Below are 230,686 nucleotides of genomic sequence, written 5' to 3'. Positions count from 1 at the left end.
GTTTTATCAATATTTCAAAACAAAGTTGATTGGAACGGAAGGTACGAGACTCCTGCGGGAAAAGCGCGTCAAAGGGAGACCCCACAGGCGCAAAGCGTCGAGGAGGCTCCCGGACCGCCCGCGGAAAGCGAGTGCCCTACGTTCCAATCCGTTCGAGGTTTTATAAACCTAAATAAAAATCGAGACAAACTTGTTCTTTAGCGAGTTTGTCTACAGCCAGAGCCCTTCAGTTTGAAGGGTTTTTTTCATGAAAAGAAATTGCCAAGATATTTAGTAATTTACAAGAAAATCTATTTAAAGGGGATTAAATGGAGGCTCCACTAAAAGGGTTACGACCCTTATAAAGTTATTTCAGGAAAGAAAATGAAGGTCATTAACCGAAATGTTTCCAAAATTATTAAAGGGGAATTACTTTTGTATTTCACTTTCAATAAAACATCTTTTAACTTTCAGATTTATTTTATTATGACTATATAGAATTTTACTATCATTAAAGGAGAGGCATATGAAAAAGTTTTTCTTCATCTTCATCTTGGCTTTAATCCCCTTCGCCTCTACGACTGTAAGTGCAGAATCTGACTTACCTCTCAATAGTGAAGCAGGGATCATTATTGATGCGAAAAGTGGGAATGTATTATACGAAAAAAATATGGATAAAAGTATGTATCCAGCCAGTCTAACGAAAGTTGCCACTGCTATATATGCTATAGAACACGGGGATCAGGACGAACTGGTGACGATAAGCAAAAAAGCAGCGGAGGCAGACGGTTCTTCGGTATTTATTGAACCTGGGGAGGAAATAGAGCTTTCCAAATTAATTGCAGGAATGCTAATCAACTCCGGAAATGATGCAGCCATCGCAATTGCCGAGCACATGTCTGGTAGTGAAAAACTATTCATGGAAGATTTGAATGAGTTTTTAAGAAAAGAAGTAAACGTCACCGATACTCATTTTACGAACCCCCATGGATTATTTGACAAAGACCATGTAACGACAGCCAGTGACCTTGCGAAAATTACCCAATATGCAATGAAAAATGAAACTTTCCGTGAGTATTTTGGAAAGAAGGAGTTACCATGGGAAGTGGAAACATGGGACACAACTCTAGTTACCCATCATAAAATGTTAAAAGGCGAACTCCCCTATAAGGGAATAACCGGCGGGAAAACGGGTTTCGTCAGTAAATCCGGTTACACCCTGATTTCCACTGCCACTAGGGGAGAACAGGACTTGATTGCCGTCACTCTGAAAGCCCCTTCGGACAAGGTTGCCTACTCTGATACTGAGCTTTTATTCAACTATGGTTTTGAAAACTTTAAATCAGGTAAAATTGATAAAAAAAGCAAACTTTATTCAGCGGACTACTCTCATTCCTACATGCTGAACGAAGACTTATACTATACTCATTTAATTAGTGATGAACCTAGTCTAAAAACGAGTAATGATGGAATTCTCTCAATCATGAACCAACAAGGGGAAGCAATAGAATCCTTTGACCTTAAAACGGTCGCTGATGTCAGGAACACAGTATTGCCTGCCTCGATTAAACAAGAAACAATCGATGATGAGCTACTAAATTTTATGTCTCATCTCAAGGATAGAGAGGCTTCGTCATTTTTACTAAAAAAATCTCCGCATGGAATCAGAGGCGTTGTTGCTTATACATACCCCGGAAACTAAAGGGGAGCTTATAAATAATTAAAACAATAATAGAGTGCACTTATCATTCATGACAAATAGGTGTACTCTTATTTTTATGATTTAGGCCACTATAATCCCAGGACAGGAATATTCTTATAGAGGTACCGCAACCGAATTGGAAATGGAGTATATGACCATAATAGTGTTAAATAAAACTATTAGGGATGATTTCATGATGTATATCTATAATGATTATGGGGGAACACATACCACGTCTTTGGCTGCCGCATATCATTTAAAACAATTACCTCAATCGGAAAGAAAATTAACTTCGGAAGAAATATTAAATGTAAAATATTTTAATAAATTTACGAAAGAAGATGCTGGAAAGCTAATTTTTCGCGGGACCGATGAAGAGGGCAACTCAGTTTATACAATTGGACATAAAAGAGACAAACTTGTGGTTCCAGCATTAAAAGAATTGACTTTACTACTAGAAGAAAAATTTCATTTTAACGAAAAAATAGTATTCTCCAATACATCCCCAACTGTACCTATTGCTATGTCTATAGGGGGATATTTATCAAGAGCATTAAAAATTGATTTTATAGGTGTACCATTATTGCTTATAGGTGCCAAACAATGCTGTGATAATATTTTTCGGTTGGTTGAAAATACGAAACAAATAGGGAAAGCAGCGAATGGGGAAAAAGTGATTATATTGGAAAATGAAATATATAAGTAATTAGTAATACTATTAAAAGATTGCTTAGCCTATCGAAATTCGTTTTTGAAAGGGCAGGTTGTGGAATTCAAGTCAACAAATGATGTTGGCTTTTTTTGTTATGTTTCTGGATGGACAAGGGTTGTTGCAAAAGCCTCTTTTTATGGAACTAACGGGGCAGGATATTCAACAAGGGGATAGATTGTTAAAGAAAATGGTAATTGAACTTAATCGAACAATAAACCACCACCCGAAAGTGGAGGTTTATTATTGAATCGAGGGAATTACTGTTCCTGTAAGCTGGTTACAGAAACACTTTGTTTTTTATTTGGATCATCAAGGGGATGGATTGTAGCTATTCCATTTTGTTCATCCACATGCTCAATGTAGATACTTTCCTCATTATAGGTTACATTAACCATATTTGGTGAAGAAGCAATTTCTTCTGCTCGTTGTGCGTTCATTTTAGCCACCTCCTTTGAATTTGCAACATGTATAATATTTGTTCCGAATTACTTAGATATACTTGTTGTAATTAAAATTCTTCCAAGAATCCCTTACACACTTACTTAATTAACTGGGCGTCAGCTGAAGGTCAAGTTATATTTAAGACAGCTTATAATCATTTAGACTAACGTGGCAAGCTAGTTCAAAAGATTAAAATCAGTGGTTTGATATAATTACAGAAAATTAAAAAAGTTTTAGGGGGATGTAAAAATGAATATTAAAGGTTTTGCGATTTCTACTAATAAAAAGTATTTGGATGTAGATTTAATACATAATTTTTTGAATCAAGAAGCTTACTGGTCAAAGGGAATACCAAAGGAAACAGTAATAAAGTCAATTGAAAATACGACCTTATGTTTTGGGGTTTATAAAGGTGAATTAGGTAATGAAGGTAGTGAACAAGTTGGATTTGCAAGGGTAATAACAGATTTAGCAACACATGCATACCTTTGCGATGTGTTTATATTACCTGACTATCGTAAATTAGGATTATCAAAATGGTTAATGGATGTCATCACCAACCATTCTGAACTGGAAGGGGTCCGCAGGTTTATGCTAGCAACTAATGATGCACATTCATTATATAAAAAATACGGTTTTAATCAGATCGATAATCCAGAGCTATTTATGCAAAAAGTCAGTAAATCTCCATTTTAACAAAAAGGTTATTCTCATTAGCGGGTGCGAAAGGGATTAGACCCTGCATAATCGTGCACAGAATGTCGGATGATTCGTTTAAATTCCTGCTATTCTTTTGATATAAGGAGGTCATTGAATGGATTTGCTAAAAAATATGAATGGTGCCATTAAATTCATTGAAGAAAATCTTACGAACGAAATTGACTTTAAAGAAGTTGCAAGGCTAGCTTATTGCTCGGAATATCATTTTAAAAGGATGTTTTCCTTCCTTGCAGGTATTTCACTATCCGAGTATATCCGCCGAAGACGACTTACACTTGCAGCGTTTGAGCTAAAGGGTAACAGCATAAAGGTCATTGATATAGCGATAAAGTACGGATACAGCTCACCTGACTCTTTTGCAAGAGCGTTTCAACATTTGCATGGTATCACACCATCAGAAGCGAGAAGTAACGGCCATTCACTTAAAGCCTATCCACCAATGTCCTTCCAATTATCCATTAAAGGAGGCAGTGAAATGAACTATCGAATTGAAGAAAAAGAGGCATTTCACATTATTGGAATTAAAAAAAGAGTACCAATCATTTTTAACGGGGTTAATCCAGAGATTGCATCTATGTGGAAAAGTTTAGACGAGAAAACGATAAATGAACTTAAAAACCTATCGAATGTCGAGCCATTGGGGCTGCTTAGTGCATCTGCGAATTTTTCCGAAGGCCGGTTGGAGGAAAAAGGGGAGCTTGACCATTATATCGGCGCAGCGACAACGAGGGAATGTCCAGATAACTTAACACAGCTTGAAGTTGATGCATCTACATGGGCAGTATTCGAAGCGGTAGGTCCCTTTCCTGAAACACTGCAAAATGTATGGGGACGTATTTATTCCGAATGGTTTCCATCCTCTAACTATGAACAAAGGGAAGGACCGGAAATCCTTTGGAACGAAAATAAAGATATAACCTCACCAACATTTAGAAGTGAAATATGGATCCCCGTTTTGACAAAGTGAGGATGGACGAAAGATTTATTCGAAAAGCTGTCTTAAGGCAGCTTTTTCTTATGTAACAAACAGGGCAGGATAATGGAATAAGGGCTAGGTAATATTTGCTATAACGAGCTATATTGATGGTTAGAAAGTGCTTATATAAGGAGATTGGGAAATGCCTGTTATTGAGTATCAACAATTTATTAAAGCACCAGTTGACTTATGTTTTGACATTAAGAGGAGCGTGGATATCCATACAAAAACGACTAAATGGACTAAGTAAACCTTATGGCGGGCAAACAGATGGATGGGGAGTAATGATTGATTAATAGCTGTAATTGTTATCAATTACCAGTTCTTAATGAACGAACGGGTGCTTTAGCTGAAGTTCGGAGCTGTCTTTATCACCGGCACCCTGAACGTTAGCAAATGGCTCGGCTCAGCGGTACAACCGTGTAAGGCCCGCGGATACAACCGACCTTTAATTATAATTACGGTCAAATCTTTTGCAGCGATTTGATTTTTTTATTTGTTTTTATAAGAATAACATAAATAGAACAGATGTTCCAGTATAAAAGTGTAAAATTATTACTTTTTATTAAAATCAATCTGGTAAAGGGTATTGTTGATTCTCTTGAAGACTAAAGGGGGAGGATAGTTGAAGAAGCACGTCGAGTCAATAATCATATTTTCTTAAGATGTACGGGAACAACTTCCTTGAGAAATTTAAAAGGTTATTAAAAAATGTTGAGCAGAATCAGATTGACGATGGGTATGTATTTGTTTCAGAAAGGGTTAATAAGAAGAATAGTTGAATTAGAGAGGCTGGGAGAAGAATGGAGTATATTTCTTCAAAAAAAATGTTTAGTTGATAAAAAGGATTATTTAAAAATAAAGCAGTTGGCCATTGGTTTGTTAAAAAAAGGATAAAAAAGGTATTTATCTTGTTTGCAAAAATAACAACAACATTTATTGGCATTAACCTATTTTTTTTATTCCACTAACAGGTGCTTTACTTCAATAAGGCAAGTTTTGAGGCAGCCTTTTTTTATGTCACTAAAATACCAGGGGAGCAAGACAGCCGAAGTGTTTTCGAACTACGTAATATAGTAGCTAACCCTATTCCTTCTTCAGCCGAAGCTGGGAACGTCAAGTTGGTTCATGGATCGGCGATATTTTTGAACAAGATAATTGGATTCCCAAATGGTCTAGTGGGGTTGATAAAAAAATACCGGTGATTTTTGTGTCATTATCCTAATTAGAACATAACATGAATTAACCCATTTAATTTTTTCCTCCTAAAACGAATAAGGAGATGTTTCTATTGTCAAGTTGTGGTCATGAATCAAGTTGTTGTAATGATATTGGTGGATTTGGTGGCGGCTTCGCTTTTATAGTCGTTTTGTTTATACTCTTAATCATCGTTGGAGCTTCTTGTTTCGGCGGCGGTTACGGCGGCGGTTACGGTGGCGGTTACGGCCCCGTACAAGGATATGGCGGTTACTGCTAAATAGTATATAAAAAAAGCCGACCTTTATTGGTCGGCTTCTTTTATGACTAATTTATCGCGAAGTTAGCTTAATGATTGAATCGATAATTTCATCCCAATCTTCACTATGAATCTCATGTCCCGATCCATCAAGAGTCACTAATTCTGCATGAGGGATGGCTTTTGCAAGGGCAAGTCCGTGCTCGTATGGCAAGGCTGGATCTTCTGTGCCATGAATAATGAGGACAGGTACGGATATCTCACCCATTCTATCAAAATATTCGTCTCCGCCAGCAAGCAAAGCATGATTAAATCTGCTCGGTAGTTGTTTGGCGCGGTCCGCCTCTCTTTTTGCCAGTTTATACATTCTTTCCTGCTCATAAGGTTTGGAACCGGCTAAAGTTTTCCATCCATCCGCAAGAAAAGCGATGACCGCCTCCCGATTTGACCAATCCATGGAAGCACTCTTCGCATGATGATCCAATATGCTTTGGTCCATTGGAGGCAGTTTTTCCATTACAGTCCCGAACACACTTGATGCAATTAGCGTAAGCGTAGTTACGCGTTCCGGATATCTTAATGCAAGAATCTGGCCGATCATACCGCCTAGGGACATTCCGACGATCGACGCCCGCTCTATGGAATAAGCGTCCAGGACACCCGCGGCATCGTCAGCCATGTCCGTTATTGTATAGTTGGAGGTACCGGGTTCATAACTGACCGATCGTCCGAGATCCCGATGATCGTACCGAATGACAAACCTCCCCGAATCAGCGAGGCGAAGACAGAAGTCATCATCCCACCAGTCTAATGAAGACATCGCTCCCATGATCAAAAGCACAGCAGGGTCCTTACGGTTTCCAAAACTTTCTGTACATATATCCACTTTATTTATTTTCAGTATCTGTTCACTCATGTTTTTTACCTCCGTATTAAATATTATCTTATAGCCGTTTACCATGGCGCAGATCAATAAATTCTTTCCGGAGCATGATGATTGGCCTGCGCTTTTAATTATCGCAGTCTAACCCACTTAATAATCATGACGAGGCCTCCTTTTATATTTGTGAAATGGGAATTATCCCTATATTACTGTAACATGTGCGAAATCTTTGCACCACCAAATTTTTCCGCAGTTCCAAGAAGACAGAAAACCCCGAATACAGAGCACCTTTTTGGTGTCATTTATTCGGGGTTTATTGCAGATGCATTTTCCACTTATTGAGCTGTATATCCGCCATCTAACACGACTGCCTGGCCAGTGATGCCCCGTGCTTTATCGCTTGCGAGGAAAATGGCGTAGTCGGCAATTTCACTTACATCGAGTAAGCGGTTTTGTGGGACAAGTGGATAGATGACCTCTTCCAAAACGCTTTCTAGCGGGACTTGTCTTGTTTTCGCTAGATCCTCCAATTGACCGCGGACGAGAGGTGTGTCTACGTATCCTGGGCAAAGGGCATTGACGGTAATGCCAAAAGAGGCGCTTTCCAAGGCGGCGACTTTCGTTAATCCGATTACACCGTGTTTGGCACTATTGTACGCTGCTTTGTTGGCAAATCCAATCAGGCCGTTAATGGAAGAGATGTTGATGATTCTGCCGAAGCCTTGTTCTTTCATGATCGGCAAAACGTTCTTAATTGAAATGAATGGCGCGGTCAGCATGATTTTGATCATCAGTTCGAATTTTTCAGTTGGAAACTCCTCGATAGGAGCAACATGCTGAAGGCCGGCGTTATTGATGAAAATATCTATTCGTCCGTATTTGTCTTTAGCTTGTTTGATTAGTTGGATAATATCCTCTTCACTTGTTACGTCTGCTTTTAAGCCGATAACTTCCAAGCCTTTGTTCCTTAGGTCTAAAGCAGCTTTTTCAACTGTGTTTTGGTCAAGGTCGGACAAAACGACCTTTGCGCCATTTTCAGCGAATATCTTTCCAATCTCAAAACCGATTCCTCTAGCAGATCCGGTAATTATCGCCACTTTATCTTTAACCATATTACATTCCTCCAATAAAAAATGTAATGGTCCAGGTCTGTCATTTTATGTCGTAAATAGGGAATATTTCACAAGGTAAACTCCGTTGGAAATATAAAGGGAAGGTTATAAAAAATATGGTTTAGGTTAATGAGTAAGAGTCTATCATGATTTTCAAGATAAAAAAAGAATTTTATTTCCCCCTATCGTTGGCATAAATATTGCATAGATAAAAAGGTGAGTAAATATAGGTAATTGAAACGGAAAGGGGAAGCTGGATGATTAAAAAAATAGCCATTATCGGTTCAGGTGTAATGGGGAGCGGGATCGCTCAGTCTTTTGCAGTTAGCGGATATTTCGTCACCATTAACGATATAAAGGTAGAGTTGCTATACCATGCCCAAAATCGAATTTCTGAGAATCTATCATTGCTCATTGAGGAAGGGACCTTGACTGATCAGGAAAAGCAAGGTGCTTTAGCGAATATTACGTATAGCGTAGATTTGGAAGGGGCTGTAAGGGATGCTGACTTTATCATTGAGGCGATTCCGGAAGTCCTCGAGCTGAAGTTAAATCTATATCAGCAAATGGAGGAAATAATCAAACCGGATGCCATTGTTGCTTCAAATACATCGACCTTTCCGATTTCTCAATTGATGGAGAAGGCCTCGTTTGCGGACAGAATGGTAATCACGCATTTCTTTAATCCTGGCCATTTGGTTCCGTTGGTTGAAATTGTTCAGCATGACGAAACAAAGCCCGAAATCGTCAAGACAACAATGGATTTAATGCGTAAAATCGGCAAGTCTCCGATTCTCTTGAAAAAAGAAATAGCAGGATTCATCGCCAATCGTCTTCAGACTGCCTTGATGCGCGAAGCCTTTTATCTATTGAAAGAGGGCGTTGCCGATGCTGAGGATATCGATACGGCGATAACGGCTGGACCAGGTTTTCGATGGGCATTTACTGGGCCGATCGAGATTGCTGATTTTGGCGGACTGGATACATGGCAGCGCGTTTTTGATAATGTTTCACCGGTATTGGATCAAAGTAAGGAAGCCCCTGATTTGATTCGTGATTTGGTGGCTAAGGGAAAGCTTGGGACGAAGTCGGGAGAAGGGATTTTTACGTATGAAGGATCTACCGTTTCCCAGAAAATCAATGAGAGGGACCGTAATTTTATTAAACTGGGAAAATTAAAAATGGAGAAGGAGGAAGTATTATGAGAGAAGTAGTGATTGTAGGGGCAGCAAGAACACCAGTTGGTGCGTTTGGAGGCAGTCTTGCCAATGTGTCTGCGGTTGACTTGGGAGTTGTGGCCGCCAAGGAAGCGATTAAGCGGGCAAATATCTCGGCAGACATGATCGATGAGGTATTGGTAGGGAATATTCTATCTGCTGGATTAGGGCAAAATGTGGCACGTCAGGTTGCGATTCATGCAGGGATTCCGGAAAGAACGCCGGCCATGGCCATTAATAAACTTTGCGGATCTGGCCTCCGTACGGTAATAATGGGAGCGCAATTCATTGCCCTTGGTGATGCTGATGTGATTCTTGCCGGGGGGATTGAAAGCATGAGCAATGCTCCATATTTACTTCCAAATTATCGTTTTGGACAGAAAATGGGTAATGCCGAAGCAGTCGATTCCATGACATATGACGCCTTAACGGATGTTTTTAATCAATATCATATGGGCGTGACTGCGGAGAATATCGCCGAGCAGTGGGAAATCAGCCGTGAAAAGCAGGATGAATTTGCTTTAGATAGCCAACTGAAGGCTGAAAAGGCACAGCTTGAAGGAAGATTTGCAGATGAAATCGTACCTGTTGAATATAAACGCAGAGGAAAGACGGTCTTGGTGGACCAAGATGAACACCCGCGTCATGGGCTGACGATCGACCAGCTAGCGAAGCTGCGTCCTGCTTTTAAGGAAAATGGAACGGTTACGGCAGGAAATGCATCCGGAATCAATGATGGGGGTGCGATGTTAGTCCTGATGTCTAAAGAGAAAGCGGACGAGCTGGGACTGGAAGCATTAGCAACCATTAAGTCATATGCAAATGCCGCGCTTGATCCGAAAATCATGGGATACGGTCCTGTGCCTGCGACAAGAAAAGCTTTGGCAAAAGCGGGATTGACAATAGATGATCTTGATTTGATGGAAGTGAATGAAGCCTTTGCGGCACAGTCACTAGCCGTGCTTAAAGACCTTGAACTGAAGCCGGAGAAAGTGAATGTAAATGGCGGTGCGATTGCCCTGGGTCATCCGGTAGGTGCTTCCGGTGCCCGCATCTTAGTGACTTTATTGTATGAAATGAAGCGCAGGGATGCAAAAACCGGACTTGCCACATTATGTATCGGTGGCGGACAGGGAACTGCGCTGATTGTGGAACGGTAATGACTTGGCCTCATTTTCCTATGATATAATGGAGGAAACTTCAGACGGGTTAAGGAGAATAGGAATGGCCAGCGATAATAAAACTATTCAATTGGAATTAGTGAAAGCGATATTGGAAGAATTGCCTTTCGGTGTTTTGGTATCGAAAAACGAAACAGAAATCGTTCTCTGCAATCGCGTATTATCCGAGGCTTTTGCTGAGAATGAATTTGATCTGCAAATAAATTTGATTATTGAAAAAAATCTTGTGCCAGCTGTAAATACTCCGATCCGTTTGAATGATAATAATGGAATTGTCAGAAAAGCCATCATTCAAATGGATGATGAGGAGTATCAGATTTATCTCCTGTTATTTACAAATAATAAAAGTGATTTTCTTAATATCGATAATCATGAAGAACTTCTGTTTAAGGATATTATCGAATTTGCCTATGACGGCTTGGTGATGGTCGATACGGAAGGGTATGTCCAAATGCTGAGTCACGCTTATGCGGATTTTCTTGGCGTCGATCAGGAAAGCTCCATAGGGAAACATGTAACGGAGGTCATTGAAAACACCCGTATGCATGTGGTCGCCAAAACTGGCAAGCAAGAGGTCGCTGAATTACAAAAAATTAAAGATAATTATATAATTGCGACCCGCTCCCCGATAAGGAAACAAGGTAAATTAATAGGGGCGGTCGGAAAGATTCTTTTTAAGAATGTCGGGCAATTTACCGCTCTTTCCAAACGGATAAATTCACTTGAAGTAGAGCTGAAAAAGTACAAAGGTGATTTTCGCGAGAGAAATAAGGCCTCATATACGTTTGATCATTTGATGGGGAGAAGCACTGCTTTCATGGAAGTAAAAGGTCAAGCCAAAATTGCCGCTAAAAGCGACTCGAATGTGTTGATTTTGGGCGAAAGCGGAACAGGTAAGGAGCTGTTTGCCCATTCCATTCATAATGACAGCAGAAGGGCCATGGGTGTGTTTGTCAAAGTGAACTGTGCCGCCATCCCGGCAGAGCTGCTGGAGTCAGAGCTATTTGGCTATGAAGAGGGTTCTTTCACTGGTGCAAAAAAAGGCGGAAAAGCAGGTAAGTTCGAAGCGGCTGAAGGCGGAACGATTTTTCTCGATGAAATCGGTGAGCTGCCACTGCATATGCAGGTGAAGCTGCTCCGTGTTTTACAAGAAAAAGAGATCGAGAGGGTCGGTTCGACGGGAAGCATTCCGATTGATGTACGGGTAATCGCTGCAACGAACCGTAATCTGGAGGAAATGGTCTCGAAAGGGGAATTCCGACTTGATATGTATTACCGGTTGAAGGTCTTGCAAATCCAGGTTCCTTCCTTGAGGGAGCGACCGGAGGACATTGAAATACTGGTAAATCATTTTGTTGAAAAGTACCAGAACCTCATGAAAAAACGCGTAACGGGTATGAGTGAACAAGCTTTACGGCTGTTGCGTCTTTATAAATGGCCGGGTAATATCCGTGAGTTGGAGAATATCATTGAACGTGCAATGAATATTGTTGAAGAAGGGGAAATGATACGTTCCAAGCATCTCCCTAAAGAAATAACGGGTCATAAAGAATCAGTATCGATCCGCACTTTAGCTGAAGTAATGGATGAGACCGAACGGGCTGCAATAGTTTCATGTTTGGAAATGACTTCTGGTAATAAATCGGAAACGGCAAAGAGACTCGGAGTGAGTCGAACAACACTGTATGAAAAAATGAATAAATATGGTTTATGAATATAGAAAGTACCCTTTTGCCAAAGGGTTCAGACTGTAGACAAATTCGAAGAATATCGAGTTTGCCTGCAGTTTTTTTATTTTAAAAACGTTTCAGGTGTTTTCAGAAATCCGCTCCCTTTCCGCCAACTGTCTGCCAAGCCTCATCAAAGCAAGCGTCTCCGGGTCCCGGTAAGCCAGTTTTTCGGCAGGAGTGTCGCAAATTTCTTCAATCCAATGAGGGGTTTATAAAAAAACAATGAAGTAAACCTAGTCTTAATCATGGTTCAGGATGAGACCAGCCTACAGTTTTTTCTATAAAAAACAGTCCAGTAGATTGGAGCGGGTGTTCGAGACTCCTGCGGGAAATGCGCGTCTAGGAAGACCCCGCAGGCGCAAGCCGAGGAGGCTCCCGGGACCGCCCGCGGAAAGCGAGTACTTGAAGTGAACGTTTAAACAGCCCCTCCAAAAAAAACAGTAGGTACATTAGTGCATATTTTTCACTAGCAAATATTCGGGAGTGTTAGGAGATCCGTACATAAAATGAAAGGAAATATAAATGGTGTAAGAAAATGTTTACACTTTTTTGAAGTTTATACGTATGTGTACTGAAACCTTGACAGTTTTAAGGGATTTTATTTATAAAAAGGGAAATAAAATGTTTGAAAAGGCATTAAAAGATGTGATTTTTCATTGTACTTAAGTTGGCACAATAATTGCATAATTAACTTTAGTGAATGGCCTATCTGTCATTTTATATTGTGTTTCCACGTAAAATGAAAGGGGATTTCGTAATTCAGCAGATTGTTGAAAGCGTTCTCAATAATTGGAAACCACTGAGGAAGATCATTCAGCTTGACTTGGGGAAGGCAGGCTTGGATGGCAAAAGCGGAATAATTGAAAATATGGAATTTAGGAGATTAATAGTTTTACTTAAGGGCTTCCGAAATTATTTTGGGGCAAGGGGAGAAAAGGGGGAATTGAGTTGGTGATTCAAATTTTAGCCATTGTTGTGGCGCTGGGACTTTTAATCTTTTTAGCCTACCGGGGCTATCCGGTCATTATCATAGCGCCGATTGTTACTTTATTGGCGGTCATTCTATCCGGTGGACATTTGCTGCCGAGTTATACAGAGACATATATGACGTTTGCGGCTAACTATATAAAAGCGTTTTTTCCGATATTTTTATTAGGGGCCGTATTTGGAAAAGTCATGGAGATGAGCGGTGCAGCTGCATCCATTGCCAAGACCATCGTAAAATCACTAGGCTCAAAGCAGGCCATTCTTGCTGTGGTGCTGGCGTGTTCGGCGCTGACATACGGCGGGGTTTCATTGTTTGTAGTGGCATTCGCCGTTTATCCATTTGCAGCGGCAATTTTTAAAGAAGCAGACATTCCAAAAAGATTATTGCCAGGAACGATAGCATTAGGCGCTTTCACTTATACGATGGATGCCCTTCCTGGAACACCTCAGATTCAAAATATCATTCCAACGAATTATTTCGGAACTGATACCTATGCAGCTCCAATAATGGGGATTATTGGCGCGATCATGGTATTCACTGGAGGAATGCTCTGGTTAGAGCGTCGCCGTAAACAAGCGTTGGCAAATGGTGAAGGCTACGGGGAAGGACATATTAATGAACCAGAAAGTGCAGAACAGCAAAACCTGCCTAACTTTTGGCTGTCCATCGTACCGCTCATCCTTGTCGTAGCGTTTAATTTTGCTTTCAGCCGGAGTGCCATTTCGGTTAAGCACTGGTATGATGCATCTATGTTGAAGGAAACTTTCAACATTGCCGATGTAAGCACAGTCACTTCATCATGGTCTTTGATTGTTGCATTGACAATCGGTATTATTGCAGCGATGCTTCTGAATGTTGGACGTATCAAGGTCAAATTGGCAAGTGGATTAACAGCTGCGGCAATGGGATCATTGCTTGCCATATTCAATACTGCATCTGAAGTTGGTTTCGGGAATGTGGTGAAAACTCTTCCTGGATTCTCGGTCATTCAAAACTGGGTGTTCGATGCAAGCGGCAATCCACTCGTATCCGAAGCTATCGCCGTCAATGTGCTGGCAGGGATTACCGGATCCGCGTCAGGTGGACTTTCGATTGCGTTAGAAGTAATGGGAAGTCACTATTTGCAGGTGGCTCAAAGTGTCGGAATCACCCCGGAAATGCTTCATCGAATTGCATCCATGGCATCTGGCGGAATGGATACGCTGCCTCATAATGGTGCCGTCATTACCTTGCTTGCCATTACTGGACTGACACATCGTCAATCTTACAAGGATATATTTGCGATTACGGTTTTGAAAACAGTGACCGTGTTCATCATAGCTTTTGCAACTTCACTGTTTATTTAATAGAATAGTATTAAGAATGGAGATGATGGAAAATGAGTAAAATATTAACATCTTTTGATAGCGCTATTCAACAAATCGAGGATGGAGCAACCATTATCGTTGGCGGATTCGGATTAAGCGGAATACCAGAAAAACTAATCTTTGCTTTGCGTAACAAAGGTGTAAAGGATTTGACGATTGTCAGCAACAATTGTGGAGTCGACGATTGGGGTCTAGGTCTTTTGCTTGAAAATAAACAAATCAAAAAAATGATCGCTTCTTATGTAGGGGAAAATAAGTTATTTGAACAGCAATTTTTAAGTGGCGAGCTGGAGGTCGAGCTAGTTCCTCAAGGAACGCTGGCCGAGCGTTTAAGAGCGGGCGGAGCGGGAATTCCTGCCTTTTATACAGCTACAGGAGTAGGAACGGAAGTCGCAAAAGGTAAAGAACATAAAGATTTTGATGGCCGCACATACATTATGGAAAAAGGAATAGTCGGAGATTTTGCCTTTGTAAAAGCCTGGAAAGCAGATCATTTCGGTAATCTTGTATATCGGAAAACGGCAAGGAATTTTAACCCTGTCGTTGCCACAGCAGGGAAAGTCACGCTTGTCGAAGTGGAGGAGCTCGTGGGCACAGGAGAGCTCGATCCAGATGAAATTCATACTTCAGGGGTTTATGTACAGAAAGTGCTTGTAGGAAATGACTATGAAAAACGAATTGAAAAACTTACAACTGCTAACGCATAAAAAGGAGGAGTATTCGAATGACTAGACAACTAATTTTAGAACGGGCTGTTAAAGAAATCCAAGATGGTATGTGTGTGAATTTAGGGATTGGAATGCCGACCTTGATTGCCAACATGATTCCAAATGACTTTAATGTCATGCTTCAATCGGAAAATGGCTTACTGGGAATCGGGCCTTATCCACAAAAAGATGAAGTCGATCCGGATTTGATTAATGCAGGAAAAGAAACAGTAACGGCAAAATCGGGGGCATCATTTTTTGATAGCGCTGAGTCGTTCGCGATGATTCGCGGCGGCCACATCGATCTGGCCATTTTAGGCGGGATGGAAGTTTCCGAGAATGGGGACTTGGCAAACTGGATGATTCCAGGGAAGATGGTAAAAGGAATGGGAGGGGCGATGGATCTCGTCCAAGGCGCAAAACGAATTGTTGTCATAATGGACCATGTGAACAAGCATGGGGAATCCAAAGTGAAAAAGAGCTGTACATTGCCTTTGACGGGGGAAAAAGTCGTCCATTGCCTGATTACCGAACTGGCTGTTTTTCAATTTACAGAAGCAGGCATGGAATTGATTGAATTGCAAAATGGCGTAACACTTGATGAAGTGAAAAGTAAAACAGAGGCTGACTTTAAAATAAGCCCCTCTATTGAAATTAGAGCGTAAGTTAATGAGATTAATAAAATAATTCATTAATAGACTACTTTCATTCGCAAAATGGGCGAACGGAAGTAGTCTATTTTTTTGGGGGGGAAATTCCCTTTCTATTGTGAAGGAACAACAAGCTTTTTCACCTCAGTTATCAATATTGGAAAAAGATGATAAATCCAAAAAAAAATCTAGAAAAAATGGCTAGCCGAGACGCCGGAGATGCTTGCTTTGGTGAGGCTTGGCAGGCAGTGTGCGGAAAGGGAGTGGATTTCCGAAAGAGAGTATGTGTAATGATTTCCACTCCAGGCACTCGCTTTCCGCGGGCGGTCCGGGAGCCTCCTCGGCGCACTTGCGCCTGCGGGGTCTCCCTTGGACGCGTATTCCCGCAGGAGTCTCGTACCCTCCATTCCAATCAACTTTGTTTAAAAAATCCAGATATCCTTTTGTCGTCAAAATGAAGTTCGAAATGGTCTCACCCCGAACCAAGTTTAAGACTAGATTATCCTTCATGATTTTTTACTGTAACCCTTATTGGATTGAAGAAATTTGCGACACTCCTGCCGAAAAAACGGCTAGCCGAGACCCCGTAAATGAGAACAAAATTTTCAACTCTGCTACTTTTCCATTAAAAAGGCTTATATAAAGCTTGATGGGAACTTAAAAGGAGGGATTACATTGACGGTAGCATTACGAACGTTATTGGATCGATCAGTGAAAAAGATGGGCAAAGGGATGAATCCTGTTGTGAAGGCATCAGCATTGGAAATGGTGGAACGTGCTTATACTGAAGGGATCACTGTACAGATAAGTGCAGGTTATCGCTCTTTGGAAGAACAAGCCGCCCTTTATGGTCAAGGACGAGTTTACAGCTACAATGGAAAAAACTATAGCAATCTTGCTAAACCTATTGTGACGAACGCTAAACCAGGACAATCTTTTCATAATTATGGACTGGCCATTGATTTCTTCATTGTGAGTGATGATGGCAAGAGGGTGATATGGACAGTTAATTCAAAGTGGCAGCGCGTGGCTGCCATAGGTAAGGATTTAGGCTTTAAATGGGGCGGGGATTGGAGTTCATTCAAGGATTATCCCCACTTGGAGATGACAGGCGGGTTATCTTTTACACAGTTACAAGCAGGAAAAGAACCGCACCTTACCTTCAAACTAGAAAAAATGGAAATGCCGAAAACCAGCAAAGGAGATAGTCATATAATTTCGATACAAAAAACGTTAAATAGCCGATATAAAACGAATATTGAGGGTGATGGGTTTTATGGTCCCAAAACTCGATCGGCCCTTATAAAAGGTTTACAAACGGAGCTGAATAAGCAATACAATAAAAAGCTAGTTGTCGATGGAAAATGGGGACCTAAAACCAAGACTGCAGCCGTCACCATAAAAAAAGGCGCTAGCTGCAATATCACATGGATCCTGCAAGCAGCGCTCTATATGAAAGGATATAACCCTGGGCCTCTTGATGGAGAATTCGGAAAAAATACCGAGACGGCATTATTCAAATACCAAAAGGCATGTAAGGTTTCTGCTGATAAGCTTGCAGGTCAAGAAACATGGAATGAATTGCTTGCTTGATAGGAAAAACCATACCGTTAGCAGAAAGAATAGCTGTGGCAAGAGCGCACCAACTACCTTTTCCTCATTACTTATACTTCCTCTCAAATAGTAATGATGGATTGCAAAGTTCTTAATATTCCTTTAGAGTACGTACCTGTCGCTATTTTAGTATGAGCTTCCTTCGCTTCTTGAGTTGCATTCCCTACCAGGTAACCATGTTTAACACTTTTTAACATGAGCAGATCATTACCGCTATCCCCGAATGCAAAGGCATGCTCACGACTCAGCCCGAATTTGTCTAGCATAAAACGTACAATCTCATTTTTTCCAGTACCTAATGGAATGAAGTCTATATCATAACTATCTTCGGGATCGCCGGCAAGGGGATTGCAACGATTGATATTTACCCCTATCCCGTACTCTTTGGCCACCCTCTGGATGGTGGCTAAGTTCTTCTTGTCGACGGATTCATGTTGTATTTGATAATAATAATTTCTTTTATAGCGTGAACTTCCCATTTGAGTCTGAGGAATCAATGGTATATTGCCGTTATGTAGAACATTATAAATTTCATCGACTTTCCTTTTATTAAATTCTTCGATAATAATCTGTGAATGCCAATCTGGATCATTTTCCAAAAAATTATTTTCTGAGAAATAGGTGATTTCGGTACCTAAGTCACTGGCAATAAAATGTGGGAAAAATCTGAACCTACCTTGTTCCATTTTATGTAATATTGATTCGATACTACTCCCAGTGACCCAGCCAAAGACAAGTTCTTCATTATTACTTTTTGCCTCTAAGTAATTTTCAAGTTCATATAAATCTTTCTGTTTCTCGTGACTCATGGAGTGAGGATAATAGGTTTCATCAAAATCACAGAATACAATGTATTTTGGGTCTTCAACATTTGGCAATAACTGAAACCCGCCCTTTTTATTCAATAACATAACAATCCCTCCATTAGCTAAAAATATCCGCTTCAATAACTTTTTAAAAATACGGCTCGGAAAAATTTTGTTAATATGTGATATATGAGAACGGTTTAATAATAACTTCTGAAATCGATAACATGTCAACCACTTATTACAAGGATGGGATTAAATGACGAAAATTAGTGAGATAGCCAAGATATGTAATGTCTCTAAAACAACGGTATCTAGAGTCTTGAATAATCATCCATATGTATCAAAAGAAAAAAGGGAAAAAATCTTAAAGCTGATTGAAGAGCTTGATTATGCACCAAGTTCACTTGCCCGGAATTTTAGGACAAATAAAACCAAAACCATTGCAATATCAGTCCCAAGTTTCGATCATCCATTCTTTGCCCAATTGGTTAAAGGAGTATCTCTAGCAGCATTGGACAATGATTATAAAGTTCTTATATTTCAAACCTTTTATGAGTCGAAAAATGAATTGGATGTTATGGAAAAATTAAAGAATAGAGAAGTAGATGGGGTTATTTTAGGAGCGTTAGAAAATGAATGGAATGTAATAAAGCCTTATTTGAAATACGGCCCAATTTTACTGTGTAATGAATACCATGATTCCGCCTCTATACCAATTATTGGTTATGATGAATTCGAAGCGACATACAAAGCTGTTAATCATTTAATAAAAAAAGGCCATAGTAAGATAGGTTTTTGCTACGATACTTCTTATAGTCAGGCTCAGATTCAAAGAAAAGAAGGGTTTATAAAAGCATTAGCGGATAATCATTTACTACACAATGAAGATTGGATATTTGGACATGGATTTAATATTGAAGATGGGTTCCGTATTTGTGATGAAATATTAAAATTAAAAGAAAAACCTACTGCCTTATTTACTGGAAATGACCAGGTCGCAGCAGGAATTATTAAAAAGGCAACTACATTAGGCTATAAAATACCGGAATGCCTAGCTATAGTTGGTTATGATAATCAATCTATTTGCCAAGTCACAACCCCTACCATAACCACAATCGATATACCGATTATGGAACTAGGACAACGCACTGTAATAGAATTGATAAAATATTTAAATGATAATTTGGAATTAAAGCGCGACATTATTAAATTGCCTACCAAACTTAAAATAAGAGAATCGACCTAACCTTCATTAAGATATAAAACTTGTATACAGAATAAAAGCGCTAAAGTAATTTAAAAGGTACGGAGTTCAGGAGTTCCAGTTATATGAATGATGGCGGATAGGATGCCATCCGTCCTGCCATGGGAATAATTCGACTTTCCCGGGAAATAATTCACCTAAACCCAACATGATTCGACATAACCCGGAATAATCCTTCCTTCACAAATCCGCTATTCATCTAAAGAATTCATTCAAGTTCCAAGCACCAATCATTGCATCGCATAAAGCTTCCTGGCGGGTATTCGAATTCACATTCGGAGATGAAGTTGAATTTAAGCTTGCGGCAAATTGCGTTTGATGCAGAATTATTGATCGAAGGGAATGCGTGAATGTATTTGTATTTTCGTTCGGCTTTGATTTTCTCTATCATTGCCTTCACGGCATGAGATGCGATTCCTTTTCCTTGAAAGGAAGGGAGGACGCTCCAACCGATTTCGTACACATTTTCATCGTTCCAGACTTTTTGCCAGTAGCCAACGGAACCGGCTGCCTCTGTCTCTGGAAACGTGTTTATGCTAAACATGCACCCCTTTTCTCCAATCTGTAGGTACCGTTGATGGCGTTTCAGGATTTGTTCATTATTTTCTGGTCCGCCAAGATGTTCCATCATTTCTGGGGCATTTAGTTGAAAAAGCAATTCAAGGTCTTTATCTTCCCACGGTTTAATTTCTATTTTAGTTTCTTTGCTTCGTTCTGAAATCCGACTCACCCCTAAATTTTATATTTTCTAATATAATCTTCTTGGCATAATGCGAGATTCCTTTTTTTGAACTTATTATTCTATTACCTTTGTATTGAAGTTTGATTTTAATAAGAATAAAGAGATGAATGTTTCCCATTAAATGCTATAATTTACAGGTGATTCTATCAGATGACAGAGAACGGAGATGAAGAAATGAAATCTTCAGTAAATCAGTTTTCCACTCAATTTGAATGGATATTGAATGTAATCAATGTGGGTGTCCATATTGTGAATAAAGATGGGGACACGGTATTTTACAATGAAATGATGGCACATATCGACGGGCTTGATCGTGAACATGTGCTGGGGGAAAATATTTTTCAGCTTTATCCTTCATTGACTGATGAATCCAGTACGCTGAATGTAGCATTGGAAAAAGGCAATGAAACGATTGAGTCCATTCAAACATATGTCAATTTAAAGGAGAAAAAAATAACGTCGATCAATAGTACGTATCCTTTGTATGAGGATGGTGAAATTATAGGGGCAGTGGAAATCGCAAAGGATATTACGAAGGTCATGAATATGTACGACCAAATTGTCGATTTGCGTTCCCAGCTGGCCGAGACCCATAAGAAAAGTAAGTTCTCTGAAGGGACGGCGACCTATCATTTTAGTGATTTGATTGGTAAAAGCCCTGCTTTTCAGCAAGCGATTTCATTGGCGAAAAAAGCGGCCCGTACCCATTCCCCAGTCATGATTTATGGACCTACCGGGACAGGGAAAGAACTGGTTGCGCAAAGTATACATAATGTAAGTGCTCAGCGAAATCAGCCTTTCATCGCGCAGAACTGTGCAGCTGTTCCAAAGGAATTGATGGAGGGGCTGCTGTTCGGCACGACGAAAGGGGCTTTTACCGGAGCTATGGATCGCATGGGCATTTTTGAACAGGCAAATGGCGGAACTCTTTTCCTTGATGAGCTGAATAGCCTCGACCTCGGTCTGCAGGCAAAATTACTGCGAGTGCTTCAGGAAGGTGAGGTGCGCCGTGTTGGAGGTTCGAAGGAGCAGAAGGTTAATGTGAAGATCATTGCTGCGATGAACATATCTCCAGAAGAGGCGTTGGAGCGGGGAATCATTCGCTCGGATTTATTTTTCCGCCTGAATGTCGTGACGATCCAAATGCCTTCTCTTTTGGAGCGTAAAACGGATATTCCGGAAATCGTCAATCACTTTATTCAAAAGTTCAACAAATCATTTTTTACCGAAGTGCGCGGGATCAGTCAAAAGGCGATGCAGCGGCTTCTTCAATATCAATGGCCAGGAAACATTCGTGAACTGGGACATGCCATCGAGTTGACCTTTAACGTCATGGACGCAGGGGAAGATATGATTGATGAACATCATCTTCCTGCTTATCTTTTCCCTTCAGGAAATTATGCTGCAGCAAATGCGCAGAGCCATCCTTCCCCATTGAAAAACAAGATTGATTTACCTGTCGTTCTTGAAGAAATGGAAAGGGAAATGATCATCAATATGTTCGAGAAATATAACGGAAATATCAGCAAAACGGCAGAAGCCCTCAATATTAAAAGACAGGGACTGCAATATAAGTTAAACAAGTACGGCATTGAAAAAGTTTATACGGCAGGATCGAAGGAATCAAAGTGAATGCAGGTTTTTTCACTTTCTTGATCATGTTGTAACGAAGAGGGCTCTTGTGTAAAGAGACCCTCTTTTTTGATTTTTTACTTGGCGCAAAGAATCTGGCTGCAAAAAATTATGCGTAATGAAAAATTTCTTGCGACTTTAAGCTCGGTTTGCCCCCTTTTGCCTACGTTTTCCTTGTTATTCATGTTGGCATCATTCTTGCGAGAGTATATATATAAGTTCTTACAATAAAGGGGGCATTTTAAATGAATTTGATGGGAATGGATGTAAAACATAAAGAATACCTAGGTGGACGCAGGCATTATAATGATATCGAATTGTGGAAGGATGTAACGGAAGAGCAGTGGAATGACTGGCTCTGGCAATTGACCAATACGATTAAAACACTGGATGATTTGAAAAAGGTCGTCAACCTGACACCTGAAGAAGAAGAAGGAGTCCGGATTTCGACTCAAACGATTCCGTTGAACATTACGCCTTATTATGCTTCTTTGATGAATCCCGATGATCCTCGCTGTCCGATTCGTTTACAGTCGGTACCGCTTTCGGCAGAAATGAACAAGACTAGATATGATTTGGAGGATCCGCTGCATGAGGATGAGGATTCCCCTGTTCCAGGATTGACGCATCGATATCCGGATCGCGTTCTATTCCTTGTAACGAACCAATGCTCCATGTACTGCAGATATTGTACTCGACGCCGTTTCTCAGGTCAGGTTGGCATGGGTGTTCCCAAGAAGCAGCTTGACGGGGCGATTGAATATATCCGGAACACTCCGGAAGTGAGGGACGTGCTGATCTCTGGCGGAGACGGCCTGCTGATCAATGATAAGATCCTTGAATACGTATTGAGTAACTTACGTGCCATCCCGCATGTGGAAATCATTCGGATCGGAACACGTGCACCGGTCGTTTTCCCGCAGAGGATTACGGAAAATTTATGTAATATTCTGAAAAAGTATCATCCGGTTTGGTTGAATACACATTTCAATCATTCACTTGAACTGACGGATGAAGCGAAAAAAGCATGTGATATGCTGTCGATGGCAGGCGTACCGCTTGGTAATCAGGCAGTCATCCTAGCTGGAATCAACGATAGTGTACATATCATGAAAAAGCTTATGCATGACTGTGTAAAAGCAAGGGTAAGACCTTATTACATTTATCAATGTGATCTATCTGAAGGGATTGGCCATTTCCGGGCGCCGGTTTCAAAAGGACTTGAAATCATTGAAGCGCTGCGCGGCCATACATCAGGATATGCAGTGCCTACCTTTGTGGTGGATGCTCCTGGCGGAGGCGGAAAGATTGCCTTGACTCCGAATTACCTTCTTTCGCAAAGTCCGGATAAAGTCGTTTTACGGAACTTTGAAGGAGTTATCACAAGCTATCCGGAGCCGAAGAATTATGTTGCCGGCAGTGCAGATGCTTACTTTGATGAAGTGTATGGTACTGCGGATAGGAAAGAAGCCGTCGGGATTTCAGCTCTGATGACGGACGAGAAATTCAACTTGGTGCCAGAAGGCCTTCGTCGTCTTGACAAGAGAAAAGCATATGAAATCACTGAGGAACATGCTTCCTTGAAGGATCGCCGTGATAAACGGGATGAAATGAAGGAAAAATTAAGGTTAGCCCAAGAAAAAAAGAACGCCATGGCCGCTAGTGGCTCTGTTAAATCTGAAGGCAAGGAGGAATGAAGATGGATTGCTTGTGGTGCAACACCCCGAACGTGGAAGAAAGTGAAAAGAAGGATTGTTACTGGATCATGCCTGACGGGAAACGCTCTATAAAAGTCCTTCAAGTTCCAGCCGTGAACTGTCCTGAGTGTGGAATCTATGTGTCTGATTCGATGAATCAAAAGGTGGATGAAGCCTTATCTATATATGATGTGAGTGAATATCCTGATGAGTTCACGTATGATCAGCTTCTTCAGGCACCTATCAAAAAATTATTCAATTGGAAATAGAATGCCGGGAGAAGCGGATGATATGCATCTCTTCTCCCGAATTCTTTAAATAAGGGGGGTACATAATGCCAGTTCAAAAGCTGCCTTTTTTCACCCAAGTGGAGACTGGGGATTGTTATACGATGGAACTCTATCATGATCATGCCAATCAGCGCTTACGCATGGATGATTATCGGGGAAATATCAAAAAAGCGATCGATCGGGCCCTTGCCATCGCAAAGGAGCAGGGCTTCACTAAAGTGATACTTAAAGCCAGAAATGAAGATCTATCAGCGGCATTGGGTCAAGGATTCATGCTGGAAGGCATATTGAGCAAGTATTTCAAAGGGAATGATGCTTATTGCATGGCCTTCTATTTAACGGATGAAAGGCGAACAAGCGACTTTTGGGTCAAGGAAGATAAAGTCATCCAAGATGTTAGCCGGATTCCTAGGGTGATGGAATCTCAGCAAATACCTGAGGATTATATCCTCCGGTTTGCTACGGTTGAAGATGCAGAGGAGCTGGCGAAGTTATATGGTGCCATTTTTGAAACCTATCCTACACCGATGAATGATGAGCGATATATCAAGAAAGTGATGGAGGAAGGCACGATCTTTAGTGTTATCGAATATGAAGGAACCATCGTGAGTGCTGCATCCGCTGAAGTGAATGAGATGTATCACAATGCTGAATTAACGGACTGTGCAACGATTCCCCAACATCGAAAGCATGGTTTCATGAAGGTGCTCATCTCCGCATTGGAACAAGAATTGTTCAGGAAAAACATTTATTGCTCTTATTCATTAGCGCGATCATTGTCAATGGGCATGAACGCAGTCTTTCATCAGCTGGGGTATGAATATGGAGGCAGATTAACGAAGAATTGCAATATTTGGGATAAGTATGAGGACATGAATATTTGGGGTAAAGATTTATCCGTCAAGTAGGAGGATTGTTTCTATGGCTAAATACACATGGGTTGACAAAGAAACCTGTATTGCGTGCGGGGCATGCGGTGCAACAGGTCCAGAGATTTATGACTATGACGATCAAGGGATCGCTTTCGTCATCTTGGACGATAATCAGGGGATTGCCGAAGTTCCTGAGATCCTGCATGATGACATGCAAGATGCTATGGAAGGCTGCCCTACCGAATCCATCCTGATTCAGGATGAACCTTTTAGTTGGTAGAATCGTTTTTTTAAAAGAACTTAATTGATTAATAGATAATGAGCAGTGCGTACAAACGTTAAAAAGGAGAGATGAAATGGAACGGAATCATTTGATTAAGCCTACTTTAGATCATCACTATCCCACTATCTCTCATGGGAATGGAATTTATCTTTATGATATAGATGGAAAACAGTATATAGACGGTTCATCAGGAGCGGTCACAGCAAGTATAGGCCATGGTGTATTGGATGTTGTCGAGGCAATGACGGAGCAGGCCCGCAAAGTTTCTTTTGCATATAGGTCTCATTTTACGAGTGGAGCCGCAGAGGCATTGGCAAAAAAGCTAAGTGAGTTGGCTCCAGGGGATTTGAATTGGTCGTTTTTTGTGAATAGTGGATCGGAAGCGACCGAAACGGCAATGAAGATCGCGATACAACATTGGCAAGAAAAAGGGTTCGAGCGAAAAAATCGCATCATATCAAGGTGGACGAGTTATCACGGGATCACGATGGGCGCTTTATCGATGTCAGGTCATGTACCAAGAAGAAAACGTTTTGTGCCGCTATTGGAGGATTTTCCTAGCATATCTGCTCCCTACTGCTATCGCTGTCCTTATAATAATGAAACCTCCGGATGCAAGCTTAAGTGTGCAGATGAACTGGAGACTGCTATTCAAAGGGTCGGCTCCGAGAATATCGCAGCCTTCATCGCAGAACCGATAATCGGGGCATCGGCTGGTGCTGTAACACCGCCGGATGGCTACTATCAAAGGATTAAGGAAATCTGCGAAAACTATAACATTCTCTTTATCGCCGATGAGGTAATGACGGGCATCGGCCGGACAGGAAAAATGTTCGCAATGGAACACTGGGGAGTCACCCCGGATATCATCGCATTGGGTAAAGGAATGAGTGCCGGCTATACTCCAATCGCAGCCACGATGATTAGTGACCGTGTCATGGAGCCCATTTTAAAAGGTTCTAAATCAATCATGGCTGGACACACATATAGTGCAAACCCTCTATCTGCAGCCGTTTCATTGGAAGTGCTTTCCTACATTGAGCGAAATGACCTGGTTCAGGCAGCGGAAGAGAAAGGTCAATATCTGTTTAAGAAGCTGGAGGGATTGGCTGAGAAATTCGACATCATTGGAGATGTAAGAGGGAAAGGGCTTCTCCTTGGGCTTGAGTTTGTCTCCAATCGAATTTCAAAAACGCCATTCGACTTGCAGATCGGCCTGACTACAAGGCTTGTCAATAAGGCTTTTGCTAAGGGGCTGTTGATCTATCCTGCTGCAGGTGCGATTGAAGGAATTGCTGGCGATGCGGTTATCATATCTCCGCCATTAATCATTACGAATGAAGAAATCGATACCCTCGTCAAGATACTGGAAGCTTCCCTCGAAGAGTTGCAGCAAGAATTGCACACGGAAGGTTTGATTGAGGACATGCAGGCTATTTAGGAGGAACGATATGAAGCAGGTCATTATGAAGAAAAACAAAATTGTGACCATGGAAGAAGCATTGGAGCATATTTCCGATGGATGCACACTCATGTATGGCGGGTTTGGCGGAGTGGGGACTCCTCCGACACTCGTACAGGGTATCCTTGACAAGGGCGTCAAGGAATTGACCTTGATTGGCAATGATACTGGATTCCCTGACATCGGCATTGGCCGGCTTGTGACTGCTGAAAGGGCAAAGAAAGTGATCGCCTCGCATATCGGTTCCAATCCTAATGCCGGCAGGCTCATGACTGAAGGAAAGCTGCAAGTAGAATTTTCACCGCAAGGGACATTAGCCGAACGGATTCGTGCTGGCGGTGTAGGCTTAGGCGGGATTTTTGTCGATGTCGGGATTGGTACGATAGCCGAAGAAGGCAAGGACAAGATGATGATAGAAGGAAAAGAATACTTGGTGGAAACCGCTTTGACGGCTGAAGTCAGCATCGTCCATGCCAAAAAGGCAGATTCGCTGGGGAATTTAGTGTACGACAAGACTGCATGTAACTTCAATCCGCTGGTAGCGATGGCTGGAACCTTCACGATTGCGGAAGTGGAGGAAATCGTTCCTGTAGGCGAATTAGATCCTGAATGTATTGCCACACCAGGCATTTATGTAGATATGGTGATTCCGACAAAAGGGGTGAATTGGAAATGGGCATGGCAGTAGATGTACGAAATCGCATCGCGAAACGCGCCGCCAAGGAAATCCATGACGGATTGATCGTCAATTTAGGCATCGGCATCCCTACCTTGGTGGCCGACCATATTCCTCAAGATATCCATGTGCTGTTCCATGCGGAAAACGGAGTTCTCGGTACAGGGCCAAGCCCTGATCCCGGGCAAGAAGATCCTGCCCTCTGTAATGCGGGAGGGTTCCCGATCACCACTGTAATGGGAGCTTCATATTTTGATAGTGCAACAGCATTTGGAATGATCAGGAAAGGATACATCGACATCACCATCCTTGGAGCCCTGGAAGTCAGTGAAAAAGGGGATTTGGCGAATTGGATCGTCCCAGGAAAGCGGGTGCCGGGTATGGGCGGGGCAATGGAGCTTGCCCAGAAAGCCAAAAAGGTGATCGTCCTGATGAATCATGTGAATAAGCAGGGCGAATCGAAGATATTGAAGGCATGTACGCTTCCATTGACGGCAAGGCAGAGTGTGGATTTAATCATTACGGATATGGCTGTCATGGAAGTTACAGAAGAGGGATTGGTGCTGAAGGAAGTCATGGCGCCATATACCGTGGATGATGTGATAAGTAATACAGAGGCGACATTGAAAATCCATGCTGCTGTCAACACCATTGAATAGGTAAGAGGAGGAAAAAAGCATGAATGAGGTTGTCATCGTTGCTGGAGCGCGAACTGCAGTTGGATCCTTTGGCAAATCACTACGGAATGTTAAAGCTACCGAATTGGGCCGTCAAGTATTGGAAGGTTTAATGGATAATTCTGGATTAGGTAAAGAGAAGGTAAATGAAGTGATTTTCGGACATGGCTATGTCCACGGAGGCGGACTTAACTCGGCCCGTATTTCGTCGCAGATGGCTTGTTTCCCACACAGTGTCCCAGGCCACGTTGTAATCAAAGCATGTGGATCAGGTTTAAAGGCCATTACCAACGCCGCTTTAACTATCGCTGCTGGTCAAGAAGACGTAATCATTGCCGGCGGAGTGGAGAGCATGAGCAATGTGCCTTATATCGTGAAAAATAGATGGGGCGGTAAATTTGGAAACGTAACGATGGAGGATGCTCTGCTGGCAGATGGATTAATATGTTCCTTGGGAAATGAGCATATGGGAATAACTGCCGAGCGCTTGGCTGAAAAATACGGTATCCGTCGTGAAGAACAGGATCTATTTGCTTATCAAAGCCACAAGAAGGCTTGGAAAGCTATAGTAGAGGGGCGCTTTGATAGAGAAATTATTTCGCTTAAAATCAAGGATCGAAAAGGACTTCAAATCTTCAATCATGACGAAGGGGTACGCGAGGACATTCATCTAGATCAACTAGCCAGTCTTCCAGCAGTATTCAAAAATGAAGGAACCATTACGGCAGGAAATGCCTGTCCTATGAATGATGGAGCTGCAGCTGTACTATTAATGTCCAAGCAGCAAGCAGAAGAAAAGGGATTAAAACCGCTCTTGAAAATAAAGGCTTTCGCCAGTGCAGGAGTTGAACCTGGAGTTATGGGGATTGGACCCGTACCAGCAACTCGAAAGGCATTGGCAAAAGCAGGTCTATCGTTAGAGGATATCGGACTGATTGAACTTAATGAAGCCTTTGCTGCCCAAGCACTTGCAGTGATCAAGGAGTTAGATTTGAATCAGGATATTGTCAATGTCAATGGAGGGGCAATTGCACTTGGTCACCCTGTAGGAGCAACAGGTGCAAAATTGACAGTCACACTGATGCATGAAATGTTGCGTTCACAAGTTAAGTATGGAATGGTAACGTTGTGTATGGCAGGTGGGATGGGACTTTCAGTAATCTATGAGAATATGTGTAATTAAGGAGGATAAATGTGCCGGATATAAAAAAACGGATAAACCAATGGATCAAGGATCATCGGGAAGAAGGAACAACCCTATTGCAAAAAATGGTTCAAGCCCCAAGTACGCAAGGAAATGAAGCAGGGGCACAGGCCATCGTCGCCCAAAAGCTGCAGGAAATGGGTTTGCAGATCGATAGTTGGGAACCTGACGGCGGCGAGCTGAAAAAGCATTCTTATTTCTATTCTCCACGCAGTGAATTTTCCAACAGCCCCAATGTGGTAGGTATCATGAAAGGGACTGGAGGCGGACGTTCCATCATTTTGAACGGACACATCGATGTGGTTCCGGATGGGGACCGGGAGCAGTGGGACGACGACCCTTATAGTGGAGCGATTAAAAATGGAAGAATGTTTGGTCGCGGTGTAACCGATATGAAAGGTGGAAATGTATCGCTGATCCTTGCGATGCAGGCATTGAAGGAAAATGGCATCCAATTAAAAGGAGATGTCATTTTTCAAAGTGTGATTGAAGAAGAAAGCGGTGGGGCCGGAACATTGGCGGCCGTCCTGAGGGGATATAAAGCAGATGCCGCCCTGATCCCTGAACCGACGAATATGAGGATCTTCCCGAAACAGCAGGGTTCGATGTGGTTCCGAATCCATGTTAAAGGACGGTCAGCCCATGGCGGAACAAGGTATGAAGGCGTTAGTGCGATTGAAAAAAGCATGACTGTCATCAATCATATTCGTGCCTTGGAAGAAAAGCGAAATGCACGTATCAGTGATCCGCTTTATCAGAACACGCCTATTCCGATTCCAATCAATCTAGGTGTCATTGAAGGCGGTAATTGGCCGTCATCCGTCCCTGACCTTGTGAAAATCGAAGGAAGGATGGGCGTTGCGCCGGAGGAAACGATGGAGCAGGCGAAGGATGAAATGGCGGCCTGGTTATTACAGCTGGGGGAAGTGGACCAATGGTTCAAGGAAAACCCGCCCGTATTGGAATGGTTCGGGGCACGCTGGGTTCCAGGAGCAATTGATGTAGAGCATGAACTGATGAATGCGCTTGTTCATCAATATCGGCAAGTTGCCGGACAGGACCCTGTCATTGAGGCCTCCCCTTGGGGAACGGATGGGGGATTGCTGACACATGTCGGTGAAACGCCTGCAATCGTTTTCGGGCCAGGAGTAACCGAGGTTGCACACTATCCAAATGAATACATCCTGCTCGACAACGTGTTCTCAACAGCCGAAATCATTGCTCTTACATTAATTCAATGGTGTGGAATGGAGCCTGAGCAAGATGGGGTCACCCAGGCCGGGAATAGGGAGACGATACCAGGCAATGGCAATTAAACTGGATAGTATCCCAGCAAGTGAAGCGAACTATTAAGACTTTCACAAAGCGGTTGTTAAAAAACTCTTTTATTTCTTGAACTTTTAACTTTAAAAGAAAATGAGGTAGGAACCATATGGACATGAATCTCATTGATAATCAAGAACCGACAGTTAAAAGGAAACTGAAAGCAAGGCATATGACCATGATTGCCATTGGCGGTTCAATAGGAACCGGATTATTCCTGGCAAGCGGGGCAACCATCCAGAGCGCAGGGCCCGGCGGTGCCCTTGCTGCCTATGCCTGCATTGGAATCATGGTTTATTTCCTTATGACGAGCTTAGGGGAAATGGCGACATATATGCCTGTGTCGGGATCATTTTCCACCTACGCCACACGCTTTGTTGATCCCGCATTCGGCTTTGCACTTGGCTGGAATTATTGGTTTAACTGGGCAGTCACCCTTGCCGTGGAAATAGCTGCTGCAGCCATCATCATGAAATTCTGGCTCCCTGATGTACCCAGCCTTATATGGAGTGCATTATTTCTTGGAATCGTCTTCACCCTCAACGCCCTATCCATTAAAAGCTATGGTGAATCTGAATATTGGTTTGCCTTAATAAAAGTCATTGCCATCATTTGCTTCATCATTATTGGTTTATTGACCATATTTGGGGTTTTTGGCGGAAAGGTGATCGGATTTGAAAACTTCACCATGGACGAGGCACCATTCAAGGGAGGATTTTTATCGATCATCTCAATCTTTCTTATAGCGGGATTTTCTTTTCAAGGCACGGAACTGGTTGGTATTGCTGCCGGGGAAAGTGAGAATCCCGAAAAAAATGTTCCGAATGCGATCCGCCAAGTATTTTGGCGCATCCTGTTATTTTACATCGGGGCCATCCTGATACTCGGCCTCTTGATTCCGTATACAAGTCCAAGTTTGCTGAACGGGGATGTCGAAAACATTTCTGTAAGCCCTTTCACACTCGTCTTTGAACGGGCAGGACTGGCATTCGCGGCATCCGTCATGAATGCGGTCGTATTGACTTCCTTACTATCCGCAGGGAACTCGGGACTATATGCATCAACGCGGATGTTATGGTCGATGGCGAAAGATAAACAAGCTCCCCAATTCCTCGCCAAAGTCAATCGCAGGGGAATCCCGATGAATGCTTTGATTCTAACGGCATTAATTGGCGGGCTCGCCTTCTTGACATCCATTTTTGGGGACCATGTATTTACATGGCTATTGAATGCATCCGGGCTAACCGGCTTCATCGCCTGGATTGGTATTGCAATTAGCCATTATCGCTTTAGACGTGCATATGTTGCACAGGGCGGTGATTTGAACGAATTGAAATATAAAGCAAAATGGTTTCCGCTCGGTCCGATCCTATCATTCGTCCTTTGCATGGGTGTCATTGCAGGGCAGAACTATCAAGCATTCCTAAGTGGCAGCATCGACTGGTATGGCGTCGCCGTCTCCTATATCGGATTACCGATATTTCTGGCGATCTGGTTAGGATACAAGATTTATCACAAGACCAAATTAATATCATTAAAAGATTGTCAATTTGATAAATCAGATGTGGCTTGATATGAATAGATAAAAACCTGAGATCCCTTTGGGGACTCAGGTTTTTTATGGACTTTAATTAGACGATATCGGACGAAAATCCAGTTATATCTCCGAAAATAGAGATATATCGACGAAAATAGGAATATATCTCCGAAAATCCAGTTATATCGACGAAAATAGAAATATATCGACGAAAACGGCAATTATATCGACGAAAGCGGCAATTTTCTATTAAAATTCGCATCATGGTAATTTTTTCAATAAACCATTTTTTATAACTGAATAATTGGGGAAGGTGTGCAATACTATTAATCTATGTACTTTTATTATGTGGATGAAAGGAAAATGAGGATGAAAGAGGCTTATCGCGGTTCTGGAATTGGAGTCATTTTCATGGCGGTCTTCGGTACACTGTGGGCAGGTACTGGTATAATGGGATTGCAGGGGTGGGGGTTTCCCTACGTGGAACTCGCAGCCATATTCGTAGGAATCATAATGGTTATCGAAGGCATTTCATTAATTCATGCATCACAAAAAATGTCCAATCAAGTTTCAGAAAATGGGGCTAGGCGTCTGAAGCGTATCGGATTTTTGTTTAATATGGTCTTCATTGCCGAAGCGGTGCTGATTGGGATTGCCATTGCCGTCTGTAACTTGATCAATCAGACCGATCTTATACCGGGAGTCATCGCCATTATTGTAGGGATTCATTTTTTACCTTTGGCGTCACTTTTCCAAATCAAGGTTTACTATGCAACAGGAGTGCTTCTCTGTTTATTGGCGCTTATCACATTGCTTATTGTGCCAGATACTGTCATGTTTGGGGAGCATCAAATCCTTGCACCGTTATCATTGCTCGGCTTTGGATGCGCGCTAATTCTTTGGTCCACTGGACTTACGCTATGGCTTAGATTAAAGAAATCAAATCGAACGATAGCCGATGAAGATTGAACCAATCAAAAAACCCGTCATGGCAAACGGGTTTTTCATTTTGATTAATTTTTCATCCAGGTCAAGAGCCTGACAATTTGAAATGGTTCATTCCAAACGAGAATGAAACTTAAAAGAAAGAATGCAGCCACAGCCAAAAATTTCGACTTTCCTTTTTCATTTTTATACATGGCCCCGAAACTGCATAACATACCAATAACTAACGCACCGAATCCCGATATCATAAGCTGCTCGGAGGCTTTTGGTAAAGCAAGGGAACAGCAAAATGATAGTGTACCAATCACTGCAAATACAATAGACCAATTGCTTAAACGTTTCATAGTGACTCCTTTTTTACTAATTATACCAATTCAGTGTTTGCAATGAAATTAAAAAATTTGAGGTTGTCACTTATGGGAATATATTGTAATATATATAACAATATAAAAATCCATTTTCATTTTAGAAGCATTGATAAGGACATGAATCATTTTTACGGTCTTCAGAGAGGGAAGAGAAGCTGCGAACTTCCTGGCTTAGGAAAATGTTTTACCGCCTTTGAGCCATATCGGTGAACAAAAGTAACTGATATCGTCTAAGCTGCGTTACAAGCTCCAGAGCCATGAGTGATTCTTGCTTATGGGAAATTGGGTGGAATCACGGGTATAAACGCACTCGTCCCTTACTTAGGGATGGGTGCGTTTTTTATTATTATAATTATTGCCATGATAAGGACATGAATCATTTTTACGGTCTTCAGAGAGGGAAGAGAAGCTGAGAACTTCCTGGCTTAGGAAAATGTTTTACCGCCTTTGAGCCATATCGGTGAACAAGAGTAACTGATATCGTCTAAGCTGCGTTACAAGCTCCAGAGCCATGAGTGTTTCTTGCTTATGGGAAATTGGGTGGAATCACGGGTATAAACGCACTCGTCCCTTACTTAGGGATGGGTGCGTTTTTTTATATATAAAAATATTGCCATGATAAGGACATGAATCATTTTTACGGTCTTCAGAGAGGGAAGAGAAGCTGCGAACTTCCTGGCTTAGGAAAATGTTTTACCGCCTTTGAGCTATATCGGTGAACAAAAGTAACTGATATCGTCTAAGCTGCGTTACAAGCTCCAGAGCCATGAGTGTTTCTTGCTCTATGGGAAATTGGGTGGAACCACGGGTAAACGCACTCGTCCCTTACTTAGGGATGGGTGCGTTTTTTATTACTTAAAAAGGGGTGTTTATGTGATGGGTGAAAAAATGATTAAAGTTCAATTCCCGGATGGGCAGCAAAAGGAATATCAGCAAGGGATGACAGTGGAAAGTGTGGCAGGGTCCATCAGTTCAAGTTTAAGGAAAAAGGCAGTAGCAGGAAAACTGGATAAGCAACTGGTTGATCTAAGTCACAAGCTGAATGATGATGCAGAACTATCGATTTTGACTCTGGATTCGGATGAAGGATTGCAAGTATTACGACATACATCGGCGCATGTTTTGGCACAGGCTGTGAAAAGATTATACCGAAATGTGGAATTAGGAATGGGGCCAGTCGTGGAAGATGGATTTTACTATGATTTTAAGTTAGACCATCCTTTGAGCCCAGAAGATCTACAAGCTATTGAAAAAGAGATGGAACATATCATAAGTGAAAATCTGGAAATCAAAAGGATCGAAGTGACTTATGAAGAAGCTGTGAAGTTATTCGAGGGCAGAGGGGAGTCATTCAAGTTGGATATAGCAAAGAACATCCCTAATGGTCAAAAATTAACGCTCTATCAACAGGGGGAATTCGTCGATCTTTGCAGAGGGCCGCACCTTCCATCCACATCATTTGTAAAATCGTTCAAATTGACTCGTGTATCTGGTGCCTATTGGCGGGGAGACAATCAAAATGAAGTTCTTCAAAGGGTGTATGGCGTGGCATTCCGAAAGAAAAAGGATCTACATGAATACTTTGAATTCCTGGAAGAAGCGGCCAAACGTGATCACCGTAAATTAGGGAAGCAGTTGGAGTTATTCATGTTTTCGGAGGAAGCCCCTGGAATGCCGTTTTATTTACCGAAAGGGCAAATCGTTAGAAATGAATTGGAGAAATTCTCGCGGGAGCTTCAGACTGAAGCTGATTACGACGAAGTTCGGACTCCTTTCATGATGAACCAGCGGTTATGGGAACAATCGGGTCACTGGGATCATTACCATGAGAATATGTACTTCACTGAGGTGGATCAAACAAAATTCGCGATGAAGCCAATGAACTGTCCGGGTCATATGCTTATTTTCAAAAACAGTCTTTATTCTTACAGGGATTTGCCAATCCGGATGGCCGAATTCGGGCAAGTCCACCGTCATGAATATAGCGGTGCATTGAACGGGATGCTGCGGGTCCGTACATTTTGTCAGGATGATGCCCACATCTATGTTCGGCAGGATCAAATCGAAAGCGAAATTAAACAAGTGTTTCATCTGATTGATAAGGTGTATCGCACTTTTGGATTCGAGTATTCCGTGGAGCTCTCGACGCGTCCAGAGGATTCCATGGGCGATGATTCCCTTTGGGAAGCTTCTGAAACAGCCTTGAAAAATGTTCTGGAAAGCATCGGGATACATTATCAAGTAAATGAAGGGGACGGAGCATTTTATGGACCGAAAATTGATTTTCATATTAAAGATGCATTAAAACGAAGCCACCAATGTGCAACAATCCAACTTGATTTTCAAATGCCCGACAAATTTGATCTGAATTACATCAATGAAAATAATGAAAAAGTTCGTCCGGTCGTCATTCATCGTGCCATTTTTGGATCGATCGATCGTTTTTTTGGAATTCTGATAGAACACTTTGCCGGTGCTTTTCCGGCATGGCTTGCCCCGGTGCAAGTACAGATCATCCCTGTCTCACAAGTTCATTTGAATTATTGTTTAAAGGTTCAAAAAGAACTGAAGAATCAAGGCATAAGAGTGAAAATTGATGATCGGAATGAAAAGCTGGGGTATAAAGTCAGGGAAGCACAGTTGGGAAAAATCCCATATATGCTGGTTCTTGGAGATAAAGAAGAGAAAGAAAATGAAGTGAATGTCCGGAAATACGGGGAACAAGAAGTTGAAAATGTCGCAATAGAAACGTTCATCATGAAAATGGCCCAGCAAATAAAAGAACGCAGCATCTAACAAGAAAGCAGCCTAATCCGGAATTCACGAGTAAATGCACGAAACTCACGAGTAAATGCGCGAAACTCACGAGTAAATGCGCAAAACTCACGAGTAAATGCTCCTGAGATTAGGTTTGGATAAAAAAAGACAGCCGAATAAATCGGCTGTCTTTTTTCTATCTACAAATCCATACCCAGCCAACGCCCGGAATGAACTGCTGGAAACAGTTACGACCCGGGCCGCCGTGCCCGCCGCCAGGGCAGGTTAATCCTAGGTATTGTAATCCAACTATATCTGTATGATGAACCTCATTTGGAATGCCACCTTCAAGTATCTGTACCATACCAGTAGCATTATTTCCCCATTAAAATAAAGGTGTGCAGGGTGTTACCCCAAAAAACCTCTGAAACGTTGACCTTGTCGGCCTGCGTTTAAATGGCTCTGAATAGTGGTTACTGGAACCAGTGTTTGTACTGGCAGTCTGTCATCATAATAAGGCAAATTAACATAAGAATTATCGTAATAATATGGAACAGTAAAGTATGGAACATATAAAAGTAATAACCGTGATTATACTTTGTGTTTACCCTTTCAGGCTATGAACAATGGGGGATAAGTGTCTGGCATGGACAAAGAAGGATAATAAAATAGGCGGCCTGTTTTATCTATTTAATACGAACTCACGAGTAAATGCTTATGTAAATAAAACCTTGGCTGCTTGGATGGCAAAGTAAATGCCAATCCCTATAAGGGATATACCCGAAATGATCGAGATGCCCATTAGAATGGGTTTGGATAAAAAGCGTCTGAAGGTGCTGGCGATGATGGCCATTGCGAAATCCCAGGTTAAGAGGCCGACAAGGATACCTGAACTGTAAAAAAGTAAATGATCCATATCATATTTTGAAGCGGAGTTTGCGAGAATGGATCCATAAATCCCCAGCCAAAACAAAATGGATAAAGGATTCGAAAGGGACATGATGAATCCTGTCAGGAATGAAGAAAAAAGGGAATCTTTCGCTTTTCGTGCATTCACTTCAATCTTACCTGCACTTAGCAGACTTTCGATTCCGGTATAGGTCAGGACGAAAAATCCAAAAAGCCATAAAAATGTCTTCATGAAGGGGGTGTCCAAAAAGTGGACGACACCGAAAAAGACGAGGGCTATAAAAACAAAATCCGCTAAAATGGCACCCCAGCCAAAAATCCAGGCATGCCAAAAACCCTTCTTGATTCCTTTGTCCAATTGAGCAGCGTTTATGGGTCCGATAGGAGCCGCCAGTGATAAACCTAATAATACATAGCTGAAAAAAACACCCAATTCATCACCTCATCGTTTGATACATCTTCGCATATTTGAATGTATTCAAACAATTGGACTTGTACCACCTTTTTAGTCCTTTTTTGACGGTGAATCATAGTCTCGTTTGCTGTTTACCTAGTCGTAACAAATGTAAAAAAAGAGAAGAATATTTTAAAGGTCAAAAGGGGTAATTTTGGGAAAAGCGCTACTGAATAAATCCATCAAAGCTATAACATAATAATTTAAGACATCTAAAAAATGATGCAAAACATATTGATTTCACAAATGGTTACCTTTTATGCAATAAGTTGCTTTTATAATGGATGAGGAGTGTAAGTATGGAAGGTCATGAGAAGCAAAATAAAGACGTAAGCGTGTGGTGCCTGATCAGTATGGCATCAATTCCATTGGTGATGACACTTGGAAATTCAATGCTTATCCCGGTTTTGCCCATTTTCGAGGATAAGGTGGGGATATCTTCATTTCAATCAAGCATGGTAATAACAAGCTATTCCGTTGCATCCATTTTTTTAATTCCCATAGCAGGTTATTTATCAGATCGATTCGGACGGAAGATGGTGATCCTGCCAAGTCTGATCCTAGCCCTTATTGGTGGATTGGTCGCAGGTTATGCTTCATGGAAAATGGAAAATCCCTATACATGGATCATCATCGGGAGGGTATTGCAGGGGATTGGGGCATCTGGTGCCTCACCTATCATTTTGCCTCTGGTGGGGGATTTATACAAGGATGATGATGAAAAAACGAGTTCTTGTCTGGGTATCATAGAAACCTCGAATACATTTGGGAAAGTGCTTAGTCCAATATTGGGTTCCCTGTTTGCTGCATTTATCTGGTTTTTACCATTCTTCTCGATTTCATTCTTCAGTTTAATATCTATTGTCTTGGTCTTTTTCTTTATAAAGGTACCAAAGGAAAAGGATGATCCGAAGAAATTCAAAGAATTTTGGCATGATACGAAAAAAATATTCAAGCAGGAAGGAAAATGGTTATATACAGTTTTCCTGATTGGTGTATTTGTCATGTTGGTTTTGTTCGGCGTTCTTTTCTTTTTGTCTGATAATCTGGAAAAAATCCATGATTTGCATGGAGTCAAAAAAGGTTTAGTGATAGCGATCCCGCTATTTTTCCTTTGTGTGTCTTCTTACGTTGCAGGGAAAAAAATCAAGGGTGAATTACCAATCATGAAAAAGATCATCATGATTAGTATAATTGTCCTTTCAATCAGCCTTGTATTTGTCGGTTTTACTAAAAACAAAGTTTTCCTTTTATTACTCGTAACGAGCTTGGTTGGCATAGCAATTGGTGCGTTATTGCCGACACTCGACGCAATCATCACTCAAAATATAAAAAAGGAACAGCGGGGGACGATAACCTCCTTCTACATGTCATCCAGGTTCATCGGAGTTGCGGCAGGCCCTCCGGTCATGTCCCTTGTCATGAAAAATCATATCAATTTGAGCTATATCATTACAGGGATCATAGGCATAGGCATCGTCTTGATTGTTTTGAAATTCATTAGTTCAGACAAAAAAGAAGCTGCTGCATAATAGGATTCAATAGAAATTCTCCGAAAAAGCCGGGTTTTCCCACGGCTTTTTTTTGTTTGTAACACGCAAAAAAAATCAATACAGGAATAGAGATTCTTTAATTTCCTGTTTTTTGAACGGATTCATCATGTCAGTGACCAGTCCATTATCCATTTTATTCTGGTTGGGTATATATGGATCTGTTTTAGCTAAAACGGCTTCAAGCTATGGGACCTCCCAACTTTTCATTTATAGCGGAATGATTTGCTTGGTCTTACCTGCTGGGATTTTTTTGTGGCTGCATTAACGAATGGATTTCGCAGGTTTTTAAATGAAAAAAGCTTAATGGCCATTTCGATCATCTCTGGATTATCTTTGATCGGCTTTGGTGTTTATTTTGCATATCAAGGCATTTCTGCCATCGTATCATAATGCTTAAGCACTTCAATTCTTATTCGGGTATTTGATTTATCATTTGGTAAACTTCTTCCTTGCATAATTCATTGTGGCATTATCAACACTATGAATGATGGAAGGGGGGATTGTTATGACAACAAAAGCCAATTGCAGTTCAGCGAAAGGGATGGCTGCTCAAAATTCCAAAGCATCTGGTGAACAACAAGGCGATATGAAATGGTGGCAGCTATCATTGGTCGGTGTCGGCTGTACGATCGGGACTGGTTATTTCCTCGGTTCGACCATAGGGATTAAAACGACGGGGCCATCCATTGTATTTTCATTTGTATTGGCTGCACTAGGTACATACATCGTTTATAATCTGCTTGCTAAGATGACGGCTGCCGATCCCCAAGAGGGTTCTTTTTGTTATTATGCCAATAAAGCATTTGGACGATGGGCTGGCTTTAGCTGTGGCTGGAATTATTGGTCCTCCAATATATTGATCATGGGAAGCCAGCTTACTGCGCTTTCGCTATTATCTCAATTTTGGTTCCCGAAAGTACCTCTGTGGCTATTTGCATCCGGTTTTGCAATTGTTTCGATCGTGGTGGTATTGCTGGGGACAAAAGGGTTCGACAGAGTGGAAAACATACTTGCGATAATTAAGACGGCAGCGATCGTTATGTTTATCATTATTGCAATATGTGCGGTTTTCGGCTGGTTTGGTCTTGATGGAGGGAAACCGCCCTCATTCCCGAATAAGTTCAATGAATTATTTCCAAAAGGGCTAAAAGGGTTTTGGATATCCCTTATCTATGCCTTTTATGCGTTTGGCGGCATCGAGGTCATTGGACTGATGGCGATGCAGCTTAAAAAGAAGGAAGATGCGCCAAAGGCAGGGACGATCATGCTCTTTGTTCTTACCATCATATATGTAGTTTCATTGGGGTTAGCAGTAACTATGATTTCATTAGGAGCATTCAGTGAAAAAGAAAGCCCCTTCGTTTCGGCATTGGACAGTTATCACCTGGCATTTTTCCCGCACGTTTTTAATGGTGCGATCATCATTGCCGGTTTCTCGACGATGACCGCTTCACTATTTGGTGTTACCAATCTATTGGTAACGCTCTCCGATGATGGGAATGCACCCGCATTATTCATGCAAAAGATCAAGAAATTCAAGGACCTTCCACTGCCCTCACTCGGTCTTGGAGCCTTGGGACTTTTAGGATCAATCATCACTGCCTTGCTCCTGCCAGGCAAGATTTATGAATACATTACAACATCAGCTGGAATATTACTTTTGTATAACTGGGCATTCATCATTCTCTCCTCTTTTAAAATATTGGAAAATAAGGTTTGGAGTAAGATTACGGCCGTTTTCGGACTTCTTTTAATTTTAGCCGCCGTAAGTGGCACCCTGCTAGAAAAAGAGATACGTCCAGGGTTTTTCATCAGCCTTTTATTCATCGTGATCATCGGTCTTGCCGCCGTTTTCATGAAGTTCAAGGTTTGGAATAAGAACAAGGCGATGGCCGCAAAAGCGAGTAAATCAGGGCTTGATTGAAAAAAGGAACTCGACTATACGAAGTCGAGTTCCTTTCGATTTGGCGCTAAACTTCAATGATGATCGGAAGGATCATTGGTTTTTTCTTAGTTTGAGTAAAGAGATATTGCCCAAGTTCCTTCTTTATGGTTTGCTTAATGACGTTCCACCGATATATTTTTTCATTTTGTAAGTCGTTGACCGTTTTCATGACAAGACGGTTCACATGCCTAAGGAGGTCCTCGGAATTTTGAACATAAACAAATCCCCGGGAAATGGTATCGGGTCCTGATACTATTTTTCTTTCCGTCTTGCTTAGTGTTATGACGATCACGAGCATTCCATCTTCGGAAAGCTGCTTACGGTCCCGCAGAACGATTTCCCCAACGTCACCAACGCCAACACCATCAACAAAGGTATTGCCTGCAGTCACCTTTCTCGTTTGACGGGCAACGGAGTTTTCAATATCCACCACATCGCCGTTATTGATGATGAAAGTATGGTCCTTCTCCACCCCGACAGACTCAGCTAGCAATCGATGCTGGTGCAACATCCGATACTCACCGTGAATCGGTATGAAATACTTAGGTTTCATCAGGGTAAGCATGAGCTTCAACTCTTCCTGATAGGCATGTCCGGAAACATGCATGCCCGTTACAGTCCCAGAACCGTAAATGACTTTGGCACCAAGTTGAAACAGGTTGTCGATGATACGTGAAACATCCCGTTCATTTCCGGGTATTGGAGTGGAGGCAAGAATCACTGTATCATCAGGCAGTATACTCATATCCCGATAATTCGAACTGGAAAGGCGGGAAAGGGCAGCAAATGGCTCTCCTTGACTTCCAGTACATAATACTGCGACCTTTTCAGGAGCATAATTATCCACTTCTTGTGGTTGGATAAGCATCCCATCAGGAACCTGGAGGTAGCCGCGTTCAATGGCAACGGATACGACGTTCACCATGCTTCGTCCAATCAGGGCGAGTTTCCGGTTTGTCTTCTGTGCAGCGTTCACAACTTGTTGAACGCGATTGACATTTGAAGCGAAGGTCGAAAGAATGACTTTCTGTTTTGCCTGCATGAAGGCTTCTTCAATATGGCTGCCAACCAGATGCTCCGAGGGGCTTGAGCCGGGGCGTTCAGCGTTCGTGCTTTCAGATAATAAAACCAGTACACCTTCACTCCCGATTTTGGCCATTTTATGAATATCGGGATACTGATCATTCATGGGAGTCAAGTCAAACTTAAAGTCCCCTGTATGAACGACCGTGCCTACGGGCGTATGCATGGTGACTCCAAGGCAATCGGGTATACTATGATTCGTTTTGAAAAAGTCCAGAACCATCTCCCCAAATTCCAACCTTGAATCCGAATCGATCTGGATTAATTCCGTATCAGCCAAAAGGTTATGTTCTTTTAACTTCAATTCAATCAAACCAAGTGTTAAACGTGTGGCATAAATGGGTACATTCAATTTTTTCAAGAAATAAGGGATCCCGCCAATATGATCTTCATGCCCATGAGTCACAATTAAAGCGCGGATCTTCTCCTTATTCTCCTGAAGAAAGGAAATATCGGGAATGATCAAATCGACTCCTAATAAACTTTCATCAGGAAACTTTGCACCACAATCAATAATGACGATATCGTTAGAATATTGAACCACGTACATGTTTTTACCGATTTCGTTCACTCCGCCCAGAGCCAGTATGGACAAAGCACTCTCTTTCACACTCAAGTAGATAGACCTCCCTTTATGATGATAAGGATAGTGTTTCCTTAGGTCCCTTTTATAAAACCAACTCTTTTTTTAAAACAGGGCAATTCAAAAAGCCATAAAAAAACACCTACCGTTTTTGGTAGGTGCGTGTATCTTCACTATTCATCGGCTCAAGCAAGAATTGATGCTTTCTTCAAAAGTCTCAATGTAAGCTTGGACCTGTGATGCATATCCAGTCTTCAAAGTGAGCAGCAAACTTTCTATCAAGAATTTTCGCGGCTTGTCGGACTGCATCAGCTCATCTTGGATAAAGTCGATTAATTCAATGGCTCTTGTTCGATTTTCATCGCAAGGCAAAGCTTTGTTTATCGCTTTTTTCAATTCAGTGGTTGATTGAAGCAAATCATTATGGCAAGGATCAAGGTGGTTTGTAAAGTTTGGGAACCACGTATCCATTAGTTCCGGATCAATGATCTGTTCCCCGCTTTCAGCCACTTCATTGACTAAGCGGACAATACGGTTCATGCAATAGCGGATAATTTGTATGTCCGGTGTACCGGCGGGATTGGCACGATAGCTAAAATGATTCATGTGAGTCATCATCGAATGAAAGATAATGACGCTATCTAAAAGATAGGGTTTTTTGCTTTCACCGAATATATCGATAAAACGATTATACATCCAGCGTAAGCTCAACAATAGCGTGCTATTGATGAATTGTTTTAATTCTTCATCGTTGGAAACACGGACTTCTTCGATCAGGATAAGCAATTTGCTTTGCTTGTTCACCATCAGCTGCAGTTCGAGCTGCTGGATGAAAATATCAATATCGGCGGAATCTTGACCAATCAACAGTTTTTCCCGGTCATGGCGAATCTTTGTATAGAAGGAACGGAAAATGGCTATAAATAATTCACCCTTCGAAGGGAAATAATTATAAAATGTACCTTTTGATATACCGCTGCCATCTAAAATGTCCTGTATGGACGTGGCTTGGTAGCCCTTGTCAATAAACAGCTTATGAGCCGTATCGATGACATTCTGCCTTCGATTATTCATCATATCACCTTATTTTCATTATACTGCTTGTATAAATGTAATCGTACTCTATTTTTCATCACAGCACAAACCCTTATTTAAACCAGTAAATTTTTATTGCAAAAAATGAACTAGGGGTATATTATTGATTTTGTGAGTTTGGAATATACCGCTCGTATAATTAAATGAACCAATAGTTTGAATGGAGGAATAGATAAAAAGTGAGTACTGCACAAACAAATGAGAAAAAGGGTTCGTATGGCATTTTGGCCATACTGATGGTCGGGGCTTTTATAGCGATACTGAATTCAACCCTTTTAAATATTGCACTGCCATCAATCAAAACAGACCTGGGAATCGAGACTTCCACAGTTCAATGGCTGACAACGGGCTATATGCTTGTGAACGGAATCATGATTCCGACAACAGCCTTCTTAATAAGAAAATATTCGGTACGTAATCTGTTCCTGACAGCCATGCTCCTATTCTCGATCGGGACGATCGTTGCAGGTGTAGCGCATACATTCCCGCTATTATTGAGCGCACGTATGGTTCAGGCTGCAGGTTCTGCAATTATGATGCCGTTATTAATGAACGTGCTTTTAACTGCTTTCCCTGTTGAAAAACGGGGCTCTGCAATGGGATTATTCGGTTTGGTCATGATGTTTGCCCCTGCAATCGGGCCGACGCTTTCAGGCTGGATCATCGAACATTATGATTGGAGAATGCTATTCCACTTCATCACTCCGCTTGCTTTACTAGTGCTTCTTCTCGGCTTCTTTAAACTTAAAGACAAAAAGGAAAAAGTCGATATTAAAATCGATAAATTATCGGTCATCCTATCTAGCTTGGGCTTTGGCGGCCTGCTTTACGGATTCAGCTCTGCAGGCAGCAAAGGCTGGGATAGCCCTTGGGTATATGGAACATTGATTGTCGGTGCCATTTCCCTGATCCTTTTCATTACACGCCAACTTAAAATGGAAACGCCAATGCTTGAATTCAAGATCTTCAAACATCCGATGTTCGCTTTATCTGCAACGATTTCAATCGTGCTTAATATGGCCATGTTCTCGGCGATGATCTTAATGCCGATGTATACACAAACGGTCCGTGGCATTTCACCATTCGATTCAGGGTTGCTGATGCTGCCCGGTGCACTATTGATGGCCTTCATGTCACCGATTACCGGTAAGCTCTTCGATAAATTCGGTGCCCGCATACTTGCTTCAACCGGTTTGTTTATTACTGTGGTGACGACGTATTTCTTCAGTAAATTAACAATGGATACTTCTTATACACATATTGTGATTCTTTATTCCGTCCGTTTATTCGGTTTGTCCATGGCAATGATGCCGATCATGACAAATGGATTGAACTCACTGCCAGCACGTATGAACCCGCATGGTACAGCCATGAATAACACGCTGAACCAGATTTCCGGTGCAATCGGTACGGCATTGCTTGTTACGGTCATGTCAAACCATGCCGCTTCTTCCGGTGAGGATTTAATGACCAAAGCAATGAGCAAATTAACAAGCCAGCCCACTGCTGAGATGATGGAACAAATGCAGGCCCAAATCGGGATGCAGGCGATGCTCGATGGAATTAACTTCTCCTTCTTTGTATCCACCTTCATTGCTGCTGTGGCACTGATTCTGACATTATTCATTAAGCGCGCATGGCCGGCTGAAGAAAAACCAGCTATGAAAAAAGATCAAACCGCTTAGATGAAACAATAAAAAAGCCCTATGCCACCTGAATAGTTCAGGCAGCAAGGGCTTTTTCTTTTAAGTTTAGCCGACTTTAATTGTTTTACCCGGTGATTTTCACTTGTATATAAAAAAAGCGCAGTGCCATTTGCACTGCGCTTTTTCAGATCAAGATGTCACTTCCTCTGAAGTTACTTTTGCATGCTGGATATGACTGGCTATCCAACCAATGATCGCTGCAAAAACGAGATAGGCAAGTAAGATCCAAATCTGCGTTTGCAAGTTTTCCCAGCCGCCTAATGAGATGACCTCTTGAAGTTCCTTTAATGAGTGGGCCATAGGTAGAAATTGACCGATTTTCGTCAATAATGACATGCCCAGTTCGCCTGGGAATGTTCCGCCGCAGGTCGCCAATTGGAACACGAGAAGGGTCACGGCTGCGAATTTGCCCACCACTCCGAATACGGTCACCAACATAAGAATGAATGTCATGAAGGTAAATGAAACGATGATGCTTGATAGAATGAATACAGGGACACTGGCCACGTGTAAATGGAATCCAAGAAGGACGACTGCATCCACTAGAAGTGCCTGTATCAAGCCGATTACATATACCAGCATTAATTTATTCGTGAAATGAACGGTTCCGGTAACCTTAAGATTATGCCTGCGGCCAAGCGGTAAGATATTGGAAGCCATGATACCGCCTACATAAAAGGCCAATGACAGAAAATAAGGAGCAATCCCGGTTCCGTAGTTAGGTACTTCAGATAAATTGGATTGGACCAATTGTACGGGTTCAGAGAACATCGAAGTTGTCGAATCGTCGTACTGAAGACTGGCCGTTTTATCGGCAGCTTCATTAAGCTTGGTGGATAATTTGCTTGAACCCGTTTCCAGTGAAGCCAGTCCGTCTTGAAGTTCCGTCGATCCACTGGCTAGCTGGCTGCTTCCGCCGGCTAGCGAATCAATTCCGGCATGTAAAGTGGAGAAACCATTTTTCCATTTAAATAATCCATTCGCCAATTCTTCAGAACCCTCGTTTAATTGCTGGGCACCTGAGGTAGCCTGTGCCATTTTATCACCAAAAGCATTCATCCCGGTTTGAACGGTTTCTTGTCCATCAGCCACTTTGGCAGCACCTTCGCCCAATTGCTTTTGACCGGCATGTAAAGTGGTGGCTGCTTCGGATAAACCTTCTGATAGGGCAACGATTTGCTTGAAGTCTTGATCCTTTATTGCATCAGGATGACTTTTCATATAGGCATCCAATTGTTTTTTTAGAGTATCCGCTGTATTGGCAGCCTGTTCTTGCCCTTGCATCAATTTTGCATTTCCGGCTGACCAGTTCTCAACACCTTTACTTACTTCATTCATTCCATTTTCCAATGAGTCATGTGCATCAGATAGCTGTTTCATGCCTGAATGCAAGTTCTGGGAACCTGTTGATAATCCTTTCGCACCATCCGCTAAGGCTTCTTGTCCATCCAAGAGCTTGGTGCTTCCTGTTTGCAGCTTCTGGACACCATCATTCAAATCCTGGATACCATCATTCAATTTCTCGCTGCCGCTTTTCGCATCCGCCGTTCCTTGATGAAGCGTTTCCGCACCATCCCCGGCATCCGCCAAGCCGTTAGAAACGTCCTGGAATTTCGAAAGGATGCCTTCAGAATAGACCTTCGTAATGCTTGCGTTGATTTTTGCCGTCATTTTTTCAACAGCAGTAGAGCTGATCTGTGAAGCAACGAAGTTCTTACCTGGATTGACAGAATACAAAAGTTTAGCCGTTTCCGGTTTTTTATCCATTAAAGTCGTGACATTTTCCGAAAAATCTTCCGGAATCGTGACAACCATATAATAGGTACCTTCCTTAAGACCCGTATTTGCCTCCTTTGCCGTGACAAAGTGAAAATCCAATTCTTTCTGCTTTTTTAATTGTTCAACGAAATCATCTCCAGCCTCGACTGGCTTATCGTCCATTTCCGAACCTTTATCGAGATTGACCACTGCCACAGGGAGCTGATCCAACTTCCCATAAGGGTTCCAATATCCTGCCAAGAAGAAACCTGAGTAAATCAATGGAACGACCAGAAGGAAAATCAAGGCGATTCTCCCGTGTTTATGTTTCCACATTGCTTTTATATCTTGAAATACAAGTTGTAAACCTTTCATTATTTGAGCCTGCCCTTTCTAACTAAGAGATTATTTCATCATAATGGCTTTTTTAGATACTGTATAATACATAATTGATTATGTAATAATAGATTTAAATCTATGTGAAAAGAGTGGAAAAATGGAAATATTACAGCTGCAGTACTTTCAAACCGTAGCACGGCTGGAACATATGACGAAGGCTGCGGAACAACTTCAGATTGCTCAGCCATCCCTCAGTAAAACCATATCCCGGCTTGAAGAGGATTTGGGAGTCGCACTGTTCGATAGGGAACACCGGAAAATCAAGCTCAATGCAGCCGGACGAATTTTCTTGAATCGTGTTGAACGCGCTTTTGCGGAACTGAATGAAGGGAGGCGCGAAATAGTGGAATTAACAGATCAAGACCAAAAGAACATCACCTTGGCCGTTACCATTCCCAGGGTCCTGCCTGATTTATTGGGTACATTTTTATCTCAATACCCGGACGTCCGTTTTCAACAATTCCTAAAATCCATATCATCCATGAAGCAGCTTCTAATAGAAGGAGAAATCGATTATTGCATATCATCCGTTCCGATTGAAGGCCCAGACTTAAAGTGGGAACCGCTGATCACCGAAGAAATATACTTGATCGTGCCCCCCGATCACCGGCTGGCAGGCATGGAAAGCATTACACTCCAAGAAGTGAAAGATGAACCATTCATCAGTATGAACACAGGCTTCGGGTTCCGCAGCCTCACCGACCAATTTTGCCTTGAAGCGGGATTCGTCCAGCATATCGCATTTGAAGGAGATGAACCTGCTGTCATCTCGGACCTTGTCAGGAAAGGGTTGGGAGTCGCCTTCGTATCAGAATTGACATGGCTCCATCAAACCGGGTCAATATCCCATAAAATCCGGATAACCGAACCTGCTTGTCAAAGAACAATAGGGCTGGCTGGTCAGAAAAACGCTACTTCACCCCAGTAGCCAAGCAATTTAGGTTATTTGTCATGGATTACTTCGCTGCCGCCAACTCCGCCAGACCAAAGAATGAATAAATGTGGTGAAGGTCGAAATAATCGGATGAAGACAGGAATGAATCGCCGTTAGGACGAATTAATGGGTGAAGGCATAAAAAGTATAATTTAATTATAGAGAACATAGTATTTTAGGAGGTTTTTCTTAAATAGATCGGGTTAAAAATGACCAATTCCGATCCTAGGAGATGAATGGAGATGGAAATACGGGTTAATCAAATTGAGTTGAATGGACACACGTTTCAATACCGGGAGAGCGGTGATGTTTCTGCACCGCCGCTAGTTGTTCTTCACGCGCTGGGTAAAAGTGCAGAGTCATGGGATCAAGTGGCTGCCGCATTAGGAGAAAATTATCGTGTATTAGCTTTAGATCAACGGGGACACGGTGGGAGTGCGAGAACTAATACATACACTTTCGAATTGATGTGCGATGATTTGCTTCAATTTGCGGATGCACTGAATTTGGGAAGATTTTCGCTAATAGGGCATTCCATGGGGGGAACAGTTTCCTATCTTTTCTCGCAAACCTTTCCTTCGAGGATAGATAGGTTGATTGTCGAAGATACGCCTCCACCTTTCTCGGATGAACCAGTTGAGGTTCCTTCCCAACCTTCTGGCCCTCTGCCGTTTGATTGGCAGGTTGTGCCTTCGATTCTACAGCAGCTTAATGAACCCGATCCCGAATGGTGGGCACGTCTTACCGATATTATGATGCCGACGCTTGTTATAGGGGGCGGGTCGAGCCATATACCCCAAAATAAATTGCAGGAAGTTTCCGAGCTTATTCCGAATTGCGAATTGGTGACGATAGAGGATGCAGGACACTTTGTGCATGAAGATAATTTATCAGCTTTCTTGGCTGCCGTAACAAGGTTTCTTTCCAAAGGGCCAGCGCATTAATGAGATAGGAGGGTTGCCGATGCAGCCCTCTTATTCCTGCTTAAATGTATGGTTTATTTTATAGACGGCATTTACCGATTTATTATTAATGATTTCCAGTAACTGTTCAGCCATATAGCCAGCGCTGTATTTAAAGCCGGTGTTGACCCATTCGATGATCATGCCTAATATCGCATATGCTTGGTAACTGGAGGCAAGTTCTGTATTGATTTTAGGGTTCGGCCGGTAATCTTCTAGGTCCTCCAATGGAAGTTTCTTTAATTCATTACAAATCCTTTCCAGTAATGTAGGCCATGCATTCGACTTTAGGATGAGGGTATAAATGTTTGCATAATTAGCTACATGTTCAAATATTTTGATCACTGAAGCCGTTAGTTCATTGATGGTGAAAGTTTCAACATTTTTATATGGTTCCCGGTAAGATATGATCAAATCGGCAATTACATCCTCCATGACCTCTTCAAGCAGTTCCTCTTTGTACTGATAGTGTTTGTAAAATGTACCCCGATTAAGGTCGGCGCGTTCTACAATGTCAGTAATCGATATTTCCCTGAAATCCTTGTGTTGCATTAATGATATGAGAGATTCCTTCAAGGCCAGTTTGGATTTCCTGATCCTCCTATCAATCCCAGTGTTATTATTGGACATTTTCTTCACCCTTTGTTCGTTATTGCCCTTTTAATGAACATAATGAACACTTTCTGTTCATTGTTCAACATCGAGGTCATCATTTGCTGATTGTATAAGCTTATTGAAACTAATTATACTATAAAGGAAGTTAGTTAATGAACATCTGTACAATAAGTATCACTTCACTAGAATGAATGGGGGAGTTCAAATGAAATTACAAGACAAAGTTGCAGTAGTGACAGGCGCAGCATCTGGCATGGGGAAACAAATTGCTATAGATTATGCTAGAGAAGGGGCTAAAGTCGTCGTATCGGATTTAAATCTTGATGGTGCGAACGAGACGGTAGAAGAAATAAAAGCGAATGGCGGAATGGCCTTTGCCATTAAAACGAACGTAGCGGATGAGGAAGATATTCAACATTTGATCGATACCTCGGTCAGTACGTATGGTACGGTGGATATTTTGGTGAATAACGCGGGCATCATGGATGGCATGGAACCTGCTGGAGACATTGAAGATTCTAGATGGGATCGGATTTTTGCCATTAACACGACAAGCGTCATGCGTTCGACTAGAAAGGTATTGCCAATCTTTTTAGAGAAACAAAAAGGGGTCATCATCAATATTGCTTCTGCTGGCGGTTTGTACGGTGCTCGAGCAGGCGCAGCATACACTGCCTCTAAGCACGCAGTGGTTGGGTTTACAAAAAACACGGGCTTCATGTATGCCAATAAAGGGATTCGCTGCAATGCAATAGCACCAGGCGGAGTTGAAACCAATATCGGTTCCAGCATGACGAATATCAATGAGTTCGGCATCTCTCGCCAACAATTGGGTATGGCCATCAATCCACGCAATGGAAAACCTGAGGAAATCGCTAAAGTGGCTTTGTTCCTTGCTTCAGACGATTCCAGTTTTGTAAATGGTACTGTCATCACGGCAGATGCTGGTTGGAGTGCATATTAAGCAGTAAATTAAAAAGAGGATGGTCAGAACTTGGGACTGATACATGCATTCCTGCTAGTAAGCAGGGATGCATTTTTTTTGAGTGGAGCCTTGGAGGGGGATTGTGGTTAGCCAACAATTTGCAAGAGGAAGGTTTCGACTTCATCGGGGAACATTTTCATTTCAATCGAAAGTGGATAAGCTGGGGCTGGATAGTTCAACTACTATCCAGTTTTTTAAAAAAAATTATGCTATCAATTGGATTTAAAAGATAAGTAGAACTCTGAAATCTTGGAAGCAAAATAGGTTCCCTGAAAAATCCACTTTCCCTATGAAATTGGATCATTGAGTGATCCATTAGTTTGCTGCGATTACTTCCATCTTCCACACAAACGATATATTAATTTGCGTGAGAATATTGAAGGACTTTCTGACGGACGTAATCAAGGTGCTTGTACATTTGACTGAATGCTTCATGTGGATCATGCGCTGCAAGTGCCGCATAGATGGCTTTATGATACTTTACAGTCAGTTCCCGTTCCCTGAATTGTATCAGGCTATTTATTTTATTATGGGTAATCAATAAGGAATCGATCATGCCTTCAATAATGGGATTGTTCGCACTTAAAGCAATGATCTTGTGGAATTCTTTATCGGCCTCTCCATAATCGTTGTCTTCACTATTGGCAATCGTATCAATCGTAACTTGCAGTTTCTCCAACTGTTCGTCTGTGATTTTCTCGGCAGCCATTGTTACCAGTCCCAACTCCAATGCCATTCGCGCTTCGATGATCGCTGGTAAATTATCCGTAGCCAGCGCCAGCATGACAGAGAAGGGATGTGTACCGATTTTATCGTTAAAAAAGGTTCCTTCACGCGTTTTCCGTGTAATGACTCCTAGTGTATCAAGTGCACTGAGTGCCTCCCGTAAAACAGGTCGGCTTACTTCAAGTTCTTTCATAAGTTCCATTTCAGGAGGCAGTTTGTCGCCCGCTTTCATTTGTCCGCTGACGAGCAGATGCACGATTTGATCCACGACTTGTTGTGAAAGAGTGTTGCGATGTACCGATTGTACGCCTAATTTCTTTGACGATTCTTCCATTGTGTAACCCCTTTTCTGTTAAATCCTATATGTATTTATACTGTAAGACTAATTATATAATATAATACACTTATTTGCATGTGAGGAAGAGAAGATCTATACCCCAAAAAAAGTAAAATGCGCCGCTCTAAAGAGAGAGACGCACGCATTGTTGGAAAAAATCATCTGACAAGGCAAGGTGATTTTGGATTGAACTCCCATCCGGAAATCAGGTATTGCATCGCCATTGAATCATCACGGGCACCAAGTCCTTTTTGTTTATAAAGCTGATGTGCCTTCTCGATTTGTTCCATATCCACTTCAATTCCAAGTCCGGGCTTGGATGGGACATCGACCATTCCACCGACAATTTTAAAAGGTTCTTTCGTCAAACGCTGCCCATCCTGCCAAATCCAGTGGGTATCGATCGCAGTGATTTTTCCTGGTGCGGCTGCAGCAACGTGTGTAAACATGGCAAGCGAAATGTCAAAGTGATTATTCGAGTGTGATCCCCATGTCAATCCCCAGTCGTTGCACATTTGAGCGACACGGACGGAGCCTTGCATCGTCCAAAAATGCGGATCGGCAAGAGGGATGTCCACGGATTGAAGTTGAATGGAGTGCCCCATTTGCCTCCAGTCCGTTGCAATCATATTAGTAGCGGTGGGAAGGCCCGTTGCGCGCCTGAATTCCGTCATGATTTCCCGGGCGGAAAAACCATTTTCCGCTCCGCATGGATCTTCCGCATAGGCTAAAACATGATGTTGATCCCGGCAAAGTTCAATCGCATCCTTAAGCAGCCAGCCGCCATTTGGGTCAAGGGTGATCCTGGCTTCAGGGAAGCGTTCCGCAAGTGCCGTCACCGCTTCGATTTCTTCTTCCCCGCGCAAAACTCCGCCTTTCAGTTTAAAATCATTGAATCCATAGCGAGAGTGGGCGGCTTCTGCCAAGCGGACAATCGATTCAGGTGTGAGCGCTTCCTCATGACGGAGGCGAATCCAGTCATCTGCCGCTTCAGGCTCGCTTAAATAACCAAGATCCGTTTTATTGCGGTCACCTACATAAAATAAGTAGCCCAGCATTTCCACCTTATCACGCTGCTGTCCTTCGCCGAGAAGGGCTGCAACTGGAACACCTAAATATTGGCCGACTAAATCTAGAAGTGCCGCTTCCAATGCTGTCACGGCATGAATGGCTATACGGAGATCGAACGTCTGAAGGCCTCGGCCTCCAGCATCCCGGTCCGCAAACTGCTTACGGATGGTATTCAGAATGTTGTTGTATGTCCCAATGGACTGGCCGACAACCAATTGTTTGGCATCCTCGAGTGTTTGGCGAATTTTTTCGCCTCCAGGAACTTCACCTACACCAGTATTACCCGCATTGTCTTTCAGAATGACAATGTTCCGTGTGAAATAAGGAGCATGGGCACCGCTCAAGTTCAGCAGCATGCCGTCATGGCCTGCAACTGGAATAACGCTCATTTCTGAAATTACCGGTGTGCCGATTTTTACATTATCCTTAAGCATTTGATTGTTCATAATTCTTCCCCCTACCAGAATATTTAGTTAACTATGATTTTAACTCTACACGTTTAATTTCACCAACAAGGAATAAATAGCTGCAAATCGCGACAAGAGCATTGGCACATACGAAGACTAGCGCCCCATTGAATGATCCTGTCGTGGCAATGATGTATCCGATGATAATCGGTGTTGTAATGCCTGCAATGTTACCGAATGTATTGAAAAGCCCGCCACTGACACCGGACATTTCCTTTGGTGAGGTATCGGCCACTACCGCCCAGCCGAGTGCCCCAAATCCTTTACCGAAAAATGCTAGGGCCATAACGAATATAACCACCCATTCCGTATCTACATAGTTTGCAGCTACCAAGCTCATCGATAGAAGCATCCCAACAACAATTGGCAATTTTCGAGCGACAGTCAATGAGAATCCCTTCCGTAACAAGAAATCCGAGAATGTCCCTCCGAGAATGCCGCCAAAAAACCCACAAATGGCTGGAAGGGAAGCGACGAGTCCAACTTCAAGAATGGTCATGCCTCTTTCTTGTACAAGGTACACAGGAAACCATGTAAGGAAAAAGTACGTTAACGTCGTAATGCAATATTGTCCGAGATAAACACCTAACAGCATACGGTTTGATAAAAGCTGCTTAATATTATTCCAGTTGACGCCCTTCTTTTCCTCGTTATTTGTAGTGGTTTGATCCATATTGATCAAAGCGCCGCCTGCTTCGATATATTCAAGTTCAGCTTTGCTGATGCGCGGATGTTCCTTTGGGCCATATATCGTTTTCATCCAGAAGAAAGCGACGATGATTCCTAAAGCGCCCATAAAGAAGAAGACGTATTCCCAACCAAATTTATACGTAATGTAACCCATAATTGGTGCAAAGAGAACGGTTGCAAAATACTGTGCTGAATTGAAAGTGGCAGCCGCGGTTCCGCGTTCATGGCTTGGGAACCAGGTAGCAACGATGCGGCTGTTGGCCGGGAAGGAAGGAGCCTCTGCCAATCCAACTAAAAAACGCAGTCCGAACAATACCATGACAGCCGTTCCGGCAGAACCGAGAAATCCGATAAATCCTTGTAAAAGCGTAAAGGTAGACCATAGCGTGATACTCCAAAAGTAAACTCTTTTTGAGCCAAAACGGTCCAAAAGCCATCCACCCGGAATTTGTCCAGCTACGTAAGACCATGCAAAAGCGGAGAAAACATAGCCCATCATGACTGAATCGAGACCAAGCTGACCAGACATGTCCGTACCTGCGATTGATAGCGTAGCACGATCTGCATAATTCAGAGCGGTAACCAAAAAGAGCATGAAGACAATGAACCATCGTGTCCGTGTTTTTTTCTGGGCATTTGGCAGTTTAGGAGATGCTTGAAAAACTTTTTCTTCAGCGTTCATATACTCACTTCCTTAAACGTATTTAATTATATTTTTTAGTTGATACCGCTTACAATGTTGGCCGATTCTCCCTTCGTGAAAATTCTAAATATTTAGTTTTGTCCAATGGTAAGACAAATAAAATTGTTTGTCAATGGCTTTTTTTATAAATCGTTTTTCATTTTTAGCACCTTAATTATCGTGTTTTTTTGTATATATTAGAAGCGAAATTATTGTGGGATGAGGTGATGGTTTGATTTTTCAGAAAATAAAAAAAATACGATTGACCAGACGGTATATTTGTCTTACAATAAAACAATAATACACAAGGAGGAATAGAAAATGAATAAAATTCGCAAGGCACCTAAAGGGATTCTCGGATTTCCCGTAGCACCATTTACAACGAGTAATAAGCTTGATGAACAAGCACTTGCTAGTAATATCCAATTTTTACTAGATGGGGGACTCGAGGCTATTTTCGTAGCATGTGCAGCAGCGGAATATCCATCGTTAAGTAAAGAGGAATATGAAGCGATGGTAGAGGTAGCCGTATCCGTTACGGCTGGAAAAGTCCCTGTATACACAGGGGTAGGCGGGAATATTCAAACTTCCCTGGAACTTGCCAGAATATCAGCGGATAGAGGGGCAGACGGATATTTAATATTACCTCCATATCTTGTTACTGGAGAACAGGCAGGTCTGGCGGCTTATTTCAAAGCTATCGCAGAGAGTACAGACTTAAATTCCATAGTATATCAGCGTGATAATGTTTCACTTTCAATTTCAACTTTGGAAGCGCTTGCTGAGGTCCCGCAGGTGGTCGGCGTCAAAGACGGTCTAGGCAATATGGAGTTGAATGGACTCCTTACACAAACGTTCGGAAAGCGTTTCGGCTGGCTGAACGGAATGCCGCTTGCGGAAGTTACCATGTCGGCCTACGTCCCACTTGGCTTTGACTCTTACTCATCCGCGATATCCAATTACATCCCGCACATCTCACGGAAATTCTATAATGGCATTTTGAGCGGAGATCAAGAAACGGTCAAAGAAATTTACCAACAGGTCATCATGCCAATCAACAATATTCGCCGTCAGCGAAAAGGGTATGCCGTTTCTCTCATTAAAGCAGGTATGGAGATTATGGGAATGCCGGTTGGGCAAACAGTCAGATTACCAATTCTTCCGGTGGAAAAAGAACATTATGCAGAAATGCAAACGATATTAGAGAATGCTTTAGATCGTTTTCCAAAAGAAACACCAATTCAATCAATCTAATAAGGGCGGGATTATATATGATAACTACAGTTCAAACAAAAACGTATCTTAACTATATTAATGGTGAATGGGTTACTTCCATTTCAAATGAAGTTGAAAAAAGTTTAAACCCGGCAGATAATCAGGCAATTGTCGGATTTGTACAGAAATCTGCCAAGGAAGATTTGAACCTGGCTGTGGAAGCGGCGAAAAAGGCGAAAGACAAATGGCGCAAACTAGCTGGTTCAGAGCGCGGGGAGTATCTATATAAAGTAGCGCATATTCTTGAAAAGCGGATTGATGAAATCGCAGAATGTGCAACACGGGAAATGGGTAAGACCTTTGCAGAAACAAAAGGGGAAACGGCACGCGGTATTGCGATCCTGAAATACTATGCAGGAGAAGGAATGCGTAAAGTGGGGGATGTCATTCCATCCACAGACAGTTCAGCGCTTATGTTCACGACGCGCGTCCCGCTTGGTGTAGTGGGCGTCATTACACCTTGGAATTTTCCAATCGCCATCCCGATTTGGAAGATGGCTCCTGCTCTCGTTTATGGGAATACGATTGTGGTGAAGCCAGCCACCGAGACGGCCATCACCTGTGCGAAGATCATGGAGTGTTTTGAAGAAGCAGGTTTACCGGCGGGTGTTATCAATATGGTCACAGGGCCGGGCAGTGTCATCGGGCAGGGCATCGCCGATCACGAAGATATAAACGGCATTACCTTTACCGGCTCGAACGGCGTTGGAAAAAGGATTGGACAAGCCGCGTTAGCACGCGGAGCGAAATACCAGCTTGAAATGGGCGGGAAAAACCCGGTAATCGTTGCAGCGGATGCGGATCTTAATCTGGCTGTAGAAGCAGTCATTACAGGCGCGTTTCGTTCGACGGGGCAAAAATGTACCGCGACAAGCCGTGTCATCGTTGCAGCTGGAGTTTATGAAGAGTTCAAGCAGTTGCTGGTGAAAGAAACGAAAGGCATTTCCATCGGGGATGGATTGGACAGCGGGACATGGATGGGACCATGCGCTAGCGAAAATCAATTAAAAACGGTTCTTTCCTATATCGAAAAAGGAGTCGAGGAAGGGGCTACACTTCTAACTGGCGGAAAGCGTGCTGAAGAAGGCACTCAGGCTAATGGCTTTTATGTAGAGCCTACGATTTTTGATAACTGCACGTCAGATATGACAATTGTAAAGGAAGAAATTTTTGGTCCGGTGATTGCTTTATTGAAAGCTGATTCAGTTGAAGAAGCCCTGCAACTTGCGAACAGCGTCGAATACGGCCTTAGCGCTTCGATTTTTACAGCCAATATCCAACATTTGCTTTCATTTGTTAACGATATGGAAGCGGGATTGATCAGGGTCAACGCTGAGAGCGCAGGCGTTGAACTGCAGGCACCATTTGGCGGCATGAAAAACTCCAGCTCCCACTCCAGGGAACAAGGAGAAGCAGCAAAAGAGTTTTTTACATCCATTAAAACGGTGTTTGTAAAATAATATAACGTGAATGCGATCAATAGATAACGTTTCGAATTAATGATTAGAGTACTTATGAGGTTAATAAATCTGGAAGGAAGTTAAATAATGAAATCGCACGGATCGCCAATTATTACAGATATGAAGGTTATTCCAGTAGCAGGCTATGATAGTGCGCTTCTCACACTAAGTGGCTGTCATGCTCCTTATTTTACTCGTAATATTGTTATTTTAGAAGATGAAACGGGGAATACAGGTATCGGTGAGATTCATGGCGGCGATGATATTACTAGAATGATAGAAAGTTATCGTCCATTTGTAGTAGGACAAGAGATTGCCGATTATAGAGGTTGTATTACTGCCATACGTAAAGGTGGTTTGAGTATAAAAGGTGACTCTGGTGAAGGGTTGCAAGGATTAAATTTAGCCAATTTGAAATTTGTTGTGCAAGCGGAAGCTGCTGTTGAATGCGCCATGATGGACTTACTTGGTAAATTTGTTAATAAACCAATTGCAGCATTACTTGGCGATGGAGGCATTCAACGGACAGAAGTTCCTTTCTTAGGCTATTTATTCTATATCGCGGATATGGAAAAACTCGATCTTAATTATTTACGTGAAACACAATTTAAGGATGATTGGGATCGCGTTAGACGAATTGAAACATTAACAGCTGAAGGAATTGTCGCTCAAGCAAAAGTAGCTAAAGATCGTTATGGATTTAAGAGTTTCAAATTAAAAGGTGGAGTGCTTCGTGGAGAAGAAGAAATGGAAGCGATTCAAGCTTTACATGAAGCATTCCCTGATTCAAGAATTAATCTTGATCCAAATGGTGCATGGTCATTGGAAGAAGCCATTAAGCTTTGCAAAGGTAAAGGAGATATACTTGCCTATATTGAAGATCCGTGTGGTCCTGAAGCGGGATTCTCTAGCCGTGAAATAATGGCTGAATTTAAGATTGCCACCGGTCTGCCTGTTGCCACAAATATGATTGCGACAAATTGGCGTCAATTCCATCATGCAGCAGCACTTAGAGCAGTCGATATTGTGTTAGCTGACCCTCATTTCTGGACATTGAATGGCAGTATCCGTATGGCGCATGTATTAAACGATTGGGGCTTAACATGGGGGTCGCATTCCAATAACCACTTTGATATTACCTTGGCGGCATTTACACAAGTAGCAGCTGCTGCGCCAGGAAATATTTCACCAATCGATACACACTATATTTGGCAAGATGGCCAAGAATTATGTGATGATCCATTACAAATTATAGATGGAATGATTAAACTGCCTGATAAACCAGGTTTAGGTGTAGAAATAAATATGGATAAAGTGATGAAAGCAAATGAATTATATCGCAGTCTGCCATATCATGATCGAGATGATTCAACTTCTATGCAGTATCTAATTAAAGAGTGGAAATATAACTCTAAGAAACCATGTATGGTGAGATAAACTTTTCGATTTAAATGAATGGTAATTACCATGAGTAAAAGAATGAATATCTCAATCTATTAAAGATGAAAATATTAACATTCTACTCATGGTAGTTGCTAAAAATACATGGATTGTAAGCCCTTACTTGATTACAATTCATTGAGAAAAAATAAAAGGTATTAAACTGAAACCATTTTTCTGAAATCAAGAAAAAAAGGAGGAAGCTTATGAACAGTAGCGGTGCTCAACGCATCAGCAATGAGACTGAACATCCTAAAAAAACCAATGTGCGTTTTACGATACTTGCAATGTTATTTATCGTGACCGTCATTAATTATATTGACCGTTCTGCTTTGGGTATAGCTGCTCCAGTAATGAAAGAAGACCTTGCTTTCGATGCAGTGAAATTAGGTGTTGCTTTTTCAGCCTTTAACTGGGCATATACTGCATTTAACATTCCAGGAGGTTGGTTACTAGATAGATATGGAGCACGTAAAGTTTATGGTGTTGCTTTATTATTATGGTCCACATTTACCTTTTTTCAAGGATTTATCAGCACCTTACTTGGATTATTCATTTTAAGATTCTTGGTTGGTATTACTGAAGCCCCATCTTTTCCAGGGAATAGCAGATTGACGACGATGTGGTTTCCACAACATGAACGCGGACGGGCGGTATCGATTTATAACTCTGCACAATATTTTGGATTAGCACTTTTCACGCCAGTCATGGCATGGATATTACAAGAGTTTGGCTGGCACGATGTTTTCTTTGTTGCAGGAGGATTAGGTATCTTTGTGGCCATTTTATGGTTTGCATTTGTACGTGAACCATACAACCATCCACGTGTAAATCAAGCAGAAATCGATTATATTAATTCAGGTGGCGGGTTAGCAAATAAAGAAGAAAAAAGAAAAGTGAACTGGTCTGATATCCGTCTTTTGTTGTCAAACAGACAAATGGTCGGAATTTATATTGGTCAGTATGCGCTGAATACAATTGTTTGGTTTTTCTTAACGTGGTTCCCTACATATCTCGTAACGGAGAAGGGTTTATCTCTAATTCAAACAGGTTTTGCAGCATCGGTACCTTATATAGGAGCATTTTTTGGAGGTATCGTTGGCGGGGTCATTTCCGACAGATTATTGAAAAAAGGAAAATCGCTCGCTGTTGCACGTAAAACACCGATCATCACTGGGTTTCTTTTATCCAGCACAATCGTATTAGCTAACTTCACTTCAAATATTTTTCTTCTTATCCTAATCATGTCCATTGCCTTTTTCGCGAAAGGTTTGGCAGGTCTTACATGGTCTCTTGTCGGTGATATGGCACCAAAAGAACTTATTGGTTTAACTGGCGGTATTTTTAATACCATTGGGAATATCGCAGGTATTGTAACACCACTTGTCATTGGCTTTATTTTAGCCAAAACAAATTCCTTTAGCGGTGCCCTGATCTTTGTTGCCAGTGTATTGTTCATAGGAGCTCTATCCTACATTTTCATAGTAAATAAACCTGAAAGAATCGTATTAATAGATAAAAATTAACAGAAGAAAAGAAAACGAACTTTTGAACGTACGTTTGAATGAAGTTCCCTAAAAGCATGAGGAATATAATTTAAGCCATTTTAAAATATATCTATATCAGACAATATGCTAGCTTTATTATATTGAAAGGGTTGGTAAAGTGGATACGAAAACGCAGCTGACAGAGGTACCGCTTTATATTAAGGTAAATGGGATGGACAATGTCGCCATCGTTGTTAATACGGGGGGCTTGGATCAAGGAACGGTTTTCCCATGTGGGCTTGAATTGAAAGAAAGAGTACCACAAGGCCACAAAGTGGCTTTAATGGATATAGTCGAGAATGAAGCCATCATGCGCTATGGGGAAGTTATCGGTTATGCGGCTGAATCAATCAGTAAGGGCTGTTGGATTGACGAGTCACTGGTGATGCTTCCGGCTTCTCCGGATTTAAAGGAATTGCCGGTAGCAAATGATATACCCAAAACTTTACCCCCGCTTGAAGGATATACATTTCAAGGATTCCGCAATGAAGATGGCAGTGTTGGAACCAAGAATATATTAGGGATTACAACAAGCGTTCAATGTGTAGTAGGCGTGCTGGATTTCGTCGTGAACCGGATAAAAAAAGAGCTTCTTCCGAAGTATCCCAATGTTGATGATGTTGTCGCCATAAATCACAACTATGGGTGCGGAGTCGCAATCAATGCACCTGAAGCGGTTATTCCCATTCGCACGATACAGAACCTTGCGAAACACCCGAATTTCGGCGGGGAAGCCTTGGTAGTTGGACTGGGGTGTGAAAAACTGTCTCCAATGAGGATAAATCCAAGCGGGGACGATTCAGATATCATTTCACTTCAGGATCAGCAGGGATTTGCGGGAATGGTCCAATCTATTATGGAAATGGCCGAGGAACGTTTAATCAAGTTGAACCGCAGGCAGCGGGAGACGTTTCCGGTTTCCGAATTGGTCATCGGCACGCAGTGTGGAGGAAGTGATGCATTTTCCGGTGTGACAGCTAACCCTGCAGTAGGATATGCTACAGATCTGTTAGTTAGGGCAGGGGCAACCGTTTTATTTTCTGAAGTCACAGAAGTGCGGGATGCGATTCATCTATTGACGCCCCGTGCAGTGAATGAAGAAGTAGGGAGAGCGTTAATAAAGGAAATGGATTGGTATGATAACTATCTTGCTTTAGGTGATGCCGATCGAAGTGCCAATCCGTCGCCAGGAAACAAAAAAGGCGGATTGGCCAATGTAGTGGAAAAATCATTAGGCTCCATTGCCAAATCCGGAGGCAGCCCCATTTCAGGCGTACTGGCTCCAGGTGAAAAAGCAACGGAAAAAGGGCTGATTTTTGCAGCTACACCAGCTAGTGACTTTGTTTGCGGAACGCTGCAGCTCGCTTCCGGCATGCACCTTCAAGTTTTTACAACTGGAAGGGGCACACCTTATAATCTGGCAATGGCTTCCGTCATCAAAGTATCTACACGAAATACATTGACCGAGCAATGGAAAGATCTGATTGATATAAATGCAGGAACTATCGCTACAGGTGAGGCAACCATAGAGGATGTCGGGTGGGAAATATTCCACCTCATTTTGGAAGTGGCCAGCGGTAAAAAGAAAACCTGGGCAGAGCATTGGGGCCTGTATAATGATTTGGCACTGTTCAACCCTGCGCCAATTACCTAATAATGATTTACTAAGAAGGACTTCCTTTTAAAAGGGGGCCTTTTTTTGTTGGACCGATTTTTAAAGCTGTCATTATTTTTCCTCCAGAAAAGAGGACCGCCTAACTTTTAGTTGAAGTTATTATGAAAGATTGGTTTCCATCATGACGAAAAAAGGGCGATACTGAACTGGAGGGATATTATGGTCACATTCAGGAATGCGACAGTAAAAGACTTAAGTGAAATAGTACGGATGCTAGCGGATGATGTATTGGGGAGGGAAAGGGAACGCTATGAAAATCCCCTTCCTGAAAGCTATCTAAAAGCATTTGCATCCATTGATGCAGATGAGAATAATGAATTGATCGTAGCATGTCTTGGTAAGGAAATCGTTGGGGTGCAGCAAATCACGTTCACTCCATATATTACCCATCAAGGCGGTTGGAGAGCAACGATCGAAGGGGTTCGGACGGCATCTTCAGAACGAGGGAAAGGCATTGGAAGCAAGTTGATTCAATATGCGATTGACCGTGCCAGGAAGCGGGGCTGCCATATCATTCAGCTTACGACCGATAAAAAACGGGAAGAAACGCTGCGATTTTATGAGCGTTTAGGATTTAAAACCACTCATGAAGGCATGAAAATGAAGCTTTAATTCACCGTCTTTTGACCCCTTTTTCTGTGCACAACAATTTGTCTGGTATTATATGTTAAAATTATTTGTGAGATATTAATAGATGTGCAGGATCTGATGAAAGGGTGTGCTCGATGGAAAACGAAGCATGTATTCAGAAGAGGTACGGTGTAATTAGTTTTACTTCATTCATCATTGGAATCATTTGCTTTTTTACTGTTTTTATTACACCTATTAGAATGGAAAATATCGGGAGCATGACGGGTCATTATATAACTTTTTTCCTTACGATTGCCGGCATCGTCCTCTCTGTTATAGGAATTTTGAAGAAAACGGAGAAAAAAGTGATCCCGATCATTTCTTTGGTTTTTTCCTCGTCTTTCTTTATATTTTGGGTTATCGTCATCACTTTGTTGTTAACTGGGGAAATAGAATTGCTCCGTAGATCAATAAGATAAAGGGATTTAACCAGAATGGTTATGAAGCTTCTGGGGAGAGAGATCTGACAAAAGGTGGTTTTTCAATGATAAGAGGTTTATATGAAGCACATTTACCGGTTCGTGATTTGAAACGTTCCATTGAATTCTATGAGGGGCTTGGTTTGCAGTTAGATCATAAGGTTGAAGACAACCTGGCTTTTCTATGGATTGAAAAGGACAAAAGTTGGTTGGGGCTTTGGGAAACGGAAAAAGTGGAGGTTGAGTATCATCCCTCCCTACGGCATATCGCTTTTCAAGTATCATTGGAAGATCTAAAGAGCTCAGTCGCATGGCTTGAAGATAGAGGCTATGCGCCAAGAGAGGCTTTTGGATTTAAACCAATTGAACCTTTCGTGATGCCGCACGGGGAATATGCCCACGCTAAAATTCACTTTAATGATCCAGACGGAAACAGTTTGGAGTTTATTAGTAAACTGGAGAATCCAAAAAAAATCACGAATCGTATGTATTTAAGTGAATGGGAACATGAATATAGAAGTGAAAAATACGAATGACAGATGGGCGAAAATTTTAAGAATAAGAATGGGAGAATCATAGAATGAAGGTCAAAGCGGATTTATATTGGAATGAATTTTGGCAGGGGAAAGATGAAGAAAAACCCCAGGCAGTCAGTGCATGGCAATTCGGGGCTGATCCCGATCATTTGGCTCAATTAGTGATGGACGGAATAAAAACGGCTACGTGCTCTGGGTATGTTTTTTATGAAGAGGAAAATGAACCATTACCATCCGTGGGTGATTACAGCATTATTTTAAGTAGTGAGGATGAGCCCTTAGCCATCATCCAAACAGTGAAAGTCGAAGTATTGCCCATGAATGAAGTGAGTGAAGAGTTTGCGATTTCAGAAGGGGAAGGAGATCGAACCTATACATACTGGTGGGATGCTCATGAAAAATGGCTGAAAGAAGAATTGCACAAAATCGGCCACACCTTTAAAGAAGATATGCTGCTGGTTTGTGAGCGTATTGAATTGATACATGTAAAGTGAATGCAGATGGTTTTTACGGAAGTGAGCAATAAGTGTTTTCGTTCAGTGATTTGCTCTAATAGGTCATTGGATTAAAAAACTTATAGAAAGATAGGTATTTGCATGAAAAAGAAACTGATATTCATTGGTTTGGGAATACTGGTTGTTTTCCTGCTATTGTTTGGTACATATAAATTAATGAATTCGAGAACATATCAGGTATTCGGAGGATTAACGGATAATGTCGAGACGAATGAAAAAGTGGTCGCTTTGACATTTGATGATGGCCCATCGAAGAATGTAAATAAGATCCTTCCGATATTGGATAAATACGATGTAAAAGCTACATTCTTCCTGATTGGTAACGAAATTGAAAAGTATCCAGAGGAAGCGGAGAAAATAGCGGAAGCAGGACATCAGATTGGGAATCATACGTATTCCCACAAGCGAATGGTTTTTAAATCGCCTTCTTTTATCAAGGCGGATATCGAGAAAACGGATAAATTAATTCAGAACTCCGGATATAAGGGTGAAATTGACGTCCGGCCACCAAACGGGAAAAAAATCATAGGTTTGCCTTATTATTTATATGAAAATGATAGAGAGACCATTACCTGGAATCTGGAACCAGACAGCTATTACACTTCTGCTTCAGACAAAGTGAAGTATGTGAAGGAAAATATAAAACCAGGTTCGATCATCCTGATGCATCCGATGTATGATGATACAGGTAAAGAACTTCAAGCGATTGAAGGGATTTTACAAGAGTTAACGAACGAAGGCTATACGTTTGTAACGGTCAATGAACTTCAAGAAATGTAGTTTCATTCTTACCATCCGAACCATATTCAAAGAATCGGGTTGCTGCGGCAGCCCTTTTTTATCATTTCCCGCCAGAAGACTCCCTCTTCAAGCGTGCGAAGGGCGAAAGCCCAACGGTAAGGGGGAGATGAATGGCGGTTGGCATAAGCCAAAGTAACCTTTTGACAAACATACGTTCCCTGGTTAATAATAACTATAAGGGGGTGAAACCAATGGTTATAAACAAAGCTTATAAATTTCGAGTCTATCCAACGAAAGAACAACTAGTTCTAATCAATAAAACGATCGGCTGCTCCCGTTTTGTCTATAACTTCTTTTTAGGTAAACAAAAGGAGAAAGATGCCTACTGGTATATCTGTGAAGAAATGAAGCAGAACGGCCAATTACCCTCTAATGAATGGAAAGGTTCTTTTCTGAATAAATACGCAACAATCAAAGAGCTTCCAGCTTTAAAGAACGAGTATTCTTTCCTGAAAGAAGTAGACAGTATTGCCTTACAGAAATCGGTGGAAAATTTAGCAGATTCCTTTAGTCGATATTATAAAAAGCAAAACAAATCACCACGCTTCAAATCGAAAAAGAATCCGGTCCAGTCCTACACGACTAAACATACGAATGGAAATATCGGAATAATAGGAAACAAAATCAAATTGCCCAAACTCGGTCTCGTTCGTTTTGCTAAAAGCCGCGAAGTCGAAGGGCGAATCATAAATGCCACAATCAGGCTGAACCCTTCAGGTAAATATTTCATTTCCGTTTTAGCCGAAACCGATGTACCAGTACTTCCTAAAACGAATCGTTCGTGCGGTGTAGATGTTGGTTTGAAGAACTTTGCGATTCTTTCAGATGGTACGGTCTATCAAAACCCAAAATTCTTCCGGACGGTCGAAAAAAAATTGGCCAAAGCACAACGGATTCTTTCAAGGCGGCAAGAAATAGCCTTGAATCAAAACAAACCATTGGCTGAAGCCAAAAACTATCAAAAACAAAAACGAAAAGTGGCCATCCTACACGAAAAAATTTCAAATGCCCGAATGGATTACTTACATAAAGTCTCTACCGAAATCATCAAAAACCACGATGTTATTGGAATGGAAGACTTGCAAGTGTCCAATATGATCAAAGATCACAAACTAGCTAAAGCGATTAGTGAAGTATCTTGGTACCAATTCAAAAAAATGTTGGAATACAAAGCAAAATGGTATGGTAAACAAATCGTGACCGTATCTAAAACGTTTGCTTCTAGCCAATTGTGTTCTAGCTGCGGGTACCAAAATAAAGACGTTAAACATCTGAATCTTCGTGAATGGGATTGTCCTTCTTGTTCTACTCACCACGATCGAGATATTAACGCAGGACACAATCTAATGAACGAAGCCATAAGGCTTCTAACCGTAGGAACTACGGGGATAGCCTAATTAAAAATTTGGCCGATAGGCTAATGTTCTTAGGAATCCCCCGCTTCAATCAGACCGTAAGGTCGATAAGTAGTGGGTAGTTCAATTGAGATACAGAATAGTACAAAACATGGGTTGCATATTGTTTCTTAACGGAATGTTGTTGTTAGGGCATGCATTCGCATGAATTTTTTCTTAGTGTAAATAAAGCTATTAAAATGGGGCTGGTTACTTGTACCGGAATAAAAATACCACTCTGATCATGATTTTGTGTTTCCTGTTATTCCTGTTTCTTGTCGTGCTCATTTTTCGCCACATCACGGTATATTTCGTGTATAGCTCGGGCATCGGCCCGTTATTGTTTATCGGGGTAATGGTCTTGGCTATCGTTATGCTTTTTTTCAAAGGATATAAATAGGTTTGTACAATTTGAACGTTGCTTTTCTCCTCTGGACACGTTTTCCCCGCAGGAGTCTCGTAGTTTTAAAATTTAGATAGAACTCCTTTTGCCTAAAAAATGGAGGCTGCTGCGGCAGCCTTTTTTATGTGGAAAAAAGTTCTCCGTATCGAGAAACATAAAAAAAAATAAAAATCAATAAAAAATTAACAATCCAATATTAGTAATATATGGTAAGATTTGAAATGGGATTATTTTCTTATAAATTATAATTTGGGGTGATATGTACGTGGAGTTTTTTACTAAGTGGGCATTTAAGAACAAGGCTGCCGTTTCATTGGTAACCATATTTATTTTGTTGATAGGAGTTGTCAGTTATTTTAAACTGCCGATGGAATTTTTACCATCTGCTGATAATCCACAAGTTACGATTATCACAATGGGGCAGGGCACCGATTCGAAAACGATGGAAGCACAAGTTACAGATCCGATTGAAAGAGCAGTTACGGGAGTTAAGGGAAAGAGTTCAATATACTCCACCACTGGAGATGGATTTTCAAAAGTAGATCTATTCTTTGAAGCCGGATCGGATATGAAGCAAGCGAAACTTGATGTTCAAGAGGCTTTAGGCAATGTAGCATTGCCACAAAGCATGGCAAAGCCTACTGTTACACAGTTAAATACATCAATGATTCCCATTTCATTTGTAGCTGTTACTTTTAAGGATGGATTAACAGCTGAAAATATAGACTTTACCAAGAAAGAATTAGAGCCTCTGTATAAAGATATTAAAGGGGTTTCGGATGTACAGACATTTGGAGTTTCCCAATCCGTTCTTTCAGTCAAAGTGGATAATGAAGAATTGGCTAAAAAGAAAGTATCCATTCAAGATGTCATGAGCGTCCTTAACGGTCAGAATGCAGCTCTGGCCGTAGGCGAAAAAGTGATTGATGGGAAGGCAAGTAACATCAAGGTTATCGGGGATTTAACAAGTATTGAAAAATTAAAAGCGTTAAAGGTCACTCCAAATGTCACACTTGGAGAAATAGCAAAAGTTGAAGAAGCGAAGGATGGTAACCTCATCAGTCGTTTTAACGGAAAGGAAAGTATTGATTTAAGCATTATCAAGGACAGTCAATCAAATGCTGTAACAATCAGTAAAGAGGTTGAAAAAGTAGCAAAAGAAATTAATGAAAAGTATAGTGACCAGAAATCGACCATTTATTTATCTACAGCTGATATGGTGGAGACTTCCGTTCAGACGATGGTAAAAGAAGTTCTGCTGGGTGCGCTATTCGCTACGATTGTAATCATGGTCTTTTTACGGAATGTACGATCTACATTCATTACAATCGTATCCATACCGTTATCTCTTGGCTTTACGTTATTTTTGCTGTCATTGTCGGGAGTGACGCTGAATATTTTGACGCTGGGCGGTGTCGCTGTAGCGATCGGGCGCTTGGTGGACGATAGTATTGTTGTTATTGAGAATATTTTCCGGAAAATGCAGCAGGAGAAGATTTCAATTGAATTGGTCATGGATGCAACTAAAGAAGTGGGAGTGGCGATAACAGCTTCAACCCTTACGACTGTAGCTGTTTTCTTGCCGGTTGCTTTATTGAATGGAGGGCTTCAAGAGTTTCTTCTTCCTTTCGCTTTGACTGTCACGTATTCTTTGCTGGCTTCTTTAATCGTGGCATTAACGGTCGTTCCGTTAATGAGTGCAGGATTGCTGAAAAGGACGGAGCTGCCAAAACATCGCCCGGCCAAGCGTTTTACCAAGCTCGTTACTTGGTCACTAAACCATAAATGGGTTGTCTTGATTGTTGCTATGCTGTTGTTTGTCGGTTCCATTGGTACATATTTTGCCATGCCAAAAGGGGCGATTGATAATTCTTCAGCAGACTATGTCTCCGTGACATTAACTTATCCAAATGATCAGCCCTATGAAAAAGTGAAGGAAAAAGCGATTGAACTCGAAGAAACGATGCAGGGTATGAGTGAAGTGGATAATATTTTCATGCAATTAGGCAACTCTGCCGAATCAGCACAATATGGCGAAGTCACATCACCTACAGAAGCAATTTTCGGCATCCTGGTAAAGGATAAAGCAAATGTAGATACGATCCTGAAAACAATGGAAAAGGAACAAGAAAACTATCCTGATGCGAAGCTTACGGCTACAGCCTCTTCATTTATGATGGGGGCATCAAAGACGAACATTACGATAGACGTGATCGGCAGTAATGTTGAAGATTTGGAACTGACGGCCAATAAGGTCAAAGAAAGTATAAAGGATATTAAAGGAATTGAAGAAGTAACAACGAACCAAGACGAAAAGAAAACCATATATTCATTCAAGGTAGATCCGGCTAAAGGCAATACAGAACAAATTGGTCAGCAATTAGGTATCATGCTTAATAAAACGCCTATCGGAAATATAACTTTACAGGATAAGCAGACACCTGTCGTCCTTGAACCAATCTTAGATCCTAAAAAACCAGAGGATTTAAAAAGTATTCCGATCATGACAGATGGCGGTCTAGCCCCAGTCTCAAAGGTCGCTTCTTTAAAGAGCGAAGAGAGTGCAACAACGCAGTTCCATAAAGATGGGGAAACGTATCTTCAATTGACGGCAACGGTAGATCCGACTAAGCTTTCCGATATTGCTAGCAAAATAAATCTTGAGATATTTGGAGATAAAGAGAACAAAGGTCTTGATATTCCGAATGATGTAGATATTCTAGTCGGTGGAGCCAGTGCTCAGCAAACTGATGATTTTTCCGATTTGTTCCTTACGATGTTAATATCAATCGGCATTGTCTTTTTAATCATGGTAATAACATTCAAATCGATCAAAGCACCGATCGCCATTCTATTTTCCTTGCCATTCGCTGCCATTGGAGCGGTATTAGGATTGGTTATCAGTCGAATTCCAGTCGATATTACAGCACTTCTGGGTGCTCTCATGTTAATTGGAATTGTTGTGACAAACGCGATTGTGCTTCTGGATCGAGTCAAACAAAACGAAGAAAAAATGATTATCCGTGATGCGATCGTCGAAGCGACAGCTACAAGGTTCCGTCCGATCATTATGACGGCTGTAGCAACGATTTGTGCCATGCTGCCACTTTTATATAAAAAAGCGGAAACAGGAAGCTTGGTTTCACAAAGTTTAGCGATCGTTGTCATTGGCGGGCTAGCTGTGTCTACACTGCTCACACTTATCGTCATTCCATGTATATACGAATTGCTGCACTATAAAAAATCGAAAAAACAGAGAAAGAAAAAGAGAGAACCCGTTAACGAACAAATCGAGATGTAATAATAAAAAGTTTGTAGAGAAAGTAACGCTTTCTCTACAAACTTTTTTTCTAAAATAGTACATGGTTTTTCGTTTTTTAAAAATAATGGTTGACTTTCTTTTGACCTGTAACTAAAATGGTTACAGCAGGGAATAATAATCGGCTGTGCAGTTACTAATTGCAATGTTCTTATATTAATATTTTTTTTGGTCTGTGTTGTAACTGATTCGATTACAAGTTTAGCCAATGATGAAAAGTGAGGGAATATATGATGACAGTGAAAATTAAAGCGTATTCTGATTTTATATGTCCATTTTGTTTTTTAGGTAAAGGTCCTTTGGACGAAATCGTGGAGGAAAAGGATGTAGAAGTGGAATGGATGCCATTTGAATTGCGACCAAGTCCATATTCCAAAATTGATCCATGGAATGAACCCGATAAGTTGAATTCATGGGATTCTTACATTCTCCCAGTTGCGAAAAAACTAGGAGTGGATATGCGTTTACCCCGTGTCTCCCCGCATCCATATACACATTTGGCGTTCGAAGGGTGCCATTTTGCAAAGGAGCACGGAAAAGGGAACGAGTTCCACAACAGAGTATTTACAGCGTTTTTTCAAGAGGAACAAAATATTGAAGATATTGAAGTATTGACAAAATTAGCGGGTGAAGTCGAACTTCCTGTAGATGCTTTTAGAGAAGCTTTAGTGTCACGAAAGTATCGGGAAGTGCACCAAGAAGCACTAAAACATGCTTATGAAGAAGCAGATATCAGGGCTGTCCCGACGTTTATTATTGGTGATGAAGTTATTCAAGGACTAGCCAGCAAAGAAAGGTTAGCGCAAGTCATTGAGAAGGAAGAAGCAAAAAATAAACAGAATGAATTTGATGGCTTGCAATGTGATGGTAAGGGGAATTGCTAAAAACCTTTTGAGGATTAAATGAAATTAAATAAATCATAATTTGGAGGAATCAAAATGTCAGCAACTACAACAAATTTAAAAGAAGCAATTATCAATCGTCGTTCCATCCGTAAGGTGAAAAAGAACGAAAATATTACGAAAGAAAGAATTAATGAAGTATTAAAAACGGCTTTACATGCACCAACTTCATTTAATATGCAAAGTGGTCGAGTGGTGGTAGTAATGGATGACGAGCATGAAAAGTTCTGGGATATTGTAAAAGAAACACTTCGTTCCCGTGTTCCGGAAGAGAGCTTTGCGGCAACAGTAGAACGATTACAAGGATTTCGTGATGGAGTCGGTACCATTCTATTCTTTGAAAATCAAGAAACAATAGAACAAATGCAAGTAAAAGCACCCTCCTATAAAGAACAGTTTCCATATTGGTCCCATCAAGGAAATGCTATGCTACAGTATGCAATATGGATGACTTTATCAGCGGAAGGTATAGGGGCATCTTTACAACATTATAATCCAATTATTGATGAAGATGTGATGAAGACTTGGGATCTTCCAGGGAAATGGTCGTTGATAGCTCAAATGCCATTTGGTGAGCCGAATGAACAACCAGGAGAAAAAACGTTCCTGCCTTTCGAAGATATTGTGAAATTTTATTAATTCAAAGATTTAGGGTTGGGATACTAGATTAACCAAGAGCGCGTTTACTCTTAATGAGTAAAACGTGCTCTTTTTATTTGAAGAAACGTTCCAGAAACATTACAGATACAAGGAAGGTGAAGCGAAAATATGCGTTCCTTATATTCATCCTGCATATAATAGCGGAGGTAAATAATTGACAATGAGAATCATTTTCATTTATAGTGAGATGTGTAATGAAAGTAATTCTCAATTAGGGTGGTGATATAGATGAAGGTATTCATTGGTTATGTAAGTTTATCCGGTAATACCGAGAAAATGGCTATAAACATAAAGAATAGAATGAAGGCTGTCGGCTGTGAAGTATATATGGAAAGATTGGATACTGTTGAAGTTGATGCCTTAAAGGATTTTGATTTGGCCTTTATTGGTTTATATACATGGAATCTTGAAGATTTACCGTATGAAGCACACGAGTTTTATGAAGAAATTGACCAAGTGGACTTTGCTGGAGTGAAAGTCGCATTCTTTGGTGCCGGCGACTTGACCCATTCGAAACCGTTCGCCGCGATAGATATCCTTTCTGATAAAATGAAGCAATTTGGATTTGATGTATATGATCGAGTATTGAAAATACACCATGAAAGCAGTACATACGAACAATTAAGGAAAAGTGAAGACTTTGCAGAGCATGCCCTTATATTGGGAAGCAATAGGAAGAAGTGGAGATTCTTCATGTGGGATCGGAAGCTAGGCAGCCCAAAATACCAAAAGTCAGCATTTTTGTTAAGGAGGGTCCTTGATGATTACCCAATTAAGTTCAAAGGCAGAAGCAAAAAAAGAGGAACTTATACAAGAACTTCTGAAATTAGGGATTTTTAAAAAATATAATAAGCAGCTATACGAGCTTCCGATAGTTGTTTTACAAAAGGAATTCAATCACTTGAGAGGTGAATTAAAAAATGTCTAGAAGAAGGAAATCTTATACTGAACTGCTAAAAGAAAACCGCGAACTTCTGCTGCATGACAAAATGGAAGTGGAACGCATCTATACAAAAATCGACCAAAAAGCCATCAATGAAAAAAAGGGAAGTAAGCAAGTACAATCATAACTGGTTAAAAATGAAAACCGAAATCCTTTTTTGATTTCGGTTCAGTCGATAAAATGAGCTTCTGATGTTTTATTGAGGGTTTGTAAAATGATTTCCACTCCAGGCACTAGCTTTCCGCGGGCGGTCCGCCCTCGGCGCTCTTTGCGCCTCTCCCTTGGACACGCTTTTCCCGCAGGAGTCACGAACACCCACTCCAATCAACTGGATTGTTTTTTTAAAAAACTGTAGGCAAACTAGTTCTATATGTTTTTTTATTATTTTATAATCCTTATTGGATGAAGAAATTTGCGACACTCCTGCCGAATAACTGTCTAGCCGAGACCCCGGAGACGCTTACGGTGAGGAGGCTTGGCAGACAGTCGGCGGAAAGGGAGCGGATTTCTGAAATCAAGCTGGAACGTCTTTTAAATAGAAAACTGCAGGCAAACTAGTTCTATATGTTTTTTTATTATTTTATAATCCTTATTGGATGAAGAAATTTGCGACACTCCTGCCGAATAACTGTCTAGCCGAGACCCCGGAGACGCTTGCGGTGAGGAGGCTTGGCAGACAGTCGGCGGAAAGGGAGCGGATTTCTGAAATCAACTGGCACGTCTTTTAAAAAAACTGCAGTAAAACTGGCTTTTCTTAGAATTTGCCTACAATCGGAGGTTCGGAATGGTCTATCAAGACCAATGGGTATTAGTCCAGAATTATCAAGAGCGACCAATGGATGAGATAGTTAACCTTTTTTGTGCTTTAAATAAGCAAATCATCCATATAATAACGAACACACCAAATGATAGATTATCTAATCTTTGTGATATAGGAAATAATCAACAAAAATCATTGGAGTGGCTAATAAAAGATTATCTAGAACATATGGAACATCATATTAACAATCAAATTCTAATTAAAAAATAGTGATCTATATAAATCACTATTTTTTATCGTTTTTCTTCTCAATTTTTCACTTTTCGTAACAGCTTGTCATGAAGTTTGGACAAGGTAAACAATACAAGGATAGAGCCGATTAATGTTAACGACATATCCCATTGTGCGTCCCAGATATCACCTTGTGTTCCTAAAAATTCTTTTGAAGCTTTTCCGCCTTTTGAAATGATGGCAGTTATCCATTCGATGATTTCATATAAGGCTCCAATGGCAAGCGCAAAACTTAAGGTAACAGCAAATAACCACGGTCCTTTTGTTAGTGGGGTTTTACGTATTAATATTTCTCTAATCACAATCGCAAATAAACCTTTTAGGAAATGCCCGAACCGATCATAATGGTTCCGGGTTAGATCGTAATGATCTTTTAGCCAATTAAATAAAGGGACTTTTGAGTACGTATAATGGCCCCCGATGAACATGGTGATTGAAAGAACGGCAATAACGAAATAGGATAATGTAGTGAGGCGGAATTTATTATATGTAGCAAGTACAAAAATCAGAAACACAACGGCAGGAAGTACTTCCATTGTCCATATCAAGTATCCTTCAGGCTTAATGACTGACCAAATAAAAACGGCAGTGACTAGCAATAGTAATATTAAATGAATCAGTATACTTTTATTTCTTCCCAATTTTTTCACTCCAATAAATTAATCAGTTGATAGAATCAAACGGTTCGTGTATGGATAAAACGCTTTATACTTTCATTTAAATCATTAGCCGCTTTTGTAGGGATCTGATGCTTTGCATGATCAATGAATTTTAATTCTGTACATGGCAATTTGTCATGCAATAAATTAGCGTAATGATGCAATGGTTTATCTTTTTTACCATAGACAAGTAAAATGGGCAGGTTGATTTTCTCTAGCTGGTGGGTACAGTTATAATGCAAACTATAATGGTAATACTGCTCGATATTTCTGGCATCTCCCTTTAAGGCTTCATTAAACATTTCGTTGAACAACTTTTCGGTATTTGAATTACTCCATGAAATGGAAAGCGCAAGAATTGAAACCGCGTCTTTATTTGCAAGTGATATTCCTAAAGAAATCTTTTGCTTTAAATATTTATCCCTCACTTCTGACATTCCACCTATTACAATTCCTCCTAGAGACCTATCGGCACAACTCAGCAAATATTCCAATACGATGGAGCCACCGGTCGAGTATCCGCATATGATAGCTTTTTTTATTTTTAAATGATTCAATAGATGTTTAATATCTTCTATAATCAGGGGATAAGTTACTGGCAGTCTTGAATACTGACTTCTTCCGTGACCCCTAATATCAAAAGTGATAACTTTGAACTCTTCGGATAATTCCTCCATTTGGTATTGGAAATTCACACTTGTCAGTACTGGAGGATGAATAAAAACAATAGGAACACCGTTTCCCTTAACAGAATAATACAAGCTAATACCTTTTACATCCAACATTGGCATGAATATTCACCTCAATAATCTTAAATCATTTTCCACTAGCGCTGAAAATGAAATTCCCATTCGAGAGTGCTAATATCCCTCCTGAAAGAATTTTCCCTTTAAAACGTATTTTTATAACTAATTGTTTCGGTTACAATCATCTTGAATTTTTTGGTTTTTTTTGAACAAGATATAAGAGTTCAGGAAGTGAACAAAAATATATAAAATAAGGTGATTAAGATGAAGGCTAACATGAATAAAATTTTGCCAGTTGTCGCTTCGGTCGGAGTAGGTATTGCTACTTATCAGATGTTGAGTGGGAATGGCGGGAAAATGAAAAATATGGTGCCGCTTGCCACTAACTTGATGGGCATGGGAACTGGGATGCAAGGGCAGAATCAACAACAGCTATAAAATCACTAAAACAAAATAATCCCCTTTTGGGGATTATTTTGTTTTAGACAAGAAAAGGGACCTCCATCATATAAGCTTAATGAACACCGTGGATACTATTTACCATTTTTTATAATTTAAGTAATAAAACACCAATAAAACAACTCCATACGTTATAATGAATGGGCTCCAAGGATAGTGTCAGAAACCTGCCGGAGTGATCAAATGAATGGAGGTTATATGTGTTGAAGAAAAAAATATTGGTCATTATTCCAACAGTTGCCCTGATGTTGGCCCCACTAGGAGCGGGAACTTCAATTACCCACGCAGCATCAAAGGAGAAAATCGAAACGAAGGCGGAAACGCGACCGACCCTCAGGAAAGGCTCACGTTCGAGTTATGTAAGAGACTTACAGCAAAGCCTTAAAGATGTTAAATATAATGTAGGCGTTGATGGGATTTTCGGTACCCAAACACAAAATGTGGTAAGGGAGTTTCAAGTGGATCATAACTTGAGTTCAGATGGTATCGTCGGTCCGCTGACATGGGCTGCTTTAGATGAAAATAAGGTGGAAAGAAAACAGTTTACGGAGAAAGACGCGATTGCGTTAGGGAAGAAGAAGCTGGGTAACAAGATCATATTCAGCGGTGATGGCAGATTGCTGAAAGATGGCAAAGGAAAATCATATTACAAATATAAAGCAGCTAATAAAGATTGGATCGATCAAGGCGGCACAGGAACGATTGGGTGGTTCCACATTTATAAAGATGGCCGTGTAGTGGAACAATAAAGGGATATACATGCAAAGAATGTTCTCACTTTATGTGGGATTTTTTTTATGTAAAGCATGGATATAATAAGAAGACTAAATACATCTATTTTTGGCTATAAATAACAAGTAAATATAGATATAATAGTAAATGGACAGCAATTTGGTATAGTGGGCAGCGGTCACTCCTTTTTAAGAAAGGGGGTGTCGCTGGTGATTTCTATTATGGACGGACTGATGCTAATGATTTCATTCGCCTCTTTAATCGTCGCAATAATCGCGGTTACATTAAAAAAGTAACCCCCTCCATACCATCCGGCCAGATGTATGTAGAAAAAGGGTTACTTTCATGATTGAGTAGCTACTGACTTACCACAGAAAGCCGCTGCTCTTTATGCAGTTTGCTGTTCATTAAGACGCTGGTTTAACCAGTGTCTTTTTTTTATATATGTTAGTTATCATTATTATATCCTCATTTTACCTATACATTCAACTAAAAAACATTCATAGAGCATCGGTTGGTTTCTTTACGTACTTTCAAGAGTTTCCTGGGGAGCTCTTGGATTAACGAAGCTTTTGGTAAATAATTAGATTTTCGTTAATTTCCCGCCGGCTTCCAGTTTGAATAATTTCATTCCTTTATAAGATACAATCGAAGGAATCATACAAAGCAAGGCCATCGGTAAACAATAAAGAAGATAGAAGTGCCCTCCGTTTTCCAGCATGGGAATAAAGGCTAAAGCAACTAAAAGTAAAGTGGAAAAAATGATCGCGAAAATCCCGAAAGATTGATGATAGAATGCATAAATTTCCCTTCTTCGTTCCTCTTGGTTGGGTAAGGTCTTTACTGTTTTGTGCGTTCGAAGGAATAGGTACAAGGAGAACATGAGAAATAAAGCGGAAAATGGTAAAGCGAGCGCAAATAATGAAACGTCAAGAATGGAAAGATAAAAGCTGGATAAAAAGAAAACTTCTGACACCCCTAATGCAAAACAATAATTGAAGATACTTATTCTATCAGGTTGTTTAAGCATGAAATCCCTCCTTCTATATCATATTATGCAACTGCTTTCGTGTTCACCACTTTGTCACATTTAAAAAGAAAAAAAGTGCACCAAGAATCAAGCTAAGTGGGTTTGTGGCATCGCTCGCTAACTAGTCAGAATTATCAAGCATGCAGATGATGAATAGAGTCTTTGCATATTACGAATAGTAATAAAATATCGCTTGAAGGGGGGAGTGCTCAATGACTGTAAAAACGGTAATAATAGGATTTCTGCTCGTTCTTCTATTATATTTCCTTTATGTAGTGGTGACGGCAGTGTTTCTTTTCCCAAAAGCAGAAAAAGAAGAAAATAGACCGATTAAACATGTGGGTGCATATATGGGTGAGAAGGAATCCACCGTGGATCGTGTCCTGCTTCTCGAAGACGGTTATGAGTCGGGACTCGCTCGAATGCGAATGATCCAGGAAGCCCAGCATTCAATCGATATTGCCTACTATGCTTTTGGAAAAGGCAAATCAACCGAACTTATTATTGGAGCCTTGATCGAAGCGGCCGACAGAGGTGTCAAAGTCCGAATTCTTTTGGATGGAATATCTCATGGACTCAGAGGTCAATTAAGCAGTGCCCGTTATGCATTGGCTTCGCATGAAAACATTGAATTAAGATATTACGAAACCGTTAAGCCATTTAAGCCGTGGACCTGGCATAATCGCCTTCATGACAAAATCATCACTGTAGATGGAAAGTTGGGCATCATCGGAGGGAGAAATATCGCCGATAAGTATTTAGCCAGCAAGCCGCCGAGGGATTTTGTCTATGACAGGGATGTACTCATTTTCAATGCTAAAGAGGAAAAAGATAGTGTAATCGTTGAAATGAAGGAATATTTGAATGAATTATGGAACCATCCGTATACGAGCGATGTCTTTTCAGACCTTTCGAAAAGGCAAACGGAAAAAGGGAAACGTGAAAGAGATGCATTGGTGAAACAATACAGCTTAGCTTTACAAACTGAAGCCGATTTCGTTAATCCAGCCGTCGATTGGAGCAAGGCTACAACACCTACTAAAAAAGTGTCCTTCATTCATAATCCAATCGAACGTTTCAATAAATACCCTTTTGTGTGGAGATCTCTATTGGATATTGCGGCGAATGCCAATCAATCGGTATTTATCCAAAGTCCCTATATTGTTCCTGCGGATGCCTTAAAGGAATATGTACCGAAGAAGATGGATTCAAAGGCTGATTGGACGATACTTACCAACTCGACGGCATCAACCCCGAATGTGATCGCTTTTTCCGGATACTTAGAGCTTAGGGATAGTATCGTTGAGACGGGGGCAAGGCTTTATGAATATTCAAAGCCTTATTCTTTGCATGGTAAATCGGTTGTCTATGATCAACGATTAAGTGCAGTGGGTTCCTACAATTTGGATTCTCGATCTGCCTTTTTAAATACAGAATCGATGGTGGTCATCGATAGTGAAGCATTTGCAGCGCAGTTGACAGGAGCCATCGAGTCGAAAATCTCGAATAGTACACTCGTTGCTGACAATAAAAAATATATAGAACTACCTGAAGATCAGAAAAAGGAAGAGTCTTTTGTTAAAGCCACCTTTATAAATGCCCTCTCGAAAATTACGGTATATTTGAATAGGTTCATTTAAATGATGACGAAAAGACAGCAATCTGAGTAATTGTTGTCTTTTTAGCCTTTCGCGGAGTTTATCTTATGAATGCATGTGTAATTTGCTATACTTGAGCAAGCTAATCACAACTATCGTAAGGAGAACAGAAACATGCAAACACTACAGCACCTATCGAAACATATTGCCTACCTGCCGCCAGTTCAGGAAACGGATCGCCCGGTACTTGCCGCCGTTACGGGAAACAAGAAAACTCTCATCATCGATGCCGGTAACTCTGTCCGGCATGCACAGCTCTTTAAGGACGAATTGCTTCGGAATGATATAAGCGGGAATTTCCTCGTTCTTACCCATTCACACTGGGACCATGTATTCGGGCTGGAGAATATCAAGATTCCAGTGATTTGTCAGGAAAAAACATACACAAACATTAAAGATATGCAGCAGCTTTCATGGGAAGATCAAGCCCTTGATCAACGGGTCGAAGAAGGGACGGAGATTCCCTTTTGCGCCGATGCAATCAAATTGGAACATGGGACGAATAGAGAGATTACCTTCCCCCTGCCTGATATCATCTTTAAAAAAACGATGACGATCGATCTCGGCAATATAACCTGTATCATTGAACATGTTGGCGGCGACCATGCCAAAGATTCCTGCATCATTTATGTACAAGAGGAAAAAACACTATTTATGGGAGACTGCCTTTATGCCAATCTTTATGCTGAAAAATGGAATTATACGGCTGATCAGGCGTCGCTGCTCATTAAGAAAATTGAAGCCTATGATGCCGAAACATATATCCTCTCCCATCATGCTCGGCCTTGCACGAGACAGGAGATGGAGGCGGAGCTTAAGCTAATGAAAGAATGTGCCAGAACCGTGGTCGAACATCACGGAAACCGAGATTTAATGGAGCAGGAACTGGCTGAAGAATTAAAGCGGGATTTAACGGAGGACGAGCTCGAGACGATTGGCTTTTTCGTGAATGGGTATGTTGAGTGATTTAAGCACTGAAGAACACAAAAAGTTAAACACTTTATTATAAAGGTTTGGGTGGGTATGAGTTCGATATTATGGAGCTCATACCCTTTAATTTGCCCTTTTTCCGCAACAGTCCTACAATAAATCGATAATAATCGTTAACAGTACTGAAACAATAAGAATGGATAGGAAACCTGAGATAATTTTCCCTGCTTTTGCTCCTCTATCATCGGGATGAATATGACCAATGATAAAGGAGGGGATGAAAAATATAGCCGAATAGAACATTGTATAATGAATACCTGAATCTCCATTTGACCAGGCGCTAAGTCCGATAGTATTTAAAATATTATCTCCAATGCAAGGGTTACCGCCGAATTGAATGGTAAACAATATTCCGATTAAACATAGCGCAAAAGAAAGTGAACCTAAACCGATATTCTTTGTCTTCCTAACTTCAATAGTTGGCATGTCATTTTCTCCTTGTATAAAAAACCAAATTATGGTTTTTTATTGTATCATAACTCAGCTAGTACTTAAATCGCTACACCTTTATCAGAACCAAAATATAAAAAAACTGCACCTCCAATTGTTAGAAGTTGTCTAACGATAGGGTGCAGTTCAAATTAATTATGAGCTTTTTCCAGAGCTAGCTTAATCCCGAAACCAATCAAGACCGTACCGGTTATACCCTCGAAAATCGCTTGGGTTCTAGGCTTTTTCATAAAAGCACTGATCTGGTTCAACAGATAGATATAAAATACAAACCACAACGCAGTTAACACGGTATACGTTATGCCCATGATCAGGAACGGTAAAAACGTATCATTTCCCGGATTCACGAACTGAGGCAGGAACGTTAAAAAGAAGACGGCTACTTTAGGGTTCAGCAGGTTGGTAAGGAACCCTTGTTTAAAGCAAGACTGGTTTTCGTACTTACTTTTGACGGACGTTTCCGCCGCTGCGGCCACTTGCTTATTCCTTAATCCCCATAGGGTCTTGAAGCCTATATATACCAAGTAAACGGCACCGACATATTTGAAGATGGAAAATAGTAAAGCGGATTTCACAATGATTGCTGAAAGTCCGAACACGGCAGCTGATGTATGAATAAGCAGGGCACAACATGTGCCGAACATCGTTTTAAAACCTCCCGACGTTCCCACGGTAACGGTGTTCCTTGTGGCTATTGCTGTATCTGGACCAGGTAAGATGATGAGAAGGATACACATGATGATGAAGAAATAAAAGTTTTCCATATTCGGACCTCCACTCTTGGTGATGAATTCTGAAAATTATAACATAGATGTACTTGGTTTAGGGAAAAAATTTGATAGTTAATGATTACCTCAATAGAAAGGAGGCAATAAAAAAAACAAGCCAAATCATTTTTTGATCTGGCTCGTTTTTTACTGTTATATGTTAGGGTAACTTTTTCAACACAGCACGTACCGGACTTCCATCTGCTTCAACTAATGGAAGAGGGAGGGCGGCCAACTCATAATTACCCGGTCCTATACCGTCTAGTACAAGACCTTCCAAAATGTGAATTCCATGACCGGCAAGTTCATGATGTGCAGACAGTTCTTTACTATCCAGTGGATCTACTGATGGTAAGTCAAGACCAATAAGACGAACGCCGTGTTCTGAAAGATATGCCGCTAATTCTGGTTGGATATGAGGAATGGTTTGTGGAAACACACTCCGATTCATCCATGCATCCGTCCGAATTAACAGACGTGTAACGCCTTGCAGGTCTATACTGGATAATTCATTGACACCGATGCTTGTCTTGTTAGGTAAATGGATGACTCGGGCACTTCCCATATATAAATCGAGATCCAAATCAATCACTCTTTTTCCATCGTCATCAAAATGAAAAGGAGCATCAATATGGGTACCGGTGTGGATACTCATATTGATTTGACCTACATTGACAGATCCACTTTCTTCTTTACTCCAATTGACTTTGTATGAGAAAGGTGTATCTCCAGGCCAAACTGCAACGTTTTCATCCAGACGTTGTGAAATATCAATCCATGTCCCCATGCACCTTACCTCCATCTCTTCTGGCTGTTTCTTGAATATCTTATAGCTTCGTTCTTAGACTCCATAGTTCTGGGAAAAAGTGTTGATCCAGTGCTCTTTTTAAATACGTTACACCTGATGATCCGCCAGTACCTTGTTTATTACCAATAATTCTTTCCACCGTGGTCATATGATTAAAACGCCATAATTGCTGTTGATGGCCGATGTCCACTAACTTCTCGCCCAGTTCATATAAGTCCCAATATTGCTCAACATCGCGGTAAACTGTCAGCCACGCCTCTTCTACACTGGCATTTGGTTCATATCTTTGTGACCAATCCCTGCTGAGGGCTTCTTGATCAATAGGTAATCCGCGCGCCACAAGTGCATTGATCGCCGCGTCATAAATACTTGGCTCATGAAGGGCCTGCTGCATTTGCTCGTATAAATCCGTTTGGTGCTGATAGACAGATAGCGTATGGACATTTTTGTTTCCTAATGCAAATTCAATCAAACGATTCTGATAAGATTGGAATCCGGAAGATTGTCCCAGTTTATCCCTGAACTCCATGTATTCAGCCGGCGTCAAAGTTGAAAGGACATTCCATGACTGGATCAATTGCTGCTGGATCCTCGAAACGCGCGACAGCATTTTAAACGAAGGTTCCAACTTGTTTTGGCGGATGGACTCAGTTGCTGCTGTCAACTCATGTAAAATGAGCTTCATCCATAGCTCACTCGCTTGATGGATAATGATGAATAGCATTTCATCATGATGATCGGAACACCTATGTTGACTAGTTAAAATCTTATCAAGGTGGAGATAATCTCCGTAAGACATCGATTTTTGAAAATCGGTTTGAATTTCTTTCTCTAGACCAGTTATTGTTTGTTCATTGTTATCCATATTCTTCATTCCGCAATCTCCTCACTTTTCCATATGAAAAACTATTTATTCCGTCATTCTATTCTATCTTCTTTTCCAGGGATTCTTCCATTACATTATGGTTAATATTTCTTCTTTTTGAAACAAAATAAGCAACAGTTAAAAATAGTAACCAAGGTATCCCGAATTGAAGCATGATCTTGAAATCTGTAAACCATGTTGTAATCATTAAGCTGAATAGAAGAACGGCTCCCAGTATCGTTAAATATGGAAAACCGATCATCCTTACCGGTAATTTGCGTCCGCCGGTTTTCTCCCATTTAACCCTGAAAAACAAATGGGAAATGAAGATCATGAGCCATGTGAACATGGCACCGAACATGGAGATCCCCATCATGAATGCATAGGATGAACCAGGAAGTAACGCATGAACGCCTGCCGCAATGAAAATCCCGGTAGTAGAGACAGCAAGTGCTTTTCCCGGAACGCCCCTTTTGTTTAGCTTTCCTAAAAAGCTAGGTGCATGTTTACCGCGAGCCAATGAAAACATCATACGTGTTGAAGCATAGAGCTGGGCATTCATGGCAGATAATGCAGCCGTTAAAATAATAAAGTTCATGATCCCGGATGCACCAGGAATGTTCAAGATTTCCATTACTTTGACGAATGGACTTTCCTCGATCCCAGCCGTTTTCCACGGAACGATCATCAACATGATGCCGATTGTCAACACATAGAAGGTGGATAAACGGAACACGGTCGCTTTTAATGCTTTTGGAACAGCTGCATCCGGATCTTTTGCTTCTCCTGATGTAACCGCTATCATTTCGGTTCCAAGAAAGCTGAATAAAGAAATAAATACGGCTACCCACATTCCCCACCCGCCAAATGGGAAAAAACCGCCTTCATTTACAAAGTTCTCAGGTCCTATATGCGGCTGATCGGATGAACCGAATAGTACATAGGATCCAAGAAGGATAAAACCAACAATGGCACTTATTTTAATGAAGGAGAACCAATACTCAAATGTAGCGAATGTATTCACGCTAGTAGCATTTACATAAATCAGGGCACCTGCAAACACCAAAATCCATACGATTCCCGGCACGGTCGGAAACCAATACTTCATATACACGCTGACTGCACTTACCTCAACCCCAACAGCCAAAACATTGGCAATCCAATAAGAATAGCGGACAAGATAGCCAGCCATCGGAGTCATGTACTTTTCAGCAATGGCCCCAAAAGATCCTGAAGTGGGATGGGCAACCGTCATTTCGGCTAAACAGCCCATCAACAGTAAAACAATGAACGCCCCGAGTGCATAGCTGAGCAATACACTTGGCCCTGCCGCTTGAATGGCAAGCCCGCTGCCAAGGAATAGCCCTGTCCCGATGGCACAGCCCATTGCGATCATTGAAAGCTGATTTGTTTCCAGCTCACGTTTTAATCCTTTTTCTGGCTCATCTTTAAAGTTCAATTGAGTATTTTTGTTCTCCATAGTTCATCCCCTTTTTTTCAAAAAAGATTTTATCCTGCCCAAATTAACTAACCATTTGAGGGATGAGCCCCATCTGGCCGAATCCCATGTTATGCGACCACTTCACGCTCGTTCTTGAATTTTTCATATTGTTTTTCTGACATGATTTTCTTGAGTATTTGTACAACTTCCCAAACTTCTGCGTAGGAAGTATATAGTGCAACCGGAGCGAGACGAATGATGTTAGGTGCTCGGAAATCGGGAATGACACCGTTCTCTTTCAATGCCTTGCATATCCGTGCAGCTTCTTTATGCTCAAGGCTTACATGGCCTCCACGGCGTATGTCTTCTCTAGGAGTTCCAATGAAAAACCCCATGCCTGCCAATTCGGATTCGACTAAATCCATTAAATATTGATTGATTTTCAGGGATTTTTCGCGAATATTCTCGATTCCCGCTTCAATAAAAATGTCCAAAGACCCAATCAAAGGTGCGCAACTTAACACATGCGGCGTTCCAATTTGATACGCGCCTGCTGATTCAGCTGGTGTTAACGTATGTTCCATATCGAATTGTTTATCTTTTTTGGAGCCGAACCATCCAGCCAATCCAGGCATCGTTCCAAAATGTTTTCGATTTACATATAAACCGCCAACACCGCCAGGACCGCCATTTAAATGTTTATAATTGCACCAATAAGCAAAATCCACATCCCATTCGCTGAATGAATGCGGAATGGCACCGATAGAATGACATCCGTCAAATCCGATTACTATTCCTCTTTTATGAGCTTCAGCAGTTAATCGTTTCATATCCAATATTTGACCGCTGCGATACAGGACTGTTGGCAAGATGATCAATGCGATGTCATCTGTCATTGCTTCGATGATGTCATCCTCTTCAAGAAATCTGCCATCCGAGCTTTTGACGCGGATGAGATCGGTTTCCGGGTCGTATCCATGTGTACGCAGTTGACTTTGAAGAGCATAAATATCAGTCGGAAAGGTTAATTCATCTGCTAAAATTTTTGTGCGCGTACCTTCAGGCTTATAAAAAGTGGCAACAAGCTGATGCAGATTTACAGTTGTGGAGCCGGTTACGATAACTTCCTCGGGAGAAGCTCCGACCAATGGGGCCATCTTCGCACCCAATTTCTCAGCCATGAAAAACCATGGGTGATTCCCTTGCGTCCATCCATCAATCCCATGTTCCTTCCAATCTTCCAAAGATTCCAAAAGAGTACGTTCAGCCCTCTTCGAAAGAAGCCCCAATGAATTTCCATCCATATAGATGGAATCCGGCTTTAAATAAAACTCTTCTCGAAAACCTTTAAGTGTATCTTTCTCATCCATTTGTTTAGCGTGATCCAATGTGTATTCAGAAACCATAATCATCCTCCTATATTAGTATTCTAAATAATTCTAGGAGAATCGTACCAAAGAATATGACATCATGTCAATAAGTTAATTCAGAAAATTATAAACATTGAATCGAACTTTCCAACAAATGTTTTTTATTTTATGGAAATCCTTTATGCTAGAAGATAAGGGGAGGAATAAGCATGGAGAATGGCAAAGTAGGGGATAAACGGCATTTACGCTCGATCATGACACGGCAAAAGTTATTAGAAGCTGCAAAGGAAACATTTCTTGAAGAAGGTTATCAAGCTGCGCTTATTTCCCAAATGATCAAAAGGGCAAACATCGGATACGGAACGGCCTATGTTCATTTTAAAGGAAAAGAGGATCTGTTAATTGTATTAATGGAAAATGTAATGGAGCAATTTTATGAAATTGCCGAGACCTCTTTCTTTCCAAAATCAAAAGACGAAGCAAAACATATCATAAACAGACAAGCTAATGATTTTTTGAAAATGGCAGAAGCTGAACGCAATATGATGCAAGTTTTCGAACAGGCCATTGGGATCTCAACCATTATTTCAGATAAATGGAAAGCGATCCGCATGAAGTTCATTCAGCGAATTTCAAAGGACGTCGACTATGCACAGCAAAATGGGCTGGCAAGAGCTGAACTAAACCATGAGCTAGTGGCAAGAGGGTGGTTTTTCACAAATGAAATGTATCTATGGGAAATTGTCCGAAACGAACATCAAAGTTCTGTCGAAGAAATTGCTCAAACCATCACCTCAGTTTACGTCGAAGGCTTGTATTTGTAATGATAATAGCAGTTCACCAATCTTCCGGTTATATCGGAAGATTTTTTTATATTCAAGGCTTTACAGCATTAAGCATTCATAACAAAAACACTAAACTCACGAGTAAACCGGCGGAATTCACGAGTAAACCGGCGGAATTCACGAGTAAACCGGCAGAATTCACGAGTAAACCGCCCAAACTCACGAGTAAAACCGCAAAATTCACGAGTAAAGGCGCAGAATTCACGAGTAAACCACCCAAACTCACGAGTAAAGGCGCAGAATTCACGAGTAAACCACCCAAACTCACGAGTAAACCGGCAGAATTCACGAGTAAACGCCAAATTCACGAGTAAAGGCGCAGAATTCACGAGTAAACGCCAAATTCACGAGTAAACCGGCGGAATTCACGAGTAAACCGACCAAACTCACGAGTAAACCACCCAAACTCACGAGTAAGCCGGCAGAATTCACGAGTAAACCACCCAAACTCACAAGTAAACCAGCAGAACCCACGAGTAAACGCCAAACTCACGAGTAAACCGGCGGAATTCACGAGTAAACCGACCAAACTCACGAGTAAAACCGCAAAATTCACGAGTAAACCAGCAGAACCCACGAGTAAACGCCAAACTCACGAGTAAAGGCGCAGAATTCACGAGTAAACCACCTAAACTCACGAGTAAAACCGCAGAATTCACGAGTAAACCACCCAAACTCACAAGTAAACCACCCAAACTCACGAGTAAAGGCGCAGAATTCACGAGTAAACCACCCAAACTCAGAGTAAAGGTGCAGAATTCACGAGTAAATGCCCAAACTCACGAGTAAACCGACCAAACTCACGAGTAAGCCGGCAGAATTCACGAGTAAACGCCAAAACTCACGAGTAAAGCACTCAAACACACGATCAAAACGCCCTCATTAGCGTGGGACTTACAGCGTCTACGCCTTAAGTCTTACTAGAAAATATAGCTAAGGCTCATTATACGAAGTTGTAAAAGTAGATAAGATATAAACAAGGAAAGGAGGACGAAAACAATGAAGAAATTTGGTTTATTTATTGTAGGACTGATCGCCTTATTTTTTTTACTGGCGAATGTTGGTCCATTGATCAGCCTGGCGATTTGCTTGGCGATCCTATACTTTGGATTCAAGCAGTTCATGAAGTCCGAATCGACAGGGGCCAAGATTGCATGGGGGTCCGTCTCCATTATCGTGCTGATCATTTCTATTTCTCATATCCCGGCAATATTGGGATTGGTGGCAGCTTATGTTCTTTACCTAGTCTATAAAAAATGGAATGAAAATGATGAAAGTGCATCATCGAAAGAAAATGACCCATTCTCAAATTTTGAAAGAGAGTGGAAAGAGTTGAATAAGAACTAATAGAAGGGATGTAATTGGAATGGGTAATTTATTTTCAAGAATGAAACAAACGATTTCAGCGGATTTTCACGACTTGTTGGATAAAAAGGAGCAAAAAAATCCAATTGGAATGTTAAATCAATATTTGCGTCAATGTGAGCAGGAGGCGGAAAAGGTCGGTAAGCTGCTTGAACGTCAATATCTTTTGAAAGAAGAGTTTACGCGTGAATATAATCAAGCGCAAAATCTGGCTGAAAAACGTAAGCATCAGGCTGAGATTGCCAAGCAGTCGGGAGAAACGGATTTAATGGAGTTTGCTGTAAAGGAAAGCCTGCACTATGAAGAGCGAGCGCTAAGTTTGAAGGAGGCGCATAAAAGTGCAGAGGTTCAGTTGGCTGAACTGGAGCGGAAATATGAAGAAATGAAGCATAAGCTGAAGGATATGCATCTAAAGCGTCTGGAGCTGATGGGCAGGGAAAATATTGCCCGGGCAAACAACCGGATCAATCGGGTTTTGGATGGGGGCAGATCCGAAGCCAAACCGGTAGCGATGTTTGAAGAAATGGAGCATTATATTGATCGCATCGAGCACCAGGTCCATACTGATTATAATCGGCATACGATCGATGCCAGGATTGTCCAGCTTGAAAAAGAATTGGAACAGAAAGAAGCGTAAAGTTTTTTTAAGGCATCGCTGTTATCCCCTGACCTTTTGGAATGGAGGGCGGGGGAAAACGGGCTGTCAGAAAATGATAATTTCATGGTATTCTTAAAAGGCACGGGTTCCTGTGCCTTTTAAGAATATCGTGATCATATAAAGGGGAGGCGAACCGATGTTGAACAAGATGAAGACGGACTATATGGGATGGATACTTCTCATCGGAGTCGTCCTGATTTTTTTAGAGATTGCATTTAAGGGTGGAGGTCTCCTTTTTTCCTTCGCTTTTTCAATAGGATGCATCTATTTAGGCAGGAAATTCACAAAACGGACAATCGGGAAAATCCTATTTTTTATAGGGTTGATTTCGCTTATCATCAATGTCTTGAATATGTTCGTCTTTAAATTTTTCCTAATGGCGATCCTCATTTATCTTTTGTTTTTATATTATCAGTCCAAAAAGAATCCTGATTGGGTCAGTCCCATTTTAATCAATGATGATTCGGACGAAGAAAAGATCAATAAGGAACAATTGCTGAAAACCGACTACCTTTTTAAAAATAAGTTTTTCGGTCATCAACAGACGGCCGAGCAAGTATATGAATGGAATTCCGTGAATGTTCAGGGCGGGGTCGGTGATACGGTTATCGATTTAAGCAAAACGATTTTACCGAAAGGCGACGCTGTCATTTCCATCAGGAATATCATTGGCAATATCACTGTTCTCGTACCATATGGCATCGAAATCAGGGTCCATCATTCTGTCATTGCAGGCAGAGCGAGGATTTTTGAAAATAAGCCTGAATCCAGGGTCTTTAATCAAATTTATTCCTACCAAACGGAAGGGTTCAATGAAACGGATCAAAAGGTTCATATCATCACTTCAATCTTAGTTGGGGATTTAGAGGTGAAGCGGATATGAGTATACTGACACGGCAGATATTGACTGCCCTTGGAGTTGCTTTCGTTCTTTCCCTTGCCTTGCCGGCGGCGGTTTTCTTCATCTTTCCTTTATCCGACTGGAGCTTATTGTGGGAGAAAGTGGTCATGGGCTTACCCTTCGTCATATTCCTGCCAAGTCTGGTCATGACGGTAGGGCTGATTTATGGAGTCGTTTCGGGAATGTTTTGGAAGAGGCAGCTGGAAAGGGTGGATGAAGGGCTGTACTTACTTGAACAGGGCCGCTTACCTTCGCAACAGGAGACGTATCCGGTCCAAGAGATGGCTAAAATGGTGGAAAGGATGCATCTAATCCATAAGCAAATCAATGAGCAGACAAAATTATCACAAAAAATGGCGAATGAAAAGGCCATTGATCAGGAGAAACAGATTCAGGAAATCGTTTCCCAGGAACGAAACCGTTTGGCGCGGGAACTGCATGATTCAGTGAGCCAGCAATTGTTTGCCGCTTCGATGTTCATGTCGGCCATCACCGAGTCACAATCCGATATGGAAAAAACGGAAATGAAACAATTCAAGGTAGTGGAAGAAATGATCCATCAATCCCAGCTTGAGATGAGGGCGTTATTGCTTCACTTGAGGCCTGTTGCATTAAAGGGAAAATCTTTACATGAAGGAATGAAGGAGCTTCTTTTGGAATTGGCCCAAAAAGTGACGATGGATATAAATTGGAAGATGGAGCCCGTCACTCTGGATAAGGGGATTGAGGACCATCTGTTTCGGATTTTACAAGAATCGATTTCCAATACACTGAGACATGCAAAAGCGAGCTCGCTTGAAGTGCTATTGATCGTTCGTGATGGGCTGATCATTTTAAGGATAACGGATGACGGCATCGGCTTTAACGTCGAGGAGTCAAAAACGGGATCATATGGTCTGCAAAACATGCATGAACGGGCTGTTGAATTAGGCGGGACGATGCAACTTGTAAGCGTTCCGAATAAAGGAACGAAACTTGAAGTGAAAATCCCATTATTAAATGCTGGAGGTGATCATGATGATTAAAGTATTATTTGTCGATGACCATGAAATGGTAAGGATAGGGGTATCGGCTTATTTATCTGCACAGCCGGATATCGAAGTGATCGGGGAAGCGGACAATGGCTTGAAAGCTGTCGAACTGGCATTGGAATTGCGTCCGGATATCATTTTGATGGATTTAGTGATGCCGGAAATGGACGGCATAGAAGCGACGAAACGAATTATCGAAAAATGGCCTGAAGCAAAGATCATCATTGTGACAAGCTTCCTGGATGATGAAAAAGTGTACCCGGCATTGGAAGCCGGAGCGACGAGCTATATGTTGAAAACATCAAAGGCCAGCGAGATTGCGAGAGCCGTCCGTTCCACTTTCCAGGGACAAAGCGTACTTGAACCTGAAGTGACGGGAAAAATGATGGAGAAGTTACGTCGCCCAAAGATTACCCAGCTTCATGATCAATTGACAAACCGAGAAATGGAAATTTTGCTGCTGATGACACAAGGGAAAACGAATCAGGAAATTGCGGATGAACTATACATAGCCCTGAAAACAGCCAAAGTGCATGTCAGCAATATATTAAGTAAGCTTGCCGTACAGGACCGCACGCAAGCAGTGATTTACGCATTTAAACATTCGCTCGTTCAAGAAGAGCAGTAAAGAGCGTCTATTTACCAATAGAGGAAAGTTTGCTATATTTAGATAAATATCCCATCCTGTAAAGTTCATTCAAGGTTGCTGATTGCAGCCTTTTTTTTATGGTCACGGGAAAAAGGCAGGTGAAATGATGTTAAGAGTTATCTTAGAATTATTTCGTATAATCACCATTATTTTCGTTATTGGAATGATAATGGGGTTCATCATTAATTCAATCTATGCGATTTTTGGTATAACCGTAGAGAATACCGCAGGCGGATGGATTGTTGGTATGGCAATTTTCCCATTACTTTATGTACTCTATAAAAACCGGCTTCAATTTTCAGGGTTCTATAAAAATGACGGACAAGTAAAACTCTCAAGCAGGACAACTACTATACTGCTTTGCTTCTCTGTGCTAATGTTAACGGTTGCCCCTTTATTTCGCTAACGGAATGCAAAAAGAGCATGTTTTGATCAAAACATGCTCTTTTTTATACGATTTTTTTGATTATACGGCTTCCTCTGCGGTATCGAGCCTCTTGCCGTAAATCCGATAAAGAACCAGGGCAAATACCATTCCTATAAAGGAGATGGAGGAGATGAACAGGTAAAGGGTCTTGCCGCCGTAAGCCCCATATATGGCTCCGCCTATATAAGAAGCAATGATTCCCGAAACCCCGAAGAATAGCAGCGCCAGTACGGTCTGGCCTGTGGCACGCCATTCCACCGGAACGATCCGATACAGATATTGGATGGCCGCCGAGTAGAAAATCGGGAAAGTCAATATCTGCATGACTTGCAAATAAGCTAATAGTTGTGGATCGGTAATCCACGCAGAGATGAAATAACGGATAAAGAAAAACGCCGCTGCAAAAGAAATGATGATGATTTCCTTACCCTTGCGAAGCCACCAAAAGCTTAGTGCGAACACAACGATTTCACTTCCCGCCGCTAAGAACCAGGTCAAGCCTACAAGCTTGGCACTTCCTCCAAGTTCCCGGATATACACTCCGAGGAAAGTATCGTTCATCCTTGCTGGAACAGCACAGATAAAGACTAATAACAGAAAGAGAAGCGTCTCTTTATTGCTGAAAAAATGCTTCAGGCTGCTTAAGGTGACTGGTTTTCCCGAAACGGGTGCATCAGGCATCATCCAGCTGATAATGAAACTGATCAATCCTATGCCCGCAAAAAGAAAGGCCAGGCTGTTCGCTCCGAAATATGACATAACATAGCCGGTGATCAGCGATATGACCGCATAACCCAATGCACCATATGTCCGAATGGAACCATAACTGATCCCGGATTTCTCTGCCATCGTAAAGTTAAGGCTTTCCGTCAGGGGATCGATCGGCATCAGAAAGAAATATAGCAGCATGGCAAACAGGATGAGCTGAAGATAACTGCTTGAATCATAGAGGAAATAACCGATTACGCTCGAGAAAAAGATGAGTAACAACAGAACTTTTCGTATCGTCCTTGTTTTGTCGCTGATCATTCCCCATAAAGGCTGGGTGATGAGGGTGACAAAACCTCCTGTACCGATGATGAACCCGATTTGGGCTGGACGCAAACCTTGATCAGCCAGATAGACTGGGAGAAACGGAATGAAAATGGCAAGCAGTCCAAAATATAAAAAGTTAAAACCCTTTAATAATCGTATTGCTTTCATAAAAAATATGATACCTCACGTGTTCTATAGATTGATTTCAACCTTGTTATTGTAACATTGATGACAGAATTTGAAAAAATAGTTTTAATTTTTATGGATGAAAATAGAATGATAGAGTTGGTTTCGAGGTTATATTTCACTTTTAAAAAATGGATGTTATTGATAGAATTAACACTTATTGTTAATTAGAGAGGGTGATATTTAATGGATCAAGACACAAAAGTGATTCAAGAGTTGCAGGAACTGAAGCAAAAAGTCGGTCATCTTGAAGACTTAATAACGCAGCAGAATAAAAGGGGAAAAGCAGGACTATTTCGAACCTTCATGGACGCAGTAGTCTCATTGCTATTTGGATTAATTGTTGTAGGACCGGTTATTGTGATTGTCGTTGGTGTCCTGATGGTGGCTGCATCATGGTTAGGGATTTAGTTTTAAAAGTTAAGGAGAGCCTGGGCTTGTGTTAATTGTTGGTTATTCCAGCGGGGGTTAATGATGAAAAAGCAACGGTTTTGCTTTGATGGGGAAGGCGACGTATGATTCATTTCTTATTGAACTTAATTACAGATATGGGTAAAGTACTTGCATCAATTTTATTCTAAATAGTATTTCACGAATTACATATGGCTGGCTCAACACATTTTCCGATGATTTGTTTCTTTTAAAATATTATCCTAAGAAAGTTATTGACAAATTTACTTCGAGTCCGTATAGTATTGGATATTATTAAAAATATTCAGATATAATTTAATTTTTGAAACGCAATGATCAGGAGTAGTAAAAGCACATTATTCGGTAAAGAGAGCTGCGGGTTGGTGCAACGCAGTCCAATGATACTTTGAACTTGCCTGGGAGTGGTAAAGCGAAAGATAGGAATTATCCATTCTTTTGTTTTAACGATTGACCTTCGTTACAAGGTTTTTAAAGCAGGGTTCTAGAAAAGAGCCAATAAGAGTGGTACCGCGGTAAGCTTAAGGCATATCGTCTCTTTCTTCATTTGATTATGAAGGAAGAGACGATATGCTTTTTTTGATTTTTGGGAGGTAAGGATATGGAGACGGACAAACGGAATTTACAGAGGACAATGACTTCAAGGCATATTACGATGATGGCATTAGGCGGTGCCATCGGGGCAGGTTTATTTAAAGGAAGCAGTTCAGCCATTGATATGGCAGGCCCTTCCGTAATCATTGCGTACTTGATAGGGGGCATCATCCTATTATTCATCATGCAAGGTTTAGCTGAAATGGCGGTCCGCAATAGCGGTGCACGAACATTCAGGGATTTGGTCCAATCGATTTTAGGAAAGTATCCTGCCTATTTCCTGGATTGGATCTATTGGAAAATGTGGGTATTGAATATCGCGGCCGAATCAGTGGTTGCGGCGATTTTCCTTCAATATTGGCTGCCGGGATATCCAATCTGGATACTGGCATTAGCTGTTTCGGTTTTAGTTACTGCGGTTAACTTACTGTCGGTTAAGGTTTTTGCTGAAACGGAGTACTGGCTTGCTTTAATTAAAATAACCGTCATCATTGTGTTCATCATGGCTGGATTATTGTTGCTGCTCGTTACTTTTGGTGATCATACAGCCGTCGGTTTTTCTAACTTGACTGAGCATGGCGGTTTCTTTCCGAATGGATCGACAGGTTTGATCACGGCGATGCTGGTGGTAATCTATTCATATGGCGGTACGGAAATCATCGGGGTCACATTAGCTGAAACGAAAAATCCTGAAAAAGTGGTTCCAAAAGCCGTTCGCAGTACATTGATCAGGATCATTTCTTTCTATATCATTCCTTTTTTCATCATCGTTAGCTTAATTCCTTGGAACGAAGTAAACGGGGTGCAGGAAAGTCCGTTTGTAATGGTCTTTCAAATGATTGGGATTCCTGGTGCCGACCATATTATGAACGCCGTTGTTCTATTAGCGATCATTTCATCGATGAACTCCGGGTTGTATGGTTCATCCCGCGTTCTGTATACACAAGCCGTGGATGGTCGCATTCCGAAAATCTTTTCCCGTTTATCCAAGAAGAAAGTACCTGTTCCCGCAATATTAATGTGTACTTCAGCTTTATATGGCGGTGTACTGATTTCCTTATTTGCTGGAAGCAAGACCTTCGATTTCCTAATGGGTTCGCTGGGATATACCGTATTATTCATCTGGTTGATCATAGCTTTCGCCCATTTGAAATCACGTAAACAACAGTCCCAAAAAACAAGTGCCTATTCGGTAAAATGGTTCCCGTATACGACTTGGGCTGCGATCATCGCTTTAATAACGATCCTGATCGGAATCATTTTCACGACATCCATAATCGTTACGATCATTACACTTTGCATCTACATCTTCATATCATTGACGTATGTATGGAAAAAACGCCATAACAAAATCTAGAGAAAGCGTGGATATCGCTTTTGCCTTCTCGCATAGAAGTTTCAGTTTCAAGCCATGGTAGCATGCCATGGCTTTCGTTATGTATTCTTGGTCTGGTGAAAAGTAAGAGATATCCATTTTACTAGTTCATGGGAATCATTAACTTTAGCAATTAAAGAGTTAATCTAGTGAAAAATGTTGTATAATAATCTTTGGAAAAAAACCAATATATTGAAAGCCGGAGCGAGCTATGAAAAACAATTCCATACTATCCTTTCACCCGTTATATTATTTATTACTTTTGGTGATTACTAGTTCCATCTATTCAATCATCAATCAATCTTCAGGTCATGCTGTCGATGTTACGACTATAATAGATAGGGAGATTCCCTTTATTAAAGAATTTGTCGTTCCTTATTTACTTTGGTATCCGTATATTTATGGCTTGCTGATTTACTACTGTTTTGTTGACCGAAAGCACTATTTCGTAGGATTAGGCAGTTTGGTATCGGGGAAACTACTCTGTTTTCTTGTATATTGCCTTTGGCAATCGACAGTCCCGCGTCCAGAAGTGGTGGGCAACGATATCTTTGCCCATTTAATGAGAATCGTCTATAGTCATGATCAACCTGTCAACTGTCTTCCCAGCATTCATGTACTGACTACATTCATCATGATGATCGTCGCCCATAAGCGGAAAGAACAGCACAAATGGGAGTATGCAAGTGTCACTGCATTCGGAACTCTGATTATCCTTTCCACACTATTTACGAAACAGCATGCTGTATTGGATGTACTAGCAGGGATACTTCTTGCATGTGGGGTATATGCATCTGTCCAGTATATGTTCCAAGCCCTATCGGCTTATCAGGCCAATCATTACGCAGCAAGGCAAATTAAAAAATGAATCACAGTTAAGCCACTGTAAGAATATTAGCTCCCATGAGCTGATAAGTTACAGTGGTTTTTTGTATATTAAAAATTTGGATATTTATGTTAAATTATATATGATATTATTTTTTTAGTCGAATTGAAACAATGGCGGGAGGAAAAGAATGCCACATCATCTTAATCGAATTGCTGAAGACTTGGTTAAAGCGAAGTTGGAAAATTATTGGTCGGGTTTTGAACTTGTTGCTTATGCATTATATGATAAGAGAAATGTTTATCTATTCAATCATCCCAAATTCAGTAACAATCCACATTGTGCATATCATACTTTAAAGTGGGATGTACAGTTTACTGGCGACACAATTATTTTGTATGAAGAATATCCCACTGCAATTGTTAATATGGATTCGTATGAGGATTATGAAGATTTGTATTCAATAGTGGTTCACGAATTATTTCACGGCTATCAGTATATTAAAGATGAAAAACGGTTTCCTGATGAAATGATGGGAATCACATATCCGTTGTCAAAAGAAAATGTGGAATTGCGAAATCAGGAAAGAACAAATCTTTATCATGCGTTGTTGGAAAATAACATAATTAAGAAGAAACAATGCCTTAATGCTTTCATTGCACTAAGGGAAAAAAGAGCAGCTAAAGTTGAAGAGTACCTAACATATGAAAAATTGATTGAAACCATTGAGGGACCTGCGTGGTATGTCGAATTAAGGGCTTACTCCGAAAAAGGCCCGCTTGATTACCATTCAGTTTTAAAAAAGTATGCACAACAACTAAAAAACAAATATGAATCTACTTCTAGTATTAGAAGTAGTTGTTATAGTTCCGGTTTGTTTATGTGTTTGTTACTTGAGGAGCTTTCACCAGGCTGGATGGAAAGTTTTTTTGATAGAGAAGAAACATTATATGACCTATTAAAACAGCATACCGGTGACTATATGGAAGATTCAATAGCTGATGTGAAGATAAGTTCTGAAACAGAGGAAGTCGTTAATTTTGCCATAGAAAAGAGAATAAAAGCATTTGAAGAGTTTAATGAACAAGCAGGAATTCATCTATATATTGAAGGGGAAATAACTGCTGAATCCTTTGACCCGATGAATATCATCCCATTAGAAGATAAACTTTTACATAAGAGCTTTATAAATGTAAGAATGAACAACCAAGATTTTCTTATTCAACAACCTGTTATTGCCCATGTTGGCAATGGAATTAAAAACATAAATAAATTACACCTGATATTAGGGAAAGCACCCATTGAAAACATTGATTCGCTTACAATTGATGATGTTGGAGAAATAAAGGGAAGATATAAGAAACAAGAAAATATCTGGCATGTACTTATTTAAAATGAATTACATCGGTGCTTAAAATGAAGCATGGAGATCAATACCCCGTTTTGGGGGTGTCTGCTAACATAAATTTGATACCGACATCCCATAAAAAAAAGCATTGAACCTCCCATACAGGAAGTCCGATGCTTTTTTCTTTTACATTTCAGCTTCAATTTTCAAAGACGATTCTTCGCTGAACTGTTCCTTATCTAGGTCGCCTGTTATTTTACTAGTAAGAATACCGGAAGTCATGCTTCCGCTGACATTCACAGCCGTTCTTCCCATATCGATCAATGGCTCGACGGAAATCAACAATCCGGCCAAGGCGATTGGCAAGTTCATTGCGGATAATACCAGGATGGCAGCGAATGTTGCTCCTCCGCCTACACCTGCAACCCCGAAAGAGCTAATGGCCACGATGGCAATCAACATGGCGATAAATGAAGGCTCCAGTGGGTTGATTCCAACCGTTGGAGCAATCATGACCGCTAACATGGCCGGATAGATTCCGGCACAGCCGTTTTGACCGATCGACAAGCCGAAGGATCCGGCAAAGTTGGCAATACCTTCCGACACCCCTAGTTGTTTCTGTGTTTGGATGTTCAATGGAAGAGCTCCTGCACTTGTTCTTGAAGTGAAGGCAAACGATAATACCGGGAACGCTTTTCTTAAATATACGATTGGGTTCAATCCTGCAAGCATCAGCAATAGCAAATGGATGAGGAACATGACGATCAGGGCGACATAAGAGGCTCCCACGAATTTCCCCAATTTCAGGATGGCATCCAAATCACTCGTAGCTACCGTCTTCGTCATGATTGCCAAGATCCCGTAAGGTGTTAAACGAAGGATCAATGTTACGACACGCATGATGATGCTGTGCAATGTATCTACTATTTTAGCAAAAAATTCAGCATGTTCAGGCTGCTTCCGTTTGACTCCTAAATAGGCAATCCCAAGAAATGCAGCAAAAATTACAACGGAAATCGTTGATGTCGGACGTGCTCCCGTTAAATCAAGGAACGGGTTGGATGGAATCAATTCAAGGATTTGCTGCGGCATCGTTTTATCCTGAATCGTACCGTATGTTTCCGATATTTGATCCCCGCGGCTTAACTCCGCTTCCCCTTGCTCAATTTGAACGGCTTCCAAATTGAATACAGTTGCCGAGGTGATCCCGACAGCTGCTGCAATCGCAGTCGTTCCAAGCAGGATTCCGATGATCAGGACACTGATCTTTCCAATATTGCTAGTCAGTTTCAATCTTGTGAATGCTGATAAGATCGAAATGAAGACAAGCGGCATGACGATCATTTGCAGGAACTTGACATAGCCGGAACCTACAATGTTAAACCAATCGACCGATTTAACGATCGCTTCTGACTGAGGTTCATAGAAATACTGCAAAAGAAGTCCGAATACGATCCCTAAACCAAGTCCAGTAAAGACCCTTTTTGTAAAGGAAACATGCTTCTTATTCATGTAAAATAAAACGCCTAAAAGAACGAGCATTATGGCAAGATTTAAAAACACATAACCAATCATATATATTCCTCCTAATTCCGATTAACCAAATAAGAATAATGAATATCTGAAGACTATGATACATCATCCGTTGATTTTTTACCAGAAGAAAATAATTTTTTTTTGACTTTTCAAGTAATTCATGTATATATCTCTATTCACGAACTGGGTTAGAGGGAACAATAAAGAGGAGGCTGGAACAAGCTAGGTACAAATCTTCCATTATATACATTTAACAGGGAGGATAATCCCTTGGTTTTCTTGAATGATATATCAGGTCGCATATGCTTAGCATTTTTTGAGAGGATGAAGGAATGATGGATATATACATTCACATGCTAAATGAACAGGATGCACAAGCGTTATTTGCATTTGAATGCAATAATAGAAGGTTTTTCGAGCAAACGGTGCCAGGCCGGGGAGATGATTATTATAGCTTTGGAACGTTTGAGATCAGGCATAAGGAATTATTAAAAGAACAAGAAGATGCCATCTCCTCTTTTAATTTAATTAAGGATGGTTCAGGCATAATCGTCGGCAGGATTAACCTTGTGGATATCGATCCCATTAATGGTACGGCTCATGTCGGTTACAGAATCGGTGAAAAGTTTACGCAAAAGGGGATAGCGAATGAAGCTTTAAGGCTTTTGGTTAATCTGGCGCCGGAATTGAATGTGACTCAAATACAAGCCAAAACGACAAGCGACAATATTGCCTCCCAAAAGGTTTTAGTGAAAAACGGTTTTGAACGGATTTCGATTAATGAGGAAATTAGTGTGGATTCGGGTCAAAAGCTAATGTTCTACCATTATAGTAGGAACCTTTAAATCCATTTTCTTCTATTAATAGACCGCATAAAGTGAAAAGGATTTAAGAGATGAAGAAATAATCTCGAGATATTTTCGCGGCAAAAGATTTCATTACTTAAAAGGAGAAAGGATAATATAATATGATAGAAGGTTTATATGAAGCCCATCTACCCGTCAAGAACCTGGCCATCTCTATGGGTTTTTATAAGAAAATAGGCTTGAAACTAGCTTGGAGGGATGAAGATACTGCCTTCTTTTGGATAGAAGAAAACAAAAGCTGGGTCGGATTATGGGAAGGGAAAGAATATCAAACTCCATACCACCCTTCAATAAGGCATATCGCATTTCGGGTATCTTATGAAAATATGAAAAATGCATTAACTTGGCTCCAATCCCTAAAAATTGAAGTGGTCCCTTTTGGAAAAAGGACATCGATTGAACCTTTTGTGCGGCCGAACCAAGGAAACGCTTCCGTCTATTTCAATGACCCGGATGGAAATAGTCTCGAACTCATGTGTTCGGTAGAAGTCCCTGATGCATATAAGCATATAACTGAAAAACTTTCAATTGAAGAATGGGAAGAACTAAATTCTATAGAAGAAAACAAAAAAATCTACTAGTATGAAACGATTGGTTTTATTTAATAGAAGGAAGTGTAAGTATTGTTTAATCAATTAACGAATAACGATAGTATTCTTAATCATTTACGTGCAGACTGTGAGAATTGTTTTGGTTTGTGCTGTGTAGCTTTGCCTTATGCAAAATCTGCTGATTTTGCATTTGATAAAAATGGAGGTACACCATGTTCAAACCTGCAATCGGATTATCGTTGCGGCATCCATGAAAATCTCAGAGCAAAGGGATTTAGGGGCTGCACGGTATATGAATGCTTCGGTGCCGGTCAAAAGGTATCTCAACTCACATATGATGGAAACGATTGGAGAGACAACCCAGCGTCAGCAAAGGAAATGTTCGATGTGTTTCCTATTATGCAACAACTTCATGAAATGCTTTGTTACTTAAATGAAGCACTGAATTTAGAAGATGCGAAACCTCTTTATCAAGATTTGCAGGCTGCTTTTGACGAAACGGAATATCTCACTAAGCAAAGTCCAAAGTCCATCATGGACCTGAATGTACCAGCTCATAGAGCGATCGTTAATGATTTACTTCTGCGCACAAGTGAACTCGTACGTGAAAAGGTATCATTTAATAAAAATAAAAATCAGAAAAAACAGAACAAAATAGGGAGGGGAAGTGACCTTATCGGTGCAAAGTTGAGAGGTGCTGACCTTAGGGGAGCGAACTTAAGAGGAGCTTTACTTATCGCATCCGACCTCAGAGAAGCTGACATGAGAGTGACGGATCTTATCGGTGCAGACTTTAGGGACGCTGATTTAAGCGGTGCCGATCTCACCGGGAGTTTCTTCATCACACAAGCACAGATTAACTCGGCTAAAGGTGATACGAAGACAAAATTACCGCTCACATTAAACATTCCCGATCATTGGAGGTAGAAGTAAAGCCAAGATCGGAAGCTAACTTTCATGCAGCGTAAACGCATCATGAATGAAAATGGTTTAATTCACGAGTAAAAGCGTCAGACTCACGAGTAAAAGGCGGAAACTCACGAGTAAAAAGCACAAATTCACGAGTTAAGGCGTCAAATTCACGAGTAATGGGGAAATTTAATACATAGATTTAGCTTTAATCCTAAGCTTTTACAAAAAGTGAACTCTATACTAACATGCGATTCTTCATTAGGAAGGATCGTCTTTTATAATTGGGCGGAAAACTTTCATTTTTCCATTTGACTCTGACGTTGCGTAATACCTTAAAGTAAATGATATCGAAAGGAGGTAAGAAGCAGTGGCAATGAAAGTGAAAGAGCTAGCCGATTTAGTTGGCATTAGTGTGCGGACACTGCATTATTATGATGAAATCGGGTTATTATCTCCAGAGGAAATAACAGATTCAGGTTATCGCCTTTATTCGAATGATAATCTTGAGATGTTGCAGCAAATCCTGTTTTTCAGGGAACTTGGCATGCCGTTAAAGGAAATAAAGCAAATGATAAGCAGCTCTTCGTTTGATAAACAAGATGCGTTAAAGCAACATCAAAAAATGTTACTGGAGAAACGCAGTCAGCTCGATAAATTAATTGAGACAGTCGAAAAGTCGATTAAGCATATGAAAGGGGAAATTCAAATGACAAATAAAGAAAAATTTGAAGGATTTGACTTCAGTCAGAATCCATATGAAGAAGAAGCCCGCAAGCTTTGGGGGGATAAAGCTGTCGATGAATCGAAGGCTAAAGTGGCGGGCATGTCCAAGGATGCACAGAAAATTGTATCGGATATCTATATAAAACTTGCTTCAATCCGAAAAGACTCTCCCAAGTCGGAGGAGGCACAAGAGCTAATTAAAGAATGGTATGATTGTTTGAACAATAACTTCGGCACATACTCACTGGATGCTTTCAAAGGATTAGGTCAAATGTACGTGGATGATCAACGCTTCACCAAAAATATCGACAAATACGGTGATGGTTTAGCAAAATTCATGTGTGATGCGATGGGGCATTTTGCTGACGCTAACAAAAATTGAATCCCCAGATTAGATGGAAGGTTGCTCCGGCAACCTTCTTATTGTATAGCTAAAGGGACAGTCAGTTTAAGAAGCTGTATACTATAGTTATGGTAATATTTATAATATTCCGATTTATAGAGAATAGGGGGAAACTTATGGAGTTTAGGAATGCCGCCTTTAACCTCGGGAAAATCAATGATGTTGATGGAAGTAAAGTGGCTGTTTTTAATGGAGATGCCATTTATACAAGCATCGTCACTAAACTTCGGGCCGCAGGTTGTGTTTTCGCCGAGGAAGAGGCCCGGTTGCTCATCATCGCAGCAGGGACAACGGCCGAATTGGCCGGGATGGTGGATAGACGGATAGCGGGTTTACCCCTTGAGCACGTCATCGGCTGGGCGGAATTCTGCGGTATCCGGATAGAAGTTGACCTCGGAGTCTTCGTACCCCGCAGACGGACCGAGTTTTTAGTCCGCCAAGCGGCAGCACTCGCTATGCCAGGAGCAGTTGTGGTGGACTTGTGCTGCGGCACGGGCGCGGTTGGCTCCGCTGTGGGCGATGTTCTCGAAGAAATCGAGTTGTACGCCGTCGACATTGACCCAGCAGCGGTGCGGTGCGCGCGTCGTAACGTCACTTCAGTCAATGGTCAGGTATACGAAGGGGACCTCTATGAACCGCTTCCGGCCAATTTACGGGGACGTGTTGACGTACTGGTCGCAAACGCACCATACGTCCCTACTGAGGGAATCGGTCTTTTACCCCATGAAGCGCGCATGCATGAGGCGAGGGTGGCATTAGATGGCGGGTCGGACGGGCTTGATGTCCAGAGAAGGGTGGCGGCTTCGGCAACACTTTGGCTGGCACCGGGCTCCCATTTGTTAGTCGAGACCAGTGAGCGGCAAGCGATGCAGACCGTAGAAATCTTTGCTAGATACGGGGTGATGCCACGGGTGGTAAAGTGTGAAGAACTGGACGCCACTGTCGTAATTGGAACCAGACCCGCACTCTAAAGAAATGTTTTTAGAGGCGCTTTTTCTTATATCGATTGGAACAAAGAAGTTATGTGCGGCATTATTTTTTTGGTTTTAGGACTCGGTCTATTTACAAAAAAAGAGATCTGCATCATAAAAGGGACCAAAGAAGCGGTCCCTTTCCGACATTATTTCTTTAGCATGTTTACGATTTCCTTAGCTTTTTCTAATGTAACTCCTTCAATGATACTGTTGTTTTTTCGAACAGCCGTACCGAAATGATAGTGACCGGTATGCAGTTCGGAATGGATAGCAAGGATATTATCCTTATTTAGACCGCTTCCAACCAGTATCGCTATGTCGCCGCAGACTCTTTTCATTTGTTGAATCGTTTTCATGCGGCTGGGGAATTCCCCATGCCCACCTGACGTCAATATCGTTGTGATTTCTGGATATTGTGCCAGCGTTTCAGCTGAAATGACTGGGTCGTTTGTTTCATCGATGGCTCGGTGGAATGTAATCTCCAAACCTTCACATACCGTCAATAATTCTTCGAGGTAAGGTCGATTGATTTCATTTTTTTCATTTAATACACCCAATACGACCCCGTTCGCACCGAGTGAACGAATGATTTGGATATCCTTTTTCATAATTTCCAAATCTTTTTGAGTATAACAAAACGACTGGCTATGAGGCCTCACCATCACGTTGACTGGTATCTTTACTGAATGGACGACAGCTTCTATCAAGGCGTGGCTGGGAGTTAATCCCCCCTCGGCCAAAGAACTGACAAGCTCGATTCGGTCTGCGCCGGATTCTCCGATTAAAATGGCATCTTCTATCGTTGTGGCAATGAATTCAATGTACATTGGATTTTCCTTCCTGCATGCAAGTGTTATAAGAATAGCTTGTATAAGATTATTAAATCCATTAAGAATAGTAAAGTCAATTCATTAATAGATATCATGACCTCTCATCAAATACCTGCACTAGTTTTCCTTAGCTTTTCTCAAATGGAATTTCTTTATTTCTCATATTTATGAAACGAAATGAACATTCGAACGTATAAAAAAAGAATATATTCAATCGTATATTTGAAAGTGGAATGTCTGGCTGGGTAATTAAATGAAAATCATCATGACGGAGGTTATTTAATTGGATAAAGAAAGTAAGGAAGTAAAGAAATCGAGGTTTTACAAAGTAGGGATGGGATTCCTGATCATTTCCCTTCTCACTTGGATCATTCCTGTCGTAGCTCCTTTTACGCCATTTTCAACTGCGGCTAAAGCGGGGGTCATAACAGGTGCGATCGTCTTTGCGGAAGTCATGTTTTGGGCAGGCGCGCTTTTGGTCGGGAAAGAAGTGGCTGCTAAATATAAAGGTTATTTAAACCCGAAGAATTGGAGAAAAGAAAAAGGGTGAAGCAGTTTTTTTATAAAAAAGGGCTGGTAGTGAAGCTCCATGGAAACTAAGTTGTTGAAAGTTTTCGATTCCGATCGCATACAAGCAGGTGTGGCTTCGCGTGAGGAAGTACATAGATTGGGGCATTGGCCTGTTGGTTTTCAGTAGGGAAGCGGTATACGACGGATTCAGGGAGATTAAAGAAGAAATAGGCATTGACGTTTCCTTTGACGAGTTGGTTCCAAGAAGATTTCATCAACAAAGAACAGGCAAACGTCTTTCTATATGAAAGTGCACATAGCTTCGATGATTTCACCCTGCAGCCAGAAGAGGTTTCCGGAATGGTGAAGGTTGCGCTGAATGACTTCGAAGGGCTATGGACCGGAGCGGAGGACAAAGTGAATATTAAGGGGTTTGAAATGAATCACGAAGACCGTAGGATGATGATCAATCGGTTTGTTGGACGGGATGAGTTCGTTCAGCATGATCTTTCCTATTATGAAAGCATCATTAGATTGATCAGGGAAAACCTCGCTAAATGAAAATGAAGCCCCGACAAAACGATTCGAGTTTTGTCGGGGCTTTTTTAACATTAAGTACTTCGACCTGTATCTTTTCCGGGGAACCGCAGCCTATTGGCTCGTTTTGTCACAGTTTGATACGCATATGTCCTTAGTTGTTACCTTATTTGTCCTGACTTGCTCATAGGGATATTGACTTTGTCTCTGTGGTGATTCAGTTGATAAAGCGAGACATACCAGACTGTAATAGTGATGGCAGGCTGCGAGTTAAAGGAGGTTTATGTAGTTTTTCATGAACTAGGGAATTTATCACTTGTAAGAATATGACAAAATTGTAAGATGAACAGTGTACAAATTTTGTTAAGGGGATGAGTGAAATAATGAAAAAAATGGTTTTATGTATTTCATTTTTTGTAGCTTCTTTAGTCCTTTTTGGCTCCCTTGATTCTTTTGCCAGCAAAGCATCAGCAGAAACACACACCTATGATGGAAAAAGTCCTTACTATAATAGTTGTGCGAATAGCGCAGTCACGAAGAAGTCCGTGAAAATTTATGCCAACGGTGCTTCTGCCAATTTGGAGTTGAAATTCAGCACAACTTGCAAAACGGCCTGGGCAAAGATGACTCTAAGCAGACCGGCTAAAACGGATGGGGAGGCAACGGCATTGGTTGTCCGAAATACTGATAATAAACAATATAGCTGTGCATCTCCTGGAGGAAATGGAGAAATAAATAAAGGTCAAACGACTTGCTATACACCAATGGTATATGATTTAGATCCGCGAAAAGCAAAAGCGGTCGCTTTTTGGCCATATACAGCAGGTGAAACCGGCTGGTATTAATGAAAAAAGAAAAACTTTCATCTATTTTTATGCAAAGAAAGGATGAATGAATTGAATAAAAAGCTTAAAATGATAGGTTTATCCATGGTGATGACACTGTCGATGTTTCTTGTCGATTTTGGATTAGGGAAAAATCAAGCACTGGCAGAAACACATGCTTATGATGGAAAAAGTCCATACTATAATAGTTGTGCAAGTTCGGCCGTAACAAAGGATAAGAAATGGATCGATTCCAATTCGTACGTAGAATTGAAATTCAGCACTGTCTGTAAAACCGCCTGGGCAAAAGTGACCGTAACACGCCCCGCCGTTTACAACCATGAAGCGGATGCCAGGATCATCCGAAGTACTGATGGGAAAGCCTATACATGCGCCAGTTCCGGGGGCAACGGTGTTGTGAACAAAGGGCAGACCGCGTGCTATACACCAATGGTATATGATTATGACCCGCGTAAGGCACAGGCCCAAGGGATACATGCAATCCCTAATAGTGATGCATATAATAAAGCTGTGACCATTTGGTACTAAAAAACAAAGGCAAAAAAGCATCCGTATGGTCGGATGCTTTTTTTTTGCGGTCAGTTTGTACTCACACTTTCATTTCCGCTTCCAAATGAAGTAGATATTGTTTCATCTCCATACCTCCACGGTAACCGGTAATGTTCCCGTTTTTTCCGATAACCCGATGACATGGTACCGTGATCAGAACAGGATTGGCACCAATGGCCGTACCGACAGCCCGAACAGCTGCAGGTCTTTGGATGATTTGGGCAATATCGGAATAGGAACAGGTTTTTCCGTAAGGTATTTGATTCAGCGCTGCCCAAATTTCTTGTTGAAAGGGCGTGCCCTTTACATCTGTCGGAAGAGAGAAAGTCTGCCTGGTCCCTTCGAAATATTCTTGGAGTTCTTTTAGATAGGGTGTTAATGCTTTTTCATTTTCAAAAAGTCTCGCATTTGGAAAGCGTTTTTGTAGCCAAGACTCCAGTTCCCCGTACGTTTGACCGGGAGAGCCTACATAGCAAAGCCCTTTTTCCGTTTTGGCCACATATAACTGCCACCTATCATAATGCAATATGGCCCAATCAATGGTTTGTTCTTTATCATTCTTCACTTTCTTCACGCTCCAAAGCTTGAGTTTTGAGATAAGCTTTCCGATATTCTGAAGGAGTATTCCCCATTTTCCTTTTGAATAGTGTCATGAAATAGGGTGTACTGGAGAACCCGACAGCCAAGCCTATTTCATTTATCGGCTGTTCGGACTTTTCCAGCAGCCACGTTGCTTTTTCAAGGCGTAGCCGTTGGATGTATTCAGTGGGCGATATCCCCTTCACACGCTTGAATGATCGTTGTAAATGATAGGGGCTGCCGTGGGAAATATCCGCCAATATGTTCAGTGTGAGAGGTTCGCTGTAATGGGTGTCGATCCATTCGGCAATTTGTTCAACCCATTCTTCTGTCGGCAAATTCAATCCTTCCGGCTTACATCGTTTACAAGGCCGGAAATCTTCTTCCAAAGCCATCATGGCATTTTTGAAAATCTTCACGTTTTCCTTATTAGGCACCCTGGATTTACAGGAGGGCCTGCAAAAGATGCCCGTCGTAATTACTCCGTATAAAAAATGATCATCATATGCTGCATCACAATCTATAATAGCTCTCCAATATTCATTCGGGAAATCTGCTTTTTTTGGATTCAACACATCACCTCTGTTTTTAGTATACAAGAAAGGGGTGATATACAAACATATTGATAATATAAAAGCAAGATAACGTAATGTTAAAATAAGGGAGTTAAATGAAAGCGCAAGATAACGTATCCATTTTTCATTAGAATAAAGAGAATTAGGATAAAGGAGGACATTATCAATGGATGAAGGCATGATTGAATTGAGGATTCATGCACCAAAGGAGTTTAGTTTTTCGGAAAATCTTAAATACCTATCAAGATCCTCCAATGAATGTCTGTTCGATATTGTTGATCAAAAAATTTATCGAGCACTTGTTGTCGAAAACGAGACACTCCTAGTGGAAATCAGTGCGATGGATGAAACGAAACTGACCGTTCGGTTTCCAGGACGAACTGCACCGATGGATAATCAGGTAAAGGATGCTGTTTCCCAATACGTTCGTCATTGGTTCGATCTTGAGACAAACCTGCTTCCTTTTTATGAGCTGGCCCAAAATGACCCTTTATTGCACAAGCCGGTAAGCCAATTCTTCGGTTTGAGAAATATGGGCATCCCGGATTTATTTGAAGCGATTGCCTGGGGAATACTTGGACAGCAGATTAACTTGACATATGCCTATACCTTGAAACGGAGGCTTGTGGAGGGATTTGGTGATTTTGTTGAATTCGAAGGAAAGCAATATTGGCTGTTTCCAAAGCCTGAAGTGATCGCGAAATTGACGGTCGAAGATTTTGCCGATTTGAGGATGACGGTGAAGAAGTGTGAATATTTAATAGGAGTTGCTCAACTGATTGCAGAAGGGGAACTTACTATAGAAAAGCTGTTAAATGCAAAGGATGTAAAAGAGGCCGAAAAAATGCTGACCAAAATACGGGGAATCGGTCCGTGGACAGCGAACTATGTCTTGATGCGCTGTTTGCGTTTTCCCGCAGCCTTTCCCATCGATGACGTCGGGCTGCATAATTCCATGAAACTGGTCATGGAAACGGAAGCAAAACCAACGAAAGCGGAAATCCTGAAACTATCGGAAGCGTGGGCCGATTGGGAATCCTATGCGACCTTCTATTTATGGAGATTGCTATATTGACTTCGTATATATATCTATAATCGGAGATAAATCAGTAGATTACGTCGATATATCCCTAAATTCGGAGATAAAACTATAGATTACGTCGATATATCTCTAAATTCGGAGATAAAACAGTAAATTACTTCGATATATCTCTAAATTCGGAGATAAAACTATAAATTTCGTCGATATATCTCTAAATTCGGAGATAAAACAGTAGGTTTCGTCGATATATCTCTAAATTCGGAGATAAAACTATAAATTTCGTCGATATATCCCTAAATTCGGAGATAAAACTATAGATTACGTCGATATATCTCTAAATTCGGAGATAAAACAGTAAATTACTTCGATATATCTCTAAATTCGGAGATAAAACTATAAATTTCGTCGATATATCTCTAAATTCGGAGATAAAACAGTAGGTTTCGTCGATATATCTCTAAATTCGGAGATAAAACTATAAATTTCGTCGATATATCCCTAAATTCGGAGATAAAACTATAGATTACGTCGATATATCTCTATTCGGAGATAAACTGCATCTCCTGCCCAAACACCTTGAGTCCATATATCATAACTTATTACATTCAATCTTATAGAGGTGAATGACCATGTATATGTACCCAACGTATCATTATGAAGATCAAGTTTTTCTTGAACGGCAGTTTCCCGGTCTATCCGGCATTCCAGGCATACCAGGATCACCGGGCTTTCCAGGCCAACCCGGTTTTCCCGGTGCGCCTCAATTTCCAGGTCAACCAGGACCACCGCCGAGTTCGCAAGCACCAACAGCTCCCCCGCCAGCGTTTATCCCTCAACAGCAATCGGCTTCAACATTTGCCGTAGATCCAGGTGCCATTTCGTTTTGTCTGTTCAGGAATACTTTTATATGGCTAAACAATGGTGCGAGTTTCTGGTATTACCCCATTTTCATCGGTCCGCGTTCTGTTGCCGGCTTCAGGTGGAATGGCAGGTTCTGGACGATTTTTGGTATCGATACAAGACAAATCAATTCATTTAGCTGTTTTTGAAAAAATGCTCAAAGGAGATGTTTCCTTTGAGCATTTTATGTTTCAGATTGTTTTGCTTTCTTCCAATACGAAAAGGTATGGCAGCAAGACAGAAGCAGCACTATCCAAAGAAAAATATCATTAAGGGAAATGCCTATCGTTGATCGACCCCCTAAAGCGGTCAACACTCCGACTAGGGAAAGGAGATACATGGTGTAAAACAACTGCGCCTTGATCCTCACATCATGATCGGTGTGACCATCTTTCTTAAATAGGACACTGAGAAATAAACCGATCATAACTCCAAGAAGTACCTCGGGTGAAACGATATGAGATAGAAAACTTACTGGAAAAAAATCATTAATAAGCAAAAGGGTGATGATGATCATATAAATCATTTGAAAAGGAATCAAGAAATTCACACTCCTTTTTTTATTAAATTATACCTTATTTTGTTATTTAAATCCTTTCGTTTTTGAATGTGGAGAAATAAAAGGCCAACAATGTTCAATATTTAATAGAAATGGTAAAATCATTATGCTCCTATAAAATTTAGTGAATGAAAATGAAAATAGAGGATGCTGTTGAATATGAGGAAAGTATCGATTGAAACCAAGATTCTCGGGTTAGTCTTATCGTTGAGCCTGTTTTTGATTATTTTATTGACGACTACTTTTTCCTATATGGAAGGAAGGCAAATAGCGAAGGATAAAGGTCAATTGGCGTTGGAACTTTCAAAGACGATTAGCTTCATGCCCACAGTTACAGAGGCCTTTGAAACGGATGATCCCGCTAGGACAATTCAGCCGATTGCCGAAAAGATCCGCAGGGAAACAGGGGCTGAGTTCATCGTTGTCGGGAATAAAGAGGGAATTCGCTATTCCCATCCGCTTGCTTCCGAAATTGGGAAGAGGATGGAAGGCGGGGATAATGCCAGGGCCATTCAGGAAGGCGAATATTATGTTTCCGAAGCGGCAGGATCACTCGGTCTTTCCATTCGGGGGAAGTCACCGGTATTCGGTGCGGATGGAAAAATAATTGGAATCGTCTCCGTCGGTTTTTTAGTCGACGATGTCCGCGCTCAAATTTTCAAGGACTTGTCCAAAGAGATGATTGTATCTTTAGTGGCCATCATGATATCGATCATTGGCAGTTATATGCTGGCAAGGAGCATACGTAAAGATACTTTGGGGCTGGAACCATTTGAAATCGCCAATTTATATAAAGAAAAAAATGCAGTGCTTCAATCGGTGAAAGAAGGGATTCTGGCCATTGACCAAAATGGGTTGATTACCTCGATGAATCAGCCGGCAAAAAAATTGCTGGATATTCAAGAGTCCGTTCGCCATTTGAATGTGGATGGCCTATTTCCTTCGAAATATTTATTCGAAGTGCTGAAGTCCGGTGAACCGCAAGTGGATAAGGAGATTTCATGGAAAGACAAATCCGTTATCGTCAATTGTACGCCGATCTTCGATAGTGAAGGGGTAAGCGGTGTTGTCGCTTCGTTCCGTGATCGAACGGAAATTGAGGAAATGGTCAACACATTATCGGAAGTGAAGATGCATTCAGAGGATTTAAGGGCACAAACCCATGAGTTCACCAATAAACTATACGTCCTTTCAGGTTTGATACAATTAGGCGAATATGATGAAGCAATAGATATGATTCAAAGCGAAACATCCGAATTGCATTCCCTGAACCGTGTCGTGTTCGAACAGATAAAAGATACAAAGGTACAAGCTCTTTTACTTGGAAAGATAGGGAAAGCATCGGAGAAGAAGATCATCTTTGAAATAGACGCACAAAGTTATCTAGAGAAACTGCCGGATCATATAAAATTGTCACAACTAACATTGATTCTAGGCAATATTATCGATAATGCACTTGAAGCGGTTTCAAGCATGGAAGAGCCGCTCGTGAAATTTTTCGCCACAGATATCGGAAATGATATGGTATTTGAAGTGAGTGATAACGGAAAAGGAATACCTGAGGATGCCATCGCCCATATTTTCGATCGGGGTTTCACTTCGAAAAACAGCGGAAGTCCGAGTGGTTATGGACTTTCGAATGCTGATCATGTCGTCAAAGAGCTGGGCGGCATCATCGAAGTATACAGCGAGGATGGAAACACCATATTCACCGTGTATCTTCCTAAAGAACAGTGAGGAGGGAAAGAATGCTGAAGATAAGAGCAGTCATCGCAGAAGATGATTTTCGTGTAGCGGATATCCATGAAAAATTCTTAAAAAACTTTGATGAAATAGAAGTGGTCGGAAAAGCTGTCAATGCCAAAAAAACGCTTCGGATCTTGGAGCAAAAAAGCCCGGATCTGCTTTTGCTTGATGTTTATATGCCGGATCAACTTGGTACAGACCTTCTTCCGGACATACGGAAAAAGTTCCCGAATGTGGATATCATCATGATTACCGCGGCAACGGATAGAGACCAACTTGAAAAGGCGCTTCACTATGGTGTAGAGAATTATTTAATTAAACCAGTGGAAATGAAGCGTTTCAACCAAGTTATCGAAGAGTATCTGAAGAAAGTCCATCTGATGAAATCCAAACAAGAGATAGATCAGGATTTTGTTGATCTCATTTTGAATAAGGGAACTGCGATTGCAGAAACGAACGATGGGCCGGCCTTACCGAAAGGGGTCGACGAAATCACTTTGGCGAAAGTGATCGAGGTACTTAAAGCAAGCGATATCGGTTTGTCTGCTGAGCAAGTGAGCGGACAGATCGGCGCTTCCAGGACAACCGCGAGACGCTATCTGGAATATTTGATATCCGTAAAGAAATGTAAAGCGGAAGTCGTATACGGGGTAGTGGGAAGACCTGAGCGAAGATATTATAAAATTCAATAGAATTAAGTGTGAAGCACCTTCAAGATTGGAGGTGTTTTTATTATGCATGTAAGAATTGAAAGATTTCAAAAAAAGCAATATATGTCAAAAAAACGATGTTTTAATCTGTTATCTTATTCTTAAGGAGGTTCGGAAATGAGATACAGTCCCATCATCCAAGAAACGATTGAATATATAGAGAATAGCTTACAAAAGGAATTGTCCTTGGAGAACATCGCACGATTCGCAGGTTTTTCGAAATTTCATTATCATCGTATTTTTCGCAAGGAGGTTGGCGTGACCGTATCAGAATATATTCGATATCGAAGGATCGCCAATGCAGCTAACATGCTGCTTTATACAGATGAAAAAATAATCGACATTGCTTTTTATTACCGCTTTGAAACACAAGAATCCTTTACTCGTTCATTTAAGAAATATTATGAACTGCCGCCAGGGCAATATAGGAAACTCGTAAGTAAATTAACCTTGCAAAAGGAGGAAATGACGATGAAAAACGAACAATTATTAAAAGGGTGGAATTTAAGCGGGAGTCATCCATTCAATTATAAAATGGGAATTGACCGGGAGACATTCCATAAAGGCCAGGCATCAGGTTACCTGAAATCCGTCACTGAGGAATCCAAGGAGGAATTTGCAACGATGATGCAACAATTCAAGGCGGAAAATTACCTTGGTAAAAGAATGAAACTGTCGGGTTTTATAAAATCAAAAGATGTTGATGGATTTTGTGGTTTATGGATGAGGGTGGATAATGCCCTTCATGATGTTTTACAATTCGACAATATGGGGAACCGGCCCATCGTTAACGATACGGAATGGAACCATTATTATATTGTCTTGGATGTACCTGAAAACAGTGCAATCATTTCATTCGGGGTCCTTCTTTCAGGGCGTGGCAAAGTATGGATCGATGAACTGGAATTCGAGGAAGTCAGTAAAGATACACCAACGACCAATATAGATTACGGAAGTGACCTCTTGGATGGACCGGCAAATCTATCTTTTGAAGAATAAATGCGCAGTAGCATGCCTTTGCCGGCGATAAAGATATAGTCAAAGTTTTCTTAATAATTGCAATCATTTCTTTAAAGAACCCGCCATTCAACCCGGGGAGTGGCGCCGGTTCAGCCTCGAAAAATCGCTTCCGTGAACACAATGAACAAAAATAACAAAATAGTTTTAAAACACAATAAATTGAGAACGCTTACAAATGAAGCGATTTCATATACAATTTACCTTATTAGAAGATAAGGAGTGATTGATATGCTCGCTTTATTAGGATACTTAATGATAGTAGCGTTTATGATTTTAATTATGACAGGGCGACTTTCAGCCATGATAGCTTTGATTGCAGTACCAAGTGCCTTTGCACTTATTGGCGGGTTTGGCGGTAAAATGGGTGAGATGGCGCTGGAAGGGATCAAAGACGTTGCGCCAACGGGAATCATGATTTTATTTGCGATCCTTTTCTTTGGCATTTTGATCGATGCTGGCGTTTTTGATCCGATCATCAATACGATACTTAAAGTTGTAAAAGGAGATCCCGTGAAAATTGCGATCGGCACGGCAGTTCTGGCTTTGCTGATTTCCTTGGATGGAGATGGTACAACCACATATATGATAACGATTTCAGCCATGCTTCCGCTATATAAACGGATTGGTATGAGACCGCTTGTATTGGCCGGTATTGCCGTTTCGTCATCTGGAGTTATGAACCTTCTTCCTTGGGGAGGCCCTACAGCACGGGTGATGACCGCTTTAAAACTTGAAATGTCCGATGTTTTCACTCCTGTCATCCCAGCGATGATCGGCGGAGTCCTGTTCGTCCTTTTCATGGCATATTGCCTGGGTAAAAAAGAAAGAAAAAGAATCGGGATCATAGAAGTCGATTATCATGTTATGGCACAGCAAGCGGCTGCAACGGAAGATGCTTATCTTAAGCGTCCTAAAATGATTATATTCAATTACGCATTGACTCTTACATTGCTGGTGGCGCTGATTATGGAACTTATGCCTTCAGCGGTTCTGTTCATGATTGGTTTTGCCATTGCCATTACGGTTAATTATCCGAAACTCAGTGATCAAAAAGAGCGTGTGGCAAACTATGCGGACAATGCTTTATCTGTAATTTCGATGATTTTTGCAGCAGGTGTCTTCACTGGAATCCTTGCCGGTACGGAAATGGTCGATGCCATGGCAAACTCTTTGATTCAGCATATTCCAGAACAAATGGGTGCACATTTTGCTGTCATCACAGCCATCATCTCAGCACCTTTTACGTTCTTCATGTCTAATGATGCATTTTATTATGGTGTGCTCCCATTGCTTGCTAAAGCGGGAGCTGCTTATGGAATTGACCCTGCCCTGATCGGCAGAGCTTCACTATTAGGGTTGCCCGTCCATCTATTAAGCCCGCTTGTTCCATCTACCTATCTATTGGTTGGAATGGTAGGGGAAGATTTCGGTGCATTGCAGCGTACCTTCCTGAAATGGGCATGCGGATCGACGCTTGTCATGATAGTGGTATGTGTCCTATTGGGAATCATCCCGCTATAAAGCCCTAAAGAGTCCCGTTCGCCAAGATGCGAACGGGACTCTTTTTTGTCTTTATCAAGCACTGAATAAATCTGGAAAAGTGAGATACATTATGTTTGTCTTCTCTTTCGCGACAAAGTTAGCTTTTACTTTTATTGAATGCGGAAGGTACGTACCTTAAGATTAAAGGAAACTATATTAATATGAAGGGAAGAGTGCAAAATGGCTCACTTTAATATAAAAGTTGCAGTTCAAAAGTTCGGTAACTTTCTAAGTTCAATGGTCATGCCGAATATATCAGCTTTCATAGCATGGGGGCTAATCACTGCCCTATTCATCCCATCTGGTTTCCTGCCAAATGAAAGCCTTGCCAAAATGGTTACACCGATGGTTACGTTTTTACTGCCGCTTTTAATTGGGTATACGGGTGGTAAGCTAATCCATGACCACCGTGGCGGCGTAGTCGGTGCCATTGCGACAATGGGCGTCATCGTCGGATCTGATATCCCGATGTTCCTTGGCGCCATGATAATGGGACCGTTCGGCGGATATGTCATCAAGAAATTCGATCAATTGATTGAAGGGAAAATAAAAGCCGGTTTTGAAATGCTTGTTAATAATTTCTCAGCGGGGATAATTGGCGGCTTATTGTCCATTCTATCCTTCTTGGCCATCGGGCCTGCTGTAGACGTATTTACAGGCTGGCTTGTAGCAGGAGTCGATTGGCTTGTCGGTACAGGTTTACTGCCGTTGACAAGTATCCTGATCGAGCCTGCCAAGGTATTGTTCTTGAACAATGCCATCAATCATGGTGTACTATCACCAATCGGTGTAGAGCAAGTTAAACAAACAGGGGCTTCAATCCTGTTCCTGCTGGAATCGAATCCTGGACCGGGTATCGGCGTATTGCTTGCCTATTGCTTTTTTGGAAAGGGAACGGCGAAGAAATCGGCTCCAGGAGCTGCCATCATTCATTTCTTCGGGGGGATCCATGAAATTTATTTCCCTTATATCCTAATGAAGCCGATGTTATTCTTAGCCGTCATTCTTGGAGGCATGAGTGGAGTTTTCACATTGGTCCTACTAGGCGGAGGATTGTTCGCTCCTGCTTCTCCAGGCAGCATACTTGCCATTACAGCAGTAACTCCGCATAATGCGGGCGCATATATTGCTAACTTTGCAGGCGTGATCGTAGCCGCCCTTGTTTCATTCATCGTCGGTGCATTCATCCTGAAAACAGGAAAGCAATCTGAAGAGAATATTGAAGATGCCGCGAAAAAAATGCAAGAAATGAAAGGCAAGAAAAGCTCTGTTGCCGATGTATTCGCTTCAGATCCGGGAACGATGCCAACAAACGTCAGCAAAATAATATTTGCCTGCGATGCTGGGATGGGGTCAAGTGCGATGGGAGCTTCGCTGCTTCGCAAGAAGGTGAAGGAAGCCGGATTGAATATCACCGTGACCAATACGGCGATCTCGAACATTCCTGCTGATGCACAAATCGTCATAACACAGGAAGAGTTAACTCCAAGGGCACAGAATAAAGTGCCGAATGCTTATCATGTATCCGTCGATAATTTTCTATCGAGCCCTGAATACGATTCATTGCTTGCACGGCTTCAGGACGATGGCACCGATGAGCTGCATGAAATCGTCGAAGATGCTGAAGAGAAGGTTCCCGGTGTTCGTGAACATTCAATCGAGCCTGGCATCAACGTTGATGAGCAGGATGATAATGAATTGCTTCGCGAAGAAAACGTCTTCCTTAATCAACAATTCGCCAATAAGGAAGAAGCGATCCGCTTTGCGGGAAGAGCTTTGGTCAATGCAGGTTACGTTAAGGAAAGCTATATTGAAGCAATGATTGCCCGTGATGAATTGACTTCAACCTATATGGGGAATGATGTAGCCATTCCGCACGGAACCGAGGAAGCTAAGAAAGATGTCCTTAAATCTGGATTTACCGTTCTACAAATTCCTGATGGAGTCGACTTTGACGGCCAAAAGGCACGATTGATATTCGGCATTGCCGGCAAGGACGGTACACATCTTGAAATTCTATCTGGCATTGCAGTTACCTGCTCTGAGATGGAGAATATCGAAAAGATGGTTAAAGCCACATCAGCCAGGGAATTGATGGACATTATAAATGTCTGAAATAATTAAATAAACTTAACCAAGAATAGAAAAGCGTTTTACGCTTTTCTATTCAGTATTTTCTCGTGTTACTCCACCAGAAATGAGTTGGTAGCATGTATATTACTTCAAGGGAAAAATCAATCATAGAATTGATCATAAAAACTTCTGGAAAACATACAGCCTTATCCATTGCGACACAATTGAATGTTAGTGTCCGGACTGTTCAACGTGATCTGAAGTCCATAGAAAAAATCCTGCAATCATTTGAGTTGCATTTAACACGAAATACACATGAGGGACTGACCATCGACGGGAAGAATGAACAAGTCTTTCGGCTTGTACAGCACCTGATGGGCAATCATCCAATCGATCAAACGCCACAAGAAAGAAAGTTGCATCTCCTGTTAGCTTTACTGCAGGAAGAATCATATAAAACTCAAGTTCTTGCGGGGGATCTCGGTATAAGCATTACGACTCTTACAACCTATTTGGACGAACTGACTGAATGGTTAAAGAATTTTAATATCGTGATTACGAGAAAAAGGGGAGTCGGAATAGAGCTTGCCGGCACTGAAGAAAATAAACGGAAAGCACAGGCCGCCTATTTTTTGCACTTTTTTAATGAAGAGCTGATTGAAAGTTTATTTTTGTTGCAAGAAGGAAAATTCCCAGAAGCGAAAATCCTCGACTATTTCGATCCCGAATATCTTCAGGCTATCGATGGGGTGCTGTTTTCCACTTTTAACAGTGTCCATTCTCGATTGGCGGATAGCGGGTATATAGGGTTAATTGTACATATTTATGTAACCCTGCAAAGGAATGAAAGCCAATTTTTTTTGGAGAAGGACTTCAAGAAAATAAGCGAACTTTCCGATGAGAATAATCTCATGAATAAAATAGGCAAGGAACTCAGCACCATGCTGGAAGTCTCTTTTACCATCGATGATATAAGCTACCTGGCAGCCATCCTTAAAGGTTCCAAGCTTCATGCGGCGGATGCTGTTCCATATGACAGTGTGTTGCTTGGCCAGCTGATAAGAAACCTGATAAAAGATGTTTCGGCACAACTGCAAATCGATTTGACCAAGGATTTCCCATTGTATCAAGGGCTCCTTGCCCATATGGAACCATCGCTTTTCCGGATCAAACAGGAAATGGGATTGTACAACCCCTTAACCGAAGATATTAAACGAAAGTATCCGGTTCTCTTTTTGGCAGTAAAGACCAGTCTGGAAAAGGGATTCAAAGAAATAAGAGAATTTCCCGAAGATGAAATAGCCTTCATCGTCCTGCATTTCGGATCTGCATTAGTGCTGCGGGAGGAAGAAATATCAATAAGGGCACTTATCGTTTGCCCGACAGGTATCGGCACGTCGAAGATGCTTGCAAGCCGGATCAAAAAAGAAATCATCGAAATCGAGACTGTAGAAATCAAGACGATCAAAGACATCCAGCAGCAGGGCAGCCTGAAAAACTATGATGTGATCATTTCTACCGTCCGGCTTCCGTATATCGATAGTGATTATATTCTTGTATCCCCTCTTTTGAGTGAAGAGAATATATTGAACATCAGGAATTATTTAAGGAAGAATATCGAAAACTTCACGAAGAATAAGCGTTATGGCAGTCATTCAGCCCATAAGGATACCGTGACCAAAAAAGAGGATGGCGAATTGAAAGAAGTGCTGCAGGAATTGAAAGATGCCCAGCAGAGCATCGAGTCAATCATGGATAATTTCCGGTTTTATCGGCTGCCGCATCTTAAAGGACATCCAGAGATCATCGAAGAAATGGTCAGAATGGCTGAAAATGAATCACTGCTAATGGGTGCGGATGATGTAATCGAATCCTTGAACGAAAGGGAAAAAAAAGGTGGTTTAGGCATTCCTGGCACTGGAATGGGCCTTTTCCATACGAGACACAAGAATGTGAAAGAACTGATATTTCAGGTGGCCCACCTGGAGGAATATCGACTGGTCAAAGGTATGGATGGAAATGAAGTCCATATGAAAAATTTACTTCTGATGCTGGCACCTGAAGAATTGAGTGTGAAGCAGCAGGAAATCGTCAGCTTAATAAGCTCAAGCTTAATTGAAAGCAATGAATCCATCATGATTTTTTCATCTTCGGACGAGGAAATGATTAACAGAAGGCTGGAAGCCATATTTTTGGATTATTTATATACTAACTTGATAAAGGGATGATTGTAATGAAACAAGCAGTACATTTCGGTGCAGGAAACATTGGAAGAGGATTTATCGGAGCACTCTTTTCACAATCTGGATATCATGTGACTTTTGTGGACATAGCCGATCAAATCATCGATCAGTTAAATGATAAAAAGCAATACCAAGTCAAACTGGCTACTGATCAACAAGAATCCGAAACAGTAGAAAATGTTTCGGGTTTAAACAGCTTAAAGCAGGAAGAGGAAATCATTAAAGCAATTTCCGAAGCAACCTACCTCACTACAGCTATCGGTCCCAATATTTTGCCTCATATCGCGCCTTTAATTGCTAAAGGATTAGCCTCAAGGGTAAAGGAAACCGATGAAAAATTATATGTGATCGCTTGTGAAAACCAAATATCGGCAACAGACCTTTTAGAAGGCTACATTCTAGAAAACTTGGATCAAGATACAAAAGAAAAACTAGCCGATAAAGTATACTTCTTTAACTCAGCAGTCGATCGCATCGTTCCTATCCAAAATAACGAAGGATCACTCGATGTTTTGGTGGAACCTTATTATGAATGGGTCGTTGAAACGAATGAAAGCATTCCTGCCGTGGAAGGGATGACCATTGTAAAAGAACTCGCTCCGTTCATTGAGAGAAAACTGTTCACCGTTAATACAGGACATGCCGTCATTGCTTACCTCGGTTATCTCAAAAATAAAAAATCGACGATTGACCAATCATTGGAGGACGCAGGCATTGTAGAGCAAGTCAAGAAAACCCTAGGGGAAACGGGCGCTTATTTAATAAAGCAATACGGTTTGGATGCAGATGAGCATCAGCAGTATATCGAAAAAATCATTAATCGATTTAAAAACTCCTACCTGAATGACTCGGTGAATAGAGTCGGCCGTTCACCGCTGCGCAAGCTCGGGCCAAACGACCGCCTCGTGCGCCCTGCCGTAGAAGCTAAAAAAGCCGGACTTTCCTATACTAATCTGGCGAAAGCGATAGCCGCCGCATTACTCTTTGATTTTAACGAAGATGAAGAAGCCCTTAAACTGCAAACGATGATCAAAGAAAACGGTATAGCTACAGCACTTAAAGAAGTTAGCGGATTGGACGAAAATAACGAAATAACCAAAGAAGTTATCAACCACTACAACAATTTGAAATAAAAGCCGAAAACTCCTGAAATCTTTTTTCAGGAGTTTTTTCTTAATCAAAAAGCCAATTATATATCAGATAAACTTTAAAACTTAAAAAAACCTTGTAAACAGTAATCATTACGTTTTATAATGAAAGACAGTCAAGACAAGAGGGTTTATTTAAGGTATAAATCGTAATCATTATGATTTGTTTGAAAGGAGCTTTTTTATGAGATTAGGTTTTACAAAATGCGAATTAGTGCAGTAAATCAAAAGTTAGTTGTTATTTCTTAAGATTTTGGGTGCTATTGCACAGATTTAAGCTGTTACTCACGGGTTTAGAGCCGTTACTCGTGAGTTTGGAGCGTTTACTCGTGAGTTTGGAGCGTTTACTCGTGAGTTTGACGCAAATACTCGTGAGTTTGGCGCATTTACTCGTGAATTGATGTTCAAACACGAGTTGGTTGATTTTACTCAAGATTTTGCGGGGATTGCACGAGATTTAAGTTGTTAATCACGGGTTTAGAGCGTTTACTCGTGCGTTTGACGCAAATACTCGTGAATTATTGTTCAAACACGAGTTGGTTGATTTTACTCAAGATTTTGCGGGTATTGCACGAGATTTAAGCTGTTACTCACGGGTTTAGAGCCGTTACTCGTGAGTTTGGAGCGTTTACTCGTGAGTTTGGCGCATTTACTCGTGAGTTTGACGCAAATACTCGTGAGTTTGGCACAAATACTCGTGAATTGGTGTTCAAACACGAGTTGGTTGATTTTACTCAAGATTTTGCGGGTATTGCACGAGATTTAAGCTGTCACTCACGGGTTTAGAGCCGTTACTCGTGAGTTTGGCGCATTTACTTGTGAGTTTGATGCATTTACTCGTGAGTTTGATACGTTTACTCGTGAGTTTGATGCGTTTACTCGTGAGTTTGGAGCAAATACTCGTGAATTAATGTTTACTCTCAAGGAGCATTACATAGTTTGATTTCGGATAGCTACTGGCAGTGCGTTGCCTGGTTTGTCATGATAGTAAAGCAAAGCTGCGATCTAAATCGTAATCAATACGATTTTGCAACAGCCATTAAAAATAGTTGAGGTAATGGAGGAAATCTATCGTGTTCAGAAAATGTAAATCGATTTTTATTGTATGTTTTTCATTCTTTCTTTTGGCTGCTTGTTCCACCGAGTCTGCGAATGATGAAGCGGGAGGGGAGAAGGAAGTGAACTTGCTTTTTAATTTTGCGGCTAGCTCGCTTGATCCGAATGTTGATACTAGTTATGTGTCACTAAGGGCTGGGATCACTGAGACATTGGTGCATCTCAATGATGAGGATTTGACCATCGAACCTTGGCTGGCGAAAAGCTGGGATAGCAAGGAGGGTCAGTTATGGAATTTTGAGTTAAGGGAGGGTGTGACTTTTCAGAATGGAAAGCCGATGGATGGCAAAGCGGTAAAGGCTTCCTTGGAGAGGGCGATGAAGGATAGTCCGGCGATAAAGAATGCTTTGCGCATTGAATCGATTGAAGCGGATGGGAATGCGCTGACCATTAAGACGGAGGTTCCCTTTCCTGAGTTTCCTTCTGAATTGGTCCATCCAAATACATCGATTATTGATGTGAAGGAACGTGACTATATAAACAAGCCGATAGGAACAGGGCCATTTGCCGTTTCGAAATTCATACCTGGTACGGCTGTTGATTTAATACGGTATGAGTCTTACTGGGATGGAGCCGCAAAGCTAGAGAGAGCCAGGTTTTCGTTTAATGAAGATGCCAATGCACGGTCCCTTGCCCTTGAATCGGGAGACGCCGATATTGTTTTCCGTCCGGAAGTGGAAAGCCTGGGAAATTTAGAGGCGATAGATGGTGTGAAGGTTGAATCGACATCCACTTTCCGAGTACATCAAATGACGATGAATTTGGAACGTAAAGCACTGCAGGACATACACGTCCGAAAGGCGATAGATGCCTTGATCGACCGTTCATCCATTGCTGATACGATTTTACATGGTCATGCAGAAGTGGCAACAGGGCCATTTCCGTCCACTTTCTCTTTTGCTCCGGACTATCCGAAAAAAGTGAATGGAATGGAAGCGGCTAAGGGGTTTCTTGATCAGGCGGGATATAAAAAAGTTGATGGTGTCATGCAAAAAGACGGCAAACCGTTAACGTTTACACTTCTTACATACAGTTCACGTGCCGACCTGCCGTTAATTGCCCAAGTTTTTCAATCTGATGCCGGCCAGTTGGGGATTGATGTGAAAATCAAGCAAATAGAAATCCCTGAAGAGTATATGGCTGCCAATCGCGATTGGGATTTAACGACCTACAGCAATTTAACGGCTCCGCGCGGGGATGCCGGCTATTATTTAAATGCTACCTATCATCCAAAGGGAGCCTTGAACTTCAGTGGGGCCGATGATGATCACCTGACGTCCCTGATTGATAAGCTGAACGTAACGGTCGAGCAGGAGAAGCGCTCGGATTTAGCTGAGGATATTGCGATGTATGTTGATGAACAAGTGTATAATTCTTTCATTTTACATCCGAATACACTTGTTGCTTATGATGCTGATAAAGTTAAAAACTGGATTACTTCGAGAAGCGAATACTACATGCTGACGAATGAACTGGATGTGAAGTGAATGTTCAGCATCTTAGTGCGGCGATTCATGGAGGTCGTGATTTTTGTCCTTGTGATTACATTCATCTCTTTCCTTTTTGTTCGGCTTGCTCCAGGGGACCCGGTTCTCTCGATACTTCAAGTGGATGATGTGTCGATCACAAACGAACAAGTCAATGAGCTTCGTGAAGAATTGGGGTTCAATGATCCGCTGTTAGTGCAGTATGGCGATTGGTTTAGGGACTTTATCCAATTGGATTTCGGTAATTCCTATCTGACGAATCAGCCTGTGATGGAGATGATCATGAGCGGGCTGCCTGCAACACTTGAGCTGGCGGTTGGCGCTTTGTTTGTGATGCTTGGTATAGCCATTCCATTAGGTTCGCTTGCTGCCTTGTACAGGGGAAGCTGGATTGATCAGATAAGCCGTGCTGTTTCTTTGTTGGGCGCATCCATTCCTAGCTTTTGGCTGGGAATGCTCTTGATGGATTTATTTGCGGTACGGTGGGGGGCCCTTCCAACAATGGGCAGGGACGGATTTCTTTCTTTGATACTGCCATCAGTCACGTTGGGGCTGGCCATCACAAGTGTGTACGTCCGTTTGCTGCGTTCGAGTTTGATTGATTCCCTCAGTCATGATTTCATCAGGGCTGCCCGATCAAGGGGGATTTCGGAAATGCGGATATTCTTTGCCCATGCATTTCGTTATAGCCTGCCCCCGGTCATTACCGTATTCGGTGTCAGCCTCGGCAGCCTGATCGGCGGTGTAGTGGTGATCGAAGTGATTTTTGCCTATCCAGGCATAGGTAAGATGGTCGTGGACTCGATTCGTTCACGGGATTATCCAGTCATCCAAGGATACCTGTTGGTCATGGCCATCATTGTATTCATGGTTAATAGCGCCGTGGATTTATCTTATCGCTATTTAAATCCGGAGCTAAGACTGAAGGAAAGGAAGCATGGAAAATGGAGTTAGTTATCAAAAAAAAATCCAAAAGGCGCTGGAGAATGACTATCCTTTTTACGGTGATGGCTGCAGTCCTTGCCGTTTCGGCTTACACCTTTCTTATCCTGAAACATGATCCCGCACTGGTCAATCTCGGAGAAAGGCTATGGCCGGCGAGCATGGAACATCCGTTAGGGACGGATCATCTAGGGCGTGATGTATTGACACGTCTTCTGCTTGGAGCCCAGCTGACGGTTGGCTACGGTCTCTTATCTCTGTTTGCCGCTGTTATCATCGGCGTCCCGTTCGGGGTGATTGCCGGTTTTAAAGGAGGTCTTATCGATCGGACCTTCATGCGCATTGCAGACGCATTTCTCGCATTCCCTGATACGATCGTTGCCATTGTGCTTAGTGGCTTATTAGGGCCAGGAATCGAAAATCTCCTGTTGGCAATCGTTCTAGTGAAATGGGTGAATTATGCCCGGCTTGTGCGAAGTACGGTGATCACCGAACGTCGGAAGGATTATGTCACTGCTGCTAAAATCAATGGATTAAGTTCATTTGGGATTATGCGGAAGCATCTATTTCCGCACCTTATCGGGAACGTGCTTGTATTGGCTAGCCTTGATTTAGGAAAAATCATTTTGCTCATATCTTCCTTATCCTATATCGGGCTCGGGGCGCAGCCGCCGGCACCAGAGTGGGGAGCCATGCTGAATGATGCCCGTCCATACTTTCAATCGAATATGTTGCTGATGATTTACCCGGGGCTCGCCATCGTATTTGCCGTCCTGCTATCCAACATACTCGGTGATTATTTGCGCGATGCATTCGATGTGAAAAAGGAGGTGGGATCATGAGCATTTTATCCGTGAGGCAGCTAAATATCATGGGAAAGCAAAATCATATCGTCAAGGATCTTTCGTTAGATGTGCAGGAAGGTGAGTGGTTCGCACTTGTCGGACAAAGTGGGAGCGGCAAAAGCATGACGGCCATGGCAATATGTCAGCTGCTGGCACCCAATCTCCAAGCGAAGGGGGAAATTTGGTACGGGGAAAAGAATCTTTTAACGCTATCTTCCTCTGAAATCAGGAAGATTCGCGGAAAGCGCCTGGCATATATTTTTCAAGATTACCAGGGTTCATTCACACCGTTCCTTACTATCGGTCAACATTTCGACGAATATCAGCGAACACATTTGAACCTTTCCAAAAAGGCAAGGAGGCAGCAGGCGGTCAAAGCGCTCATATCGGTTGGCCTGAATGAAGATATCTACGGCAGATATCCTTTTCAATTAAGCGGTGGGCAGCTTCAGCGCGTATCCATTTCGATAGCCCTGCTGCTTGAACCGGATATTTTGATAGCGGATGAACCGACCACAGCCTTGGACAGTGTATCTTCCTTTAAGGTCTTACAGCTGTTATCAAGGCTCCAAAAAGAAACCGGATGTGCGGTCTTATTCATTACCCACGATTTACGTCATGTCAAGAAGTATGCGGATCGCATTGCGGTCATGAGAGACGGTGCCATCATTGAGACCGGTGATAAAAATCAGGTATTAAATCATCCGCAGCATGCTTATACGAATAAACTGATTCAATCATCGCCATCATTGAGCAGAATTCCATTTAAGCTTGAAGGAGTGTCAGGATGACTTTATTAGACGTGCGAAATGTCCACAAAAGCTATGATAACGGAGTGGAAATACTAAGGAACGTGAATTTCAGCATCGAAAGGAAGGAATGCCTCGGGTTAGTGGGAGAGAGCGGCTGCGGAAAAAGCACACTGGCAAGACTCATCCTTCAGATTGAATCTTTTGACCAGGGCAGCATCCTATTTGAAGGAACCGCGCTGCAAAACAAAAGCGAACGCGGTTTAAAACCGTATCGTAAGAACATCCAGGCCGTTTTGCAAAATCCTGCATCGGCCTTGAATCCAAAACTAAGGATAAAAGATTCACTAATGGATCCATATCTTCAATTTGGCAGCCAGGTCAATATGAAACATTTTACGTATACAGGTGAAGCGAACTTTATCAGACAGCTGCTGGAAACCGTGGAGCTTCCAAAGAGTTTTGCTGAACGTTACCCGCATGAGCTAAGCGGCGGACAAAAGCAGCGGGTGACCATTGCCCGCGCGATCAGCATTGAACCGGCCCTCATTATATTGGATGAACCGGCTTCAAGCCTGGACGTTCTGTCACAAGCGGCGGTGCTGAAATTGTTAGACGGGCTTCGGGAGACTTTGAACATTTCTTACCTTTTTATTTCTCATGATCTATCGGCTGTACAGGAGATGAGCCAACGTATCATGGTGATGAAAGGAGGGGGGATTGTGGATTCTTTCGAAAACGAACAGCTTTTTTGCAGCGATCGCCATTCATACACAAAAGAACTTATTTCGTTGTTTGAATAATGAGGTTGTTATTATTTGATTTTTAAATCGTGATGAACGAGTTGCTTCGGCAATTCGTTTTTTTAAGGTGAAAAAAGATATTCCTATAAACTTACTTGACATTACAAGCTTATTAAAATATAATCACTTACATAAAGTAACTGAGAAAAGGAGAATTCATACATGAATAAAAATGATGCAGGTCAAGTTTTTTTAAGGGTGATTTTAGGTCTTACTTTTTTCATTCACGGAGTTTCAAAGTTTCAAGGGGGCATAGGGAATACGGCTGGATTTTTCGATAGTCTTGGCATTCCTGGCTTCATGGCATACATCGTTGCAGGAATCGAATTGATCGGTGGAATTGCGGTTATACTGGGTTTGGGAACACGAATCGTTTCCGTCCTATTTGCGGTCATTATGGCGGGGGCGATCTTCACGGCAAAATTACCTGCCGGTTTTCTTGGAAACGGGCAAGCGGCGGGCTATGAACTGGACTTGGCGCTGCTGGCCATGTCTGTCTATCTAGCGTGTGCAAACCGCACGGTTGTTTCTTTGGATCATTTGACTTTCAATAAAAAAGGGAAGTGACAATATGGATAAAAATTTTCATCAAAAACCAATTACTTTTGTTGGCGAAGTCAGTATAAATGTTTTGGATTTGAATAAGGCCATTCTGTTTTATCAAGAAATCATCGGTCTTCAAGTATTGAAGAAAGCCGACCGGCAAGCTGTTTTAACGACAGACGGAAAGACCCCGTTGCTGACACTTGAGCAGCCTGCGGATGTGATTCCGAAAGAAGGGCGGACGACGGGCTTATATCACTTTGCCCTTTTGCTGCCAAGCCGTGCCGACTTATCGATTTTTTTACGACATTTACTTCAAACGAAATATCCATTTGGAGCGGCGGATCATGAAGTGAGTGAAGCGCTGTACATTACCGATCCGGATGGCAATGGCATTGAAGTATACTCTGACCGGCCATCCACTGATTGGAGATGGGCCAGTGGGGAAGTCGCTATGGGCACGGATCCTTTGGATGGGAATGACCTTCTGGAAGAAAGCGATGGTGAGTGGAGCAAACTCCCTGCAGGTACTTTAATGGGGCATATACATCTGCATGTAGCGGATTTACGTAAAACGGAGGAGTTTTACATGCAGGGTCTTGGGTTTACCGTTGTGAATCGATATGGAGGAGCGCTCTTTACTTCAACCGGCGGATATCATCATCACATCGGGTTGAACACATGGAATGGCGTTGGCGCCCCAGCTCCAAAGGAAAATAGTGTGGGGCTGAACTGGTATACTCTCGTTTTTGCAGATGAAGATGCGAGAAACAAAGTAACGGAGCAACTGAAAGGAATCGGAGCTGCCGTCACGGAAAAAGAAGGGTTTTTCGCAGTAACAGATCCATCTGGCAATGAGATTCATTTAGTCGTTTGAATTTAAAGCAGAAAGCAAGGGTGAGGATAATGGGATTCTTAAGTAGATTATTTGGAAATAAAGAAACCGCGGCAGGGGAGAATGAAAAAATGACAAAAGTATTATTCGTTAAAGTGAATGATCGTCCAGCAGATCAGGCAATCAGCTCGAAAATGTATGACACATTCTTAAAAGCATATAAAGAGACACACCGTACAGATGAAGTGACCGAGCTGGATTTATTTAAAGAAGAACTTCCTTACTATGGAAATACGGCGATAACCGGGTTGTATAAACGCAACCAAGGTCTTGAACTGACAGCCGAAGAGGAAAAGGCGGCCGAACTGGTTGACCAATATTTAAATCAATTCCTGGCCATGGATAAAGTGGTATTCGCTTTCCCTCTATGGAACTCAACGGTTCCAGCACCGCTAATCACATACCTTTCCTATTTGGCACAAGCCGGTAAAATGTTCAATTATACGGCGGAAGGTCCTGTCGGGTATGCTGGTGATAAAAAAGTCATGCTATTGAATGCCCGCGGTTCTGATTATGCATTAGAAGGAATGGCTTCTGCTGAAATGGCCGTGAATTTAGTGAAAAATATCATTGGCCTATGGGGAATCAACAATCCTGAGGTCGTGGTCATTGAAGGCCATAATCAGTATCCGGATCGGACACAAAAAATCATCGCGGATGGTTTGGAAAACGTTGCAAAAGCGGCTGAAACATTCTAATTGCGAGTGGAATGAATAGCAGGCAAAGAAGGCCCTCCATATTAATGGGGGCCTTTTTTGTGCGGGAATGATGTTATTTGACCTGATACTTTTTCAAGCGATATTGAAGACTTTGGCGGCTAATATTCAATGCCTTGGCAGCTTGGGAGATATTCATGCCATGTTCTTTTAAGATTTTCTCCAAATATTGCTTTTCAGTATTGGCGATATAATCATCAAGAGATAAGGTCGACTCCTGTATATCTCCATTTGCATGATTCTCTTTTCTTTCGGGATGAATGTCTTCCAAATGGGCTTTCTTCCTAAATAAAGTCGGAAGGTGGGTGATGGCAATTTTTGTATCGCCAGGTTCCATTAAATTCATGGCCCCCTCAATGATATGTTCAAGTTCCCTTACGTTCCCGGGCCAGTCGTAATCATAAAAAAGCGAGTAGACCTCTTCGCTGATCCCTTCAATATTCAATTCGAACAGCGCATTGAATTTCTCGATGAAGGATTGCGCCAGCAAGGGAATATCCTCTTTCCGTTCACGAAGAGGCGGGATGAATAACGAAACGACACTTAATCGATAATATAAATCCTTTCGTAAATGATCATTTGCAATGGCATCTATTGGATCTTCATTTATCGTTGCTATGACCCGTACGTCAATATTTTTATCTTTTGTATCCCCAACACGGCGAATCGTCCTTTCTTGAAGGGCCCTTAATAATTTCGCCTGCATATTCGGATTTAAGGAATTGATTTCATCAAGAAGGATGGTCCCGCCTTGTGCCTGTTCGAATAAACCTGGCCTTTCAATCGATCCGGTGAAGGCCCCTTTCTTCGTACCAAAAAGAATTCCTTCAATAAGACTATCTGGCAGGGCAGCACAGTTTTGGCTGATGAAAGGATGTGTCGAACGGCTGCTGCCATTATGGATGCTTTGGGCAAAGAGTTCTTTTCCCGTTCCCGTCTCCCCGACAATGAGGATGGAGGATGCCGTCCTGGTCGAACGCTTGCTTTTTTCAATGACTTCCAAGAAATTCTCACTGGTTCCGATGATGCTGTCAAACGTATATTTCGTATCGCCTTTATTCAAGATATTATCTTTAATGATTCTTTCAAGATTCGTTATATCCTTTGCCACTTCAATGGCTCCGATGATATTTTGATTCTGATCCAAAATAGGAAACGTATTATTGATTGTTGTAATTTCCTGTCCGAGATTATTGAAGTAGGTCTGCTTCGAGTTTTCGGTTTTCCTTCCAGAATGAAGCGCCCGTATTAATGTGCTCTCTGTTTCTTCCTTGAATATAAAGATCTCGTGAATCTTTTTCCCTAATACCTCTTCTGAATCCATGCCTTCTATTTCAGCCATTTTCTTGTTATATATAATGGTCCGCCCTTTTATATCGATTATATGTAACCCGATATCGATTACGTCCACTAGTGAATGGAGGATAGTTTGGAAACCTTCTATTTTAATGATTTGATCTAAATGCATGAATGCCTCCCGTTTTTCTTCTTTTCTTAGAGCTATTGTAGAGGAATTGAAGCAAAGGCGCAAATAAAATTTGCACAGCAAGAATATTTTGCATTGAAGTGCAAAGATATTTTGCGGAAAAAGTGCAAAAACGCTGTTTTTTATGGTTTTTCTAGTTGGCATGAATTTTGCATTAATAAAGAGTGTAAGGTTTAAGCGACAAAAATAGGGATTAGAGCAAAAAATAATGGCATTCTTTGTCTATTTTGCCCCTGAAGTGCTGAATTTCATTGCATATTTCAAAAAAGAACAATATTTTTTCGAAAAAATGAAAAGTTGGCACGGAACTTGCTTATTAAATAAGTGTGAAATAAAAACATAAACTTTAGGGAGATGAGCCATAATGGTCCAACCATATAAACACGAACCATTTACTAATTTTAAAATCGAAGAAAACAATAAAGCTTTTCAAACGGCATTGAATGATGTAGCTAATGATTTAGGGAAGAAATACCCGCTAGTCATTAATGGTGAAAAAGTGTTCACTGATGAAGTCATTACCTCTGTAAACCCAGCAAATAAAGAAGAAGTTATTGGAACCGTGTCCAAAGCAAATAAAGATCTTGCTGAGCAAGCTATGCAAGCGGCAGATAAGACATTCCAAACTTGGAGAAAAACGAAAGCGGAAGTCCGGGCAAATATTTTATTCAGGACTGCAGCCATTGTTCGCAGAAGAAAACACTATTTCTCGGCACTATTGGTTAAAGAAGCAGGGAAGCCTTGGAATGAGGCAGATGCAGATACAGCGGAAGCTATCGACTTCATGGAATACTATGCACGTCAAATGCTGAAGCTTAAAGACGGCATGCCAGTGGAAAGCCGCCCGATTGAACACAATGCTTTCACATATGTTCCACTTGGTGTCGGTGTCATTATCTCACCTTGGAATTTCCCGTTTGCGATCATGGCAGGCATGACGACGGCAGCACTTGTTTCAGGTAATACAGTCTTATTGAAACCAGCCAGTACAACACCGGTCATTGCAGCTAAATTCATTGAAGTGTTGGAAGAAGCGGGCTTACCTGCAGGCGTTGTGAACTTCATTCCAGGAAGCGGTGCCGAAGTGGGCGATTATTTGGTGGATCATCCCCGTACACGTTTCATCAGCTTTACAGGATCGCGTGATGTTGGAATCCGTATTTATGAGCGTGCGGCAAAAGTTCATGAAGGCCAAATCTGGTTGAAGCGTGTCATCGCTGAAATGGGCGGTAAAGATACAATCGTTGTTGATAAAGAGGCTGATCTGGAATTGGCGGCACAATCAATCGTTGCTTCTGCTTTCGGATTCTCCGGTCAAAAATGTTCTGCTTGTTCACGTACCGTAGTCGTGGAAGATGTATATGACCAAGTCTTGAATCGTGTCATTGAATTAACGAAAGAAAAAACAGTCGGGGAACCAACAGATCTAAACAACTTCATGGGTCCGGTCATCGACCAAGCAGCTTACGACAAAGTCATGAGCTACGTTGAAATCGGTAAACAAGAAGGGAAACTTGTTGCAGGGGGAGAAGGAGACAATTCAAAAGGTTTCTTCATTCAGCCAACTATCATTGCCGATGTAGATGAAAACGCACGTGTCATGAAAGAAGAGATTTTCGGACCAGTGGTTGCATTCTGTAAGGCAAAAGATTTCAATCATGCAATCGAGATTGCCAATAACACGGATTATGGATTAACGGGTGCGGTCATCTCGAACAATATTGAACATATTGAACAAGCGCGTGAGGATTTCCACGTAGGTAACTTGTATTTCAATCGCGGCTGTACTGGTGCCATTGTAGGATACCAGCCATTTGGCGGATTCAATATGTCAGGTACAGATTCAAAAGCGGGCGGTCCTGATTATTTAGTTCTTCATCTTCAAGGGAAAACAACATCTGAAACGCTATAAATTTTAGGGGGAATCAACATGACAACATTAACGGATAAATTAATCGAGCAAACAGAACAATATGGTGCAAACAATTATAATCCACTTCCAATCGTCATTTCGAAGGCTGAAGGAGTTTGGGTGGAAGATCCTGAAGGCAACAAATATATGGATATGCTTAGTGCCTATTCAGCAGTGAACCAAGGCCACAGGCATCCGAAAATCATCGACGAATTAAAAAAACAAGCTGATCGCGTAACATTAACATCCCGTGCATTCCATAGTGATAAATTAGGCCCATGGTATGAAATGGTTTCTCGCATTACGCAAAAAGACATGGCATTGCCTATGAATACGGGTGCTGAAGCTGTTGAAACAGCAATCAAGGCTGTTAGACGCTGGGGTTATGATGTTAAGGGAATCGCAGAAAACCAAGCTGAAATCATTGCTTGTGTCGGGAACTTCCATGGCCGTACGATGGCAGCGGTGTCCTTATCATCCGATGAGGAATATAGAAGAGGCTTTGGACCGATGCTGCCAGGGATCAAGCTTATCCCTTACGGCGATCTTGATGCATTGAAAGAAGCGATTACACCGCAAACGGCTGGATTTTTAATCGAACCGATTCAAGGTGAAGCGGGAATCATCATACCGCCACAAGGATTCTTAAAAGAAGCTTACGACTTATGTAAAGAAAATAATGTCCTATTCGTTTCTGATGAAATTCAGTCAGGACTTGGACGTTCAGGAAAAATGTTCGCCTCTGACTGGGATGGAGTAGTTCCGGATATGTACATTTTAGGTAAGGCGCTGGGCGGCGGGGTTTTCCCAATCTCTTGCGTAGCTGCAAACCGTGAAATCCTTGGCGTATTCAATCCTGGTTCCCATGGTTCTACATTCGGCGGCAATCCATTGGCATGTGCGGTTTCCATCGCTTCATTGGAAGTTCTTGAAGAAGAGAAGCTTGCGGAACGTTCATTGGAGCTTGGACAATACTTTATGGATAGTTTAAAAGAAATCAAGAATCCAATGATTAAAGATATTCGCGGCAGAGGCTTATTCATCGGAGTCGAATTAACAGAAGCAGCAAGACCTTATTGTGAGCAGCTTAAAGAAGAAAAACTGCTATGTAAAGAAACACATGATACAGTTATCCGTTTTGCTCCGCCATTAGTGATTACAAAAGAAGACTTGGATTGGGCAATCGAACGTATTAAAAGAGTTTTATCCTAATATACCTATGAGGTGAATTCCATTGAGTACAACTGTCAAAGAAGAAAAAGAAACTGCCAGCTTGCTTGATTCAACACAGGTCGTAATCAAGGAGGCGCTTGATAAGCTTGGCTATTCTGAAGAAGTGTTCGAGCTTTTGAAGGAACCTCTTCGGATGCTGACCGTCCGGATTCCAATTAAGATGGATGACAATACGACGAAGATTTTCACTGGATACCGTGCCCAGCACAACGATGCTGTCGGTCCGACGAAAGGCGGAATCCGTTTTCATCCCGAAGTCGATGAGGAAGAAGTCAAGGCACTTTCAATGTGGATGAGTTTGAAATGCGGAATTGTGAATCTGCCATATGGCGGAGGAAAAGGCGGCATCATCTGTGATCCGCGCCAAATGTCCATCGGTGAATTGGAAAGGCTTAGCCGTGGATACGTTCGGGCAATCAGCCAAATAGTGGGGCCGACAAAAGATATTCCGGCCCCGGATGTTTATACGAATTCACAAATCATGGCATGGATGATGGACGAGTACAGTAGAATAAGAGAACACGATTCTCCTGGTTTCATTACAGGTAAGCCTCTGGTACTGGGCGGTTCACACGGTAGGGAAAAGGCGACTGCACAAGGTGTCACCATCTGTATCGAGGAAGCGGCAAAGCGTAAGGGCATAGAATTGAAAGGTGCACGCATCATCGTTCAAGGGTTTGGGAACGCAGGAAGCTTTTTGGCCAAATTCATGCATGATGCAGGTGCGAAAGTGATTGGTATATCGGACGCATATGGTGCCATTTATAACCAGGATGGTCTGGATATCGATTACTTACTTGATAAAAGGGATAGCTTTGGAACGGTAACGACACTATTCGATAATACAATCACCAATCAGGAACTTCTGGAACAAGATTGTGATATTTTAGTGCCTGCTGCCATTTCCAATCAAATCACCAAAGAAAATGCACATCTTATCAAAGCCCAAATTGTCGTGGAGGCAGCGAATGGACCTACCACATTGGAAGCAACCAAGATCTTGACGGAACGCAATGTGCTTCTCGTACCTGATGTATTGGCAAGTTCAGGCGGTGTGACAGTTTCTTACTTTGAATGGGTTCAAAATAATCAAGGTTATTATTGGGAAGATGCTGAAGTCCAAACCAAATTAAAAGAGTTATTGGTCAATTCATTTAATCAAGTATATGAAATGTCCGAGACAAGAAAAGTGGATATGAGGCTGGCAGCGTATATGGTGGGTGTCAGAAAAATGGCAGAAGCCTCAATATTCCGTGGCTGGGTATAAGCTTTAGTCAAATAATGGAGAGTGGAGGAGTGATTCCGTGTTAAAACCGATTCATACCATCGAGTGTGCTCAGGATGGGACCGTCGAACAAGTTTACGTTCAAAAGAATTCCTATGTTTATGAATGGGAGAGGCTCTTTTTAGTGAAAACGGATGATGGGAAATTGATTGATGTTTCAATAGGTGCCAGCGGTCACATTACTGAGATTAATGTTTCGGCAGGGGATCCTATTAATAGAAAGCTTCCTTTAGCTTTGCTCCAAGACGATTTTGTTATAACTGGCTCTGATTGATTATAGGAAAGAGGGTGTTCCAAAGGCGGAAGCGATTTCTGCTTTGGGATGCTCTTTTTTTGTTGTGATCATTTAAATGGTGATGATAAAGTCAGGAAAAAGTTTGAAAAGAAAAAACGCCCTGTTTCATGGTAAAATATCAGAATGATTGGACAATGCACCAAGCAGTTTCAAACCAAAAAGCTACAAAGTGAATGAACCGATCTGCGGGAATTGTCTTGGGTTGAATATGTAAAGTTGAGAGGAGGCTCGAAGGGTGAATATGGATGTGGATATATTCAGGCGATTAACCGATTTTGATAATGTTTTGGTCGTAGATGATAAAGGGATGATCATTTTTTATGATATGGCAGATTTAAATGTCCTTAAAGAGCTTGGGATAAGGCCGGAAGAATTCATGGGGAAGAGTGTCACTTCCTTTTATAAAAACATCACGAACGAAAATAGTACGCTCATGAATGTGTTAAGGACGGGAAAACCGTTATGTAATATAAAACAAGAGATGATTACCAAAACGGGAGAGGTCATCGAAACGATCAATTCCACATTTCCGATAGCCGAAAACGGTAAAATCATTGGGGCCGTGGAATTCTCTAAGCGATTCTTTTCCAAAGATGCCATCCAACATTTGGACAAATATTCGAGCCATAAAATCTTCAGGAGAAATAATACCGTTTATACGGTCGATGATATAATCACGGTTAACCCTAAAATGGAAAGCATTAAAGATAAACTTGGAAGGATTGCGCTAACGACCTCAAATGTGTTGATCGTTGGGGAAACGGGCACAGGGAAAGAACTTATCGCCCAGGCGATCCATAATTTAAGCGATCGATTTGGAAAGCCCTTCATTTCACTTAACTGCAGTGCGGTTCCTGCAAGTTTATGGGAAAGCACTTTGTTTGGTACGAATAAAGGGAGCTTCACTGGGTCGGAAGATATGCCGGGTCTATTCGAACAGGCCGAAGGCGGAACTTTATTTCTGGATGAAATCAATTCCTTGGATATTGATCTTCAGGTGAAGCTTCTGAAGGCGATAGAAGAGAAAACGATCAGGAGACTGGGCGGAAAGAAAAATATCCGCTTGGACATTAGGGTGATTTCAGCAACGAATGAGGTACCGGATATTTTACTGGCTGAGAAACGGCTGCGGGAAGATTTATTCTATAGAATTGGTGTCGTGCAGATTGACTTGCCAAGTTTGATGGAAAGAAAAGAGGATATAGAAGTCCTTGTTGATCATTATCTGAATTTTTACAACAATACGATGAATATATATATAGACGGTGTTCAGGATGAAGTACTCCAATGCTTCAAAAGATATCCATGGCCAGGGAATATCAGGGAATTGAAAAATGCGGTCGAGACGGCATATAATCATGTCCAGTCCAGTAGAATCACCCTTGATGATATTCCTGGAAGAATCAGAGATTATACGGAATCTCCAATGACTGAAGACAACAATCTTAATGTGGAATCCTTAAAAGATGCGGTTCAGCAATATGAAAAAGAGATCATTGTGCGTCAATTGAAAAATACGAACGGTAAAATTGCGGAATCTGCCAGACAGCTTGGCATCTCCAAACAATTATTGAAATATAAAATGGAAAAACATAAATTACGGTAAAATTTTTTTTACGCTAGGGGGAAAAATTTCACCACTTCTAAATGGATTTGGATAATCAAAGGGTCAAGATTCTATACGCTAAATAGAATCGTGGCCCTTTTTGCCTTGTATGTAGCGTCATAGGTTAGTATGGATAAAAAATATTAAAATATTATTAAGATTGGCACGGAATTTGCTTAATACTTAATAGTAGGATAGGCGTATTAAAAGATGTTTCATTGAGTGATAAAAAAATAGAGGTGAATGGATGAATACAAACAAGAAAAAAGTACGTGACAGCCTTATTTTTGGTTTTGCTTTATTTGCCGTATTTTTTGGGGCTGGCAACCTGATTTTCCCTCCGTCGATCGGACTTGTATCAGGGTCGGATTGGCCTGTGGCGCTAGTTGGCTTCATTCTTACGGGAATCGTACTCCCTATACTGGGAGTTGTGGCGGTACTGAATTCAAAAGGGAAATTTGAAGAACTGACAAGGCCGATAAGCCCCTGGTTTTATAAGGTATTCAATCTGGTCGTCATGATAGGGATTGCGATGCTCGTCACTGTACCCCGGACGGCCGCTACGACCCATGAGATGGGGGTTCATACATTGTTCCCGAATGTACCATCTTTCGTGACGATGCTCGTTTTCTTTGGATTGAATTTTTATTTTGCCAGCGATCGATCCAATCTCATTGATAAAGTCGGACAAGTGCTAACGCCTGCTCTGTTCGCGATTCTTCTTTTTATCGTCATCAAAGGCACTTTCGACCCATTGGGGGCGCCTGTAAATACGAAAATTCAAAATCCGTTTGGCCACTCCTTTTTTAGCGCTTATCAGACGGGTGACGTGTTCACGGGCCTTCTTTGTGCCTCGGTTTTCATTGGCTCGATTGCAGCAAAAGGATATGAGGAACATTCCAAAATGAAGAAAGTGGTCCTGAATGGAACCATAGTGGCTGGTTTTGGGTTGCTCATCATATACGGAGGGCTTCTGTATATCGGTGCTACAGGAAGCGGGTTATTCCCGGAGGATATGGAAAGTGCGCAGCTGGTGACGGGCCTGGTTTATAATCTGCTTGGTGATTACGGCACGATTGCATTGGCTATAGCAGTTTCATTAGCGTGCCTTACCACCTCGATTGGAATAACTGCTTCGATAGCAGACTTCCTTAGCGGGTTGACGAAGCAAAAAGTGAGTTACCGCAATTGGGTGATCGTCGTTTGTGCCACTGGAGTGTTGATGGGGCTAATGGGTGTCGAAAAGATCATTGACTACTCCGTACCGTTATTCATGGGAATTTACCCTGTTTCGATTGTGCTTGTCTTACTTGGCGTTTTCCGCAGATACATACCAAACGCGGGAGCCTATAAGGGGGCGGTCCTGGCCACTTTCATCATCAGTTTATGCGAAACATTGGAAAGCATAGGCATCCATATGGGATTCATAAATGATTTCATTTCCATCATTCCATTCAGTTCGTATGGGTTTGCCTGGCTCATTCCGGCAGTACTGGGATTCGTGGCGGGAACGTTCATCCACGGAAAACAGGCTCAGGAAATTCCTTCAAGCCCCATGAATGGCGAAAACCATTCATCTTAAAAGTTGTGAAACGGCATAAGTTTAAGTGTGGAAATAAATGGAGGGTTAAGCTTTCATCATTTGATTTTACTTATTAAGGAGAGGGAAAGTATGAATGCGAATAAACGAAATATGAATTTTATTTATATAAATGGAAAAATATTTACAGTGAATCCGAAACAACCTTATGCGAGTGCCATGGTTGTTCGTAATGGGCGCATCGAGTGGGTTGGAGAACAGTCAGAGACAGATGGAATGAATGGGGAACGGATCGATCTTCTAGGGCGGCGGGTACTTCCCGGACTAATTGATGCACATCTGCATCCGCTATTTTTAGCTAAGGCAGCCAAGCAAATTCCATGTATGCCCCCTGTCGTTGAATCGATTGAGGATTTGATCAAGGCTGTTCATGAACAGTGTAAATCCCATAATTCAGGCGATTGGATTGAAAGCTGGGGATATGATGAAGGGAAATTGACCGAAGGACGGTCCCCTTCACGCTACGATTTGGATAGGGCGACAACGGACGTCCCTGTTGTCATAACCCGGACCTGCGGCCATATTATCGTCGTCAACAGCAAGGCATTGGAATTGGCCGGGATCACGAAGGATACGCCAAATCCAGCAGGGGGGGAGATTGACAGGGATTCAGAAGGGGAGCCGACAGGGATATTACGGGAAAATGCAAAAGAATTGGTCAATAAAGTGATGCCGGTTCAAACATTTGAAGAAGAAACAGATGCTCTTGCCGAACTGAGTCCCAAATTATTATCGCATGGGATCACTGCAATCACTGAACTCCTGGCAAGGACCCAGCCGATCGATTACTTGGATATGTATAGGGCAGCAAGCGAAAAGGGCCTAAAGCAACGTACAGTTTTATACTATATTTGGGAAGATATGAAGAATGATATGTTCCTAGATAAGGGTAAAACAAACAGAGAAAGCCAGAATCATATAGGTGGGGTTAAGTTATTCTCGGATGGCAGTGTGTCGGGACAAACGGCGTGGGTCTATCCGCCATTTTTAGGGGAAGAAAAGAACCATGGCATACAGATGACATCTGAGGCAGAGTTGTTAAGTGCAGCTGAAGCAGCCAGGAAAAACAATATTCAATTGGTCATACATGCAATGGGGGAGCAAGCGATCGATTTGATCGTGAATACCTTTTACGGAAAAACGGGATGGGTCGCGGATGGTCCATCGATAAGGATCGAACATGCAGCCATGCCTACAAAGCAAGCACTTCAGCGGGCAGCTGAAACGGGTATCGCATTTGTTCCCCAACCAATCTTCTTATATGCCGAAATCGAAAGCTACCTTAATAATCTGGGTGCAGATCGCACAAGGCGAACCTACCCCATCCAATCCATGTTAGAAGCAGGCATTAAACTGGCATTCTCTTCAGATGCACCTGCAACGGCATGGGTCGATCCGGTCAATCCGTTCGTTGGAATCAAGGCAGCCGTAACTCGTGTTGCCTATGACGGTACGGACACAGGTCAGGATCAGCGTGTAGATGTGCCTACTGCGATTACACTATACACGCGGGCAGCTCAGGAGATAACGAGAATCCCGGATGTCGGCCAGCTCACTCCGGGCTATCATGCAGATTTCATTGTGCTCGACCAAGATATTTTGGCGATCAGACCGGAGGAAATCGATAGGATTACAGTGGAAGAAACCTATATGGGCGGTTCTTTGGTTTATCAAAAAGAAAAGACGATAACTAAATAGAAGAAATAGGGACGAAAAGGGGGCAGGTTTCCTTTTCGTCCCTTTCACTTTCTTGGTACGGATGTTCAATAGTAGTAAAAAAAATTTTACGCTAGAGGGTAAAATTTTTTACACTTCCATGCGAGGAAGCCTGGAATCGATGTTGCGGTTTGAGTGTATGAGGCGCAAAGGGTTTGCTGAAATCCTATTTTTCAAGGAGCGGGAAGGTTAATTGCAGGAAATTAATAATTGGCACACAACTTGCTGATTTACTGGATGGATAGATCTTATAGTTCATATTTGAGGAGGAAATGGTCATGCAAAGTTTGAAGTTATATCCGGAAATAAAAAGTGTAAGAGAAGATGTGATTGCTTGGCGACGTCATTTTCACCAGCATCCGGAATTATCTTATCAAGAAGAGAAGACATCGCAATTCGTATACGAAACCCTGTTGTCATTTGGAAACCTTGAAGTTACACGTCCGACAAAATACAGTGTGATGGCCCGCTTGATTGGTACACAGCCTGGAAAAACATTAGGCATCCGTGCAGATATGGATGCGCTGCCGATTGATGAAGAGAACTCTTTCGATTTTAAATCCAAAACACCAGGTGTCATGCATGCTTGCGGTCATGATGGTCATACGGCGATGCTTCTTGGTACGGCGAAAATCCTTTCCGGAATGAAAGATAGCCTGAAAGGTGAAGTCCGCTTCTTTTTTCAGCATGCCGAAGAGTATTTTCCTGGGGGAGCGCAGGAAATGGTAGATGCAGGTGTTATGGAAGGTGTGGATATCGTGATTGGTGCCCACCTCATGTCCACCTTTGAAGTCGGGAAAGTTGGCATCGTGTATGGCCCGATGATGGCTGCGCCGGATGGTTTCTTTCTGACCATCAAAGGAAAGGGAGGCCATGGTTCTGCACCTCATGAAACGATTGACAGCATCGCGATCGGTGCCCAGGTCGTTACGAATCTTCAATATATCGTGTCCCGCAATACAGATCCGTTGGACAACTTGGTTCTCTCCATCGGAAAGTTCGTTGGAGGGGAAGCGGCCAATGTCATTGCAAACTCCGTAGAGATTAGCGGGACGGTTCGAAGTTTTGATTTGAAATTCCGGGAATCCATGCCAATTCTTATGGAAAGGGTAATCAAAGGCATTACGGAAGCACATGGTGCCTCTTATGAATTTAACTATCTAACTGGATATCGGCCAGTCATAAATGACAATGAAGTCACCAGGCTCATTGAAGAAACTGTCCGTGAAGTTTATGGAGAACATTCTGTCGACCATCAAAAACCGACGATGGGGGCTGAGGACTTTTCGGCTTTCCAACAGAAAGCACCTAGCAATTATTTCTTGATAGGAGCCGGGAATAAGGAAAAGGGAATCACCTATCCCCACCATCATCCGCGTTTTACTTTTGACGAAGATGCCATGGAGTACGGTGTTAACATTTTTATCCATGCTGTTCGGAAAATTTTAGGTTAGTATTAAATGAGTGGCCAGGTCTATCTGGGAGAAGGAAAATAGAACTAGATTAACGAAAGTACTTTTAACGATAAATACAAGCGCCTTCGCTGACCGTACACCCTCCTAACAGGGTATGGTTTCGCGAAGGTATTTTAATTTGGAAGGGCATATTGCCATATTCCCCTTCATAAACTGTTATGGAACAAACAAGCCAGTAGACCAAGGGCAAGAAAGGAGTTGATCATGGTTGCTCGAAACCGGTTCAACCGCTTGACTCTATCCGTGTGAGCTTTCTAGGAATTTAAGCCCGCGACTAGAAATATTATGAGATTTAGACATCAAATAAATAGTGGTTTTTCTGAATCTATCCAAATTTACAATAAAGGAACATTCAGAATTCTGCCGTTTAAAAAAGGGGAGTTAAATCAGAGTATGAGAATCTCAGAATTAAAGAGGAAAGCCCTTCAGTCGTTGGGAGGTAAATGGGGAGTAACTGTTTCGCTTATGTTGCTCTTGTTCTTGATCAACCTCATTTTACCTTTAATTGTCGAAGTGATCGGAAGCGGTGGGTTTTCACAATGGCTCATGCAGGAAGAAACACCATTATGGACTGATATCTTCAGCATGGTCTTTTCCATTGCCCTAATCCCGCTTACCATTTCAACCACTTGGTTCTACCTGAATTTGGTTAGGGAAGAAAACCCTGATATTCCAGAAGTATTCGCTATCTATAAAGATGGAAAAACCTCTTTCAAGCTTATTGGGGCATCCATCTTACAAGCAATTTTCATTTTTTTATGGTCATTATTATTAATCATTCCGGGTATCATCAAGGCTATCGCTTATTCGCAGCAGTTTTTCTTATTGAAGGATCATCCTGAATACACGGTGCTTGAAGCCATTACAGAGAGCAGAAAAAGAATGAAGGGCTTGAAATGGAAGTATTTCCTTATGCACCTAAGCTTCATCGGGTGGGGCATCCTTTGCATGTTCACGCTGGGAATTGGTTTACTATGGTTGATTCCTTATGCAGGAACAACAACTGCTGCATTCTATAACGAATTAATTGTGCCTCAAGAAGATATTGACGACGATCAACAAATAGAGGGATAAAAGATCAACCGATAGCAAATGGCTATCGGTTTTTTATTCCCGATTCTCCTTAAAAAGGTTAAATTGTTCATTTTTCCTGGTGTATAATAGAATATTGAGAATGCCATTTAGGGGGATTACATAGTGAGTAGTGGTTTTAATATTGCGGATATGATATACCAATTGTTTTGCCTTGTATTTCTAATCCTGATCATCGTTGGGACCGTATCCCTTTTCCGTTCCATGAAGCAACGTAAAACCAGACTGGATATCATGGAAAAGAAAATGGATGATTTACATGAACTGATTAAAAGGGGCAAAAATTGACGGCAGCATCGTTCAGACTGCAGGCAAACTCGAAGAAAAGCGAGTTTGCCTGCAGTTTTTTTATTTGAAAAACAATCCAGTTAGGGTTTAACAAACTGGACGGCTGTATGTGCAGCCGTTCTCTATGCAGTGGAGGCATTCCGGTTCAAACTCAGGAAATTATAAAAATAATCTATATTGAAATAACTTAGTAAAAGCACTGTCTCCGAATTTGAAAAAGAGGATTGGATTTTGAGCATCAATTGAGAGACATAAAAAAATAGAAAAAGAAAGTAAATTGTAAAAAATAAGCAGTTTTACATAGGGGTGTTGGGATAGTGGTGCAAATTTCATGTACGGCTGCTGGTATGGAAGATGCATGGTTTGTTGCGGATTTTTACCCTATAATGGAATAGATGTGTATTTAAGGATTCGGTGAAAAACTCTATCAGGAATGCTCGACCCTATAACAAATCGACGGAGATGGAGAATGCTGAACATTCGATCCTTTTGTTAGGTAACTTTTGAGAAGTGGGAGGAGTCGGTATCATGAAAGAAGTTATTGCAGTAAAAGAAATTACTAGGTTTAAAACACGGACGGAGGAATTTAGTCCGTACGCTTGGTGCAAACGGATGCTAGAAAATGACCCCGTGAGTTATCACGAAGGAACGGATACGTGGAATGTTTTTAAATATGAAGATGTGAAGCGGGTTCTCAGTGATTATAAATATTTTTCAAGTGTTCGGAAACGGACTACCATATCGGTTGGAACGGATAGTGATGAAGGTTCTGTGCCTGAAAAGATCCAAATCACTGAAGCTGATCCACCTGAGCATAGAAAACGCCGTTCACTGCTTGCCGCAGCATTCACACCTAGAAGTCTTCAAAACTGGGAACCTCGCATTCAGGAAATTGCAGATGAATTGATCGGAGAAATGGATGAGGACACGGAAATCGATATTGTGCAATCATTGGCGAGTCCGCTTCCGATCATTGTCATGTCGGATTTGATGGGCGTTCCCTCAAAAGATCGTTTATTGTTTAGGAAATGGGTGGATATCTTATTCCTTCCGTTTGATAAAGAAAAACAAGAAGAAGTAAATGAATTGAAGCAAGTGGCAGCAAAAGAATACTATCAGTATTTGTATCCGATTGTAGTGCAAAAACGATTAAACCCGGCAGATGATATCATCTCAGATCTATTGAAGTCAGAAGTGGATGGGGAAATGTTTACGGATGATGAGGTTGTCCGGACGACCATGCTGATTTTAGGAGCGGGGGTCGAGACAACAAGTCATTTACTGGCCAATAGCTTTTATTCCTTGCTATATGATGACAAAGAGGTTTATCAAGAGTTACATGAAAACCTGGATCTGGTTCCGCAGGCGGTCGAAGAAATGCTCCGTTTCCGATTCAATCTTATTAAATTGGATCGCACCGTAAAGGAAGATAACGATCTATTGGGAGTGGAATTGAAAGAAGGCGATAACGTGGTTGTTTGGATGAGCGCAGCTAACTTGGACGAAGAGATGTTTGAAGATCCTTTCACCCTTAATATCCACCGCCCTAATAATAAGAAACACCTTACCTTCGGAAATGGCCCTCATTTCTGCCTGGGAGCGCCGCTAGCCAGACTGGAAGCAAAGATTGCGCTAACTACATTCCTGAAGAAATTCAAGCATATTGAAGCGGTGCCATCATTCCAGTTAGAAGAGAATCTTACCGATTCAGCAACCGGGCAAACTTTGACATCACTACCGCTTAGGGCGTTCCCTACAGTTTAAAAAACGAAAAAACCTTGTGCACTAACCTGCATAAGGTTTTTTTCTTTTTAGTAGGGAGGCATTGCATACATGTCCCTGCCACTTCCTGAAACGTTCGACAGGAAATCTTATAGTTACCTGAAGTTGAGGTGACAATGACGAATAGAGTAATATGATAAAGTAGCAAATTTTGTGCCCAGGCATGTTCCCCGAATTAGGTTGGCTGGCGATCAAGCATTTACATGCACCATGCAATGAAGAAGATAGATAAAATAGAAAGTTCCATATGAAACGGTTTTAAAAAGTGAGAGGATGTTATTATGAAATTAAAGCAGCAATTAACCATTGCCTTTATAATAAGTGTATTTTCTTTAATCGGGTTCAGTTTCATGGCATTTACCATAAGTGCAAATGAATACCTGAAATTTGATGAAGATGTGATTTCCTTGGTGCAAGGATTTGAATCTCCCCTTCTGACGGACATCATGAAGTTCTTTACCTATATAGGTTCAACCGGTTCCATATTCATCCTTTCCTTGGTCATTTTGTTTTTCTTATATAGAGTTTTGAAGCATCGTCTGGAACTAGTCCTATTCACTGCAGTCATGGTTGGTTCACCTCTTCTCAATTTGATGGTTAAGCTATTCTTTCAACGCGCCCGTCCCGATTTACATCGGCTCATTGAAATAGGGGGGTACAGTTTCCCTAGTGGACATGCCATGAATGCATTCTCATTATACGGAATTCTCACGTTTCTGCTATGGCGTCACATTACGGCTAGGTGGGCAAGGATTCTATTGATTCTGTTCAGCATGATGATGATCCTCTCGATCGGTATAAGCCGAATATATTTAGGGGTCCATTATCCTAGTGATATCATTGCCGGATATTTGGCGGGTGGTTGTTGGATTGCGATTTCCATTTGGTTTTTCCAAAGGTATCAAGACCGGCGGAAGAACAAAGATCGTTAATAAAGAGAACAAGATTATTGCAAGATAAGCAGCCGGCAGGTAACAAGCCAGCTGTTGATTCAAGAAAGTTAGGAGCGTATTAAATGGAAAACTGGATTACGGAATTCATGAATGATTTTGGGTATATGGGAATCTTTCTATTAATAGCATTGGAAAATATTTTCCCGCCGATCCCGTCTGAGGTCATTCTTACTTTTGGCGGTTTCATGACGACAACAGCGAATATGACGATTATGGGCGTCGTGATCGCATCGACTATAGGGTCAGTGGCAGGGGCAGTCGTCCTTTATGGAATTGGTTTACTTCTTGATGTGAAGGTCATTGAAAAGTTCGTGGAAAGGTGGGGCCATATTCTTAGGTTAACGGTATCGGACGTCCACAAGGCGAATTCATGGTTTGACAAGTACGGGTCATGGACCGTGTTTTTCTGCAGACTGGTTCCGCTGATCAGAAGCCTGATCTCGATTCCGGCAGGCATGTCCCATATGAGCTTTTGGCTCTTTCTGCTTTACACAACATCCGGAACATTAATTTGGAACATCATCTTAGTGAATATCGGGGCAGCTGTTGGATCTTCGTGGGAAGATATTGTAGGGTATATGGACATTTATTCCAACATCGTTTATGCGATATTGGCCTTGCTATTCATTATTTTCGTTGTTTTGATTTTTAGAAGGAATAAAGGCAAAGTATAATTTCAGTTTAGTTGATTGGGCCGTTTGAGACGGCACTTTCATTACATAACCGAAAATGAACACCAAAGGCTGTCATTGCGACAGCCTTTTTCTTATGGAAGGGAGACGGCTGAACTCGGAATAAAGGGGGAGTGCTTTGGACAAAATGAGTGAAACGAAAAAGGAATGAGGTTCGGTGCTATGGCTTCTTTTTTCAAACAAAAGAGACAAGTTAAGCAACAACGTGAAAAGAAAAAGGAAGATGAAAATCAATCCAAAAGCAAAACGCCTGATTATATTGAAAGTTCCATTTCTGCCAATCTGGAAATCGTGAAGAAAAAGACGGGAAACAGTCCGGACATCATTATCCGAACGCTGAAAATCGGTCAAAATCCGGAGATGAAAACAACTATCTTGTATGTGCAAGGCCTGATTGATAATCCAAGCGTTACGGACTTTTTAATTGAGTCAATCATGAAAAATCCTCATCTATCAGAAAAAATGCTTCCACAAGAAGCATTGGATATAATCTCTGAAGACGTGATTTCGCTCGGTGGTGTAGAAACCGTCAAGGATTGGGAAAAATTGTTTTTGTCATTATTATCAGGGGACAGCATCATTTTTGTTGATGGTATAAACACCGCCCTGGTTGCCAGTACAAGAGGAGGAGAAAAGCGCTCGATTCAGGAGCCAAGCACGCATTTGACTGTCCGGGGATCAAGAGAAGGGTTTACGGAATCGAATGGAACGAACATCGCCATGTTACGCCGGATCATCAATACCCCGGATTTATGGATAGAGTCGATGAAAATTGGCACGGTGACAAAAACGGACGTTTCCATCATGTATATAAATGGAATTGTCAAAGAAGGGATCGTCGAGGAGGTCAAGAAGCGCTTAAATCGAATTAACATCGATAGCATTCTTGAATCAGGATATATTGAACAATTGATAGAAGACCAGGTCATGACCCCATTCCCGACCCTTAACCATACAGAAAGACCGGATATGGTCGCAGGAAATCTTCTGGAAGGAAGAGTGGCGATATTCGTTAATGGAACGCCTTTCGTCTTGGTGGCCCCGGCAATATTCGTACAGTTTTTCCAATCTGTCGAAGACTACTATAATCGCTTCGACATTGCTTCAGCCACACGTTTTTTACGGATCATCGTTTTCATTATTTCTATAGTCGGACCGGCTGTCTATGTTGCAGCCACGACTTTTCATCAGGAAATGATCCCAACGAAGTTGCTGGTCATCGTAGCGGCCCAAAGGGAAACGGTTCCTTTGCCTGCCGTCATTGAAGCGCTTCTCATGGAAATGACCTTTGAAATATTACGGGAAGCAAGCCTTCGGATGCCAAAGGCTGTTGGTTCGACCATGTCCATTGTCGGAGCATTGGTCATCGGGCAGGCGGCTGTCCAGGCTGGTATCGTATCGCCGGCAATGGTCATCATCGTCTCGATCACGGCGATTGCCAGTTTTGCAACCCCTTCTTATTCCATAGCGATTTCTGCCCGCATTGTGCGGTTCGGATTCATCATTTGTGCCGGCACTTTAGGCTTTTATGGGATGATTTTAGCCTTTTTCATCCTTATTGTCCATTTATGCAGCCTGCGTTCACTTGGAGTTCCTTATATGACACCGCTCGCCCCTCTGAATCCGGAAGGGTTAGGCGACACATTTTTCAGAAGACCTATGTGGGCGTTCAAGGAAAGGCCAAAATTATTATCCAACGAAAATAACCTGATAAGGGAAGGCGATAATCAAAGACCTCTGCCTCCTGAATCGCGTGGAATGAAAACTTCTGACGAGAAAAAAGGTGAAGGCAATGAGTCGTAAAAAGCTAATTCTGTTCTTGATGTTGATCTCTACTACATTCACCTCCGGCTGTTGGGATAAAACAGAGTTAAACGAAATGGCCATCGTCTCGGCAATTGGACTCGATAGAAATAAAGAAGGAAAGCTAGTGGGAACTTTCCAAATCATTAATCCAAGCAATGTAGCGGGAGCTCTTCAGGGCGGCGGCGGAACAAATCCACCGATATCCATTTATAGGGCCACCGGCGATAATGTGCTTGAACTGGATAGTATCGCTTCAACTAAAATCTCGCGGGATATGTATTTTGCCCATGCCAACCTGATTGTCATAGGTGAGGAACTAGCAAAAGAAGAGGGCCTCAACGATATTTTCGACGCATTTGAGCGCTCACCGGAATTCAGGGCAACTACGAGGATCGTGATTGCCCGGGGTGTGAAAGCAAGGGATATTGTCGAAGCGTTAACTGCAATCGATAAGGTATCTGCTGAGAAAGTCATTAAGACGATTGAAACCACTGAAAAAATTCAGGGGGGAAATATTAGCATTAATCTCCAAGAAACGATCAAGAATCTGCTTAGTACCGGGAAAGAACCGATAATAAGTGGTTTTACCGTGAAAGGAAACACAGGTAAAGAAGATAAAATGGAGAATACCATGTCCTCGGATATTAAGGCAAACCCTAATGCAGCAGGGATAGGTGTTTTTAAAGATGGAAAATTGATTGACTGGCTGGATGGCAATAAGGCAATAGGGTCAATGTGGGTATTGGATAGGATCGTAAGTACCCATTTAAACCTTGATTGGGAGGGTAAAAAAGACGCAGTCACCTATCAGGTGATTCGTCAAAAAACCAACGTTTCGATAAAAATGGAAAATGGAAAACCTAAGGTATTTATAAAGGTCCGTGCAGAAGGAGATATCCGGGAGGTGAATGTTCCTTTGAATCTAACCGATACGCATGTTTTGATAGATATTGAAAAGAAGTTAACCAAGAAATTAAAGAAGGAGATGGAAGATGCGGTCGTTCGGGCACAAAAAAATAAAGCCGATATTTTTGGCTTTGGTGAAATCATGCACGAAAACCATCCTAAAGAATGGAAGAAAATCGAAAAAAACTGGGACGATGTTTCTTTTCCTGAACTGGAAGTAGATGTGCAGGCAGAGACTTTCATTCGCCGTACTGGATTACGTAATAAGCCGTATCTTTCGAATATAAAAAAGAATGATCAATAATGGAAAGGAAGTGGCATCCTCATGGAAAAGGCAAAAATCAGCGGTTACCAGCTGTTCGTCCTTATTTTCCTGTTTGAAATGGGCAGTGCACTTTTGGTTCCGCTTGCAGGTGAAGCCAAGCAGGCTGCTTGGCTAGTCATCCTTATTGCGATGATAGGCGGATTTTTATTATTTTTCATTTATTATGGCCTTTTTCAATACTACCCTGATCAGCTGTTAACAGAGTTTGTAAAACAGATATTGGGGAATTTTCTAGGCAATATCGTAGCTTTTCTATATATCCTTTATTTCATCTATCTTTCTGCAAGGGTGCTGAGGGATTTCGGAGATACACTGCTTACTTTTGCCTATCCTCATATTCCGTTATTTTTTGCGAACGCTGTATTCATTTTAGTCGTGGTGTTTACGGTCCGTAAGGGGATAGAAGTATTGGCGAGGACGGGTGAACTATTCTTTGTCTTGGAGAATTTACTTTTAATGACCTTCATGCTTCTAATTATTACTTCAGGCATGATCCATTTAAACAACTTAAAACCCATTTTTGAAATCAGCGGGACAGAGATGTTGAAAATGGGTTTCACTAAAACCGTATTCTTTCCTTTTGGCGAGGTCATAGTGTTTTTAATGATTTTTCCTTATTTGAAAGAACCTCAGCGATTGAAAAAAATTGGAATGGGGGGCTTGGCGACAAGCGGTATTTTTCTCGCGGTAATAATGGCCGTGAATATTGCTGTACTAGGTGTGGACCTTACAACACGATCGCAATACCCTCTTCTTACCCTCATTCAGTCCATAGAGGTCGCTGGCTTTCTTGAACGTCTCGATGTGTACTTCTTGTTTTTATTGATGATTGGCGGGTTCATTAAGATAAGTGTATTTACTTATGTAGCGGTATCGGGTACGGCGAATGTTTTCAATGTTAAACAGCCCTCCAGACTTGCTTACCCTGTTGGCATGATCATTTTATTGATTTCGATCATTATATCAAGCAGCTATACGGAACATATCTATGAAGGGCTAGGTGCCGTACCACATTACATCCATCTGCCATTTCAGGTGATCATCCCATTGCTTCTCTTGATCATTGCCTTTTTTAAGAATCGAAAAAAAGGAAAACAAGCACCAAAATAAGTTCCTAAAAGGTGGATTTGATGAGAAATGAAAATCTTTGGTATTACAGTTTTGATCCTAGCCCCTTTAGTGGTCATAACTTTAGGTATGGATATATTATTGGGATTTGATTTGGATAATTCAATGAAGCACGCCTTTAACCCATTTTTGGTGAAGGACCCCGTTGAATTTATCCTTTTTCTCATTCTTCTTGTATTCCTTTTGTTCAGCTTCTTTTATCGGAAAAAAAAGAAAGGCAACACCAAAGGACAACAATGATGCCGCAAATTCCCGGTGCTGAAATAGAGATGAACTCCGAATATGGGAGTTTGTCTTTTTGCTTTTTTACAACCCCGTAAACCCATTTCATAGTATGATGATAAAATGAGCTTATTTTTCAGCGGAATGTAAAATCACTCAACAAAAAAACCTCGGAAGGAGGACGGCGATTTGGATATCAAATTAAATCAAAAAATCATAAAAGACATGTGCGGGGCCGTCTCCTTCAAAAGAGGGGAAGCTTTTCATCGTGCCAATAAAGTGACATTTGAAAGTTACCGTCCTGATGGTTGTGAAGCAACGGTTAAAGGAAAGGAAGACTTCCATGTCACGATTGAAGTGGATGCTGTCGGCGGATTTCAGACGAAATGCAGCTGTCCTACGCTTGCTTCCTTCCAAAGGGATTGCCAGCATATTGCAGCTGTCTTGCTGTCGGTTTACGACCATCAGCGAGATGGAACGATCCCTGAGGGCCTATATGCAGACAGTACTGATGCTTCAGCCAATAAGAAGTTGTCAGAAGGCTTGCTGACCCTTTTCAATAATCAGCCTGTACGCAAAAGCGGTCATCAGCGCCACTTTGAAATAAGAAAGATGCTTGAAGCGGAATTTACGTGTAAACCAGTATGGATGGGAACGGATCGATATATGTTAGGACTGGAAATGAAAATCGGTTCTTTCAATGTGGCGAATGTCCGTGATTTCCTTAAGCGAGTTAAAGAAGGAAATCCTGCCCAAGTGTCCCGTTCATTTATATATGACCCGGTGCTGCATTGTTTTCAGAATGAAAATGATTCCGTGCTTCAGGAGCTCATTACAGTGATATCTGATGAAAAAGTCTATGTTGACGCCCTGACGGATAAATCTGAATATGCATTGGACAATCACTTATTACTGTTGCCTCCATCTTCTTTTCGAAGGCTTGTCCCCATCCTTGAAGTAGCTCCATCGGTGAAGCTTGCCTATGGTGGCCTTACATTCAATGGCTTTCGTTTATCAAACGGACCGCTTCCTTTACAGTTTGACTTTACCGAAAGCGAGGTCAAAGGTTATCAACTGAATATTAAAAGGCTGCACGAGATGATAGTCATGAATGCATACACATTGGTTCTATTTGAAGGGGAATTGGTTCAGCTCGAAAATGAGGATTTCCAACGCCTTTCAGAGTTAAAGCAAATGATGGAGGATTCGGGGATGAATCAAATTCCAATCCATCATGACCAGCTGGAATTATTCATGGACAAAGTGGTACCAGGTTTGAAAAGACTGGGTGAAGTCCATATAGCAAGATCCATCACTGAATTGTTTTTGAAGACACCGCTGGTTGCGAAGCTATACTTGGATCGTGTGAAAAACAGGCTGCTTGCGGGGCTGGAGTTCCATTATGAAAATATCGTGATCAACCCTTTGGAAAAACAGGAATCCAAGGTTATAAGGGATGTAGAGAAGGAGGCGGAGATACTAAAGCTGATGGAGGATAGCCAGTTTGCCAAGACGGACGGCGGCTATTTCTTGCATAACGAAGAGTTGGAGTATGAGTTTTTGTACCACATCGTTCCGAAACTCCAGAAGCTGGTACAAATCTATGCCACGACCGCTGTAAGAAACCGAATTTCCCGTGGGAATGCTGCACCGCGCATTAGGGTGAAAATTAAAAAGGAACGTACTAATTGGCTCGAATTCAAATTTGAAATGGATGATATCCCAGATAAACAAATACGTGAAATCTTAGCAGCGCTTGAAGAAAAAAGGAAATACTATCGTTTAAGGAATGGATCGCTGCTTTCCCTTGAAACAAGGGAATACGAGGAAATCAATCGATTTCTAAATGCACTGCCCGTACAGGATGAAGACTGGGAAAGCAGGCTGAACATGCCAGTCGTAAAAGGGCTGCAGCTCCTTGATTCCGTTAATGACAGCCAGACATTCACAATGGAAGAATCCTTCCGGCAGTTTTTGGATAACATCAGGAATCCGGGCGCCTTGGAGTTCGTGGTGCCAAATAGTCTGGCCCCGATCTTGCGCGAATATCAAAAAAACGGCTACAAATGGATGAAAATACTTGCCCAATACGGTTTTGGCGGGATTCTTGCTGATGATATGGGTCTGGGGAAAACATTGCAAAGCATCACCTTCATTTTATCCGAGCTACCTGACATCCGTAAGAAGAGGGTTCCGGCGCTTATTGTCTGCCCATCATCATTGACCTACAATTGGCTGAGTGAATTCACTAAATTCGCTCCGGATATCCAAGCCGTCATCGTGGATGGCGACAAGACGGAAAGGACGAAGCTGCTTAAGGAAGTGGGTGACGTGGATGTAGTGATCATCTCTTATCCATTGCTCCGGAAAGACATCACGTCGTTTGAAAAAGAGGACTTCCATACGGTGTTCTTCGATGAAGCTCAGGCCTTTAAGAACCCAGTGACACAAACGGCACGAGCGGCCAAGAAGATAAAAGCGGCACATCGCTTCGCATTGACTGGTACGCCCATCGAGAATTCACTAGAAGAGCTCTGGTCCCTTTTCCACATCGTATTCCCTGAACTATTCATGGGGTTAAAGGAGTACAGCAACCTCTCAAGGAAGCAGATTTCCCGCAGGATCCGTCCATTTTTGCTGCGGAGAATGAAAGAGGACGTACTGGCGGAACTACCGGAAAAAATCGAGTCGCTGGAATCGATGGAACTGCTTCCTGATCAGAAGAAACTGTACGGCGCCTATCTGGCGAAGCTACGGCATGATACGCTGAAGCACCTGGACAAGGACACCCTCCGGAAAAATCGGATCAGAATCCTCGCAGGCTTGACCCGGCTTCGGCAAATATGCTGTCACCCCGCCTTGTTTGTGGACGGATACAAAGGCAGTTCAGCAAAATATGAGCAACTGATGCAAATTGTCGAGGAATCGAAGCATTCTGGAAGACGGGTGCTGATTTTCTCACAATTTACAAAAATGCTTCAAATTATCGGCAGGGATTTGGCCATGAAAGGACAACCCTTTTTCTACCTGGATGGACAAACTCCATCAAAGGAACGTGTTGAAATCTGCAATCGGTTTAATACAGGAGAACGGGATATATTCCTCATTTCATTGAAAGCGGGCGGTACGGGTCTCAATCTGACGGGTGCCGATACAGTCATTCTATATGACCTTTGGTGGAATCCGGCAGTTGAAGAACAAGCAGCGGACCGTGCCCATCGAATGGGGCAGAAGAATGAGGTTCAAGTCATCAAACTTATTGCCCGCGGCACAATCGAAGAAAAAATGAATGAACTTCAAGAGAAAAAGAAACACCTTATTGAAGAAATCATCGACCCTGGGGGCAAGTCGCCGACTGCCCTTACAGAAGAGGATATCAGGGAAATCCTGATGATATAAGGAGGGAAATACGGTTACGCTAATCAGTAGACAGGAACAATTTATGAATTGAATAGTTTAGTCATAGAGCATTTCTTTGTAATGAGGAATGCTTTTTTTCTTTTTTTAAAGGTTCTGTTAAAGGATGTTGTTGATTTTCTTGATGAACTAACGGGGCAGGTTAGTTCAACAAGAAACACAATAAAATTTATGGTGTTCACATAATGTATCTTAACGGAAGTACGAAAAACAAAATCCCTTTGCCGCACAAGCGGTTTTTGCATAGGGAAATAAAATCGATTGGCACCAGAATTATTTTGTTTGATTATATATTCTTGATTTATGGCCTCTTGTCTATCCATTGTTTTCATACCAACATATTTTATAGTAAGAGTGTTAAAAGGAGGGGATTTGAATGTTTTTTTGTGATAGAAGACGCCGTTGTGATCGATTTGATCGATTTGATCGTTGTGACAGATTCGATCGATTTGATCGTTGTGACAGATTCGATCGATTTGATCGTAGAAGAAGATGTTTTTGGTGATTTAACCCTATAACTCAAATTACAAGCTCTGGTTGAGCTTAATGACTGATCTATAATCTTTCAAAAAAACTACCAGATATAATTATCTCGGTAGCTCTGGATGAACACCTATTTCACAGCTTAATCCTGTTCTTGGATAGTTATCTAATACCTCTTGCACATGACGTTTCACGTCATCTATATTTATTTCAGTTAGCAGGCACCTCTGTGTCTGCTACATTATTTTTAGAATAGGTTCTTCAACTAAACTGGCCAGTTCGTTGAAGAACCTATCAATTAGTTTACATAAGAGATCTTAGAAGAAGTAACAATCAAAAAAAGTTTGTAAAGGTACACCTTTACGAACGGGTGCGTTAGTTCCATATGATGCACTAAAGAAGACCACTTATTTGGTGGTCTCTTTTATTTGTTCAACACTCAACATTAATCTTTAACAAAGCTTTTTTAAAAGAAAAGGATATTTAGGTAACAATAATAATATAATAAAAAACAACAATGTTTTATTGTAAAACGATAAATCATATGTTAAATTAAATTGACTAAAAATAAGTGAGGTGCTTTTTATGAAACTAGGAACAACACTCTTTTTAAAGATAGCTGTTATTTTTATTGGAATTCCGGTTCTTGCCTTGTGCATCTTTTTTGTGCCTGAGATAGCGAACTTTGCAGCAGAATTATATCCGGATATGACTTATTTGAAATATCTTGTTTTTATCGATTTGTATGCATCGGCGATACCTTTTTACTTTGCTCTATATCAAGCCTTTAAACTTTTAAGCTTTATTGACAAGAACAAAGCTTTCTCGGAATTATCTGTAAGAGCGTTAAAGACTATAAAAAATTGTGCAATCACAATCAGTGGCTTGTATGTGTTAGGCATGCCGCTCTTTTATCTCATAGCGGATATGGATGACGCCCCTGGTATCATATTGATCGGAATGGTCGTTATTTTTGCTTCAATGGTGATTGCAGTCTTTGCTGCTGTTCTTCAAAGGCTTTTACAAGAAGCCATCGATATAAAATCAGAAAATGACTTAATAGTCTGAGGTGAATAACTTGGCGATTATAATCAATATTGATGTGATGCTGGCTAAAAGGAAAATGAGTGTTACAGAACTTTCGGAGAGGGTTGGAATAACGATGGCCAATCTTTCCATATTGAAAAATGGTAAGGCAAAAGCGATTCGATTAACAACTTTAGAGGCGATTTGTAAAGCTTTAGAATGTCAACCCGGAGATATTTTGGAATACCGAAATGATGAAGACACCCAAGATTAAAAAAGTGGAAGAAAAGAAAGATTTCATCAAAGGGGAGTTACTCATGAATTTAACCATTAAAAAAATGGAGGCACCAATCATGAGAGCACTGAAACAACTCGTTCGTTTTGGTTGGGAGCAGGCTTTATCATGCTTGTTTCCTGCCGTTATTTTTGCCTCTTTGGCTATTACAAAATTCATACCGCTTCCCTTCCTGCCGCGGTATGACTGGCTGCTCATCATCTGCCTTCTGATGCAGTGGTGGATGGTGCGTTCCGGGCTTGAAACAAAGGATGAACTAAAGGTTATCACATTGTTCCACCTTATTGGACTTGCTCTTGAACTTTTCAAGGTACATATGGGCTCCTGGACTTATCCAGAGGAAGGATATTTCAAAATTTTTGGAGTGCCTCTGTATAGCGGATTCATGTACGCAAGTGTAGCGAGTTATCTTTGCCAGGCGTGGAGGAGATTAAAGGTTGAACTGGTCAAGTGGCCACCGTTTTTGGCCGTGGTAGCTCTTGCCGCTGCGATTTATTTGAATTTTTTCACCCACCATTATTGGATCGATGTTCGTTGGTGGTTATCTGGACTTGTCATCATCGTCTTTTGGCGATCATGGGTCACATACGAGGTTGGCGGAACCCGTTATCGTATGCCAATCGCACTTTCATTCGTTCTCATCGGATTTTTTATATGGATAGCCGAAAATATTGCAACATTCTTTGGAGCTTGGGAATATCCAAACCAAACCGATGCATGGAGTCTCGTTCATCTAGGAAAGGTAAGTTCATGGCTCTTATTAGTGATTGTTAGCTTTCTTATAGTAGCGACGCTAAAACAGGTTAAGGGGAAAGATTCCACTAAGATGGATGCGAGTCAATTTTTATAAAAAGAAATTCGGCCTTCTCGTGAAAAACAAATTAGGTGAAAAGACGGCACATAATGAACATATATGCGCCGTCTTTGATTTTCTAAATCTTTTATAAAGAATTGTGGTGTCCTATTCCTTTTTTTTTCTGAATTTCCACAAAAAATGACCATCACTCATTCCTATGAAACAAGTTTTAATCCCACTGCTGCGCCAAGGACCATGGCTATAAAAATGACCCTTCGCCAATCTTTGGATTCCCCGTATAGGAGCATCCCGATTATCGCTCCGCCTGATGCGCCGATCCCTGTCCAGATAGCATAAGCCGTCCCCATCGGCAAGGTTTGCATGGCATAAGCAAGAAATAGGAAACTTGCTCCGAATCCTATGAATAACAGCAGCAAGGATTGCCAATTACGGTCTTTGTGCAATTTATTTATCATCGCAACCCCAAACATTTCAAATAGCCCCGCTAAGATTAAAGAGACCCAAGCCATTAAGATTCATCCCCTTTCTCAGCTTTATCATCAGTCACTAGTTTCAAGCCGATCACTCCTGATAATAAGAGGAGAATCAATAGCGTCTTGCTCAGCTTGAAGGATTCCCCAAAGAAAATGATTTCGGAAAAAACGGTCCCGGCCGTCCCCATACCGACAAAAACGGCATATACCGTTCCGACAGGAAGCTTCCTGCCAGCCATTATCATCAAATAAAAACTGATGATGATCGAAATGACCGTTCCAGACCAAGTCCAAAAGTCATCTGCATGTTTTAAGCCAATCACCCAAAATACTTCAAAAAAAGCTGCAATGAATACTTTAATCCAGTTTGTGCTCATGAATACCGCACCTCCAATTTTATTCTTTACCAAAAAAACAAAAAAAGCCCAAGAGATAACCGTTAAACAGTTTCTCCCAGGCTTTTATCCTTCCGTGGCACAGCATGCTGTGAGTTTTCTCTCGGACCAGACCAGCAATAGACGCACTGCGGAACCCTAGAAAACCTTTGACATATGCAATTACCTTTCATTATACATACTTTTTGAACTTACTCAAGGTAAAAGTTTAATGAAAAAAATGGGTGGTGAGCTTTTTGCCGCACTAAAAAATCATCAATTTTTCATGACCGGTCAATGGAAAAAAAGAACATAGTCAGGCCCTGTTTTCAGGTCGAAAAAGCCCCGATAAGATTTCGGGGCTTTTTTTGACTTGCTATTTAGGCACTCACTATCCGTTTCCGGGATGAACCTTCTTTTTTATGTGATACATAGCTATGCAGGATCATTCCTATGATGACGATAAAGATGCCGAACCACGATAACGGAGAAGGAATCGGTAAAGATAGGAACAGTAATTCGCCAGCCAGTGCAAAAAGGACCTCCATCGATTGTGTAGCTTCAACGGAAGCTAATTTCTGCATATTTCCGCTTACCAAATCGGTCGCCTTGAAAAAAAGGACCGTGGCGATGACTCCAGAAAATAGTGCTACCAAAAGGGATTGGAAACTTTGCATCTTCGTCGGCGCCCCCACTGTAAAGAAACCGTACAATGAAAGCAGAAACCAGAATGGCAGACTCGCCAAAGTCATTCCCAATACCCGCTGATATGCATCCAAACGTCCTTCGGATACTTCCATCATTTTGCGATTTCCCAAAGGGTATGCAAACGAGGCGATGACGATTGGAATCACTCCCAGCCAAAGATTGGCCATTGAAATGTGCTTGGTGTGTTCCAGCTGCATCAGGATGATTCCAAGCAGGATGATCATGGACATAAGGAGGCCTTTCACGGAAACCTTTCCTCTTTGCCTTTCGAGCCCATCTTTCGTTTGGACATTCTCAAAAAACAGCGGCGCAAGTAATGCACCCGAAATGATCGTGATTTGCCAAGTGCCGGCAATTAGCCAGCCAGGTGAGTAGGCGGATGCAAAGCATAAAGGAGCATAAAATAACCCAAAACCGACAAAACTCCAAAGCAGCCAAGGACCCGGCTTTTCTCTCATCACTCGTAAAAGGGGGCGCAGATTTTTTCTGCTCAATACGATACACAACAGAAAAGGCACCATAAAGATATAACGCAGCGAAGCACTCCATATCCAACTTCCGCCAGACAACTCCATGGCCTGATTTAAAACAAACGTAAATGCAAAAAAGAAAGCGGAACAAATACCTAATATAATCGGACGCAATTGACTCACCTCAATCTGTTTTATGAGTCAATAAGACTCTGGAAGCATGGCGATCGTTTCGGCTTTCTGAAAAATTTTTCAGAAATATCCACTGTGTCAAAAGCGGAATGAATTTTCGGAATATTATAAGCGATCAATTTAAATTGTCCTTCAAAAGCAATAGAAAATCAACAGGATTCTTTTAAGCTAGTGAAATTCATTCTCCGTGATTCGACATGGAATGAAAAGAATGGCTTTTGGAGTTAAATGAAGACGTTTCCATTTTACCATTTCATTTAACAAAATGTACCAACAAAAAAAGCGAGAAACGCTGTTATGACACGGATTATGAAGGGATTACTTATATTTTTTATAAAAATCATATAGAGGCAGATAATATACGAAGATACGAGAATTGACGAATATGGTAGGGAGTGGTATCTTTATAAAAGTGCAAATAATGTCGAATGGTGACGAAATATTAAATGCAACATTCGCAAGAAAGTTAGTGGGGTAAATTAAATGAAATCTACAGGTATTGTACGTAAAGTTGACGAATTAGGGCGGGTAGTCATTCCAATTGAACTGCGCCGAACATTAGGAATTAATGAGAAAGACGCTCTGGAGATTTATGTAGAACAAGAGCGCATCATCCTTCAAAAATATAAAGCAAACATGACTTGCCAGGTTACAGGTGAAGTTTCCGATGACAATATGAAACTTGCTGACGGTAAATTAATACTTAGCCCTGAAGGTGCCGAACTTCTAATTAAAGAAATTCAAGCCAGCATGGAAACTGCTAAATAATTAATATACTAGATACATAGCATCCAAGTGTAGGGAAGGTTTTCCCTACACTCTTTTTTATATTAAATGGAGAAAAAATAAAAATGGTTTGATTCACGGACGAAACCAATTTTTTCATAAAGTTTCTGTGCATTTACATTATCCTTGCCTGTCTCCAGTGAAACCCCTTTGGCACCTGTTTCGCGTGCAAACGTGATGGCCGCGTTCAATAACTCCTCGCCAAATCCCTTTTTACGGGCGGACTCCTTCACGAATAAATCATTCAATACCCATGACCGCATCATACTCACAGATGAAAAAGAAGGATATAATTGTACAAAACCAATAGGATTTCCTTCGCCATAGGCCATAAAAACCACAGACTCCCCATTTGTCAGCCTTTCCCTTAAAAACTCCCTTGCTCGACCAGGATCGGATGCTTGCTCATAAAACACTCTGTATAAATCAAAAAGTTCCGTCAGTGATTCCAGCTCATGTAATGTAGCCTTCTGTATACTCATAAATGGCTCCCCCTAATAGTTATAATACCCCTAATTTACCATTTATTTATGCTATCCGACAAATTTAGGACCACATTTTCCAGCGCCAAAAATCAGGATGGAGCTCAAAAAGGCGCCATCCTACATGAACAGGGCAATTAAACCCAAGTTGGGCAGCAAACTCATGGATTATAAGCGTTTACTAGTGAAATTGGAACAAATACTCGTGAGTTTTGGCGATTTACTCGTGAGTTTAGAGCAAATACTCGTGAGTTTGTGCAATTTACTCGTGAGTTTAGAGCAAATACTCGTGAGTTTGCCGATTTACTCGTGAAAGGAGCATCATTAAATTGGGCCCTAAAATTACAAACCAAATACTTCATTACTCGAGTGGTTTAGCTTCTAAACCGCCTGTGTTAAGGATGTGGACCTTTACGTTTATATCATGTAGTGAATCCTTATCTAAGTAATCCTTCGGCTCATTTAAATGATTCTTTTGCCAGTATTTTGTCTCTTTGATATAAAGGATTTTTCCTAAGCTTAAAGGGTCTGCATTCTTTTGAATCCCACAGTTGAAGGTTGTTTGGATTTCATTTTTAATTTCATTTTCGAATTTTCGTTTTATTTTATCGATATCCATTTGTGTATCAAGCCCCAGTATCTTACCTGATACATCAACGTCAATATTGAATTTGTACTTTCCATCCATGAGAACAGGCTTTACTTGATAATGCGGATGGGAGAAAGATGCATAGATGTCTTGTTTATTCATGTTAATGTTTACGGGAGTTTTGTTGGTCCTTTTATTGAGCCAGCGTAAACCGCTCAAATCTTGTTCAGAGAACCAGGGCTGGGACACTTTATAATAAATGACAAATGCACCATCCATAAAGAGACTTTTTCTTTTTTTATCTTTTTCCTTCCATACTTTATCGTTCCAGGAAATGGAGGGCAGGATGGTTGTGGAAGCTTTTTCCCGCTGGTTAGAATAATACCTTTGGACCGTAATGGGTTGGATGAATGATCGATTCCGGTAGACATCCTCTGGTAAATATAATGTCGTGTATAAAGGCGATAAATTAAAATAACCATTAATGGAGAAAAGCTCATCCATGGAACTTTTTGTCGCAAAAATATTGGCTGAGTACCTAAGTAATTGGTTTCTGTATATATAATCCACTATTTCTGTACTTTGCTGCTTCAGCACATTTTCACTGATGACAAATGTGGAAACATGCCCTATATAGAGAGACTGTTGAGTATTGCGCATTAGTTTATTAATGGCGATCGAGATGGAACGCGCTTTTTGTTTCCCTACATATACGGGCGGGGCTTGAGTGGGTTTTGCCTCCGTTTTAGCTACCGCAGAGAAGTCCACAAGTTGCGTATATACAATGTACTCCCCATCTTTGAAATCTATCCCGATGGCCGTTATATAATGAAAGTCCTGGATCGTTTTTTCATCCCAGCAGCCTGAAAGTAAAAGGAATAAAGGGATGGTTAATAAAATATTGCAGATGCGGAACATGGTCTTACTGCCCCTTTCTGGTCTTATCATTAGCAGCCAAGGATCGTTTGCTCATGGAATTCCATGGTCTCATTACGAATGAATCCAGTAGTTTAGTGAATCTTGGCGGGTTCATTCCGCCAATATATGAAATCCCGAATGAATCAAGCCTGGATAGTAAAGTGACAATAGAAAGGAAACCGATTATCGTGCCATAGATTCCATAAATACAGCTTAGTAACAGCACAAACATGCGCAGAATCGTTACGGCCCCTGTTAAAGACTGGTTTACAAGAGTATAAGATGCGACAGAGGTTACGGCAGTAACCACAAGCATGGTTTGTGAGGTCAGTCCGGCCCTTATCGCGGCATCACCGACAATGAGGCCGCCTACAACAGCAACTGTCTGTCCAACCGCTTTAGGTAACCTGACTCCGGATTCTCGAAATAATTCAAATAAAATGAGCATGAGAATGAATTCCATCGTGGCGGATAAGGGAAGTCCAAGCCTTGAAAGGGTGATGGTGGCCAATAACGGGAACGGCACCTGTTCAATGTTGAAAGCGGAAATGGATATCCAAAACCCCGGCAATAAAACGGTAATGACAAGCCCCATAAAGCGAAGAAGTCGCTCAAGACTTACAAATAGATAAGGAAGATTCGAGTCTTCTGCTGTTTTTATTTGCAATAATAATGTAGAAGGAGCCACGATTATGGTTGGCATTCCGTCCACGATTAGAATGAATCTTCCTTGATTGAGTGCTTCCACAACAAAATCGGGGCGACTCGTATAATGAGTGAGTGGAAATATACTATATTTACTATTTGAGATCAATTCCTCCAATTGCTGGCTGCTCACCAATATATCAATATCAATGGAGTTAATTTTGGACCTCACATTTTTGACCAGTTCTTTATCAATGATGTCATCCATGTACATCAGTGCGACTTTCGTTTGACTGCGCCTGCCGACAATAAAGTCTTCATAGGCAAGCGATTTTGTTTTTAGCCGCTTTCTGATTAAAGCGGTATTCATGGATAAATCCTCGACAAATCCATCTCTTGGTCCTCTTACAGAGACCTCGAAGGAAGACTCCTCAGGCTGTCTGTTCGGAACATTGGACAAATTTATTGAAAATAACTTTTGGGTTGATGGAATGAATAATAAGGCATTCCCGGAGAAAATCAGCTGCTGGACGCTATTGAAGTCGCTATCAATCGTCACTTTAGTCAAATCTACCAATGGTTTTAGCTTGTTGATTGCCTCCTCTTCATCGATTCTCTCATCCAATTCCATCATTTTGTTTAACTTTTCCAAAATCCCCTCGTTTAGTAAACTGATATCGGCCATACCCGAGCAATAAAAGATAATGACAGGAATGGGTCTTTCGGTTTCTCCGATATAAATCGTGTCAAACATGATATCCGAGCTTGAACTGAATAACTCCCGAAATGTCTCCTCCCTTAATTCAGGCAGGGTTGGTTCATTTTTGGATCGTTTCATTCTCATGTCGTTTACCCTCCTTCGAACTAATGAACGTGCCGATAAACAAAAAGGCGGACAAAAGTAATAGGAAATAAAAAGCACCAGGATAATAAAAAGTTTGGGTCACATGCAAAAACTTGAAATTACTGAATGGTACGATGGAGATGACGACCATGAGAAAGCCGACAGCGAAAAGAATTCCTACCTTCATTTTTTCCGTTTTCCTATTAAAGATTTCCGTTATTAAGAATAATGCCAGTGAAACACGGATATAGGCACCAGCAAGCCATTGGTAAATGGAAAAGAAATCTGTATGTTCGATATATTTTCCAATAGTCAGCAGACGCCACTGTTCATAGGCAGGGTACCTCATGGCTTCGGCTAAGGTCGGTCCGAATTCAGCAAGTGCTGCTGTTAATGGACCTAGAAGTAAAAACACTAAACCGAGGCATATGAAAACCAATACTTTTCGACTGATTTTATCAGTAAGCTTTTCCTGGAAAAAAGCGATTAAAATCAGTTCGGCAAGACCATAACCAGAATACTTCAGGGCTTTAACGCCATGAAAATAGCCATTCTCGAAAAGGGGAAGGAGGTGGCTATAGTCTTTTGTCGGCATATTTCCGATCGCAACAAAAATGCCAAGAATGACGACAATGGGTAATAATACAGAAGAGCAAATGGCGATGGAACGCATACCTGAATGGGCAAGGAAGATGCATAGTAGTGTAAACGGAATAATAATCGCTAAACTTGGGGTTTCAAAAAGGAAGCTTGTAGTGATCCAATCAATCGTTTCCTTGGTGGTGGCCAAAACAAGGCTGATCAGATAAATCACGATAAAGAATAAAACGATATTTTTAATAGTTTTTCCAAAGCTATATTCAAGCCAATCCGTCAGGGATTGATTATTCATATTCTTGATTATCCTCGATAATATGTAGACCCAAATCGGTATCAATCCAATAATAAGGATAGAAAAAAACCAAGAATCCCTTCCGCCGGTGGATAGAAGGAAAGGGATCAAAATAACGTGATTAAGAAGGCCGATTGATAAAAAGAAGATGCTAAGGGTTTGTATCGAACTGATTTTCTTCAAGATGATCCTATCCCCATTTCCATTGTTAAAAGATTGGATTGATGTAAATTCCATTCTTTTGTTATGGTTGCTAAATGTGGAAATAGTATACGTGATAATGATTGGATTAATATTCCTGAGGATTAATGAAAGCATGTGCAGGCTTGCAAAACAAAGAATTGCCGGTAAAAAGGATTTGTCTCAATTAATAAAGAATATAGAATATATACTGGATGCTATTTTTATTGAACATCAGGGGGAATGAAGATGGATTTAAGATACCCGGTTGGAAAGTTTCAGTTTGAAGGGGAAATTACAAGTGGTATAGCCGAGGGGTGGCTCAACGAGATTGAAGCTTTGCCTCGGATGCTGCGGGAAGCGGTAGGTAACATGAATGATGAACAGCTTGATACGGCTTATCGGCCTGGAGGATGGACGGTGCGTCAAGTGGTGCATCATGTTGCTGATAGTCATATGAATGCGTTTATTCGTTTTAAATTGGCCCTTACGGAAGAAAGTCCAGTCATTAAACCGTACGAAGAGGCGAAATGGGCAGAGCTGCCTGATTATGATTTGGCGATTGAAGTTTCTCTATCACTAATTGAAAGTGTACATATCCGGATGTGCAAACTTTTATCGGGTCTTCATGCAGACGACATGGGCCGAACATTCATCCATCCTGATTCAGGAGAGGTGACGGTCGGTGAAAATATAGGCATTTATGCATGGCACGGACGCCATCATCTGGCTCATATTACTTCTTTATCAAAGCGCCAGGGATGGTGAATATGATTGTATCACCTGAAAGGTTGTGATTAAGTGAATGCTGAGTTGAAAATCGAACAATTAACATCAGTCCGCGACCACATTAATGAACTTTCGGATCTTTTGATGCAGGTGGTGAAAGATGGCGCGTCCATTGGTTTTTTACCTCCCATGAAACGGTCTAAGGCCATTGATTACTGGAGTGGTGCCCTAAATCCTGATGTGATTCTGTTTGTCGCTAAATTAAAGGGTGAGATTGTCGGGAGCGTACAGTTACATTCATGTTCAAAGCAAAACGGCGGCCATCGTGCGGAAATAGCAAAATTAATGACGCATACTGGTTATAGGCGAAATGGAATAGGACGTTCACTCATGCTAGAGGCTGAGAAGAGGGCCAAGCAAGAGGGACGGACATTATTGGTCCTGGATACAAGGGAAGGAGATCCTTCTAACTCCCTGTATACTTCATTGGGATATATTCAGGCAGGCAGGATTCCTGATTATGCGAAATCTGCAAATGGTGAATTCCATCCAACCATTTTTTATTATAAAAAAACGAATTGAATGGGGGAATGTATATGCAAGCTGTAATCGAAAAACAGGGTAACGGGATTATTGCAAGATTCGATCGCCTGTTCAATCATTCGGTGGAAAAGGTATGGAGTGCTTTAACGGAGAATGATAAGGTGGAAAAGTGGATGTCCAACCTGGAAATGAAGGACCTTCGAAAAGACGGGACCATCAAATTCAATTTCAATGATGGGTCAGGGGAATCTTTTGATATGAAAATAAGGGATTTCCGGGAATCCGCCGTATTGGATTTTGATTGGGGTGACGGCTGGGTTCGTTTCGAGGTATCCCCTGAAAAGGATGGATGCTCATTAGTATTGAAAGAATCCATCACGCCGATTAATGATCATACTTCAAAGGATTTGGCAGGCTGGCATGTTTGCCTCGAAATGTTGAGTGATTTACTTGCTGGTCATCATCAGGACTTCCCGATGGATGAATGGGAAAAATGGCATAAGGAATATACGGCCGCCGTCGAACGACTTGATGGATGAATGGAATGCGTTGGATACAGAAGACGGCCTAAAACCGAAGTGATGCTTCTGCTATGAAGGAAGTTTTTTTGTTGATATACCAGTTGGTTCCAGAGGCTACAAAAAACATTCAAGCCATCATCCAAAGCATTCTGTCGGATACAGAGGAATTGCTGAAAACGACCAATGAAACGAATCAAATCAGCAAGGATCAGAAAAATGCCCTGATCACGGTAAGTGAAGCCATGAAAGAGCTGGAGGATTCCGCAGGAGGATATCCAATTCAATTCAGGAAGAAACAAGATCCATTGAAAGCATCAATCAACAAAAAGAAACGGTAATTAAAGTGATAGAAGAAATCACCGCCGTATCACTGCAAACGACAGCTTCATCAGAAGAAATTGCATCATCGATGGAGGAACAAGCCGCTTCATCCAATGAACTTGCTGAATATACACAGCAGCTTACACAGTTAATAAATGATTTGGAGGATACGCTGGGGGAATTCCAGATAAAGAATTAGAGGAACTGAAAACATAAGCGTTGCAAAGGGGAGGCCACAAAGTGGTTTTCCCTTTTTTTGTTAGATTGTGTAGGGACTTAACCATGATTCCTTGAACGGGGCATCTCTCTTTAGTGGATAAAATCACTAGAAGTACAAAAGTACAATTTAGAGGGACTAGGCAAGAATCCATGCTTATTTTACTAAGGGGAATAATATATAGGAATCGGACAAGTAGGGTCCAATGGCTCAAGGCCCAAAAAGGGGAGAACAACATGCATTTCGAAATTGGAATGACTATTTTTGTGTTCGTCACGACAATGATAGTTATATTATGGAGGCCAGGAGGTATCAATGAAGCATGGCCAGCTTCAATCGGTGCAATGATAATTTTACTGACTGGCACAGTATCCCATGGTGATATTTTGGATATCATCAATAAAATCGGGGGCGCATCGATCACCATCATGGCAACGATTGTCATGGCTGTAATCTTGGAAAGTTTCGGCTTTTTTCATTGGGCGGCTGCAAGGCTTGCCATCCTGGCTAGAGGATCGGGGTACCGCCTGTATTGGTACATTCAATTATTGTGCTTTTTAATGACCTTGTTATTCAATAACGACGGCAGCATCATGATTACGACCCCCATCTTAATCTTGCTTCTGAAAAATCTCAGATTAAAACCGCATGAAGCCATCCCGTATCTTTTGAGTGGAGCATTGATTGCGACAGCTTCGAGTGCGCCTATTGGCGTGAGTAATATTGTTAATTTAATCGCTTTGAAAATTGTGCACATGACGCTTTATATGCATACTGCCATGATGTTTGTACCTGCTACTCTGGGGTTGATCTTTATGTCATGGTTAATGTTCGTAGTGGTCAAGAAAAAATTGCCCAAGAAATTACCGAATAATTATTATGACATTGAGGAACGTTTCTTTACTAAGAATTTCCACCCCTTAAAGGGAAAAATGACGGTTGAAACAAAAAGGCAACGCACAAAATTCATGTTGAAAGTTTTGCTCTATGTGTTCGTGGTGCGCTGTTTACTCTTTGTAGCTTCTTATTTATCCATTCCAATCGAGTGGGTAGCTGTACTTGGTTCTTTATCTTTACTGATCTGGAGATGGTATCATTTACGGACAAATCCTGTCGATATCTTAAAAAAGACCCCATGGCACATCCTGATATTCGCATTCTCCATGTATGTCATCATTTATGGACTCCATAATGTAGGGCTTACAGCCATGCTCGTACAGATATGCGAACCGATTGTAAACCAAGGGCTACTGAGTGCGAGCTTTGTCATGGGAGGATTGGTTTCGATTCTATCAAACATTTTCAACAATCATCCAGCATTAATGATAGGTACCATTACCTTAACGGAAATGGGACTTGATCCGATCACATTAAAAACTATCTATCTAGCTAATATAATCGGTAGTGACATGGGATCCTTGTTATTGCCCATCGGTACTCTTGCCTCACTTATCTGGATGCATATCTTGAAACAAAACAAATTGGAAATAAAATGGAAAGATTATTTAAGCGTATCCCTGATAGTCATACCAATAGCGACAGTGGTGACACTGCTCTTATTATATTATTGGGTGCAAATGATTTTTAGCTGAATAACCCCCTAGGAGGAGATAGTAATGAGTGATGCGTTTGCATTACTGGGTAAACAGATTGATGTTCAACTCTCAGGTAAAAAAACTTTCAAAGGAATTCTAACTGATCTGAGCACAGATATTCTAGTGTTGTTTAATGGACAGCAGTATTTGTATTTTCCAATGCTGCACGTCCATCGATTCAATCTGAGTACAGAGATAGATAACGAGATTAAATATCCTATAGAGTCCTCCATGATGGAAGACATGGCTTCCATTTCCTATCGTAAAACGCTAATGAACGCAAAAGGGGTTTTTTCAGAAATCTATGTTGAGGGGCACATTCCTTTACACGGTTATATCACCAATGTTTTCAATGATTACTTTGCGTTCTACTCGCCTGTATATAAAATGATGTATGTATCACTGTATCACCTTAAATGGCTTACTCCGTATAATCAAAATGCCACACCCTATACCCTCGGTAAAGAGAATTTTCCCGGCAATCCTTCAGGTGTGCCAATGCTTCGTTCTTTGGAAGACCAATTAAAGAAAAATGCAGGAAAGCTTGTAGTATTTGATGGGGGAGAGGACCCTATGAAAATCGGGGTGATAAAAAAGGCTGACAACAACTTGGTTGAGTTAACGACAGCCAGCGGGGATAATGTGTTTTTGAAGCTTGCACATATTAAAACGGTGTACATGCCATAGTTTCATAGAAACGCGGGGAGAGCATTTAAGCTTTCCCCTTATTTTCTTTGCTAGATGATGGGTGATACCAACGGATTCGGGTTCCTGATCAAAAATCCATCGCCTTCGTAATCAATTTCCGTTTGATCTGTAAAATGGGAGTCCGATGGGTCGAGCAACATTTTTATATCATGTAAAACGAGTATTTCCTCGTGCTCTTTTTTAGAGATTGCCAAGCTTAATGTATAGTTCATCTGGTTACAGCAAGGTCTGTATAGGCCAAACCTCAAATACGTTTCCCCTCCCAAACTATGCTGCATATCTTTAATTGCCTGCCGGGCTTTGTCTGTCATTTTTATCAAAATGTTCACTCCTATATCGTTATCCACTTCATAAATAGGTCAAGCCGTATATGCACGTCATGATCGGGATTCCTCTAATCTAACTTTACCCATTCTGCATAAAGAAATAAAATCCTCTAGGAATTCTTCGATTTCCAACTTTTCTCGGGTGGGAGTGTTTTATTGTCAGACTGATGAGTTTATGTAAAAAATAGGCTAAAGGTTTCATTGGGTTCGCCGATAATATTGTTGTCATGAACATTAAGGCACATTCATTTGGGTGGATGATAGGATAGAAGATTCACATGATGGGATTTACTTGAACATCGTAAATTTAAAAATATTTCAGCGTATAAAGGAAGGGTTAAAATGTTGAATCGAAAAATAAACTGTATGATACTTACGTTGGTATTCATGGTTTGTTTCACTTTTTTACCTGGCTTAAAGGCCGAGGCTGCAGATCCTGTGCATACTGTAATCTCTGGCGAAACGGTAGAATCGATTGCCAGGACATATGATATATCGGCTGAGCAATTAATGGAAACGAATGGTTTACCGGATGATAAGTTATTTGCGGGCCAAAAGTTGACAATCATTCAAACGGCGTATACTCCTTCCATCTATCAATGGTCGGAGAGAGGAAAAAAAATTGCGAGGTATGCGAAATCCTTTATAGGGTTTATAAAGACAGCTGGAGAGGAGACGCCTGAAAAAGGGTTTGATTCGAGCGGGTTGATTCATTGGGTGCTTTCCCAGCAAAATGTGCCGGTTGACCGTTTGACAGTAGATGGTTTTTATAAGCAAGGGATGGATACAGCCACTCCGAAAACCGGGGATATTATATTCTTTCTGGAAAAAGACAGCTTAAAAGTAGTGACCGCAGGTATTTATGTCGGCAAAAACCAATTTGTCAATTCAGGATATGGCGCAGAAACGGTTCAGGTGAGATCCACTACAGAAGATTACTTTGCAAAATACCAAGTGGCGTACAAAACATACACGCCAAAAGGGGAGCATCTCGTCCAAACGGGAGAAACGCTTAAAAGCATATCGGAGAATTACAGCATTTCCATGAGTACGATCAAAAATCGTAACGCGTTAAGTACTGATGAGTTGATGCAAGGGCAATATCTTCAACTATACAGCAACCCGTTATATCCGTTTTATGTAAACGAGGAGGCTGCATATGATAAAGCATACGATGTCATCAAGTATGCATACACTTTACGCGGATTCCCCTATGTTTTCGGGGGAGAAGATCCGATGAACGGAATGGATTGCAGCGGCTTCATTTATTGGGTCATGAAGGAGCAGGGTCTTTCAGTTAAACGGGGTTCCGCAGAGGATTACTTCTCATTGCTGCCCAAAATCGAAAATCCAAAGGCAGGGGATTTAGTATTTTTTAGCGACACAGGAACAAGGCTAGGTGTGACCCATGTAGGCATATATCTAGGTGATGGCCGTTTTCTCCATACAACGGAAAACGCAGGCGTTCATATCTCCAACCTTTCGTCAGGTTATTTTGCCGATAAATTCGAAAGCTTCGGTGAAGTTGAAAGCCTTATTGACTAAGAAGCTCATTCAACCTGTTTATATTCAAGAGTCGCTTTTTCAATGGCAGTAACAAACCGTTTAAAAAGATCACATGGATTGCCCCTGTTCTTACTGGTAAAGTCATCACCTTTGAAAAAGCTTTTTCTAAGCTTTGTGGAAAGTTCCAATTGCACGCCTGCACCCGTCTTGGATGTGTTGGTGATGTTGTTTCCTTTCATGCCTGAAAGGTGCTGCGGTGCATGATCAGTTTGAAATCCAGCTTTGTTGAGGCATTGCTGAATAAGGTTCTTATAGGGTTCATTCCTTCCGCCAATGTAAACCAGCGCATTATGTACGTCGTAGTGTCCATGGATAGAAAGGGTGGTCTGAGCGTTCGCTGCCATTGAAACGCCGCCCGGTTCATTGAACAAGCAGGATGTTATATGGAGGACCTGGTTCCCCCTTGGTTTAAGACCTTCGAATAGATAGGTGCTTGCACGAAGTCTCTGTCCAAGTGCGGCTGCAATCTTGCTAGTTCCCGGTTCGATGTTCCCGCCGTGTATGGCTAGAATTGCGATATCAGGATTCCTGTGATGAACGATGATGCGGTAATCGATGTCTTCTTGTTCATTTTGCTGCAGTTCAATAAAATCAGTATAGCTATTTTCTTTCATGGTTATCCTCCATATCTGAAGCGTAATTAATCTTCCATATCCGATGACGGCAAAAATAAAAAAAGCGGGGATACCCCCGCTTTTTTTATTCTTCGACAGTCGTATACTGTTCTATTTTCTTTTGCTCTTCGGGTGTTAAAGTTTCTGTCCGTTTAAAGATATTCATGGTCACAAGCAGGGCTGCTATTAGAAAAACGGGTATAACCCAGCTTGTTATTTTTTTTACGATATTCATATTCTAAGTCCCCTTATCCATCGCTAAAATTCATATGATATTTAGAAAAGGAGGGGCTGGATTGCACTCTTATTGCTGGGCTTTCCAGCTTCCATTTCTTCTTTTATCCCCAGCTCCGGATACTTGTCCATTTTTCTCGTTTTTAACGAGTACTTGAACCCCGCCGTAATACATGGGGGAAATCTTCTGGATGACTTCATATCCTGAATCTTCCAAGTCTGATATTATTTCATCCGAAAGTCTGGATTCCGTATAAATCTTCTTTCCATCAAAGACGAACCGATTACGGTCGATGATATCCTGAAATGAGCCTTCATTCTCTGTATAAGAATAAAGGACCTGCATCAATACTTGAGGAATCCTATCGCCGCCTGGTGAGCCGATTCCGATCGATTCCTGCCCTGGTTTCTTGAGAATGGTAGGAGCGGTGAACGTTCTTGACCGTTTATATGCCTCTTGGTCGTTCAAGCCGGACCGGAAATTTTTCAATTGATCGTTAAGGAAAAATCCATTCGTATAATCACCAGATCCGAAAAAGTTACTGAGCGTATTTGTTGCGGAAACGACAGTGCCATACTTGTCCATGATCACAAAATGTGTCGTACTTTCATGTTCTTCGGATCCATTCGATTCTTTATCTTCCCATTTTTCACTTTTGATCTTATTTTTAAGATTGTCCAAGTGAATGGGGGAGAGCAATTTTTCCGCCTTAGAGTGACTTATTCCATCTCCAATATTGGCGGACCGATCTTGATAAGCGGTATCTGTGATGCCCCCCAAGACCTTCATATAAGTTGATTTGCTTGAAGAATCACCGAGGTTCATTTCCTCGGCGAGCTTTAACATTTCAAGAACGGTAATCCCTGAAAAGGGCGGAGGGGCGGTAAAAGCATCATAACCGGCAAATGTTCCTTGGACCGGCTTACGTTCTTTCACCTCATAGCGCTTTAAATCCATCAAGTCGATATCTGTTTCCCTTTTAATATCCCGTGCAATTTCCCCTTTATAAAAACCATCAGGACCTTCCTTTTGAATCTGCTTCAATGTTTCAGCAAGTCTTTCTTGGACAAGGGTTTTGCCTGGTTCAATGGCATCGCCCTCAGGATAAAATAATGATGTCCCATCGGAAGATATCCTTGGCTGAGCTGCTTCTAAGCGCGATGATAAAATCTCATCCACTTTAAACCCGCCTTCAGCCAAGTCGATCGCCGGCTGAAGAAGATCAGCCATTGGTACGCTCCCATACTTATCACTTATAACCTGCATGCCGGCCACTAAGCCAGGAATCCCTGTATCGTGTCTTGAACTTGGGTCTTCCGGAGAGGATTCACGATAATCGATAAAATTGGGTTCGCCGGATTCCGGTGCAATCAGCATACCGCCGCCGCCGCCCACGCCAGATCCAAAAGGTTCAACTACACCTAATACATAAGATACCGCAATGGCGGCATCCGCCGCCGTTCCACCATTATTTAATATATCCATCCCGACATCTATTGCGATTGGGTTTGAAGAACTGACCCCATATGATTGTTCCGTTTTACTCTCTATCGGATCATTCGTGTCAGAAATAGGGGGTGTCTTCGAACATCCAGCAATATATATGAGTATGCTTATGGGAATGAGCACTTTTCTCGTCATACGGTTAATCATCGATTACTCCCCCTTCTCGTTGAGCTTCCAAGTTGTTTCTCTTTTCACATAGTAGTATCCAATCGATCCTTACTGAATGGGCTGTATGTCCTGTTGTATAGCTTGTGTTGCCTTTTTCTCTTGTGCAGCTTTCTTTTCCTTTGCTTCTTTCGCTGCCTTTGCTGCTTTTGCTGCTTTTTCTTCTTGCTCACGTTGTGCCTTATGGTCGATTACCTTCTTGTGATCCATGGTAATCTCGATGCGATCCTCTTTTTTCGACCATTGGGCGTTTTCACTCGTTTCCTTCGTCAACTGACGGTATACACGTGATTTATCGATTGAAGAGGTGGCTGGCCTTGGTGTTGCTTCTTCAATTTGCAGTGGAACGACATCGATTGTAGCTTTTCCGTCTTCCGCTAAATGGTATTGAACCATGGCTGAATCCTTTGTGCGTGTCCAGCCTTGATCGAAAATGAAATTTCCTAAACTATAGAAAATGATTCCATCTTTATACACATCAAACGATTGAAGCACGTGTGGGTGATGGCCGATGATGATGTCAGCCCCAGCATCGATGATAGCTTTAGCCAAGTCCGTTTGACGGGCGGTTGTAGATGTTGAATACTCTTGTCCCCAGTGCATATTCACCACAACCAAGTCTGCATTGCCTTGCTTGGCATCCCTTGCTTTGCCGATCATTTCAAATAATAAATCAGGGTTGGAGTTCAATAGTCCGGCTTTAGCACTTTTTGACACGGCATCCTTACCGTAAACATCTGTGAAGCCAAGTGTTGCGACGCGTACGCCATTAACATCCGCATAGTCGATGCTATTTTTAGCTTCCGTAGTGTTCGATCCAACACCGACATAGTGCATATCCGTACTTTTGAATTCATCAATCGTATCAAGAAGTCCTTGTTCTTCATAGTCCATCATATGGTTATTGGCCAAATTCATTACTGAGAAGCCAGCATCTTTAACAGCTTCCACACCGCTAGCATTGGAGTTTAACCGTATGGGCGTATCCGCTCCCTTGTAGTTGGATACTTCTTCTTTTAAAGCGGTATGTTCATAATTCCCACTGACATAGTCTGAATGGGCAAAATAGGGCTTCATATAACGGAAGAGGTATTCATACCCGTGCTTTTCCGTCACTTCTTCAACATTACGTCCCATCATCACATCACCGACCATTGTCATAGTCAATGGATGATCAGATTTTGAAGCGGTTGTTTTCACTTCCTCAGCCCGTCCCATCCAAGTGGTAATGACTAAAGCGATTAGTAATATAGGTAGTATGATTCCAGTGTATTTAAGATTCTTTTTCTTCGTGCGTTTAATAAAGATAAGTGTTTTTTCTTTTGCATTTAAAGTCCGTTTCATTTTTTGCACCTCAGAATAGGTAGTACACGTTCATTAAACCGAAAGTCAAGCCGGATAATAAAAGCGTGCTGCCAAGTGTCAATGGCATTCCTTGTCTTTGTATGGTATTCGCTATCAATCCGGGTACAATTATACCGATTCCCCGAAACTCGAATATTTCAAATGGCATGACGGGGTAGACGAAGTCCAATAGGAGTTTCAAGCAAATCCCGGTCACCATCATGGCTGCGAATTTTCTTCTTCCATATAAAATCACCCATCTTGAAAGGCCGTGAGTTACGATCAAATAAGTTACGACACTAATGATCAGGATGGTCAGCATGATTTCCCATTGGTCAAATACTAATGCCAAATAACCTGGCACGATAAGTCCTGCGGGTACGACACCCGTCTTTTCTGAAAATATAAGGCTAAGCGTTACTCCCAGTACTAGGGCTACATATAAATCCGATCCAAACATTAAGGTTCCTCCTACTTAACTTGCTTTTTGCTTTGTTTTAGATTTCATGAATGCTTCAATTAAAGGTTCCGCTGCACCGTGAATATTCCCGACACCGTAGACGATGCGATTTTTCATCAATGGGCGGAGGCGGGCCACGATTTCTTCAGTTGACCAGTTTTCTAAATCCCAATATTCTTTTGTATCCAATTGACCTTGCTCGAATGCCCGAGTGATCGGTGATGTGGTTTCACCAATGGAAATGACGATTTCAGATTTTATGTAAGGCAATACATCTCTAGCAAACTGCTCGGTACGGTCCACGCGGTCGGGACGGCAATTCATGATGACGATAGGAGGTTCTGTGCTGTATCCGAACGTATTGACACGTTCCCAGATGTTCAGCGTCGATGACGCGTCATTTGCAGCAAAGCCATTGACAAAGAAAGTTGGCTGGATGGGATCCCCGAATTTGGTGATCCGCATGGCACCTGGATCGGGATGCGCATTCAACATTCCGCGAAAAGCCGTTTTTTCATCGATGCCCAAAGCTTCCGCAACGGCCAAGGCCAGTGATGCATTATCAGGAAATACCATATAGTCGAATTCGCGTAGAAAATCTTCCGAAATTCTCGAATTGTCTGCAACGATTACTTTTGTGTTGCGTTCTTTGGCAATTTGCTTGAAAAAGTCCAAATATTCACTTTCGATAGTTATTAGGTGACCATTATAGGGAATAGTAGCAGTGAAAGCTTCAGCAACCTCATCCAAAGTCGGTCCCATGACATCCATATGGTCTTCCAATACATTCACGATTACGCCAATGTTTGCTTGGATCATTTTGTTTTGGAAGATTAGTTGATAGTCAGGCTGTACGGCCATGCACTCACAAACCAGTGCTTCCGTGCCTAAGTCGGCAACTTCTTTAACTACACGCCGCTGTTCTCCTATGTTGGGTCCTTCCGGGCGGCGTACAATCGGTTTTTCCTTATCGGTAAACCAATAGATCATTCTTGCTGATGTTCCGGTTGTTTTACCTACTGTTTTGTACTTAGCTTCCTGGATCACACCTGTAATTAGACGCGTTACAGTCGATTTCCCCCGAATCCCATTCACATTCACACGTACCGGGATGGAGTCGAGACGCTTCTGATGGCGTTTTTGTTCGAAAATACCATAGCCAAGCAAAAAGATCGCACAAATAAATATCGGTGCCATTTTTTAACCTCTCTTTTTTTCAAATATTTGAATTACTGAATACACACTACATGATTTTAAACTTAATAGGCAAGGGCTAATTATTTTATCGTAATATAGTTATTATCAGCTTTTTCAAATAAATGTATATTGGAGTGTAATAGTATCTAATGGGATAAATTGTTTTATGAGTACAAAGTTATGGCTGGAAATCGAGGGAATACTCGGTTGTTTTACACTAAATTATGGAAAGTTTAATAAAAAAACCATTTTGGTCAGAATCAAAGTAGTTTTATGAGCATTTGAACCTGATTCCTAATGGCTATATTTGAATAATATTTGGTTTTTAAAAGTGACGTTTATTACAGTTCGGTAATTGTTTATACCCATTGTTCGACATAAACGTAACAATATTTATGCATTTGTCATTCAATGTAAGATATTGCATCTAACGACTCAATTAGTTGAACTCTTTTGAATTTGGACAAAGATGAGTAAAAGAACACATCTCTTTTTTTTTATATTTTCCGGTTTTTTCCTCATGGAATACCCACGGGACTATAATTGATCTTTTACCTGAAACATGAAATAAACTAAAGTTAACCCATTTTATTAAAAAAATACCTAGTTTCTTCTATAGATATAGTGTTTATATAAGAATGCAAAATAAAAAAAGCTCAGAAGCATATCTGAGCTTTCGGCTTATATATTGTTAATGAATGGAATGGTCACGAATCTCCGTTTATCATGGAGATTTAACGTTCGTGGGTCTTGAGCTGCATCATTGGTAGCTGATTATGGAAGGAATCTGGTTAACTGGATTTCTTTCTGTCAGAAATCTCAAGGTTGGAGCCCTTTTTACCGCCATCAATCACATAAAATCTAGGAGCTAATCTCCTTCTTTTTCTTTGATTGTCAGGATTCATCTTCATATAATTTTCGTATTCTTTGCGAAAGAATTCTTCGGTTTCCCGTTCCAGTGCTTTTCTTTCGTTAAAATCTGTTATGAATTTGAAAAAACGTTTCATATGAATTCCTCCTTATGGGGTTAAAAGGTCTTAGTTTAATAGTAACATATCATTAGTGAAATTTAACCTTTTTTTACAGATTTGGAGTAGAAATCGTGTCTTTGTGTGAATAAAGTTGTGAACGGTTAGATTCGAGAGAAAGCATGCAATGGATCATTACTGAGTAGAAGTGCCCGTGCATGGTGTTGAAAGGAAATGTCGGGATTTGCAGTAGCGGTTATTGGAAGTGATGGATATTTAAGTTAAAATATTCCTTTAATTAATTATACACTAAATATTCTGAAAATAAAGGAAAACATTCACTTCCAGCCGCTTTTGATAGATTTGCTTTTTAATGATTTATTATTGTGTATAGTTATTTATTCCCCGAATATACGAAAATGAAACAACCTATATAATGGGAAGGAAAAGCAATTTCCCGCATTCATGTGACGGGAAATTGCTAGTGTCATAATTGGAATTTCTTAACCTGTTCAGTCAGCAGTTCTGCCGAAGATGCAAGTTCACTGGCATGATGCGTGATTTCATCCATTGAAGAGCTGGATTGCTGAGCAGAGGCGGAGACTTGTTCGATTCCAGCCGCGGACTCTTCAGAAACCGCTGCGATATCTTCGATAGCCTGATTGATATTTTTGCTATTTGTGGAGATATAGTTCAATTCGTCTGTTATATGCTGTATTTTCATTTCCATATTCCCGACAGAGTGATTGATTGTTTCAAAGGTTTGGCCTGTGAGCGTGATCTGTTTCGTGCCTTCATCCACTTGTGTATAACCATCTTCCAGGGAGTGGACGACTGTTTTTGAATCCGTTTGAATGGCGGAGACAATATTGGTGATATCCCCAACGGAGTGTGTGACCTCTTCAGCGAGTTTCCGCACTTCATCGGCGACGACGGCAAAGCCCTTGCCATGTTCACCAGCACGAGCGGCTTCTATGGCAGCATTCAGCGCCAATAGATTGGTTTGATTGGATATATCCTTGATGACCTGCACAAGCTGTGAAATTTGCTGCGATTGAGAATCCAGCCCTTTCACTTGATCTACGGCATTTTTTACAATCCCATCAATACATTGCATCTGTTGGACTGAGCTGCGCATTAAAGTGGTGCCCTCCTTGGTCAAGGAAAGGATTTCGGTTGAACTTTTAGCTACATCCACTCCTTCTAGGAAGGCCAACTCGATCCTACCGGTGAAATCATCCATCATCCGAACCATTTCAGATGCCCGGTTGGCTTGTGACTCCGAACCTTCCGAAAGTTCATACATTGTAGTCGCTATTTGTTTGCTGCCCTGCTGCACTTCATTTGCTGATTGAGTCAGATCCTCACTTTGGTTGGAAACGGATTCGGACACAACGAGCATTTTTTCAATCGTATCACGAAGGTTTTTCTGCATTTGGTTGGCGGATACCGTTAATTCGCCCATTTCATCATATGACTTTTGCTCCAGGGGCTCATGATTCAGCTCTCCTTCAGCCACCATTTTCATCCTGTCCCTGATTTTAAGGAGGGGGGTGGTAATGAGGTTGGCAGTCACAAGCGCCAGCAGAAGGCCGATAAGGACTGCCGCAATGGATATGATGATACTTGTCGTCTTAACCGATTTCCCGCTTGCGATGACGGTTTCACCAGAAGTGACAATCAATTCCTCGCGTTCAGAAGCAAGCTCTTTGAAACCCTCCATTACTTCATTGCTGATTGGTGCCACTTCATTTTTGAGTATCTCTTTCGCGCGTTCTTCATTTCCCTTTTCATATTGTGGAAATACCCGGTCTACAATCATGGTCCTCCAATCCACGCTTTTCTCGATCAATTCCTTCGCATTATCAGAATCGCTTAAAGCGAGGAGATCCTCCTGGAGGACCTTGCTGTCTTCGGTATATTGTAAGAACCTTTCTTTATAACTCTCGTCACCATATAGAATATAGGCTCGGGCGAATGCGGTTCTTTGTGCTAGATTATATTGCAGTTTTTCATCTTGGATAAGAAGCGGAAGTTCCTTTTCGATGATATCCTGGGAATATACCAGAGACTTGTTGCTGCTGTAAATGTTGTATGCTCCTAAGATGACACATAAAGATATGATGAGTGAAAATGCCACCAATATCTTTCCTTTAATGCTTTTCAAATTAATGGACCCCTTTATCGATATTTTATTCATACTATTTTATCGGACGGATAATGGGATATTTAAGCAATGAAAAGATAACCAAATTTTCCATCAGATCTAATATTCACTAAATATAATCATCTTGATTTATTATCGTTTTCAAGTTACTATTGACTTGGAAAAATATAATATTCCGCGTTAAGGCGGAAGAGGTTCTAGCTACCCTCTCAAAAAAACTAAGGAGAAACAGTGCTCTATTCTTAGGGTGCTGTTTTTTTCCGTAAAAAGGAGTTTTATAGAAATGAAGAAGAAAGAAAAGGCAGTGGTTGTGTTTAGCGGAGGTCAGGACAGTACGACGTGCCTGTTCTGGGCATTGGAGAGATTTGAGGAAGTGGAAGCCGTGACGTTCGATTATAATCAGCGGCATAGCTTGGAAATCGAATGCGCTCAAAACATTGCCAAGGAATTGGGCGTGAACCATCATATCCTTGACATGTCGCTGCTGAACCAGCTGGCACCGAATGCATTGACGAGAAGTGATATTGCAGTGGCGGATGGAGAAGAAGGGGAATTGCCGTCGACGTTCGTACCAGGGAGGAATTTGCTGTTCCTTTCGTTTGCCGGAGTGCTGGCGAGTCAGATTGGCGCTAAACATATTGTCACCGGTGTTTGTGAAACGGATTTCAGCGGATATCCTGACTGCCGCGATGTATTCATTAAATCGTTGAATGTGACCTTGAACTTGTCGATGGACCAGTCATTCGTGATTGATACGCCGCTTATGTGGCTTAATAAAGAAGAAACATGGGAGCTTGCGGATCAGCTTGGTGCATTCGACTTTGTCCGCGAAAAGACCCTGACTTGCTATAACGGGATCATCTCCGACGGCTGTGGAGATTGTCCGGCATGTAATCTGCGGAAAAAAGGACTGGATGATTATGTAAGCAGACGGAAGGTGCTTTCATGATGTACGGTTTTACTATAGTGGATAAACTCCAAAAAATAGATGAAGATATTCAGCGCAGCCAATTGAAGTATACAAACAAGAGGGTTCTCGTGAGTAAGGAATTCACCTTTGACGCGGCGCACCATCTGCATGACTATGAAGGAAAATGCAAGAACCTGCATGGCCACACATATAAGGTCATTTTCGGATTGAGCGGGTATACGGATTCACGCGGTTTGATGATAGATTTCGGGGACATCAAGGATATATGGAAAAATGAAATTGAAATCCACCTGGATCATCGTTATTTGAATGAAACCCTGCCGCTCATGAATACAACAGCTGAAAATATGGTTGTCTGGATTTATGAAAAAATGGCCGAAGCCCTTTCATTGAAAGAATATGAGGGTGCTAGAGTCGAATTTGTTCGACTATACGAAACGCCGACAAGCTATGCCGAAGCCAGACGGGAGTGGATGGAAAGTGAGTAAACTCCCGGTTATGGAAATCTTCGGACCGACCATCCAAGGTGAGGGAATGGTCATTGGTCAAAAAACCATGTTCGTTCGGACGGCTGGCTGCGATTATTCATGTGCCTGGTGTGATTCCGCATTTACTTGGGATGGCACCGGTAAGGAAGATACCGTCCAGATGACTGCTAGAGAAATATGGGATGAGCTGAAGCGAATTGGGGGTTCTGGTTTTTCCTTCGTGACGATATCAGGCGGAAACCCGGCTCTGCTGAAAAACCTAAACGGCTTGATAGCGATCTTACATGAAAATAAAATGAAGATAGGTGTCGAAACACAAGGGAGCCGATGGCAGGATTGGTTTCTCGATATTGATGAACTGACGATTTCACCTAAGCCGCCGAGCTCTAGAATGAACACGGACTTTACGGTGCTCGACAAAATCATCTCGAACCTTGCCAATCGAAATCCGGAAAACCATGTCTCATTGAAGATTGTCGTCTTTAACGAGGAAGATTATCAATATGCCAAACATGTACATGGGCGTTACCCGGATATTCCTTTCTATTTGCAGGTCGGCAATGACGATAGCAGGACGGCGGATGATCGTCAATTGATCAGCGGTCTTTTGAAGAAATACGAAGAGTTAATAGATAAAGTGATAGCAGATGATGAATTGAATGATGTGAAAGTGCTGCCCCAGCTGCATACCTATATATGGGGAAACAAGCGGGGCGTATAAAGAAAAGTGAGCAAAAGGCAGTGTGATGGCGTAATCACACTGCCTTTTATGCTTTTTACAGCCTTTGAATGTGTGTAGCTTTGAAGGAAGATGTGTATTTGAGGCCATACCCAAATAAGCGATCCATTCCAATATGTGCGGTCCAAATTAAACCAATCATCAACCATGTATCAGAGTTTAGAAAAATGGCAAGCAATATCATGAAGATGGACAGGGTATAAGTGTGAAATAGGTTATAAACCTTTGCTCCAATTCGATCATTGATCAGATAGGCCAGCATGGAAACATCAGGAGACAAAATCAATAACAGGAAAATCCACCAGCTGAATTCATTTAACGAATAGATGTAAATCACTGCTAAAAGAACCATGAGTCCTTCAATATGAAGGAATTTCTTTACCATTTTAAAACCCTCCAATGTATATTTGACCAATGGTCAATAATGTTCGAAAAAATTATATGATGTTTCCGATGATATTTTTTACATGAAAATAAGCTAAGCCTTTTACATCTTCATAAGATAGTTCAGAATTAATATAAAAAGTGATAAATCCGTGAAGAGAAAGAAAAATCGACCATATGGATGCAGGATTCAATTTGTTGTCCGTTAGGTCCGTCAGGGACTGGATTAGCTTTTCGTATGTTTTATTAGAATCGAATTGAAGTAACTGCTGAATTTCTTTTTCCTTCGATAAAAACATGATGGAATAATGATTCTGTTGGGTTAAACCGAACTCCAAGAAGCACAATAAAATCTTTTCCATTTTTACAGAAGGGTCATTTTCTGAAATGGTGATATCATCGATTAAAGTATTTAAAACGGAAAAATCCGTTTTCACCAAACTATAAAATATTTCTGCCTTATTTTTAAAATGATAATAAATGGCTCCATGGCTGCAATCCAATGATTTAGCCAATTGCCTCATTGAGACATTCGAATACCCTAACGTTGCAAAAAGGTTTCTGGCTTCATTCAAGACCATGTCCCTGGACAATTCTTTACCTGCCGATTTCCTTGGCGACATCTTGTCACCTCCTAATTTATTGACCACTGGTTAATAAAGATGATATCTCACTGATTTACAAATGTCAATTATTAGATCATATTATAAATTACTGTTTTTTTTAGGGGGACTTTTCCATTTAATGAACTGGAATTTCACCTATGTTGCAAAGGAGAGGATGCAGGACATTGCCTAAGGAATACCAGTTAGCTTGCTAATGGGTACAATGTTCTCTAACCCATAGCAACTCAATGAAACAGGTACGGAAATATTTATGTCCTGAAACAGAAAAAAGGAACCAACTATATATGCGCTTGACGTATTTCAGTACCATTAATACCCTAATATGGTACTATTGTGGTATTAATAGAGCGTTGGAGGGGATATAAATGAAAAAGAAATTCGGTATTTTGGGTTCAATTATCATAGTCTTGACCGGCCTTTTTTTATTCACTAAACCGTATAAAGATAAAACAAAACCTGTAGAAGACATTTTTAAAGTGAATCAACCAGATCAGGTAATAATAAATGAAATGATAACGATAGAAGGTATTGATGAGGTTAATCCAGGTGATATCGATTTGAATGATGAAGAAGAAATAATAAAATTGGTAAAAAAGCAATATGAGCAAAGTGAAAAGGGGGAAATAATTTTTACAGAAAAAAATCAATGAAATCACCTACCTGTAATGTGTAAACTATTGGGGGAGGCGGAAGTTATTGATAGTTTTGGATAGTATCTATGGGAAACACATTGTAGAGGGAGTTCTTGAAGAGCTGATTCTAAGCAAACCCGTCCAAAGATTGAAGGGGATACATCAAGGCGGGGCAAGTTATTTAGTTAATGAGAAGTGGGACGTTACACGATTTGACCATTCACTTGGTGTGATGCTTTTAATTAAAGCGCTTGGAGGTTCATTGGAGGAACAAATCGCGGGCTTGCTGCATGACGTATCCCATACTGCATTTTCACATGTTATTGATCTCGTTCTGGATTGTAAGGATGAAGATTATCATGAAGAGATATATGATCATGTCATTATGGAATCCGAAATCCCATTTATACTGAAGAAGCATGGATCTGATTGTGAAGTCATAGTTCAATCAAAATGGGAATTGCTTGAACAGCCAGCACCTGAGTTATGCGCCGATCGGGTAGATTATACTCTCCGGGATATGTATCAATATGGACATATCACACTGGAATCCGTTCAAGACTTTTTAGATCATGTAATCATAATAAATGGAAGGATGTATCTGGATAATATTGAATCGGCGGAATGGTTTGTGAAAACGTATTACAGCGAAGTTATTGATTTTTTCATGAACCCACTTAATATATATGGTTATGATATATTGGCAAAGACCTTAAAATTGGCTTTGGCTAAAAACCTGATCAGCCTTGATGACTTACTCGGTACAGATGAAGAAGTCATGTCCTTGTTAAGCTCCGCTGATGACCATGAGGTGCAAAATCTTTTAAAACGGATCCATGGTAACGTAAAGGTGATAGAAAATCAATTGGTATACGACATACATAGGAAAAACAAAGTGCGCCTCATTGATCCTTCCGTTATTCAAGGAACCCAATTATTAAGAGCATCCAGTTTATCAGAAAAAGTCAAGAAAATGGGAATTGAAGCTTATAAAAAAGCTTCGAAGGGCATATATCTAAAAGTGATTTCCGATTGAATTTCGTGTCAAACCATAACTAAAGTAAAAAACTCAAGGGTGATATTCATCCTTGAGTTTTTTCTCGGAAACATTTAAAGTCTCCTCCCGTATGCTTTCTTTGACCTTGATTAACAAATGCAGAATTAGGAAATAGGTAAGACTTATCAATAGGACACAACATGCTTAAAAATCTTAAGTACCATTGTTCTGGGAGTCAGGCACGGCCAACTGCATTTTTAGTGATCTTTCTAATCTGAACCAGCACCTTTTAAGAATTAAAAAATTATTGATGCTCTCAAAGTATTAACCCCATTTTCTAAATAACCCTTTAAACATGTTAATGTATAAACCCAACCTTCCTTTTGTCCTATCATTTTATTTATCAATTCGGGGTCGTCCTCTTTCAAACCTGATTCGTTCACTTCAATAATTGTACTCATTTTACCCAACTCTTTTAGTGTAATTGTAACAATCGTTTCTTGATCATTTCCTCCCCATGAGAACACGATTTTCCTATTTTCCTCTACTTCCAATACATTAATAACCACTTCAGCATCGTATTCGTTATATCTCAATGTAAGCGTCCTGCCTTGTTCCCATCTTTCAGAACTCGATGAGAACCAGAAATTCCCGATTCTTTCTGGGTCCACTATGGCTTCAAACACTTCATTGGTTGGTTTGACTATTTTAAATTTCGTGATTATTTGCGTATCCATCACTATCAACTCTCTTTCTTTGTGTCTTTATAGTTTTCCACTACCACTTAATTATTCCGATCTACTGTTATTGGCGGCAGGGTCCGTCCAGTTTCAAGCAAGCTCTTCAGGTTACTTAGAATCGCTGGCCATCCATTATTCAAGCCTTCAAAGGTATTATCATCATATACGAAATCCGTCTCCAAAAGCTCCTCATGCCTAAGCGTTAACTTCACAGTCGAATCATCCATAGTCTGCAGTATAAAAGTGACACGAGTAGGCTGCTCGCGAGGTGTTTCGTCTCCTGTCATGTTCCAAGTGAACGAGAGCAGGTGCAGCGGCTCACACTTGAGTACTTTACCATGATCAGTAATACGCCCATCTTCCAGCAAATATTTAACGCTTGAGCCTTCTTGCCAGTCAGACTGGACTTGGCATCCAAAATGGTACTTCTTCGTGACTTCACCGCTAGTAAGGGCTTCCCAAAGCTTCTCTGGTGGGGTTGCGATATAAATAACATGAACAAACGATGGTTTTTTCATCATCTTTTTCCTCCTCGCGTTTTTATACCTCATATCAAGATCGTAACATTATTCTATCAATCATTGTCGGCTTTTCATATACAGCCGGTCAAGCAGTTTTCTGCGACAAAAATCGGCCATATGGAAACTTCTTGATTTCCAATCGCTTTCAAGCTACGATAAATAAGGAAAATGATAATCCGCTCGGGCGGAAGAGGTTCTAGCTACCCTCTCAAAAAAACTAAGGAGAACAGTGCTCTTTCTTAGGGTGCTGTTTTTTCTGTATAAGGAGAATCAAGAAATGTTAAGAATTTTATTGTATTTAGTATCCATCATCACGGCGAATGTGGTTACAGCAGCTTTTGCGCCATTGCATTTTGGCATGTTCATCATTCCGATGGGTACATTGCTCATTGGGGGAACCTTCATCTTTCGAGATCTGGTCCAGAATAAATTCGGCCGCACGAAGACCTATATATGTATCGTCACTGCACTTATTTTATCTGCGTGTGTATCATTCTTATTAGGGGATACGTTATTGATCGTATTTGCTTCCGCATTATCGTTCGTGGTCGCAGAAACAGCGGATACGGAAATTTATACCCGTTTAAAACTCCCGATGAGTTGGAGGGTGTTTTACAGCGGAATCGTTGGAGGATTTTTCGATTCGGTGATATTTGTCGTGATTGGCCTAAGTCCGTTGGGTGCCAATATATTGCCATGGGAAGCAGTACCAGCTGCGGTCATCGGCCAAATCATCGTTAAAACGATCATTCAGTCAATTGGTGCCATACTGTTGGGACGAATCAATGTAGAACTGGAGAAACGTGTAGTCTCCAGTTAAAGCTAGGAGGGATGCACTCGATGGATGGAACCAAAAAAGAACAAGATAAATGCTATTGCCTCGAGGCCTTTCGTGAAAAATATGGCCCGCATGTTCAAGGGGAATGTATGAAGCTCTCCTGCGCCAATTATCGCAAGCATAAAGGAATAGACAAAAAAGGACCTAATTAGGTCCTTTTTTTGCGTGAATGGAGTAACTCACGAGTAAAAGGTGCGATATTCTGAGTACAGCACCAATTTACGAGTAAATAGAGAAAATTCACAAGTAAAAGTGCGAAACTCACGAGTAAAACAGCAAAACTCACGAGTAAAAGTGTGAAATTCACGAGTAAAAGTGCGAAATTCACGAGTAAAAGTGCTAAACTCACGAGTAAAAGGTGCGAAATCATTAGTGCAGCACCAATTTACGAGTAAATAGCGCAAACTCACGAGTAAAAATGCAAAACTCACGAGTAAAACAGCAAAACTCACGAGTAAAAGTGTGAATTTCACGAGTAAACGGTGCGATATTCTGAGTACAGCACCAATTTACGAGTAAATAGAGAAAATTCACAAGTAAAAGTGCGAAATTCACGAGTAAAAGTGCGAGACTCACGAGTAAAAGTGCGAGACTCACGAGTAAAAGTGCGAGACTCACGAGTAAATAGCGCAAATTCACAAGTAAAAGTGCGAAACTCACGAGTAAAAGTGCAAAACTCACGAGTAAAACAGCAAAACTCACGAGTAAAAGTGTGAATTTCACGAGTAAACGGTGCGATATTCTGAGTACAGCACCAATTTACGAGTAAATAGAGAAAATTCACAAGTAAAAGTGCGAAACTCACGAGTAAACGGTGCGAAATCATTAGTGCAGCACCAATTTACGAGTAAATAGCGCAAACTCACGAGTAAAAGTGCAAAACTCACGAGTAAAAGTGTGAAATTCACGAGTAAACGATGCGATATTCTGAGTACAGCACCAATTTACGAGTAAAACAGCAAAACTCACGAGTAAAAGTGCAAAACTCACGAGTAAAAGTGCAAAACTCACGAGTAAAAGTGCAAAACTCACGAGTAAACGATGCGATATTCTGAGTGCGGCACCAATTTACGAGTAAAACAGCAAAACTCACGAGTAAAAGTGCAAAACTCACGAGTAAAACAGCAAAACTCACGAGTAAAAGTGTGAATTTCACGAGTAAACGGTGCGATATTCTGAGTGCAGCACCAATTTACGAGTAAATAGCGCAAATTCACGAGTAAAAGTGCGAAACTCACAAGTAAACGGTGCGATATTCTGAGTGCGGCACCAATTTACGAGTAAATAGCGCAAACTCACGAGTAAAAGTGTGAAATTCACGAGTAAACGGTGCGAAATCATGAGTGCGGCACCAATTTACGAGTAAATAGCGCAAACTCACGAGTAAAAGTGCAAAACTCACGAGTAAAACAGCAAAACTCACGAGTAAAACAGCAAAACTCACGAGTAAAAGTGCAAAACTCACGAGTAAACGATGCGATATTCTGAGTGCGGCACCAATTTACGAGTAAAACAGCAAAACTCACGAGTAAAAGTGTGAAACTCACGAGTAAAAGTGCGAAACTCACAAGTAAATAGCCCATACTCTCGAGTAAACGCTCATAATTCATGAGTTTACTACTACATTCTATGAGTAATACTCTTTGCACTAGTATTCGCTCCAAACTCACGAGTAAACAGCAAAAAAAGCTTCCTGCACATTTCCAATAATGGGTGCAGGGAGCTTTTTATTTTGTTTAGAATTGCTCTGCGCTTTTCTGGACTAATTTTTCCAGGAAGTAAAAGCATTCTCGTTTCCGTTCAAGTTCGGTTTGTCCATTTTCGGTGACATGATAATATTTCCTGCGGCTTGATTCTGACTCTTTCCAATGGCCTGTTATGAATTCTTTTTTTTCTAATCGTTTAAGGGCGGAGTAGAGGGTGCCTTCACTTATTTGATATTTGCCCATGCTCATTTCCTTCAGGATCTTCGTGATTTCATAGCCGTATAGCTTTTTTTGTGAAAGAAGTGAAAGCAAAAGGAGGTCAATGCTTCCCTTCATTAATTCTTTATCCAAATAAATTCTCCTCCTTTTCATTTTTAAAGTGTAATACGTTTGTACATCGTATCACAAGGTGCATTTTACTTTTCTTAAAAAAAATGGTTAAATGACGATTGCTAAATAATTTTAATCATAGTAAAATGTGCTTCGGAACGGATGAGTTGCGAAGAGTGTGGTAAGGATATTATATACATGATTTAATTGTTTTAATGAAAATTCGGAATAGGATAGAAGAATCACTACTCAAGGGGTATTAATTGATTTTTTTTTGAAAATCATATAGATTCTATTTATCAACAAGAGCAAAGAAAGAAGGTCCTAGATAGATGAAAGTGAAAGCACCTGAATCATTCACATACAGAGGTGGAAAAAGAGCTGTTCTTTTACTTCACGGGTTTACCGGAAGTACAGGAGATATGAAGAAATTAGGAAAATACTTGAATGATCTCGACTATACTTGCCATGGACCTCTTTATAGTGGGCACGGAGTATCAGCCGAGGAACTTGCAAAAACAGGTCCAAAGGAATGGTGGAAAGACGTAGTTGATGGTTATCAATTCCTTAAAGAGGAAGGCTATGAGGAAATTGCTGTTGTAGGAATTTCTTTAGGAGGAGTTTTCTCATTAAAAGTGGGAATTGAATTGCCTGTAACAGGGGTGGTTTCAATGTGCGCTCCGACGCAAGGAAAAAGTATCGATCGACAAAAGAACCGCTTGCTCAATTATGCACAGGCTTATAAGAAGTTTGAGGGCAAAGATGCAGACCAAATTGCTGCGGAAGTGAAGCTGCTGGCAGAAGAGCCTATGCCTCAACTAAAAGATGTGTTGAATATTATAAATGAGACAGGTGAAGATTTAGATTTAATCACATCACCAACTCTTGTTTTACAAGGGCGTTTGGATGATCCCGACTATACGGAGAGTGCTACAGCGATTTTCAATGAAGTCGATACGCAGCATAAACACTTGATATGGTATGAAAAATCAGGTCATATCATCACATTGGGTAAGGAACGTAATCAAGTGTATGAAGATGTTTATAAGTTCTTGAATACATTGAATTGGTCGGAGTAATAAGCGAGTTAATAAATCCCCTTTAAGTTGACGTGTTATAAGCCTACAGTCATAAGTAGGCTTTACACAATGCTTGAGGGGATTTTATTTTGGCTGCAAACGAGTAACTATTTGTAGAAAAAGACCTTTAGGTTATCGTTATTATCAAGAGTTGCTAATAAAATATCGTTCACGTCGGAATTATATGTTGTTTTGATTTTTTTTTTCAGCCATTCTTCGTCTTTACCTCCCCGATTTAATTCTTTAGAATCAATCTTCCCCTCTTTAATGATCGTTTTAGGAAAATTGAAGGCAGTTGTTGCTAGGTGCATATCTGCTGGTGTTACTGCTTCATATTGAGGGAATAGAAACAATGAAATGGTACCACCCGGTTCCCATAGTGCAAGGGATACCTTTTGAATATCTTCGACCTTTTCTTTTCTTAATTCCGATAATAAATCATCGATGGAGATTCGGGCCCTTGCTAGACTTTTGTAAATGATTTGTCCATTTTCGATAAGCGGAAAGGGGTCGGAGTCAAAAAAACTTCGGAGTTTGCCCCACTTAAGGCTCGTAAACACACTAATTATATATAAGATGACTAATGCAAAGGCCGTGATCATTGAGCCCTTCAAACCTAACTGTTCATCAGACAAAGGGTGGGCAAGAATATTCCCAATAATTAATGCCATTATGAAATCAAGTAATCTTAACTGGGAAATGGATCGTTGCCCCATCAATTTAACCAAAAAAATTAAGAAGAAGAAGGATATAATGGCTCTTAAAGTCCACTGAATTGCAGTAAGACTTTCCTGGCTATTAAAAAAATCCACAAAAAATTCACGTCCTTATTTCCTGTAAAGGAGATGTAGTGGTTAATATGGTGAATTGAAACAACTGGGAGGGTTTAAGCCAGCCCCTTCATTAGTATTACCCAACATTGGCCCCTTGGAGACTTTCTTGACTGTTTTCGAAAAATTTATATTAATATAACAACTTTGAAACGTATTGTAATTAAAAATAAACTGATTTAAAATGATATCTTTCCTGAGAAATTTATTTAAAAAATATCCTTGTATAATATCAGTGATGATGGTCTGATAGTTTCTACCTGGCAGCCGTAATGCCGGACTACAAGGAAGTATGAAAATAGAAGAGATGAATAGGTTTATGTTGGTTCGCTTGAAGAGGCTTGATCCACAAAACGTTTCAATAAAGGCTCTTACTTTTTCACACTTTCTTCCTGCGGCTGAAAGTGTAAAAAGGTGAGGGCTTTTTATATAAAAAAAATGAATGGGAAATAATAAAACCAAAGGGGATGAAAGCATGTATTTCTTATTGAATATACTAGGTGTTTTGGTTGTAATGGGCATCGTTTACCTTTGTTCACCTAATAAAAGGAACGTTAAGTGGAAAGCCATTCTTACCTTGTTGGTTCTCGAATTACTTATCACATGGTTCATGTTATCCACTAAAATTGGGGCATGGGTCATCAATCTGATCGCTTCATTCTTCACCTGGTTGATTGAATGTGCGAATGAAGGGATTTCTTTTGTCTTTCCTTCACTTATGGCAAATGAACAAGTGGATTTCTTTTTCAGCGCATTGATGCCAATTATCTTCATTATCACGTTTTTTGATGTTTTAACGTATTTCGGTATACTTACCTGGATCATTGATAAAGTGGGATGGCTCATCTCAAAAGTATCCGGTTTGCCAAAACTTGAGAGTTTCTTTTCGATTCAGATGATGTTCCTAGGGAATACCGAGGCACTTGCCGTTCTCCGCATGCAGCTCAGTGCGATTAAGGATCAGCGTCTTTTGACATTTGGAATCATGAGCATGAGCAGCATCAGTGGTTCAATCATTGGAGCCTACCTGTCCATGGTACCGGCAACCTATGTTTTTGTAGCGATACCTTTGAACTGCTTAAATGCCTTGCTGATAGCAAACATGCTGAATCCCGTCGACGTCAGTAAAGAGGAAGACGTCGTTTATGTACCTTCTAAAGAGGAACGTAAAGATTTCTTTTCCACCATTTCCAACAGTATGCTTGTCGGGGCCAAAATGGTCTTCGTCATCATGGCAATGGTTATCGGCTATGTGGCCTTAACGGCCAGCGTAAACGGCATTTTCGGTTTCTTTGTGGATGGTTTGACCATTCAAAAGATTTTCTCTGTCATTTTTAGTCCATTTGCATTCCTGCTTGGACTATCTGGACATGATGCCATGTACGTCGCTCAATTGATGGGAATCAAGCTTGCCACAAATGAGTTCGTTGCCTTGCTCGATTTAAAAGATAAAGTCAGTACACTGCCTCCGCATACAGTTGCAGTGGCTGTCACTTATCTGACGTCATTTGCCAACTTCAGTACAGTGGGCATGATTTATGGAACATTCAATTCCATCCTCAATGATGAGAAATCGAACATTATCGGAAGGAATGTTTGGAAACTGCTGGTTAGCGGGATGGCTGTTTCCTTGCTGAGTGCCATGGTCGTTGGGTTATTCGTTTGGTGATCTAAAACATAGGCATCCATTTTTATAAATGGATGCCCTCTCTTGTGTGAAAAAAGCTGTGCTGGATTTTCCCATGCACAGCTTTTTGTTCATTTCGTCAAATAGTTCTCCGTATAAAATGGTTTATTTTCCTCATCGAAGGCAACTCCGACACCGAGCGATTCAAAATCCTTCTGTAATTTATTTTCCCTGTGGCCAATGGAATTCATTAGGCCCTCATGGGCAAAAATACTGCTATTCTGACCGGCAGCCAGGTTTTCCCCCGCCATTCGAAAATTGATTTTGTCATCTTCCATCCGGTCGAACGGGGATTCTCCTTCAAGGTTTGTATGGTTGAAGTATTGATTCACGGCCATATCTTTACTATGATCCTGTGCCGTGACCTTCACTCGTTTATCCCATGAAAGCACTGAGAGATTATGATTGACCCGTGATGCATTGGTCAAATCGAATAATTGATATTCAAAGCCCTTCTTTAATTCAGGGCCGGCTTCTGCAAAATAGCCGCTCTTTTGCTTTTCGAGTTTTGCGTCGATGATTTGGATTGCCGTGACTGTATTTTTCTCATGTTTGTCATAAAAAATGGTCACATAGCTATTATCCATTTCAAACATATCGTATTCGCCGCTGTCACTTCGAATCTGGTAATAGACGTTTCCTTTAAGCAGTTTTGTTACAGGCTCCCCCATTTTCCCGGTCACGGTTTCTTTGGGAGTGCCGCGTTTAATGCCTTCCTTCGAGGAAATCAAATCTTGATTGGTATATAAACCAACAACTTTATCGTTGTTATCGTAGGCAACCATGAAGAAATTTTGATAATTTTCGTGATAGGTGAACCAATCTACGCCATATTCATTCCGCGTATTCCGCTTAGCTTTACCAGCCAATTTTTCTACATCATCCTTCGTGTCGCCAATTTCGATATTATGGACCGAGAAGGATGCATCAGCAGGTGCTTCCAATGCTGGCTTTTTCACTTTTTCCGTTTCCTGCGATTCTTTTTCAGAAGCGGTATCCAATGTTTCCGTCAAAGTGCCAATGAGACTGCTGACTCCAGTATTCAGTTTTTCCAAGGCAGTTGAAACCTCAGGCCCGTTTATAAAGGAACGAACATCTGTTGCAAAGGCACCGACCCCCGCTTTGAATCCAGACTCCTGAATATCTTTACCATATCCATACCATAATCCAGAGAGTAGGAGTATGAGGACCACAATATTAAACAATTTCCGCAAATCGTTCACTCCTGCTCTATCCAGGATATAGAATCCCGATTAATGAAAGATCATCTGCAGCACACTTAAAACAGGCGGGGCACATAACAAAAATAGCGAAGACAGAATGAGTATGTGTGAGGCCATTTTGGGAAGCTTTTCCTTCCCTTTTCCCGAATACCAGCCACTGAACTGAAGTTTATTTCTGTACCAGACGAATAATAACAGCAGTATCGCAATCGAGCCTAGCCAGCCATACTGATTCACTCCGATGTTTATATATATGCCGTTTACAATCGTCGAAATGATTGTTCCGGCTATCCCGAATATTAATATGATGCGTATCAATTCTAATAAGACCCTCATATGTCCTCCTTGGTTTCACTATTATACTTCTTCGTTTACTAAATAAAAAATTTCAAGTTGCGTATTACATATTATACCAGAAAGAAGAGGGGATAAAACGTTGGTGAAATTTATGGAAGTTGAATCAGGATCATTCATTATATACAAAAAAGATTAGCCGCTTCGAGCTAATCTTTTTTTGGGGAATTACTTCAATTGATCATTCAATACACTTTCCTCAAGAACGGAAAACTTATCTCCATACACTCTTGTTATGTGATTTTCCCCCCATGTACATAGTGCGGATAGGATACTTTCCAGGCTTTGCCCATACTCACTAAGTTCATATTCCACTTTAGGGGGGACTTGGTTGTAAACGATACGGTTGATGACTTCGTCCTTTTCCAACTCCCTCAATTGTTGGGTCAACATTTTTTGGGTGATATTCGGCATAAGGCGCTTCAATTCACTGGTCCGCTTTTTTCCGTGGGTCAGATGGCAGAGGATTACGCATTTCCACTTTCCGCCCATTACTTCCAGTGTCGCTTCAACTGATATATTGTATTTCTTTTTTTGCATGATTGGCATACTCTCCTTATTTTATAGGTACTAAAAGGTGCCTATATCACTTTGAAGTGCGTACTGTTCTTTATTTGTATTATATCTCATAATAACATTTGCACACCGAATTTCGCTGTACCATTTATAAAAAAAGTTGCTAAGGCAATTTCAATGATAGTACAAAATGACAAGAAGGAGAAGAGGATATGATTTCAAATAAAAATAGAAGTACATGGGCATTGCTGGCTTTAGCGATCAGTGCCTTTGCGATTGGAACAACAGAGTTCATCAGCGTGGGATTATTACCACTCATTTCTAAAGATTTACACATTACAGTGACGACGGCGGGATTGACGGTATCCTTATACGCCTTGGGGGTCATGTTCGGGGCACCTATCCTGACATCCCTGACATCGAATATGTCGCGAAAGACTTTATTGCTTTGGATAATGGTCGTGTTCATTGCCGGAAATGCATTAGCGGCTTCTGCGGCCACGGTCGGTGTATTATTGATCGCACGTGTCATTTCAGCGCTTGCACATGGTATCTTCATGTCAATCGGCGCTACGATTGCGGCTGATTTGGTCCCTGAAAACCGCAGGGCGAGTGCCATCGCCATCATGTTTACAGGTCTGACGGTGGCAACGGTGACCGGAGTTCCTTTTGGAACCTTCATCGGTCAGCAATTCGGCTGGAGATTCGCTTTCATCATCATTGTGGCAATCGGCATTATTGCTTTCATCGGAAACGGCATCCTGGTCCCATCCGATTTAAGAAAGGCTGCACGGACCACGTTCCGTGATCAAATCAAATTGGTGACGAATGGCCGATTGCTGCTAGTATTCATCATTACAGCATTAGGGTATGGAGGTACATTCGTTGTCTTCACGTACCTGTCGCCATTACTTCAAGAAGTGACAGGGTTTAAAGAAGGAACTGTGGCCTTGATTTTGCTAATATATGGAGTAGCAATAGCAATAGGAAATACCCTTGGCGGGAAATTCGCTAATCGCAATCCTATTAATGCCCTATTCTATATGTTTCTTATTCAAGCCATTGTACTTGTGGTCTTGACTTTCACTGCACCGTTTAAGATAGCCGGTTTAATTACGATCATTTTAATGGGTTTGTTTGCATTCATGAATGTTCCGGGGCTTCAAGTGTATGTCGTCATGTTAGCGGAGCGTTTCGTACCGAGTGCAGTGGATGTGGCGTCAGCCATCAATATTGCCGCCTTCAATGCGGGTATCGCCATTGGTGCCTACTTAGGAGGGGTGATTACGGATTCGATCGGACTGATCCATACAGCGTGGATAGGTGGAGTCATGGTGTTTGCGGCAGTGATTTTAACAGCTTGGAGCCGTGCCTTGGAAAGTAAGGACCGTTCCAAGGTAACTGACAAAATAGCATAGGATTGAAAAAGTGATGCATGTTAGAAAAAGCATGCTATGCGTTTAGAGTATCAATAACCAAGTATCATTGCATCCCTTCAGCGAATGATAGAAGGTTCTTTGAAGGGATGTAATGATACTGATACTTAAACGCATTACAATCTTAAAAACAATGAAGAAAAAATTTGGAGGTAGAGTATAATGGTGAAAAATTTACAAGATACAACAACGTTGCATAATGGCGTTAAAATGCCTTGGTTCGGATTGGGCGTATTTAAGGTGGAAGAAGGACCGGAGCTGGTAAATGCGGTTAAAGTGGCCATTAAACATGGTTATCGCAGTATCGATACGGCTGCCATTTATGAAAATGAAGAAGGGGTCGGCCAAGGGATCCGTGAGGGCATAAAAGAAGCCGGAATCTCAAGAGAAGACTTATTCGTAACTTCAAAAGTCTGGAATGCCGATTTAGGATATGAATCAGCAATTGCGGCTTACGAAAAAAGCTTAAAGAAACTTGGCTTGGAGTACTTGGATTTATATCTTATCCATTGGCCAGTGGAAGGAAAATATAAAGAAGCCTGGAGAGCGTTGGAAACTCTTTATAAAGAAGGAAAAGTAAAAGCGATCGGTGTGAGCAATTTCCAGATTCACCATCTTAAAGATTTAATGGAAGATGCAGAAGTGAAGCCGATGGTCAATCAAGTGGAATGCCATCCGCGTTTAACTCAAAAAGAAGTTCAGGCATTCTGTAAGGAACAAGGGATACAACTTGAAGCGTGGTCACCATTGATGCAAGGTGAACTTCTGGATAATGACGTTTTACAAGCAATTGCGGCCAAGCATGGCAAATCAGTTGCACAAGTCATTTTGCGCTGGGATATCCAAAATGGGATTGTAACGATTCCAAAATCCACTAAAGAACATCGTATTGTAGAAAACTCATCTATATTCGATTTCGAATTGACGGAAGAGGAAATGAACCAAATTGATGGATTGAATCAGAATCACCGTGTTGGTCCAGATCCTGATAATTTCGACTTTTAATCAAGTATGAAGGAGAGGGACGGGATATCCGTCTTTCTCTTTTTTTATTAGATCTCCGCATTGGCGGGCATGGAAATGCTGTACCAACAGACGATGTCGTTTACAATGAAAGATTCGGGAATCTGATTATTTGACACAGAATTAATCAGATGATATAAATGCATGTGCATGCATTATATAAAAAAGGAGATAAAAAATTATGAATGATTTATTTTCACCTTATCGCATAAAAGAACTTGAACTTAAAAATAGGATCGTCATGCCGCCGATGTGCCAATACTCCGTCGAAGCGGAAGATGGTATACCAACAAACTGGCACCAGCAGCATTATGTAAGCAGGGCAGTTGGCGGCACGGGATTAATTATAGTGGAAATGACCGATGTGGAGCCTGATGGGCGCATTTCGAATCGTGATCTTGGATTATGGTCCGACGATCAAATTGGAGCTTTCTCCAACATCGTTAAGGAAGTTCATCAATACGGTGCAAAAATCGGGATACAAATTGCCCATGCAGGCCGTAAAGCGGAGGATGCCGAAACTCCGGTGGCACCATCAGCAATTGCGTTTGATGAAACGTACAAAACACCAAGAGCTTTAGAAACGGAAGAAGTGAAGGAAATGGTCGATAAATTCCGGGCATCGGCCAGACGGGCTGTTCAAGCAGGATTTGACGTAATCGAATTACATGGTGCACACGGATATTTAATCCACCAATTTACATCACCGCTTACGAATAAACGTGATGACGAATATGGAAAAGACCTGACCAAATTCGGAGTGGAAGTCATTAAAGCAGTGAAAAGCGAAATGCCTGCCGACATGCCTTTAATCATGCGCATTTCTGCAAAAGAATACGTTGAAGGCGGATATGGCATTGAGGACAGCATTGCCTTTTCACAAGTCTTTAAAGAAGCAGGCGTCGATATGTTCCATGTAAGCTCTGGAGGAGAAGGCCCGATTGGAGCAGACGGAAGACCGGGTACGCATGCTAGCTATCAAACTCCATTGGCCAGGGAAATAAAAAAAGCTTTGGATATTCCAGTGATTGCTGTAGGTCGATTAGATGATCCGATTCTAGCAAATTCAGTCATTGGCAATGAAGAAGCCGATTTAGTAGCCGTCGGCAGAGGGATGCTGCGAAACCCTTATTGGGCACTTGAAGCATCTAAAGCTTTGAAAATAAAAACGGAGATCCCTAAACAATATCAACTGGGTTTCAAGCATTGATAAGGATTTTTAAAACGCCGGCGAATATTATATTCGTCGGCGTTTTTTTCATTCAGGCTCCATTGTGACTATTGTAGGGATTATTCGTTGTGATTGGATTTGATGTATTTACTTAATAAATGTAAATAAATATAAAATTGAATAGTTTGTTGCATTTTTGCCGATCGATCATTCGGGAAAATGGCAATAAAGCCCTAAGAATCATTGCGAAATCAATGCCCGTCATGGAATTTAGTGTAAGCCTTTTCATATGCAATGTAACAGGATTTCCATTATGGTTAAGAGTGGGGATTATACCTATAAATGGGTATGTCCCGGTCTTGGGAAAGAAAGTATTTATTCAACGTGATGGAAGGGGAGCGAATATGTATACAGAGCGATTTGAAAATGCTGCTGAGTCCAATGAAATCGTAGGGGGAAAAGCTTTAAATTTAATTAAAATGACCAAGTTGGGCATGCCCGTGCCAAATGGGTTTGTCATTAGCAATGATTCATTTATGCACTTCGTGGAAAGAAATGAACTGGATTTACAAAGTGAAGCCATCCAGGCCGGGATTATGGAAGCGAGCATCCCGGATGAATTGTCAAACATCCTTTTGAGCTCTTTTCATGAGCTGCGAGAAGATTATACATCAGTGGCAGTCCGTTCCTCTTCGGGTGCAGAAGACCTGGAAGGGGCATCCTTTGCCGGTCAGTATGAAACATACCTGAATGTTAAAACGGATGAAGAATTCCTATCAAGGGTAAAAGGCTGCTGGGCTTCCTGTTTCGAGAACCGGGTTCGGCAATATACCGAAACCATTCATGAAAATGTTGAAAAAATATCAATGGGCGTTGTGGTTCAAGGTCTGATACATTCAGATGTTTCAGGAGTGATTTTCAGCCAGGACCCTATTACATACAATCCAGATCATATAGTGATAAATGCCAGTTATGGGCTTGGGGAGGCGGTAGTATCTGGTATCGTGACACCCGACACCTATTTGGCTAAACGTGATGGTACGAAGATCGAGAAAACCAAGGGCCGCAAAGAACTGAAAATCGTTTCCGGCTCCACAGGCACGTTAGAAGTGGAAACCACAAAACCGGAACAGGATGCATATTGCCTCAATGATGTGCAGCTTACACAGTTGATCGAATTGACACTGGATGTGGAGAAGCATTATGGACATCCTGTCGATTTGGAATTCGCCATTCAAGATCAAATGGTATATCTCTTGCAAGCTCGCCCGATTACAACAGTGATCGAAGACGCTGAAGTCATTCCAGAAGCCAGGAAAGAATTTATTTTGGAACGAACTGATAAGGATGAATTTTGGTTTTTGATCGATTCAAGATTTCCTGATCAAATTTCCCCATTATTCGCATCCATAGTCACCCAACCATTTTATCAAGGAATGGCTAAAGCGACAGAGGAACTCAGGGAACCGTCGGGATACATCCAAATGAAAGTCCATAACGGGTATTATTATGGAAAGCAAATCCACCTAGAAACAGACCCACAGCAATTATTCATGGAAAACGAAAAGCTTATGGAGAACTTGTATCCAGATATGACGAACAGGATGCATGATATTATCCATGATCATTTATTGCCAATTTATCGATATATGGATGAAGAAACTTCGAAGGAATTCACGGCAGCCAAAGCCATAAGAGGGTTGGGTGAGTTAGAAGGGTTTTTCAAAGAGGTCTATTACTGGCATTTCATGATCGTCCTTCCGCATGCGAGTATTAGTATTAAACTTGAACGGCTATTTAAAAGCTTGCTGGGGACCCAACCACTCCGTGAACTCTACCAATCCATGGCTGGAGTGATGAATAAGTCACTGGAGTCCGATCGAATACTGTGGCAATTATCGTTGAAAGCGAAGAATGAACCTCAGTTGCTGAAGGTGATCATGGATGCTGATGAAGGAAATTTATCCCGGGATCTGAGCGCGTTTGGAAAAGGGAAGGATTTTCTGGAACGTGTTGATAATTTCGTCAATGTTTACGGGTACAGATGCCTTAAGGCACATGATTTCGTTGGGGAAACCTGGATTGAAAATCCTGAGCATGTACTGCAAATCATTAAGAATTTCATCATTAATGGATATGATTTCGATAAAGAATTCGAAACGGCAGTAGCTGACGGGAAACGGATATACCAAAGGTTTTTAAATGGAATTGAAGATTCTGCTGAGCGGGACTTATTTAAAAAATATTACCAAATGGTCTTGGATGCTGCTGTAATCACGGATGATCATCATTTTTATATTGATGCCATGTTAGATGCAAAGGCACGCTTATACTTATTGAAAGTAAGTGAGCTTTTAGTTGAACAGAACGTGCTGGATGACGCAGAAGATATTTGGTTTTTATATAAAGATGAGGTCATATCCGCTTTGGATGCCCCCCACTCTTTAAGGGAAACGGTATTGGAACGGAAAAGGCAATTTGATTTGCAGGGTAAAATGAAAACGCCATCATTCTTTGGCAAACCTACGGATGAAGATCGTGCTTTCGTGGAAATGGTGTTTGGCTCATTGGAAGAAAACAAGGAAAATACGGCGAGTACGATTAAAGGAATTTCAGCATCCGGAGGATTATGCGAAGGAAAAGTCAAAGTGATATCCGGAATGCATGAAGCCTCTAATTTTAAAAAAGGAGATATTCTGGTCTGCAGGAACACGACACCAGTCTGGACGTCCTTTTTCCAGGATGCAAAAGCAATCATTACCGATACAGGCGGCATGCTGTCCCATTCTGCGATCATTGCTAGGGAATATCGGATTCCGGCAGTGTTAGGGACAAAAGTAGGAACGGATCGCTTAAAAGATGGAGATCGTGTCATTGTCGATGGAAATACGGGAACCGTTACGATAATCGATGGATGAGCAAGTAGAACACAGTGTTGTTTTAAGGACTGAGGTGAAAGAATGAGCAGACAGAAAGAATTCCTGATGATCATTTTTACTTTAATGGCGGCGTTTCTCGTACCGATCAATTCAACGATGATTTCGATAGCACTGGGCTCGATTTCAGACTTTTACGGTTTGGATATTCACAGTGTCACTTTGGTCGTCACCATCTATCTCATTGTAATGGCCGTTACCCAGCCGATTGCGGGTAAACTTGGGGATTTATATGGCAATCGAAAAATTTATATAATTGGCATATTACTATTCCTTGCTGCCTCAATTGGATGCGGGCTTGCGCCGAATATAGGCATGCTTGTCGCTTTTCGGTCACTGCAGGCCATAGGGGGCGGATTGCTGATCCCGAATGTCGTTGCCCTTATCCGACAGACCGTTTCACGTGAGCGGCTGCCGGGGGTGTTGGGATTTTTCGGGTTGGGAATGGGTCTGGGAGCGGCAGTAGGTCCATTGATAGGCTCGCTTTTGATTGCTGTATCCAGTTGGAAAGCGATATTCTTGGTTAACGTCCCTTTTTTATTGGGTGCACTTGCTGGAGGCATTTTTCTTTTACCAAAAATGCAGAAAAAGCATTCCCGACAGCCATTGGACGTTATCGGTTCCATTTATTTAGCCGTTACGATCACTTTATTGATTACTTTGACTCATGCAGAATCAACGACGATGTACATCGTACTCGGTATGGGGAGCCTTCTGTTTCTGGGATTGTTCGTACGGAAAGAACGTTCTGTCGCATCCCCGATTATAGACTTTAGCTTATTTAAGAGTCCTATATTCGTGAATGCCAATTTATCTGTGTTGATCAATAATTTCACGATGTACGCGATTTTGTTGGTCATGCCGCTGATCATGACCACAAAAATGGATATTTCGGTTTCCGTGAGCGGTGTCATGTTATCACTGTTCTCCATTTCAATGGCTTTAAGCAATATGATAGGCGGACAGCTTAATCGGAAATACTCTTCGGAAAAGGTCATATTCCTTTCATTCGCCATCACTGTGTTAACGAATCTATTATTCTTATTCGTCATCCACATCCAGTCGCTTATGTATTTAGCCGTCACACTTATCGTGAATGGGTTGGCTATCGGTTTAGGGCTTACAAGCATGCAGGTCGCTTCCCTGGAAGCAGTGGAGGAATCCGCATCGGGCTCGGCATCGGGAATCTTTTCGACCTTTCGATATTTTGGGAGTATCATCTCATCTACATTGATAGGAATCATCGCCAATTATTCGATCCTTTTCGGTATCCTGATAGTGGCGGCAGTTTTAGGAGCATTTTTATCCAAGATGGTTTTTAGAAGCAATAAAAATTTGAGTGTTGATGATAATTTCTGAAAATAAATACATGGCATGAGGGAATTTTCATCAGCGAATCCATTATGTGATGTTTAACTGGAAATTTTGCTATAATGAAAAAGATAAATCAAACGATAATTCGAGGTGCTAATTATGGAAGAAATCAAAATCATTACAACTGAAGAAGTGGAAGCTAAGCTTGAGGCAGGCGAAGCGATGGAACTTGTAGATGTTCGTGAAGACGAAGAAGTGCAAGAGGGAATGATCGAAGGCGCGAAACATATTCGCATGAATGACATCCCGGCGAACCTTGACTATTTTGATAAAGAAAAAGAATATATTTTTATCTGCCGTTCAGGACGCCGCAGTGAAAATGTATGCCACTATCTTCAGGAACAAGGATATAAAGTGGCAAACATGGTTGGCGGAATGCTTGAATGGGACGGCGAAGTCATCGTTAAGTGAAGTTCTTCAAAAAGACCTGTTACTTTTGTAAGCGTAAATCCAAGAATGTGACGGCTTATTTGAATGAAGAAAGAAAAAAGATCATGGTTTGTTCACAATGCCGTGAATATGCGGAAAGACGCGCATATTTGAAGGCGTGAAAAAAAGAGCCCTTTCATCATGAAAGGGCTCTTTTTTCTGTATGAACCTCCCCCCTGACGGGAATGCAAAAATTATATGTTAAAATTAGGATGTTGAAATCAGAAAATATAGAAAAAGGAGAGTTGAAGAATGAATGTTCATAAAATAGCGGTCATTGCGGGTGACGGGATTGGCCCTGAGGTGATTAATGAGGGTGTAAAGGTACTTAAAGAAGTGGCTGCAATTGCCGGGGATTTTTCTTTCGAGTTCACCTATTTTCCATGGGGCTGTGAATATTACATTGAGCACGGCAAAATGCTGCCCGACGACGGACTGGAACAACTGATGAAGTTTGACGCCGTGTATCTTGGGGCTGTCGGTTACCCTGGTGTCCCTGACCATATTTCCTTACGTGAACTTCTGCTGAAAATCAGAAAGGGATTTGACCAATATGTGAATGTTCGACCTGTTAAATTGCTTCAAGGTGCACCCTGTCCATTAAAAGACGTGACTCGTGACCAAATCGATATGGTTGTCATCCGTGAAAACAGTGAAGGGGAATATTCCGGTGCCGGTGATTGGCTTTTTAAAGGCAAGCCGGAAGAAGTGGTACTGCAGACGGGGGTCTTTTCCAGAAAGGGAACGGAGAGGATCATCCGTTATGCGTATGAACTTGCGCGTAAGACGGGCAGGACGCTAACGAGCATAAGCAAGGCGAACGCATTGAATTATTCAATGGTTTTTTGGGATCAGCTTTTTGAAGAAATTGGACAGGAGTATCCGGAAGTAGAAACGAATTCCTATCTGGTCGATGCGGCAAGCATGTATTTTGTCAAACAGCCCGAACGCTTTCAAATCGTCGTCACCTCCAATTTATTCGGTGACATCATCACGGATTTAGGTGCTGCCATTGCAGGCGGGATGGGACTGGCGGCTGGTGCCAATTTAAACCCGGAACGGATTTATCCATCGATGTTCGAACCGATTCATGGTTCAGCCCCGGATATTGCACATCAAGGCATCGCCAATCCACTTGCGGCCATATGGTCCGCCAGTCAGATTCTCGATTTCTTTGGGCATGACATTTGGGGTGCAAAAATTTTGGACGTGATCGAACAGGTGATGGTCGATAAAAAGGCGCTGACTCCTGATATGGGCGGGGCAGCTTCTACAGAAGAAGTCGGGGATGAAGTTGTTGCAATATTATCCGCGTTACAAACAAATCAAGTATAATCATCATGAAAAATGGGCATCCTGCACAATAACTATCATTATAGTAAAAGGGCGGGGAGCCGATGATACAAGTAAAATTATTTGATTATGAGCATGAAAAAGATCTAGAGGACGAAATGAACTTTTTCCTTGAAGACATTCGCGATAATCAAATCGTCGATATCAAATATAATGTCGCCACTACAGGTGAAGAGGAAGAGGAACAGATCTACTGTTTCAGTGCGATGATCATCTATAAGAAAAAATAAAGGCCGGCCGGCAAGGCCATATCATTCATATCAGACTACCTATTGCTGCAAGGCGGGCAATCCAAGGTAGTCTTTTTTTCATGACTTCCCGGGGAGGGGGCATATTCGATGTGGAAATTATGACAATGTCGCTTCCCCGCCGTTGACATGTAATGTTTGTCCCGTCACAAAACGGGAATCATCAGAAGCGAGATAGACAAAGGTGGGAGCCAGTTCAAATGGTTGGCCTTGACGCTCCATCGGGTTATCGACTTGTGTCACTTCGTCTGCCGAGAAACTTGCCGGGATGAGCGGTTGAGTGGACTAAATGCAGCCTCAATTCGACTCAACGAAATTCCCGATCATAACAGATGACATTAGGAAAAACTGACTATATTCTTCTATGAATTTTACAAATACGGAGATAATGGTTAGAGTTATACATAATACATAGTGCGGACTGGTGTATTTGAAGGAGTGAACCATTTTGGATAATAAAATGATACAACTATTAGAAAATATACAGCAAACGGATGGTGGCCATATTTTCTACTGTTTTAATGAATTGGAAGCCTACATTGAAAATGAGGCAACTTTCATCATTGCCGGTGTTGAACAGGGAGACCATATCCTGGTCGTCGAAAATGACCGTATCTTTCCTTTCGTGTATAAGAAATTGCAGCTTCATTTAAATGAGGAGCAATTGGAGCAAGTGCATCTTATGAATAATTTTGATTTTTATTGTTTTCATGGAGACTTCCATCCTTCGACGATGGTTAATTATTTCTTGGAAAATATCGATATATACAATAAACGCAATCAGCACGTGCGGACTTGGGGCCATGTTGAATGGGGCCATAACGATCAAGTCAGCTTAGCGATAGGCGAATATGAAAAAGGAATCGACAAACTGATCAAGGAACGAGGATTGATTTCTGTTTGTGCATACGATGACTGCAGAATGCCTGACGAGCTTAAAACAAACTTGATCAAGCATCATGGGGTCCTGATAACCGATGAAAAAATCACGATGTTAGCAAACGGATAGAATAAAAGGGGCGAGTTATTTGGAAAGTTTTACTGAACGGGTAATTAATATCATTCAACACATCCCTTGCGGTAAAGTGATGACATATGGTCAAATCGGACAGCTCGCCGGTAGTCCGCGCGGTGCAAGGCAGGTCGTAAGGATCCTTCATTCAAGCAGCAAAAAACATGACCTTCCTTGGCACCGGGTAATTAATGCCAAGGGAGAAATCGGCATAAAAGCAGAGGGCGCTGCAGAACACCAGAAGGCGATGCTCGAGAGTGAAGGCATTACATTCACGGAACGGAATACCATTGACCTCGAAGCTTTTCGCTATCATCCAGAAATATTTTAAACGGGAAAACCGGATAAAAGAGACGGCGCGGGTGCGGACTGGAAAACTGCGGGACGGCCAAATAACGATCGCATTAAAAGAGGCTGATCCGCTTGGATCAGCCTCTTTTTAGGAATTATGAACGGGCATACATGGCTGCATTCATTCCGGCGAGTCTTCCTGTTACTAATGCCGATGTGATATTATAGCCGCCTGTGTATCCGTGTATATCCAGAATTTCACCGCAGAAATACAGTCCGTCCATCAGTTTGGATGCCATTTCTTTTGGGTGTATTTCTTTGACGGATACGCCTCCGCCCGTTACGAAGGCTTTTTCTAGCGGCTGGGTGCCGTGTACTCCGAATTGGAAGTCCTTGCATAACTCTGCAAAGTGGCGGATTTTTTCATTTGATATCGTCGCTCCTTGTTCTTGAAGGTCAATGCCGCTTCGCTCAAGCAGAAAGTGAAGGTATCGTTCAGGAACTAAACCTTTTAAGGTATTTTTAATGGCTTTTTTCGGTTCGGCTTTGATTTCCTTCATGATGTCTTGAAAGACCTCTTCCTTATTTCGGTCCGGCAGGGCATCGAGTTTCATTGTCACTTCCGACAGGTTCCATTTTTTCATCGCTTTCACGACGAATTGGCTGCATCTTAGAACAGCTGGACCGGAGACGCCGAAATGGGTGAAGAGCATATCCATTTGGTGTGTGATCAGGGCCTTGCCCTTTGGATTAAGGACACTCAATGAAACATCGCGAAGTGCGAGACCTTGAAGTGTGCGATCTTTAATGAATGTTTCATGGCTAAGTACGGGAACTTCAGTTGGGAACAGTTCAGTAATCGTATGCCCCGCCTTTTTAGCCCATGCGTAGCCGTCGCCGGTTGAACCGGTGTGGGGAACTGATTTCCCGCCGACTGCAATCACGACTGCATCTGTATCAATGGTCTGTCCATCTTTTAACCGGACACCGCTTGTTTTTCCATGTTCATAGAGAACTTCCGCAACTGGAGAGTTCTTATAGATCGTTACTTTTAAATTAGACAGGCGCGTCAGAAGGGCATCCACGACACTTTGCGCTTTATCGTTGACAGGGAACATCCGGCCATGGTCCTCTTCTTTAAGGGCCACGCCCAATTTTTCAAAGAATTGAATAATGTCTTCATTATTGAACTCTGAGAAAGCACTGTATAGAAATCGCCCGTTACCAGGGATATGCTGAATGATTTCATCGATTGAGAGCCTGTTCGTCACGTTGCAGCGTCCGCCGCCCGAGATGGCAAGCTTCCTGCCAAGCTTCTCGCCCTTATCCACTAACAAGACATTGGCCCCTTTTTCCCCGGCTGCTATTGCTGCCATCAATCCGGAAGGACCGCCGCCAATTACCACTACATCATATTTCAAATTGATCACCACTTTATCATTTTCAGTCCCTTCATTATATAGCAAGAGCCCGTCAGATTGCGAATGTAGAAAAAAAGGAATTATTTGTTTGTGTATTATCTTCGAAAACGATAAACTTGATTGTAGTTTTCTATAGAAAAAATACTTTAATATGATAAGATAAAGAGCGTGTGAAACGTAACTGACAGAGGCAGGAAGGGATTAGATGTCATCTAAGTTTTTAAAAGGGGCTTTTATATTAACGCTGGGAGCGATTATTTCCAAGGTACTTGGTTTATTTTACGTCATCCCATTTGAACATATGGTTGGGAATAAAGGGGCTACCCTTTATCAATATGGGTACGTTCCATATACCATTTTCATTAGCTTTGCAACGGCAGGCATGCCGCTTGCTGTTTCTAAATTCATTTCGAAGTATAATGCGCTCGAGGAGTACGCCGTCGGTGAGAAGTTATTTAAATCGAGCCTGAAATTAATGGTTGTCACCGGTTTTCTTGCTTTTTTGATTCTCTATACGATGGCACCGATGTTCACTGGAGTCTTTGGGGTCAAGCAGGAAGATGTCGAAGCGGTCACGGAGATCATACGGGCAGTCAGCTTCGCCTTGATTTTTGTACCGTTCATGAGCATCATCCGCGGCTTCTTTCAAGGTCATGAAGCGATGGAGCCAACGGCGATATCTCAGGTTATCGAACAAATTGTCCGCATCGTGTTCCTTTTGGCCGGTGTGTATGTTGTTTTGAATGTCCTTGATGGAGAGTTAGTGAGGGCCATCCAAATGGCTACCTTCGCGGCGACGGTCGGGGCTGTCGGTGGTTTAGTAGTGTTATTTTGGTATTGGAAAAAACAAAAACCCCATTTGGACAGCTTGATGAAGAAAGACCGGGGGACGATGGAAATTTCCCTGAAGGAGATCTATAAAGAAATATTTCTATCGTCGATTCCTTTCATATTCGTCGGAATCGCGATGCCATTGTTTCAATTTGCGGACTTATTGTCTTTCAATAAGGCGATGTCGTCCATCGGGCTGCAGCATGTCGCAGAAGATGCCCTTGGGGTGTTGAATGTATATGCCCAGAAGCTTGTCTTGATTCCGATGACGCTTGCAACCGGGTTTTCAATGGCGCTTCTCCCTTCGGTGACGAAGGCATATGTAAGCGAGGATTCGGAAGAGTTAAACCGCCAGCTGAACCAAGCTTTCCAAATTTTGTTGTTCATTACGATACCGGCGGTCGTTGGCATGTCGGTGCTAGCCGATCCAATCTATAGTGCCTTTTACAGCCATGATCCACTTGGAATCAGCGTCCTGAAGGCATATGCGCCCGTTTCCATCTTGTTTGCGCTTTTTTCCGTTTCGGCGGCCATTTTACAAGGGATCAATCAGCAAAAATATACGGTGCTCAGCCTGCTTGTGGGCTTTTTAATCAAATTGAGCTTGAATATCCCCTTGATCAAGTTGTTTGAAACGGAAGGATCCGTTTATGCTACTGCATTCGGCTACTTGGCTGCTGTGCTGCTGAATTTGTATGTCATTACCTACTTTACTGGATATCGTTACAGCCTTACCATCAGACGATCTGTTTTGATTTCTGTTTTTTCAGTGATAATGGGACTGGCTGCATGGGGCATGAACAGTTTATTATCGCTGTGGCTTACAACGGAAGGGCGATTCCAGGCGATTTTGATCGTGGCCGTTTGTGCAATTTTTGGAGCGCTCATTTATACGGCGCTTGCCTTGAAAAGCAAACTTGCCCACCGTTTGTTCGGTGCCCGGATCGATCGGTTAAAAGCTAAATTAGGATTATAAGCTGGAAGTTTGATGTGTATAAAAAAGGGTATTGAATGGTTAATCCCCAAATTAAAATATAGTGGCCTTGCCTTTCATTAAAGTGGGCAAGGCTTTTTACGGAAAAGGCTTTAGGAGGAAACGATGAGAATTGATAAGATTTTATCCAATATTGGTTATGGCAGCAGGAAAGAAGTGAAAAAGCTCCTGAAATCCGGAGCCGTCAAGGTCAATGACAGGCTGCTCAAGGACCCGAAGGAACAAGTGGACCCTGATACGGAAATCGTGACGGTTCATGGTGAACGGGTTGAATATAGGGAATTCATCTATTTAATGATGAATAAACCGCCAGGCGTATTGTCGGCAACGGAAGACAACTACCAAGAAACGGTCATCGACATCTTGGAGCCGGAAGATTCGGTTTTCGAGCCATTTCCTGTAGGCCGTCTTGATAAGGACACAGAAGGTTTATTGCTGATCACGAATGACGGAAAGCTTGCCCATCAACTGCTTTCCCCGAAGAAACATGTCCCTAAAACATATTTTGCGGTCATTGATGGCGAAGTGACGGAACGGGATATCGAGGCATTCCGCAACGGTGTGACCTTAGATGATGGATACGAAACAAAACCAGGTGAATTGAACATTTTAAAATCAGGTCTGACATCGGATATCGAGCTGACGATCATGGAAGGGAAGTTCCATCAGGTGAAGCGGATGTTTGAGGCCGTTGGCAAACGTGTCGTCTACCTAAAGCGTCTTTCCATGGGTAGTTTACAGCTTGATGAGGAACTTGAGCTTGGTGAATACCGTGAGTTGACGGCGGAGGAACTTGAACAGTTAAAGGCGGGTCAACCGGCTGAATGATATGTGGAAACAAAAAATGAGGCGGACAAAAATTGTCCGCCTCAAAGTATTTTACATATCGATCCTGTTCGGGTGGTCGTTCTTTTTACGATGACATCTTCACCTTTTTACTTGTTGTAGTCCAAAGGCCTCGGCTTGGGCTTTGAACAAGGTCATTGTATGCTAAGACATTTAAATCGCGCTGCACAGTTCGAGGAGTGATGCCAAATTCTTCTACAAGCTCTTGAGTAGAAACCGTACCGTTATTACTAATGAACATATAAACGGATTTAATACGGGTTAACATGCGATTTGTTGAAGGTTTCAAAAAATCACTCCTTATTCTTTTCATTGTTATTTTGAACAAATGAAAACAACCGATATGTCGGACAGCATTTCAGCTGTCACTATGTACTTGCTATACCCACCCTATAACTCCTCGGAAACATTTAGAAAAAATAAGATGTCATTAGCTTCATTCTACCCCTTTGCAAAAGCAAATTCTAGGAAAAGATACTAATTGACTAAATATTACATTTATTATATCAAATTTTAACAAAATTATTCTTTAAACATATACAAAATTAATAAAGAGTTTTTCCATTCTTGAACATATTTTGCCAATACAGGACGCTTAATATGCATTTCGAGATTAGAGATTCGAGATGTCACACAACACGAACGTTGACTTTTAAGGCATGTACATGTTACTTTACTTAAAATGATCATAAATCGTAATTATTACGCTTTGTGTATTAATAGGTGCTTGATGGCTTGCGGTTACGATGTCATAATGAGGTATCGGGCAGTATAGATTTTACATACATATCTAAAAGGATTTAAATATAAACCAATTCGAGGTAGAGCCATATGAACGAAAGATTAATGGAGTTTTTATTGCGCGACGAAGTAACCAGACTTTCTGGCGTCAAAAAACAAGTGTATGAATTCATCGTGAACGAAGAAGATTATCTTGCATCGAAGGCAGACACGGTCGATCAATTCATGAGATTGCTGGTAAAGCATTCTCCGCCCAGGCTCGCAGCCCGTCATTTCAATATGCCTTATGGGGAAATCATTCGTTTCATGAATGAAATAGAAGATGAACTGAATGAGAGATTAGAGGAAAGATGCAAGAAAGTAAAGTGGATGGACTACACGGAAAAGGACCAGCAGGCATTTGTGGAATATCATAGAAAGTTATATCTATTCGTAAATTAATTGGATCATGAAAATGCCCTGGTATGAAAGGGCATTTTTTATTTGTCCGGAACCGTTAAACGGGAATCCAGCACAACCATTCCTATAAATTGAGGGATCCAGGAGAAATTCATCTTGATATAAATGCAAGCATGTGTGTGGACTTTCTGCAGCAGTATTAACGGGTAGCTTGTGGAGAAAGGAATTTGGTACGTTGATTTCCACTCCAGGCACTCGCTTTCCGCGGGCGGTCCGGGAGCCTCCTCGGCGCTTTTGCGCCTGCGGGGTCTCCCCTGGACACGCTTTTCCCGCAGGAGTCTCATACCTTCCGTTCCAATCCCCTTTGTTCAAACACGTTCTTCATTCCAAATGCATTTGGCATTCGCCGACCCCCTTTTGGCTACAAACTGAAAAACGGGAACTATACTACTGTATAGTTCCCGTTTTTTCTTGCTTTTAAGAAAGAATCAAATGTGTGTCGGTCTCTTTAAACGAAGAGATGAAATCTTTATGTACATGATCGTCAGTGATGATGTAATCGATTTTATCCAGTGACGATATCCCGATGGTCACGTCTTTCCCGAACTTTGAGCTGTCAGCGGCAACATAGACTTCTTGAGATAAATCAATGATTTTTTTTCGTGTATTTGCTTCTTCTAAATTATAGTCGGATATGCCTTTTTCAACGGTTATGCCACTCGCACAAATGAATGCCTTTGAAATATTCAATTCACTAAAGTTGAATAAGTAGTCAAATGCAACAATGGATTGTTCATTTTGCCTGACTTTCCCCCCTATGATCAAGATCTCGATATCGCTATGAATGAGCTCATTTACAACAGGGATCGAACTGGTTATCACGGTCAGTTTCTTTTTCTGTTTTATATATTTAGCGATTTGATAGGTTGTCGAACCACTATCGATATAAATGCAATCACCATCGTCAATATACTCACTGCATTTTTGGGCGATGGTTTCCTTTTCTTCTAATTGACTGAACATCCGTTCATCTATTGTCGATTCTCCAAACTTCGATTGAACCAGTTTAACGCCGCCGTAGATCTTTTCTATTTTTCCTTGCCTTGTAAGAAGGTTCATATCCCTTCTGATGGTTTCGATGGAAACTTGCAGTTCTTCAGTAAGCTCGGCAATTTTCATAACTTTTCTAATCGTTAATAACTCGATGATCTTCTTTTGCCTTTCAAGAGGAAGCATAAGTTTCACCCGCCTATTCTTCATATCTTTCTTCCTGATATTCATTTTAAGTGTACTGTGTACCATGAATATATTCAATAAGTAGATGATAAAAATATCACTAGTTGGTCAAAAGTTAGTATGAAGTTAGTAAAGAAGTGTTCAATATTTACATAGTATTTACAAAAATCTCAAATTCGTTTTACAAATGACTTTTATACTAAGGGTGTATTAAAGGAGGTGAACGGTTTGCTAAAATTACAAAATATTAGCAAGCAATTCGATGGAAAATCAGTTTTGGATAATATAAATCTTGAAATTAAAACGGGGGAGATCGTTTCACTATTAGGACCAAGTGGAAGCGGCAAAACTACTTTATTACATATAATTTTGGGCTTGACGGGTATCAATCATGGAAAAATCATTTTCAATGATGTCGATTTGAGTAACGTGCCCATGAAAGACCGGGGATTTAATATCGTTTTCCAGGATTACGCTCTTTTCCCTCATTTAAACGCCTATGAAAATATCGTTTATGGATTGAGGAACAGGAAGGGATCCGTTTCCAAGGAAGAGCTACAGGAATACATCGATTTCCTGGAATTGACACCGCATTTGAAAAAAAGGATCAGCGAATTATCCGGGGGTCAGAAACAAAGGGTTTCGATCGCAAGGACTCTTGTAATGAAACCGAAGATCTTATTACTTGATGAGCCACTGAGTGCTTTGGATGGTGTGATCAAGGAATCGATAAAGGAACGCATCAAATCCATTGCCCGGGAATATAAGCTGACGACGATTATAGTGACACATGACCCGGAAGAGGCTTTGACGATGTCCGATAAAATATTGATCATTAATCAAGGGAATATTTCTCAATTTGGATCACCACAAGAAATCATCAATCAGCCAGCCAATGATTTTGTTAAGCAATTCATTCTTAAGCAACTGGAGATCAAGAGAGAAAATATTTATAACTTATTCGGTGAAAAGTATGCCTGATGTAAAACCGGCAATGAGAGTCATTTATATACCTATCTTACTGCTATTTGCCGCTTTTCTTTTCTTGCCGATTGGCACATTGTTCGTCCGTTCTTTTGAAACGGCTGATGGAATCAATCTCTCGAATTATCTAACGGTGCTTTCAAATGCAGAGCTGATGAAGTCATTTGGAAACAGCGTGAAAATCTCAGGTCTCACAGCCGTCATTACGACCGTTTTAGCCTTTTTCCTGGCCTATTCCATCCATTGCACCCGATTATATAGGCCATTAAAAAGTGTAATTAAAACAGGGATCCTAATTCCGATGCTGCTGCCGACAATCACATTCGGGTTCGCGATCATTTACTCCTTCGGCAATCAAGGGATCATAACGAAGATTTTTGGAAGGAATCTATTCGATATATACGGATTTAATGGATTATTGATAGGTTATGTGATTTATACATTGCCATCAGCGTTTCTTCTCATTAATAATTCCTTCAAGTACATGGATAAAAAGTTCATCATCGTTTCAAAATTAATGGGTGACGGAACGATAAGAAGTTTCATGAATACGATCATACGGCCATTGGCGGGAACTTTGGGTGGAGCTTTTGTACTTTCCTTCATCTTGAGCTTTACCGATTTTGGGATACCGGCTTCAGTCGGCGGGACTTACTCCGTTGTTGCGACGCAACTGTATCAAGTCATGCTAGGTTCGATCCCTGATTTCAATAATGGTGCAGTGATTGCCATTCTCATGCTCATTCCGGTAGTATTCAGTGTTTTCCTATTAAACTATCTCGAAAAACTGAACTTTCATTATGATAAGTTCAGCGATATCGAATTGACGCAGCACAAAGGTAGGGATATATGCTTTGGGGGTATCTCGCTGCTGGTCTTAATAGGGATGTTTTCAGTATTTGCGGTCATGTTCATTGCACCATTTTTAACTAGTTTCCCTTACGATCTCTCGTTCACCTTTAAGCACTTTATCGACACATTCCAATCGAGCGATTTAACGGCAGTCTATAAAAACTCCTTATTCGTCGCCTTGATGACGGCCGTACTGGGAACGTTCATCGCCTTTAGCTCGGCTGTTTTGAATGTCCGGACGCCTCTTAAGGGGAAGTCGTCAATGGATGTCATTTCGATGTTGACGAATACAGTACCGGGAATGGTGTTGGGTTTATCGTATTTGCTGCTGTTCAACGGCAGCAGCTGGAAGGGGACCTTTGCCATCATCATTCTATGTAACATGGTCCATTTCTTTACGACACCCTATTTAATGGCGAAGAACTCTTTATCCAAAATGAACCCTGCTTGGGAAACCACCGGGAATCTATTAGGGGATAGCTGGATCAGGACAATTCATCGTGTCATCCTGCCTAACTCGGCATCAACGGTCATCGAGATGTTCAGCTACTATTTCATCAATAGTATGGTGACGATCAGCGGAATCATCTTTTTGGTCACCGCCCAAACCACATTGGTGGCCAGTAAAATTAAAGAGCTTCAGCATTTTGCCAAATTCAATGAAATATTCATCCTGTCTTTACTTATCTTTTTTACAAATCTAGTCGTGAAGCTGCTTTGTGATCATTATCAAAAAAGACAATTCAAACATTAATGAGGGGGATATTATGTTTAAAACGATGAAGATAGCCTTACTGTCTCTAGTTGCTTTAGGTTTGGTATTTGTATTGGTGGGCCGTAACAGCGGCAAAGCAGATGAGGAAAAAGTGGTCATTTATACGAATGGTGATGAAGAAGCCACTGCAGCAATGGAGACTTCCTTGAAAGATGCCGGATACGAAGGGAAATATGTCCTTCAATCATTAGGCACATCTGAATTAGGAGGGAAACTGCTGGCAGAAGGCACTGAAATCGAGGCTGATGTCGTGACGATGAGTTCCTATTTCATCGAAAGTGCACAAGAACAGCACTCCATGTTTAAGGATCTGTCATTCAGTACAAAAGCATTGGAACAAAATCCAGCCTATTATACGCCGATCTTGGCAAATACCGGTTCCATTTTTGTGAATACGGAAGTTCTCAAACAAAAAGGCCTGCAGATGCCGACCACGATTAAGGACTTAACAAAGCCGGAATATAAAGGGCTCGTTTCAATTCCTAACATCCTGGACTCTTCAACTGGGTGGCTGTTAGTTCAAGCAATTATCAGTCAATACGGTGACGCAGAAGGGAAAAAGGTTCTCCATGACTTAATAGCAAATAGCGGTCCGCATCTTGAGAGCTCAGGTTCAGGTCCAATCAATAAAGTGCAAGCAGGGGAAGTGGCTGCCGGTTTTGGTTTACGCTATCAGGCCGTGATGGCTAAAGAGTCGGGCTTACCGATCAAGTTTGTCGATCCGGCTGAGGGGAATTTCTCCTACACGGAATCTGTAGCTGTCGTGAAAAAAGATAATGAAGCAAAAACAAGTTTAGCGATGAAAATGGCGGAAACGATCAGTAAAGATGCTAGAAAAGAACTGTTGAAACATTACCCGGTCGCACTTTATGAAGGTGAAAAGGTGACGGAAAAGAACAAACCGGCCCACCCTAAGAAATACAAGCAGCCTCTAACGGTCGAATTATTAAAACAGCATCAAGAGTTCTTTAAATCAGCACAATGATAAATACAGTGAGGAGTGAAGGAAAATGAATACATATAAACTTTTAACGCCTGGACCGCTGACCACTACAAGTACGGTGAAACAGGAAATGCTTGTTGACCGCTGTACGTGGGAAAATGATTATAAAGAAATCACGCAAAAAATCAGAGCCCAGCTTCTTGAATTGGCATATGCTGCAAACGGAGAATATACGGCTGTACTTATGCAGGGAAGCGGATCGTTTGTTGTAGAATCTGTGCTGACGACTGCACTTTCAAAATCCGATAAAGTGCTGATCATAACGAATGGCGCATATGGAAAAAGGATTGTGAAAATGGCCGAGTGCATCGGACTGAATCATGTGGAATATGGCGTTGAGTACAATGAATTTCCAAAGGAGACTGAAATCCGGAACATCTTACTGGATGATAGTGACATCACACATATTGCAATGGTTCATTGTGAAACGACGACAGGGATTTTAAATCCGATAGAAATGGTTTCGAAGATATCAAAGGAACAAGGGAAAACCTTGATTATTGATGCGATGAGCAGCTTTGGCGGAGTTGACATGAATGTACCTGAACTTGGAATTGATTATTTGATCAGCAGTGCAAATAAATGCATTCAAGGAATCCCTGGTTTTGGTTTCGTCATTGCAAAGCTTGACAAATTGTTGGCATGTGAAGGCAATGCCCGCAGTCTGTCCCTGGATTTATATGATCAGTGGAAAGAGATGGACAAGGATGGAAAATGGCGTTTCACATCTCCGACACATGTAGTGGCCGCGTTTGCTAAAGCGTTGGAAGAATTAACGGAAGAGGGCGGCATTCCAGCCAGATTCGCCCGCTATAAAAATAATAATGATAGGCTGAGGGAGCTGATGGGTAAATTGGGCATTCATGCGTATATTTCACCTGATAAACAATCGCCCATCATTACAACATTCCTTTTTCCTGATGAAACCTTTGATTTCGGGGACTTCTATAATTTTATCAAAGAGAGGGGTTACGTAATATACCCCGGAAAGCTGACTGACATAGATACATTCCGAATCGGCAATATTGGCGAAATCCATGAAGAAGATATCGAGGAACTTGGCAGGATCGTAGAAAAATATATGAAAGAGGTGACAGTATGAATAAGGTAGAGGGAATCATTTTGGATTGGGCTGGAACAGCTGTGGATTTTGGATGTTTTGCACCAGTGAATGTTTTTGTGGATATTTTTAAGAATGCTGGACTTGACGTGACGATGGAGGAAGCCAGAGCTCCGATGGGCATGCTGAAAATCGACCATATTCGTGCGATGCTGACCATGCCAAGGATATCTTCGTTATGGGAAGAACAATACGGAAGGCCATTCAATGAGGAAGACGTTGAAAAACTATATGCTGAATTCGAACCGGCATTGATGATGTCATTGGCGGATTATACAGATCCAATACCAGGGGTTATCGAGACAGTGGAAGCGTTAAGAAATCGTGGCCTGAAGATTGGGTCGACAACGGGTTATACGGATACAATGATGGAGGTCGTCGTAGCAAATGCTTTGAAAAAGGGGTATCGGCCGGATTTCCATGTCACCCCGGATGCAACCCATTCGATTGGAAGGCCTTATCCTTACATGATATATCGGAATATGGAAGAATTGAAGTTAACCGCATCATGGAAGGTAGTGAAGGTAGGAGATACCATTTCCGATATGCAAGAAGGAGTCAATGCTGGGGTATGGTCGGTCGGAATCATTGTCGGAAGCTCCGAGATGGGATTGAGTTTGAATGAGTATACAAGTTTACCAGAACGAGATAAACAAAATCTCATCTCTAAAACGGCAGACACCTTTATGCAAAACGGGGCAGACTTCACCATCAAAACGATCGAGGAACTGCCTGAACTCATAGATCGAATCACCCTTCTTATAACAGAAGGGAAAAGACCTCATTCAAGCTAACATTCAGTGCCAGAAAAGTGCAGCATCTTTCATCCTTGAGTAGGAATGAGGGATTGCTGCACTTTTTCGCTTTTGGACTGAGTTCTATCTCGATTCTCTTTATTTCTTTTACAAGGTGAGGATTGACTTACGACATCAATCTTTTGTTAGATAACCATTCGATAGATTGATCCAGTAATGAACTGTATGTCTCATACCGACAATAGTCGTGTCTTAACTGTATTTTTATCTTATTTTTAAGCATCTTGGCTTTTTAAATCTACATCATAATTTTCTTCGATTTTCAATTCTGGTGGCTGTTTTTTAAGTCCTTTTGTCAATACAAGTAAATAAATGATGCCTATTATTAACCAACTTACTCCAAGTATTTTTGAGTGCACATCAAGATTCACAAGTAGTAAAAGATCAAGAGCAGCTCCAATAATAGGAACAATTAAATATAAGACAGTTCCTTTTACCGAACGTTCTCTATTTCTAATATAATAATGAGCAATTACGGAAATATTAACACAAGTATACGCAAGAAACGCCCCGAAATTAATAAATGATGCTACAAGATCTAAACTTAAAAATAAAGCAAGCAAAGAGACAGAACTAATGATCAGTATATTATTTACGGGTGTCCTATATCTCGGATGCAGGGTACCAAAGAACTTTTTAGGAAACTGTCCATCGCGCCCCATCGTATAGAGGACTCGTGATGCACTTGCCTGGGATGACATGGCACTGCCCAATACAGCTAATGCGTAAAGCGCAAGATATATTGAGTACATCATCTTTCCACCAACAAGTTTAATAATTTCATAGGCAGCCGAATCAGGATTATTAAATGTGTGATACTCTGGCCATACAAGATACGAGAAATATGAAACACTTGTAAAGATTAAACCACCACCAAGGGTAATTAAAATAATAGCTCGGGGAATTGTTTTCTTAGGGTTCACTGTCTCTTCCGCAAACGCTGTAACTGATTCAAACCCAAGGAAACAAAAGCATAATAATGCTGCTCCAGCTATTGTATAAGAAAAGGGTTCTTTCGAATTATAGAATGGCTCAAGAGATAAAAGAGTTGCCGTGCTTTCGCCCATAAAAATTTCCTTAATAGAAAAACCTATAAAGATAAGGATAAAAAGTAAAGCGAAAATCGTTATGAATGCGTTTACATTTGTGGCAAACTTTAATCCTTTAATATTAATAAAAGTGACGAGCACCAGCATACCTACAATCCAGATGTAACTTGGAATGGAAGGAAAGGCTGCTGAGAAAAAAATACCAAATACTAAATAATTTACCATTGGCATAAATAAATAATCCATTAAGATCACCCATCCGACAAGAAATCCAACAGAGGGATTGATCGATTTTTGCGTATAAACATAAGCAGAACCGGAAGATGGAAACGCAATTGCCATTTTCCCATAACTGTAAGCAGTAAACATCATTACCACTAGAGCAACTATCATTGCCCCCGGAACCGTACCGTGAGAAATATTAGCCGCAATACCATACGTAGTAAAAGCTGTGGTTAACCCCATAAATGAAAAGCCAAACAACACAACTGGAATGAGTGTCAGTGTTCTATCTGTTTTCCTTAAATTTGTCATGTAAAATACTCACCTCTTTTACCTGATTTAACTTTTATAATAAATGGGATTCAAATTATTACTTCCAAAGCTTTTTTAATACGTGGTTTTCTAGAAATTATATAAAAGTCAGAAAGATGCTAGGGAGCCTGCTTTGAATTATCCATGAACTTGTTGTGTAGAACTTATTTTCCCGTTCCCCGTAAGGAATTCCGTCTGCAGAACAACAAAGATAATTCCTGCAAAAATCTTCTCACTGGCATCTTTACGGACTCCTGTAATTTCTTTAGTAGTGACTTGTTCAACGTGAATACTGATTTCTAATCAATAGAAAAACTAAGAATATGAGATAACTCTAAGGACGCTTTATTATTTGGACAATAGTAACTCCGTTTTTATTTCTGTATAAGGCATGTTATGATTGATCCCAACTTCGTGATGAACAATTTCACCGTTCAAAGTGCTGATACAATTTCTTACTATTACATCATTTACTATAACCTCTTTCAAACCATTATTCGCAATGTCCATAATATATGGGCCGGTTGTCATCAACATCATGTTTGTCGAGGTTTGTGGACATAGAGCCGGCATATTCGGGACACAGTAATGTAGGACTTCTTGTTCGTAGTAAACTGGTTCCTCTAAAGTCGTATAATGTGAGGTTTCAATTATACCCGTTCCTGCAATATCAATAATAATGGAATTAGGTTGCATCTTACTGACCATCTCTCGTGTTATGAGAGGTTCGGTTACCCCTGGCATCGGATAAATTGTATTAATTAAAACATCACTTTGAATAAGTTCTTCGAACATTATATCTTTATCCCAACACAAAATGTCCACCTGTGGCAACTGATTGTTCAAATAATCGATGCGTTTCATTGAGGCTTCCATGATTGTTACATTCAATCCAAGGCCCACAGCAACTTGCGCAGTATTGAGTCCAGCATTGCCACCACCAAGTATGAATACTTTGCTCGACGGTAAACCGGCCAGTTTCCGGAGAAGTATTCCTTTTCCACCATAACCATATTGAGCATATTTGACTGCTTCAAGCATTGCCAATGTTCCTGCAATTTCACTCATTGGTTTAATCGTAGGTCTTGTCCCATCAGGTAAAACGATTAATTCCATTGATATTGAAATTGCTTTTTTATCTAGTAATGCCTGTGTCATCTCATGATTTACATCTTCCGCCAAATGAAACCATGCCATTATCATTTGATTTTCTTTAAGAAGGCCATATTCATATGGTTGAAGCTCCTTCACTTTAACAACAAATTCTGCCTTCTCATAAATTTCGTCAATCGTGTTTACTATTTTTGCTCCAGCCAAAATATATTTCTCGTCACAAAAACCACTAGCTTCACCTGCCATGCTTTGTATTAGTACTTCATGACCGAAAGCTGTTAATTTTTTTACCCATGATGGATTTAATCCCACTCTAGTCTCTGCGGTTTTTAATTCTTTAGGAACTCCTACTATCATTGTTCATTCTCCTTTTTAAATGTATTTAATTTATTGAACATTCTAAAATCTTACAGGGAAATGATAACCCTTTCATTAGACACGAGGTTAAATGCATATTAGTTTTTTTTTAACCAAGCACTTTTGGTCGTCTTGAACTTTTATGAATGCAGCATTGGTGAAAAAGTGATAATTTTTCCATTGTTCATCTAATGTTTTAGTAGTTTCAGTACTCCACCGTTATTCTATAGAATATATTCATGTGCACATATAACTGATGAAATATGGTGTAAATGGATACCAGCATGAAAGATTCTCAGGTTGATTAAGGTATTTCATCAAAGCACGTAAAAGAACATTACTTGGGGTTAAACGAGATAGGGATCCATATTTTATGGGCTTAGACTTTCTAGTATAGTTATAATAAAATGATACAGCTAACAATTATTAAATGAGGAGGTACATATGCTTACAGTACAAGATGTTCTTAAGCGCTCACTCTTTTCAAAGACTGAGGTAGTTGCGGGGGCAAACGGGTTGCACCGTCAAGTGAAATGGACACATGTCCTTGAAATCCCGTTTTTTGATGATACCATCTTTCAGGGAGGGGAACTGATACTCTCCACCGGATTTGGGTTTGAATGGAGAGACTCCTCTAATACTTCATTTTTGTTAAATCTTATCGAACGCAACGCCTCATGTTTATGTATAGAGCTTGGACACTACTTCGAAAAGGTCCCTAATGAAATGATCGAGATGGCAAATGAGTATAACTTTCCGATTATTATTTTCAAAGAATTCATAAATTTCGTTGAAATAGCACAGGATCTACATTCGTTTATCATTAATGCTCATCATGAGAAGTTGGTTACATTAGATTCGATATCAAGAAAGTTCCATTCATTGTCACTCACTACTCATGGGTTATCAAATATTTTAAAGTTGTTGCAACAGAAGACAGAAGCACCAATTATCTATCTTCCTATAGAAGGAACACCTTTTTCGATTCCAGGATTGAAAAATGAATTTATGGAACAGCTACTTCAAACCATTTATGAAGATAAAGAACACTGGCATGACCGAATTACAAATGATTCGCCCGTTGAATGGAAGGCATTAAACCATACTATTCTTCTCCAACCGATTGGAGCAATGGATCAAATCTGGGCGTACCTTGTTATGGTTTTAGATCGTGAATCGGATGAATTCGATTTCCTAATCCTTGATCGTGCTTCTCTAGCAATCTCACAAGACTTACTGCGCAAACATTATTTGGACGAAAAACGATTACGTTTAGAATCTACTTGGCTAAATGATTTACTTTATAGACGCATCAATAATGAGGAACAAGCAAGGGGATTTATTTCGTTAAAATCTAAGCGCGCTTCTATACATTATCGAGTTGCAATCGTTGATATCGAAGATGTTTTTCATCCGTCTTCATTAAGTTTATCGGATGAAGAAAATGAATCTGCTATATATCATTATTCTTTAAAAATTCGATCTGGGTTCGCAAAATATTCTTTTACACCCTATATCACATCAATAAGAAATCAAATTATTGTATTAGCTATTGATCTCGGAACTGCCGATTCCTCTAAGGCACGCTTCTTGAAAGTGATCGATGCCTTGCTATATGTTAAAGAAGGTGAATCTAGCCAAATCCGAATAGGCGCTGGACGGCAATACCAGTTACTTTTGGATGCTCATACTGGTTATCGAGAAGCGCAGTTAGCTTTAAATTATCGTACGTTTTCAACAAGTGCCTTTTACGAAGACCTTGGCATCTTTCGGTTGATACAATTAATTCAGCATGATCAAGATACAGCCCATTTTATTGAGGACTATCTCTCTCCTTTAATATCCTATGATAAGGAATATGGAACGGAATTGCTTCTGACCTTAGCAAAATACTTTGAGCTTGATCGATCAAAGAAGCTTACTGCTCAAAAATTACATATTGTAAGACAAACACTCTATCATCGGCTGGAAAAAATAAAAAAGATTCTTGATTTTGATTTTGATATGCCGGAGAACAGATTAAACGTTGAAATGGCTTTGAAAGCATATCAACTCATACAACAAGTGGGAGTACCTACGAAGTAGTTATCAACCGGCAACCACGGGGCGCATAGGTTACATTGTGTTCCGCAATATCTCTTGTCTGCTTTCTAATGATACGAAAAGAAAAAACTCTCTATACGATTGTAGCTATTTCATTGGATTTGCCCTCTGAAGAGAACAAATCTTGGATTGGATTTAATCAGAATGCAGCGAACAGATATGTTGAACACTTTATTAAAACGGGTCAACTTTTCTAATATAGTAAAAAACGGGCATTTAATATATGACATCATCTGTTATCTCAAAATACTGTATCTACTGTATGTTTAATGTTGAAGTTAACCTACCATATTCAGGCATAATGATACTTAAATGTAGGAGTATGTCGCAGCACCAATCACTTGCAAGTATTAATTCCATATTATTTATACTATCAATAATCATATTAAGACAGAGGATAAAAATAATTTAGCAATAATATTAACGTCCCATACCCTTACTCCATTTACCATTCATACTTTCTTAATGAATGGTAAGTTTTAGTGATTGGAAATACACAACTTTGTAGATTTTTAAAATGAACAGAGTTATTTAATGTCTGCTTATTGTAAAAAATGAAAAAAGAGTGTACCATTAAATGAGAATGATAATCAATCACATTTGGTTACCGGGGAGTGGACGTAAATGGAACAGCAAGATTTATTTGATGTAACGGTTATTGGGGGAGGGCCAGCAGGCCTTTACTCCACTTTTTATAGCGGACTTAGAGAAATGAAAGTTAAACTGATTGAATACCAGCCACGGCTAGGCGGGAAAATTCATGTCTATCCGGAGAAAATGATTTGGGATGTAGGAGGGCTGACACCCACTACTGGGGAAAAATTAATTGAGCAGCTAGTGGAGCAAGGTTTAACATTCAATCCAACAGTCGTCTTGAATGAAAAAGTGGAATCCATCACACGGAATGAAGAAGGTATCTTCGTTTTACATACGGCTTCAGGTCAAATGCACTTTTCCAAGACGATCATTGTCGCGGTTGGCGGCGGAATTCTGAATCCGCAAAAGTTGGAAATAGACGGGGCAGAAAGGTTTGAAGTCTCCAATTTAAACTACACTGTTAAGTCTTTCAATCGATTCAAGGATAAGACGGTGATCATTTCAGGCGGCGGGAATTCTGCTATAGACTGGGCAAATGAATTGGAGCCCATCGCCAAAAAGGTGTATCTGACATACAGGAAAGATAGTTTAGCAGGTCATGAATCACAAGCAAGGCAATTGATGGAAAGCTCTGCTGTTTGTTTTTTGAATACGACGATTACAAAACTGATCGCCTGCGCTGATCATGAATCAATTGAGCATGTTGAACTGACGAATCACGCAACGGGAGAGGTTTCTTACTTGCCGATCGACGAAGTCATCATCAATCATGGTTATGAGCGTGATACATCGCTGCTTCGAAATAGTAAAGTGGATATAGCCATAGCCGACAATTATTATATTGAAGGTACTTCTTCAAGTCAATCCTCGATGGATGGAATATACGCTGCCGGTGATATCCTTAAGCATGAAGGTAAATTGAACCTAATAGCAGGTACTTTTCAAGATGCAGCAAATGCCGTAAACAAAGCAAAGCAATATATCCAGCCTGACGCACACGGAGTGGGGATGGTTTCTTCCCATAATGAAATCTTTAAAAAGCGCAACAGGGAATTGATCAAGGAAATGATGAAACCGGCTGGGGTACTTTAAAGGGAAAATAAAAGCTCCAGGGCCTCATGGGCCCTGGAGCTTTTTAGCACTTATAGAGATTCTTTAATGACCTTCTTGTAATGAAATACGGAAAGGATTCCGAAGATCGAATACAATGCCGTGTATAATGCCATAACGATGATCATCGGTGTCCAAACTTCGGTCCCGAATAAGAACCATCCTGATTGGACTGCGAAATAACTATGAAGCAGCCCGACGACTAAAGGAATGCCGAAATTGAAAACTTGTTTTGCTTGGATTCCTCTTAACAAGTCACCTCGCGTGAATCCCAGTTTCCTTAAGATGGTGTAATTGGATTTTTCACCTTCACTTTCATCCATTTGCTTGAAATACAGGATGCAACCGGATGTGATGAGGAAGGTTAATCCCAAGAAAGCGACGATGAACATGATAAGACCCATATTCTTCTTCTGAGTGTTGAACATTTCAAATTGGGAATCATTCACATGTTCTTCTTTAAAACTCATTTTATTGAATAGATCATTCGCTTTTTCAAGTTCAGCTTCATCCTTCACATCAATACCGATATTTACAGATGATACTTTTTGGATCTTCGGGTCGACATCCTTTTTCAAACGGTCGAAAATCGTTTGGTCTACAATGGCAACGGGCAATCCGCCATTCGTGAAGTAATAGGACAGGATGCTATCATCATTCAATCCCATGTATGTTTGCGGAATCACTTCGTTTTTGCCCTTCAGTTCAATCTTTCCGGAATCCTTCAAGGACATGACCTTCTCCATCATATTACTGTATCCGCTGAAAAGGGTCTCATCTTCAGCAAGGTTGATTCCTTTAACGGATTCATCACTGATGACGGGAACAGTCATGATGTCAGGATCAAAGTTCACTCCTTCGAGGCTCGTTTCCATTATTTCCTTTACATTGACATCCACTTGAATGACATCGATCACCTTTTCGTCATAATCAATTTTACTGTCTGATAATGCTTTTTTGAATGCATCTGCATCTTCCGTATCCGTCATCGAAAAATCGGTGGGGATAGAGCTTTGTGCCATTTTCTCCGCTGAGTAGTAGGAGATATAGCTTAATGATAATAACCCGATCGCCAAAGCGGAAACGGTCGTGATGATCGTCAATAATATCGCATTCGATTTCATCCGGAACATGATGGATGAAAGGGACAATACTTCATTAATGTTCAAATAGCCATTTTTCTTTTTACGGATGATATTAAAGATGAAGCTTACGGATCCTTTATAGAATAGGTAGGTACCGATGATGACGGTTGCCAAAATGAATATCATGGCCATAAAAAGCTCGGTCATCTCTGTAAAAGCTCCATCGAATAATTTGGATGAAACGACATAGCCAGCAATGATCAGGATGATCCCGAATATCCCGAGGATCATTTCGAACATCGAAACCTTTTTCACTTTTCCTTCCGTCATTGAAGTCACTCTAAATAATGATAGAATGGTCTGCCTTTTAATGAAGGCATAATTCATCAACATGATGAAAAGATAGATGGCGCTAAAAACGAGCAAGGTTTGCACTAGCGGCTGAAAAGAAAATTTAAGGGTTGCGATTGCCTGGACACCCATTATTTTAAATAGGATCATGATAATCAATTTTGAAGCGGCAAACCCTACAAAGATTCCCAGGAATACGGAACAGTAATACAGGATCAGGTTTTCCACACTCAGGATCCGGAATATCCTGTTCTTCGTCATGCCTATCAATTGGAATAAGCCAATTTCTTTACTGCGTCTTTTTATGAAAATGCTATTTGCATATAAAAGGAATATGGAAACAATTGCAACAAGCAGGATCGATGCAGCCTTGATGGAGGCGGCCCCTTTCACCGTACCCTCCGCTTCATCCAGCGCTGGGTCATATTGCAAGGTGACAAAAGCAAAGTAAAGGGAAGCGCTGAAGACCAGGGCAAACACATACAGATAATAGTTCTTCAGATTTTTCTTCAAATTTCGCAAGATGAGTTGATTAATGCTCATTTTGAACCCCTCCCAATACACCTTGTGTTTTCATGATGTCCTTGAAGAAGGTTTGTCTGGATTGTTCACCTTTATTCAATTGTGTATATATTTGTCCATCTTTAATGAAAATGACTCGGCTGCAATAACTAGCCGCCACTGGATCATGGGTTACCATGATGATGGTCGCTTTGCGCTTTTGATTCATTTCGCTCAGTTTGTTCAGTAAATCGGAAGCTGATTTGGAATCAAGCGCCCCAGTCGGTTCATCCGCAAATATGATGCTTGGATCATGGATGAAAGCCCGTGCTGCAGACGTACGCTGTTTTTGACCGCCGGAAATTTCATTTGGGTATTTATCCTTCACTTCATATATGCCAAGTTCCTTCGCCACGCTATCAAACTTTTGTGCCGCTTCGTTATTGGGCGTTTTGGTAATGGACAAGGGCAGAAGGATATTTTCTTTGACAGTCAGTGTGTCCAATAAGTTATATTCCTGGAAGATGAAGCCTAGATGGTTCTTACGGAATTCGGCCAACTTCTTTTCTTTCATCCCCGAAATCTCTTTTCCATCGATCGTAATGGTGCCGTTGCTGATTTTATCAATCGAGGAAAGGACATTAAGTAAAGTCGTTTTTCCTGAACCGGATGCACCCATGATACTTACGAATTCACCTTCTTGTATGCTTATATCAAGACCCTTTAATACTTCTTGTTTATTGAATTTATTACCATAGCTTTTATGGATTTTTTTCGCTTCTAATATATTCATTTGGATACACTCCTTTTTTTCTATATCCTCATTATAAAAGGCCATGTATTTCTTTTCCTTCGTTTGGACGAACAAAGAATAAAAGCATGTGACACTTTTGTCACATGCTTGTGATATTCACGAAATCATTCCTTTTTGGGAAGGTCAAGGTAAAGGTCGTTCCGGTTCCAAGCTCTGATTTCACGTCAATGGAGATGAATAGGGACTCGGCTGCATTCTTTGTTAAATATAAACCCATGCCTGTTGCCGCAGTGTCACGATGATTTGTCGTGGAAGTGAATCCTTTATCAAATATGCGGGATAAATCCTTTGGGTCGATGCCCCGTCCAGAATCTTTCACTTCAAGAACCATTTGTCCAGCTTGTTCATGGCTATATATCAGGATATCTGAGTTTTCACTGTATTTAATGGAGTTGGTCAAGAGCTGCCTCATGATGAAGGCCAGCCATTTGGCATCAGTAAGCACTTCGGTTACATCCAATTGTATGTCGAAGCCGATCCCTTTTTGAATGCACCATGATTGCAGCGTTTTAATCTCATCAAAGATTATTGTTTCCAAATCGGTTTTCTCTATATACAAATCATTTTCGATGAAAGGCATGCGCCCTTGATGGAGCTGCTGATCAAGAAGTAGGTGAATGCGGAGCCACTCATAAGTCAAATGCGATTTCAGCAATTCATCATCCAAGCGGTCAATCATTAAATGCATCGCCGTCAATGGTGTCTTCACTTCATGAATCCAAGCTAATAATTCATCCTTCTCCTGCTCTAAAGTCATCTGACCAATTGATGCCGATTGCTTCAATATTTCGGTTTGGTTAATGATGCTGTTTTCTATGATTTTTTCGAAAGGACTTTCTGGTTCGGCTATATTCGTAATATCCAGGTTGTCTTCCCGCGCTTCTAAACTTTTATAAAAATATGTTTCTTTTTTATAGCGGAATATCAAAAATATAATGAATATGAGCAATGATAAAAAAACAATATACAGTATGGGCTTTAACGGTATCGCCGTATCAAGATAAGCGACAAAGATAATGAATAGATGAAGAAGTATGTAGAATATGATCCAGCTGAACCTTTCCACGAGAAATTTTCTGATCATGCATTTGCCTCTTCTACGGCGATATAGCCCTGTCCAACCTTCGTTTCGATAAAATGCCCTAAACCCAGTTCATCCAATCTCTTTCGTAAACGGTTCACATTCACTGTAAGGGTGTTATCGCTTATGAAACGTTTGTCATCCCATAAGCTGTTGATCAATTCTTCACGGCTTACGATCTTGTTTTTCTGTTCAATGAGTTTTTTTAAGATGAAAATTTCATTTTTCGTCAATTCGATTGTGCCAGTCTCGGCCGACACCGTGTTCTTCTCGTAATCCACAGTTGCGCCGCACCAGGTTTTCAACTCGACCTTTTCGGTATTGTAATTATAGACACGGCGTAGGGTGGCCTGTATCTTTGCGATGAGTACATCGAAATGAAAAGGCTTCTGGATAAAATCATCAGCTCCAAGCTGCATGGACATCACCATGTCGGTAGGATGATCACGGGAAGATAAAAAGATGATGGGAACATTGGAATGGGACCGGATCATTCTGCACCAATGAAACCCATCAAACTTCGGTAACTGTATATCAATGATGACCAAATCAGGTTTTATTTCCGTGAATTCCTGAACCACTTTACTAAAATCGCCGATTCCGTAAATATCATAAGACCATTGCGCCAATCTATCTTTAATTTCATTGAATAACGTCGTATCATCTTCTATCAATAGTAGTTTAAACAAAAGGGTTCACCGCACTTTCCAGCATTTTCTTAAAAGTATATAGTAAAAACTCTATAGGTTCTAGAGGTAGGGAGGAACAGGAACTGTAATAGCCTGACGGTTGTGTGTAAACCATTATTATATTAGAATTGACAATAACGAATGGAGGAAGTGAATTTATGTCTGATTTTCCTAATTGCCCTGCATGTGATTCAGAATATACATACGAAGACGGAAGCCTTTTTGTTTGCCCGGAATGCGCCCATGAGTGGGCGGTGGAAGCGGAAACGGAAAATGGTGATCAAAAGAAGATTATCAAGGATGCTAATGGAAATGCCTTGAACGATGGTGATACCGTTACGGTAATCAAGGACCTTAAAGTGAAAGGGAGCTCATCCGTCTTAAAAATGGGCACTAAAGTCAAAAGCATCCGTCTAGTTGATGGAGATCATGATATTGATTGCAAGATTGATGGTTTTGGTGCAATGAAATTAAAATCCCAATTTGTTAAAAAGATATAATTATAAAAAACGGCCTAATCCATTGATTAGGCCGTTCTTTATTACGTTAATGATTCCTTCTTAATAAACTTTGTCACCGTTAAAGATTGAGTTCTTAACGACCACATAGTCCACATTCCGGATGGCTTCCAACTTGGTTCCGCCGGAATATGAAATGGAAGACTGAAGATCTTGTTCCATTTCCTTCAATGTATCTTCCAAAGATCCTTTGTGCTCGACATACATCTTTTTACCTTCAACGTTTTTCTTTTCACCTTTTTGGAATTCAGAAGCTGAACCAAAGTATTCTTTAAAGGCCTTTCCATCTTTCTCGATCGTTTGACCTGGAGACTCTTCATGTCCAGCAAATAGTGAACCGATCATGACCATGGAAGCTCCAAATCTAACAGATTTAGCAATATCACCATTCGTGCGAATGCCGCCGTCAGCTATGATTGGCTTGCTTGCCGCTTTTGCACACCAGCGAAGTGCAGCTAGCTGCCAGCCGCCCGTTCCAAATCCAGTCTTGATTTTAGTGATGCAAACTTTCCCTGGCCCGATGCCAACCTTTGTAGCATCCGCACCGGCATGTTCCAATTCCCGTACCGCTTCAGGAGTTCCCACATTTCCTGCTATGACAAAACTTTCAGGTAAATGTTTTTTAATATGCTGTATCATCTTTATCACGGCATTGGAATGGCCGTGTGCAATATCTATAGTAATGTATTCAGGCACAATGTTGTCAGCCGATAATTGTTCAATGAATCCGTATTCTTCTTCTTTAACGCCGACACTGATGGAAGCGATCAACTCTCGTGAATGCATATCTTTAATGAAAGTCAGTCGGTTTTCTGGCTCAAAACGATGCATTACATAAAAGTAACCGTTTTCAGCTAAGTAAATGGCAATCTTTTCATCAATGATCGTTTGCATATTGGCAGGTACTACAGGTAACTTGAATGTATGTTTACCCAAAGTAACGGATGTATCACACTCAGAACGACTATTTACTACACATTTTGCAGGAATTAATTGAATATCTTCATAATCAAACACGTTTTCCATGTTATGCACCTCTATATACGAATATTTTTATATTTTTTTATTAAAATTGTTCGCCCAATAGGTAATGTACATCATTTTTGACAGTAAGTCAAAAATTTAATGGTTTTATTTTGATTTTATTTCAGCTTGATGGAAAATCCGTTAAAAGGCAGGAAGCTGAAAAAGGCGAACGAACATGATACTATGGAACGTTGATTTCCTCTTCAGGCACTCGCTTTCCGTGGGCGGTCCGCACTCGGCGCTTTTGCGCCTGTGGGGTCTC

216 protein-coding genes, 3 pseudogenes, 4 riboswitches and 3 other annotated features are annotated in these 230,686 nt (G+C 41.2%); of the genes and pseudogenes, 153 read left to right on the top strand and 66 right to left on the bottom strand.

Annotated elements, in window-relative coordinates; genetic code table 11:
• Positions 1 to 505: 505 nt before the first annotated feature.
• Both MKY17_RS22130 and MKY17_RS22125 read left to right on the top strand, forming a co-directional pair.
• Positions 506 to 1,681 (top strand): D-alanyl-D-alanine carboxypeptidase family protein, encoded by a 1,176-nt coding sequence (locus tag MKY17_RS22130; protein WP_098372489.1) that lies wholly within the window; start codon positions 506 to 508, stop codon positions 1,679 to 1,681.
• Positions 1,682 to 1,874: 193 nt separating this feature from the next.
• On the top strand, positions 1,875 to 2,387 hold the full coding sequence (locus MKY17_RS22125; protein ID WP_098372629.1) for a DUF3189 family protein: 513 nt from the start codon (positions 1,875 to 1,877) through the stop codon (positions 2,385 to 2,387).
• 263 nt (positions 2,388 to 2,650) lie between these two features.
• On the opposite strand, the gene MKY17_RS22120 is transcribed toward MKY17_RS22125, so the two are convergent.
• Positions 2,651 to 2,830: a small acid-soluble spore protein H gene (locus MKY17_RS22120; RefSeq protein WP_098372488.1), complete on the bottom strand. Its 180-nt coding sequence runs from the start codon at positions 2,828 to 2,830 to the stop codon at positions 2,651 to 2,653.
• A 253-nt stretch (positions 2,831 to 3,083) separates the two neighbouring features.
• Here MKY17_RS22120 and MKY17_RS22115 point away from each other — a divergent pair, with 253 nt between their 5' ends.
• The 4 genes from MKY17_RS22115 to MKY17_RS22100 all read left to right on the top strand — a co-directional run bounded on the left by MKY17_RS22115 (position 3,084) and on the right by MKY17_RS22100 (position 6,007).
• Positions 3,084 to 3,530, top strand: coding sequence for a GNAT family N-acetyltransferase (locus tag MKY17_RS22115; protein ID WP_339200686.1), 447 nt, complete (start codon positions 3,084 to 3,086; stop codon positions 3,528 to 3,530).
• Positions 3,531 to 3,648: 118 nt separating this feature from the next.
• On the top strand, positions 3,649 to 4,521 hold the full coding sequence (locus MKY17_RS22110; RefSeq protein ID WP_098372486.1) for an AraC family transcriptional regulator: 873 nt from the start codon (positions 3,649 to 3,651) through the stop codon (positions 4,519 to 4,521).
• Between the two features lie 738 nt (positions 4,522 to 5,259).
• Positions 5,260 to 5,427, top strand: a complete 168-nt coding sequence (locus MKY17_RS22105) for a hypothetical protein (RefSeq protein ID WP_179891118.1) — start codon at positions 5,260 to 5,262, stop codon at positions 5,425 to 5,427.
• A 394-nt stretch (positions 5,428 to 5,821) separates the two neighbouring features.
• Positions 5,822 to 6,007, top strand: coding sequence for a YjcZ family sporulation protein (locus MKY17_RS22100; protein WP_339200685.1), 186 nt, complete (start codon positions 5,822 to 5,824; stop codon positions 6,005 to 6,007).
• Between the two features lie 52 nt (positions 6,008 to 6,059).
• On the opposite strand, the gene MKY17_RS22095 is transcribed toward MKY17_RS22100, so the two are convergent.
• Positions 6,060 to 6,902 (bottom strand): alpha/beta hydrolase, encoded by an 843-nt coding sequence (locus MKY17_RS22095; RefSeq protein WP_098372483.1) that lies wholly within the window; start codon positions 6,900 to 6,902, stop codon positions 6,060 to 6,062.
• 302 nt (positions 6,903 to 7,204) lie between these two features.
• Positions 7,205 to 7,981, bottom strand: coding sequence for a 3-hydroxybutyrate dehydrogenase (locus tag MKY17_RS22090; RefSeq protein ID WP_061464627.1), 777 nt, complete (start codon positions 7,979 to 7,981; stop codon positions 7,205 to 7,207).
• A gap of 257 nt (positions 7,982 to 8,238) precedes the next feature.
• Here MKY17_RS22090 and MKY17_RS22085 point away from each other — a divergent pair, with 257 nt between their 5' ends.
• The 7 genes from MKY17_RS22085 to MKY17_RS22055 all read left to right on the top strand — a co-directional run bounded on the left by MKY17_RS22085 (position 8,239) and on the right by MKY17_RS22055 (position 17,414).
• Complete coding sequence (locus MKY17_RS22085; protein WP_098372482.1) at positions 8,239 to 9,186, top strand: 3-hydroxyacyl-CoA dehydrogenase family protein; 948 nt, start codon at positions 8,239 to 8,241, stop codon at positions 9,184 to 9,186.
• The gene (locus MKY17_RS22080) at positions 9,183 to 10,358 is read left to right on the top strand and encodes an acetyl-CoA C-acetyltransferase (protein ID WP_339200683.1); all 1,176 of its coding nucleotides are present in this window, start codon (positions 9,183 to 9,185) and stop codon (positions 10,356 to 10,358) included. Before MKY17_RS22085 ends, MKY17_RS22080 begins: the two co-directional genes overlap by 4 nt.
• Before the next feature lie 64 nt (positions 10,359 to 10,422).
• Complete coding sequence (locus MKY17_RS22075) at positions 10,423 to 12,093, top strand: sigma 54-interacting transcriptional regulator (RefSeq protein WP_098372480.1); 1,671 nt, start codon at positions 10,423 to 10,425, stop codon at positions 12,091 to 12,093.
• Positions 12,094 to 13,057: 964 nt separating this feature from the next.
• Positions 13,058 to 14,443 (top strand): GntP family permease, encoded by a 1,386-nt coding sequence (locus MKY17_RS22070; protein ID WP_098372478.1) that lies wholly within the window; start codon positions 13,058 to 13,060, stop codon positions 14,441 to 14,443.
• A 32-nt stretch (positions 14,444 to 14,475) separates the two neighbouring features.
• Positions 14,476 to 15,171, top strand: coding sequence for a CoA transferase subunit A (locus MKY17_RS22065; RefSeq protein WP_098372477.1), 696 nt, complete (start codon positions 14,476 to 14,478; stop codon positions 15,169 to 15,171).
• An 11-nt stretch (positions 15,172 to 15,182) separates the two neighbouring features.
• On the top strand, positions 15,183 to 15,836 hold the full coding sequence (locus MKY17_RS22060) for a 3-oxoacid CoA-transferase subunit B (protein WP_098372476.1): 654 nt from the start codon (positions 15,183 to 15,185) through the stop codon (positions 15,834 to 15,836).
• 660 nt (positions 15,837 to 16,496) lie between these two features.
• Positions 16,497 to 17,414: a peptidoglycan-binding protein gene (locus MKY17_RS22055; RefSeq protein ID WP_098372474.1), complete on the top strand. Its 918-nt coding sequence runs from the start codon at positions 16,497 to 16,499 to the stop codon at positions 17,412 to 17,414.
• Between the two features lie 83 nt (positions 17,415 to 17,497).
• Here the strand turns inward: MKY17_RS22055 and MKY17_RS22050 are convergent, their stop codons facing one another.
• Complete coding sequence (locus MKY17_RS22050; RefSeq protein WP_339200681.1) at positions 17,498 to 18,346, bottom strand: HAD-IIB family hydrolase; 849 nt, start codon at positions 18,344 to 18,346, stop codon at positions 17,498 to 17,500.
• 154 nt (positions 18,347 to 18,500) lie between these two features.
• Here MKY17_RS22050 and MKY17_RS22045 point away from each other — a divergent pair, with 154 nt between their 5' ends.
• A complete protein-coding gene (locus MKY17_RS22045) occupies positions 18,501 to 19,490 on the top strand; it encodes a LacI family DNA-binding transcriptional regulator (protein WP_339200680.1) in 990 nt (329 codons plus the stop codon).
• A 226-nt stretch (positions 19,491 to 19,716) separates the two neighbouring features.
• Here the strand turns inward: MKY17_RS22045 and MKY17_RS22040 are convergent, their stop codons facing one another.
• Positions 19,717 to 20,238, bottom strand: coding sequence for a GNAT family N-acetyltransferase (locus MKY17_RS22040; protein ID WP_339200679.1), 522 nt, complete (start codon positions 20,236 to 20,238; stop codon positions 19,717 to 19,719).
• A 162-nt stretch (positions 20,239 to 20,400) separates the two neighbouring features.
• Between MKY17_RS22040 and MKY17_RS22035 the strand changes: the two genes are divergently transcribed.
• The 12 genes from MKY17_RS22035 (at position 20,401) to MKY17_RS21980 (ending at position 32,872) form a co-directional block, all read left to right on the top strand.
• Positions 20,401 to 21,882, top strand: a complete 1,482-nt coding sequence (locus MKY17_RS22035; RefSeq protein ID WP_339200678.1) for a sigma 54-interacting transcriptional regulator — start codon at positions 20,401 to 20,403, stop codon at positions 21,880 to 21,882.
• Between the two features lie 260 nt (positions 21,883 to 22,142).
• A complete protein-coding gene (ablA, locus tag MKY17_RS22030) occupies positions 22,143 to 23,579 on the top strand; it encodes a lysine 2,3-aminomutase (protein ID WP_098372627.1) in 1,437 nt (478 codons plus the stop codon).
• A 2-nt stretch (positions 23,580 to 23,581) separates the two neighbouring features.
• Positions 23,582 to 23,848 (top strand): YokU family protein, encoded by a 267-nt coding sequence (locus MKY17_RS22025; protein ID WP_158226085.1) that lies wholly within the window; start codon positions 23,582 to 23,584, stop codon positions 23,846 to 23,848.
• Between the two features lie 65 nt (positions 23,849 to 23,913).
• Positions 23,914 to 24,777: a putative beta-lysine N-acetyltransferase gene (ablB, locus tag MKY17_RS22020; RefSeq protein ID WP_214794912.1), complete on the top strand. Its 864-nt coding sequence runs from the start codon at positions 23,914 to 23,916 to the stop codon at positions 24,775 to 24,777.
• Between the two features lie 13 nt (positions 24,778 to 24,790).
• Positions 24,791 to 25,021, top strand: coding sequence for a ferredoxin (locus MKY17_RS22015; RefSeq protein ID WP_076364212.1), 231 nt, complete (start codon positions 24,791 to 24,793; stop codon positions 25,019 to 25,021).
• 76 nt (positions 25,022 to 25,097) lie between these two features.
• Positions 25,098 to 26,465 carry an aspartate aminotransferase family protein gene (locus tag MKY17_RS22010; protein ID WP_339200675.1) on the top strand — a complete coding sequence of 456 codons (1,368 nt, stop codon included), beginning with the start codon at positions 25,098 to 25,100 and terminating at the stop codon, positions 26,463 to 26,465.
• Between the two features lie 10 nt (positions 26,466 to 26,475).
• Positions 26,476 to 27,174, top strand: a complete 699-nt coding sequence (locus MKY17_RS22005) for a CoA transferase subunit A (RefSeq protein ID WP_098372468.1) — start codon at positions 26,476 to 26,478, stop codon at positions 27,172 to 27,174.
• On the top strand, positions 27,159 to 27,821 hold the full coding sequence (locus MKY17_RS22000; RefSeq protein ID WP_098372467.1) for a 3-oxoacid CoA-transferase subunit B: 663 nt from the start codon (positions 27,159 to 27,161) through the stop codon (positions 27,819 to 27,821). Before MKY17_RS22005 ends, MKY17_RS22000 begins: the two co-directional genes overlap by 16 nt.
• A gap of 19 nt (positions 27,822 to 27,840) precedes the next feature.
• On the top strand, positions 27,841 to 29,022 hold the full coding sequence (locus MKY17_RS21995) for a thiolase family protein (protein WP_098372466.1): 1,182 nt from the start codon (positions 27,841 to 27,843) through the stop codon (positions 29,020 to 29,022).
• Positions 29,023 to 29,033: 11 nt separating this feature from the next.
• On the top strand, positions 29,034 to 30,359 hold the full coding sequence (locus MKY17_RS21990) for a peptidase (RefSeq protein WP_098372465.1): 1,326 nt from the start codon (positions 29,034 to 29,036) through the stop codon (positions 30,357 to 30,359).
• 122 nt (positions 30,360 to 30,481) lie between these two features.
• Positions 30,482 to 31,939 carry an amino acid permease gene (locus MKY17_RS21985; protein WP_098372625.1) on the top strand — a complete coding sequence of 486 codons (1,458 nt, stop codon included), beginning with the start codon at positions 30,482 to 30,484 and terminating at the stop codon, positions 31,937 to 31,939.
• Between the two features lie 327 nt (positions 31,940 to 32,266).
• A complete protein-coding gene (locus tag MKY17_RS21980; protein ID WP_098372464.1) occupies positions 32,267 to 32,872 on the top strand; it encodes a hypothetical protein in 606 nt (201 codons plus the stop codon).
• A 44-nt stretch (positions 32,873 to 32,916) separates the two neighbouring features.
• Here the strand turns inward: MKY17_RS21980 and MKY17_RS21975 are convergent, their stop codons facing one another.
• Positions 32,917 to 33,192 carry a hypothetical protein gene (locus MKY17_RS21975; RefSeq protein ID WP_098372463.1) on the bottom strand — a complete coding sequence of 92 codons (276 nt, stop codon included), beginning with the start codon at positions 33,190 to 33,192 and terminating at the stop codon, positions 32,917 to 32,919.
• Positions 33,193 to 33,313: 121 nt separating this feature from the next.
• Positions 33,314 to 33,537 (top strand) — a binding site (T-box leader).
• Positions 33,538 to 33,567: 30 nt separating this feature from the next.
• Positions 33,568 to 33,791, top strand: a binding site (T-box leader).
• A gap of 301 nt (positions 33,792 to 34,092) precedes the next feature.
• Here MKY17_RS21975 and thrS point away from each other — a divergent pair.
• Positions 34,093 to 36,012: a threonine--tRNA ligase gene (thrS, locus tag MKY17_RS21970; protein ID WP_339200671.1), complete on the top strand. Its 1,920-nt coding sequence runs from the start codon at positions 34,093 to 34,095 to the stop codon at positions 36,010 to 36,012.
• Between the two features lie 676 nt (positions 36,013 to 36,688).
• On the opposite strand, the gene MKY17_RS21965 is transcribed toward thrS, so the two are convergent.
• Positions 36,689 to 37,315 (bottom strand): LysE family transporter, encoded by a 627-nt coding sequence (locus MKY17_RS21965; RefSeq protein WP_098372461.1) that lies wholly within the window; start codon positions 37,313 to 37,315, stop codon positions 36,689 to 36,691.
• 320 nt (positions 37,316 to 37,635) lie between these two features.
• On the opposite strand from MKY17_RS21965, the gene MKY17_RS21960 reads away from it, so the two are divergent.
• The 3 genes and pseudogenes from MKY17_RS21960 to MKY17_RS21950 all read left to right on the top strand — a co-directional run bounded on the left by MKY17_RS21960 (position 37,636) and on the right by MKY17_RS21950 (position 40,813).
• A complete protein-coding gene (locus MKY17_RS21960) occupies positions 37,636 to 38,868 on the top strand; it encodes an MFS transporter (RefSeq protein WP_286177155.1) in 1,233 nt (410 codons plus the stop codon).
• Positions 38,869 to 38,950: 82 nt separating this feature from the next.
• A pseudogene (locus tag MKY17_RS21955) lies at positions 38,951 to 39,279 on the top strand (LysE family transporter); the annotation flags it as partial.
• 151 nt (positions 39,280 to 39,430) lie between these two features.
• Complete coding sequence (locus MKY17_RS21950) at positions 39,431 to 40,813, top strand: amino acid permease (RefSeq protein ID WP_098372623.1); 1,383 nt, start codon at positions 39,431 to 39,433, stop codon at positions 40,811 to 40,813.
• A gap of 46 nt (positions 40,814 to 40,859) precedes the next feature.
• Here MKY17_RS21950 and MKY17_RS21945 read toward each other — a convergent pair whose 3' ends face one another.
• Both MKY17_RS21945 and MKY17_RS21940 read right to left on the bottom strand, forming a co-directional pair.
• Entirely contained in the window at positions 40,860 to 42,533 is a 1,674-nt protein-coding gene (locus MKY17_RS21945; RefSeq protein WP_098372460.1) for a ribonuclease J, read from the bottom strand.
• A gap of 144 nt (positions 42,534 to 42,677) precedes the next feature.
• Positions 42,678 to 43,577: a TetR/AcrR family transcriptional regulator gene (locus tag MKY17_RS21940; RefSeq protein ID WP_098372459.1), complete on the bottom strand. Its 900-nt coding sequence runs from the start codon at positions 43,575 to 43,577 to the stop codon at positions 42,678 to 42,680.
• A 254-nt stretch (positions 43,578 to 43,831) separates the two neighbouring features.
• On the opposite strand from MKY17_RS21940, the gene MKY17_RS21935 reads away from it, so the two are divergent.
• Positions 43,832 to 45,280 (top strand): DHA2 family efflux MFS transporter permease subunit, encoded by a 1,449-nt coding sequence (locus tag MKY17_RS21935; RefSeq protein ID WP_098372622.1) that lies wholly within the window; start codon positions 43,832 to 43,834, stop codon positions 45,278 to 45,280.
• 150 nt (positions 45,281 to 45,430) lie between these two features.
• On the opposite strand, the gene MKY17_RS21930 is transcribed toward MKY17_RS21935, so the two are convergent.
• The gene (locus MKY17_RS21930) at positions 45,431 to 47,434 is read right to left on the bottom strand and encodes a YhgE/Pip domain-containing protein (protein ID WP_098372458.1); all 2,004 of its coding nucleotides are present in this window, start codon (positions 47,432 to 47,434) and stop codon (positions 45,431 to 45,433) included.
• Positions 47,435 to 47,555: 121 nt separating this feature from the next.
• On the opposite strand from MKY17_RS21930, the pseudogene MKY17_RS21925 reads away from it, so the two are divergent.
• Both MKY17_RS21925 and MKY17_RS21920 read left to right on the top strand, forming a co-directional pair.
• Positions 47,556 to 48,457, top strand: a pseudogene (locus MKY17_RS21925) (LysR family transcriptional regulator).
• Between the two features lie 177 nt (positions 48,458 to 48,634).
• Entirely contained in the window at positions 48,635 to 49,336 is a 702-nt protein-coding gene (locus MKY17_RS21920; protein ID WP_098372456.1) for an alpha/beta hydrolase, read from the top strand.
• A gap of 30 nt (positions 49,337 to 49,366) precedes the next feature.
• Here the strand turns inward: MKY17_RS21920 and MKY17_RS21915 are convergent, their stop codons facing one another.
• The gene (locus MKY17_RS21915) at positions 49,367 to 49,984 is read right to left on the bottom strand and encodes a TetR/AcrR family transcriptional regulator (RefSeq protein ID WP_098372455.1); all 618 of its coding nucleotides are present in this window, start codon (positions 49,982 to 49,984) and stop codon (positions 49,367 to 49,369) included.
• Positions 49,985 to 50,174: 190 nt separating this feature from the next.
• Between MKY17_RS21915 and MKY17_RS21910 the strand changes: the two genes are divergently transcribed.
• Positions 50,175 to 50,933, top strand: coding sequence for an SDR family oxidoreductase (locus tag MKY17_RS21910; protein ID WP_098372454.1), 759 nt, complete (start codon positions 50,175 to 50,177; stop codon positions 50,931 to 50,933).
• A gap of 379 nt (positions 50,934 to 51,312) precedes the next feature.
• On the opposite strand, the gene MKY17_RS21905 is transcribed toward MKY17_RS21910, so the two are convergent.
• From MKY17_RS21905 to MKY17_RS21895, 3 genes are all read right to left on the bottom strand, one after another.
• Positions 51,313 to 52,014: a FadR/GntR family transcriptional regulator gene (locus tag MKY17_RS21905; protein ID WP_063232459.1), complete on the bottom strand. Its 702-nt coding sequence runs from the start codon at positions 52,012 to 52,014 to the stop codon at positions 51,313 to 51,315.
• A gap of 161 nt (positions 52,015 to 52,175) precedes the next feature.
• A complete protein-coding gene (gene gudD, locus MKY17_RS21900; protein WP_179891116.1) occupies positions 52,176 to 53,534 on the bottom strand; it encodes a glucarate dehydratase in 1,359 nt (452 codons plus the stop codon).
• A gap of 31 nt (positions 53,535 to 53,565) precedes the next feature.
• Positions 53,566 to 54,927, bottom strand: coding sequence for an MFS transporter (locus MKY17_RS21895; RefSeq protein WP_098372453.1), 1,362 nt, complete (start codon positions 54,925 to 54,927; stop codon positions 53,566 to 53,568).
• Between the two features lie 321 nt (positions 54,928 to 55,248).
• Here MKY17_RS21895 and kdgD point away from each other — a divergent pair, with 321 nt between their 5' ends.
• The 17 genes from kdgD to MKY17_RS21810 all read left to right on the top strand — a co-directional run bounded on the left by kdgD (position 55,249) and on the right by MKY17_RS21810 (position 73,876).
• Positions 55,249 to 56,181 (top strand): 5-dehydro-4-deoxyglucarate dehydratase, encoded by a 933-nt coding sequence (gene kdgD, locus MKY17_RS21890; RefSeq protein ID WP_098372452.1) that lies wholly within the window; start codon positions 55,249 to 55,251, stop codon positions 56,179 to 56,181.
• Positions 56,182 to 56,198: 17 nt separating this feature from the next.
• Complete coding sequence (gucD, locus tag MKY17_RS21885; RefSeq protein ID WP_098372451.1) at positions 56,199 to 57,662, top strand: alpha-ketoglutaric semialdehyde dehydrogenase GucD; 1,464 nt, start codon at positions 56,199 to 56,201, stop codon at positions 57,660 to 57,662.
• An 87-nt stretch (positions 57,663 to 57,749) separates the two neighbouring features.
• A complete protein-coding gene (locus tag MKY17_RS21880; protein WP_339200669.1) occupies positions 57,750 to 59,099 on the top strand; it encodes a glucarate dehydratase family protein in 1,350 nt (449 codons plus the stop codon).
• Positions 59,100 to 59,308: 209 nt separating this feature from the next.
• On the top strand, positions 59,309 to 60,628 hold the full coding sequence (locus tag MKY17_RS21875) for an MFS transporter (RefSeq protein ID WP_339200668.1): 1,320 nt from the start codon (positions 59,309 to 59,311) through the stop codon (positions 60,626 to 60,628).
• Positions 60,629 to 60,767: 139 nt separating this feature from the next.
• Positions 60,768 to 62,303, top strand: a complete 1,536-nt coding sequence (garD, locus tag MKY17_RS21870; protein WP_339200666.1) for a galactarate dehydratase — start codon at positions 60,768 to 60,770, stop codon at positions 62,301 to 62,303.
• Between the two features lie 180 nt (positions 62,304 to 62,483).
• Positions 62,484 to 62,936 carry a GNAT family N-acetyltransferase gene (locus MKY17_RS21865; protein WP_098372449.1) on the top strand — a complete coding sequence of 151 codons (453 nt, stop codon included), beginning with the start codon at positions 62,484 to 62,486 and terminating at the stop codon, positions 62,934 to 62,936.
• A 113-nt stretch (positions 62,937 to 63,049) separates the two neighbouring features.
• Positions 63,050 to 63,373: a hypothetical protein gene (locus tag MKY17_RS21860; protein WP_144549007.1), complete on the top strand. Its 324-nt coding sequence runs from the start codon at positions 63,050 to 63,052 to the stop codon at positions 63,371 to 63,373.
• 65 nt (positions 63,374 to 63,438) lie between these two features.
• Positions 63,439 to 63,909, top strand: coding sequence for a VOC family protein (locus tag MKY17_RS21855; RefSeq protein ID WP_098372447.1), 471 nt, complete (start codon positions 63,439 to 63,441; stop codon positions 63,907 to 63,909).
• Between the two features lie 44 nt (positions 63,910 to 63,953).
• Positions 63,954 to 64,403, top strand: coding sequence for an ASCH domain-containing protein (locus tag MKY17_RS21850; protein WP_339200663.1), 450 nt, complete (start codon positions 63,954 to 63,956; stop codon positions 64,401 to 64,403).
• A gap of 102 nt (positions 64,404 to 64,505) precedes the next feature.
• Positions 64,506 to 65,204 (top strand): polysaccharide deacetylase family protein, encoded by a 699-nt coding sequence (locus MKY17_RS21845; RefSeq protein WP_339200662.1) that lies wholly within the window; start codon positions 64,506 to 64,508, stop codon positions 65,202 to 65,204.
• Positions 65,205 to 65,416: 212 nt separating this feature from the next.
• A complete protein-coding gene (gene tnpB, locus MKY17_RS21840; protein ID WP_144549014.1) occupies positions 65,417 to 66,622 on the top strand; it encodes an IS200/IS605 family element RNA-guided endonuclease TnpB in 1,206 nt (401 codons plus the stop codon).
• Between the two features lie 665 nt (positions 66,623 to 67,287).
• Positions 67,288 to 70,323 carry an efflux RND transporter permease subunit gene (locus MKY17_RS21835; RefSeq protein WP_098372443.1) on the top strand — a complete coding sequence of 1,012 codons (3,036 nt, stop codon included), beginning with the start codon at positions 67,288 to 67,290 and terminating at the stop codon, positions 70,321 to 70,323.
• 251 nt (positions 70,324 to 70,574) lie between these two features.
• Positions 70,575 to 71,225 carry a DsbA family oxidoreductase gene (locus MKY17_RS21830; RefSeq protein ID WP_098372618.1) on the top strand — a complete coding sequence of 217 codons (651 nt, stop codon included), beginning with the start codon at positions 70,575 to 70,577 and terminating at the stop codon, positions 71,223 to 71,225.
• A 54-nt stretch (positions 71,226 to 71,279) separates the two neighbouring features.
• A complete protein-coding gene (locus MKY17_RS21825) occupies positions 71,280 to 71,882 on the top strand; it encodes a nitroreductase family protein (RefSeq protein ID WP_098372442.1) in 603 nt (200 codons plus the stop codon).
• Between the two features lie 249 nt (positions 71,883 to 72,131).
• Positions 72,132 to 72,743, top strand: coding sequence for a flavodoxin domain-containing protein (locus MKY17_RS21820; protein ID WP_339200660.1), 612 nt, complete (start codon positions 72,132 to 72,134; stop codon positions 72,741 to 72,743).
• 80 nt (positions 72,744 to 72,823) lie between these two features.
• On the top strand, positions 72,824 to 72,973 hold the full coding sequence (locus MKY17_RS21815; RefSeq protein ID WP_098372439.1) for an FbpB family small basic protein: 150 nt from the start codon (positions 72,824 to 72,826) through the stop codon (positions 72,971 to 72,973).
• 657 nt (positions 72,974 to 73,630) lie between these two features.
• Entirely contained in the window at positions 73,631 to 73,876 is a 246-nt protein-coding gene (locus tag MKY17_RS21810) for a hypothetical protein (RefSeq protein WP_339200659.1), read from the top strand.
• A gap of 38 nt (positions 73,877 to 73,914) precedes the next feature.
• On the opposite strand, the gene MKY17_RS21805 is transcribed toward MKY17_RS21810, so the two are convergent.
• Complete coding sequence (locus MKY17_RS21805) at positions 73,915 to 74,538, bottom strand: DUF2238 domain-containing protein (protein WP_098373742.1); 624 nt, start codon at positions 74,536 to 74,538, stop codon at positions 73,915 to 73,917.
• Between the two features lie 35 nt (positions 74,539 to 74,573).
• Complete coding sequence (locus MKY17_RS21800) at positions 74,574 to 75,347, bottom strand: alpha/beta hydrolase (protein WP_098373741.1); 774 nt, start codon at positions 75,345 to 75,347, stop codon at positions 74,574 to 74,576.
• Between the two features lie 219 nt (positions 75,348 to 75,566).
• On the opposite strand from MKY17_RS21800, the gene MKY17_RS21795 reads away from it, so the two are divergent.
• Positions 75,567 to 75,740 carry a hypothetical protein gene (locus tag MKY17_RS21795; RefSeq protein ID WP_179891220.1) on the top strand — a complete coding sequence of 58 codons (174 nt, stop codon included), beginning with the start codon at positions 75,567 to 75,569 and terminating at the stop codon, positions 75,738 to 75,740.
• Positions 75,741 to 75,961: 221 nt separating this feature from the next.
• The gene (locus MKY17_RS21790) at positions 75,962 to 76,510 is read left to right on the top strand and encodes a peptidoglycan-binding domain-containing protein (RefSeq protein ID WP_098373740.1); all 549 of its coding nucleotides are present in this window, start codon (positions 75,962 to 75,964) and stop codon (positions 76,508 to 76,510) included.
• Between the two features lie 566 nt (positions 76,511 to 77,076).
• Here the strand turns inward: MKY17_RS21790 and MKY17_RS21785 are convergent.
• On the bottom strand, positions 77,077 to 77,523 hold the full coding sequence (locus tag MKY17_RS21785) for a hypothetical protein (protein WP_098373739.1): 447 nt from the start codon (positions 77,521 to 77,523) through the stop codon (positions 77,077 to 77,079).
• A gap of 212 nt (positions 77,524 to 77,735) precedes the next feature.
• On the opposite strand from MKY17_RS21785, the gene MKY17_RS21780 reads away from it, so the two are divergent.
• Entirely contained in the window at positions 77,736 to 79,163 is a 1,428-nt protein-coding gene (locus tag MKY17_RS21780) for a phospholipase D family protein (RefSeq protein WP_098373738.1), read from the top strand.
• Positions 79,164 to 79,295: 132 nt separating this feature from the next.
• Entirely contained in the window at positions 79,296 to 80,147 is an 852-nt protein-coding gene (locus tag MKY17_RS21775; RefSeq protein WP_098373737.1) for an MBL fold metallo-hydrolase, read from the top strand.
• Between the two features lie 114 nt (positions 80,148 to 80,261).
• Here the strand turns inward: MKY17_RS21775 and MKY17_RS21770 are convergent, their stop codons facing one another.
• The 6 genes from MKY17_RS21770 to kynU all read right to left on the bottom strand — a co-directional run bounded on the left by MKY17_RS21770 (position 80,262) and on the right by kynU (position 85,908).
• Positions 80,262 to 80,597, bottom strand: coding sequence for a hypothetical protein (locus MKY17_RS21770; RefSeq protein WP_098373736.1), 336 nt, complete (start codon positions 80,595 to 80,597; stop codon positions 80,262 to 80,264).
• 155 nt (positions 80,598 to 80,752) lie between these two features.
• Positions 80,753 to 81,385 (bottom strand): LysE family translocator, encoded by a 633-nt coding sequence (locus MKY17_RS21765; protein ID WP_098373735.1) that lies wholly within the window; start codon positions 81,383 to 81,385, stop codon positions 80,753 to 80,755.
• 163 nt (positions 81,386 to 81,548) lie between these two features.
• On the bottom strand, positions 81,549 to 82,175 hold the full coding sequence (kynB, locus tag MKY17_RS21760) for an arylformamidase (RefSeq protein ID WP_098373734.1): 627 nt from the start codon (positions 82,173 to 82,175) through the stop codon (positions 81,549 to 81,551).
• Between the two features lie 40 nt (positions 82,176 to 82,215).
• Entirely contained in the window at positions 82,216 to 83,061 is an 846-nt protein-coding gene (gene kynA / locus MKY17_RS21755; RefSeq protein ID WP_098373747.1) for a tryptophan 2,3-dioxygenase, read from the bottom strand.
• A 58-nt stretch (positions 83,062 to 83,119) separates the two neighbouring features.
• Positions 83,120 to 84,541 (bottom strand): amino acid permease, encoded by a 1,422-nt coding sequence (locus MKY17_RS21750; RefSeq protein WP_339200653.1) that lies wholly within the window; start codon positions 84,539 to 84,541, stop codon positions 83,120 to 83,122.
• Between the two features lie 89 nt (positions 84,542 to 84,630).
• Positions 84,631 to 85,908, bottom strand: a complete 1,278-nt coding sequence (kynU, locus tag MKY17_RS21745) for a kynureninase (protein WP_098373732.1) — start codon at positions 85,906 to 85,908, stop codon at positions 84,631 to 84,633.
• Between the two features lie 173 nt (positions 85,909 to 86,081).
• Here kynU and MKY17_RS21740 point away from each other — a divergent pair, with 173 nt between their 5' ends.
• The 8 genes from MKY17_RS21740 (at position 86,082) to MKY17_RS21705 (ending at position 91,727) form a co-directional block, all read left to right on the top strand.
• Entirely contained in the window at positions 86,082 to 86,696 is a 615-nt protein-coding gene (locus MKY17_RS21740) for a TetR/AcrR family transcriptional regulator (RefSeq protein ID WP_098373731.1), read from the top strand.
• Positions 86,696 to 87,031: a hypothetical protein gene (locus MKY17_RS21735; RefSeq protein WP_098373730.1), complete on the top strand. Its 336-nt coding sequence runs from the start codon at positions 86,696 to 86,698 to the stop codon at positions 87,029 to 87,031. The genes MKY17_RS21740 and MKY17_RS21735 overlap by 1 nt, the downstream gene beginning before the upstream one ends.
• Positions 87,032 to 87,716: 685 nt before the next feature.
• On the top strand, positions 87,717 to 88,064 hold the full coding sequence (locus MKY17_RS21730) for a flagellar basal body rod protein (protein WP_098373729.1): 348 nt from the start codon (positions 87,717 to 87,719) through the stop codon (positions 88,062 to 88,064).
• Between the two features lie 19 nt (positions 88,065 to 88,083).
• On the top strand, positions 88,084 to 88,719 hold the full coding sequence (locus tag MKY17_RS21725; protein WP_098373728.1) for a PspA/IM30 family protein: 636 nt from the start codon (positions 88,084 to 88,086) through the stop codon (positions 88,717 to 88,719).
• A 157-nt stretch (positions 88,720 to 88,876) separates the two neighbouring features.
• Positions 88,877 to 89,623, top strand: a complete 747-nt coding sequence (gene liaF, locus MKY17_RS21720; protein WP_098373727.1) for a cell wall-active antibiotics response protein LiaF — start codon at positions 88,877 to 88,879, stop codon at positions 89,621 to 89,623.
• On the top strand, positions 89,620 to 90,666 hold the full coding sequence (locus MKY17_RS21715; RefSeq protein ID WP_098373726.1) for a sensor histidine kinase: 1,047 nt from the start codon (positions 89,620 to 89,622) through the stop codon (positions 90,664 to 90,666). The genes liaF and MKY17_RS21715 overlap by 4 nt, the downstream gene beginning before the upstream one ends.
• Positions 90,659 to 91,300, top strand: coding sequence for a response regulator transcription factor (locus MKY17_RS21710; protein WP_098373725.1), 642 nt, complete (start codon positions 90,659 to 90,661; stop codon positions 91,298 to 91,300). The genes MKY17_RS21715 and MKY17_RS21710 overlap by 8 nt, the downstream gene beginning before the upstream one ends.
• A gap of 127 nt (positions 91,301 to 91,427) precedes the next feature.
• On the top strand, positions 91,428 to 91,727 hold the full coding sequence (locus tag MKY17_RS21705; RefSeq protein WP_260397925.1) for a hypothetical protein: 300 nt from the start codon (positions 91,428 to 91,430) through the stop codon (positions 91,725 to 91,727).
• 60 nt (positions 91,728 to 91,787) lie between these two features.
• Here MKY17_RS21705 and MKY17_RS21700 read toward each other — a convergent pair whose 3' ends face one another.
• Positions 91,788 to 92,951, bottom strand: a complete 1,164-nt coding sequence (locus MKY17_RS21700) for an MFS transporter (RefSeq protein WP_098373724.1) — start codon at positions 92,949 to 92,951, stop codon at positions 91,788 to 91,790.
• 204 nt (positions 92,952 to 93,155) lie between these two features.
• Between MKY17_RS21700 and MKY17_RS21695 the strand changes: the two genes are divergently transcribed.
• From MKY17_RS21695 to MKY17_RS21680, 4 genes are all read left to right on the top strand, one after another.
• On the top strand, positions 93,156 to 93,380 hold the full coding sequence (locus MKY17_RS21695; protein WP_339200648.1) for a hypothetical protein: 225 nt from the start codon (positions 93,156 to 93,158) through the stop codon (positions 93,378 to 93,380).
• A gap of 323 nt (positions 93,381 to 93,703) precedes the next feature.
• Positions 93,704 to 93,940, top strand: a binding site (T-box leader).
• 59 nt (positions 93,941 to 93,999) lie between these two features.
• The gene (locus MKY17_RS21690) at positions 94,000 to 95,349 is read left to right on the top strand and encodes an amino acid permease (protein WP_339200647.1); all 1,350 of its coding nucleotides are present in this window, start codon (positions 94,000 to 94,002) and stop codon (positions 95,347 to 95,349) included.
• A 229-nt stretch (positions 95,350 to 95,578) separates the two neighbouring features.
• Positions 95,579 to 96,235, top strand: a complete 657-nt coding sequence (locus MKY17_RS21685; RefSeq protein ID WP_339200645.1) for a phosphatase PAP2 family protein — start codon at positions 95,579 to 95,581, stop codon at positions 96,233 to 96,235.
• Positions 96,236 to 96,383: 148 nt separating this feature from the next.
• A complete protein-coding gene (locus tag MKY17_RS21680; protein ID WP_339200644.1) occupies positions 96,384 to 97,586 on the top strand; it encodes a hypothetical protein in 1,203 nt (400 codons plus the stop codon).
• Between the two features lie 141 nt (positions 97,587 to 97,727).
• Here MKY17_RS21680 and MKY17_RS21675 read toward each other — a convergent pair whose 3' ends face one another.
• On the bottom strand, positions 97,728 to 99,116 hold the full coding sequence (locus MKY17_RS21675; RefSeq protein WP_144528202.1) for an L-cystine transporter: 1,389 nt from the start codon (positions 99,114 to 99,116) through the stop codon (positions 97,728 to 97,730).
• Between the two features lie 293 nt (positions 99,117 to 99,409).
• Here MKY17_RS21675 and MKY17_RS21670 point away from each other — a divergent pair, with 293 nt between their 5' ends.
• From MKY17_RS21670 to MKY17_RS21650, 5 genes are all read left to right on the top strand, one after another.
• Complete coding sequence (locus MKY17_RS21670) at positions 99,410 to 99,922, top strand: GNAT family protein (protein ID WP_339200641.1); 513 nt, start codon at positions 99,410 to 99,412, stop codon at positions 99,920 to 99,922.
• A gap of 122 nt (positions 99,923 to 100,044) precedes the next feature.
• Entirely contained in the window at positions 100,045 to 100,524 is a 480-nt protein-coding gene (locus MKY17_RS21665; RefSeq protein ID WP_339200639.1) for a VOC family protein, read from the top strand.
• Between the two features lie 42 nt (positions 100,525 to 100,566).
• Entirely contained in the window at positions 100,567 to 101,421 is an 855-nt protein-coding gene (locus tag MKY17_RS21660; RefSeq protein ID WP_339200638.1) for a pentapeptide repeat-containing protein, read from the top strand.
• 352 nt (positions 101,422 to 101,773) lie between these two features.
• Positions 101,774 to 102,511, top strand: coding sequence for a MerR family transcriptional regulator (locus tag MKY17_RS21655; RefSeq protein ID WP_141994029.1), 738 nt, complete (start codon positions 101,774 to 101,776; stop codon positions 102,509 to 102,511).
• Positions 102,512 to 102,648: 137 nt separating this feature from the next.
• Positions 102,649 to 103,503 (top strand): putative protein N(5)-glutamine methyltransferase, encoded by an 855-nt coding sequence (locus MKY17_RS21650; protein WP_339200635.1) that lies wholly within the window; start codon positions 102,649 to 102,651, stop codon positions 103,501 to 103,503.
• Between the two features lie 149 nt (positions 103,504 to 103,652).
• On the opposite strand, the gene MKY17_RS21645 is transcribed toward MKY17_RS21650, so the two are convergent.
• Entirely contained in the window at positions 103,653 to 104,333 is a 681-nt protein-coding gene (locus MKY17_RS21645; RefSeq protein WP_098373714.1) for a copper homeostasis protein CutC, read from the bottom strand.
• A gap of 286 nt (positions 104,334 to 104,619) precedes the next feature.
• Here MKY17_RS21645 and MKY17_RS21640 point away from each other — a divergent pair, with 286 nt between their 5' ends.
• The 4 genes from MKY17_RS21640 (at position 104,620) to MKY17_RS21625 (ending at position 106,756) form a co-directional block, all read left to right on the top strand.
• Complete coding sequence (locus MKY17_RS21640) at positions 104,620 to 104,886, top strand: transporter suffix domain-containing protein (protein ID WP_309487140.1); 267 nt, start codon at positions 104,620 to 104,622, stop codon at positions 104,884 to 104,886.
• Between the two features lie 194 nt (positions 104,887 to 105,080).
• The gene (locus tag MKY17_RS21635; RefSeq protein ID WP_339200634.1) at positions 105,081 to 105,407 is read left to right on the top strand and encodes a hypothetical protein; all 327 of its coding nucleotides are present in this window, start codon (positions 105,081 to 105,083) and stop codon (positions 105,405 to 105,407) included.
• Between the two features lie 359 nt (positions 105,408 to 105,766).
• Complete coding sequence (locus tag MKY17_RS21630) at positions 105,767 to 106,228, top strand: DUF2690 domain-containing protein (protein WP_144549052.1); 462 nt, start codon at positions 105,767 to 105,769, stop codon at positions 106,226 to 106,228.
• A gap of 84 nt (positions 106,229 to 106,312) precedes the next feature.
• Positions 106,313 to 106,756, top strand: coding sequence for a DUF2690 domain-containing protein (locus tag MKY17_RS21625; protein ID WP_179891221.1), 444 nt, complete (start codon positions 106,313 to 106,315; stop codon positions 106,754 to 106,756).
• A gap of 61 nt (positions 106,757 to 106,817) precedes the next feature.
• Here the strand turns inward: MKY17_RS21625 and MKY17_RS21620 are convergent, their stop codons facing one another.
• Together MKY17_RS21620 and MKY17_RS21615 are read right to left on the bottom strand one after the other, a co-directional pair.
• Positions 106,818 to 107,342 carry a methylated-DNA--[protein]-cysteine S-methyltransferase gene (locus MKY17_RS21620; protein ID WP_098373713.1) on the bottom strand — a complete coding sequence of 175 codons (525 nt, stop codon included), beginning with the start codon at positions 107,340 to 107,342 and terminating at the stop codon, positions 106,818 to 106,820.
• Positions 107,332 to 107,928, bottom strand: a complete 597-nt coding sequence (locus MKY17_RS21615) for a bifunctional transcriptional activator/DNA repair enzyme AdaA (protein ID WP_286177258.1) — start codon at positions 107,926 to 107,928, stop codon at positions 107,332 to 107,334. Before MKY17_RS21615 ends, MKY17_RS21620 begins: the two co-directional genes overlap by 11 nt.
• Positions 107,929 to 108,097: 169 nt before the next feature.
• Here MKY17_RS21615 and MKY17_RS21610 point away from each other — a divergent pair, with 169 nt between their 5' ends.
• Positions 108,098 to 109,006, top strand: coding sequence for a DNA-3-methyladenine glycosylase (locus MKY17_RS21610; RefSeq protein ID WP_098373711.1), 909 nt, complete (start codon positions 108,098 to 108,100; stop codon positions 109,004 to 109,006).
• Between the two features lie 596 nt (positions 109,007 to 109,602).
• On the top strand, positions 109,603 to 110,022 hold the full coding sequence (locus MKY17_RS21605; RefSeq protein WP_260399732.1) for a collagen-like protein: 420 nt from the start codon (positions 109,603 to 109,605) through the stop codon (positions 110,020 to 110,022).
• A gap of 35 nt (positions 110,023 to 110,057) precedes the next feature.
• Here MKY17_RS21605 and MKY17_RS21600 read toward each other — a convergent pair whose 3' ends face one another.
• On the bottom strand, positions 110,058 to 110,414 hold the full coding sequence (locus MKY17_RS21600) for a hypothetical protein (protein WP_098373762.1): 357 nt from the start codon (positions 110,412 to 110,414) through the stop codon (positions 110,058 to 110,060).
• A 177-nt stretch (positions 110,415 to 110,591) separates the two neighbouring features.
• Between MKY17_RS21600 and MKY17_RS21595 the strand changes: the two genes are divergently transcribed.
• The 15 genes from MKY17_RS21595 to MKY17_RS21525 all read left to right on the top strand — a co-directional run bounded on the left by MKY17_RS21595 (position 110,592) and on the right by MKY17_RS21525 (position 128,992).
• On the top strand, positions 110,592 to 112,169 hold the full coding sequence (locus tag MKY17_RS21595; protein WP_179891222.1) for a sensor histidine kinase: 1,578 nt from the start codon (positions 110,592 to 110,594) through the stop codon (positions 112,167 to 112,169).
• Positions 112,170 to 112,180: 11 nt separating this feature from the next.
• The gene (locus MKY17_RS21590; protein WP_098373764.1) at positions 112,181 to 112,870 is read left to right on the top strand and encodes a response regulator; all 690 of its coding nucleotides are present in this window, start codon (positions 112,181 to 112,183) and stop codon (positions 112,868 to 112,870) included.
• Between the two features lie 135 nt (positions 112,871 to 113,005).
• Positions 113,006 to 113,887: an AraC family transcriptional regulator gene (locus MKY17_RS21585; protein ID WP_098373765.1), complete on the top strand. Its 882-nt coding sequence runs from the start codon at positions 113,006 to 113,008 to the stop codon at positions 113,885 to 113,887.
• Positions 113,888 to 114,136: 249 nt separating this feature from the next.
• Entirely contained in the window at positions 114,137 to 115,429 is a 1,293-nt protein-coding gene (locus MKY17_RS21580) for a citrate:proton symporter (RefSeq protein WP_098373766.1), read from the top strand.
• Between the two features lie 201 nt (positions 115,430 to 115,630).
• Positions 115,631 to 117,565, top strand: coding sequence for a PTS mannitol transporter subunit IICBA (locus tag MKY17_RS21575; protein ID WP_098373767.1), 1,935 nt, complete (start codon positions 115,631 to 115,633; stop codon positions 117,563 to 117,565).
• 95 nt (positions 117,566 to 117,660) lie between these two features.
• Positions 117,661 to 119,751, top strand: a complete 2,091-nt coding sequence (locus MKY17_RS21570; protein ID WP_098373768.1) for a BglG family transcription antiterminator — start codon at positions 117,661 to 117,663, stop codon at positions 119,749 to 119,751.
• 5 nt (positions 119,752 to 119,756) lie between these two features.
• Positions 119,757 to 120,899, top strand: a complete 1,143-nt coding sequence (locus MKY17_RS21565) for a mannitol-1-phosphate 5-dehydrogenase (protein WP_098373769.1) — start codon at positions 119,757 to 119,759, stop codon at positions 120,897 to 120,899.
• Positions 120,900 to 121,987: 1,088 nt separating this feature from the next.
• Positions 121,988 to 123,517, top strand: coding sequence for a nickel ABC transporter substrate-binding protein (gene nikA, locus MKY17_RS21560; protein WP_286177237.1), 1,530 nt, complete (start codon positions 121,988 to 121,990; stop codon positions 123,515 to 123,517).
• The gene (gene nikB, locus MKY17_RS21555; protein WP_098373595.1) at positions 123,518 to 124,471 is read left to right on the top strand and encodes a nickel ABC transporter permease; all 954 of its coding nucleotides are present in this window, start codon (positions 123,518 to 123,520) and stop codon (positions 124,469 to 124,471) included.
• Between the two features lie 53 nt (positions 124,472 to 124,524).
• Positions 124,525 to 125,301 carry a nickel transporter permease gene (nikC, locus tag MKY17_RS21550; RefSeq protein WP_260397933.1) on the top strand — a complete coding sequence of 259 codons (777 nt, stop codon included), beginning with the start codon at positions 124,525 to 124,527 and terminating at the stop codon, positions 125,299 to 125,301.
• The gene (locus tag MKY17_RS21545; protein ID WP_098373597.1) at positions 125,298 to 126,095 is read left to right on the top strand and encodes an ABC transporter ATP-binding protein; all 798 of its coding nucleotides are present in this window, start codon (positions 125,298 to 125,300) and stop codon (positions 126,093 to 126,095) included. The genes nikC and MKY17_RS21545 overlap by 4 nt, the downstream gene beginning before the upstream one ends.
• Positions 126,092 to 126,856 (top strand): dipeptide/oligopeptide/nickel ABC transporter ATP-binding protein, encoded by a 765-nt coding sequence (locus MKY17_RS21540; protein ID WP_339200629.1) that lies wholly within the window; start codon positions 126,092 to 126,094, stop codon positions 126,854 to 126,856. The genes MKY17_RS21545 and MKY17_RS21540 overlap by 4 nt, the downstream gene beginning before the upstream one ends.
• A 162-nt stretch (positions 126,857 to 127,018) precedes the next feature.
• Positions 127,019 to 127,423 (top strand): DoxX family protein, encoded by a 405-nt coding sequence (locus tag MKY17_RS21535; protein ID WP_098373599.1) that lies wholly within the window; start codon positions 127,019 to 127,021, stop codon positions 127,421 to 127,423.
• Between the two features lie 4 nt (positions 127,424 to 127,427).
• Positions 127,428 to 128,276: a VOC family protein gene (locus tag MKY17_RS21530; protein WP_098373600.1), complete on the top strand. Its 849-nt coding sequence runs from the start codon at positions 127,428 to 127,430 to the stop codon at positions 128,274 to 128,276.
• Between the two features lie 29 nt (positions 128,277 to 128,305).
• Complete coding sequence (locus MKY17_RS21525) at positions 128,306 to 128,992, top strand: FMN-dependent NADH-azoreductase (protein ID WP_098373601.1); 687 nt, start codon at positions 128,306 to 128,308, stop codon at positions 128,990 to 128,992.
• 73 nt (positions 128,993 to 129,065) lie between these two features.
• Here the strand turns inward: MKY17_RS21525 and MKY17_RS21520 are convergent, their stop codons facing one another.
• Positions 129,066 to 130,478, bottom strand: a complete 1,413-nt coding sequence (locus MKY17_RS21520; protein ID WP_098373602.1) for a sigma 54-interacting transcriptional regulator — start codon at positions 130,476 to 130,478, stop codon at positions 129,066 to 129,068.
• Positions 130,479 to 130,860: 382 nt separating this feature from the next.
• Between MKY17_RS21520 and pruA the strand changes: the two genes are divergently transcribed.
• The 21 genes from pruA (at position 130,861) to MKY17_RS21415 (ending at position 156,883) form a co-directional block, all read left to right on the top strand.
• Positions 130,861 to 132,408, top strand: coding sequence for an L-glutamate gamma-semialdehyde dehydrogenase (gene pruA / locus MKY17_RS21515; protein ID WP_098373603.1), 1,548 nt, complete (start codon positions 130,861 to 130,863; stop codon positions 132,406 to 132,408).
• 18 nt (positions 132,409 to 132,426) lie between these two features.
• Entirely contained in the window at positions 132,427 to 133,620 is a 1,194-nt protein-coding gene (locus MKY17_RS21510; RefSeq protein ID WP_098373604.1) for an ornithine--oxo-acid transaminase, read from the top strand.
• A gap of 22 nt (positions 133,621 to 133,642) precedes the next feature.
• A complete protein-coding gene (locus MKY17_RS21505; protein WP_098373605.1) occupies positions 133,643 to 134,908 on the top strand; it encodes a Glu/Leu/Phe/Val dehydrogenase in 1,266 nt (421 codons plus the stop codon).
• Between the two features lie 37 nt (positions 134,909 to 134,945).
• On the top strand, positions 134,946 to 135,200 hold the full coding sequence (locus MKY17_RS21500) for a hypothetical protein (RefSeq protein ID WP_098373606.1): 255 nt from the start codon (positions 134,946 to 134,948) through the stop codon (positions 135,198 to 135,200).
• Positions 135,201 to 135,462: 262 nt separating this feature from the next.
• Positions 135,463 to 136,827 carry a sigma 54-interacting transcriptional regulator gene (locus MKY17_RS21495; RefSeq protein WP_286177241.1) on the top strand — a complete coding sequence of 455 codons (1,365 nt, stop codon included), beginning with the start codon at positions 135,463 to 135,465 and terminating at the stop codon, positions 136,825 to 136,827.
• 247 nt (positions 136,828 to 137,074) lie between these two features.
• On the top strand, positions 137,075 to 138,409 hold the full coding sequence (gene brnQ / locus MKY17_RS21490) for a branched-chain amino acid transport system II carrier protein (RefSeq protein ID WP_339200626.1): 1,335 nt from the start codon (positions 137,075 to 137,077) through the stop codon (positions 138,407 to 138,409).
• Positions 138,410 to 138,499: 90 nt separating this feature from the next.
• Positions 138,500 to 140,125, top strand: coding sequence for an amidohydrolase (locus MKY17_RS21485; RefSeq protein ID WP_339200625.1), 1,626 nt, complete (start codon positions 138,500 to 138,502; stop codon positions 140,123 to 140,125).
• 296 nt (positions 140,126 to 140,421) lie between these two features.
• Complete coding sequence (locus tag MKY17_RS21480; RefSeq protein WP_339200624.1) at positions 140,422 to 141,597, top strand: M20 family metallopeptidase; 1,176 nt, start codon at positions 140,422 to 140,424, stop codon at positions 141,595 to 141,597.
• 414 nt (positions 141,598 to 142,011) lie between these two features.
• Positions 142,012 to 142,692 carry a DUF975 family protein gene (locus tag MKY17_RS21475; RefSeq protein ID WP_098373610.1) on the top strand — a complete coding sequence of 227 codons (681 nt, stop codon included), beginning with the start codon at positions 142,012 to 142,014 and terminating at the stop codon, positions 142,690 to 142,692.
• 123 nt (positions 142,693 to 142,815) lie between these two features.
• Complete coding sequence (locus MKY17_RS21470) at positions 142,816 to 142,998, top strand: DUF4083 domain-containing protein (protein WP_230300783.1); 183 nt, start codon at positions 142,816 to 142,818, stop codon at positions 142,996 to 142,998.
• Between the two features lie 525 nt (positions 142,999 to 143,523).
• Complete coding sequence (locus tag MKY17_RS21465) at positions 143,524 to 144,762, top strand: cytochrome P450 (RefSeq protein WP_339202437.1); 1,239 nt, start codon at positions 143,524 to 143,526, stop codon at positions 144,760 to 144,762.
• A 299-nt stretch (positions 144,763 to 145,061) separates the two neighbouring features.
• On the top strand, positions 145,062 to 145,712 hold the full coding sequence (locus MKY17_RS21460; RefSeq protein ID WP_339200622.1) for a phosphatase PAP2 family protein: 651 nt from the start codon (positions 145,062 to 145,064) through the stop codon (positions 145,710 to 145,712).
• A gap of 83 nt (positions 145,713 to 145,795) precedes the next feature.
• Entirely contained in the window at positions 145,796 to 146,407 is a 612-nt protein-coding gene (locus MKY17_RS21455) for a DedA family protein (RefSeq protein ID WP_098373612.1), read from the top strand.
• Between the two features lie 180 nt (positions 146,408 to 146,587).
• The gene (locus MKY17_RS21450) at positions 146,588 to 148,228 is read left to right on the top strand and encodes a spore germination protein (protein ID WP_339200620.1); all 1,641 of its coding nucleotides are present in this window, start codon (positions 146,588 to 146,590) and stop codon (positions 148,226 to 148,228) included.
• Complete coding sequence (locus MKY17_RS21445; RefSeq protein WP_339200619.1) at positions 148,218 to 149,441, top strand: Ger(x)C family spore germination protein; 1,224 nt, start codon at positions 148,218 to 148,220, stop codon at positions 149,439 to 149,441. The genes MKY17_RS21450 and MKY17_RS21445 overlap by 11 nt, the downstream gene beginning before the upstream one ends.
• 21 nt (positions 149,442 to 149,462) lie before the next feature.
• Entirely contained in the window at positions 149,463 to 150,572 is a 1,110-nt protein-coding gene (locus tag MKY17_RS21440; RefSeq protein WP_339200617.1) for a GerAB/ArcD/ProY family transporter, read from the top strand.
• A 27-nt stretch (positions 150,573 to 150,599) separates the two neighbouring features.
• Complete coding sequence (locus MKY17_RS21435) at positions 150,600 to 150,830, top strand: hypothetical protein (protein WP_098373616.1); 231 nt, start codon at positions 150,600 to 150,602, stop codon at positions 150,828 to 150,830.
• 171 nt (positions 150,831 to 151,001) lie between these two features.
• Positions 151,002 to 154,211: a DEAD/DEAH box helicase gene (locus MKY17_RS21430; protein WP_339200614.1), complete on the top strand. Its 3,210-nt coding sequence runs from the start codon at positions 151,002 to 151,004 to the stop codon at positions 154,209 to 154,211.
• A gap of 1,086 nt (positions 154,212 to 155,297) precedes the next feature.
• Entirely contained in the window at positions 155,298 to 155,780 is a 483-nt protein-coding gene (locus MKY17_RS21425) for a DUF2975 domain-containing protein (RefSeq protein WP_339200612.1), read from the top strand.
• A 10-nt stretch (positions 155,781 to 155,790) separates the two neighbouring features.
• Positions 155,791 to 156,012, top strand: coding sequence for a helix-turn-helix transcriptional regulator (locus MKY17_RS21420; RefSeq protein ID WP_063232556.1), 222 nt, complete (start codon positions 155,791 to 155,793; stop codon positions 156,010 to 156,012).
• A gap of 79 nt (positions 156,013 to 156,091) precedes the next feature.
• Complete coding sequence (locus tag MKY17_RS21415; protein WP_144526805.1) at positions 156,092 to 156,883, top strand: DUF817 domain-containing protein; 792 nt, start codon at positions 156,092 to 156,094, stop codon at positions 156,881 to 156,883.
• A 161-nt stretch (positions 156,884 to 157,044) separates the two neighbouring features.
• Here the strand turns inward: MKY17_RS21415 and MKY17_RS21410 are convergent, their stop codons facing one another.
• From MKY17_RS21410 to MKY17_RS21400, 3 genes are all read right to left on the bottom strand, one after another.
• Entirely contained in the window at positions 157,045 to 157,359 is a 315-nt protein-coding gene (locus tag MKY17_RS21410; RefSeq protein WP_098373619.1) for a multidrug efflux SMR transporter, read from the bottom strand.
• A complete protein-coding gene (locus MKY17_RS21405) occupies positions 157,359 to 157,700 on the bottom strand; it encodes a multidrug efflux SMR transporter (protein ID WP_063232562.1) in 342 nt (113 codons plus the stop codon). The genes MKY17_RS21410 and MKY17_RS21405 overlap by 1 nt, the downstream gene beginning before the upstream one ends.
• A 71-nt stretch (positions 157,701 to 157,771) precedes the next feature.
• Positions 157,772 to 157,871, bottom strand: a riboswitch (guanidine-I (ykkC/yxkD leader).
• Between the two features lie 206 nt (positions 157,872 to 158,077).
• Entirely contained in the window at positions 158,078 to 159,049 is a 972-nt protein-coding gene (locus tag MKY17_RS21400; protein ID WP_098373620.1) for a multidrug resistance efflux transporter family protein, read from the bottom strand.
• Between the two features lie 501 nt (positions 159,050 to 159,550).
• Between MKY17_RS21400 and MKY17_RS21395 the strand changes: the two genes are divergently transcribed.
• Positions 159,551 to 159,835: an AbrB/MazE/SpoVT family DNA-binding domain-containing protein gene (locus MKY17_RS21395; protein WP_339200609.1), complete on the top strand. Its 285-nt coding sequence runs from the start codon at positions 159,551 to 159,553 to the stop codon at positions 159,833 to 159,835.
• 62 nt (positions 159,836 to 159,897) lie between these two features.
• Here MKY17_RS21395 and MKY17_RS21390 read toward each other — a convergent pair whose 3' ends face one another.
• From MKY17_RS21390 to MKY17_RS21375, 4 genes are all read right to left on the bottom strand, one after another.
• Complete coding sequence (locus tag MKY17_RS21390) at positions 159,898 to 160,335, bottom strand: GNAT family N-acetyltransferase (protein ID WP_339200607.1); 438 nt, start codon at positions 160,333 to 160,335, stop codon at positions 159,898 to 159,900.
• 361 nt (positions 160,336 to 160,696) lie between these two features.
• Positions 160,697 to 161,842, bottom strand: a complete 1,146-nt coding sequence (locus MKY17_RS21385) for a Ger(x)C family spore germination protein (protein ID WP_339200605.1) — start codon at positions 161,840 to 161,842, stop codon at positions 160,697 to 160,699.
• A 4-nt stretch (positions 161,843 to 161,846) separates the two neighbouring features.
• On the bottom strand, positions 161,847 to 163,331 hold the full coding sequence (locus MKY17_RS21380) for a spore germination protein (RefSeq protein ID WP_339200604.1): 1,485 nt from the start codon (positions 163,329 to 163,331) through the stop codon (positions 161,847 to 161,849).
• A complete protein-coding gene (locus MKY17_RS21375; protein ID WP_339202434.1) occupies positions 163,306 to 164,460 on the bottom strand; it encodes an endospore germination permease in 1,155 nt (384 codons plus the stop codon). Before MKY17_RS21375 ends, MKY17_RS21380 begins: the two co-directional genes overlap by 26 nt.
• Positions 164,461 to 164,646: 186 nt before the next feature.
• On the opposite strand from MKY17_RS21375, the gene MKY17_RS21370 reads away from it, so the two are divergent.
• From MKY17_RS21370 to MKY17_RS21340, 7 genes are all read left to right on the top strand, one after another.
• Entirely contained in the window at positions 164,647 to 165,171 is a 525-nt protein-coding gene (locus MKY17_RS21370) for a YfiT family bacillithiol transferase (protein ID WP_339200602.1), read from the top strand.
• A gap of 33 nt (positions 165,172 to 165,204) precedes the next feature.
• Positions 165,205 to 165,714 (top strand): GNAT family N-acetyltransferase, encoded by a 510-nt coding sequence (locus MKY17_RS21365; protein ID WP_339200600.1) that lies wholly within the window; start codon positions 165,205 to 165,207, stop codon positions 165,712 to 165,714.
• A gap of 14 nt (positions 165,715 to 165,728) precedes the next feature.
• Entirely contained in the window at positions 165,729 to 166,214 is a 486-nt protein-coding gene (locus MKY17_RS21360; protein WP_144549110.1) for an SRPBCC family protein, read from the top strand.
• 71 nt (positions 166,215 to 166,285) lie between these two features.
• Positions 166,286 to 166,534: a hypothetical protein gene (locus MKY17_RS21355; protein ID WP_339200598.1), complete on the top strand. Its 249-nt coding sequence runs from the start codon at positions 166,286 to 166,288 to the stop codon at positions 166,532 to 166,534.
• A gap of 5 nt (positions 166,535 to 166,539) precedes the next feature.
• The gene (locus tag MKY17_RS21350; RefSeq protein WP_339200596.1) at positions 166,540 to 166,716 is read left to right on the top strand and encodes a hypothetical protein; all 177 of its coding nucleotides are present in this window, start codon (positions 166,540 to 166,542) and stop codon (positions 166,714 to 166,716) included.
• Between the two features lie 254 nt (positions 166,717 to 166,970).
• Complete coding sequence (locus MKY17_RS21345) at positions 166,971 to 168,326, top strand: arsenic transporter (RefSeq protein ID WP_339200594.1); 1,356 nt, start codon at positions 166,971 to 166,973, stop codon at positions 168,324 to 168,326.
• 24 nt (positions 168,327 to 168,350) lie between these two features.
• On the top strand, positions 168,351 to 169,016 hold the full coding sequence (locus tag MKY17_RS21340; protein WP_339200593.1) for a DUF2642 domain-containing protein: 666 nt from the start codon (positions 168,351 to 168,353) through the stop codon (positions 169,014 to 169,016).
• A gap of 50 nt (positions 169,017 to 169,066) precedes the next feature.
• Here MKY17_RS21340 and MKY17_RS21335 read toward each other — a convergent pair whose 3' ends face one another.
• On the bottom strand, positions 169,067 to 169,348 hold the full coding sequence (locus MKY17_RS21335) for an iron-sulfur cluster biosynthesis family protein (RefSeq protein ID WP_339202432.1): 282 nt from the start codon (positions 169,346 to 169,348) through the stop codon (positions 169,067 to 169,069).
• 357 nt (positions 169,349 to 169,705) lie between these two features.
• On the opposite strand from MKY17_RS21335, the gene MKY17_RS21330 reads away from it, so the two are divergent.
• The gene (locus tag MKY17_RS21330; RefSeq protein ID WP_339200591.1) at positions 169,706 to 170,908 is read left to right on the top strand and encodes an NlpC/P60 family protein; all 1,203 of its coding nucleotides are present in this window, start codon (positions 169,706 to 169,708) and stop codon (positions 170,906 to 170,908) included.
• 5 nt (positions 170,909 to 170,913) lie between these two features.
• Here the strand turns inward: MKY17_RS21330 and MKY17_RS21325 are convergent, their stop codons facing one another.
• From MKY17_RS21325 to MKY17_RS21290, 8 genes are all read right to left on the bottom strand, one after another.
• Positions 170,914 to 171,543 carry a poly-gamma-glutamate hydrolase family protein gene (locus tag MKY17_RS21325; protein ID WP_339200589.1) on the bottom strand — a complete coding sequence of 210 codons (630 nt, stop codon included), beginning with the start codon at positions 171,541 to 171,543 and terminating at the stop codon, positions 170,914 to 170,916.
• Positions 171,544 to 171,628: 85 nt separating this feature from the next.
• Positions 171,629 to 171,778, bottom strand: a complete 150-nt coding sequence (locus MKY17_RS21320) for a CapE family protein (protein WP_179891205.1) — start codon at positions 171,776 to 171,778, stop codon at positions 171,629 to 171,631.
• A 69-nt stretch (positions 171,779 to 171,847) separates the two neighbouring features.
• Positions 171,848 to 173,431: a gamma-glutamyltransferase gene (locus tag MKY17_RS21315; RefSeq protein WP_339200588.1), complete on the bottom strand. Its 1,584-nt coding sequence runs from the start codon at positions 173,429 to 173,431 to the stop codon at positions 171,848 to 171,850.
• 69 nt (positions 173,432 to 173,500) lie between these two features.
• A complete protein-coding gene (locus MKY17_RS21310; RefSeq protein WP_339200586.1) occupies positions 173,501 to 174,793 on the bottom strand; it encodes a CapA family protein in 1,293 nt (430 codons plus the stop codon).
• A gap of 10 nt (positions 174,794 to 174,803) precedes the next feature.
• Positions 174,804 to 175,253 carry a poly-gamma-glutamate biosynthesis protein PgsC gene (pgsC, locus tag MKY17_RS21305; RefSeq protein WP_063232582.1) on the bottom strand — a complete coding sequence of 150 codons (450 nt, stop codon included), beginning with the start codon at positions 175,251 to 175,253 and terminating at the stop codon, positions 174,804 to 174,806.
• Positions 175,254 to 175,268: 15 nt separating this feature from the next.
• The gene (gene pgsB, locus MKY17_RS21300; protein WP_076364471.1) at positions 175,269 to 176,450 is read right to left on the bottom strand and encodes a poly-gamma-glutamate synthase PgsB; all 1,182 of its coding nucleotides are present in this window, start codon (positions 176,448 to 176,450) and stop codon (positions 175,269 to 175,271) included.
• 791 nt (positions 176,451 to 177,241) lie between these two features.
• Positions 177,242 to 177,457 carry a hypothetical protein gene (locus MKY17_RS21295; protein ID WP_098373637.1) on the bottom strand — a complete coding sequence of 72 codons (216 nt, stop codon included), beginning with the start codon at positions 177,455 to 177,457 and terminating at the stop codon, positions 177,242 to 177,244.
• Positions 177,458 to 177,905: 448 nt separating this feature from the next.
• Positions 177,906 to 179,585, bottom strand: a complete 1,680-nt coding sequence (locus MKY17_RS21290; protein ID WP_179891212.1) for a methyl-accepting chemotaxis protein — start codon at positions 179,583 to 179,585, stop codon at positions 177,906 to 177,908.
• A gap of 185 nt (positions 179,586 to 179,770) precedes the next feature.
• Positions 179,771 to 179,813: riboswitch (PreQ1 riboswitch) on the top strand.
• A gap of 55 nt (positions 179,814 to 179,868) precedes the next feature.
• Here MKY17_RS21290 and queC point away from each other — a divergent pair.
• From queC to queE, 3 genes are read left to right on the top strand one after another with little or no spacing between them, the layout of a single operon-like run.
• A complete protein-coding gene (gene queC, locus MKY17_RS21285; protein ID WP_034309401.1) occupies positions 179,869 to 180,534 on the top strand; it encodes a 7-cyano-7-deazaguanine synthase QueC in 666 nt (221 codons plus the stop codon).
• Entirely contained in the window at positions 180,534 to 181,004 is a 471-nt protein-coding gene (queD, locus tag MKY17_RS21280; RefSeq protein ID WP_076366231.1) for a 6-carboxytetrahydropterin synthase QueD, read from the top strand. Before queC ends, queD begins: the two co-directional genes overlap by 1 nt.
• Positions 180,997 to 181,725: a 7-carboxy-7-deazaguanine synthase QueE gene (queE, locus tag MKY17_RS21275; RefSeq protein ID WP_339200583.1), complete on the top strand. Its 729-nt coding sequence runs from the start codon at positions 180,997 to 180,999 to the stop codon at positions 181,723 to 181,725. The genes queD and queE overlap by 8 nt, the downstream gene beginning before the upstream one ends.
• Positions 181,726 to 181,780: 55 nt before the next feature.
• On the opposite strand, the gene MKY17_RS21270 is transcribed toward queE, so the two are convergent.
• Positions 181,781 to 182,128: a DUF4260 domain-containing protein gene (locus MKY17_RS21270; protein ID WP_339200582.1), complete on the bottom strand. Its 348-nt coding sequence runs from the start codon at positions 182,126 to 182,128 to the stop codon at positions 181,781 to 181,783.
• Positions 182,129 to 182,180: 52 nt separating this feature from the next.
• Entirely contained in the window at positions 182,181 to 182,750 is a 570-nt protein-coding gene (locus tag MKY17_RS21265) for a TetR/AcrR family transcriptional regulator (protein ID WP_098373642.1), read from the bottom strand.
• Between the two features lie 368 nt (positions 182,751 to 183,118).
• On the opposite strand from MKY17_RS21265, the gene MKY17_RS21260 reads away from it, so the two are divergent.
• Both MKY17_RS21260 and MKY17_RS21255 read left to right on the top strand, forming a co-directional pair.
• Positions 183,119 to 183,403 (top strand): hypothetical protein, encoded by a 285-nt coding sequence (locus tag MKY17_RS21260; RefSeq protein ID WP_141992894.1) that lies wholly within the window; start codon positions 183,119 to 183,121, stop codon positions 183,401 to 183,403.
• Between the two features lie 46 nt (positions 183,404 to 183,449).
• Entirely contained in the window at positions 183,450 to 184,421 is a 972-nt protein-coding gene (locus MKY17_RS21255; RefSeq protein WP_339200581.1) for an HD domain-containing protein, read from the top strand.
• Positions 184,422 to 184,678: 257 nt separating this feature from the next.
• Here MKY17_RS21255 and MKY17_RS21250 read toward each other — a convergent pair whose 3' ends face one another.
• Positions 184,679 to 185,119, bottom strand: coding sequence for an SRPBCC family protein (locus MKY17_RS21250; RefSeq protein ID WP_098373645.1), 441 nt, complete (start codon positions 185,117 to 185,119; stop codon positions 184,679 to 184,681).
• Positions 185,120 to 185,166: 47 nt separating this feature from the next.
• On the bottom strand, positions 185,167 to 185,640 hold the full coding sequence (locus MKY17_RS21245; protein ID WP_098373651.1) for an SRPBCC family protein: 474 nt from the start codon (positions 185,638 to 185,640) through the stop codon (positions 185,167 to 185,169).
• Between the two features lie 187 nt (positions 185,641 to 185,827).
• Positions 185,828 to 185,870, top strand: a riboswitch (PreQ1 riboswitch).
• Between the two features lie 50 nt (positions 185,871 to 185,920).
• Here MKY17_RS21245 and MKY17_RS21240 point away from each other — a divergent pair.
• Together MKY17_RS21240 and MKY17_RS21235 are read left to right on the top strand one after the other, a co-directional pair.
• Positions 185,921 to 186,463: a VUT family protein gene (locus MKY17_RS21240; RefSeq protein ID WP_063575425.1), complete on the top strand. Its 543-nt coding sequence runs from the start codon at positions 185,921 to 185,923 to the stop codon at positions 186,461 to 186,463.
• A 20-nt stretch (positions 186,464 to 186,483) separates the two neighbouring features.
• Complete coding sequence (locus tag MKY17_RS21235) at positions 186,484 to 186,633, top strand: hypothetical protein (protein WP_179891213.1); 150 nt, start codon at positions 186,484 to 186,486, stop codon at positions 186,631 to 186,633.
• Positions 186,634 to 188,217: 1,584 nt separating this feature from the next.
• On the opposite strand, the gene MKY17_RS21230 is transcribed toward MKY17_RS21235, so the two are convergent.
• Positions 188,218 to 188,538 (bottom strand): PadR family transcriptional regulator, encoded by a 321-nt coding sequence (locus MKY17_RS21230; RefSeq protein WP_098372023.1) that lies wholly within the window; start codon positions 188,536 to 188,538, stop codon positions 188,218 to 188,220.
• A gap of 311 nt (positions 188,539 to 188,849) precedes the next feature.
• Between MKY17_RS21230 and MKY17_RS21225 the strand changes: the two genes are divergently transcribed.
• The gene (locus MKY17_RS21225; RefSeq protein WP_098372024.1) at positions 188,850 to 189,596 is read left to right on the top strand and encodes an alpha/beta fold hydrolase; all 747 of its coding nucleotides are present in this window, start codon (positions 188,850 to 188,852) and stop codon (positions 189,594 to 189,596) included.
• A 107-nt stretch (positions 189,597 to 189,703) separates the two neighbouring features.
• On the opposite strand, the gene MKY17_RS21220 is transcribed toward MKY17_RS21225, so the two are convergent.
• A complete protein-coding gene (locus MKY17_RS21220; RefSeq protein ID WP_098372025.1) occupies positions 189,704 to 190,408 on the bottom strand; it encodes a DUF421 domain-containing protein in 705 nt (234 codons plus the stop codon).
• A gap of 220 nt (positions 190,409 to 190,628) precedes the next feature.
• Positions 190,629 to 190,729: riboswitch (purine riboswitch) on the top strand.
• Positions 190,730 to 190,901: 172 nt separating this feature from the next.
• Between MKY17_RS21220 and MKY17_RS21215 the strand changes: the two genes are divergently transcribed.
• Positions 190,902 to 192,095, top strand: a complete 1,194-nt coding sequence (locus tag MKY17_RS21215; RefSeq protein ID WP_098372093.1) for a nucleoside transporter C-terminal domain-containing protein — start codon at positions 190,902 to 190,904, stop codon at positions 192,093 to 192,095.
• 89 nt (positions 192,096 to 192,184) lie between these two features.
• On the opposite strand, the gene MKY17_RS21210 is transcribed toward MKY17_RS21215, so the two are convergent.
• The 3 genes from MKY17_RS21210 to MKY17_RS21200 form a co-directional block, all read right to left on the bottom strand.
• On the bottom strand, positions 192,185 to 193,336 hold the full coding sequence (locus tag MKY17_RS21210) for a CAP domain-containing protein (RefSeq protein WP_339200579.1): 1,152 nt from the start codon (positions 193,334 to 193,336) through the stop codon (positions 192,185 to 192,187).
• A gap of 30 nt (positions 193,337 to 193,366) precedes the next feature.
• On the bottom strand, positions 193,367 to 193,672 hold the full coding sequence (locus tag MKY17_RS21205; protein WP_098372027.1) for a hypothetical protein: 306 nt from the start codon (positions 193,670 to 193,672) through the stop codon (positions 193,367 to 193,369).
• A gap of 186 nt (positions 193,673 to 193,858) precedes the next feature.
• Entirely contained in the window at positions 193,859 to 194,230 is a 372-nt protein-coding gene (locus MKY17_RS21200; RefSeq protein WP_034309370.1) for a winged helix-turn-helix transcriptional regulator, read from the bottom strand.
• A gap of 188 nt (positions 194,231 to 194,418) precedes the next feature.
• On the opposite strand from MKY17_RS21200, the gene MKY17_RS21195 reads away from it, so the two are divergent.
• The 8 genes from MKY17_RS21195 (at position 194,419) to MKY17_RS21160 (ending at position 204,158) form a co-directional block, all read left to right on the top strand.
• The gene (locus MKY17_RS21195) at positions 194,419 to 195,624 is read left to right on the top strand and encodes an MFS transporter (protein WP_098372028.1); all 1,206 of its coding nucleotides are present in this window, start codon (positions 194,419 to 194,421) and stop codon (positions 195,622 to 195,624) included.
• Positions 195,625 to 195,804: 180 nt separating this feature from the next.
• Positions 195,805 to 196,647, top strand: coding sequence for an aldo/keto reductase (locus MKY17_RS21190; RefSeq protein ID WP_098372029.1), 843 nt, complete (start codon positions 195,805 to 195,807; stop codon positions 196,645 to 196,647).
• Between the two features lie 199 nt (positions 196,648 to 196,846).
• Complete coding sequence (locus MKY17_RS21185) at positions 196,847 to 197,875, top strand: NADH:flavin oxidoreductase/NADH oxidase (protein WP_339200576.1); 1,029 nt, start codon at positions 196,847 to 196,849, stop codon at positions 197,873 to 197,875.
• Between the two features lie 365 nt (positions 197,876 to 198,240).
• Positions 198,241 to 200,754 carry a PEP/pyruvate-binding domain-containing protein gene (locus tag MKY17_RS21180; RefSeq protein WP_339200575.1) on the top strand — a complete coding sequence of 838 codons (2,514 nt, stop codon included), beginning with the start codon at positions 198,241 to 198,243 and terminating at the stop codon, positions 200,752 to 200,754.
• Between the two features lie 42 nt (positions 200,755 to 200,796).
• Positions 200,797 to 202,131, top strand: a complete 1,335-nt coding sequence (locus MKY17_RS21175; RefSeq protein ID WP_339200574.1) for an MFS transporter — start codon at positions 200,797 to 200,799, stop codon at positions 202,129 to 202,131.
• 114 nt (positions 202,132 to 202,245) lie between these two features.
• Positions 202,246 to 202,557 carry a rhodanese-like domain-containing protein gene (locus MKY17_RS21170; RefSeq protein WP_034309364.1) on the top strand — a complete coding sequence of 104 codons (312 nt, stop codon included), beginning with the start codon at positions 202,246 to 202,248 and terminating at the stop codon, positions 202,555 to 202,557.
• Positions 202,558 to 202,827: 270 nt separating this feature from the next.
• A complete protein-coding gene (locus MKY17_RS21165; protein WP_144526488.1) occupies positions 202,828 to 203,910 on the top strand; it encodes a tartrate dehydrogenase in 1,083 nt (360 codons plus the stop codon).
• A gap of 62 nt (positions 203,911 to 203,972) precedes the next feature.
• A complete protein-coding gene (locus MKY17_RS21160; protein ID WP_048682016.1) occupies positions 203,973 to 204,158 on the top strand; it encodes a sporulation protein Cse60 in 186 nt (61 codons plus the stop codon).
• A 117-nt stretch (positions 204,159 to 204,275) separates the two neighbouring features.
• On the opposite strand, the pseudogene MKY17_RS21155 reads toward MKY17_RS21160, so the two are convergent.
• A pseudogene (locus MKY17_RS21155) lies at positions 204,276 to 204,452 on the bottom strand (SDR family oxidoreductase); the annotation flags it as partial.
• 172 nt (positions 204,453 to 204,624) lie between these two features.
• Here MKY17_RS21155 and MKY17_RS21150 point away from each other — a divergent pair.
• The gene (locus tag MKY17_RS21150; protein ID WP_098372034.1) at positions 204,625 to 205,185 is read left to right on the top strand and encodes an MEDS domain-containing protein; all 561 of its coding nucleotides are present in this window, start codon (positions 204,625 to 204,627) and stop codon (positions 205,183 to 205,185) included.
• A gap of 19 nt (positions 205,186 to 205,204) precedes the next feature.
• Positions 205,205 to 205,519, top strand: coding sequence for an MGMT family protein (locus MKY17_RS21145; protein ID WP_098372035.1), 315 nt, complete (start codon positions 205,205 to 205,207; stop codon positions 205,517 to 205,519).
• Positions 205,520 to 205,634: 115 nt separating this feature from the next.
• Here MKY17_RS21145 and MKY17_RS21140 read toward each other — a convergent pair whose 3' ends face one another.
• On the bottom strand, positions 205,635 to 206,900 hold the full coding sequence (locus MKY17_RS21140) for an NAD(P)/FAD-dependent oxidoreductase (protein WP_098372036.1): 1,266 nt from the start codon (positions 206,898 to 206,900) through the stop codon (positions 205,635 to 205,637).
• A gap of 205 nt (positions 206,901 to 207,105) precedes the next feature.
• Between MKY17_RS21140 and MKY17_RS21135 the strand changes: the two genes are divergently transcribed.
• Together MKY17_RS21135 and MKY17_RS21130 are read left to right on the top strand one after the other, a co-directional pair.
• Positions 207,106 to 208,707 (top strand): polysaccharide biosynthesis protein, encoded by a 1,602-nt coding sequence (locus MKY17_RS21135; RefSeq protein WP_098372037.1) that lies wholly within the window; start codon positions 207,106 to 207,108, stop codon positions 208,705 to 208,707.
• Between the two features lie 123 nt (positions 208,708 to 208,830).
• Positions 208,831 to 209,553: a pseudouridine synthase gene (locus MKY17_RS21130; protein ID WP_076364518.1), complete on the top strand. Its 723-nt coding sequence runs from the start codon at positions 208,831 to 208,833 to the stop codon at positions 209,551 to 209,553.
• A gap of 85 nt (positions 209,554 to 209,638) precedes the next feature.
• On the opposite strand, the gene MKY17_RS21125 is transcribed toward MKY17_RS21130, so the two are convergent.
• Positions 209,639 to 209,860, bottom strand: coding sequence for a DeoR family transcriptional regulator (locus MKY17_RS21125; protein ID WP_034309346.1), 222 nt, complete (start codon positions 209,858 to 209,860; stop codon positions 209,639 to 209,641).
• A 542-nt stretch (positions 209,861 to 210,402) separates the two neighbouring features.
• On the opposite strand from MKY17_RS21125, the gene MKY17_RS21120 reads away from it, so the two are divergent.
• Positions 210,403 to 210,753 (top strand): hypothetical protein, encoded by a 351-nt coding sequence (locus tag MKY17_RS21120; RefSeq protein ID WP_098372038.1) that lies wholly within the window; start codon positions 210,403 to 210,405, stop codon positions 210,751 to 210,753.
• A gap of 435 nt (positions 210,754 to 211,188) precedes the next feature.
• Here MKY17_RS21120 and MKY17_RS21115 read toward each other — a convergent pair whose 3' ends face one another.
• The gene (locus MKY17_RS21115; protein WP_098372094.1) at positions 211,189 to 211,947 is read right to left on the bottom strand and encodes a DeoR/GlpR family DNA-binding transcription regulator; all 759 of its coding nucleotides are present in this window, start codon (positions 211,945 to 211,947) and stop codon (positions 211,189 to 211,191) included.
• 228 nt (positions 211,948 to 212,175) lie between these two features.
• Here MKY17_RS21115 and MKY17_RS21110 point away from each other — a divergent pair, with 228 nt between their 5' ends.
• From MKY17_RS21110 to phnX, 5 genes are read left to right on the top strand one after another with little or no spacing between them, the layout of a single operon-like run.
• Positions 212,176 to 212,928, top strand: a complete 753-nt coding sequence (locus MKY17_RS21110) for an ABC transporter ATP-binding protein (RefSeq protein WP_098372040.1) — start codon at positions 212,176 to 212,178, stop codon at positions 212,926 to 212,928.
• Positions 212,921 to 214,537 (top strand): ABC transporter permease subunit, encoded by a 1,617-nt coding sequence (locus MKY17_RS21105; RefSeq protein WP_098372041.1) that lies wholly within the window; start codon positions 212,921 to 212,923, stop codon positions 214,535 to 214,537. The genes MKY17_RS21110 and MKY17_RS21105 overlap by 8 nt, the downstream gene beginning before the upstream one ends.
• A 13-nt stretch (positions 214,538 to 214,550) precedes the next feature.
• Positions 214,551 to 215,543, top strand: coding sequence for an extracellular solute-binding protein (locus MKY17_RS21100; RefSeq protein ID WP_144549152.1), 993 nt, complete (start codon positions 214,551 to 214,553; stop codon positions 215,541 to 215,543).
• A gap of 25 nt (positions 215,544 to 215,568) precedes the next feature.
• Positions 215,569 to 216,663, top strand: coding sequence for a 2-aminoethylphosphonate--pyruvate transaminase (phnW, locus tag MKY17_RS21095; protein WP_098372043.1), 1,095 nt, complete (start codon positions 215,569 to 215,571; stop codon positions 216,661 to 216,663).
• Entirely contained in the window at positions 216,660 to 217,475 is an 816-nt protein-coding gene (gene phnX, locus MKY17_RS21090) for a phosphonoacetaldehyde hydrolase (RefSeq protein WP_098372044.1), read from the top strand. The genes phnW and phnX overlap by 4 nt, the downstream gene beginning before the upstream one ends.
• Positions 217,476 to 217,711: 236 nt before the next feature.
• Here the strand turns inward: phnX and MKY17_RS21085 are convergent, their stop codons facing one another.
• Positions 217,712 to 219,079, bottom strand: coding sequence for an APC family permease (locus MKY17_RS21085; protein ID WP_098372045.1), 1,368 nt, complete (start codon positions 219,077 to 219,079; stop codon positions 217,712 to 217,714).
• A gap of 348 nt (positions 219,080 to 219,427) precedes the next feature.
• Positions 219,428 to 220,549: an alanine dehydrogenase gene (locus MKY17_RS21080; RefSeq protein WP_098372046.1), complete on the bottom strand. Its 1,122-nt coding sequence runs from the start codon at positions 220,547 to 220,549 to the stop codon at positions 219,428 to 219,430.
• A gap of 444 nt (positions 220,550 to 220,993) precedes the next feature.
• Between MKY17_RS21080 and MKY17_RS21075 the strand changes: the two genes are divergently transcribed.
• Both MKY17_RS21075 and MKY17_RS21070 read left to right on the top strand, forming a co-directional pair.
• Positions 220,994 to 222,634 carry a PucR family transcriptional regulator gene (locus MKY17_RS21075; RefSeq protein ID WP_098372047.1) on the top strand — a complete coding sequence of 547 codons (1,641 nt, stop codon included), beginning with the start codon at positions 220,994 to 220,996 and terminating at the stop codon, positions 222,632 to 222,634.
• Positions 222,635 to 223,276: 642 nt separating this feature from the next.
• Positions 223,277 to 224,341 carry an NAD(P)/FAD-dependent oxidoreductase gene (locus tag MKY17_RS21070; protein WP_098372048.1) on the top strand — a complete coding sequence of 355 codons (1,065 nt, stop codon included), beginning with the start codon at positions 223,277 to 223,279 and terminating at the stop codon, positions 224,339 to 224,341.
• Between the two features lie 50 nt (positions 224,342 to 224,391).
• Here the strand turns inward: MKY17_RS21070 and MKY17_RS21065 are convergent, their stop codons facing one another.
• From MKY17_RS21065 to MKY17_RS21050, 4 genes are all read right to left on the bottom strand, one after another.
• Positions 224,392 to 226,338: an ABC transporter permease gene (locus MKY17_RS21065; RefSeq protein ID WP_098372049.1), complete on the bottom strand. Its 1,947-nt coding sequence runs from the start codon at positions 226,336 to 226,338 to the stop codon at positions 224,392 to 224,394.
• Positions 226,328 to 227,089, bottom strand: coding sequence for an ABC transporter ATP-binding protein (locus MKY17_RS21060; protein ID WP_098372095.1), 762 nt, complete (start codon positions 227,087 to 227,089; stop codon positions 226,328 to 226,330). Before MKY17_RS21060 ends, MKY17_RS21065 begins: the two co-directional genes overlap by 11 nt.
• A gap of 100 nt (positions 227,090 to 227,189) precedes the next feature.
• Positions 227,190 to 228,194: a sensor histidine kinase gene (locus tag MKY17_RS21055; RefSeq protein WP_098372050.1), complete on the bottom strand. Its 1,005-nt coding sequence runs from the start codon at positions 228,192 to 228,194 to the stop codon at positions 227,190 to 227,192.
• Positions 228,191 to 228,880, bottom strand: coding sequence for a response regulator transcription factor (locus MKY17_RS21050; RefSeq protein ID WP_098372051.1), 690 nt, complete (start codon positions 228,878 to 228,880; stop codon positions 228,191 to 228,193). Before MKY17_RS21050 ends, MKY17_RS21055 begins: the two co-directional genes overlap by 4 nt.
• Before the next feature lie 158 nt (positions 228,881 to 229,038).
• On the opposite strand from MKY17_RS21050, the gene MKY17_RS21045 reads away from it, so the two are divergent.
• Positions 229,039 to 229,380 (top strand): zinc ribbon domain-containing protein YjdM, encoded by a 342-nt coding sequence (locus tag MKY17_RS21045; protein WP_098372052.1) that lies wholly within the window; start codon positions 229,039 to 229,041, stop codon positions 229,378 to 229,380.
• A 60-nt stretch (positions 229,381 to 229,440) separates the two neighbouring features.
• Here the strand turns inward: MKY17_RS21045 and guaC are convergent, their stop codons facing one another.
• Positions 229,441 to 230,424, bottom strand: a complete 984-nt coding sequence (gene guaC / locus MKY17_RS21040) for a GMP reductase (protein ID WP_098372053.1) — start codon at positions 230,422 to 230,424, stop codon at positions 229,441 to 229,443.
• Between the last annotated feature and the right edge of the window lie 262 nt (positions 230,425 to 230,686).

The sequence above is a fragment of the Peribacillus sp. FSL P2-0133 genome (assembly GCF_037975445.1).
GTDB classification, from domain to species: domain Bacteria; phylum Bacillota; class Bacilli; order Bacillales; family DSM-1321; genus Peribacillus; species Peribacillus simplex_E.
Note: the sequence above shows the minus strand (reverse complement) of the source record. Positions and strands in the feature narration are given on the sequence as shown.

Bases quoted from the DNA above. Each gene is read 5' to 3' on its own strand.
- MKY17_RS21605 (WP_260399732.1), top strand. From the start codon at position 109,603: ATGTATATGTACCCAACGTATCATTATGAAGATCAAGTTTTTCTTGAA.
- MKY17_RS21730 (WP_098373729.1), top strand. From the start codon at position 87,717: ATGAAGAAATTTGGTTTATTTATTGTAGGACTGATCGCCTTATTTTTT.
- MKY17_RS21100 (WP_144549152.1), top strand. From the start codon at position 214,551: ATGTTTAAAACGATGAAGATAGCCTTACTGTCTCTAGTTGCTTTAGGT.
- MKY17_RS21920 (WP_098372456.1), top strand. From the start codon at position 48,635: ATGGAAATACGGGTTAATCAAATTGAGTTGAATGGACACACGTTTCAA.
- phnW (WP_098372043.1), top strand. From the start codon at position 215,569: ATGAATACATATAAACTTTTAACGCCTGGACCGCTGACCACTACAAGT.
- MKY17_RS21930 (WP_098372458.1), bottom strand. From the start codon at position 47,434: ATGAAAGGTTTACAACTTGTATTTCAAGATATAAAAGCAATGTGGAAA.
- MKY17_RS21980 (WP_098372464.1), top strand. From the start codon at position 32,267: ATGAGGATGAAAGAGGCTTATCGCGGTTCTGGAATTGGAGTCATTTTC.
- MKY17_RS21770 (WP_098373736.1), bottom strand. From the start codon at position 80,597: ATGCCAACTATTGAAGTTAGGAAGACAAAGAATATCGGTTTAGGTTCA.
- MKY17_RS21540 (WP_339200629.1), top strand. From the start codon at position 126,092: ATGACTTTATTAGACGTGCGAAATGTCCACAAAAGCTATGATAACGGA.
- MKY17_RS21085 (WP_098372045.1), bottom strand. From the start codon at position 219,079: ATGACAAATTTAAGGAAAACAGATAGAACACTGACACTCATTCCAGTT.
- MKY17_RS21380 (WP_339200604.1), bottom strand. From the start codon at position 163,331: ATGAGAATGAAACGATCCAAAAATGAACCAACCCTGCCTGAATTAAGG.
- MKY17_RS21225 (WP_098372024.1), top strand. From the start codon at position 188,850: ATGAAAGTGAAAGCACCTGAATCATTCACATACAGAGGTGGAAAAAGA.
- MKY17_RS21545 (WP_098373597.1), top strand. From the start codon at position 125,298: ATGAGCATTTTATCCGTGAGGCAGCTAAATATCATGGGAAAGCAAAAT.
- MKY17_RS21735 (WP_098373730.1), top strand. From the start codon at position 86,696: ATGATAATAGCAGTTCACCAATCTTCCGGTTATATCGGAAGATTTTTT.
- MKY17_RS21310 (WP_339200586.1), bottom strand. From the start codon at position 174,793: ATGAAACGGACTTTAAATGCAAAAGAAAAAACACTTATCTTTATTAAA.
- MKY17_RS21520 (WP_098373602.1), bottom strand. From the start codon at position 130,478: ATGCATTTAGATCAAATCATTAAAATAGAAGGTTTCCAAACTATCCTC.
- guaC (WP_098372053.1), bottom strand. From the start codon at position 230,424: ATGGAAAACGTGTTTGATTATGAAGATATTCAATTAATTCCTGCAAAA.
- MKY17_RS21135 (WP_098372037.1), top strand. From the start codon at position 207,106: ATGTCATCTAAGTTTTTAAAAGGGGCTTTTATATTAACGCTGGGAGCG.
- MKY17_RS21215 (WP_098372093.1), top strand. From the start codon at position 190,902: ATGTATTTCTTATTGAATATACTAGGTGTTTTGGTTGTAATGGGCATC.
- MKY17_RS21910 (WP_098372454.1), top strand. From the start codon at position 50,175: ATGAAATTACAAGACAAAGTTGCAGTAGTGACAGGCGCAGCATCTGGC.
- MKY17_RS22125 (WP_098372629.1), top strand. From the start codon at position 1,875: ATGATGTATATCTATAATGATTATGGGGGAACACATACCACGTCTTTG.
- MKY17_RS21975 (WP_098372463.1), bottom strand. From the start codon at position 33,192: ATGAAACGTTTAAGCAATTGGTCTATTGTATTTGCAGTGATTGGTACA.
- MKY17_RS21345 (WP_339200594.1), top strand. From the start codon at position 166,971: ATGCATTTCGAAATTGGAATGACTATTTTTGTGTTCGTCACGACAATG.
- MKY17_RS22075 (WP_098372480.1), top strand. From the start codon at position 10,423: ATGGCCAGCGATAATAAAACTATTCAATTGGAATTAGTGAAAGCGATA.
- MKY17_RS22130 (WP_098372489.1), top strand. From the start codon at position 506: ATGAAAAAGTTTTTCTTCATCTTCATCTTGGCTTTAATCCCCTTCGCC.
- MKY17_RS21845 (WP_339200662.1), top strand. From the start codon at position 64,506: ATGAAAAAGAAACTGATATTCATTGGTTTGGGAATACTGGTTGTTTTC.
- brnQ (WP_339200626.1), top strand. From the start codon at position 137,075: ATGAATACAAACAAGAAAAAAGTACGTGACAGCCTTATTTTTGGTTTT.
- MKY17_RS21855 (WP_098372447.1), top strand. From the start codon at position 63,439: ATGATAAGAGGTTTATATGAAGCACATTTACCGGTTCGTGATTTGAAA.
- MKY17_RS21525 (WP_098373601.1), top strand. From the start codon at position 128,306: ATGGGATTCTTAAGTAGATTATTTGGAAATAAAGAAACCGCGGCAGGG.
- MKY17_RS21530 (WP_098373600.1), top strand. From the start codon at position 127,428: ATGGATAAAAATTTTCATCAAAAACCAATTACTTTTGTTGGCGAAGTC.
- MKY17_RS21190 (WP_098372029.1), top strand. From the start codon at position 195,805: ATGGTGAAAAATTTACAAGATACAACAACGTTGCATAATGGCGTTAAA.
- nikC (WP_260397933.1), top strand. From the start codon at position 124,525: ATGGCTGCAGTCCTTGCCGTTTCGGCTTACACCTTTCTTATCCTGAAA.
- MKY17_RS21780 (WP_098373738.1), top strand. From the start codon at position 77,736: ATGACTGTAAAAACGGTAATAATAGGATTTCTGCTCGTTCTTCTATTA.
- MKY17_RS21105 (WP_098372041.1), top strand. From the start codon at position 212,921: ATGCCTGATGTAAAACCGGCAATGAGAGTCATTTATATACCTATCTTA.
- MKY17_RS21185 (WP_339200576.1), top strand. From the start codon at position 196,847: ATGAATGATTTATTTTCACCTTATCGCATAAAAGAACTTGAACTTAAA.
- MKY17_RS21115 (WP_098372094.1), bottom strand. From the start codon at position 211,947: ATGCTTCCTCTTGAAAGGCAAAAGAAGATCATCGAGTTATTAACGATT.
- MKY17_RS21725 (WP_098373728.1), top strand. From the start codon at position 88,084: ATGGGTAATTTATTTTCAAGAATGAAACAAACGATTTCAGCGGATTTT.
- MKY17_RS21475 (WP_098373610.1), top strand. From the start codon at position 142,012: ATGAGAATCTCAGAATTAAAGAGGAAAGCCCTTCAGTCGTTGGGAGGT.
- MKY17_RS21940 (WP_098372459.1), bottom strand. From the start codon at position 43,577: ATGATGAATAATCGAAGGCAGAATGTCATCGATACGGCTCATAAGCTG.
- MKY17_RS21740 (WP_098373731.1), top strand. From the start codon at position 86,082: ATGGAGAATGGCAAAGTAGGGGATAAACGGCATTTACGCTCGATCATG.
- MKY17_RS21710 (WP_098373725.1), top strand. From the start codon at position 90,659: ATGATTAAAGTATTATTTGTCGATGACCATGAAATGGTAAGGATAGGG.
- MKY17_RS22025 (WP_158226085.1), top strand. From the start codon at position 23,582: ATGGATTGCTTGTGGTGCAACACCCCGAACGTGGAAGAAAGTGAAAAG.
- MKY17_RS21320 (WP_179891205.1), bottom strand. From the start codon at position 171,778: ATGAATATCGTAAAAAAAATAACAAGCTGGGTTATACCCGTTTTTCTA.
- pruA (WP_098373603.1), top strand. From the start codon at position 130,861: ATGGTCCAACCATATAAACACGAACCATTTACTAATTTTAAAATCGAA.
- MKY17_RS21690 (WP_339200647.1), top strand. From the start codon at position 94,000: ATGGAGACGGACAAACGGAATTTACAGAGGACAATGACTTCAAGGCAT.
- MKY17_RS21175 (WP_339200574.1), top strand. From the start codon at position 200,797: ATGAGCAGACAGAAAGAATTCCTGATGATCATTTTTACTTTAATGGCG.
- MKY17_RS21700 (WP_098373724.1), bottom strand. From the start codon at position 92,951: ATGAAAGCAATACGATTATTAAAGGGTTTTAACTTTTTATATTTTGGA.
- MKY17_RS21395 (WP_339200609.1), top strand. From the start codon at position 159,551: ATGAAATCTACAGGTATTGTACGTAAAGTTGACGAATTAGGGCGGGTA.
- MKY17_RS21765 (WP_098373735.1), bottom strand. From the start codon at position 81,385: ATGGAAAACTTTTATTTCTTCATCATCATGTGTATCCTTCTCATCATC.
- MKY17_RS21250 (WP_098373645.1), bottom strand. From the start codon at position 185,119: ATGGATACGCAAATAATCACGAAATTTAAAATAGTCAAACCAACCAAT.
- MKY17_RS21650 (WP_339200635.1), top strand. From the start codon at position 102,649: ATGGAGTTTAGGAATGCCGCCTTTAACCTCGGGAAAATCAATGATGTT.
- MKY17_RS21335 (WP_339202432.1), bottom strand. From the start codon at position 169,348: ATGACAGACAAAGCCCGGCAGGCAATTAAAGATATGCAGCATAGTTTG.
- MKY17_RS21830 (WP_098372618.1), top strand. From the start codon at position 70,575: ATGACAGTGAAAATTAAAGCGTATTCTGATTTTATATGTCCATTTTGT.
- MKY17_RS21415 (WP_144526805.1), top strand. From the start codon at position 156,092: ATGAGAGCACTGAAACAACTCGTTCGTTTTGGTTGGGAGCAGGCTTTA.
- MKY17_RS21445 (WP_339200619.1), top strand. From the start codon at position 148,218: ATGAGTCGTAAAAAGCTAATTCTGTTCTTGATGTTGATCTCTACTACA.
- MKY17_RS21130 (WP_076364518.1), top strand. From the start codon at position 208,831: ATGAGAATTGATAAGATTTTATCCAATATTGGTTATGGCAGCAGGAAA.
- MKY17_RS22090 (WP_061464627.1), bottom strand. From the start codon at position 7,981: ATGGTTAAAGATAAAGTGGCGATAATTACCGGATCTGCTAGAGGAATC.
- MKY17_RS21795 (WP_179891220.1), top strand. From the start codon at position 75,567: ATGAAGGCTAACATGAATAAAATTTTGCCAGTTGTCGCTTCGGTCGGA.
- MKY17_RS21370 (WP_339200602.1), top strand. From the start codon at position 164,647: ATGAAGATGGATTTAAGATACCCGGTTGGAAAGTTTCAGTTTGAAGGG.
- MKY17_RS21865 (WP_098372449.1), top strand. From the start codon at position 62,484: ATGGTCACATTCAGGAATGCGACAGTAAAAGACTTAAGTGAAATAGTA.
- MKY17_RS21160 (WP_048682016.1), top strand. From the start codon at position 203,973: ATGATACAAGTAAAATTATTTGATTATGAGCATGAAAAAGATCTAGAG.
- MKY17_RS22015 (WP_076364212.1), top strand. From the start codon at position 24,791: ATGGCTAAATACACATGGGTTGACAAAGAAACCTGTATTGCGTGCGGG.
- MKY17_RS21815 (WP_098372439.1), top strand. From the start codon at position 72,824: ATGTCTAGAAGAAGGAAATCTTATACTGAACTGCTAAAAGAAAACCGC.
- MKY17_RS21435 (WP_098373616.1), top strand. From the start codon at position 150,600: ATGAAAATCTTTGGTATTACAGTTTTGATCCTAGCCCCTTTAGTGGTC.
- MKY17_RS22050 (WP_339200681.1), bottom strand. From the start codon at position 18,346: ATGTTATTGAATAAAAAGGGCGGGTTTCAGTTATTGCCAAATGTTGAA.
- MKY17_RS21260 (WP_141992894.1), top strand. From the start codon at position 183,119: ATGAAAAAGAAATTCGGTATTTTGGGTTCAATTATCATAGTCTTGACC.
- MKY17_RS21630 (WP_144549052.1), top strand. From the start codon at position 105,767: ATGAAAAAAATGGTTTTATGTATTTCATTTTTTGTAGCTTCTTTAGTC.
- MKY17_RS21075 (WP_098372047.1), top strand. From the start codon at position 220,994: ATGCTTACAGTACAAGATGTTCTTAAGCGCTCACTCTTTTCAAAGACT.
- MKY17_RS21180 (WP_339200575.1), top strand. From the start codon at position 198,241: ATGTATACAGAGCGATTTGAAAATGCTGCTGAGTCCAATGAAATCGTA.
- MKY17_RS21200 (WP_034309370.1), bottom strand. From the start codon at position 194,230: ATGCAAAAAAAGAAATACAATATATCAGTTGAAGCGACACTGGAAGTA.
- MKY17_RS21440 (WP_339200617.1), top strand. From the start codon at position 149,463: ATGGAAAAGGCAAAAATCAGCGGTTACCAGCTGTTCGTCCTTATTTTC.
- tnpB (WP_144549014.1), top strand. From the start codon at position 65,417: ATGGTTATAAACAAAGCTTATAAATTTCGAGTCTATCCAACGAAAGAA.
- MKY17_RS22010 (WP_339200675.1), top strand. From the start codon at position 25,098: ATGGAACGGAATCATTTGATTAAGCCTACTTTAGATCATCACTATCCC.
- MKY17_RS21595 (WP_179891222.1), top strand. From the start codon at position 110,592: ATGAGGAAAGTATCGATTGAAACCAAGATTCTCGGGTTAGTCTTATCG.
- MKY17_RS21875 (WP_339200668.1), top strand. From the start codon at position 59,309: ATGAACAGTAGCGGTGCTCAACGCATCAGCAATGAGACTGAACATCCT.
- MKY17_RS21055 (WP_098372050.1), bottom strand. From the start codon at position 228,194: ATGATCAGAAAATTTCTCGTGGAAAGGTTCAGCTGGATCATATTCTAC.
- ablB (WP_214794912.1), top strand. From the start codon at position 23,914: ATGCCAGTTCAAAAGCTGCCTTTTTTCACCCAAGTGGAGACTGGGGAT.
- MKY17_RS21850 (WP_339200663.1), top strand. From the start codon at position 63,954: ATGAAGGTCAAAGCGGATTTATATTGGAATGAATTTTGGCAGGGGAAA.
- kynA (WP_098373747.1), bottom strand. From the start codon at position 83,061: ATGGATAACAATGAACAAACAATAACTGGTCTAGAGAAAGAAATTCAA.
- MKY17_RS22065 (WP_098372477.1), top strand. From the start codon at position 14,476: ATGAGTAAAATATTAACATCTTTTGATAGCGCTATTCAACAAATCGAG.
- phnX (WP_098372044.1), top strand. From the start codon at position 216,660: ATGAATAAGGTAGAGGGAATCATTTTGGATTGGGCTGGAACAGCTGTG.
- kynB (WP_098373734.1), bottom strand. From the start codon at position 82,175: ATGGGGACATGGATTGATATTTCACAACGTCTGGATGAAAACGTTGCA.
- MKY17_RS22110 (WP_098372486.1), top strand. From the start codon at position 3,649: ATGGATTTGCTAAAAAATATGAATGGTGCCATTAAATTCATTGAAGAA.
- MKY17_RS21960 (WP_286177155.1), top strand. From the start codon at position 37,636: ATGGAAGGTCATGAGAAGCAAAATAAAGACGTAAGCGTGTGGTGCCTG.
- MKY17_RS21065 (WP_098372049.1), bottom strand. From the start codon at position 226,338: ATGAGCATTAATCAACTCATCTTGCGAAATTTGAAGAAAAATCTGAAG.
- MKY17_RS21045 (WP_098372052.1), top strand. From the start codon at position 229,039: ATGTCTGATTTTCCTAATTGCCCTGCATGTGATTCAGAATATACATAC.
- gudD (WP_179891116.1), bottom strand. From the start codon at position 53,534: ATGAACAATCAAATGCTTAAGGATAATGTAAAAATCGGCACACCGGTA.
- MKY17_RS21750 (WP_339200653.1), bottom strand. From the start codon at position 84,541: ATGGAGAACAAAAATACTCAATTGAACTTTAAAGATGAGCCAGAAAAA.
- MKY17_RS21535 (WP_098373599.1), top strand. From the start codon at position 127,019: ATGAATAAAAATGATGCAGGTCAAGTTTTTTTAAGGGTGATTTTAGGT.
- MKY17_RS21080 (WP_098372046.1), bottom strand. From the start codon at position 220,549: ATGATAGTAGGAGTTCCTAAAGAATTAAAAACCGCAGAGACTAGAGTG.
- MKY17_RS21060 (WP_098372095.1), bottom strand. From the start codon at position 227,089: ATGAATATATTAGAAGCGAAAAAAATCCATAAAAGCTATGGTAATAAA.
- MKY17_RS21460 (WP_339200622.1), top strand. From the start codon at position 145,062: ATGAAATTAAAGCAGCAATTAACCATTGCCTTTATAATAAGTGTATTT.
- MKY17_RS21340 (WP_339200593.1), top strand. From the start codon at position 168,351: ATGAGTGATGCGTTTGCATTACTGGGTAAACAGATTGATGTTCAACTC.
- MKY17_RS21240 (WP_063575425.1), top strand. From the start codon at position 185,921: ATGTTAAGAATTTTATTGTATTTAGTATCCATCATCACGGCGAATGTG.
- MKY17_RS21905 (WP_063232459.1), bottom strand. From the start codon at position 52,014: ATGGAAGAATCGTCAAAGAAATTAGGCGTACAATCGGTACATCGCAAC.
- MKY17_RS21485 (WP_339200625.1), top strand. From the start codon at position 138,500: ATGAATGCGAATAAACGAAATATGAATTTTATTTATATAAATGGAAAA.
- MKY17_RS21880 (WP_339200669.1), top strand. From the start codon at position 57,750: ATGAAATCGCACGGATCGCCAATTATTACAGATATGAAGGTTATTCCA.
- MKY17_RS21410 (WP_098373619.1), bottom strand. From the start codon at position 157,359: ATGGCTTGGGTCTCTTTAATCTTAGCGGGGCTATTTGAAATGTTTGGG.
- MKY17_RS21170 (WP_034309364.1), top strand. From the start codon at position 202,246: ATGGAAGAAATCAAAATCATTACAACTGAAGAAGTGGAAGCTAAGCTT.
- MKY17_RS21165 (WP_144526488.1), top strand. From the start codon at position 202,828: ATGAATGTTCATAAAATAGCGGTCATTGCGGGTGACGGGATTGGCCCT.
- MKY17_RS21995 (WP_098372466.1), top strand. From the start codon at position 27,841: ATGAATGAGGTTGTCATCGTTGCTGGAGCGCGAACTGCAGTTGGATCC.
- MKY17_RS21315 (WP_339200588.1), bottom strand. From the start codon at position 173,431: ATGATTAACCGTATGACGAGAAAAGTGCTCATTCCCATAAGCATACTC.
- kdgD (WP_098372452.1), top strand. From the start codon at position 55,249: ATGAATAAAATTCGCAAGGCACCTAAAGGGATTCTCGGATTTCCCGTA.
- MKY17_RS21715 (WP_098373726.1), top strand. From the start codon at position 89,620: ATGAGTATACTGACACGGCAGATATTGACTGCCCTTGGAGTTGCTTTC.
- ablA (WP_098372627.1), top strand. From the start codon at position 22,143: ATGGATGTAAAACATAAAGAATACCTAGGTGGACGCAGGCATTATAAT.
- MKY17_RS21495 (WP_286177241.1), top strand. From the start codon at position 135,463: ATGGATGTGGATATATTCAGGCGATTAACCGATTTTGATAATGTTTTG.
- MKY17_RS22045 (WP_339200680.1), top strand. From the start codon at position 18,501: ATGACGAAAATTAGTGAGATAGCCAAGATATGTAATGTCTCTAAAACA.
- MKY17_RS21645 (WP_098373714.1), bottom strand. From the start codon at position 104,333: ATGTACATTGAATTCATTGCCACAACGATAGAAGATGCCATTTTAATC.
- MKY17_RS21235 (WP_179891213.1), top strand. From the start codon at position 186,484: ATGGATGGAACCAAAAAAGAACAAGATAAATGCTATTGCCTCGAGGCC.
- MKY17_RS21565 (WP_098373769.1), top strand. From the start codon at position 119,757: ATGAAACAAGCAGTACATTTCGGTGCAGGAAACATTGGAAGAGGATTT.
- MKY17_RS21625 (WP_179891221.1), top strand. From the start codon at position 106,313: ATGGTGATGACACTGTCGATGTTTCTTGTCGATTTTGGATTAGGGAAA.
- MKY17_RS21580 (WP_098373766.1), top strand. From the start codon at position 114,137: ATGCTCGCTTTATTAGGATACTTAATGATAGTAGCGTTTATGATTTTA.
- MKY17_RS21685 (WP_339200645.1), top strand. From the start codon at position 95,579: ATGAAAAACAATTCCATACTATCCTTTCACCCGTTATATTATTTATTA.
- MKY17_RS21810 (WP_339200659.1), top strand. From the start codon at position 73,631: ATGGTCTATCAAGACCAATGGGTATTAGTCCAGAATTATCAAGAGCGA.
- MKY17_RS21120 (WP_098372038.1), top strand. From the start codon at position 210,403: ATGAACGAAAGATTAATGGAGTTTTTATTGCGCGACGAAGTAACCAGA.
- MKY17_RS21570 (WP_098373768.1), top strand. From the start codon at position 117,661: ATGTATATTACTTCAAGGGAAAAATCAATCATAGAATTGATCATAAAA.
- pgsC (WP_063232582.1), bottom strand. From the start codon at position 175,253: ATGTTTGGATCGGATTTATATGTAGCCCTAGTACTGGGAGTAACGCTT.
- MKY17_RS21270 (WP_339200582.1), bottom strand. From the start codon at position 182,128: ATGGTAAAGAAATTCCTTCATATTGAAGGACTCATGGTTCTTTTAGCA.
- MKY17_RS21680 (WP_339200644.1), top strand. From the start codon at position 96,384: ATGCCACATCATCTTAATCGAATTGCTGAAGACTTGGTTAAAGCGAAG.
- kynU (WP_098373732.1), bottom strand. From the start codon at position 85,908: ATGGTTTCTGAATACACATTGGATCACGCTAAACAAATGGATGAGAAA.
- MKY17_RS21265 (WP_098373642.1), bottom strand. From the start codon at position 182,750: ATGTCGCCAAGGAAATCGGCAGGTAAAGAATTGTCCAGGGACATGGTC.
- MKY17_RS21245 (WP_098373651.1), bottom strand. From the start codon at position 185,640: ATGAAAAAACCATCGTTTGTTCATGTTATTTATATCGCAACCCCACCA.
- MKY17_RS21205 (WP_098372027.1), bottom strand. From the start codon at position 193,672: ATGAGGGTCTTATTAGAATTGATACGCATCATATTAATATTCGGGATA.
- MKY17_RS21590 (WP_098373764.1), top strand. From the start codon at position 112,181: ATGCTGAAGATAAGAGCAGTCATCGCAGAAGATGATTTTCGTGTAGCG.
- nikB (WP_098373595.1), top strand. From the start codon at position 123,518: ATGTTCAGCATCTTAGTGCGGCGATTCATGGAGGTCGTGATTTTTGTC.
- MKY17_RS22035 (WP_339200678.1), top strand. From the start codon at position 20,401: ATGACAGAGAACGGAGATGAAGAAATGAAATCTTCAGTAAATCAGTTT.
- MKY17_RS22095 (WP_098372483.1), bottom strand. From the start codon at position 6,902: ATGAGTGAACAGATACTGAAAATAAATAAAGTGGATATATGTACAGAA.
- MKY17_RS21375 (WP_339202434.1), bottom strand. From the start codon at position 164,460: ATGGAATTTACATCAATCCAATCTTTTAACAATGGAAATGGGGATAGG.
- thrS (WP_339200671.1), top strand. From the start codon at position 34,093: ATGGGTGAAAAAATGATTAAAGTTCAATTCCCGGATGGGCAGCAAAAG.
- liaF (WP_098373727.1), top strand. From the start codon at position 88,877: ATGTTGAACAAGATGAAGACGGACTATATGGGATGGATACTTCTCATC.
- MKY17_RS21510 (WP_098373604.1), top strand. From the start codon at position 132,427: ATGACAACATTAACGGATAAATTAATCGAGCAAACAGAACAATATGGT.
- MKY17_RS21820 (WP_339200660.1), top strand. From the start codon at position 72,132: ATGAAGGTATTCATTGGTTATGTAAGTTTATCCGGTAATACCGAGAAA.
- MKY17_RS21775 (WP_098373737.1), top strand. From the start codon at position 79,296: ATGCAAACACTACAGCACCTATCGAAACATATTGCCTACCTGCCGCCA.
- MKY17_RS21425 (WP_339200612.1), top strand. From the start codon at position 155,298: ATGAAACTAGGAACAACACTCTTTTTAAAGATAGCTGTTATTTTTATT.
- MKY17_RS21325 (WP_339200589.1), bottom strand. From the start codon at position 171,543: ATGAAAGAAAATAGCTATACTGATTTTATTGAACTGCAGCAAAATGAA.
- MKY17_RS21610 (WP_098373711.1), top strand. From the start codon at position 108,098: ATGGATGAAGGCATGATTGAATTGAGGATTCATGCACCAAAGGAGTTT.
- MKY17_RS21675 (WP_144528202.1), bottom strand. From the start codon at position 99,116: ATGATTGGTTATGTGTTTTTAAATCTTGCCATAATGCTCGTTCTTTTA.
- MKY17_RS21705 (WP_260397925.1), top strand. From the start codon at position 91,428: ATGTTAAGAGTTATCTTAGAATTATTTCGTATAATCACCATTATTTTC.
- MKY17_RS21070 (WP_098372048.1), top strand. From the start codon at position 223,277: ATGGAACAGCAAGATTTATTTGATGTAACGGTTATTGGGGGAGGGCCA.
- MKY17_RS21390 (WP_339200607.1), bottom strand. From the start codon at position 160,335: ATGAGTATACAGAAGGCTACATTACATGAGCTGGAATCACTGACGGAA.
- MKY17_RS22000 (WP_098372467.1), top strand. From the start codon at position 27,159: ATGGGCATGGCAGTAGATGTACGAAATCGCATCGCGAAACGCGCCGCC.
- MKY17_RS21670 (WP_339200641.1), top strand. From the start codon at position 99,410: ATGATGGATATATACATTCACATGCTAAATGAACAGGATGCACAAGCG.
- MKY17_RS22085 (WP_098372482.1), top strand. From the start codon at position 8,239: ATGATTAAAAAAATAGCCATTATCGGTTCAGGTGTAATGGGGAGCGGG.
- MKY17_RS21695 (WP_339200648.1), top strand. From the start codon at position 93,156: ATGGATCAAGACACAAAAGTGATTCAAGAGTTGCAGGAACTGAAGCAA.
- MKY17_RS21385 (WP_339200605.1), bottom strand. From the start codon at position 161,842: ATGTTCCGCATCTGCAATATTTTATTAACCATCCCTTTATTCCTTTTA.
- gucD (WP_098372451.1), top strand. From the start codon at position 56,199: ATGATAACTACAGTTCAAACAAAAACGTATCTTAACTATATTAATGGT.
- MKY17_RS21895 (WP_098372453.1), bottom strand. From the start codon at position 54,927: ATGAACGCTGAAGAAAAAGTTTTTCAAGCATCTCCTAAACTGCCAAAT.
- MKY17_RS21480 (WP_339200624.1), top strand. From the start codon at position 140,422: ATGCAAAGTTTGAAGTTATATCCGGAAATAAAAAGTGTAAGAGAAGAT.
- MKY17_RS21195 (WP_098372028.1), top strand. From the start codon at position 194,419: ATGATTTCAAATAAAAATAGAAGTACATGGGCATTGCTGGCTTTAGCG.
- MKY17_RS21575 (WP_098373767.1), top strand. From the start codon at position 115,631: ATGGCTCACTTTAATATAAAAGTTGCAGTTCAAAAGTTCGGTAACTTT.
- MKY17_RS21455 (WP_098373612.1), top strand. From the start codon at position 145,796: ATGGAAAACTGGATTACGGAATTCATGAATGATTTTGGGTATATGGGA.
- queC (WP_034309401.1), top strand. From the start codon at position 179,869: ATGAAGAAGAAAGAAAAGGCAGTGGTTGTGTTTAGCGGAGGTCAGGAC.
- MKY17_RS21295 (WP_098373637.1), bottom strand. From the start codon at position 177,457: ATGAAACGTTTTTTCAAATTCATAACAGATTTTAACGAAAGAAAAGCA.
- MKY17_RS21585 (WP_098373765.1), top strand. From the start codon at position 113,006: ATGAGATACAGTCCCATCATCCAAGAAACGATTGAATATATAGAGAAT.
- MKY17_RS21935 (WP_098372622.1), top strand. From the start codon at position 43,832: ATGGTCGGGGCTTTTATAGCGATACTGAATTCAACCCTTTTAAATATT.
- MKY17_RS21950 (WP_098372623.1), top strand. From the start codon at position 39,431: ATGGCTGCTCAAAATTCCAAAGCATCTGGTGAACAACAAGGCGATATG.
- queD (WP_076366231.1), top strand. From the start codon at position 180,534: ATGTACGGTTTTACTATAGTGGATAAACTCCAAAAAATAGATGAAGAT.
- MKY17_RS22115 (WP_339200686.1), top strand. From the start codon at position 3,084: ATGAATATTAAAGGTTTTGCGATTTCTACTAATAAAAAGTATTTGGAT.
- MKY17_RS21360 (WP_144549110.1), top strand. From the start codon at position 165,729: ATGCAAGCTGTAATCGAAAAACAGGGTAACGGGATTATTGCAAGATTC.
- pgsB (WP_076364471.1), bottom strand. From the start codon at position 176,450: ATGGCACCGATATTTATTTGTGCGATCTTTTTGCTTGGCTATGGTATT.
- MKY17_RS21785 (WP_098373739.1), bottom strand. From the start codon at position 77,523: ATGCTTAAACAACCTGATAGAATAAGTATCTTCAATTATTGTTTTGCA.
- MKY17_RS22080 (WP_339200683.1), top strand. From the start codon at position 9,183: ATGAGAGAAGTAGTGATTGTAGGGGCAGCAAGAACACCAGTTGGTGCG.
- MKY17_RS21825 (WP_098372442.1), top strand. From the start codon at position 71,280: ATGTCAGCAACTACAACAAATTTAAAAGAAGCAATTATCAATCGTCGT.
- MKY17_RS21665 (WP_339200639.1), top strand. From the start codon at position 100,045: ATGATAGAAGGTTTATATGAAGCCCATCTACCCGTCAAGAACCTGGCC.
- MKY17_RS21915 (WP_098372455.1), bottom strand. From the start codon at position 49,984: ATGTCCAATAATAACACTGGGATTGATAGGAGGATCAGGAAATCCAAA.
- MKY17_RS21985 (WP_098372625.1), top strand. From the start codon at position 30,482: ATGAATCTCATTGATAATCAAGAACCGACAGTTAAAAGGAAACTGAAA.
- MKY17_RS21450 (WP_339200620.1), top strand. From the start codon at position 146,588: ATGGCTTCTTTTTTCAAACAAAAGAGACAAGTTAAGCAACAACGTGAA.
- MKY17_RS21860 (WP_144549007.1), top strand. From the start codon at position 63,050: ATGGAAAACGAAGCATGTATTCAGAAGAGGTACGGTGTAATTAGTTTT.
- MKY17_RS22005 (WP_098372468.1), top strand. From the start codon at position 26,476: ATGAAGCAGGTCATTATGAAGAAAAACAAAATTGTGACCATGGAAGAA.
- MKY17_RS21405 (WP_063232562.1), bottom strand. From the start codon at position 157,700: ATGAGCACAAACTGGATTAAAGTATTCATTGCAGCTTTTTTTGAAGTA.
- MKY17_RS22120 (WP_098372488.1), bottom strand. From the start codon at position 2,830: ATGAACGCACAACGAGCAGAAGAAATTGCTTCTTCACCAAATATGGTT.
- MKY17_RS21330 (WP_339200591.1), top strand. From the start codon at position 169,706: ATGTTGAATCGAAAAATAAACTGTATGATACTTACGTTGGTATTCATG.
- MKY17_RS21800 (WP_098373741.1), bottom strand. From the start codon at position 75,347: ATGCCAATGTTGGATGTAAAAGGTATTAGCTTGTATTATTCTGTTAAG.